The organism is Novosphingobium sp. BW1, from assembly GCF_008107685.1.
Lineage (GTDB): Bacteria > Pseudomonadota > Alphaproteobacteria > Sphingomonadales > Sphingomonadaceae > Novosphingobium.
The window spans coordinates 1-170653 of sequence record NZ_VIRF01000065.1 but is presented as its reverse complement, the minus strand read 5'-3'; the positions used below and the strand labels follow the sequence as shown (position 1 = coordinate 170653).

General features: G+C 65.8%; 149 protein-coding genes, 3 pseudogenes and 1 riboswitch. Of the genes and pseudogenes, 73 read left to right on the top strand and 79 right to left on the bottom strand.

What is annotated here, in order from left to right; all coding sequences use genetic code 11:
• Window positions 1-234 (top strand): hypothetical protein (locus FMM79_RS21605; RefSeq protein WP_205466596.1); only part of this gene is annotated, 234 nt, incomplete at its 5' end.
• Here FMM79_RS21605 and FMM79_RS09930 read toward each other — a convergent pair.
• The 5 genes and pseudogenes from FMM79_RS09930 to folE form a co-directional block, all read right to left on the bottom strand.
• A pseudogene (locus FMM79_RS09930) lies at window positions 174-313 on the bottom strand (IS5/IS1182 family transposase); the annotation flags it as partial. The gene FMM79_RS21605 and the pseudogene FMM79_RS09930 overlap by 61 nt on opposite strands.
• A gap of 252 nt (window positions 314-565) precedes the next feature.
• Complete coding sequence (locus tag FMM79_RS09925; RefSeq protein ID WP_148627340.1) at window positions 566-2089, bottom strand: cryptochrome/photolyase family protein; 1524 nt, start codon at window positions 2087-2089, stop codon at window positions 566-568.
• Between the two features lie 42 nt (window positions 2090-2131).
• Window positions 2132-2272: a DUF2256 domain-containing protein gene (locus tag FMM79_RS09920; RefSeq protein ID WP_371710895.1), complete on the bottom strand. Its 141-nt coding sequence runs from the start codon at window positions 2270-2272 to the stop codon at window positions 2132-2134.
• Between the two features lie 11 nt (window positions 2273-2283).
• A complete protein-coding gene (locus FMM79_RS09915; RefSeq protein WP_148627338.1) occupies window positions 2284-3249 on the bottom strand; it encodes an NAD(P)/FAD-dependent oxidoreductase in 966 nt (321 codons plus the stop codon).
• 2 nt (window positions 3250-3251) lie between these two features.
• Window positions 3252-3890, bottom strand: coding sequence for a GTP cyclohydrolase I FolE (gene folE, locus FMM79_RS09910; protein WP_371710894.1), 639 nt, complete (start codon window positions 3888-3890; stop codon window positions 3252-3254).
• Between the two features lie 123 nt (window positions 3891-4013).
• Between folE and FMM79_RS09905 the strand changes: the two genes are divergently transcribed.
• Complete coding sequence (locus tag FMM79_RS09905; protein ID WP_148627337.1) at window positions 4014-4592, top strand: PAS domain-containing protein; 579 nt, start codon at window positions 4014-4016, stop codon at window positions 4590-4592.
• A 44-nt stretch (window positions 4593-4636) separates the two neighbouring features.
• On the opposite strand, the gene FMM79_RS09900 is transcribed toward FMM79_RS09905, so the two are convergent.
• Window positions 4637-5113: a MarR family winged helix-turn-helix transcriptional regulator gene (locus FMM79_RS09900; protein WP_148627336.1), complete on the bottom strand. Its 477-nt coding sequence runs from the start codon at window positions 5111-5113 to the stop codon at window positions 4637-4639.
• Window positions 5114-5275: 162 nt separating this feature from the next.
• Here FMM79_RS09900 and FMM79_RS09895 point away from each other — a divergent pair, with 162 nt between their 5' ends.
• The 4 genes from FMM79_RS09895 to FMM79_RS09880 all read left to right on the top strand — a co-directional run bounded on the left by FMM79_RS09895 (window position 5276) and on the right by FMM79_RS09880 (window position 9274).
• Window positions 5276-6082 carry a hypothetical protein gene (locus tag FMM79_RS09895; protein WP_148627335.1) on the top strand — a complete coding sequence of 269 codons (807 nt, stop codon included), beginning with the start codon at window positions 5276-5278 and terminating at the stop codon, window positions 6080-6082.
• Window positions 6079-7458, top strand: coding sequence for an NAD-dependent succinate-semialdehyde dehydrogenase (locus FMM79_RS09890; RefSeq protein ID WP_148627334.1), 1380 nt, complete (start codon window positions 6079-6081; stop codon window positions 7456-7458). The genes FMM79_RS09895 and FMM79_RS09890 overlap by 4 nt, the downstream gene beginning before the upstream one ends.
• A gap of 1 nt (window position 7459) precedes the next feature.
• Window positions 7460-8878: a dihydrolipoyl dehydrogenase gene (locus FMM79_RS09885; protein ID WP_148627333.1), complete on the top strand. Its 1419-nt coding sequence runs from the start codon at window positions 7460-7462 to the stop codon at window positions 8876-8878.
• Window positions 8879-9094: 216 nt separating this feature from the next.
• Window positions 9095-9274, top strand: coding sequence for a hypothetical protein (locus FMM79_RS09880; RefSeq protein WP_148627332.1), 180 nt, complete (start codon window positions 9095-9097; stop codon window positions 9272-9274).
• A 94-nt stretch (window positions 9275-9368) separates the two neighbouring features.
• On the opposite strand, the gene FMM79_RS09875 is transcribed toward FMM79_RS09880, so the two are convergent.
• From FMM79_RS09875 to FMM79_RS09865, 3 genes are all read right to left on the bottom strand, one after another.
• On the bottom strand, window positions 9369-10526 hold the full coding sequence (locus FMM79_RS09875; protein WP_148627331.1) for a Ca2+-dependent phosphoinositide-specific phospholipase C: 1158 nt from the start codon (window positions 10524-10526) through the stop codon (window positions 9369-9371).
• Window positions 10527-10630: 104 nt separating this feature from the next.
• Window positions 10631-12940, bottom strand: a complete 2310-nt coding sequence (locus FMM79_RS09870; protein WP_148627330.1) for a TonB-dependent receptor — start codon at window positions 12938-12940, stop codon at window positions 10631-10633.
• A gap of 117 nt (window positions 12941-13057) precedes the next feature.
• Window positions 13058-14221 (bottom strand): TetR family transcriptional regulator, encoded by a 1164-nt coding sequence (locus FMM79_RS09865; RefSeq protein ID WP_148627329.1) that lies wholly within the window; start codon window positions 14219-14221, stop codon window positions 13058-13060.
• A 149-nt stretch (window positions 14222-14370) separates the two neighbouring features.
• Window positions 14371-14500, top strand: a riboswitch (TPP riboswitch).
• Between FMM79_RS09865 and FMM79_RS09860 the strand changes: the two genes are divergently transcribed.
• Complete coding sequence (locus FMM79_RS09860) at window positions 14492-16672, top strand: TonB-dependent receptor (RefSeq protein ID WP_148627328.1); 2181 nt, start codon at window positions 14492-14494, stop codon at window positions 16670-16672. Its footprint overlaps the riboswitch before it by 9 nt.
• 14 nt (window positions 16673-16686) lie before the next feature.
• Window positions 16687-17349 (top strand): TenA family protein, encoded by a 663-nt coding sequence (locus FMM79_RS09855; RefSeq protein ID WP_148627327.1) that lies wholly within the window; start codon window positions 16687-16689, stop codon window positions 17347-17349.
• Here FMM79_RS09855 and FMM79_RS09850 read toward each other — a convergent pair.
• Window positions 17252-17665, bottom strand: a complete 414-nt coding sequence (locus tag FMM79_RS09850) for a zinc-binding dehydrogenase (RefSeq protein WP_371710893.1) — start codon at window positions 17663-17665, stop codon at window positions 17252-17254. The genes FMM79_RS09855 and FMM79_RS09850 overlap by 98 nt on opposite strands.
• A 444-nt stretch (window positions 17666-18109) precedes the next feature.
• Here FMM79_RS09850 and FMM79_RS09845 point away from each other — a divergent pair, with 444 nt between their 5' ends.
• Both FMM79_RS09845 and arsB read left to right on the top strand, forming a co-directional pair.
• Window positions 18110-18442 (top strand): helix-turn-helix transcriptional regulator, encoded by a 333-nt coding sequence (locus FMM79_RS09845; protein ID WP_148627326.1) that lies wholly within the window; start codon window positions 18110-18112, stop codon window positions 18440-18442.
• Window positions 18443-18526: 84 nt separating this feature from the next.
• Entirely contained in the window at window positions 18527-19600 is a 1074-nt protein-coding gene (gene arsB / locus FMM79_RS09840; RefSeq protein ID WP_148627325.1) for an ACR3 family arsenite efflux transporter, read from the top strand.
• Window positions 19601-19661: 61 nt separating this feature from the next.
• Here arsB and FMM79_RS09835 read toward each other — a convergent pair whose 3' ends face one another.
• Complete coding sequence (locus FMM79_RS09835) at window positions 19662-20195, bottom strand: hypothetical protein (RefSeq protein ID WP_148627324.1); 534 nt, start codon at window positions 20193-20195, stop codon at window positions 19662-19664.
• Between the two features lie 77 nt (window positions 20196-20272).
• On the opposite strand from FMM79_RS09835, the gene FMM79_RS21910 reads away from it, so the two are divergent.
• From FMM79_RS21910 to FMM79_RS22075, 3 genes and pseudogenes are all read left to right on the top strand, one after another.
• Window positions 20273-20560, top strand: a complete 288-nt coding sequence (locus FMM79_RS21910; RefSeq protein ID WP_240339094.1) for a hypothetical protein — start codon at window positions 20273-20275, stop codon at window positions 20558-20560.
• Window positions 20479-20646, top strand: a pseudogene (locus tag FMM79_RS21905) (response regulator); the annotation flags it as partial. The gene FMM79_RS21910 and the pseudogene FMM79_RS21905, both read left to right, overlap by 82 nt.
• A 193-nt stretch (window positions 20647-20839) precedes the next feature.
• Window positions 20840-20971 carry a hypothetical protein gene (locus FMM79_RS22075; protein WP_256376792.1) on the top strand — a complete coding sequence of 44 codons (132 nt, stop codon included), beginning with the start codon at window positions 20840-20842 and terminating at the stop codon, window positions 20969-20971.
• Between the two features lie 12 nt (window positions 20972-20983).
• On the opposite strand, the gene FMM79_RS09825 is transcribed toward FMM79_RS22075, so the two are convergent.
• A complete protein-coding gene (locus FMM79_RS09825) occupies window positions 20984-21634 on the bottom strand; it encodes a TetR/AcrR family transcriptional regulator (RefSeq protein WP_148627323.1) in 651 nt (216 codons plus the stop codon).
• A gap of 151 nt (window positions 21635-21785) precedes the next feature.
• Between FMM79_RS09825 and FMM79_RS09820 the strand changes: the two genes are divergently transcribed.
• From FMM79_RS09820 to FMM79_RS09795, 5 genes are all read left to right on the top strand, one after another.
• Window positions 21786-22793, top strand: a complete 1008-nt coding sequence (locus FMM79_RS09820; RefSeq protein WP_205466593.1) for an MBL fold metallo-hydrolase — start codon at window positions 21786-21788, stop codon at window positions 22791-22793.
• 23 nt (window positions 22794-22816) lie between these two features.
• Window positions 22817-24475: an alginate export family protein gene (locus FMM79_RS09810; protein WP_205466590.1), complete on the top strand. Its 1659-nt coding sequence runs from the start codon at window positions 22817-22819 to the stop codon at window positions 24473-24475.
• 70 nt (window positions 24476-24545) lie between these two features.
• Entirely contained in the window at window positions 24546-25757 is a 1212-nt protein-coding gene (locus FMM79_RS09805) for an MFS transporter (RefSeq protein ID WP_148627322.1), read from the top strand.
• Window positions 25758-25773: 16 nt separating this feature from the next.
• Complete coding sequence (locus tag FMM79_RS09800; RefSeq protein ID WP_240339093.1) at window positions 25774-27111, top strand: MFS transporter; 1338 nt, start codon at window positions 25774-25776, stop codon at window positions 27109-27111.
• A gap of 125 nt (window positions 27112-27236) precedes the next feature.
• Window positions 27237-28013, top strand: a complete 777-nt coding sequence (locus FMM79_RS09795) for a 2-keto-4-pentenoate hydratase (protein WP_148627321.1) — start codon at window positions 27237-27239, stop codon at window positions 28011-28013.
• A 38-nt stretch (window positions 28014-28051) separates the two neighbouring features.
• Here the strand turns inward: FMM79_RS09795 and FMM79_RS09790 are convergent, their stop codons facing one another.
• On the bottom strand, window positions 28052-28954 hold the full coding sequence (locus tag FMM79_RS09790; RefSeq protein WP_148627320.1) for a 3'-5' exonuclease: 903 nt from the start codon (window positions 28952-28954) through the stop codon (window positions 28052-28054).
• Between the two features lie 299 nt (window positions 28955-29253).
• Between FMM79_RS09790 and FMM79_RS09785 the strand changes: the two genes are divergently transcribed.
• The 8 genes from FMM79_RS09785 to mqo all read left to right on the top strand — a co-directional run bounded on the left by FMM79_RS09785 (window position 29254) and on the right by mqo (window position 38884).
• Window positions 29254-30297 (top strand): rod shape-determining protein, encoded by a 1044-nt coding sequence (locus tag FMM79_RS09785; protein WP_148627319.1) that lies wholly within the window; start codon window positions 29254-29256, stop codon window positions 30295-30297.
• 173 nt (window positions 30298-30470) lie between these two features.
• Window positions 30471-31103: a hypothetical protein gene (locus FMM79_RS09780; protein ID WP_148627318.1), complete on the top strand. Its 633-nt coding sequence runs from the start codon at window positions 30471-30473 to the stop codon at window positions 31101-31103.
• A 358-nt stretch (window positions 31104-31461) separates the two neighbouring features.
• Window positions 31462-33567: a TonB-dependent receptor domain-containing protein gene (locus FMM79_RS09775; RefSeq protein ID WP_148627317.1), complete on the top strand. Its 2106-nt coding sequence runs from the start codon at window positions 31462-31464 to the stop codon at window positions 33565-33567.
• A 177-nt stretch (window positions 33568-33744) separates the two neighbouring features.
• Window positions 33745-34431, top strand: coding sequence for a PepSY-associated TM helix domain-containing protein (locus FMM79_RS09770; protein ID WP_148627316.1), 687 nt, complete (start codon window positions 33745-33747; stop codon window positions 34429-34431).
• A gap of 24 nt (window positions 34432-34455) precedes the next feature.
• On the top strand, window positions 34456-34953 hold the full coding sequence (locus tag FMM79_RS09765; RefSeq protein ID WP_148627315.1) for a DUF2271 domain-containing protein: 498 nt from the start codon (window positions 34456-34458) through the stop codon (window positions 34951-34953).
• Between the two features lie 63 nt (window positions 34954-35016).
• Window positions 35017-35874: a DUF4198 domain-containing protein gene (locus FMM79_RS09760; protein WP_148627314.1), complete on the top strand. Its 858-nt coding sequence runs from the start codon at window positions 35017-35019 to the stop codon at window positions 35872-35874.
• A gap of 113 nt (window positions 35875-35987) precedes the next feature.
• Entirely contained in the window at window positions 35988-36902 is a 915-nt protein-coding gene (locus FMM79_RS09755; protein ID WP_240339092.1) for an FAD:protein FMN transferase, read from the top strand.
• Window positions 36903-37204: 302 nt separating this feature from the next.
• Complete coding sequence (mqo, locus tag FMM79_RS09750; protein WP_148627313.1) at window positions 37205-38884, top strand: malate dehydrogenase (quinone); 1680 nt, start codon at window positions 37205-37207, stop codon at window positions 38882-38884.
• A 78-nt stretch (window positions 38885-38962) separates the two neighbouring features.
• Here the strand turns inward: mqo and FMM79_RS09745 are convergent, their stop codons facing one another.
• Both FMM79_RS09745 and FMM79_RS09740 read right to left on the bottom strand, forming a co-directional pair.
• Complete coding sequence (locus FMM79_RS09745; RefSeq protein ID WP_148627312.1) at window positions 38963-40525, bottom strand: MDR family MFS transporter; 1563 nt, start codon at window positions 40523-40525, stop codon at window positions 38963-38965.
• Window positions 40522-41940 carry an MFS transporter gene (locus FMM79_RS09740; protein ID WP_148627311.1) on the bottom strand — a complete coding sequence of 473 codons (1419 nt, stop codon included), beginning with the start codon at window positions 41938-41940 and terminating at the stop codon, window positions 40522-40524. Before FMM79_RS09740 ends, FMM79_RS09745 begins: the two co-directional genes overlap by 4 nt.
• A 275-nt stretch (window positions 41941-42215) precedes the next feature.
• On the opposite strand from FMM79_RS09740, the gene FMM79_RS09735 reads away from it, so the two are divergent.
• The 6 genes from FMM79_RS09735 to FMM79_RS09710 all read left to right on the top strand — a co-directional run bounded on the left by FMM79_RS09735 (window position 42216) and on the right by FMM79_RS09710 (window position 50092).
• On the top strand, window positions 42216-43664 hold the full coding sequence (locus FMM79_RS09735) for an FAD-dependent oxidoreductase (RefSeq protein ID WP_162528476.1): 1449 nt from the start codon (window positions 42216-42218) through the stop codon (window positions 43662-43664).
• Between the two features lie 28 nt (window positions 43665-43692).
• On the top strand, window positions 43693-44763 hold the full coding sequence (locus tag FMM79_RS09730; protein WP_148627309.1) for a class I SAM-dependent methyltransferase: 1071 nt from the start codon (window positions 43693-43695) through the stop codon (window positions 44761-44763).
• Between the two features lie 178 nt (window positions 44764-44941).
• Window positions 44942-47401, top strand: coding sequence for a TonB-dependent receptor (locus FMM79_RS09725; RefSeq protein WP_148627308.1), 2460 nt, complete (start codon window positions 44942-44944; stop codon window positions 47399-47401).
• Between the two features lie 25 nt (window positions 47402-47426).
• The gene (locus FMM79_RS09720; protein WP_148627307.1) at window positions 47427-47795 is read left to right on the top strand and encodes a hypothetical protein; all 369 of its coding nucleotides are present in this window, start codon (window positions 47427-47429) and stop codon (window positions 47793-47795) included.
• Between the two features lie 96 nt (window positions 47796-47891).
• Entirely contained in the window at window positions 47892-49289 is a 1398-nt protein-coding gene (locus FMM79_RS09715) for an FAD-dependent oxidoreductase (protein WP_148627306.1), read from the top strand.
• Window positions 49286-50092, top strand: a complete 807-nt coding sequence (locus FMM79_RS09710) for an alpha/beta fold hydrolase (protein WP_240339091.1) — start codon at window positions 49286-49288, stop codon at window positions 50090-50092. Before FMM79_RS09715 ends, FMM79_RS09710 begins: the two co-directional genes overlap by 4 nt.
• A 24-nt stretch (window positions 50093-50116) precedes the next feature.
• Here the strand turns inward: FMM79_RS09710 and FMM79_RS09705 are convergent, their stop codons facing one another.
• Complete coding sequence (locus tag FMM79_RS09705) at window positions 50117-51322, bottom strand: FAD-dependent monooxygenase (RefSeq protein WP_162528475.1); 1206 nt, start codon at window positions 51320-51322, stop codon at window positions 50117-50119.
• Window positions 51323-51460: 138 nt separating this feature from the next.
• Between FMM79_RS09705 and FMM79_RS09700 the strand changes: the two genes are divergently transcribed.
• Window positions 51461-51907: a (2Fe-2S)-binding protein gene (locus FMM79_RS09700; RefSeq protein ID WP_148627304.1), complete on the top strand. Its 447-nt coding sequence runs from the start codon at window positions 51461-51463 to the stop codon at window positions 51905-51907.
• A complete protein-coding gene (locus FMM79_RS09695) occupies window positions 51904-54081 on the top strand; it encodes a xanthine dehydrogenase family protein molybdopterin-binding subunit (protein ID WP_148627303.1) in 2178 nt (725 codons plus the stop codon). The genes FMM79_RS09700 and FMM79_RS09695 overlap by 4 nt, the downstream gene beginning before the upstream one ends.
• 12 nt (window positions 54082-54093) lie before the next feature.
• Here FMM79_RS09695 and FMM79_RS09690 read toward each other — a convergent pair whose 3' ends face one another.
• Entirely contained in the window at window positions 54094-55020 is a 927-nt protein-coding gene (locus tag FMM79_RS09690) for a LysR family transcriptional regulator (RefSeq protein WP_162528474.1), read from the bottom strand.
• 261 nt (window positions 55021-55281) lie between these two features.
• Between FMM79_RS09690 and FMM79_RS09685 the strand changes: the two genes are divergently transcribed.
• Window positions 55282-56706 (top strand): MFS transporter, encoded by a 1425-nt coding sequence (locus FMM79_RS09685; protein WP_148627301.1) that lies wholly within the window; start codon window positions 55282-55284, stop codon window positions 56704-56706.
• A 135-nt stretch (window positions 56707-56841) separates the two neighbouring features.
• Here the strand turns inward: FMM79_RS09685 and FMM79_RS09680 are convergent, their stop codons facing one another.
• Window positions 56842-57072, bottom strand: a complete 231-nt coding sequence (locus FMM79_RS09680) for a hypothetical protein (RefSeq protein ID WP_148627300.1) — start codon at window positions 57070-57072, stop codon at window positions 56842-56844.
• Between the two features lie 395 nt (window positions 57073-57467).
• Here FMM79_RS09680 and FMM79_RS21900 point away from each other — a divergent pair.
• Together FMM79_RS21900 and FMM79_RS09670 are read left to right on the top strand one after the other, a co-directional pair.
• Window positions 57468-57611 (top strand): annotated as a pseudogene (locus tag FMM79_RS21900) (response regulator); the annotation flags it as partial.
• Window positions 57611-57913, top strand: coding sequence for a hypothetical protein (locus FMM79_RS09670; protein ID WP_148627299.1), 303 nt, complete (start codon window positions 57611-57613; stop codon window positions 57911-57913). The pseudogene FMM79_RS21900 and the gene FMM79_RS09670, both read left to right, overlap by 1 nt.
• Before the next feature lie 143 nt (window positions 57914-58056).
• Here the strand turns inward: FMM79_RS09670 and FMM79_RS09665 are convergent, their stop codons facing one another.
• The 4 genes from FMM79_RS09665 to FMM79_RS09655 all read right to left on the bottom strand — a co-directional run bounded on the left by FMM79_RS09665 (window position 58057) and on the right by FMM79_RS09655 (window position 61123).
• Entirely contained in the window at window positions 58057-58737 is a 681-nt protein-coding gene (locus FMM79_RS09665; protein WP_148627298.1) for an SDR family oxidoreductase, read from the bottom strand.
• A 300-nt stretch (window positions 58738-59037) separates the two neighbouring features.
• Window positions 59038-59394 (bottom strand): hypothetical protein, encoded by a 357-nt coding sequence (locus FMM79_RS21895; RefSeq protein WP_240339090.1) that lies wholly within the window; start codon window positions 59392-59394, stop codon window positions 59038-59040.
• Window positions 59395-59446: 52 nt separating this feature from the next.
• On the bottom strand, window positions 59447-59923 hold the full coding sequence (locus FMM79_RS21890) for a hydantoinase B/oxoprolinase family protein (RefSeq protein ID WP_240339089.1): 477 nt from the start codon (window positions 59921-59923) through the stop codon (window positions 59447-59449).
• A 315-nt stretch (window positions 59924-60238) separates the two neighbouring features.
• Window positions 60239-61123, bottom strand: a complete 885-nt coding sequence (locus FMM79_RS09655) for an SMP-30/gluconolactonase/LRE family protein (protein ID WP_240339097.1) — start codon at window positions 61121-61123, stop codon at window positions 60239-60241.
• Window positions 61124-61408: 285 nt separating this feature from the next.
• On the opposite strand from FMM79_RS09655, the gene FMM79_RS21390 reads away from it, so the two are divergent.
• Complete coding sequence (locus FMM79_RS21390) at window positions 61409-61882, top strand: MarR family winged helix-turn-helix transcriptional regulator (RefSeq protein WP_162528473.1); 474 nt, start codon at window positions 61409-61411, stop codon at window positions 61880-61882.
• Between the two features lie 13 nt (window positions 61883-61895).
• Here the strand turns inward: FMM79_RS21390 and FMM79_RS09645 are convergent, their stop codons facing one another.
• The 5 genes from FMM79_RS09645 to FMM79_RS21880 are packed head-to-tail and all read right to left on the bottom strand — an operon-like array spanning window position 61896 to window position 65684.
• The gene (locus FMM79_RS09645; protein WP_148627295.1) at window positions 61896-62666 is read right to left on the bottom strand and encodes an enoyl-CoA hydratase/isomerase family protein; all 771 of its coding nucleotides are present in this window, start codon (window positions 62664-62666) and stop codon (window positions 61896-61898) included.
• Window positions 62667-62668: 2 nt separating this feature from the next.
• Window positions 62669-63940 (bottom strand): acetyl-CoA hydrolase/transferase family protein, encoded by a 1272-nt coding sequence (locus FMM79_RS09640; RefSeq protein WP_148627294.1) that lies wholly within the window; start codon window positions 63938-63940, stop codon window positions 62669-62671.
• On the bottom strand, window positions 63937-64818 hold the full coding sequence (locus tag FMM79_RS09635; protein WP_148627293.1) for a CoA ester lyase: 882 nt from the start codon (window positions 64816-64818) through the stop codon (window positions 63937-63939). Before FMM79_RS09635 ends, FMM79_RS09640 begins: the two co-directional genes overlap by 4 nt.
• Window positions 64819-64848: 30 nt before the next feature.
• Window positions 64849-65391, bottom strand: coding sequence for an acyl-CoA dehydrogenase family protein (locus tag FMM79_RS21885; RefSeq protein ID WP_240339088.1), 543 nt, complete (start codon window positions 65389-65391; stop codon window positions 64849-64851).
• Entirely contained in the window at window positions 65388-65684 is a 297-nt protein-coding gene (locus FMM79_RS21880; protein ID WP_240339087.1) for an acyl-CoA dehydrogenase family protein, read from the bottom strand. The genes FMM79_RS21885 and FMM79_RS21880 overlap by 4 nt, the downstream gene beginning before the upstream one ends.
• A 182-nt stretch (window positions 65685-65866) precedes the next feature.
• On the opposite strand from FMM79_RS21880, the gene FMM79_RS09625 reads away from it, so the two are divergent.
• From FMM79_RS09625 to FMM79_RS09595, 7 genes are all read left to right on the top strand, one after another.
• Complete coding sequence (locus FMM79_RS09625; protein WP_256376791.1) at window positions 65867-67033, top strand: CaiB/BaiF CoA-transferase family protein; 1167 nt, start codon at window positions 65867-65869, stop codon at window positions 67031-67033.
• Window positions 67030-67827, top strand: coding sequence for an enoyl-CoA hydratase/isomerase family protein (locus FMM79_RS09620; RefSeq protein ID WP_148627291.1), 798 nt, complete (start codon window positions 67030-67032; stop codon window positions 67825-67827). The genes FMM79_RS09625 and FMM79_RS09620 overlap by 4 nt, the downstream gene beginning before the upstream one ends.
• 284 nt (window positions 67828-68111) lie before the next feature.
• On the top strand, window positions 68112-69248 hold the full coding sequence (locus tag FMM79_RS09615) for an acyl-CoA dehydrogenase family protein (protein WP_148627290.1): 1137 nt from the start codon (window positions 68112-68114) through the stop codon (window positions 69246-69248).
• A 30-nt stretch (window positions 69249-69278) separates the two neighbouring features.
• On the top strand, window positions 69279-70040 hold the full coding sequence (locus FMM79_RS09610) for an SDR family NAD(P)-dependent oxidoreductase (RefSeq protein ID WP_148627289.1): 762 nt from the start codon (window positions 69279-69281) through the stop codon (window positions 70038-70040).
• Entirely contained in the window at window positions 70037-71197 is a 1161-nt protein-coding gene (locus FMM79_RS09605; RefSeq protein WP_148627288.1) for an acetyl-CoA C-acetyltransferase, read from the top strand. The genes FMM79_RS09610 and FMM79_RS09605 overlap by 4 nt, the downstream gene beginning before the upstream one ends.
• A complete protein-coding gene (locus FMM79_RS09600) occupies window positions 71197-72186 on the top strand; it encodes a nitronate monooxygenase family protein (RefSeq protein WP_148627287.1) in 990 nt (329 codons plus the stop codon). Before FMM79_RS09605 ends, FMM79_RS09600 begins: the two co-directional genes overlap by 1 nt.
• Window positions 72183-73277, top strand: a complete 1095-nt coding sequence (locus FMM79_RS09595) for a CaiB/BaiF CoA-transferase family protein (RefSeq protein ID WP_148627286.1) — start codon at window positions 72183-72185, stop codon at window positions 73275-73277. Before FMM79_RS09600 ends, FMM79_RS09595 begins: the two co-directional genes overlap by 4 nt.
• 162 nt (window positions 73278-73439) lie before the next feature.
• Here the strand turns inward: FMM79_RS09595 and FMM79_RS09590 are convergent, their stop codons facing one another.
• From FMM79_RS09590 to FMM79_RS09575, 4 genes are all read right to left on the bottom strand, one after another.
• Window positions 73440-74942, bottom strand: a complete 1503-nt coding sequence (locus FMM79_RS09590) for a CoA-acylating methylmalonate-semialdehyde dehydrogenase (protein WP_148627285.1) — start codon at window positions 74940-74942, stop codon at window positions 73440-73442.
• Between the two features lie 40 nt (window positions 74943-74982).
• A complete protein-coding gene (locus FMM79_RS09585; protein WP_148627284.1) occupies window positions 74983-75759 on the bottom strand; it encodes an SDR family NAD(P)-dependent oxidoreductase in 777 nt (258 codons plus the stop codon).
• 1 nt (window position 75760) lies between these two features.
• On the bottom strand, window positions 75761-77173 hold the full coding sequence (locus FMM79_RS09580) for an SRPBCC family protein (protein WP_148627283.1): 1413 nt from the start codon (window positions 77171-77173) through the stop codon (window positions 75761-75763).
• Window positions 77174-77267: 94 nt separating this feature from the next.
• Complete coding sequence (locus FMM79_RS09575; RefSeq protein WP_148627282.1) at window positions 77268-78860, bottom strand: AMP-binding protein; 1593 nt, start codon at window positions 78858-78860, stop codon at window positions 77268-77270.
• A 169-nt stretch (window positions 78861-79029) separates the two neighbouring features.
• Between FMM79_RS09575 and FMM79_RS09570 the strand changes: the two genes are divergently transcribed.
• The 4 genes from FMM79_RS09570 (at window position 79030) to FMM79_RS09550 (ending at window position 83370) form a co-directional block, all read left to right on the top strand.
• Complete coding sequence (locus FMM79_RS09570) at window positions 79030-79776, top strand: SDR family NAD(P)-dependent oxidoreductase (protein WP_148627281.1); 747 nt, start codon at window positions 79030-79032, stop codon at window positions 79774-79776.
• Between the two features lie 97 nt (window positions 79777-79873).
• Window positions 79874-80719, top strand: coding sequence for a TauD/TfdA family dioxygenase (locus FMM79_RS09565; protein ID WP_148627280.1), 846 nt, complete (start codon window positions 79874-79876; stop codon window positions 80717-80719).
• A 497-nt stretch (window positions 80720-81216) separates the two neighbouring features.
• Complete coding sequence (locus FMM79_RS09555; RefSeq protein WP_148627279.1) at window positions 81217-82137, top strand: SDR family NAD(P)-dependent oxidoreductase; 921 nt, start codon at window positions 81217-81219, stop codon at window positions 82135-82137.
• Between the two features lie 9 nt (window positions 82138-82146).
• Window positions 82147-83370 (top strand): MFS transporter, encoded by a 1224-nt coding sequence (locus tag FMM79_RS09550; RefSeq protein WP_148627278.1) that lies wholly within the window; start codon window positions 82147-82149, stop codon window positions 83368-83370.
• Window positions 83371-83515: 145 nt separating this feature from the next.
• Here the strand turns inward: FMM79_RS09550 and FMM79_RS09545 are convergent, their stop codons facing one another.
• On the bottom strand, window positions 83516-84427 hold the full coding sequence (locus tag FMM79_RS09545) for an acyl-CoA dehydrogenase family protein (protein WP_148627277.1): 912 nt from the start codon (window positions 84425-84427) through the stop codon (window positions 83516-83518).
• The gene (locus FMM79_RS09540; protein WP_148627276.1) at window positions 84427-85572 is read right to left on the bottom strand and encodes an acyl-CoA dehydrogenase family protein; all 1146 of its coding nucleotides are present in this window, start codon (window positions 85570-85572) and stop codon (window positions 84427-84429) included. The genes FMM79_RS09545 and FMM79_RS09540 overlap by 1 nt, the downstream gene beginning before the upstream one ends.
• A gap of 104 nt (window positions 85573-85676) precedes the next feature.
• On the opposite strand from FMM79_RS09540, the gene FMM79_RS09535 reads away from it, so the two are divergent.
• Window positions 85677-86861 (top strand): acyl-CoA dehydrogenase family protein, encoded by a 1185-nt coding sequence (locus tag FMM79_RS09535; protein ID WP_148627275.1) that lies wholly within the window; start codon window positions 85677-85679, stop codon window positions 86859-86861.
• Complete coding sequence (locus tag FMM79_RS09530) at window positions 86858-87832, top strand: acyl-CoA dehydrogenase family protein (RefSeq protein ID WP_148627274.1); 975 nt, start codon at window positions 86858-86860, stop codon at window positions 87830-87832. The genes FMM79_RS09535 and FMM79_RS09530 overlap by 4 nt, the downstream gene beginning before the upstream one ends.
• Before the next feature lie 144 nt (window positions 87833-87976).
• On the opposite strand, the gene FMM79_RS09525 is transcribed toward FMM79_RS09530, so the two are convergent.
• The 9 genes from FMM79_RS09525 to FMM79_RS09485 all read right to left on the bottom strand — a co-directional run bounded on the left by FMM79_RS09525 (window position 87977) and on the right by FMM79_RS09485 (window position 99051).
• Complete coding sequence (locus FMM79_RS09525; RefSeq protein WP_148627273.1) at window positions 87977-88996, bottom strand: alpha-ketoacid dehydrogenase subunit beta; 1020 nt, start codon at window positions 88994-88996, stop codon at window positions 87977-87979.
• The gene (locus FMM79_RS09520; RefSeq protein ID WP_148627272.1) at window positions 88993-89988 is read right to left on the bottom strand and encodes a thiamine pyrophosphate-dependent dehydrogenase E1 component subunit alpha; all 996 of its coding nucleotides are present in this window, start codon (window positions 89986-89988) and stop codon (window positions 88993-88995) included. The genes FMM79_RS09525 and FMM79_RS09520 overlap by 4 nt, the downstream gene beginning before the upstream one ends.
• A 130-nt stretch (window positions 89989-90118) precedes the next feature.
• Window positions 90119-91246 (bottom strand): Gfo/Idh/MocA family protein, encoded by a 1128-nt coding sequence (locus FMM79_RS09515; RefSeq protein WP_148627271.1) that lies wholly within the window; start codon window positions 91244-91246, stop codon window positions 90119-90121.
• Between the two features lie 10 nt (window positions 91247-91256).
• Complete coding sequence (locus FMM79_RS09510) at window positions 91257-91487, bottom strand: biotin/lipoyl-containing protein (RefSeq protein WP_148627270.1); 231 nt, start codon at window positions 91485-91487, stop codon at window positions 91257-91259.
• Window positions 91488-91626: 139 nt separating this feature from the next.
• Window positions 91627-92283: a carboxymuconolactone decarboxylase family protein gene (locus FMM79_RS09505; protein WP_148627269.1), complete on the bottom strand. Its 657-nt coding sequence runs from the start codon at window positions 92281-92283 to the stop codon at window positions 91627-91629.
• Window positions 92283-93662 (bottom strand): MFS transporter, encoded by a 1380-nt coding sequence (locus FMM79_RS09500; protein WP_148627268.1) that lies wholly within the window; start codon window positions 93660-93662, stop codon window positions 92283-92285. The genes FMM79_RS09505 and FMM79_RS09500 overlap by 1 nt, the downstream gene beginning before the upstream one ends.
• A gap of 5 nt (window positions 93663-93667) precedes the next feature.
• Complete coding sequence (locus tag FMM79_RS09495; protein WP_240339085.1) at window positions 93668-95890, bottom strand: TonB-dependent receptor; 2223 nt, start codon at window positions 95888-95890, stop codon at window positions 93668-93670.
• Window positions 95891-96039: 149 nt separating this feature from the next.
• A complete protein-coding gene (locus tag FMM79_RS09490) occupies window positions 96040-97209 on the bottom strand; it encodes a cytochrome P450 (RefSeq protein ID WP_148627267.1) in 1170 nt (389 codons plus the stop codon).
• Between the two features lie 129 nt (window positions 97210-97338).
• Window positions 97339-99051, bottom strand: coding sequence for an MFS transporter (locus FMM79_RS09485; RefSeq protein WP_148627266.1), 1713 nt, complete (start codon window positions 99049-99051; stop codon window positions 97339-97341).
• A 250-nt stretch (window positions 99052-99301) separates the two neighbouring features.
• Between FMM79_RS09485 and FMM79_RS09480 the strand changes: the two genes are divergently transcribed.
• Both FMM79_RS09480 and FMM79_RS09475 read left to right on the top strand, forming a co-directional pair.
• On the top strand, window positions 99302-100558 hold the full coding sequence (locus FMM79_RS09480; RefSeq protein ID WP_148627265.1) for an acetyl-CoA C-acetyltransferase: 1257 nt from the start codon (window positions 99302-99304) through the stop codon (window positions 100556-100558).
• Window positions 100555-101070, top strand: coding sequence for a MarR family winged helix-turn-helix transcriptional regulator (locus FMM79_RS09475; protein ID WP_240339084.1), 516 nt, complete (start codon window positions 100555-100557; stop codon window positions 101068-101070). Before FMM79_RS09480 ends, FMM79_RS09475 begins: the two co-directional genes overlap by 4 nt.
• Before the next feature lie 210 nt (window positions 101071-101280).
• Here FMM79_RS09475 and FMM79_RS09470 read toward each other — a convergent pair whose 3' ends face one another.
• Both FMM79_RS09470 and FMM79_RS09465 read right to left on the bottom strand, forming a co-directional pair.
• Window positions 101281-101625, bottom strand: a complete 345-nt coding sequence (locus tag FMM79_RS09470) for a hypothetical protein (RefSeq protein ID WP_148627264.1) — start codon at window positions 101623-101625, stop codon at window positions 101281-101283.
• Window positions 101626-101882: 257 nt separating this feature from the next.
• Entirely contained in the window at window positions 101883-102677 is a 795-nt protein-coding gene (locus FMM79_RS09465; protein ID WP_148627343.1) for an SDR family oxidoreductase, read from the bottom strand.
• Window positions 102678-102890: 213 nt separating this feature from the next.
• On the opposite strand from FMM79_RS09465, the gene FMM79_RS09460 reads away from it, so the two are divergent.
• The 5 genes from FMM79_RS09460 (at window position 102891) to FMM79_RS09440 (ending at window position 108515) form a co-directional block, all read left to right on the top strand.
• Window positions 102891-104120, top strand: coding sequence for a CaiB/BaiF CoA-transferase family protein (locus tag FMM79_RS09460; RefSeq protein ID WP_148627263.1), 1230 nt, complete (start codon window positions 102891-102893; stop codon window positions 104118-104120).
• A 66-nt stretch (window positions 104121-104186) separates the two neighbouring features.
• Complete coding sequence (locus tag FMM79_RS09455) at window positions 104187-104474, top strand: hypothetical protein (protein ID WP_148627262.1); 288 nt, start codon at window positions 104187-104189, stop codon at window positions 104472-104474.
• A gap of 18 nt (window positions 104475-104492) precedes the next feature.
• Entirely contained in the window at window positions 104493-105983 is a 1491-nt protein-coding gene (locus tag FMM79_RS09450) for a class I adenylate-forming enzyme family protein (RefSeq protein WP_148627261.1), read from the top strand.
• A 4-nt stretch (window positions 105984-105987) separates the two neighbouring features.
• A complete protein-coding gene (locus FMM79_RS09445) occupies window positions 105988-107070 on the top strand; it encodes a CoA transferase (RefSeq protein WP_162528472.1) in 1083 nt (360 codons plus the stop codon).
• Window positions 107064-108515, top strand: coding sequence for an amidohydrolase family protein (locus tag FMM79_RS09440; RefSeq protein WP_148627259.1), 1452 nt, complete (start codon window positions 107064-107066; stop codon window positions 108513-108515). The genes FMM79_RS09445 and FMM79_RS09440 overlap by 7 nt, the downstream gene beginning before the upstream one ends.
• Here the strand turns inward: FMM79_RS09440 and FMM79_RS09435 are convergent.
• The gene (locus FMM79_RS09435) at window positions 108435-109172 is read right to left on the bottom strand and encodes an enoyl-CoA hydratase/isomerase family protein (protein WP_240339083.1); all 738 of its coding nucleotides are present in this window, start codon (window positions 109170-109172) and stop codon (window positions 108435-108437) included. The genes FMM79_RS09440 and FMM79_RS09435 overlap by 81 nt on opposite strands.
• 369 nt (window positions 109173-109541) lie before the next feature.
• Between FMM79_RS09435 and FMM79_RS09430 the strand changes: the two genes are divergently transcribed.
• Window positions 109542-110339: a helix-turn-helix domain-containing protein gene (locus FMM79_RS09430; protein WP_162528471.1), complete on the top strand. Its 798-nt coding sequence runs from the start codon at window positions 109542-109544 to the stop codon at window positions 110337-110339.
• A gap of 95 nt (window positions 110340-110434) precedes the next feature.
• Here the strand turns inward: FMM79_RS09430 and FMM79_RS09425 are convergent, their stop codons facing one another.
• Genes FMM79_RS09425 through FMM79_RS09405 form a run of 5 tightly spaced genes read right to left on the bottom strand, consistent with a single transcriptional unit; the run spans window position 110435 to window position 115325 of the window.
• Window positions 110435-111757, bottom strand: coding sequence for an amidohydrolase family protein (locus tag FMM79_RS09425; RefSeq protein WP_148627256.1), 1323 nt, complete (start codon window positions 111755-111757; stop codon window positions 110435-110437).
• Between the two features lie 52 nt (window positions 111758-111809).
• Window positions 111810-112502: a DUF2889 domain-containing protein gene (locus tag FMM79_RS09420; RefSeq protein WP_148627255.1), complete on the bottom strand. Its 693-nt coding sequence runs from the start codon at window positions 112500-112502 to the stop codon at window positions 111810-111812.
• Between the two features lie 2 nt (window positions 112503-112504).
• Window positions 112505-113668 carry a thiolase family protein gene (locus FMM79_RS09415; RefSeq protein ID WP_148627254.1) on the bottom strand — a complete coding sequence of 388 codons (1164 nt, stop codon included), beginning with the start codon at window positions 113666-113668 and terminating at the stop codon, window positions 112505-112507.
• Window positions 113668-114078, bottom strand: a complete 411-nt coding sequence (locus FMM79_RS09410) for a Zn-ribbon domain-containing OB-fold protein (protein ID WP_148627253.1) — start codon at window positions 114076-114078, stop codon at window positions 113668-113670. The genes FMM79_RS09415 and FMM79_RS09410 overlap by 1 nt, the downstream gene beginning before the upstream one ends.
• The gene (locus FMM79_RS09405) at window positions 114075-115325 is read right to left on the bottom strand and encodes a cytochrome P450 (RefSeq protein WP_148627252.1); all 1251 of its coding nucleotides are present in this window, start codon (window positions 115323-115325) and stop codon (window positions 114075-114077) included. The genes FMM79_RS09410 and FMM79_RS09405 overlap by 4 nt, the downstream gene beginning before the upstream one ends.
• A gap of 223 nt (window positions 115326-115548) precedes the next feature.
• On the opposite strand from FMM79_RS09405, the gene FMM79_RS09400 reads away from it, so the two are divergent.
• Genes FMM79_RS09400 through FMM79_RS09385 form a run of 4 tightly spaced genes read left to right on the top strand, consistent with a single transcriptional unit; the run spans window position 115549 to window position 119689 of the window.
• Window positions 115549-115794 (top strand): ferredoxin, encoded by a 246-nt coding sequence (locus FMM79_RS09400; protein ID WP_240339082.1) that lies wholly within the window; start codon window positions 115549-115551, stop codon window positions 115792-115794.
• A gap of 30 nt (window positions 115795-115824) precedes the next feature.
• The gene (locus FMM79_RS09395; protein ID WP_148627251.1) at window positions 115825-116646 is read left to right on the top strand and encodes a coniferyl-alcohol dehydrogenase; all 822 of its coding nucleotides are present in this window, start codon (window positions 115825-115827) and stop codon (window positions 116644-116646) included.
• A gap of 3 nt (window positions 116647-116649) precedes the next feature.
• Complete coding sequence (locus tag FMM79_RS09390; RefSeq protein WP_148627250.1) at window positions 116650-118854, top strand: acyl-CoA dehydrogenase family protein; 2205 nt, start codon at window positions 116650-116652, stop codon at window positions 118852-118854.
• Between the two features lie 28 nt (window positions 118855-118882).
• Window positions 118883-119689: an enoyl-CoA hydratase/isomerase family protein gene (locus FMM79_RS09385; RefSeq protein WP_148627249.1), complete on the top strand. Its 807-nt coding sequence runs from the start codon at window positions 118883-118885 to the stop codon at window positions 119687-119689.
• Between the two features lie 61 nt (window positions 119690-119750).
• Here FMM79_RS09385 and FMM79_RS09380 read toward each other — a convergent pair whose 3' ends face one another.
• From FMM79_RS09380 to FMM79_RS09325, 12 genes are all read right to left on the bottom strand, one after another.
• Entirely contained in the window at window positions 119751-120413 is a 663-nt protein-coding gene (locus tag FMM79_RS09380) for a TetR/AcrR family transcriptional regulator (protein WP_148627248.1), read from the bottom strand.
• 66 nt (window positions 120414-120479) lie between these two features.
• Entirely contained in the window at window positions 120480-121958 is a 1479-nt protein-coding gene (locus FMM79_RS09375; RefSeq protein ID WP_148627247.1) for an aldehyde dehydrogenase family protein, read from the bottom strand.
• A gap of 23 nt (window positions 121959-121981) precedes the next feature.
• Complete coding sequence (locus tag FMM79_RS09370) at window positions 121982-122722, bottom strand: SDR family oxidoreductase (protein ID WP_148627246.1); 741 nt, start codon at window positions 122720-122722, stop codon at window positions 121982-121984.
• The gene (locus tag FMM79_RS09365) at window positions 122723-123511 is read right to left on the bottom strand and encodes a hypothetical protein (RefSeq protein WP_148627245.1); all 789 of its coding nucleotides are present in this window, start codon (window positions 123509-123511) and stop codon (window positions 122723-122725) included.
• 117 nt (window positions 123512-123628) lie between these two features.
• A complete protein-coding gene (locus tag FMM79_RS09360; RefSeq protein ID WP_148627244.1) occupies window positions 123629-126151 on the bottom strand; it encodes a TonB-dependent receptor in 2523 nt (840 codons plus the stop codon).
• Window positions 126152-126452: 301 nt separating this feature from the next.
• Window positions 126453-127214, bottom strand: a complete 762-nt coding sequence (locus FMM79_RS09355) for an SDR family NAD(P)-dependent oxidoreductase (protein WP_148627243.1) — start codon at window positions 127212-127214, stop codon at window positions 126453-126455.
• Entirely contained in the window at window positions 127214-129532 is a 2319-nt protein-coding gene (locus FMM79_RS09350) for a sulfatase-like hydrolase/transferase (protein WP_148627242.1), read from the bottom strand. Before FMM79_RS09350 ends, FMM79_RS09355 begins: the two co-directional genes overlap by 1 nt.
• A gap of 62 nt (window positions 129533-129594) precedes the next feature.
• On the bottom strand, window positions 129595-129960 hold the full coding sequence (locus FMM79_RS09345; protein WP_148627241.1) for a nuclear transport factor 2 family protein: 366 nt from the start codon (window positions 129958-129960) through the stop codon (window positions 129595-129597).
• Window positions 129957-131636, bottom strand: coding sequence for a class I adenylate-forming enzyme family protein (locus tag FMM79_RS09340; RefSeq protein ID WP_148627240.1), 1680 nt, complete (start codon window positions 131634-131636; stop codon window positions 129957-129959). Before FMM79_RS09340 ends, FMM79_RS09345 begins: the two co-directional genes overlap by 4 nt.
• A 13-nt stretch (window positions 131637-131649) precedes the next feature.
• Entirely contained in the window at window positions 131650-132633 is a 984-nt protein-coding gene (locus FMM79_RS09335; protein ID WP_148627239.1) for an MDR family oxidoreductase, read from the bottom strand.
• Between the two features lie 116 nt (window positions 132634-132749).
• Window positions 132750-133460 carry a TetR/AcrR family transcriptional regulator gene (locus FMM79_RS09330; RefSeq protein ID WP_240339081.1) on the bottom strand — a complete coding sequence of 237 codons (711 nt, stop codon included), beginning with the start codon at window positions 133458-133460 and terminating at the stop codon, window positions 132750-132752.
• Window positions 133457-134605, bottom strand: coding sequence for a sulfotransferase (locus FMM79_RS09325; RefSeq protein WP_148627238.1), 1149 nt, complete (start codon window positions 134603-134605; stop codon window positions 133457-133459). Before FMM79_RS09325 ends, FMM79_RS09330 begins: the two co-directional genes overlap by 4 nt.
• 175 nt (window positions 134606-134780) lie before the next feature.
• On the opposite strand from FMM79_RS09325, the gene FMM79_RS09320 reads away from it, so the two are divergent.
• Entirely contained in the window at window positions 134781-135572 is a 792-nt protein-coding gene (locus FMM79_RS09320) for an alkyl sulfatase dimerization domain-containing protein (protein WP_148627237.1), read from the top strand.
• A gap of 283 nt (window positions 135573-135855) precedes the next feature.
• On the opposite strand, the gene FMM79_RS09315 is transcribed toward FMM79_RS09320, so the two are convergent.
• Together FMM79_RS09315 and FMM79_RS09310 are read right to left on the bottom strand one after the other, a co-directional pair.
• Window positions 135856-136995 (bottom strand): MaoC family dehydratase N-terminal domain-containing protein, encoded by a 1140-nt coding sequence (locus FMM79_RS09315; protein WP_148627236.1) that lies wholly within the window; start codon window positions 136993-136995, stop codon window positions 135856-135858.
• A gap of 33 nt (window positions 136996-137028) precedes the next feature.
• Window positions 137029-138591, bottom strand: coding sequence for an acyl-CoA synthetase (locus FMM79_RS09310; RefSeq protein WP_148627235.1), 1563 nt, complete (start codon window positions 138589-138591; stop codon window positions 137029-137031).
• Between the two features lie 100 nt (window positions 138592-138691).
• Here FMM79_RS09310 and FMM79_RS09305 point away from each other — a divergent pair, with 100 nt between their 5' ends.
• Window positions 138692-139474 (top strand): IclR family transcriptional regulator, encoded by a 783-nt coding sequence (locus tag FMM79_RS09305; protein WP_148627234.1) that lies wholly within the window; start codon window positions 138692-138694, stop codon window positions 139472-139474.
• A 124-nt stretch (window positions 139475-139598) separates the two neighbouring features.
• Here the strand turns inward: FMM79_RS09305 and FMM79_RS09300 are convergent, their stop codons facing one another.
• The 9 genes from FMM79_RS09300 to FMM79_RS09260 form a co-directional block, all read right to left on the bottom strand.
• On the bottom strand, window positions 139599-141200 hold the full coding sequence (locus tag FMM79_RS09300) for an SMP-30/gluconolactonase/LRE family protein (RefSeq protein ID WP_148627233.1): 1602 nt from the start codon (window positions 141198-141200) through the stop codon (window positions 139599-139601).
• Window positions 141200-142615 carry an aldehyde dehydrogenase family protein gene (locus FMM79_RS09295; RefSeq protein ID WP_148627232.1) on the bottom strand — a complete coding sequence of 472 codons (1416 nt, stop codon included), beginning with the start codon at window positions 142613-142615 and terminating at the stop codon, window positions 141200-141202. The genes FMM79_RS09300 and FMM79_RS09295 overlap by 1 nt, the downstream gene beginning before the upstream one ends.
• Window positions 142616-142647: 32 nt before the next feature.
• Window positions 142648-144378, bottom strand: a complete 1731-nt coding sequence (locus FMM79_RS09290; protein WP_148627231.1) for a thiamine pyrophosphate-binding protein — start codon at window positions 144376-144378, stop codon at window positions 142648-142650.
• Window positions 144379-144526: 148 nt separating this feature from the next.
• Window positions 144527-145951, bottom strand: coding sequence for an SRPBCC family protein (locus FMM79_RS09285; protein ID WP_148627230.1), 1425 nt, complete (start codon window positions 145949-145951; stop codon window positions 144527-144529).
• Window positions 145948-147813 carry an NAD(P)/FAD-dependent oxidoreductase gene (locus tag FMM79_RS09280; RefSeq protein ID WP_148627229.1) on the bottom strand — a complete coding sequence of 622 codons (1866 nt, stop codon included), beginning with the start codon at window positions 147811-147813 and terminating at the stop codon, window positions 145948-145950. The genes FMM79_RS09285 and FMM79_RS09280 overlap by 4 nt, the downstream gene beginning before the upstream one ends.
• Before the next feature lie 141 nt (window positions 147814-147954).
• Window positions 147955-148449, bottom strand: coding sequence for a nuclear transport factor 2 family protein (locus tag FMM79_RS09275; RefSeq protein ID WP_148627228.1), 495 nt, complete (start codon window positions 148447-148449; stop codon window positions 147955-147957).
• A gap of 18 nt (window positions 148450-148467) precedes the next feature.
• Entirely contained in the window at window positions 148468-150204 is a 1737-nt protein-coding gene (locus FMM79_RS09270; protein WP_148627227.1) for an FAD-binding protein, read from the bottom strand.
• A complete protein-coding gene (locus FMM79_RS09265) occupies window positions 150201-151382 on the bottom strand; it encodes a MaoC family dehydratase N-terminal domain-containing protein (protein WP_148627226.1) in 1182 nt (393 codons plus the stop codon). Before FMM79_RS09265 ends, FMM79_RS09270 begins: the two co-directional genes overlap by 4 nt.
• Window positions 151383-151451: 69 nt before the next feature.
• Complete coding sequence (locus FMM79_RS09260) at window positions 151452-152963, bottom strand: class I adenylate-forming enzyme family protein (protein WP_148627225.1); 1512 nt, start codon at window positions 152961-152963, stop codon at window positions 151452-151454.
• 163 nt (window positions 152964-153126) lie between these two features.
• Between FMM79_RS09260 and FMM79_RS09255 the strand changes: the two genes are divergently transcribed.
• Together FMM79_RS09255 and FMM79_RS09250 are read left to right on the top strand one after the other, a co-directional pair.
• Window positions 153127-154176 (top strand): hypothetical protein, encoded by a 1050-nt coding sequence (locus tag FMM79_RS09255; protein WP_148627224.1) that lies wholly within the window; start codon window positions 153127-153129, stop codon window positions 154174-154176.
• The gene (locus tag FMM79_RS09250; RefSeq protein WP_148627223.1) at window positions 154173-154496 is read left to right on the top strand and encodes a non-heme iron oxygenase ferredoxin subunit; all 324 of its coding nucleotides are present in this window, start codon (window positions 154173-154175) and stop codon (window positions 154494-154496) included. The genes FMM79_RS09255 and FMM79_RS09250 overlap by 4 nt, the downstream gene beginning before the upstream one ends.
• Here FMM79_RS09250 and FMM79_RS09245 read toward each other — a convergent pair.
• Window positions 154493-155716 (bottom strand): Xaa-Pro peptidase family protein, encoded by a 1224-nt coding sequence (locus FMM79_RS09245; protein ID WP_148627222.1) that lies wholly within the window; start codon window positions 155714-155716, stop codon window positions 154493-154495. The two genes, FMM79_RS09250 and FMM79_RS09245, sit on opposite strands and share 4 nt — an antisense overlap.
• 326 nt (window positions 155717-156042) lie before the next feature.
• Between FMM79_RS09245 and FMM79_RS09240 the strand changes: the two genes are divergently transcribed.
• From FMM79_RS09240 to FMM79_RS09225, 4 genes are all read left to right on the top strand, one after another.
• Window positions 156043-158496 carry a TonB-dependent receptor gene (locus FMM79_RS09240; protein ID WP_148627221.1) on the top strand — a complete coding sequence of 818 codons (2454 nt, stop codon included), beginning with the start codon at window positions 156043-156045 and terminating at the stop codon, window positions 158494-158496.
• Between the two features lie 162 nt (window positions 158497-158658).
• Complete coding sequence (locus FMM79_RS09235) at window positions 158659-159990, top strand: MFS transporter (protein ID WP_162528470.1); 1332 nt, start codon at window positions 158659-158661, stop codon at window positions 159988-159990.
• A complete protein-coding gene (locus FMM79_RS09230) occupies window positions 159987-160823 on the top strand; it encodes an alpha/beta fold hydrolase (RefSeq protein ID WP_148627219.1) in 837 nt (278 codons plus the stop codon). Before FMM79_RS09235 ends, FMM79_RS09230 begins: the two co-directional genes overlap by 4 nt.
• A gap of 30 nt (window positions 160824-160853) precedes the next feature.
• Window positions 160854-161747, top strand: a complete 894-nt coding sequence (locus FMM79_RS09225; RefSeq protein ID WP_148627218.1) for a LysR family transcriptional regulator — start codon at window positions 160854-160856, stop codon at window positions 161745-161747.
• A 140-nt stretch (window positions 161748-161887) separates the two neighbouring features.
• Here the strand turns inward: FMM79_RS09225 and FMM79_RS09220 are convergent, their stop codons facing one another.
• From FMM79_RS09220 to FMM79_RS09205, 4 genes are read right to left on the bottom strand one after another with little or no spacing between them, the layout of a single operon-like run.
• Window positions 161888-162844 carry an alpha/beta fold hydrolase gene (locus FMM79_RS09220; protein WP_148627217.1) on the bottom strand — a complete coding sequence of 319 codons (957 nt, stop codon included), beginning with the start codon at window positions 162842-162844 and terminating at the stop codon, window positions 161888-161890.
• Between the two features lie 42 nt (window positions 162845-162886).
• Entirely contained in the window at window positions 162887-164257 is a 1371-nt protein-coding gene (locus tag FMM79_RS09215) for an LLM class flavin-dependent oxidoreductase (protein ID WP_148627216.1), read from the bottom strand.
• Between the two features lie 20 nt (window positions 164258-164277).
• Window positions 164278-165627 carry an MFS transporter gene (locus FMM79_RS09210; protein ID WP_162528469.1) on the bottom strand — a complete coding sequence of 450 codons (1350 nt, stop codon included), beginning with the start codon at window positions 165625-165627 and terminating at the stop codon, window positions 164278-164280.
• Window positions 165617-166789, bottom strand: coding sequence for a M24 family metallopeptidase (locus FMM79_RS09205; RefSeq protein WP_148627214.1), 1173 nt, complete (start codon window positions 166787-166789; stop codon window positions 165617-165619). The genes FMM79_RS09210 and FMM79_RS09205 overlap by 11 nt, the downstream gene beginning before the upstream one ends.
• 230 nt (window positions 166790-167019) lie before the next feature.
• Here FMM79_RS09205 and FMM79_RS09200 point away from each other — a divergent pair, with 230 nt between their 5' ends.
• Window positions 167020-168372, top strand: coding sequence for an LLM class flavin-dependent oxidoreductase (locus FMM79_RS09200; RefSeq protein WP_148627213.1), 1353 nt, complete (start codon window positions 167020-167022; stop codon window positions 168370-168372).
• A 444-nt stretch (window positions 168373-168816) separates the two neighbouring features.
• Here FMM79_RS09200 and FMM79_RS09195 read toward each other — a convergent pair whose 3' ends face one another.
• A complete protein-coding gene (locus tag FMM79_RS09195) occupies window positions 168817-169878 on the bottom strand; it encodes a VacJ family lipoprotein (protein WP_148627212.1) in 1062 nt (353 codons plus the stop codon).
• Window positions 169879-170308: 430 nt separating this feature from the next.
• Between FMM79_RS09195 and FMM79_RS09190 the strand changes: the two genes are divergently transcribed.
• Window positions 170309-170653, top strand: a 345-nt coding sequence (locus FMM79_RS09190) for a helix-turn-helix domain-containing protein (protein ID WP_148627151.1), incomplete at its 3' end; no start/stop codon positions are given.

The window sequence follows — 170653 nt, the reverse complement described above, 5'->3', positions numbered from 1 at the left end:
TTGAATGCCGGGCTGTGGTTGCGCCGGGGTCGTCTGCTCATTCTCTGCTCCTGTCTCGCAGCCCATCTGGCTGCTCTCAGGCAGAAAATCCAATTATCTCAGTGTGCAGATTCTCCAGGCCACCTCTGCCAGAAGACGAAGGCGGCTCCAAATGCCTACTTTTTGGAAATCATCCGCCTGCGCTTGCCGGTTGGCGCGGACAGCCATTGCATCCCGGGATCAAACCAGACCTGAAGCGAACCTCTCTGCACAAGCGCTGCATGTAGGATCTCCAGTTCGTCGTGCGGTAGCGGGCACGGGGCGGTTTGCTCATCGCGGACCATTAACCGATTGGATTCACAATCGGAATCCCTCCGTCATTTGCGCAACAAAGCCCCTTTTATGCCTTCTTCGCGGTCTGCCTGGGTGCGTTGCAGGTGGCATCTCGCACGAGGCAGTGATGATCGAGGATCGCTTGGAGGATGCCGCACGGCTCGCGAAGGCGGGCTCAATCCTTTACATCGCCACGGTCGTCGCGATCATCGTCTTCATCGCTTGGCGATAGGGGCATGGCTAGCACAGGTGCTCATGCGCAGCCCGCAAGGAACCCGCGCGCCTGCGCGAGAATGCCCTCCCGACTGTCCTCGTCCTGCCGGTCCCAGTTGCGATAGGTCAGCGCCATGCGGTGATTGTCGCCCAGCTTATCGCGGTGGCGGTCAAGAAAATGCCAGTAAAGGGCGTTGAAGGGGCAGGCCTTGGAACCGACCCGCTCCTTCACGTTGTAGGCACAGGTCCCGCAGTAATCCGACATGCGGTTGATGTAGGCCCCCGAGGCCACATAGGGCTTGGACCCAAGAAGACCGCCATCGCCGAACTGGCTCATGCCCAGCGTGTTGGGCAGTTCGACCCATTCGTAGGCATCGACATAGACCTGCAGGTACCATTCGTGGACCTGTTTGGGATCGCAGCCAGCCAGAAGCGCGAAGTTGCCGATCACCATGAGCCGCTGGATGTGGTGGGCGTGCCCCGTCGCTAGGGTCTGGCCGATCGCCTCGCGCAGGCACTGCATGTCCGTCTCACCCGTCCAGAACCAGGCGGGCAAGTCCCGGCGGTGGTCGAGGAAGTTCCGCTCGACGTACGCAGGCCCCTCGCGCCAGTAGATGCCGCGCACGTATTCGCGCCAGCCCAGGATCTGCCGGATATAGCCTTCGACCGAATTGATCGGCGCCCGACCCGCCCGGTACTCGGCTTCCGCACGGCGGCACAGGTCAAGCGGGTCCAGCAGCCCCGAATTGAGATAGGGCGAGAGGATGGAATGCCACAGGAACGGCTGGCCCCGCAGCATGGCATCCTCGTAACGGCCGAAATCGGGCAAGGCGTTGGCGAAGAAGCTCGCCGCCTGCCGCTCGGCATCGGCGGCCGTCACCGCGTAGTCGAAATCCTCCAGCGATCCGGGATGTTCGGCGAACCTCCCGGCGACGAGGGCCAGCACCTGGCGGGTAATCGCATCGGGCTCGAAGCGCAGGGGCATGGGCATGAAGAGGTCGGCGTCCGCTGGCTGGCGGTTGTCCTTATCAAAATTCCACTGCCCGCCCGCCGGCTTGCCATCGTCAAGCAGGAGTCCTGTCTTGCGGCGCATCTCGCGGTAGAAGAATTCCATCGTCAGGGCGCGGCGCCCCGCCGCCCAGTCCTCGAACTCACGGTGCGAGCACAGGAACCGCGTATCCGTGCGGATCTCGACGGGCAGGCCGAACAGGGTCTGCCAGCTTTCCATCATGGCCGCCACACGCCATTCGCCCGGCTCGGTCACGACAATGCGTTCCGGGTCATGGCGCGCAATGGCGCGGGCGATCTCGCCTGTGAAGCTATCGCTGGCCTCCGGATCGTCGAGGCGTACGTAATCAACCGTATAGCCTGACTCGACCAGCGCCTGCGCATGATGGCGCATCGCCGAAAGGATATAGGCGATCTTCTTCTTGTGGTGGCGCACGTAGGTGGTCTCGTCCGCAACCTCCATCATCAGCACGACGACGTCTCTCGCCTCCATCCCCGCAAGCGAGGACAGGTCGAGAGAAAGCTGATCTCCCAGCACGGGCACAAGTGTCTTCATTCCGCTTTCCTGAAGGCTGCGGCGTTGCTGGTGTGCATGCGGCTAGGGCGCCTTGCGGTTCTGGCGGCAGCGATCCGAGCAGTACTTCACCTCATCCCAAACGCGCGCCCACTTGCGCCGCCAGCCAAAGGGACGTCCACAGGCGAGGCAGATCTTGCTTGGCAGGTCGGCTTTTTTGCGCATCGTCGCCATGGCTAACCCGCCCCGTGCGGGACCGCCGCTCGAGTGATGAGCCCAGGCAGGCTCGCGCGCATCTGATCGGCAAGCCGCAAACCCGAGAGCCAGGCTCCTTCAACCGTGGGCGCGCGGCACCAGTCACCGCAGGCACCAAGGCGCTGGTCCGGGTTCCAGAGGACCCGACCCGACTGCCCATAGGGCTGCGCAAAGCGCCAACGGTGCGCCTTCAGGAAGGTCGGCGTGGGCAGTTCCGTGCCGAGCGCCTGCGCAAACGCGGACAACATCCGCTCCGCCACATTCTCCGCATCGCATTCCAGGTTCGCGCGCGACCATGCGGCGTTGGCATGAAGCACCCAACCCTCCGAAGAGCCGCGTTCGGGCTTGGAGGCGTTGCACGCAAGCACGGAAAAAATGCCCAGGTCCTCCATGAAGGGACGGGGCGCAGGGATATCCCAGGGAAATGCGACCATGACCGACCAGCAGGGCGTGGAGCGTACCGAGGCGGCCTCCAACGCGGCATCGAGATCATGAAGGGACAGGAGCGGCGCGGCCTGCTCGGCCGGGACGGCGACGACAACACTGTCGAACGGCTCTGCGTCCACACTCTCCCCTTCGATCCTCCAGCCGTCATCGTTCTGGACCAGAGCCTGGACCCGCGCCCCGAACCGCACGTCAAAGCGCTTGCTCTGCTCGGCAACGAGGGTGGCCATGGAAGGGACGCCGACCATGGCGCCACGTGGGCCGTCGGGCCAGCGCGCCGCACAGCCTGCTTCCTGCCAACGCCCCACTTCCGCCTGGAAATCAGGGTCATGCGCGGTGAAGAACGGCGCCCCCAGATCCCACGAGGAAATATCCGTCACGACGGAGGTTAGCCGCCCACCAGGACGCCGCCCCTTGTCGAACAGGACGATGTCGGCAAGCCCGGACAACCGCCCGGCGCAGGCGAGCCCGGCGATACCCGCCCCCACGATGGCAATGCGCATGATCAGCCCTTGCCCCCGCCGATCAGGGCCAGGACTTCACGGCGGCGAGCGGCATCCTCGCGGAAGCAGCCAAGCATCTTGCTCGTCACCATGTCGACGCCGTGCGTGCGCACGCCGCGGCCCGTCATGCAACCATGGCTCGCCTTGATCACGACAGCGACGCCCAACGGGTCAAGATTGTCCCGGATGCATTCGGCGATCTGCGCAGTCAGACGCTCCTGGATCTGGAGGCGATGTGCAAACCCGTGCAGGACGCGCGCCAGCTTGGAAATCCCGACCACGCGGTTGCGCGGGAGATAGGCAATCGAGGCCGTCCCCGTGATCGGTGCAAGGTGATGCTCGCAGTGCGAATGGAAGGGAATGTCGCGCAGGAGCACGACTTCATCGTATCCCCCCACCTCGTCGAAGGTACGGCCAAGATGGACGGCCGGATCTTCCTCATAGCCCCTGCCGTATTCCTTCCAGGCCCGACCGACGCGCGCGGGCGTATCGAGAAGCCCCTCGCGATCAGGATCCTCCCCCGCCCAGCGCAGCAGCGTGCGCACCGCGTCCTGGACTTCGTCGGGCACCGTCTCGCGTGTGTCTTCATACTCCTCGTCACAGGCATGATCTGCGAGGAAGGCTGCATCCATGATGTTCATGATATCTCTCGTCCGGTTTGCCGCCGACCCGGCGCAGGTAGCTTTCGTCGGGAAAGGTTCTAGGCGTCGGCTTCAAGCTCTGCGATATGGCCAAACGTGAAGAAAGCAGCCGTACCAAGCCCGATGGATCCCGATTCCCTGATTGCGCGCAGCCGCGTCGCGGCCGTCGTCAGCGACCCGCGGCGGGCCGACAATCCGATCGTCGCCTGCAACGAGGCCTTCTTGGAGCTGACCGGCTACACGCGCGAAGAAGTCATCGGGCGCAACTGTCGTTTCCTGCGCGGGTGCGGCACCGAACCCGAACAGGCCGCGATGCTGCGCGAGGCCGTAGCCGAAACCCGGCCCGCGATGGTCGAGCTCATCAACTACCGCAAGGACGGCAGCGCCTTTCGCAACGCGGTGATGGTGGCGCCCCTGTTTGACGAGGAGGGCGACGTGCAGTTCTTCCTCGGCTCGCAGATGGCCATCGACGACACCGAGGCCAGCCGCCACCAGCAGGCCCGCACCCGGATCGAGGGGCTGTCCCGGCGCCAGCGACAGATCCTGCGCGCACTGGCGCAAGGGCAACTCAACAAGCAGATCGCCTTCGAGCTTGGCGTGACCGAACGCACGGTCAAGATGCACCGCGCCGCGGTACTGCGCGCACTGGATGTCCGCACGGTGGCCGAAGCCATCCGCATCGCTATCGAGGCCGGCTACTGAACCGCCTGCGCACTACCATTCTGAAGCCTGGGACCAACGCCCGTCTAAGCACGATCAGGCCGGGGCCTTCCCCCTTTGAGAGCCTCGACGACACCCGCGAGCGTGCGGCGCAGGCCATCGAGTTCCTCCAGGTCCTGCCCCCTGGTCATGATCTCCGGGACGTGGAGCGCCTCTTCGCGCAGCGCCTTCCCGCTTGCGGTCAGCGAGATACGCACCCGGCGTTCGTCTTCCCGGTCGCGCTGGCGCACAAGGTGCCCCAGAGTTTCCATGCGCTTGAGGAGCGGCGTCAGCGTGCCGGTATCGAGATGCAGCCGCTTGCCAATGGCTCCTACGTTCTGCCCGTCCTCTTCCCACAGCACCAACATGACGAGGTATTGCGAATAGGTAAGGTTCAGCCGCGCGAGCACCGGCGCGTAGAGTCTGCCGATCAGGTTGCTCGCCGCGTAGAACTGGAAGCACAGCTGGCGATCGAGGCGCAGCGGGTCCTCGCACGGGGCAGGGTCATTCAGGGGCGTTCGCATCGCACATGACGATAGCGCATGGACCCGCACTCTCAAAGGCTTGCGGACTTATATTGTGCACAATTTAATTGAGAAAAATGGAACTCGAAGGCCGCCTCTCCCGTTTCCCCACCAAGAGCGAGGATCGGCACCGGGCCGATTCTGCTGACAAGGAGGCAAGCCATGCGTCAACTGTCCGACGGGTTCTGGAACTTCCGCGGGTCTTTCAAGATCGCAGGGGTTCTCGATGTCGGTACGCAGATGTCGCTGGTCCGCAGGGCCAATGGCCGCTTCCTTGTCCTAGACTCCTATGACCTAGCGCCCCAGGACCGTGCCGAGTTGCAGACGCTCACCGACAATGGTGCAGCAATCGACGCCATTCTCAACGTCCATCCCTTCCATACCCTGCACTGCGAGACAGTCCACAAGCTGTTTCCCGAGGCCCGGCTGGTGGGGACGCGGCGGCACCGCGAACAGGCCCCGCACCTGCGCTGGCAGGACGGAGCGATCGAGGATGCCACCACGCAGGCCGAGTTCGCCGATGACCTTGCCTTCTCGGTGCCCGAGGGAGTCGACCTGGTAACGCAGGACCCGTCGGTCCACGCAGGCTCGGTGATGGTGCGCCACGTGCGCAGCGGTATCGTCCATGTCGACGACACGCTCAGCGTCCTCGAGGCGCCGGGCGTACTGGGCAAGGTACTGCCCCAGGGGCGGCTGCGCTTCCACCCGATGCTGGGCAAGGCCCTGCAGCACCGGGCGGGGGCAGCGGATGACTTCGCGCGCTGGGCGCGGCAGATCGCCGGGGAATGGTCAGGCACACCCTATGTGTGCGCAGCCCATTCGGCGGTGCGCGAACTCCCGGAGACAGGCTGGCAGGATGAGGTGCTCCACGCCCTCGAGGCCGCCGAAAAGACCCTCGCCAAGCATCGCGCCCGTCACGGATGCCCCCCGCGAGCGCCCATCCCTCCAGATACGAGAGAAACGCCATGAGCGAACAACGCATCAAGACCATCAATCCCCTCACCGAAGAGGTGCTTGACACCTATGCCTACATGAGCGACGCGCAAGCGACCAAGATCGTCGGAAACTGCCACCAGGCCTTCCTCGACTGGCGCTTGCAGAGCCTTGAGGCGCGCGCGGAGGTAATCCGCGCCATCGGAACGGCCCTGCGCGAGCGCAAGGACGAGCTGGCCTCGCTGATGACGCGCGAGACCGGCAAGCTGATCGGCGACAGCCGCGACGAGGTTGATCTGTGCGCGGCGATCTGCGACTACAGCGCGGACGAAGGCCCAAGGGCCCTCGCCGATGAAGAGCGCGAGGTCGACGGCGCAACGGCCATCGTCACCCATTCTCCCATCGGCGTCGTCTATGGCATCCAGCCCTGGAATTTCCCGGCCTACCAGGCCGTGCGCTATTCAATCGCCAGCCTGATGGCGGGCAATGGCGTTCTCCTCAAGCACGCCGAAAACTGCACCGGCAGCGGCCTTCTTCTGCGCGAGATCTACGAGCAGGCGGGCCTGCCCGAAGGGCTCTTTGGCGTTCTGTGCATCACGCACGAGCAGTCCGATGCTATCATCGAAAACGAGCTGGTGCGCGGCGTAACGATGACCGGCAGCGACAAGGCCGGACGCCACATCGCGGCGAAGGCGGGCGAACAGGTCAAGAAGACCGTGCTCGAACTGGGCTCGAACGATGCCTATCTCGTGCTCGACGATGCCGACCTTGATCTGGCGGTCGATACCTGCGTGCAAGGCCGCCTCTACAACAACGGCCAGACCTGCGTGAACGCCAAGCGCTTCATCGTCACCGAGAAGAACTACGACGCCTTCGTGGAGCGCTACGCCAAGAAGTTCGGCGCCATCGCACTGGGCGACCCGACCGACGAAAAGACGCAGCTTGGCCCCCTTGTCAGCCGCAGCCAGCGCGACCAGCTGCACGAGCAGGTTACCAAGAGCGTGGAGAAGGGCGCGCGCCTTGTCGTCGGCGGCGAAGTGCCTGAGCGCAAGGGTTGGTTCTATCCAGCCACCGTGCTTGCCGATGTCGCTCCGGGGCAGCCCGCCTATGAGGACGAGCTGTTCGGCCCTGCCGCCTCGATCATCAAGGCGAAGGATGATGGTGAGGCGATGCGCATCGCCAATTCCAGCCGTTACGGCCTTGGCGGTGGTATCTTCAGCCGCGATGTCGAACGCGCCCGCGAACTGGCCAAGACCCACTTCGACACCGGAATGGTGTTCATCAACACCTTCGACATCGCCACGCCCAACCTGCCCTTCGGCGGGGTAAAGAGTTCGGGCTATGGCCGCGAGCATGGGCCCGAGGGTCTCAAGGAGTTCGTCAACATCAAGTCGATCAAGATCGCCCGCTGAGATGGGAGAGACGCTCCATTGTGACGTCGCGGTGATCGGGGCCGGCACGGCCGGCCTCGCAGCCGAGCGCGCGGCGCGCGCCAATGGCGCCTCGACCCTGCTGATAGATCCGGCCTTCAACGGGACGACCTGCGCCACTGTCGGTTGCATGCCCTCCAAGCTCCTCATCGCCGCGGCTCACCGGGCCCGCGCGGTGAGGACGGCCGGGCCCTTCGGTATCGAGGTAGGCGATGTCGTGATCGACGGCCCCGCTGTCCTGCAGCGAGTGCGTGACGAGCGCGACCGCTTCGCCCGCTTGACGCGCCAGTCGTTCGAGGACCTGCCCCCCGGTACTGCGATCAAGGCCCGCGCCCGCTTCACCGCGCCGGGGCGTCTGGCGCTCGACGACGGGCGCTCTGTCGCGGCGGAGCGGGTCATCATCGCCACCGGCTCCTCCCCCCTCCTGCCCCCTGCCTTCGCGGCGCTGGGGGACAGTGTACGAACCAGTGACACCATCTTCGAAATGCGCGATCTGCCCCGACGCCTCGCGGTCGTGGGCTCGGGCGCCATTGGTCTGGAACTAGCTCAGGCCTTCGCGCATCTGGGCGTGGAGACAACGCTGTTCGACCGGGCCGAACGCCTGGGCGGTCTGCGCTGCGCACGGGTTCACGAACGCCTGCATGCGATCATGGCGGCCGATCTTGATCTTAAGCTCGGGGTCGAGGTAGTGCCCTACGCCGAAGAGGATGGCGCGCGGATTGAATGGTCCGATGGTGAAGGTAACGCCGGCGAAGCGCATTACGATCTCGTGCTCGCAGCGCTGGGCCGGTCCCCGCAGCTGGGCGACCTCGATCTCAATGCAGCCGGGATAGCCTGCGATGAAAAGGGCGTTCCCTTCCATGACCGGCACACCATGCGCTGCGGCGACAGCGCGGTGTTCCTCGCAGGCGACATCGCGTCCGACCTCCCTCTCCTGCACGAGGCCTCGCACGACGGCGCCATCGCCGGGCGCAATGCTGCGGCCTTCCCCGCTCCCGTGCCAGCCCAGCGCCATGTCCCCTTCAGCATGATTTTCACACAGCCCACGGTCGCGACCATCGGCGCACCAGAGGACAAGAGCGCGGTCACCGGTACCGCCGACTTCAGCGACCAGGGCCGCGCCCGTGTCGAAGGCCGCAACGCCGGGCTGCTCACCCTCTACGCCGAAGCCCCCTATGGGCGGCTGATCGGCGCCGACATGGTCGCACCTGCGGGCGAGCATCTGGCGCACATGCTGGCCTGGGCGATCCAGGAGGGCCGCACGGCGAGCGAGCTTCTCTCCCTCCCCTTCTACCACCCCACCATTGAGGAAGGTCTCAAGAGCGCGCTGCGCACGATCTGCCAGGCCACCCCCATCGACCTTCCCCAGGATCAGGATGCGGGCACCCCGCCCGGCGCCTGATGGAATCGGTCTGAGCCCGGCGCAATGTCTGCTTCATGGACAGAGGCGAGCCGCCATTTACCGTGTTGCGTCGGGCCGGAGGAGGCTGGTGCTCGATTGCGCGCGTCGCCATGTCGCCCTCAATCGAGCAAGGATGCACCTGCCTCATGACACCCCGGCCCGGCGTCGGCGGACACACGCGATCCCCACGCGCGGGCCCGGGCAACCGAGAAGGCCATGACCCGGGACAAGCGCTATCGCGACAGCCCGATGGCGCTGGACCTCCCCGGGCATGCGCAGGTCTCTCAAGGCGCACATCCGGCGGTCGGCGATGGCCCGCCGATCGCCCGCGTTGGCCTACCCGCCCTCTACGAGACCGATGCCGCGCTCACGCTCGGCGCCCGCGCCGCCTTCTAGCCGCGCGCGTGGTCCTGTAACGAAAAGGGAGCGATCCGAACCCGAACCGCCCCCCTTTCAAAGGTCCTGCACGGTAATCAAAAGGTCGCCTCGTTTACTGGCCTCCAGCCGCGGGGCTCAGCCGCGCCGCCGCGCCGTCTCCGGTCGGGAGGCGAACCAGATAGGACGTGCCATAGACATTGCCCGGCCGCTCGAAATCGGTCGAGACGATCTGGGCACCACTGCCCAGCGCGGCATTGGCGCGGGTCATGTCGTTGGTCTTTGCCTCGTAGGTCTCGATGTCGGAACGCGTACGGACGAGGTAGCCCTCGGCCACGGCCTTGCGGATCTCGTCCTCCCGCATGATCGCGTTGTCGTACATCAGGAAGGCGGCGTGATCCTCGCCCGGGTTGGCCCGCAGGAAGGCGACGCGCCCGGCGAGCGAGGGATGACCTTCCAGATAGGCCGCCGCGCCCTGCGGCCCGTTGGCGGTGATCATCAGGAACATTACCTTGCCGCGCGCACGCTCCAGGCTCGGCCAGTTTCCAGCGAGTGCCGCGGCGTTGAGCGTGGCGTGATCCCTGCGCAGATCGTCGGGCGTGATGATCCGGGACCTGTCGAAGACCGAGAGGATCTCGGCATCGAGTGCATCGAACGCGGCCTTGTCGAAGGGCAGCGGCTCGGCGGAATCGGCAAAGAGCTTGCGGCCCTGGCTCTTCGCCTCGACCAGGATGAAAAGCGGAACGTGCCCCTGATGAGCGTCCGACCAGTCGCGGATCTGGGCGAGGCAGGTCGTGAACAGGGTGCAATGGCTGCGAAAGTCGTAGTCGACGATGTGCTGAACCTTGAAACCCGGCGTGGCAAGGGCCGCCTCGTCGATGGCGAATCCCGGCGCAATGCCCTCCCGGCGCAGGGCCCGATACCCGGCGGGATCGGCATAACGCCCACCGTGCGGGTCCGGGTTCACGTCAAGCTCCAGGCTGCGCATGCCCAGGTCCAGCTGCGTGGTGAGGTCGGGGTGCAGGTAATTGAGCGCATCGTCGAAGGATATCCCATTGGGATGCTCCTCGGCCATCAACGCGCGGCGTTCCTCGGGCAGGACATCGAAGGCGGCGAGCATGGCCTCGAAGCGCGGACGCATCAGATCCACCAGACGCGGGTCGACCGGCAGGGCGTAGCTGTTGTGCGTTCCCAAAACCTGAAGATGGTTGATCGGCGTCGCGCCCGGCAGGTCCGGCACCTCGATGCGCTCTTGCATATCGGCTTGGCGCATGTCGGCACGAGGCGCCTGCCCGGCACCTTGCGCGCTCACAGCGAATAGGGGGAGCGCCAGCAAGGCGCCCCCCAGCACGCGGGTCCGAATGATCCGGCCCCGCATCAGAAGTCCGCCGAGATAAAGCCGCCCAGCGTGCGACGGGCCGAAGGCGAAGTGTAGTGCAGCATCCCGACCGCGCCGTAGTTCTGGAAACCCGTTGAGTAGTAGGTGTCGAACAGGTTGCGGGCATAGGCGCCGAACCGGATGTTGCTGTCGGGCAGCGTGAAGGTCACGCGGGCATTAACCAGGCCATAGCCATCGACATGCGAGTAGTCGGGCTGGCCGGTGACGGTCCAGTACTCGCTGCGCCAAGCGTAGTCCGCGTGGGCACGTGCGCCCAGACCCGAAGCAAACGTGTACTCGTAGTCGGCCGAAACCATGCTGGAGAACTTGGGTGAGTTGGTGAGCGCGGTGCCGGTGTAGTCGGTCGTCTCGTTGTAGACGTAGTCGGTAAACTCCCCATCGGTGTAGGTGAAGGAGCCATTGAGGGTCAGCCCCGGCACCGGCACCAGCGCGATCACGCCTTCGACACCCTTGGTGCGCAAGGCACCGGCATTGCCGATGGTGGTCGCCTGCAGTTCGCCGCCTTGCCCATCGGGAATGGTGGTCAGGATGGTCGTCTGGAAGTCCTTGAAGTTCGAAAGGAAGACATCGAGATTGACGCGCAGGCGGCGATCCCACCATTCGGACTTGATGCCCGCTTCCCAGGCCTTCACGGTTTCCTTGCGGTAGGGGCTGTAGTCATTGCCGACAAAGGCGATGCCCGCTGGTTTGTAGCCGGTCGAGTACGTGGCGTAGAGCATGACGTCGTCGCTTACGTGGAAGGTCGGCGCGATGCGGTAGGAGAAGTTCCCTCCCGTGACCTTGCCATCGGAATAGACCGGCGCCGGGCTGGTGCCGACAAAGGACGGATTGTAGCCGGTGATCGGCTCGGGATCGAGCCAAATGAAGTCCAGGCTCTGCGAATTCCAGTCATGGGTGTAGCGCCCGCCCAGCGCCAGGTTGAATCGATTGGTGAAATTGAGCGTGACCTCTCCGAAGGCCGCCGCGGTCTCGTTCGTGGAATCGAACAGCGAGGTGTTGGCGTCGGGCACATCTGCCGCGCCCGCGATCGCGTAGAGCAGCGGCGCAACCGGATCCCCGCTCGCATCGTAGACAGGCGCGCCCAGCGTCGCCCACTGGACCTGGGTCTGCTGCGCGTTCAGCTTGTTGTAGAAGGCGCCCACGACATATTCCACGAACCCGCCGGTCGGCGAGGCCAGCTGGAATTCCTGGCTGAACTTGTTGGTATCCAGTTCGCCCAGGTTGAACGGAACGTACGCGTACTGGTCAAGCGGGAGCAGGTTTACAGGCGTCGAGTTGTCGTAGGCGGTTTCGCGATAGGCCGTGATCGACTTGAGCTGATGGTCGCCAAGGCCCAGGTTCACCTCCAGCGAGCCGCCGTATTCGCGCGTCGTGATCTCGCCAAAGCTGCCATCTGCGGTGTCGGCACTACGCCCATCGGGGAACACGCCCAGTTCGGCGAGCATCTGCGCCACGTTCTCGGGCTGGTTGCCGGCTGGCGTGCGCACGCTGGAATCCCAGTGGCGGGCGAAGTCGGCGCGCGCGATGAATTCCAGGTCCGGCCCGGCATCAAGCAGCAGGCGCGCACGGCCACCGTATTCGTGGGTTGAACCGATCGTGCGATCCAGTGTGACGTTGCGCCCGAACCCGTCCTGGGCCTGGTCGAAGCCGGTGACGCGCAGTGCAACGTCGCGCCCCAGAGGTACGTTGAGTGTCGCGTTGAGAATACGCTCGTCGTGTTCGCCATAGCTGCCGCTGGCCGACAGCGAGGTGACGCCCAGTTCAGGATTGCGGGTCGTCACAGAAATCACGCCCGACGTCGCATTCTTGCCAAACAGGGTCCCCTGCGGCCCCATCAGCACGTCGATGCGCTCCATATCGGTGATGCCGATAAGGCCATTGGCCCGCTGGCCATCCATCACGACGCCATCGACGACGACACTGACCGACTTGGCGTTCGAGAAGTCAAAGGAACGGCTGCCTACGCCGCGGATCTGGAAGGCCGCGCCTTGCGTGGGATCGTACTGCACCCCGGGGACCATGTACTGGATATCGGTGAAATCGGTGTAGCCGGTCTGCGCCAGAGCGTCGGCATCGACCGACTTGATGGCGAGCGGCACATCCTGGCTGTTCTCCACGCGGCGCTGCGCGGTCACGGTGATTTCACTCAGCTGGCCGGGCGCAGCCTCGGCGTCCTCGGCCAGCTCACCGGCGGTGGCCATGGCGGGCAGCGAAGAGACAAGGGCGCTCCCGGTCAGGAGCACCGTGGCAAGGCGGAGAGGCAATCTGGAAGAATAAAAGGCGTGCATATCGGGCGTCCCTGTTGTGCGTCAGGAGCGCCCGATAGGAGTGGCCCATTACCGTTTTAAGACAATCGTTCTATCAAAAATTGGCAATATAACTATTAATTGGCACACATGTTCGGCCTAATCTCGAGCCAGTTCACACAGCCGTACCGGAAATGCGGCGCTGCCCGGCTGCTGGCCCTGTTCCCCCAAAGCAATAGCCTCTCCGATCAGCGCCATGGTGAAAGCCTGGCTGCGTGCCCGATCCCCCTCGCCATCGACCAGGGGGGCGACCTGCGCGTGAACATTTTCCGCGCGCCTTCGCCGCATGTCGATCGCAAAGGGCGTGAGGCGTGAATCGCGCAGGGCGCCGAGCGCCATCTCATGGGTCAGCAGCAGCACCTGGCGTCCTGCACGCGCATCGCCGGGCCGACCCAGCGACGCGCGCATACGCCGATACAGTTCCTCCACACCGCCCAAGACCAGATCGCGATGGGATAGAAAGTGGTGCGTCAGCGTGGAAAGAGGCACCCCTGCCGAGGTGGCGATCTGGCGAAACGAGATCGCCTCCACTCCGTCACGGGCCATCGCATCCGCGATCTGCCTCGCCAGCACGGCCTTGGTGCCCTTGATCTCGCTTGCCCCCTCAAGCGCCGCCTGCGCCGGACCGGCCAGTTGCGCGATGAGGTGCAGGTGCCAGGCGCTCGCCGCGCTGCGACCTTGCGCTCCGGCAGGACGCAGCAAAGCCCGCAAGGTGGACTGGCGAAGGAGCCGGTAGTCGCGGCTCTGCCCCAAAAGGACACTGAAGACGCGTTCATCAATGCTATAGTACGCGATCCGTCGAACCAGCCCTCGGGCCTCGGGAAAGCCCTCGAAAAGCCCCCGCCAGAACCCATGGTCATGCGCCCACAACCGCACGCGCAGCGGCTCGAGTGCAGGGTCGCGATAGGCCTGGATGTAGATCTCGGCCATGACAATCGCCGAAACGTGCCCCGCGTCGACGGCCTCGTCAAGGACCTGCGCGACGATGTCGGTCACGCTGGCCCGATCCAGCTCGGGGCAGGAGACCAGCTGCGTGCGCCATTGGTCACGCCGCAAATCAATGATCTCGCATTCCCGTGCGACGACAGCCTCCAGCAGCGCGGCCTTGTCCCCGATCTGGTAGCGGATCTTGCCGACAGACATCGCCGCCTCTCTGGCGACAAGCCTCAGACTGAAATGGTAGAGCCCTTCGCGGGCCAAAACATTTCGTGCCGCATCAAGGATTTCGTCGCGATCTCGGGTCTTGGTCGAGGAGCTTGTCATCGCGGCTACGGATAGTGCAATCCTGCGATTTTCCAAGCCGGGACTTTGCCGGTCACGGTCCGATAGTGCCGGCCCCTGACGGTCGCGGTCGGCGCAACGCTGTGTGCAACGATTGACGCTGGCGCGCGCTTTTTCTAAGCGCGGATCATTATCAACCCACGGGGTGTCCTGGCGCTGTCAGGGCTGAGAGGCGGATCACGGCGCATTCCCGCGCAAAGTCTGCAAACCCGCGAACCTGATCCGGTTCATGCCGGCGGAGGAATAGGGACCATGCGACACCGCACTGCACGTCACGCCACACGTCCGTCTGCCGTTTTCACGGCTCTGGGCGCAGGCCTTTGCCTTAGCACTCCCGCGCTGGCCGAGGACGCCGTAGGCCAGGATCCCATCGTCGTCACCGCGCGCGGCCACCCCGAGGCGCAGATCGCGGTGCCCGACACCATCACGGTGTACACACAGAACGACATCGCCCGGCGCAAGCTGACCACGATAGACGACTTCATCGCCGCAACACCGGGCGTGTTCCTGATCAACGACCAGGACCCCGGCACCAACATGATCTCGGTACGCGGGGTTTCGACCAACCGCAACCAGTCGCCCTCCATCGCCTACGTCGTGGACGGCCTCGCGCTTGCCGACTCGGAGCTTTTCACCCTGCGCACCTACGATGTCGCGCGCGTTGAGATCCTGAAAGGCCCGCAGGGCGCGCTCTTCGGGCGCTCGGCCTCGGGCGGCGCGGTGGACATCGCCACCAACGATCCCACCGACGAGGCAGGCGGCATGGCTTCGCTCGGCATGGGCAATGGCTTCACCTGGACCACGGACGGCGTCGTCAACGCGCCGGTGTCCGAGCGCGTGCAGCTGCGTCTGGCAGGTTCTTACCGCAATTCCGACGGGTTCATCCGCAACAGCTACCTCGACAGGAAGGTCGACGGCTTCACCAGCCGCAACCTGCGCCTGAAGGCGAAAATCGCGACCTCCGAGACAAGCACCCTCAAGCTGCGCCTCGCCTGGGCACACGAGGATGGCGGCGCGGCCTATATCTCCTCCGAGAACGTCACGGGGCGCAACGGCGGGCGCCTCTCCGGCGCGATCCTGACCGATCCGCAAGGCGATTTCGAAGGCCGCTTCTCACGCAAATGGTGGGGCGCGCAGGCGACCTTCGCGCAGGATCTTGGCAATACGCTCCAGCTCACCTGGTCGGGCAGCTATGACAACTACCACAAAGATTTCACTGAAGAGCTGGATTTCCGCCACGACACGCCTGTCACACTGGACGGCGTTCCGCTTTTCCCGGACGGTATCCAGCCCATCTCTCAGCCGGTCGACATCGAGGCCTGGACCAGCGAGCTGCGCCTGACCTCTCGCGCGGACGGCCCCCTGCGCTGGCACACAGGCGTATTCTTCCAGCGCCTCGAGCGTGACCGGACCGACGATTTGGGCCCGCTGCTGTTCGCCGCCGAGCCGCAGCGCGCCGAAACCCGTAGCAACCAGATCGGCCTCTTCGCGCAGGCCAGCTACGATGTGCTGCCCACGCTGGAAGCGACGCTGGGACTTCGCTACGACCGCGACCGGCGCAAGGAAGACACGGTCGGGACGGACACCGCGACGATCTACGCCCGCCGCGCGCAGACCTTCGACAAGTGGCAACCCAAGCTCTCGCTCGCCTGGCACCCGAGCGAGGACTTCACAGCCTATGTTACCGGCAGCGTCGGCTTCAAAGCCGGCGGCTTCAACCCGCTGCCCGGCGCATCGGATATCTGGACGGCCAATTTCGCAGCCGAAACCGTCAAGTCGCTTGAGGCGGGTGTGAAGGGACGCCTGGCCGACGGGCGCGTGCGTTTTTCCATGGCGGGCTTCGTCACCGACTACAGTAACTTCCAGAACACCGTATTCCTCGGCAATTCGGTGGTACTCTCGGTGCCCAAAGTGAACGTCCATGGACTGGAAGCCTCCGCGCAGGCCGAGCTTGGGCTTGGCTTCCGCCTCGATGGCGGCGCGGCCTGGACCCGCAGCCGCACCGGCACCTACATCACCCCCAACCCCACGCCCGAACCGGGCGAACCGGCCCTTGTGGACCTCACCGGCAAGCGCACCCCCAACGCGCCCGACTGGACGCTGAACGGCGGCATCGGCTGGGAGGGTGAGGCAGGACCGGCCAAGCTCGACGCGCGCCTGAGCGTCGCCTATGTCTCGCGCGTCGATTTCGAGATCGACAACATCCTCCACACCCCCGGCTACGCCTCGGTGGACGGCAGACTCGGTGTCGAACTCGGTGCCTGGAACCTGGAGGTCTGGGCAAAGAACCTGTTTGACAGACGCTGGGCCATCTCCGCCTTCGGCCAGCAGCAACTGCCGCTGCTCCTGGGCCTTGGCCCCAACGGCCCGTTCGACAGCTTTACCATCAACACCGGCCGCCAGTTCGGCGTCGGCGCGACCCACCGTTTCTGAAGGAAGGCCACACCATGAGCTTTTGCGACACGATCTGGCAGGACGTTGCCCCGCTGCGCCGCGCGATCCTGGCCCAGCCTTTCCTCGCCGAGCTCGCCGACGGCTCGCTCGCGCCGGAAAGCTTCCGGCACTACATGCTGCAGGACAGCCTCTACCTCGCCGAATATGCGCGCGCTTTGGCCATTGCGTCGGCCCGCGCGCCAACGGCCACCGCACGGCTGGAATTCTCTGACGGCGCAAAAGTCGCGGTGCAGGTGGAACAGGCCCTGCACCAGGCCTTCTTCGAAAAGTTCGGCGTAACCCCCGAAATGGCCCACAAGGCCGAGCCCAGCCCGGTATGCCTTGGCTACACCAGCTACCTCACCGGCCTCGCCGCGACGCGCAGCTACGAGGAGTTGATCGCAGGCATCCTGCCCTGCTTCTGGGTCTACTGGGAGGTCGGCTGCGACATCAAGCCGCGCGCCGCCTCGCCCAACCCCTACGCGGCCTGGATCGACACTTATGCCGATCCCTCCTTCGGCGAAGCCACCGCGCGGGTGCGCGCGCTGGTGGACGAAGCCGCAGCAAATTCCACCCCGGTCATTCGCGCCGCGATGGAAACGGCCTTCCGCAACGCCACGCGTTACGAATGGATGTTCTGGGATTCGGCCTACCGGCGCGAGGCCTGGCCGATCTGAGCCTCGCGCCCGATCCGCCAGACGTGAGGACGCAAGGGAAAGGGCGAGCCTGCCAACTGAAGCCAATCTTCCCGAAGTGGGCACCACTTTCCTCGTAGCGGAAGGCTTCAGCCAGTTCCTCAAGCGCGAAGCAACGGTTGACTGGGGGCTTGATCTCCATGGCCTCGATCGCGCGCGCAATATCGACTTGCTCGCGCCGTCTGCCGACGATGGCGCCGTGAAGCCGCACCTGCTTGGTCATCAGGAGCCCGGTCGGCCTCGCGCCGGAACAGACGAGAAAGTCATGGTAGTTCAGCGATCCGCCATGCAGGAGCACGCGGATTTTTCCGGGGCCAGGCTGGCCGGGATCGGTAAGGTTCTGTCGGAGCCGAGATCGGCGATCTCGGCGCCCGACGTTCGGTCCAGAACCTCTTTAACGCGCGTTCGTTCATGGACATGCAGCATCCGTTTCGCTCCAACTTCGGCATTCGCGCAGTTCCCGCCCAGCCACGCACCGTCGCGCTGAGCCTCGACTACCAGTTCTGAACTTTCGGGCAGAGGAGCGCGGCCCATCTCTTCCGGGGCGCGATCACCGCGCCTGGAAACACCCTGACTGGGGCGCTTCGTGCACGCCTGCAGGGAGGGCCTTCTTGTATCGATCCTCGGTCAATACGTACCTCCCCAGAATTGGCGGCGCGCAGATGACGGCGCGCATCGCCACGTTTCGATCCTAGCTCCATCCCCGGTTGCACCGGCCCTTCCCATCGAATAAAGTCGATGAATGGATTCCGACGATGCCCTCGCCATTTTTTCGGCGCTCAGCCACCCCACGCGGCTTGAGGCCTTTCGCCTGCTCCTGCGCCACGAGCCCGAGGGCCTGGCTACCGGCGCGCTGGTGGACGCCTCCGGCCTCAGCCAGAGCACCTTTTCCTCGCACCTCGCGGTCATGGTGAAGGCGGGCCTCGTGCGTAGCGCAAAGCAGGGCCGCCAGAACATCCAGCGCGCCGATGTCCGCGCACTGACGGACCTCATGCTCTATCTCGCCAACGACTGCTGCCAGGGCCACCCCGAACTGTGCCAGCCGCTGCTCGCCGAACTGGCGTCCTGTTGCTGATCCCGGCGCCAGGGCACTGCAACCGGCAACTGAGCGCATCGCGGCTCCTCCCCCCTGCTGATCCCAGAAGGTTCCTCTCCGACCATGTCCGCACCCGTTATGCGCGCGCGTCTCGCGTTTCTCGACCGCTACCTGACCTTGTGGATCTTCCTGGCGATGGCGCTGGGCGTCGGCCTGGGCTCGGCCATCCCAAGTCTGCCGAGCGCCATCGAAAGCCTCTCGTGGAGCACCACCAATATCCCCATCGCGATCGGGCTCGTCCTCATGATGTACCCGCCGCTCGCCAAGGTCCGCTATGAGGAATTGCCCCACATCCTCGATGACAAACGCATCCTTGCGATCTCGCTGATCCAAAACTGGATCATCGGGCCCGTGCTGATGTTCGCGCTCGCGGTGCTGTTTCTGCGCGACACGCCCGAGTACATGACCGGGTTGATCCTCATCGGCCTTGCTCGCTGCATCGCCATGGTCCTTGTCTGGAACCAGCTGGCCCGGGGGGACAACCAGTACGTAGCCGCCCTCGTCGCCTTCAATTCGATCTTCCAGATCCTCTTCTTCAGTGTCTACGCCTGGGTCTTCCTGACCGTCCTGCCGCCGCTGTTCGGTCTGGAGGGAAGCGTGGTCGATGTCAGCTTCTGGACCATCGCCGAAGCCGTGAGCATCTATCTGGGCTTACCCTTCGCAGCCGGGTTCCTGACTCGCAAGATGCTTGTGCGGGCCCGCGGCAACGCTTGGTACGAGGGGACTTTCCTGCCCCGCATCGGGCCCATGACGCTGTTCGCGCTGCTCTTCACCATCGTCGCCATGTTCAGCCTCAAGGGCAATGAAATCCTCGCCCTGCCCGGCGATGCGCTGCGCATCGCGGTTCCGCTCACCACCTACTTCGTGATCCAGTTCACCCTCAGCTTCTTCATGGGGCGCCTGGTCGAAAGCGACTATCCGCGCACCACCGCGGTCGCCTTCACCGCGGCGGGCAACAACTTCGAACTGGCCATCGCGGTTGCCATTGCCGCCTTCGGCCTGGCTTCGCCCGTCGCCTTTGCCGCCGTCATCGGACCGCTGGTGGAAGTACCCGTCCTGATCCTGCTGGTGGGTGTTGCCTTCCGGCTGGGACGGCGTTGGTTTCCGGGCAGCGTGCCCACCGAGGACCGGAGCTGACGCGCCCGGCGCTCGTCCGCCTCCCCCATGAACCAGACCGGCCCATGATAGCCGCCGAACTTCAGGCCGTAGCCGGTCGTCCCGGTACCATCGGGCAGCGGCGCGGAGGAGACCCGCAGCCCCCCCGTGGAAGCCGGTGCCCATGAGGGTGTTGCGCGTCAGGTCCGCTGCCGAAAATGCCAGCCCCTCGCCGAAGCCCCAGGCGCAGCGCGCGCGTGCCCGCTGTGGCAAGGTTGCGCCCATCGTGGTCCGATCCGAAGGTCCAGCCCACATCGGCCAGGATTCGCCCGCGCGGCTTGAAGGTGTACAGGCCATCGGCCGATTGTAATACGGGAAGGCCAGCGCTCCATTCGGTGGCCACGTCCGCCTGGCGGCGGACAAGATGGGCCAGGTCCTCGCGGCTCGGGGGCTGGGCTAGCGCCGGGTCCGCCGGGGAGCGGGGCGCGACGTTGCCTGTAAGATCCGCGCTCCGTGCACGCAGGATTTGCATGAGGGCCGCATGGGTGCGCGCAAGCTCTTGCGCAGCCACCTGTTCGCGCGTGTAGGCCATGGCGACCGGCTCGGCAGTGATGCGGTAGGACTGTTTCCTCCACACCGCCTCTGTGGCGAGTGCACCCTTTTTCCGGCCTCACATAGGTCTGCGCATAGCCGTCGTTGATGAGCTTGGCCTGCATGGCCATGGCCGAGAACCAGACCGGCAAAGTCGAAGCCGCCGGTGGCGTCGATTTAAACAAACTTGTTGTCAGCAACCTTTCAGGGGTCTTTCCCGCCTGGCGCATCCTCCTTGTCGAAGACGACGACCAACTCGCCCGTAGCCTCGTGAACCTGCTGCGCAGCTCCGGCCACGCCGTCGATCACGTCGCAACGCAAAGGACGCACTGCTCTTCACGCAGCAGGAACCCTACGCCGCGCTCATCCTCGACGTGGGCCTTCCCGACATCGACCGCTTCGAGGTGCTGAACACACTGCCCCGGCGGGGCGAGCGCATGGCTGTCCTCATGCTCACGGCGCGTGATACGCTCGATGACCGGGTGCGCGGGCTGGACCTGGACGCAGATGACTACCTACGCAAGCCCTTCGCACCGGAGGAACTGGAGGTCCGGGTGCGCGCGCGGCCGCCGCCGGGCGGCGATCCCACCCTTGAACCCACCATCGGCACCTTGCGGATCGACCGCCCAACGGGGGCAGCCAGCGTGGCCGGGCACAGGCCACGACGGCAGCGGTCTGGGCTTTGCCATCATGCGCTCGGCCACGCAGCGCATGGGCGCTGCCATCCACGTCAAAGCGAGGACGCCCGGCCTGCGCGTCACCATCGCCTTTTCCGGATCGCGCGACGCGATGCCGTCCGCGCACAGCGCCCAAGGCACCTGAAGCCCTCTTCGATCACGCGCGCAATTCCAACCCCATGGTCTCGCGCATCGCGATCCCGAGCAGGCGCGGGAACGCTCGATCGGCAAAGGTATAGGGGCCCGGCTGGTTGCTGAGGGTGTTGTTGAGAACGCCATACATGACCTGAAAGGCAAAGCGGATGCGCCCTTCATCAATGCTTTCGGCCACCACGCCAGGTTCGGCCCGGACCCGTTCGACATAGACCGAGGCAAGATTGTGCGCGTTGCGGCGGAACGGCTCCCAGGCCTCGGGGTCGGCAAGGCTCACGCGGAAGGCGGAGCGAAAGAAGGCGTCCTGCTCGGCAAAGCGCCGGACCTGTTCGCGCAGCAGTCGGCGTAGTATTTCCTCGAAAGGGGCCTCGCGCACGATCGTTTCGAGCAAGGGGCGCGATTCGGCCGCGGCCTTGACCATGACCGCCTTGAACAGCGTCAGCTTGTCGGGAAAGCGGGCGTAGAAAGCCCCGGTCGAGCACCCGGCCAGCCCGCAGATCTCGACGATGCCAACCTCGTCGAACGAGCGACGCCGCGCAATGTCCAGCGATATCCGAATCAGGGTATCGCGCAGGAGCCGGCTGCGCGACTGCAACGCGCGCGGGACACCAGCACGTTCCAGGTCTTCGTCAAGATCGTCAGACGGCGCCTTCATCGTCCGATCCATCGCCGATCTCAAGGCCCGTGTCCACGCCTCATGAAATAGAACCAGATTCTTATTCGTATTGACGCACCTTGCCACGACCTGTAAATTGGCCACCAAGCAGCCCGCAAAGGGTCAGAGAAAAGACAGTGGAGAGGTCCTGATGAAGCCCCAATTCCATCCCCCCGTGCTGGGTCGCCGCGCTTTGCTGCGCACCTCGCTGGTCGGTGCCGCCGGCGCCATGCTGGCCCTTCCCGGCGCGCGCCTACTTGCACAGACGGGTCCGGCGGGCACCACCGACAGCGCCAGCGAAAAAGGCGCGCGCCTTGTTCTTCTGGGCACCAAGGGCGGTCCGCGCGTGGGCGGCAAGCGCTCGAACCCGGCCAATGCCATTGTTGTCGACGGCAACGTCTACATTATCGACTGCGGCATGGGCGTGACCGCGCAGGCCTTCAAAGCTGGCCTCGACATGGCGAAGATGCGCGCCATCTTCATCTCGCACATGCATTCCGACCACGAACTGGAATTCGGCAATCTCATCTATAACACCTGGGTTGCAGGCGACCTGCGCACCAGGATCGATGCCTATGGCCCCAAGGGCCTTGCCGACATGGCTCGCAATTACTGGGCCACGCACAGTTCGGACATTCACACCCGCATCGCGGACGAAGGGCGCAAGGACCCTGCCACGCTGCTCGCCGTCCATGAATTCGAGGGCAAGGAAGGCCTGGTGATGGACGATGGCGTGGTCAGGGTGACCGCCCTCACCACCCCGCATCCACCGCTCAGGGACCTCGCCTACCGTTTCGACACCCCTTATGGCAGCATCGTCATCTCGGGCGACACCGCCTACAATCCCGAACTCGCCAAGTTCGCCCGCGACTGCGACATCCTGGCGCACGAGACACTGTATCTGCCCGGCGTCGAGGCCCTCGTCGAACGCGCCCATCAGGGCGATGCGTTCCGCAACCATATCCTCAATTCGCACACCTCCGCCCAGGACGTCGGCAAGATTGCCACGCAGGCGCGCACGAAGAAGTTGGTGCTGACCCACTTCGTGCCCGGCGACATGGACTGGATCACCGACCAGATGTGGCGCGCCGCCGCCGCCGAAAACTTCTCGGGCGAGATCGTCGTAGGCCGCGATCTCCAGAGCATCGCAATCGCCTGAACACCAACTCTGGGAGAAACCTGATGCGCAGCCACCGCAAGGGATGGCGCGTGGGCGGGTTTGCTGGACGCCTGACACTGGGCCTGGTCGCCTCCGGCTTCCTGCCCGGTGTTGCTGTTGCCGCCGGGCGTGATGCGCCCGCCACGGGCACGCAGACCGGCCAGCAAACGCCCTCCACATCGCCCGCCACCACATCTGCCAGCGCCGAGACGCCCACGACCACGCGCGCGGCCACACCAGCGATCGAGGCCCGGGCCAACGCGCCCGCGGCGGCGGAGTCCGGTCCTGCCTGGAAGGACCCGCTGCCCTCGCCCTACCCGGGCGAGGCGGACGGCCTAGGCCCACGGCTGGGGCCGCGCTACCGCCTCCTGCGCAGCGCCGAGGACTGGCGCTTCATGGGCGCTGCCAAGGCTCCCGAGGACTGGGCCGGACCGCTCAAGGCGATCCCGCTCGACGGCGATGGCGACATCACGCTCTCCTTCAGCGGCGACCAGCGCACCAGCGTCAGCCATTCCACCCGCCCGCTCATGCAGGACACGCAGAGCCGTACCGAATGGCTATCGCGCACCGATCTCTCGGCGGACCTGCGCATCGGTCCCTCGGTCCGGGTTTACGGCCAGCTCCTCTCCGCGCACATCTGGGGCAAGAACGAGACCGCGCACGTCCCGGTCTGGGAAAACGACCTCATCGTGCAGCAGCTCTTCGGCGAACTGCGCGTGCCAGTCGCCTCGGGCGTGGCGCGCGTCACCGTGGGCCGCCAGGAATTCTTCGACGGGCCGCGTTTCGTCATCAGTCCGCGCGAGAATCCCAATGTGCGGGTCTCGATGAACGGCGCGCGGCTTTCGATGGACTGGTCGAAGCTGCGCTTCACTGTCTTCGACTTTGTTCCGACCCGGCAGGGCAACGGGGTCCTCGACGATGGCATCGGCAATGGCGAGCACCTCTCGGGCGGCGTTGCCAGCCTGGTGCTGGCCCGCGACACCGACGCGGGCCGCAATTCGGCGGTCTACCTCGATCCGTTCTACTTCCACTACACCCGCGAACAGCGCACCAGCGGGCCCATTTCGGGCTCGGACCGGCGCGAGACCTGGGGCGCGCGGCTCTGGGGGCACTGGGGGCCGGTGGCCTTCGACTGGAGCGTACTCAAGCAGGACGGACGCTTTGCCGAGCGGCCGGTGGATGCGCTTGCGGTCTCCACCAACCAGTCGGTCGCGCTGGGCAGGAGCCGAATGGCCCCGCGCCTGGGCTTTCACGCCGACTATGCCTCGGGCGGGGGCACCTACACGCCCGGCGGCAAGGTCAGCGCGTTCAATGTCCTCTACAACGCCACCATCATCTTCAGCGACAACAACTACGTGGGCGGCAGCAATGTGCTGGGCGCCGCACCAACCCTGCGACTGCCGCTGACACGCAAGCTCACCTTCCAGGGCGAAGCCGGCTTCTACTGGCGCCCGAACGAGAACGACGCGGCCTATCGCGGCAACTCGGTTCCCTATGCGGGCACGCAGAACGTGGAAGGACGCCACATCGCCAACATCGCGCGCGCGCGGCTCGACTGGTCACCCGATCCCCACATCGTCCTCTCGGGGATCGCCAACTACGTCGATGCCGGCAAGGTCCTGACACGCGCGGGCTACGACGACAATCTCTTCCTGATGACCCGGCTGACCTTGCGCTTCTGATGGCGGCCTGCGGCTCCTCTTGTCCTCAGGGCCCGCGTCGGGAAGGGTATGGTCCAAGGAGCGCGGACCCATGCCCATGAACTTTCGCGAACACAGCGCAACGCTGGTCTGTACAGGTGTGCTGTTCGCCGCCGGATACAGCCTCCAGGCCTTCTCGTTCTCGATGCCGGGCCTCGTGCGCGACTGGAACCTTGCCGAGCGCGAGGTCGGCGCCCTCTTGGCCTGTGCCATGCTGGGCCTCATGCTCGGCTATGTCGGGCTGGCTCCGCTGGCTGATCGGATCGGCACGCGCGGCGCCGTCACCGGCGCCATGGCCACTCTTGGCCTGGCCAGCACCGCCAGCCTCGTCGCGCCCGAAGCCCTGACGCTGGGCGCGAGCCGGGTCGCCATCGGCGCGGCCAGCGGGATGGCCATTCCCGCAGCCGTCTCGCTTGTCAGCCAGCAAGGCCCCCCACGCTGGCAGGGGGCGCGGGTGGTCGCGGTCTACACCGCCTATTCGTTGGGATTTCTGGCGGCGGCCGGGGCCTCGGCCGTCCTGATCCCCTATGCCGGCTGGCGCGCGCCCTGGGCGCCGGGCATCCTCCTGGCGCTAGCCACCGCGCTGGGCGCCCGCGCGCTGCCCCGCCCGCACAGCGGCACCCAGCCTTCTTCCCATCCCGCGCGCCCGGACCAGGGCCCGCGCGCCCTGCTCAGCGGTCACCGCCGTCTAGGCACGCTGCTGTTCTGGCTGCTCTTCCCGGCAGGCCTCAGCCTGTTCTATACGCTCCAGTCCTGGCTTCCGCTGCTGGCCACGCGAGGGGGCACCACTTTCACCAGTGCCGTGGCAACGACCGGCGCCTTCACGCTGGGCAACATGCTGGGCGCGCTGCCGATGATCTGGTGGGCCGACCGCATGGGGCCCTTGCGCGCGCTCGCAGCCATGGGCCTGCTCACTCTCGCGGGACTTACCGTACTTCTCCTTTCGCTGCGGGGCGCGCCGCCCGTGCTTCTTGCCGCGGCTCTTCTGGCTGGCATCGGCATCGGCGGCTGCCAGAAAGGCATGACCTCGGCCGCCTCGCTGTTCTACCCGCCCGCGATCCGAACGACGGGCCTGGGCTGGGCGCTGGGCATCGGCCGGATCGGCGCGGTTGCCGGTCCGCTGATCCTGGGCCTTGGCCCGCGCTACGTCTGGCTCGCGCTGCCGCTTCCCCTTCTCATCCTGGTGCTGGCCCCGCTCTGGCTCGATGGCCGCTACGGGCGCATCGACCGTGGCGGGCCGCCCTCCTTCCAGCCCACTTCCTGAAAAGAGACCGGTTGCCATGACGCCCTCCCCTCCGGCCCGCACCGCGCGGGACAGCGATCCCCAGACGCTTCTCGCGCAAAGCCCGATGAAGCCGCTGCAGATCCTCGTCGTTGCCCTTTCCATTGCGCTCAACGCACTCGACGGGTTCGATGTACTCGCGATCAGCTTCGCCTCGCCCGGCATCGCGAGCGAATGGGGCATCGATCGCGGTGCCCTGGGCATTGTACTGTCCATGGAACTGATCGGCATGGCCATCGGCTCGATCCTGCTCGGAAACCTGGCCGACCGGATCGGGCGGCGTCCGACGGTGCTCGGCTGCCTGATCGTCATGGCAGGCGGCATGGCGCTGGCAACGCTGGCAAGCTCGGTCACCATGCTGGGCCTCATCCGCTTCTTCACCGGGCTGGGCATCGGCGGCATGCTCGCCTGCACCAACGCCATCGTCGCCGAGTTCTCGAACGCCCGCCACCGCAATCTCGCCGTTGCCATCATGGCCTCGGGCTATCCGATGGGCGCGATCCTGGGCGGCTCGATGGCCAGTTCGCTGCTGGCCGACGGTTCCTGGCGCGATGTCTTCGTCTTTGGCGCCATCGTCAGCGCCGCCTTCCTGCCGCTTGCCTGGTTTCTGCTGCCTGAATCGATCGGTTTTCACGACCAGCGCCGCCGCCCCGACGCGCTGGAGAAGATCAACGCGGTGCTTGCGCGCCTCGGCCATCCGCCCGCCCACGCCCTTGCCACGCGCGCGCAGAGTGCGCCCAAGGCCTCCTTTGCGGCGCTCTTTGCGCCCGGCCTTCTCCGTAGCACGATCCTGCTCACGCTGGCCTACTTCTGCCACATCATGACCTTCTACTTCATCCTGAAGTGGATCCCCAAGATCGTGGTCGACATGGGCTATCCCGCCTCGCAGGCGGGCGGCGTCCTGGTCTGGGCCAACGTCGGCGGCCTCTTGGGCGCCAGCCTCCTCAGCTTTCTCACCTACCGCATCCCGGTCCGCTGGCTGGTGATCGCCGCGATGGTGGTTTCCACCGTCATGGTCACCGTCTTCGGCCAGGGTCAGGCGACGCTGGGCGGCCTTGCCACCATCGCGGGCGCGGCAGGCTTTTTCACCAACGCCGGCGTGGTCGGGCTCTACGCGATCTTTGCCAGGGCCTTCCCCACCGAGGTCCGTGCCGGCGGCACCGGCTTCGTGATCGGGGTCGGGCGCGGCGGCGCGGCGCTGGGACCGATCCTGGCCGGCTTCCTCTTTACCGCCGGTTTCGGACTGGCCGAAGTCGCCATGCTGATGGCCTCCGGCTCGATGTTCGGCGCGGTCGCGGTGTTCCTGCTCCGGCCCGGCCGCAACCGCGAGGCGTAAAAAGCACGCCCGTCCGCGCAGCAAGCTCGGGACAAGACCGTGGATCTGCTCTAACCGGGCGGAAGCAGTTTTCCGGTATGTTTCCAAGGGGGTGTCCTGTCCCCGTTCCAGATCAAGGATCCGTCATGTCCGTCGCCCCCACCGAAGCCGCCCGCGTCTTCGTCCTCAACCGTTACAACAAGGTCGGCTTCGACGAATTCCCGGGCATCATGCCCTCGACCCTGGATGAGGCTTACGCCATCCAGGACGCCGCCATCGCGGAATGGAACAGCCCCGTGGTGGGCTGGAAGGTCGGCCGGATCATCGGTGAGATGGAAAACCGCCTTGGGGAAAACCGCTTTCTTGGACCGATCTTCGAAGAAGACGTCTGGCCGCTCGAGACAGGCGCGCCCATGCCCTTCCCCAAGATCCGCGGCGGCTTTGCCGCACTCGAGGCGGAGCTGGTCGCGCGCATCGCGGCACCGGGTGATCGCGCGGACTGGACAGCGCAGGACTGCGCAGGCCTGGTGCAGGCCTGGCACGCCGGGATCGAGGCCGCCGGAAGTCCGCTGGCGACCATCAACGACCTCGGTCCGCTGGCCAGCATCGCCGGGTTCGGCAACAACATGGGTCTGATCCTAGGCCCCCAGATCGCCATCACCGACCCCGATGCCGTGGAAGCCACCAGCACCATCGGTGATACGACGTTCGGCCCGCGCGCTGCAGGCCAGTTGCCCGGCGGCGCGCTTGAAGCCATCGCCTTCGCGCTCAACCGCCTGGCCCGCATGGGCGAGACTGTGCCCGAAGGCTGCCTCATCTCGACCGGCGCGGTGACCGGCGTCCACGTCGTAGAGGAGGGGCAGGCGTGCCGTGTCGAATTTGCAGGCCATGCCGTGCTCGAATGCGTCGTCACCGCGCCCTGAACCCCGGGGAGGGGCCTGGCGCCCAAGCGGACGCGCGATCAGCTTGACGGTGTATAGCGCTCGTGCGCGGTGACCGGGTGGAAGGCCGGGCTCCCGCGCCCGGTGGTGTAGACCTCGGCGCGGAGCCAGGCCTCTTCCTCGGCCCGCTCTGCCTCGGGTATTTCGCGTGACCAGAAGCGCAGGACTGCATTCCAGCGGTAGCCGCGCGACTTGAGCCTGTCCTTCGATTCGAACGGCGCGTCCACCGCGTTGACGCGGTAGCTGGGCGCCTGCGAACGCGCGAGGAGGTCGCCCAGCACGGTGCGCCCATCGGCAAGGTCGTGCGCCAGGAGATAGATCAGCGCAAGAATGTCGTTCTCGGCGCGGTGCCCCTCGTAGAACCACCCGCACTGGAACACGAGATGCGCCAGTGCGCGGCCATCGAAGCCAAGGTCCAGCCAGTCCGGCTCGGCCAGCGAACATGCCCAGGCCTTGCCCGCCAGCGCAGGCAGGCGCTTGTCCACGAAGGGTCGGTCAAAGGCGGCGTTGTGCGCAACGATGAGATCGGCCGAATCCAGGATATCGACTGCAGTCGCTTCGTCTATCGCCTGATCCTTGAGAACCTCGTTGGTGAGCCCTGTCAGCTGGGTAATGCGCGCATCGAGCGTGCGGTCCGGATCCTCGCGCCAGACGCGCGGCGTCCCGACCTGCACGATTCGGCTTGCCGCATCGTAGCGAAAGCGCTGCACCGCCAGTTCGATGATGACATCGCTCTCATGGTCGAGGCCGGTCGTCTCGACATCGACGGCCACCCCCACGAAAGTCTCGGCGCCGGGCCGGGCCGCGTGAAAACCCCGCACGGCCTGCAACTTGCGCAAAACGCGGTAATCGGGGCTCGTTTCGAGAAAGCGCGCGGCCCGCGCGAATTCGGTGTCAGGAGAAAAGGCGGGAGAACTCGACATCGCCGGGGCGATAGCGCTCCCTGCGCCCGGGGGGAAGATGGCCTGAAGCGACCTGGTATCTGCGCATGCCGCCCTGTCCGCTCCGCAACTCGATCCAGCGCGCAGGGGCCACGCCTTGACGGGGGGGAGCTACGGCACAAGGCAGTGGTCGCGTCCAGCGGACAGCCGGGCGCAAGCCACGTTGACGTTTAGCCCGCGGGCCACCACGAGCGCCCTTCCCCTCCGGACCGCCGACCGGAACCTGCCTGCGGCCCTGTGACCACAGCTGTGGCTCGCCTTGTGGAAGATTGATCACCCGAATGCGTCTATCAGATCTGTTTGCCTTTCCCTCTCACGACATGGCCATCGACCTGGGAACCGTGAACACGCTTGTCTATGTCCGCGGCAAGGGCATCGTCCTCAACGAACCCTCGGTGGTGGCGCTCGAAACGCGCGGCGGTATCCGCCGCGTGCGCGCGATCGGCGCCGATGCCAAGCTGATGATGGGCAAGACGCCGGAAAACGTCGAGACAATCCGCCCCTTGCGTGATGGGGTGATCGCCGACATCGAAGTGGCCGAGCAGATGATCAAGCACTTCATGAGCAAGGCCCACGGCCGACCGGGGCGCCTGCCGCGCCGCCCGGCCGTCGCGATCTGCGTGCCCGCGGGCTCGACCCCGGTCGAGCGCCGCGCGATCCGCCATGCGGCCCAATCGGCGGGCGCCTCGCGGGTCTGGATAATTGAGGAATCGATGGCCGCCGCAATCGGCGCAGGAATGCCCGTGACCGAGCCCATCGGCGGCATGGTCGTCGACATCGGCGGGGGGACGACCGAAGTCGCGATCCTCTCGCTCAGCGGTCTTGCATATAGCACCTCGGTGCGCGTGGGCGGTGACACGCTCGACGATTCGATCGCGCTGGCCATCCGCCGCAAGCACAACCTGATGGTCGGTGAGGTGACCGCCGAGCGCATCAAGATCCAGATCGGCACCGCCCGCGCGCCCGCCGAGGGACGGGGGCGCACCATGCAGTGTAAGGGCCGCGACCTGGTGCGCGGCGTGCCCGCCGAGATCGAGATCAGCCAGGCCGAAGTCGCCGAGGCGATCTCCGAGCCGGTCAACCAGATCGTCGAGGCCGTGCTTAACGCGCTGGAGAACACCGCGCCCGAACTGGCCGCCGACATCATCGAACAGGGCATCGTGATGACGGGCGGCGGCGCGCTGCTCACCGATCTTGCCGACACCCTTTCGCAGGCAACGGGCCTTCCCGTGGTGGTGGCCGAGAACGCGCTTTTCTGTGTGGCCGAAGGCGCTGGCCGCGCGCTGGAGGACACGGTCTACCAGGGCGTGCTAAACGAAGCCTGAGGGCGCAGTAACGCGTACAAAGTCAGAAGGATACGTCCAAGGCCATCGCCCTCGGGCGCCCGCGACCTGTCTGGCAATTGCAGAGAGGTCGCTTGCGGAATTGCGCCTTCCGGCTACCACGTTCGGCATCGCCGATTTTGGCTCGGCGCAAAGACACCAGGAGGAATTGGCCCGTGACGACGTTCGGCGAGAGCCGCAAGATCATGTCCCCTCGGCAGATGCGCAAGGCCACACTGCGCAGGATGGCGCCAGCCTGCGGCCTGATCTTGGCAGCTCTCCTTTCCGCGGCCCACGCGCCCACCCTTGCCTCGGACACAAGCGACGAGGCGCAGGTTCTGGGTGAACAGACCGATCCCCATGCCGAATTTCTCGCTAGGTACGCCGCATGGGCGAAAGGCATCGAAACCAAGGGGCAGGCGCGCGGGACACCGCTGACAGCCGAGCAGACCGACCTTGCAAGGCAGATCGGCATTGCCCACCCCGAAAAGGTCCGCCTGGTCCATGTCGAGGCCGTGCCGTTCCCGACGCAGGACGAAGCCATGCGCAAGATGGGGGAAAGCCTCGGCTTCATTGGGCCCGGCATTACCAATAACGCGCAGGCCTTCGGGTATACCATCTGGGTGCGCGACGGGTTCACGCTGGATCGGCCCAGCCTGGCGCACGAGCTGGTCCACGTGGCCCAGATTGAACGAAGTGCGAATTTTGATGCCTACGTGCAGCGCTACATGCAGGAGCTGCAGACCTACGGCCACGCCAAGATGCCCCTTGAAGTCGAAGCCTACGAGGCCAATCGCACGTATCGGTAAGACCGGATAGGCTGGCGTGACCAAGGGCGCCGGGCCGCTATCCATTTCCTCTTCGCCCCTTACCTTGGTCGCCCGGGCGCGGCCCCGGTCGGACCTTCCGTAAGGCCCTGTGGCCCGATGCCTGGCGCCCGCTCGCAACAGACCGATCAGGCCCCATACAAAAATGGATTTGCTCTATTCATCCTGGATTGTTGCACATGCAAATGACTCGCGATAGCTGGCGCGAATAATTCGCAATATCACATTTTGGGCGTCGAGGGGCGTCCACCCGCTTTCGCAACGACCATTCGACTAGAGGCTGCCGGTGCGGCCTGCCGGGTGACGCGCGATTGCGGCGCTTTCGTATCCAGGGGGCCACATGCCGAAGACCAACCGCCACATCTTCTCCACCGCCTCGCTGCTCACGCTGGCGCTACTGCCTGCACAGGTCCATGCAGCCGATGCCACTGCGGACGCCGCGAGCGCAGCCAATGCGCAGTCGGTGGGCATGAACCGCAACGAAGCCGTCCCGGCGGACATCGTGGTCTCCGCCACGGGCTATGAACTCAATGTCCAGGATGCGCCCGCAACAATTTCGGTCATCACCGCCGACGAGATCAAGCAGCGTTCCTACACCGACATCACCGACGTGCTGATGAACGTGCCAGGCGTTCACATCCAGGGTGGGGGTGTCGAGCAGTCGGTGATGATCCGCGGCATGAGTTCGGACTACACGCTGTTCCTGATCGACGGGCGGCGCATGCAGGACAACCAGGCCTTCGGCCTCAACGGCCAGCAGGCGGGCACCCCGATCAACTTCCTACCCCCGCTCGATTCGATCGAGCGCATCGAGGTCATCCGCGGTCCTGCCTCCTCGCTCTATGGCTCGGACGCGATCGGCGGCGTCATCAACGTGATCACCAAGAAGGTCATAAACGAGTTCAGCGGCAGCTTCACCACCGAGTACATCAAGGCAGGCCCGGGCAATGACGTCACCAACGACGGCATCAACGCCAGCCTCGCGCTCAACGTGCCGCTGATCCGCGACCGCCTCTCGGTCCAGTTCACCGGCGGCGTGCGGTATCAGGACGAATCCGACTTCGTGGGCGGGGGCGACAGCGCGGCCGCCGATCCCGAATTCAAGCGCCGCAATGTCGGCGCCAAGCTCAGCCTGCGCCTCGACGATGACAACACCTTCACGGCAGGCGGCACCCACACCATCCAGGAGCGCACCTCGACGCCGGGCAAGAGCCTGGCCGAGGACGACGACCTCACCTTCACCAAGACCCTGCGCGACAACTTCTTCGCCACGCACGAGGGCAGCTACGGCGATCTCATCTGGAACTCTTACGTCACCTACGACAAGTCTTCGAACCCCACCCGCGTCAACTCGGAAACGGGCAACGGCGTTGATTTCGACACGCTGGTGGCCAATTCGCAGGTGGCGATCAGCCTGGAGCGCCACAAGGTCGTGGCGGGTGTCAACTACTTCCACGAAAGCCTGGAAGATGGCGCCACCAACGGCCTCAACCTGCCCGGCATGGTCGTGCCCACCGACATCGTCTCGATGACCCGCAACCAGTACGCCGCGTTCCTGGAGGACAACTGGGAGATCGTCGATGACCTCTCGATCCTGCTGAGCGGACGCGTCGACCACAGCGGGGCCTTCGGCACGCGCTTCAGTCCCAAGGCCTATGCGGTGTTCCGGGCCACGGGCAGCCTCACCATCAAGGGCGGCGTCACCACCGGCTACAAGGTGCCCAGCCTGCGCCTCGCGGCCACCGATTTCGGCTCGACTTCGCGCGGGGGCGTCATCATCGGCAACCCTGACCTGATGCCCGAGAAGACGGTGAACTACGAGGCGGGGGTCAGCTACGTGAACCACGAGCTCGGCGTCTCCTCCAGCTTCACGGCCTACCAGAGCAACTTCAAGGACAAGCTGATGCGCACGGGCCGCATCTGCGAGGCTGACCAGATCTGCGAATACAACGGCACGACCTACCCCGCGCACCAGTTTGGCTACACCAGCTACATCAATGTCGACACCGCCGAACTGAAGGGTGTCGAATGGACTCTGGACTGGCGCCTGATCGACGGTCTGCGCTACCGCCACAGCTACACCTACTCCCACACCGAGCAGACCTCGGGCGACAACGAGGGGCGTCCGCTCAATGACATTCCCAAGCACATGTTCAACGCTTCGCTGGACTGGGATCTCAACGACATGATCCGCGCCTGGGGCCAGCTCAACTACCGTGGCCGCACCTCGGGCCGCTCGACCAATTCGAGCGGGTCGCAGACCAACGGCTTCACCTACGCGCCCTACACCTTCTACAACCTGGGCTTCAACATCGAGCCCAAGGACGGCCTGCGCGTGAACCTGGGCGTCTACAACGTCACCAACAAGCAGGTCACGCCCGAGGACGGCTTTGCCTATGTGCTCGACGGCCGCCGCTTCAGCGCTTCGCTGATGGTGGATTTCTAGGGGCGCGCGTCGCCGTACCCCGGGGCACACGCTCCGGGATACGGCGCATGAATACGGGTTATCCATTCTTGAGGGTTGCACCCGACACCCACCGGCTTCGTTCGCTATTGCGAAATATTAGCAATAAATGGTAGTCCTTCCCCGACAGGACCATTACACCGCACCGGAAGGACCCCCATGCACGCAAGGACCAGCGAGGCGAAAGGCACACGCCACACAGCTCCGGCTCCGGCTTCAGCCCCGGCACGTCGCCCCCGCAAGGCCCGTGCCTTCTGGATGAAGCAGCTCCACACCTGGCACTGGATCAGCGCCGCGCTCTCGCTCGTGGGCATGCTGCTGTTTACCGCCACCGGCTTCACCCTCAACCACGCCGCCGACATCCCGGCCGAGCCCGTGCGCGCCGAAATGCAGGGAGCCCTCTCCAGCCAGACGCTGCGCTTGCTCGACACCGAGAACACCGAAACCCGACCGCTGCCTCCGCCTGTTGCCGCCGCCGTGCGCGAAATCACCGGCCTCTCCACCACCGGAATCGAGGCCGACTGGAGCGCGTCGGGCGAAGTCTACCTCGCCATGCCGGGCCCCGGCAGCGACGCCTGGGTCAGCATCGACACCGAAACCGGCGAGGTCCTGGCCGAACGCACCGACAGGGGCTGGATCTCTTATCTCAACGACCTCCACAAGGGCCGCAACACCGGCTCTGCCTGGGGCTGGTTCATCGACCTCTTCGCCTTCGCGTGCCTGGTCTTCACCCTGACCGGCCTCGTCCTCCTGCAACTCCACGCACGCAACCGCCCGCTGACCTGGCCGCTGACCGGCCTGGGTCTCGTGATCCCGCTCGCGGTTGCCCTCCTCTTCATCCACTGATCCGAGCGAAAGGCCTTTTGCACCATGCCACGGCTTGCAACCACCACCGGCGCCACCGCCCTTGTCGCAGGCGCAGCCAGCGCCCTTGCCGTCCCGGCGAACGCCGAGACGATCCGCGTCACCATCCCGCGCATCAAGGTCGCCGAATACCATGCGCCCTATGTCGCGGCCTGGCTCGAACCCGAGGCGGGCGGCGCGGCGCGCACGATTTTCGTGTGGTACGACGTCAAGAAGAAGGGCGCGGAACCGGGCACGAAGTGGCTGACGGACCTGCGCACCTGGTGGCGCAAGGGCGGTCGACGCCTGAAGCTCCCGGCGGACGGTGTCAGCGGCGCGACCCGCACGCCGGGCTCCTACGACATTCCCCTCCCCGCCAATCTCCCCAAGGGTGCCTACGTCCTCAAGGTCGAGGCTGCGCGTGAGACCGGAGGCCGCGAGATCGTGTCGCTGCCGATCACCGTGCCGGGCGCTAAGGGCACGGCCTCGGGCAAGACCGAGCTTGGGGCCATCACCATCCGCTGAAGTCGTCCGCTTCCCATTTCCTGTCACGTAACGGCCCGGGAAAGGGCCCAGAAAGGTTCTGCCATGAACTCCCGCACTCTCTTCTCGCGTCTCGCGCTCGCCTCGGGGCTGTCGCTGGCCTCGCTCGCGGTGACGACCAGCCCCGCATCGGCGCACCGCTTCTGGCTGGTGCCCTCGGCGACGACGCTCTCGGGCACCGACCAGACGATCTCCTTCGACGGGGCGATCTCGAACGACCTGTTCCACCCCGATCACATGGCGATGCCGCTCGAAATCCTCACCATCGTCAAGCCCGACGGCAGCATGGGCGAGATGCTCAAAGCCGCCAAGGCCCGCCACCGCAGCACCTTCGATGTCGCCATCGACCAGGAAGGCACCTGGTGGGTGGGTGTCACACGTCAGGGCTACTTCGGCTCGTTCAAACTGAACGGTGAGGAATGGCGGGTAGGTGGCCGGGGCCGTCCGCGTCCCGGCGACAAGCGCGTGAACGGCATCTCCGAGATCCCCGAAGGCGCCACCGATATCGACCTGACAGAGAACCTCAGCACCAACGGCACCTTCGTGACGGCGGGCATTCCCGACACCGACGCCTTTACGCCGACCGGCAAGGGCCTTGAACTCCAGCCCCTGACCCATCCTGACGATCTCGTCGCCAACGAGCCGGGCCGCTTCCGCTTCCTTATCGACGGCAAGCCCGCCGCAGGCGTCAAGGTCACTGCAGTTCCGGGCTCCAAGCAGTACCGTGCAAACGAGATGGTCACCACGATCGAGACCGGCGCCGACGGCATCGCCACCATCGCCTGGCCGACGCCGGGCATGTACTGGATCGACGCCAGGGCCGAGGACACCAACCCGTCCGAGGCGCGCGCGAGCAAGCGCCGCATGGGTTACACCTTCACCGCCGAAGTGGTCGCACCCTGAGCGCAAAGCCCGATAGCCACGGGCCCGATAGCCACGGGGAGGACGGCGCGCGGATCGCCGTCCCCCTCGACATCTCGCCCGACATCCTCACGGGATGGCGCGAGGGCGCGCCGGTGCATGCCTTCGAGGGCGAGACCATGGGCACGCGCTGGCGCCTGAAGGCCCTGCTGCCCGAAGGCACCGTACCCGCAACGATCGCCGCGCTTCTGAACGCACGGCTCGACACGCTCATCGACCAGCTCAGCCACTGGGAACGCGACAGCGCCATCACCCGCTTCAACCACGCCGAGGCGGGAAGCTGGCACGCCCTCGAACCCGATTTCGCGCAGGTCACCGCCACCGCGCTCGAGCTTGCCGCGCGCAGCGAAGGCACCTTCGACCCCGCCATCGGGGTGCTCGTCAACCTGCACGGGTTCGGCCCCCGCCCCGCCCCGCATCAGCCGCCATCCCAGGACGCCATTGCCGACGCGCTCGCCGTCTCGGGCTGGTCGCGGCTGGACTGGGAGGCGAAAACGTCCCGGCTGCGCCAGCCCGGCGGGCTGCACCTCGACTTTTCGGGCATCGCCAAGGGATATGGCGTCGATGCCCTCGCCCAGACGTTGGAGGAGGCGGGTCTGCGCCACTTCCTTGTCGAGATCGGCGGCGAGTTTGCAGGCCGCGGCCTGCGTCCCGACGGTGATCCTTGGTGGGTCGAACTCGAAACCCCGCGGCCTGCTCTGTCGCAGGGCATTGCGCCCTTGCGGCTGGCGCTGTGCGGGCAGGCCGTCGCCACCTCGGGCGACTACGTGCGCGGGTGCCACACGATCGACCCGCGCGATGGCCAACCCGTCCACCATGTCCTCGCTCTCAGCGTGATCGACAAGGCGACGATGCGCGCGGATGGCTGGGCCACCGCGCTCGGCGTCCTGCCCCTGCCCGAAATCGAGGCGCTCGCCACGCGCGAGGCACTCGCGGTCCGCGCGCTCATTCGGCATCGCGAGGGAATCGTCGAATGGATCAGCCCTGCCTTTGCCCGCATGATGGAATGACACCGAAGCGCGCATGTGCATATTTTGACGCATCTTAGGAAAGAGAAGCACAAAAAATGCACATCCACATGCGAAAATCCAGATAAAATATTTTATTTTCATATATTTGAATGAATATCGAATCGACTTGATCCCATTCGATGCGATGGGGATAGGGCGGCCACCACCTGCGGCGAACGTCCCGAGACGCTCACACCGCGAACCAGGCATTCCCACTCCCAGGGTCAGCACAGAAGGGACACGATGTTCACCACGCCCCCCATCGCCTCCTCCAAACAGGCACAGCCCGCAGCGAGGCGCGCATGAAAAAAGCCCTCAAGATCATCGGCGGCGTTGTAGCCGTCTGCCTTGTGGCCGCAGCCGCGTTCCTGCTGCGCCCGGTCAGCTGGGGCGGACACCCCGAGGCCGAAAACGAAGAGCCGGTCGACGTCGTCCTGATCGGTGGGGGCATCATGAGCGTCACACTCGCCACCTACCTGCAGGAGCTCGAACCGACCTGGGACGTGCATCTCTACGAACGCCTCGACCAGGTCGCCGAGGAAAGCTCGAACGGGTGGAACAACGCAGGCACCGGCCATTCGGGCTATGCCGAGATGAACTACACCCCCGAGATGCCCGACGGCTCGATCAACATCGACAAGGCCCTCAAGACGGTGAGCGACTTCGAAGTCTCGCGCCAGTTCTGGGCGCATGAAGTCGAACTGGGCAACCTTCCCGAGCCCTCCACCTTCATCAATCCCACCCCGCACATGGCCGTCGTCTTTGGCGAGAAACGCATCGAGTTCCTGCGTAAGCGCTGGGAAGCGCTGACCGCAAACCCGATGTTCTATGGCATGGAGTTCAGCACCGACCCTAAGCAGATCGCCGACTGGGCTCCGATCCTGATGGACGGGCGCGCGCCGGCCGAAAAGGTCGGCGCGACGTTCATGCCGCTGGGCACCGACGTTAACTACGGCGCGATTACGCGCGGCCTTGCCGATGGCCTGCGCCGCAACCCGCGCTTCCACATGCACCTCTCCAACGAGGTCCGCGGCCTGCACCAGAACGCAGACAAGACCTGGAACGTGACCGTGCACGACCTCGCCGCGAACGAGGACCACACGATCAAGTCGCGCTTCGTCTTCATCGGGGCGGGCGGCGCGGCGCTCAAGCTGCTGCAGCTTTCAGGAATTCCCGAAGGCAAGATCTACGGCGGCTTCCCGGTTGGCGGCCAGTTCCTGGTGATGGACGATCCCAAGATCGCCGATAACCACAAGGTCAAGGCCTACGGCATGGCCGACGAAGGCTCGCCCCCGATGTCGGTCCCGCACATTGATGCCCGCAAGATTGACGGCAAGAACTACGTCCTGTTCGGCCCCTTCGCGCTGCAGAGCACGAAGTTCCTCAAGAACGGCTCGTGGTGGGACCTGTTCTCCTCGGTTTACGACACCAACGTGGGCACAATGCTCAAGGTGGGCGCGGACAATTTCAGCCTTGTCTCCTACCTCGCCGACCAGGCCGCCCTCACCGATGAGGACCGCCAGAAGCAGCTCGCGCAGTACTTCCCCAAGGCCACGCGCAAGGACTGGAAGCTGATCACCGCAGGCCAGCGCGTCCAGATCATCAAGAACGATCCGGAAAAAGGCGCGATCCTGCAGTTCGGCACCGAGATCGTCTCGGCCAAGGACGCGTCCATCGCCGCGCTGCTAGGTGCCTCGCCCGGCGCCTCGACCTCGCCCTCAATTGCCTACAACGTGCTCAAGAAGGTCTTTCCGGACCAGGTTGCGGGCCGCTGGAAGGGCAAGCTTGACGCGATCTATCCCGCGCAGGACCAGGTCCTGAACGATGATCCCGCGCTGGTGAACCGCATCCGCAAGACCACCAGCGACGCGCTCAAGCTGCCCTACATCATGGTGCCCGAGGACCTGAAGGCCACGAAGGCCCCGGCCAACGACAACGCCCCCGCCTCGGGCAATCTCAACTCCGAAATGCAGGCGTTGTAAGGCACGCACACCAGTCACCCACGGGAAAGCCCGGGGGGAGAGATCCTTCCGGGCTTTTTCGCGCGCGGGGGTGGGGGGTCAGCGTGCGGCGACCGGGGCCTCGGGCGTACGGGCCGGAGCAGGGCCGCCCCCGATCCTCTCGGACAGGCGGATCTGAGGAATGCGCGTGGCGACCAGCGCGGCCAGCACAGTCAGGCCGCCGCCCATGGCAAAGTTTACAAGAAAAGCGTTCTCGTAGACCTGCGCGAGTCGGGAGAGCCCTTCCGGACCCAGCGCGCGCGCCAGCACCGCGCCCTGGCTGACGACTTCCTCCACGCGCTCGCCCGGGAACCAGGCCAGCGCGTTCGCGCGGATCTGCTGCGAGAGGATAAGCCCGGCAATGCCCACCCCGGCAACGGCCGCCAGCTGGTTGCAGAACTGCATCGAGGACGTGCCGAGCCCCAGGTCTTCGCGCGGGACGGTGTTCTGAAGCGCGACCATCAGGTTGGGCATGCACAGCCCGCCGCCAGCCCCCATCATCATGCAGCTCACGATCCAGGCGGGCAGGCCAAGCTCCAGCCGCGTTACGGCGGCAAGGCAGAAGAACCCGCATGCCAGCAGCGCCATCCCCCCCACGATCGGCGTCTTGTAACGCCCGGTGCGCGCGATGATCTGTCCGCCGATCAGCGAGACCGCAGTCCCGGCAATCACATGGGGCAGCAGCATCAGACCGGACTGCGCGGTGGAGAGCCCCCCCACCATTTGGAAGAACAGCGGTAGGTAGACCGAGGAGCCGAAGAAGGCGAGGCCGATCATCGCGCTGGACAGAACTGTGCGGGCAAAGACGGGGTTCGCCAGCATACCCACGGCCAGAATGGGCTCCGCCGAGCGCCGCTCCTGCCAGATCAGCAGCGTAAAGGCGCCGACGCAGGCCAGCGCTAGCGCCGCCATCTCCCAGACAGAGACCGCCCGTGTCCCCTCCAGCGCGCCGAGCAGCAGCAGAAAGCTGACTGTCCCCACGACAAGAAGTGCAATGCCGGGGAAGTCGATCACGTGCTCGCGACGATGGGCAAGACGGCGCGGCAGGACGAACCACAGCACTGCCAGCGCCAGCGTGCCAATCGGCAGGTTGATGTAGAACACCCAGCGCCAACCCCAGTATTGCGTCACCGCGCCCCCCACCACCGGCCCAGCGATCCCGGCGAGCAGGTTGGTGAGGTTGAAGAGGCCCTGGTAGCGCGGCCGCTCGCGCGGGCTGACGATGTCGCCCATGGTCGTCATCGCAAGGACCTGCACACCCCCCGCACCCAGCCCCTGCACCGCGCGAAAGAGGATGAGCTGCAGCATCGAGCTGGCAAGGCCGCACAAGAGCGAGCCCAGGAGGAAGAACGTGATCGAAACCGTGAAAAGCGCGCGCCGCCCGTAGATGTCGCTGAACTTGCCGTAGAGCGGCATCGTCGCCGTCGAGGCGAGCATGAAGGCGGTCATCACCCAGGACAGGCGCTCTAGCCCGCCGAACTCGCTGACGATGAGCGGCAGCGCGGGATTGATGATGAAATTGTCGAGCGAAGCAAGCGCGGTAGTCATCAGGAGCCCCACCAGCGTCGCCCAGAAGCGCAGGCGCCCCTGCGCTGGTGCCTCAACGCTGTCTGCCGCGCTCATCCGCTCACCCCGACAGAGGCCGCGCCATCCTCAAGCCCGGTTTCCGCCCCACCACGCCGGCGGCAAACGCCGAGGTATGCGAGCGCCACCACCGAGAAAATCATGTGCAAGACGCCGATCATGACGAAAGGCGCGGTCAGCCCGATGATGTCGAAGAGATAGCCCGCGACGAACGAAACCACGACCACGCTCACCGTCCCGAAGAAGGCAAGAAGGCCATAGGCCGTACCGCGCAAATCGGCGGGCGCCTCTTCGCCAAAGAGGGCCTGCTGAGCGATGGTCTGGGTGCTCTCGGCATGGCCGATGAACAGGGCAAGGATAAAGATCTCCCAGCCCGTCACGCTGTCGACCAGCGGTGCGCAGAGGAACGCCGCGCCAACCAGAACGAGGCTCAGGATATAGATGAAGAGGCGGTCCACTTTGTCGAGGATCGGGCCCAGAATCGGAGGCACGACGAAGGAGGAAACGCGCATCAGCGCCACGACCGTGCCCGCAATCGCCAGCGCCTCGGTGGTCGAGACACCCTCCTGCGCGCCGCGCAGCGTGATCCACAGCGCGAAGAAGGAGCCGACCACCGCCTCGTCGGTACGTACCACGAAGGAGGTCAGGAGCAGCACGCCGAACCGGCGGTTGGTGCGGGTATAGCCCACGATCCGGCCGAAATTGCGCGTAAGGTCGCGAAAGCCGCTTGTTGCGCGTGCCATTAGCGGCGCGCGCACGGAGCCCGGCGGTGGGCCTGCGGGCCGGTCAGGCAGCAGGAACAGCGCGGTGATGATGGCTGCGCCAAACCCCACCGCGCCGCACAGCCACAGCGCGAAGGTGCCCGCCTGCGCCACGTCATACCCAGCGGCGTTGAGCCAGCCGGGCAGCGCCCCCCCAATTACGCCCACCATCAGGATATTGATGAGCCCGTAGAAGATCATCACCAGCGCCATGAATTTCCCGCGCGAACCGTTGTCGACGTAGTCATAGAACTTTGGCGGTCCGCTTGCGGTGTGGGTGCTCGAGGCAATGCCGAAGAAGAAGCGGATGATGAAAAGCGTGACGACACCGCCCGCCAGCGGATAGGCAACGGCGGCGAGGCTGTAGCCGGTCAGCGCGAAGACCAGCAGGGCCTTGCGCCCGATCTTGTCGGCGAGCGCGCCGGCAAAGCTGACGCAGACCAGCACGACCGCCTGCTGCACGGTCATAAGCTGCCCCGCCAGTCGCCCCTGCCGCTCGGGTGCGACACCGATCATTTCAGAGAAGACGTAGGGCTGCATCAGGTTGATGAAGGCCGAGACCATCACCGCGATCCCGGTAATGAACAGGAACACGAAGACCTCGCGCACCGGAACCCCCTGCGCCAGGACAATCGGGCCGATCCGTGCCGGGGCGGCCTGCTCGCAGGGAATGGACGAATCGCGCCTGTTCATGGACGGTGCCTTTCGCGCTGAAGGTAGGAAGAAATGGCCACGCCATTTGGCGCCCGCAGCCTCCAATCAGGGCTCAAGCATATGACGAGGCGGGACCGTTTCCACTAAATTGGGCATGCCCCCAGGGCCTTTTTGATATGTCTATTTCGACTATTGTTCGAACCTTGCCTTGCGACTTACGCTCCATGCCATGGGGATTTGACCCGGACTGGCCCGTTCATTTCCGGCCAGCTCCGATCGGCGCGGCACAACGTGCGGCCTTCAAGGGGGCGACCATGGCAGAGCATTGGGATATCGCGATCATCGGCGGCGGCACAGCGGGGCTTCCCGCGGCCATCGCAGCGGCGCGCGGAGGGGCCCGGGTGGTCCTGATCGAGGCAGCCGAGGAGCTGGGCGGCACGCTGCACCTCACCGGCGGCAGCATTGCCGGCGGCGGCACGAAGGCACAGCAGGCCAAGGGCATCACCGACAGCGCCGAGCAGCACTACCGCGATTGCCTCTCCATCGGCGGCGGCAGCGCCCAGGACGACGTCCTGCAGCTCTGGACCCGCAACGCAGGCGCGACCATCGACTGGCTCTATGCCGAGGGTGTCCCCTTTGGCGAGCAGATGCCCACCTTCAGCGCCGCGCACGAAGCTTATGACGCGCCGCGCACCTTCACCCCGCCGCGCGGGGGCAAGGATCTTGTCGACACGCTCGTTCCCAAAGTTCTCGAACTGGTCGCACAGGGGCGCATAGACCTGAGGCTGGCAACGCGCATGACCGCGCTCGAAACCAATGCCGCAGGCGCCGTCGTCGGCGTAGAGGTGCGCGGGGCCGATGGATCGCAGACCACGCTTGAGGCCGATAACGTCGTCCTTGCCTGCGGGGGCTACGGCGCCAATGCCGCGCTGTGGGAGCGGCTCCATCCCGGCACCCCTTACCGCACCTACGCCTGGGCCACGTGCCGGGGCGATGGGCATATCGCGGCCGAAGCGGCGGGCGCGGTGCTAGCCCATGCGCAGAACTTCCTGCCGACTTATGGCGCCTCGGAGGATATCGATGCGCCCGGCACCTTCTGGATCCACTCGATGGTCGCACCCTCGATGCGCGCGCCCTGGGAGATCAACGTCAACATGAAGGCCGTGCGCTTCATGCGCGAGGACCTGCCCAGTCCCGATGGGCGCGAGCGCGCGCTGCGCGCCCAGCCAGGCCAGACCTTCTGGACGATCTATGACGCAGCGATCCGGGCCGAGGCCCCGCCGCTGTTCCGCTGGGAGCCGGAAAAGGTCGCGCGCGCCTTCGCGCAGAGCCACGATTTCGTCGAGGCGGCCAGCATTTCCGAACTGGCCGGAAAATGCGGGCTCGACGCGGCCACGCTGAAAGCCACCATCGCCGCCTACAATGAAGGGCAGCAAAGCGGGCAGGACGCCTTCGGGCGTGAGCACATGCCTTGCCCCGTGGCCCAGGCGCCATTCTACGCGGTCCGCCATGTCTCGACCTCAGTGGTGACCTGGGGCGGGATCACGGTCGATGGCGAGCTTCGCGTGATCGACGCACAAGGCGCGCCGATCCCGGGCCTCTACGCCGCAGGCGAAGTGCTGGGCATGGGCGTCTTCGGCGCGGTGTTCCTCGGCGGATCGACGATGTCCTCCGCGCTCACCTTCGGCAAGCTGCTGGGCGAACGCCTGTCCGCCGCAGCCGCCACATCGTACACCCACATCGCCGCACAGAGCCCGGCATGACCGGACGCGCCTTTCAAGGAGACCTTCCATGCTGACCGACCGCGGATTTTCCAAGCGCAACCGCCGCGTGCGCAGCCTCGATGTCGAAAGCTACTCGGACTTCGTCTTGGGCTTTCGCAACTGGACCTACAACGATCTCGACAAGCCCGCGCGCGAACGCGCCGACGAGATCATGACGGACCTGCGGCTCAACGCCGAGGACGCGCCGCTCGATGCGTTCCGTGACCAGTTCCATGACGATCCGGTCATCGCCACGCGCATCCGCGCCTGGCTCTCCAGCCAGCAGCTGATGTGGCAGAACGTGCTCGACCACTACGAGCAGCACAAGGACTTCTACCACGCCGACATGCAGGACGTGGACGACAAGGGCCCGGGCACGCTGGAACTCAACACCGGCATGGACATGCCCGACTATGTCAAGCACGAGATCCACATCCAGCCCGGCGGTTACACCGGCAACGACTTTGCCGGGCCGCTCTACCACTATGGCACTAACACCTTCTACAAGGGCCAGAACAACGAAGACGAGTTCCAGTTCGGCATTGCCGAGACGCTGGCAAAGCCCCGCGACGGCAAGATCGAACGCATCGTCGATATCGGCTGCGGCATCGGGCGCCTTAGTGTCGCGCTTGCCGAGACGTTCCCCGACGCCGAGGTCTGGGGCCTCGACGTCGGCGGCCCGCTGGTGCGCTATGCCCATCGCCGCGCGGTGGAACTGGGAACCCCGGTCCATTTCGCCCAGCGCCTTGCCGAAGACACCAAGTTCGAAGACAACAGCATCGACATCGTCGCGGCCTACATCCTCTTCCACGAAGTATCCGAGCAGGGCGCGAAAGACATCGTCAAGGAGGTCTTCCGCATTCTGCGTCCGGGCGGTGTCTTCGACGTGACCGACTTCCACACCGGCCGTGCCCGCTCGAACGATCCCTACCGCCGCTTCATGGGCTGGATCGACCACGTCTACAACGCGGAGCGCTGGTCGCACCAATTCGGCCAGAAGGACTTCCTCGACACCCTGCGCGAAGCCGGCTTCGAGGTCGAGAAGGGCGAGAACCGGCACTGGGGGATCGCCTGCTACATCGCGCGCAAGCCCGAATAGACCGCCGCATCGCGGCCCCCCGGGGCTGTCCAGACCCCGGCGAGGTTACCGCATTTCCGCAAAGTTCGGGGCCGCCATCTCACGGCACCGGGAGGACCTGTGCGTCCGCACGCCATTTCGACACGACCGAGGCACGACCACGAACAGAGACACGACCAAGAGGGGGGTAAGCGTAACCATGAAGTCCATCACGACCCGTATCGTGAAACGCCGCACCGACCGCCGCCGCCGCGCCTTGCTCGCCGCCGCCGCCGTTCCCGCACTCGCCACCGCGTTGGCTGCAGGCGCCGCGCTGCTGCCCGGCGCAGCGCTCGCGCAGTCGGGCCCCAGTGCCGAACCCGCCCAACCCCCGCACGGCGAGGCCATCCTGGTCACCGCGCGCCGCACCGAGGAGCGCCTTGAATCGGTCCCCCTCGCGATCACGGCCTTCTCCTCGGAATCGCTGGAAGCGCAGGACATCCAGTCGCTCAACGACATCTCCGACAATTCGCCCGGCTTCCAGTTCCAGAACCAGGCGGGCGGCGGCTCGGGGCGTAACGACCGCTCGATCAACAACCTGACCTTCCGCGGCCTGTTCCTCGCCAACGTCACGCCGATCTCGCAGGGTGGTCTTGTCTTCATCGACGGCGCGCCAGTCATCAACTCCTCCGTTCCGGCGATCGACGACGTTGCCCGGGTCGAGGTTCTAAAGGGCCCGCAGGCGGCCTACTTCGGCCGCTCGACCTTTTCGGGCGCGGTCAACTTCGTGACCAAGGCCCCCTCCTATGAATTTGGCGGCCGGATCAAGGCGATGTACGGCAACTACGGCTCGAACCAGGTTTCGGGCAGCGTGGAGTTCCCGCTCATTGACCAGGTCCTGGCCCTGCGCGTGGGCGGCAGCCACGTCTTCGAGGGCGGTCAGTATAAAAACTCGGGCGATCCCAACGAGACCTTCGGCGACCGCAAAAACGATGTGGTCAGCGCCCAGATGCTGTTCGAGCCGGCCTCGAACCTCAAGATCACCGGCTTCTTCTCCTATGGCGAGATGCACGACGGCTCGCCCGCGCAGGCCGCACTCAAGAACACCGAATTCAACTGCGACCTCGGGGGGACTTCGGGCAGCTATTGGTGCGGCGCCCTGCCCAACCGCATGCCCGAGGAGCTGATCGGGGGCAATTACGACCTCGACGAGACCGCTTATGGCATCCTCATCGACAACGTCGATGGCTACCCCACGATCTTCGATCCCTCGTTCAACCCACGCTCCGGGCTCAAGCGCCAGACCGTGCAGGCGGACCTGCGCATGGACTGGGAAATGGGCAACGGCATGCTGCTGAGCTCGATCACGGCCTACCACACCGACCGCACCCAGACCGCGCTCGACCTCACCTTCCGTGACACCAGTGCCTATCCCAACCCCAATTTCGGCATCATCCCGGGCGCGCCCTCGTTCAACCACTGGCTGCTCAACTACCAGACCGACATCAGCGACTTCAGCCAGGAAATCCGCCTAACCTCGGCGCAGACGAGCCCACTGCGCTGGACGGTCGGGGCGAGCTACTTCACCGCTGACTATGACAACGGCGCGATCTACGGCCTCAACGTCTTTGGCAGCGGCAATTCGAGCACATTGCGCAACCAGAAGCCCAAGACCCCCGCAATCTTCGGCGCGCTCTACTTCGACATCACGCAAGACCTCACCATCGGCGCGGAAGGGCGCTATCAGTGGGACAAGATCGAAAGCTCGATCCTCGCCAGCAGCACGGGCGTCTACTACCCCGAACCGCTGGTCTCCAAGGCCACCTTCAAGAGCTTCTCGCCGCGCGTGACGCTGGATTACGCCTTTGCGCCCGACAGCACCGCCTACATCCTGTTCTCGCGCGGGTACCGCCCCGGCGGTTTCAACGACGGCTACAGCGCGCTTACGCCCACCGAGCAGGCCCAGATCGAAACCTCGGCGGGCGCGACCTACGATGAAGAGCGGCTCGACAACTACGAGGCGGGCATCAAGACCGCGTTCTGGGACGGACGCGCCTCGCTGCGCGCGGCGGTCTATATCGACAAGTACCGCGGCGGCCAGGTGGCGAACAGCTACACCTATTATCCCGACGGCTCGCCCACCATCAATCTTCTCAACGTGACCGAGAATATTGGCGCTGTGGACCTGTGGGGCATCGAACTGGAAGGCGATGTCTCGCCGATGGAAGGCCTCAGCCTGTCGGGTTCGTTCGGCCTTGCCGATTCCGAGATCAAGAGCTTCGTGTGCGCCGAATGCCTCAACATCGCCGGGACCGACAATGCCACCGGCAACCGCCTCTCAGGCGTGCCGCGCCTGACCTGGACCGCCTCGGCCAGCTATGAGCATCCGGTCGCGCAGGACTGGTGGGGCTATGCCCGGCTCGACTACCGCCACCGCGGCCGCCAGTACGTCGACTATTACAACGCGGCCTGGAGCCGCAACGACGACAAGGTCGACCTGCGCATCGGCGCGCGCCAGGACAACGGCCTCTCCTTCGAGGCCTTCGCCACCAATCTTTTCAACGAACAGACCCTCACCGGCTTTCGCGGCACCGACCTTGTCACGCTGGCCACCAACGACATCCGCATCGCGCTTCCCGAAAAGCGCCGGCTGGGCATCCGCTTCAGCTACGAATTCTGATCCCCTTCCAAAAGAGAGAACTGCCATGAGTGTAACCGAGGCATCCCGCGACACCGACGCCGAGACCGGCTTCGTTTCCGCCGAGGACGACTTCATCTTCGCGGATTCGGACAACATTTCGCTGTTCCCCGAGCAGGTCGTGGACAACCTGATGCACGTCGTCGTCGCGCTGGGCGCGGAGATGTGGACGATGCGCCGTCGCCTGATGGTGACCGAGAAGGTGCTTGAGAAGGTCGGCGTCTCAAGCGCCGACATCGAGCAGTACCAACCGAGCGAAGAAGACCTTGCCGCCTGGGCCGAGGAGCGTGACATCTTCATCAAGCGCACCTTCGGCGCGCTGGAACGGCGCGGCGGCGCCAACGTGAAGCAGATGGACTTCTCCAGAAACATGTGAGCGCACGGGCCCGGTCCTCCCGACGGGGACCGCCGGGCCTGTCCCTCATTCGCTCAGCAACAGTCCGCACGGCGAATACCCGGGAGAGCCCCCAAGATGCACAGCGAATTCGACGTCCTTGTGGTGGGAGCCGGAACCGCCGGTGTGCCGGCCGCCCTTGGCGCGGCCGCACGGGGCCTGCGCGTCGTCCTCATCGAAGCGGCCGAGGAAATCGGCGGCACGCTCCACCTCTCCAGCGCCTCGATCAGCGCGGCGGGCACCTCGCTCCAGAACGCCGCCGGGGTGGAGGACAGCCCCGAGGCCCACTTCGCCGATTGCCTGCGCATCAACCACGGCACCGGCGACCCCGAACTTCTGCGCCTGTGGGTCGACGAAGCGGGCGACATGCTCGAGTGGCTGCTCTCGATCGGCTGGACCTGCGATCCGGGAGAAGCCGTGCTCGCCCCCGAACACGACCTCTACGACCGCCCGCGCACCTATCGCAGCACCAAGCAGGGTTTCTCGCTGATCGAGGCCTACCAGACGCAGATCGACAAGGCCGTGGCGGACGGCAACCTCACTCTTCTGACCGGCACGCGCTTTTGCGAGCTTCTGCTCGACCACGGGCAGGTCTGCGGTATCGTGGCCAAGACCGGCGAGGACGTGCGCAAGATCGCCGCAAAGGCCGTTATCCTCACCACCGGCGGCTTCAGCGGCAGCGCGCGGCACTGGCAGGAACTCCACGGGCTCGTGCCCTTGCGCTACCACGTCGAAACCGTACGCGGCGATGCCATCGACCCGGTGCGCACGGCCGGGGGGAGGCTGTGGTTCACCGACTACTGCCTGCCCGCCTTCGGCGGCACGCGGCGCCTCGACAGCCCGGCCTCGGCCTGGATCCATAGCGACATCCTGCCCTCGCGCCGCCCCCCCTGGGAAATCTACGTGAACGCGCATGGGCAGCGCTTCATGGCCGAGGACGAGCCCAGCATCGATGCGCGCGAACGCGCGGTCATGGCCCAGCCGGGCTGGGCTTTCTGGATGATCTGGGACGAGCGCATCCGCGAGGACGCCCCGCCCGTCTTCCGTTGGAGCGATGAACAGCTCGACGAACTCCTGCGCGGCGACAACGAGGACTTCGTCGTGGCCGAGACCATCGGCGAGCTCGCACGGCTCTGCGGCCTCCCGGAAAAGGCGCTGACGCAAACCGTCACGCTCTACAATGCAGGCCAGGCCGTCGGCAGCGACATGTGGCGCCGCCAGCACCTGCCCGCCCCCATCGCGCGCGGCCCCTTCTACGCGGTGCGCCACTACGGCTGTTCGATCAGCTGCTATCCCGGCATTCAGGTGAATAGGGACCTGCAGGTCGTCACGACCAGCGGCGATCCCATCGAGGGGCTCTACGCTGCGGGCGAGGTGATCGGCATCGGGTTCCTGGGCCATGGTTTTCTCAGCGGCTCGATCGTCTCCTCCGCGATCACCTTCGGGCGCAAGCTCGGTCGTGAGGTCCTGGCTTGAAACGCTGGGCGCCGCGCGGCTATGCAGCCGGGCCCTACGGCCAGATACACTACCGCCACGCAGGTCAGGGCATGCCCATCGTGCTCCTCCACCAGGCGCCGATGACCTCGGCGCAGTACGATAGGGTGCTGGAGCCACTGGCGCGCCGCGGCTTCCATGCGATCGCCATCGACATGCCAGGCTTTGGCATGTCCGATCCGGTCGCAGGCACCCCGCGTGTGGAAGACTGGGCGGCCTGCGTGCTCCCTGTCCTCGATGCACTGGATCACGGGGCCGCGACGATCCTGGGACATCACACCGGCGCGCTTGTCGCTACCGAGGTCGCGCTCCAGTTCCCGGACCGAGTGCGTGCGCTTGTCCTCAACGGCCCGATGCCGCTCACCGAAGAGGAGCGCGCCGAGTTCCTCGCCAACGGCTATCCGCGCGAGCGCACGATCACCGCCCAGGTCGACGGCGGCCAGTTCGCCGCCGTGCACGCCGCGCGTACGCGTCTGGCTGCAGGCACGATGGAACCCGAGCGGGTGAGCGAATACGTGGTCATGGCCTTTGAAGGACAGGGCGCTTACTGGCATGGACACCACGCCGCCTTCCAGTACCGCCAGGAAGAAACGCTGGCGTCCATCGCCTGCCCTGCGCTGATCCTCACCAACACCGGCGACATCATCCACGACCATGCCCTGAAGGCCCATAAGCTGCGTCCCGATTTCGCCTGGGTGGCGCTCGACGGCGGCGGTGTCGACATCGTTGACCAGCAGCCCGAAGCCTGGGCGCAGGCCGTCGCCGACTTCATGCAGAGTCTCTAGGTTGCGCCTCCAGCGGCGCGAGCCTCAAGCAAAGGTCGCGATCTCGGTCGTGGCCGGATCGTAGGTCATCAGCGTTTCGTGCCGGGGATCGGGCTTTCCACGCCGCGAGGTATCGCCCGACTGGTTGATCTCGCCCTGCTTGCGCGAGGCCAGGAGCACCCAGTTCGCACGTTCACGCCGCGTCGCCTCATAGCGCTGGAGCGCAGCGACCGGGTCCGCCGTTTCGCTCAGGCTGCGCGCGAAGACCACCGCATCCTCGATCCCCATCGCCGCGCCCAACCCCAGGAAGGGCAGCATCGGATGCGCGGCATCGCCCATCAGCGTTACCCGGCCCACCGTCCATTGCGGCAGCGGATCACGGTCGAACAGCGCCCACTTGCGCGTGCCCTCGCGCGGGGCGCTGGCGATGAGGCCGCGCACGTCCGCATTCCAGCCCTCGAACTTTTCCAGCAGTTCCTCGACATCAGCCGGGGTCGACCAGCCCTCGCCGGTCCAGCTGTCGGTCTTCACGAAGGCCACGCCGTTGACCACCGCTCCATGGCGGATGCGGTAGACCAGCACCTGCCGGTTGGGCCCGAGGTAATTGACGGAAGGGCCCAGATGCATGTGGTGGCTGACGTCCTCGAACGGGATCAGGAAGCGGTAGGCCACCTGCCCGGTGAAGCGCGGGTTCTCCTCGCCGAAAAGCTCGGCGCGCACGCGCGAATTGATGCCGTCCGCGCCCGCCAGGATCGGGGCGCGCGCACACGAACCGTCGGCAAAGTGGGCGGTAACTCCGACCTGGTCCTGCTCCAGTCGGGTCATCTGCGCGCCAAGCGTGATCGCCTCGGGATCGGCGACGGCCACCGCATCGGCCAGGATCGCGTGCATGTCCGCGCGGTGGAGCTGGTAGAAATAGGGAATGTCGCCGCGCTCGCGCGCAATCGCCATCTGGTCAGGACCGCCCAGCCGCTCGCCAGTGCGCCAGTCTGCTCCGCCTGCGCGCACCGGAATGTCGGCCGCAGCCTCAATGGCCTCGCGCAGGCCCAGCGAGAACAGGCCCCGGCTGGCGGGCTGGCTGAGCGTGATCCCCGCCCCGACATCGCCAAACGCGTCGGCCTGCTCGAAAAGGCGCACCTTGCGGCCTTGCCGGATCAGGCCCAGCGCCGCCGTCAGCCCCGCAATGCCGCCCCCGATGATAAGGATGTCGGCATCCTGCGCGCCCGCTCTTCCGGCCCCGTTCGCTGCCATCTTGTCCCCCTGAAAGACCTCGCTACACCGCCAAGGTGTAAGCCTGCCCCAGGCAAGGCAAATCATTCCAGTTATGCTTTTCCTGGCGCCATTCCCGATTTGACCGGCCAGCCCTCCCCCACGCATGCTGCTCTCAGCATGGCCATCACACTTACCATCAACGGAACTCTCACAAGGCTCGAGGCCGAAGGCGACATGCCTCTGCTCTGGGCGATGCGCGATCTGGCCGGGCTTACCGGCACCAAGTTCGGCTGCGGCGCGGGCCACTGCGGTGCCTGCACGGTCCATATGGACGGCGAGGCCGCGCGCGCGTGCAGAGTGTCGCTGGAAGAAGCCGCGGGCCGCTCCATCGTCACAATCGAGGGCGTCACCGGCGCCACCGCGCAAAAGGTACAGGACGCCTGGCTGCGCCACCAGGTTGCCCAGTGCGGGTACTGCCAACCCGGCCAGATCATGACCGCCATCGCGCTGCTGGAGGCAGGCTATGGCGATGCCGAGACCGTCGAGGCGGTGATGAGCGGCAACCTGTGCCGCTGCGCTACATATTTGCGCATCCGCGCCGCCGTGCTGGACGCAGCGACATGACGTCCCTCACCACTTCCCGGCGCACCTTCGTGGTTATGGCGAGCAGCGGCCTGCTTCTGGGGCTTATCCCGAAAGCCGCGCGAACGCGCGAGATCCACCGCCAGGATCATCCCTTCGGCGACAGCCTGTTCCGTGCCGACCAGGTGCCGGGCGACGAGCTGGTCCGCCGTTTCCTCGAAATCGCGCCCGATGGAACGGTCACGGTCTTCTCCAAACATCTCGACATGGGCCAGGGCACCTGGAGCGGGCTTGCCTCGCTGGTGGCCGAAGAGCTCGACGCCAACTGGACGAAGGTCCGCGTTACAGGCGCACCGGTCAGCAACACGGCCTACGCCAACCACATGTTCCAGCGCCAGGCGACCGGCGGCTCGACCTCGCTTGCCAACAGCTGGGACGAATTGCGGCGCGCAGGTGCGGTCGCCCGCGCCATGGTGCTCGCCGCTGCGGCGCGCAGCTGGGGCGTGCACGCAAATGCCATAACCCTGAAAGACGGCGTGCTGAGCCACGGCGCGCGCACCGCCACGCTGGGTGATTTCGCGCAGGCCGCCGCACACGAGGAGGTGCCCCATGAAGTTGCCCTGAAACCTCGCGCAGCCTGGCGCCTGCTGGGGCGCGACACCCCGCGCACCGATATGCCCGGCAAGGTAACAGGCGCCACGAAGTACGGCATCGACGGGGCCTGGCAGGACATGCGCCACGCGGTCATCGCGCGTAGCTCCCGCTTCGGAGCGCGCCTGCTGCACGCTGATACCGCTGCCGCGGGCGCCATGCCCGGAGTCGAGGCCGTGGTAGAGATCCCCTCCGGCATCGCGGTCATCGCGCGCACGACTTGGCATGCCCTGCGCGCGCGCGACGCGCTCACCCTCACCTGGTCCGACGGGGAGGGCGAGACGCGCAGCGACGCCCAGATCGCGCGCGACCACCGCGCCGCCATGGACCAGCAGCCGCCCAGCTGGGACGACATGCGCGGCGATCCCGCGACGATGCTGGCGCGCGCGGCCACGCGCGTGGAGGCCGAGTTCACCTTCCCCTACCTCGCCCACGCCGCGATGGAACCGCTTGCGCTGCTCGGCCAGTTTGACGGAACACGCTGCAAACTGCGCGGCGGCTTCCAGACCCAGGCCGACAACCGCGCGCAGGTCGCCGCGATCCTGGGTCTCGAAGCCGAAGCCGTCGAATTGGAAACCGTTCCCGCCGGCGGGAGCTTCGGGCGCCGCGCCGGGTTCACGGGCGACTGGGTGGTCGAGTTCGCGCAGCTCCTGAAGGCCGCGCGCGCACCCTACCCGATCAAGCTCACCTGGACGCGCGAGGACGACATGCGCGGCGGGCATTACCGCCCGCTGATGGTCTACGCGATGCAAGGAGGACTTGATGCACAAGGACGCCTGCTCGCGCTCGACATGCGTCTGGCGGGCCAATCGGTCACCGGCAACAGCCCATATCCCAAGGCGCCCTACCGCGACATCACCGCACTGGAAGGCAATTTTCACGACCTCTACGACCACCCCCACTCGCGCCTGCGCTTCTTCCATGCAGACGCGAAGGTTCCTGTCGTCACCTATCGCTCGATTTCGAACAATCATACGGGCGTTGCCAAGGAGATCTTCGTTGACCGGCTGGCGCGCGCCGCCGGGGCCGACCCCGTGGCATTCCGCCTGGCCCTGCTGGGCGCCGAGCCGCGCCAGGCACAGGTGCTGCGCGTGGCCGCCAAGGCCGCGAATTGGGACACCCCGCCGCCGCGTGGCATCACCCGCGGCGTGGCCGTCCACCGCTCGGAAGGCAGCTGCGTTGCGCAGGTCGCGGAGCTCAGCGGCAGCCCGGAGGATTTTCGCATCGAGCGCATCGTCAGCGCGGTGGACTGCGGTCTTGCCGTCAATCCTGACACCGTGCGCGCGCAAGTCGAAGGTGGCACCGGCTTTGGCCTTTCGAGCGCGCTCTACGGCGAGATCAACCTTGATAACGGCGCGGCGCGGCAAAGCAATTTTGACGGCTACCGCCTCCTGCGCATGAACGAGATGCCCCGCCGCATCGAGGTCCACATGGTCGAGAGCGGAACACGACCTTCCGGCATCGGCGAGCCCGGCTCGGTTCCCGGAGCGCCTGCCGTCATCAATGCTCTGGAGCGGATGGGCATGGCGCCGGTCTCACGCCTTCCGGTCTTTGCCTCCACCTGACCGCACGCCGCGTCAGACGCTGCGGCTCTCCACGATCTGCCAGGTGTTGCGGCCGGTGAGGCCCAGCAGCTTCTCCTTCACCAGGCTCGCCAACTTGTGGCTGGGCACCGCGTCGGAACGCTGCGGGCCGGTCGCCACGTAAAGCGTGCGGCGCACAAGACCGCTGTCGATGCGGACGACATCGAAGCGCTCCATTCCCTCGTCGCGCAAAAGCGCCGCAGGCGGCAGGATGGCATGGCCCAGCCCCTCCTCGACCAGTTCAAGGATCGATCCCAGCGCGTCGATCTCGACCGCGATCTGGAGTTCGGCTTCGCGCGCCCGAGCGGCCTTCTCCAGATCGCGGCGCAACTGCTGGTGCGGGCCGGTCATGATGAGAGGAAGCTGGGTCACATCCTCGAAGGAGACAGGACCCGCCGGCCCGCGGCCCCGCTTGCTGACCAGCACCAGCTGCTCTTCCACCACCGGATCGCACAGCATGTTCTGGCTGCGGATCGGCGAATAGAGGATCGCAACATCCAGCCTTCCCTGCTGGACCCGCTCGGCAATGTCGCTGGACAATCCCTCGACCAGGTGCAGCTTCACGTTGGGCAGTTCGGAACTGAAGTGCTGGGCAAGAGGGACGCTGAGTGCCCGCCCCACGCTAGTGGGCATGCCGATCGCGGCCGTCCCGGCCAGGAGGTTGCGCAGCTGGCTAAGCTCGCTGTACGTTGCATCGATCGCCTCGCGCACGTTGCGCGCATTCTTGAGCAGGCAGCGCCCCGCCTCGGTCAGGGTGGCGCCGCGCCCGTTGCGGTAGAACAGCGGCAGGCCCAGCTCCTCTTCGAGGTTGCGCACCTGCCGGCTGAGCAGAGGCTGTGACAGGCGCAGGCTGACGGCGGCTTGCGAAAAGCTGCCCGTTTCCGCGACGGAAATGAAGTAATCGAACTTGCGCGTGTCCATGCTTCCCCCTTTATGCCTTGCCGGCATATCTGCTAGTAACTGTCGTCGATCTCGTGCCTTGCGAAGTTAAAATTCCCAATCATTTTATTGTTTTTAATAGTTAATTTGCGGAATTGCAGCGCACCTGGAAGAGCCTGCAGCGAAACTAGGCCCAGTGGCATTCCCCGGCCTCCTGTGTCTTCCTTTTCCCCCAGAGCGCGCACGGCGGCAGTGCCCCTGCAAGGGCCTTATGCGCGCGCCCACACATCGAGGGGGAACGCGATGAAACAGGCAGGAGGCCAGCTGGCCGGAACGCAGCGCTCGGTCGTTTTGGGCTTTGCCATCGGCGGGGCGGCAATGATGGCGGCCAACCAGGTCATCGCAGTGCTGGTGCTGCGCTTCCTGACCGACAACCTCGCGATTTCGGCGGGGATCGCGGCCACGCTCTTCGCGCTGGTGAAGATCTACGATGGCTTCGTCGATCCTCTTGCCGGTTACGCCAGCGACCGCGCGCGCACCCGCTGGGGACGGCGCGTGCCCTTCCTGTTGGCCGCAGGGCTTCTGATGCCGCTTTCCATTGTCGGCATCTTCGCCGCCCCCTCCTGGGAGAGCCAGCCGCTGCTGCTGGTCTGGATCGGCGTCATGCTGGCGCTCCACGGCACAGCCTTCTCGCTCTACACTGTGCCCAGCACGGCGATGATCGTGGAGGTGAGCGATGACTACCACGCCCGCTCCAGCATCCTTGCCTGGAAGACCTACGGCAGCTTCGTCGGCCAGATCCTGGGCTCCTCTGTGCCCTCCTGGCTGCTTGAGAGCTGGGGTGCGGACCGGGCGGGGCACGCCGCCATGGGCTGGGTTCTGGCCGGCCTCATCGGCGCACTCGCGCTCGGCTCGATTCCCTTGCTGCTGCGCGCACGGGCCACCAACGCCGAGGCCAACCATCCGGGCCGCTTCACAGACCAGCTGCGCATTGCCTGGGGCAACCAGCCCTTTCGCATCATGGTCTTTGTGCACATCGTATTCATGGTGGGCGTGGCGACGGCGAGCGTATCCAACGCCTACTTCACCCGCTACGTCCTCGCGCGGAGCGACGCCTGGCTGGGGCTGTTCTATGTCTTTCTGACTGCGGGCAACATCCTTGCCCTGCCCGCCTGGCTGCGCATTTCGCGCCGTTTCGACAAGAAGAACGCCTATATCGCCGCGCTCGCCATCTACGGCTTGGCGGTGCTGAGCTGGGCTCTGGCCGGCCCGCAGGAAACCATTATCGTACTGGGCATTCGTACCACCGTGATCGGCGCAGCGATGAGCGGGGTTGTGCTTCTGGCCGCCTCGATGCTGACCGACGCCGTGCGCTACGACTTCATCTGTTCGGGCCAGCGGCGCGAGGGCGCCTTCTCGGGCTTCATGAGCTTCGTCGACAAGATCTCGAACGCGGGCGGCCTGATGATCATGGGCGCAACCCTCACGGCCATGGGCTACGCCGCCTCGAGCACGGGTGCCGCGCAGGCCCAGAGCACGAGCGCGGTCTTTGCGATCCGCATCTGCTTTGCGATTATTCCCGCCCTGGCGCCGCTGCTCAGCATATTTCTGCTGCGCGGCTACAATCTGACCGAGCCCGACCTTGTCGAAACCGTGGCCGAAACGCCGCTTGCCGCGCAGGACGTCGGCCTCGACAGTGAGGGGACGGCCGCCGCGGCAGCCGGTTGAAGCGGAAAGTCGGACATGAGCAGGTGGGCGTCGAAACACGGGTGGGGCTCCCTGACCTGAACGCGATTAGGTCAAGAGGGCCCCTCGCCTGTCAATGTTCTGAAAGACCCGTGTTCAACAGGCGATAGCCGTGTTTCAGAATGTAACGCCAAAGCGCGCGGCTAGCGCCTCACCCGTGTCGGTGCCGGCATAGCCGGGCAGCGCGTCGGTCACGGCCCAGTAGATGGCGTTGAGCTGAATGCGCGTGAAGCTGTTGAGATACCGGTTGGCGTCCAGCGTCTCGGACCAGCCGTCGGCCGGGGCGGGGAGATTACAGAACGAGACCTGCTCGTAGCGGGTGGTGAGCTCGATGACGCCCGCCCCCATTCGGTGGTGACACCGGCGTCCTTTGCCGCCTGCGCCCGCACGATGTCCCGCTCGACCATGGTCGGCGTGATAAGCTGTGGTGCAAAGGGAAGCGTAACGACGCGCGCGTTCGCGCCCAGGCCACTGTCCTTCTCCTGCGCCGACACGACAATGACCGAATCCGGGGCCTCGTCGGAGGTACTGGCAGCCCGACGACCTTCCAGCTGTTCGACCCGTGCACGCAGATCGGCAATCTCGCCGGCCTGACGGCGCACCAGGTCGGCGAGCGTCTCCTGGGTGCAGCCAGGGTGACGGTCTGGGCGAGAGCCGGGCGCGCCGCCACAATCGCAACGAGCGCACAACCGCATTTCAGCATTCGCATAGGAGAAGATTTCCTTGAAACGGGGCGCTACCGCGGCGCGCGCGTACCCGTGCCGATGCTGACTGCGCGCGATGGGCTGGACGACAGGGTGCGCGGACTGGACCTGGCCGCCGACGACTACCTGCGCAAACCCTTCGCGCCCGAGGAATTGAAAGCGCGGGATCGGCTAAATGCTCGATGCCCGCTGAGCCGCTGAGCAAAACCGGCGCCGCCGCCGAGCCGCGCACGCCTGCCCTGCGCAGCCGCCTGCTGCTGGCGCTGAACGCCACGATGGCGGGCGTCGCCATCGCCCTCGCCCTGATCGGCGCGGTCATCGTCACGCGCGTGGTGCGCACCGGCAACGACCGCGTCCTTGGCGGCGCGCTGGCCACGACTGCCGAAAGCGTACAGGTCGAACATGGCAAGCTGCTCCTGTTTTCTCTCCACCCGGCTTGTGCGTCACCCTCATCTTTCCTGAAGAGGACTAAAGGATTTCAGTAAGATATATCCGAGGGCCATCGCCCTCGGGCTCCCCAAACTGGACGCCTCACCTTTCGCGCGCCAGCTGGGCTTGAAATGGTGAGGTTGCCCGTCTTGGGGTCAAGAGGCGATGGCCCCTTGAATATCGGTCCTGCTTACCTTCTTCACTCGCCTTTGCCCTGCCCCATCGAGAGCGCGATTCCCTCTCCGGTAACGCAAGATGCCGCAGGCGAAAGCAGCCAGGCAATGACCTGCGCCGCGGCGGCAGGAGCAATCCAGTCCCCGGGATCGGCACCGGGCATGTCCGCGCGGTTGGTGGGGGTATCGAGGACCGTGGGAAGGACCGCGTTCACACGGATGCCCCGGGGCCGCAGCTGCGCGGCGAGCGCCTGCGTCAGCGCCATGACCCCGGCCTTCGATGCCGCATAGGCGCCCATGCCCTCGCCCGCATCGCGGGCCGCCGCCGCGCCAATGTTGACGATGGCCCCGCCCGGCGCGAGCATCTCCAGTACCGCCTCGCTGGTCGTCGTGGCGGTGTGCAGGTTGGTCCGGTACATCCGCTCGAACGTCGCCGGAGAGCCCGGCCCCAACGGCTCCCACACGAAGCCCCCTGCGACATTGACAAGACCATCGAGCCCGCCCAGTTGCGTGACCATTCGCGCCACGGCTGGCCCGACCACTGCTGCCTCGGCAAGATCGATACCGCCCTCGGCGGGACCTTCGTAGCCGTCAGGGCAAGGCGCCATGTCGATCACGCCGACACGGTGGCCTTCACTGCGAAGCTGGGCACATACGGCGCGGCCCAGCACGCCGAAGCCGCCGGTGACGATATATCTGCCTACCATCTGCTTTTCTCCCAGTCTGCCTGGCGCCGAATGGCGCTCCACGTCTGCCCTCGTGGTAGCCATGGCGGAGGACCGGACACAAGCGTCAGGCGTATCGCAGCGCCGATATCGCCCTTGGATCGGGGCGTGCAACGCACCTGTGTATTGCGCAGTTCGTAGCTCCTGGGAGGGCGTTCCAGAGCATCTCGGGCGGCTCCACCATCGCGGCACCGGGTACGCGCAGCAGGCGATCGATGAAGATGCGCGTCTCATGATGCGCCACCAGCCAGCTGGGACAGTGGTGGGCGCCATCGCCAAAGCTCATGAAAGTGCCCTGCTGCCCCTGCGCGCAGTCGGGATCAAGCGCGTGGCCGGCTGCCGCCTGCACGGGCGTGCGCCGGCCACCTCGGGCAGTTCATGCTCGCGGATATGGCCGTATTCCTGGGTGTGACGGGCGTTGAACAGCGCCAGCGCCTTCTGCCCAAGGTCCCGGTCCAGCCACACAAGACCGCTGAGCGCGCCATGTGCGACATCGAAAGTGAGCGCGAAGTTCTGGCCCGGATAACGCATGTTGAGCTGCCAGGAGGCGGTGCTCTCGTCCTCCGCGAAACCGGCGGCCTGAAGGCTTTTCCGCGCACATGCCGCCAAGACCTCGCAAAGCGCGCGCAGCCGTTCCATCGCAAGATCCTCGACCGGCGCGATGAGCGAACGCTCCTCGTTGACAGTGGGATCAGCACCCGCGCAAGGCCCAGTTCCGCTGCCTGGATTGCAGCGAAGGCCGGACCGTTGCCACCATAGGCCAGCATGGTGAGCCCGGCCGGATTGACGCCCTTGCTCGCCGCCGTGCTGGTAGGCCATGACCGCGCCCGCCGGGAGCATCGGCCAGCAAGGTGCATGGTTCGTTGGGCGAACCGACCTCGAAGCGATTGACATAGGGCGATCGCGGATCGCCGCCGCCCATGCCGCTGACCGGATGGTCGTGGCTCTGCATGCAGGCCGCCGCCATCATCGGTTGCAGGACCTGCTTGACGTTGCAGCTGCCTGGCATCCCCCGCCACTGAAATGCCCCGCCCGTGTCGGTGGTCAGCTCACGCGCGATGTTGAGCACGGGGGAAGGGCTTTCCGCATCCTCGGCCTGGCCTAGCAAGAGGTTGCCCAGGCTGGAAGGGCAGCCTCCAGCTGCCGAGCCCAGCGACCGCTGAGACATCCATCGAACGGCAATCGGCACCCTGGTCCATGTACATCTGCCCCGCCGCATCACATCCGATCACGGCATTGGGCATGCCGATCTTGTAGACCTGCACTGCGCGCAGGCGGACACGATCCCCGAGAGCGCCACGCAGACCACCTCGGCGATTTCGAAAGCAAGCTGGACCATCACCTAGCCGCGCGAACTGGCCAAGGGCTCCTCTCCGGCTCGGGTTCGCGCCCTGACGTTCGTTCGCAGGCTAGGGTGCACAGGCGCTGGGCTTCTCGACAGGATACGCAAGGTACTGTGCCGATAGCGCAGAGGCGCCCAGGATCAGTGGTGGTCGTCGTCAGTAATCAGGCCGATATCCGCATGGCCGGTACGCACCGCGCAGGAAGCCGGCCCCGGTATGGCAAGATCTTGCGCGTAGAGCGCGGCACCCTGTGCGGTGCGGGCACAGATGTAGAGGATCTCCGCCCCGCCTCCTCCAAACCCGAGCCCCGTGATCTCCTCTCCGGGCACGTCCACCTGCGCGCTCAGCGTTCCATCCGCGGCGTAACGATGCAGGAGCCCGCAGTCTGCAAAGCTCACCCACACGCCGCCTTCGCTGTCGCGCGCAAGCGCTGCGGGACGTAGGGCATCCCCCGCCAGATCGAGGAATGTCGCCTCCTCCCAGAGGCTCCCGGCCCGACTGACGCGGTAACGACGCACGCGGTAGGCCCCGCCATCGGCCAGCAGCAGCTCGCGCGCCTCGGGATCGAGCACCATTCCCCCTGCCTGCGGCATGTCGAAGACCATGCGCACCAGCCGTTCGTCATGGTAACGCACCAGCCCGGCCTGTCCGGCCACGCCCTTGCCCTGCCCATGCCCTGCCGCCTCCCCCGCAGCCTCCATAGTGAACCATACGCGCCCGCGCGCATCGACATGGACAAGGCCTGTCTGCTGCGCGCCGGGTTCGAGAAGGAACTCTCGTGCGGCGCTTCCCTCACGGTCCAGAACCAGCAGTTCCCGCGCGGTCCCGACAAGGAGGCTTCCCTCCTGCGTTGGCACTGCAAAGCCAGGCTGCCCTGGCACTGCAATCTCGCCGCTCTCACCGCTCTCCGGCGCGAAGTAGCGTAATGTCCCTTGCGCCCGGTCGACCAGCACGAGCATGTTCGCCCCATCCAGCCAGACCGGCGCCTGAAGATGAGCTCCGGGCACCTCCCAACAGCAGCGCATGGTGTTCACGAAGCCCTCCCTTGCTTGCGGCAACGGCCCATCCCTCTGCCTGCCCCTAGCCCGGGTCAAGCGCAGGTCCCGGGCATCGCCTTCGCGGTGAAATCGGGCCTGAAGAGATCATGTAAACAGGTAAAAACAGCTTCAAGGGGCCATCGCCCCTTGGCCCCCGGAATCGGTGCCCCCGAGGGCAATGGCCCTAGGAAATCGTCCTTCCCACAGGCTCGACATTGCGGATTGCGCGCGTTTGCGGGACAAGCGCAAGCATCGATGCGCAAGGAGAGGGAATTGGACGGTACACCGCTCAAGGATTTCGAGGACCCGCGCCGCACGGCATCGGTGCGGATCACCGTGCTTGCCCGCCTGCTGCGCGCCCGCTTCGACGAGATGGTTGCTGACCTGGGCGTCACCCGTTCGCAATGGGGTGCGCTCGTCGCGGTCGCGCAGGACGAGGGCATTGCCCAAAGGGGGATTGCGCAGAAACTGGAGATTTCCGATGCCTCGGCAGGGCGGATCGTCGACCGGCTGGTGGCCGAAAATCTGGTCGAACGCCGCCGCCAAGAGCAGGACCGCCGGGTCCAGGCGATCCACATGACCAAGGCGGGTCACGACATCACCCGTGAGCTGGACCGGATCGCCGCGCGCGCCGAGGAGGCCGCCTGGCGCGACTTCGACCTGGACGAAATGACCACGATGATCGCATTGCTCGACCGCCTCCATGCCAATCTCGCGCCACCTGTGGAGGGAGAAACGAAGGGCTGACGCCCTCCTACTTTCAGTCGAAGGACGTCCAGACGGGCGCGCGCTTCTCGGCAAAAGCACGTGGGCCCTCCTGCGCATCCTCGCAGCGGTAGGTCCATTCTGAGGCGTGGCGCGCGGCTTCCAGCGCGGCGCTGCGGCCCATCTGCGTGGCCAGCATCACCGTTTCGCGTCCCGCGCGGACCGATTGCGGCGCGCCCTGCAGCACCTCGCGCGCGAGTTCGAGCGCGACATCCAGCGTTTCCCCGGGCTCGGCGAGGCGGTTGACGAGGCCGATCTCGTAGGCCCGCTGCGCGTCGATCGGCTTTCCGGTCAGGATGATCTCCATCATGATGCGCTGGGGGATCATGTGAATAAGAGGCGCGGCCCAGGGCGAACTGCGCCCGACCTTGACCTCGGTGATCGCAAATCGCGCGGCCCGGCTCGCCACGCACAGATCGCAGCCCTGCGCAATCATCCAGCCGCCCGCGAAGGCCACGCCGTTGACCGCCGCGATGGTCGGCTTGCTCAGCTGCACCGTATCGTAGGGCACCGGGAACATGTCGCGCGGAGGCACCTGGAGCCCGGTCTCGACCATTTCCTTGAGATCTCCGCCGGCGCAAAAAGCCTTTTCGCCCGCGCCGGTGAGGATCGCGATGCGGTAGTCCGGGGTCGCTTCGAAGGCATCCCAGGCCGCGTAGAGCCCGGCCCGCACCTCGGCCGAAAGCGCGTTGCGCTGCTCGGGGCGATTGATCGTGATGAGGGCAATCCCCGGCTCGGGGCTGGTCAGGGTGACCGCATCGGACATCGTCAGAAACCTCTCTGGCACGTGGCGTAGGCCTCACGTTCGAGGTCCTCGCGAAAATCGGGGTGGGCAATGGCGCAGAGCCGCCGTGCCCGTTCGGCAAGCGGCTGGCCTTTCAGCTCTGCGGCACCGAACTCGGTTACGATCACGTCGACTTCACTGCGCGCGGTGGTCACCGGGCCCGAGAGGTTCGCCGTAATCCGGCTGATCGTGCCGCCCCGCGCGGTGGCCGGCAAGACCATCAGCGAATGGCCCCTCGGCGAACGCGCGCCCGCGCGCACGAAATCGACCTGCCCCCCGGTTCCGCCGAGATAGCTCGGCCCGCTCTGCTCGGCGTTGACCTGTCCGGTCAGGTCCACTTCCAGGGCAGAATTGATCGAGACCAGCCCCTCGATCTGCGCGAGCACGGCATCGGCGTGGGTATAGGTGCCCGCGCACATGCGCAGGGCCGGGTTACGATGCGCCCAGCGGTAGAGCCGCTCGGTCCCGATCAGCGCGCCGTTGACCGAGATGCCCCGGTCGATCGCCTTGCGCGCGTTGGTGACAACCCCCGCTTCGATCAGGTCGACGAGACCATCACCCAGCATGCCCGAATGGACGCCCAGATCTCGCCGGTCGGTCAGCTGGCGCAGGATCGCATCAGGGATCGCGCCCACGCCGGTCTGGATAACCGCGCCGTCGCGGATGTACTTCGCGGCATGCCCCGCGATGGCGCGGTCGGTCTCGGTGATCGCGGCAGGCGCGACCTCAACCGGCGTGCGCGCAACTGGCACAGCAACGTCAATCTCGGCCGCAGGGATCGCCTCGCCCGCCGTGAAGGGAACCTGCGCGTTGACTTCGGCAAGGACCACCCGCGCCCTGTCAGCCGCCGCGCGCACATGGTCGGCAATGAGCCCGCAGCTGTGAAGGCCATGTTCGTCCGGCGTGCTCAGTTGCAGCATGGCCACGTCGCAGCCGATCACGCCCGAGGCAATCAGCGCGCCGACCTGACCGACATGGACCGGGATGACCGAGAGGCGGTTAGCCTTGCTCATCGCACGAAGAGCCCCGATGGCGCCCATGCTGGAAAGCGCGATGCCCTGGCTGCGTTCAGGCCGGAACAGACCGGAAAAGCTGGTCGCGATAAAGACCTTCAGATCGCCTATGGCGCTGGCCTGCTCCAGCAGCGCCTCGACCAGCGTGGTCGGCTCGCCGCAGGCCTGGCCGATAACGATGCTGTCGCCGCGCCGCAGGTAGCGCGCGAGGTCAAGGTCGTCGGGCGAAACGGTGACGCTCATGCGCGGCCTGCCAGGCGCAGCACGGTTTCCGCGCGGGCCAGGTAGGGCCGGTCGAGCATGCCGCCCTTATAGCCGATGGCCCCAACCCCCGGGTTCGCTGCAAAGATCGCCACGATTTCCTGCGCCTCGGCAATCTCCTGCTCGCTCGGTGTGAAGGCCGCGTTGATGATATCGACCTGCGCCGGGTGGATGGCGAGCATCCCGCGATAGCCCTCGGCACGGACCTTTTCGGCGCGCGCGCGCAGGCCGTCGAGGTCGCGGAAATCGCCGTGGATGGTCTCGATGGGGAGGACTCCCGCGCTGGCTGCCCCGATCAGGCACAGGCTGCGCGCGAGCTTGTACGTGAAAGCATAATCACCATCCGCGTCGCGGTTGGTGCTGGCGCCGAGCGCATCGGCGAGATCTTCGGCACCCCAAGTCATGCCGACAAGGCGCGGCGCGCCGGCATAGTCGCCGGTCGTGAACATCGCCTCGGCGGCCTCGGTGACGAGCGCAATGACCTTCGTGGTGCCCTGTTCGATCCCGTTCGCGGCCTCGAGCGCGGTCAGGTAATGGTCGAGCTGTTCGACATCGCCGCGCCCGCGCGCCTTGGGCAGCATGATCCCGCCGGGGCGCCCCGGCATGACGGCGGCCAGATCCTCGACCGCGAAGGGTCCGTCAACCGGGTTGATGCGCACCCAGAGGCGTGCGTGGTCATCCCCGCGGCCTTGCAGGAACTCGCGCACCAGAGTGCGGGCCGCGGGCTTCTGCTCCACCGTCACGGCATCTTCCAGATCGAGCAGCGCGATGTCGGCTGCGCTGTCCGCACACTTCTCCATCTTGCGCGCCGCATCGCCCGGCGCGAACAGCCAGGAACGCATGGGCATGGTCTTAGGCATGGTCTCTCTCCGCCTCTTTTTCGATACAGCTTAATAGGAACACGGTTGTTCCAGAACCTTTTCGGCGAGAAAGCTGAGGATCATGTGCGGGCTGACCGGCGCGGTGCGCGGGATCAGCACTTCGCGCAGGTAACGCTCGACATGGTATTCCTGCGCGTGCCCCATGCCGCCCATCGTCAGCATAGCGGTGTGGCAAGCCTCGAAGGCGAATTCCCCGGCAAGATACTTGGCCGTGTTGGCCTCTACCCCGCACTCCGCGCCGGCATCGAACAGGCTCGCCGCCTTCATCGTCATCAGGTTCGCCGCCTCGAGCTGGGCCCAGCACTTGGCCAGCGGATGCTGGATCGCCTGGTTCTGGCCAATCGGACGGTCGAATACGACGCGCTCGCGCGCATAGTCGCTGGCGCGGCGGATCGCGGCGCGGCCCAGCCCGACGGTCTCGGCCGCGAGCAGCGCGCGTTCAGGATTGAGCCCGGCGTTGGGCTCGGTCACACCGAAGCAGGCCTTGTCCTCGCCCGAGATGATGCGCGGGATATGGCGCGCGCACTGCTCCTTCGTGCCAAACAGGATCATCGGCTGAAGCCCAAAGATGTTGATGTGGATCGAGGAGGCGCAGTCATGCCAGCCCCTGATTCCGCGATGGCCTGCATCATGATTGAGGCCTCGGTGATGCCAAGGCCTGCCCCGCCGTACTCCACGGGCATGGCGATACCCAGCCATCCCTCGTCCGCCATGGTGCGGTAGAAGTGCTCGGGGAAGGTGCTCTCGCGGTCGCGCTCCAGCCAGTAGTCGTCATCATAGGCGGCGCAGCCTTTCAGGATCGTGTCCCGGATTTCCTGTTGGTCCGCCGAGAACGTGAAATCCATTGCCCGTGCCTTGCCCCGTTCCATCGCGCGCCTTCGCCCCGAAATGCACAATGGGGCTAGCAAACAAGCCGAAAGTCGCAAATCGAGGCCCACGCATATTCGCTCGGGCGATCCAAATCGGTGCGAGAGGACAGCGCCCCGCGAGGCGGTTAGCTTCCCCTGCAGAACGGGAGGAAGCACACGTGTCCGAACACGGCAGGCAAGGCCCCCTGGCCGGCATCAAGGTCATCGACCTAACCGCCATGGTCATGGGCCCCTACGCGACGCAGATCATGGCCGACATGGGCGCCGAGGTGATCAAGATCGAGCCGCCTGCGGGCGATGGCACGCGCTTCATCTCGGTCGGCCCGGAACCGGGCATGGGCGGCGTCTTCGCCCACGTGAACCGGGGCAAGATTGGGCGCGTGATGGACCTTACCCAAGAAGCTGCCCGCGCCCAGCTGCTCGAAATGATCGCCGGGGCCGACGTCTTCATCCACTCGATGCGGGGGCGGGCCATTGCCCGCCTCGGGCTCGACTACGCGGCGGTTTCCAAGGTCAATCCGGGCATCGTCTATACGAACTGCTACGGCTACGGACGCAAGGGCCGCTACCGCGACCAGGCCGCTTACGACGACACCATCCAGGCCGAGTGCGGTCTCACCTCGGTACAGGAACTGCTGAACGGCGAACCGGGCTTCGTCGGCTCGATCATGGCTGACAAGATCGCCGGGATGACCGCGCTCTACGCTACCGTCATGGCGCTTTTCCATCGCGAACGCACTGGCGAGGGCCAGGAGGTCGAGGTCCCCATGTTCGAGACGATGAGCGCCTTCATGCTGGTCGAACACGCCAACGGCGCACTGTTCGATCCGCCGCTCGGCCCCGCGCACTACCCGCGCGCCGTCTCGCGCAACCGCCGCCCATACCGCACGCGCGACGGCCATGTCGCCGCGCTCATCTACAACGACAAGCACTGGCGTTTGTTCACGCAGGCCGTGCAGCCCGACTGGGTGACCGGGGACATGGCGACGCTGGCCCAGCGCGCGTCCCAGATCGACAAGATCTACGGACTGCTGGCCAGGACCTTCCTCACCCGCACCACGCAGGAGTGGCTCGACCTGCTGCTGGAGCTGGGCATTCCCGCCGCGCCGCTGCGCACGACCGATGACCTCCTCCACGACCCCCACCTTGTCGAGAGCGGCTTCTTCCAGACTGTGCCCTCGCGCTGGGGCGACATTCGCTTTCCGGGGATACCGGTCGATTTCTCACGTACCCCGGGACGCATTACCGGGCCGCCTCCGGCGCTGGGCGAAGCGGACGAGGAGCCAGGCAACGAGATGACCAGCGAGGCGCAAGTCCGGTCATGACCCTGCTTCCCAACTTCGAAACGCTGATCCTGGAGCGGCGCGACCGCCTGCTCGTGCTCACACTCAATCGACCCGAGGCGCTCAATGCAGTGAACCTGGCGCTCCACGATGAGCTGCCCGAGGCCCTTGCCTTCATCGCGTCCGATCCGGGCAGCGACGTCGTGCTTCTGACAGGGGCTGGCCGCGCCTTTTCGGCGGGCGGCGACATCGACCACATGGAGCGCAACGCGCGCGAACCCCACCTTTTCGACCATGAAGCCCGGCAGGCTAAACGTATCGTCGAGGCCCTGCTCACCCTCGAAAAGCCGCTGGTGGTGCGCATGAACGGCCACGCGGTGGGCCTTGGCGCGACGATTGCGCTCATGGGCGACATCATCGTCGCGGCCGAGGGCGCGAAGATCGGCGACCCCCACGTCGGCATAGGCCTTGTCGCGGGCGATGGCGGCGCGCTGATCTGGGCCGCCCGCATCGGCCTCACCCGCGCCAAGGAATTTCTGCTGACAGGCGAACTGGTCCCCGCAGCCGAAGCGCAGCGCATCGGCCTCATCAATCGGTGCGTGCCCGCAGGCGAACTCGATGCCGTGGTCGAAGACTACTGCCGCAAGCTCAGCGGCGGCGCCCCACAGGCGCTGCGTTGGACCAAGGTGCTGACCAACCTAGAACTGCGCCGCGCAGGCACCGCCCTGCTCGATGCCGGTATCGCCTACGAAGCGCTCAGCGTGCGCACCGCCGACCACCGCGAGGGGCTCGCCGCGCTGAAGGAACGTCGCTCGCCCCGCTTCAAAGGAGTATGAAGGGCACGTAGGAAAAGAGATGATTCCGAGGGCCATTGCCCTCGGGCTCCCGGAACCGTCTAGTTCAAGATCAACAAGCGCTCTTGCGCGCGATACGCGAGGTCGACCGTATTGGGGTCAATGGGTAATAACCCCTTGAATCCATATCTCCTTCTTCGTGTTTGCCACTCCCGCAAAGCCCCGCCACCGCGATATCGCTTCCCCCGGCTCCCGGCTTCCTTGCCGCGCGCTTTCGCGCTGATACGCTCCGAGCCGAAAACCACAGATCACAATCGGGATGGGGCATGATCTTCACCGAAACCCAAGAGGCCATCCGCGAGGCCGTGCGTGCCTTCGCGCAGGAACAGATTCGGCATCGCAGCGCCGCGTTCGAGGCCGAGAGCGGCTATCCGCCCGCGCTGTTCGAGGAGCTGGCAGGCCTTGGCCTGATGGGCATGACAGCACCCGAAAACTTCGGCGGCGCAGAGGCCGATTTCGTCTCCTACGCGCTGGCCCTGATCGAGATCGCTGCGGCCGACGGGGCGCTCTCGACCATCGTCTCGATCCAGAACAGCCTCATCGTCTCCAGCCTCATCAAGGACGGAAGCCCCGCGCAGCAGGCGCGCTTCCTGCCCGATCTTATCGCCGGCCGCATGATCGGCGCCTTTGCCCTGACTGAAACCGACGCGGGCTCGGACGCCTCGGCGATCCGCACCCGCGCCCGCCAAGTTGAGGGCGGGTACGTTCTCGATGGCGCCAAGCAGTTCATCACCTCAGGGAAGATCGCCGGTCTGACAATCGTCTACGCGGTCACCGATCCCGATGCCGGAAAACGCGGCATCACGGGCTTCCTCGTGCCCACCGACAGCGTAGGCTACAGCGTCGACAAGGTCGAGCACAAGCTGGGCCAGGGCGCGTCGGACACCTGCGCGATCCGCTTCGACAACCTTTTCGTGCCCGAGGACCTGCGCCTTGGCGCGGAGGGTGCGGGCTATGGCCTGGCCCTCTCGAACCTGGAAGTCGGGCGCATCGGCATCGCCGCGCAGTGCATCGGCATGGCGCAGACCGCGCTCGAGATCGCGGTCGATTACGCGCGCGAACGCACCAGTTTTGGCAAGCCCATCCTCGAGCACCAGGCCGTAGGCTTCCGTCTTGCCGATCTCGCCGCAAAACTGGAGGCCGCGCGTCACTTGGTGCTCCACGCGGCCAGCCTCAAGGACGCAGGGCGCCCCTGTCTCAAGGAGGCCTCGATGGCCAAGCTCGTCGCCTCCGAAACCGCCGAACAGGTGGTCTCGGGCGCGATCCAGACGCTGGGCGGCTACGGCTACCTGGAGGAATTCGGTGTCGCCAAGATCTACCGCGATGTGCGGGTCTGCCAGATCTACGAAGGCACGTCCGACATCCAGCGCATGGTCATCGCGCGCGCGCTTCAGGCCGCGTAACGCACGCAGAATCAGGGAAGGATACAAGGAATGAAGGTAGAAGGGCTGGCGGCCGTCGTGACAGGCGGCGCATCGGGTCTGGGCGGTGCCACGGCGGCACGCCTTGCCGGGTTGGGCGCGAAAGTGACCCTGTTCGATCTCAACGAGGAGATGGGCACGGCCCATGCCGAACGGATCGGCGCGCGCTTTGCCAAGGTTGACGTGACCCACGAGACCGGCGTCGCACAGGCCCTCGAAGAGGCTGAAGCCGTCAACGGCAAAGCCCGCATCCTCGTCAATTGCGCCGGGATAGGCCCGCCCCGCAAGGTGCTCGACCGCGATGGGAGCCCCATCCCGCTCGGCGATTTCGCAAAGATCGTGAACATCAATCTGATCGGCAGCTTCAACGTGCTGTCGAAGTTCGCCAGCCGCCTGCACGATGCCGAAGAGATCGAGGGCGAGCGCGGCGTTGCCATCAGTACGGCAAGCGTCGCCGCCTTCGAGGGACAGATCGGGCAGGCGGCCTACTCCGCCTCGAAGGGCGGGGTCGTGGGCATGACGTTGCCCATCGCGCGCGAACTGGCGCGCTACGGCATTCGCGTCATGACCATCGCACCGGGTCTCTTCCTCACCCCGCTGATGGAGAGCTTTCCCAAGGAAGTGCAGGATTCGCTGGGCGCGCAGGTGCCCTTCCCCAGTCGCCTGGGCTATCCCGACGAATACGCCCAGCTCGTCGAATCCATCGTCACCAACCCAATGCTGAACGGCGAGACGATCCGCCTCGACGGCGCAATTCGGATGTCGCCCAAGTGAGCGCGGCCTACATCGTCGAGGCGGTGCGCACCGCCGGAGGCCGCCGCAAGGGCGCACTCGCCGACGTCCACCCCGCCGATCTTGGTGCGACCGTGCTCGACGCGCTCGTCGCGCGCGCAGGGATCGATCCCGCGACAATCGAGGACGTCCTGATGGGCTGCGTCACGCAAGGGGGCGAACAGGCCTTTGCCTTCGGCCGCAACTGCGTGCTGGCCTCGGGTCTTCCCGACAGCGTGCCTGCGGTCACCATCGACCGGCAGTGCGGCTCCTCGCAGCAGGCGCTCCAATTCGCCGCGCAGGCCATCATGTCGGGCACGCAGAATCTCGTCATCGCCGCCGGGACCGAGAGCATGACGCGCGTGCCCATGTTCTCGAACATGTCGGTCTACGAGAAGGTGGGCATCGGCACAGGCCCCTTTGCGCCCTCGATTCAGGAGCGCTACGGCGTTGCCGCCTTCAGCCAGTTCACCGGCGCGCAGATGGTCGCCAACCGCCACGAACTCACCCGCGAGGCCATGGACCGCTTCGCGCTCGACAGCCATCGCAAGGCCGCCGCCGCCATCGAAAGCGGCGCGTTCGATGCCGAAGTCGTCCCTGTCGCGACCGCCAGCGGCGCCTTCGCCCGGGACGAAGGTGTGCGCTTCGGCGCCACGCTGGAAGGCATCGGCGCGCTCGATCCGCTTGCCGAAGGGGGCACGATCACCGCGGGCAATGCCAGCCAGATGACCGACGGCGCCTCGGGCGTGCTGGTCGCCAGCGAGGCCGCGCTCAAGACCCATGGCCTGACCCCGCTCGCGCGCATTCACGCCTTTGGCGTCAGCGCGGGTGATCCCGTGGTCATGCTCGAGGAACCGCTGCCGGGCACGCGCAAGCTCTTGGCCAAGAGCGGTCTCTCGCTCGCGGATATGGACCTTTACGAAGTCAACGAGGCCTTCGCCTCGATCCCGATGGCCTGGGCAAAGGCGCTGGAGGCGGACCCGGCCAAACTCAACGTCAACGGCGGCGCCATCGCTCTCGGCCATCCGCTGGGCGCGAGCGGCACCAAGCTGATGACAACCCTCATACACGCTTTGAAGGCACGCGGCGGCCGCTATGGCCTGCAGACCATGTGCGAGGGCGGCGGCATGGCCAACGTGATGATCGTGGAGGCGATGTAATGGCTCTCAAGACACGGATTACGCAGCTTCTGGAGATTGAACACCCCATCGTCCAGGGCGGCATGATGTGGGTGGGCCGTGCCGAACTGGCGAGCGCGGTCTCGAACGCGGGCGGCCTTGGTATCCTGACCGCACTCACCCAGCCAACGCCCGATGACCTGCGGCGCGAGATCGACCGTTGCCGGTCGATGACCGACAAGCCCTTCGGCGTGAACCTCACCATCCTGCCCTCGGTCAACCCGCCCCCTTACGCCGAATACAGGAAAGCGATCATCGAGAGCGGAGTGCGCATCGTCGAGACGGCGGGCAGCGGCCCGCGCGAGCATGTGGAAGATTTCAAGAGCCACGGCATTACCGTGCTGCACAAATGTACCGCAGTGCGCCACGCGCTCTCGGCCGAACGTATGGGCGTCGACGTCATCTCCATCGACGGCTTCGAATGCGCCGGCCACCCTGGCGAAGACGATATTCCCGGCCTTGTCCTTATCCCGGCCGCGGCCGACCAGGTGAAGATCCCGATGTTGGCTAGCGGCGGCATCGGCGATGGACGCGGGCTTGCCGCCGCCCTCGCGCTTGGCGCCGAGGGCGTCAACATGGGCACGCGCTTTTGCGCCACCAAGGAAGCGCCGATCCATGACAACATCAAGCGCTTCCTTGTTGCGAACGACGAGCGTGCGACCAACCTCATCTTCCGCCAGTTCCGCAACACCGGACGCGTCGCGAAGAACAGCATCTCTGACGAGGTGGTGACAATCGCGCAGGCCCCGGGAGCGCAATTTCAGGACGTCCAGCCGCTCGTCTCGGGCGCGCGGGGGCGCACCGCACTCGAAACCGGCGATACCGAGGCCGGACTGGTCTGGGCCGGACAGGTGCAGGGCCTGATCCGCGACGTTCCCAGCTGCGCGGAGCTTCTGGCGCGGATGGTGTCCGATGCCGAAAGCATCATCGCCACGCGCCTAGGGGCGATGCTGGCCGAGCCGGTGGCGTGAACGCGTCTCCGACGCGGGGGGCGCAAGGCCCGCTCCAGGGCCTGCGCGTCGTCGAGTTCCTGGGCATCGGGCCCGGGCCGCAGGCGGCGATGATGCTCGCCGATCTGGGGGCCGAGGTCCTCCGAATCACCCGCAAAGGGGGCAACGGCTGGCCCAACCCGGTCAATGACCGGGGCCGCGCCGAGATCCAGATCGACATTCGCAGCAAGCCCGGTCGCCTGCAGTGCCTCGAGGCGCTCGATAGCGCCGATGTCCTCATCGAAGGCTTCCGCCCCGGCGTCATGGAACGCCTGGGCCTTGGGCCCGAAGACATCGCGCCGCGCAATCCCGGCCTCGTCTACGCACGGATGACGGGCTGGGGCCAGGACGGTCCGCTCGCCCGCACCGCCGGGCACGACATCAACTACATCGCGCTCTCGGGCGCCCTTGCGGCCATGGGGCGCCCCGGAGAGCCCGCCGCGATTCCGCTCAATCTCGTCGGCGATTTCGGAGGCGGTTCGATGCTGCTGCTCACAGGGATCCTGGCCGCACTCTTCGAACGCACGACGTCCGGGAGGGGCCAGGTCGTCGATGCCGCGATCCTCGACGGGGTGACGACGATGATGTCTTTCTTCGACGGGTTGACCGCGACAGGCCAGCTCTCGCTCGACCGCGCGGACAACCTCCTGGGCGGCGCCGCCCCCTACTACCGCACCTACCTGTGCCGCGACGGGCGCGAGATGAGCGTGGGCGCGCTGGAGCCGCCCTTCTTCGCCGAACTGATTTCCCGGCTCGACTTGCCTGAGTTCGCCGACGGACAGGCGCCGCAACGCTGGGCCGCGCTCGAAGCCGCCCTCACCGCGCGCTTTGCCGAGCACGGCCAAGCCCACTGGATACATGTCTTCGAGGGGAGCGACGCCTGCGTGACCCCGGTCCTGACCCTAGCGGAAGCGAAAGTCCACCCACACCTTTGCGCCCGGGAAACCTATGTCGAAGGCGACAGCCTCATGCAGGCCGCTCCCTCACCGCGCTTCTCGCGTACGCCCGGCGCTGCGCGGAGCAAGGCCAGTGAAGATGGCGCGGCGATGCTCGCACGCTGGCGGGAATTGTAAAGAGACGAGACGAAAAGTAATAATATTCTCAAATATTTATTACCCATTGAACCCATAGCGTTCTTGCTTGCCGCTCTTGACTACGGGTGCGTGAGCATCTTGAGGTAACCTACTTGGGGAGCCCGAGGGCGATGGCCCTCGGGCCTCTTTAGCTTCGTCCAATCACAGCGTCGGGATCAGGAAGGCGTTGGAGCCATCGCCTCCCCCGTCGGGCCAGCGTTGGGTGACGGTCTTCACCTTGGTCCAGAAGCGCATGCCTTCCATGCCGTACTGGTTGGTGTCGCCAAAGGCGCTGCGTTTCCAGCCGCCGAAGCTGTGGTAGCTGACCGGCACCGGGATCGGCACGTTCACGCCGACCATGCCCACGTTGACGCGGGCAGCGAACTCGCGCGCGGCGTGGCCATTGCGCGTGAAGATGGCAACGCCGTTGCCGTACTGGTGCTTGCTGGGCAGGGCGACGGCTTCCTCGAAATCGGCCGCGCGCACGATCTGGAGGACCGGGCCGAAGATTTCCTCGTGGTAGCTTTTCATGCCGGTCGTCACCCGGTCGAGCAGCGTCGGCCCCAGAAAGAAACCCTTTTCGTGCCCTTGGAGGGTAAAGTCGCGCCCGTCGATGACCAGTTCGGAGCCTTCGTCCACGGCCGTCCCGATCCACTGGACGATGCGCGCCTTGTGCTCGGGCGTGACGACCGGGCCGTAGTGCGCATCGGGATCGTGCGAGACGCCCACCCGCAGCGCGTTGATCGCGGGGATCAGCTTTTCGCGCAGGCGCTCGGCCGTATCCTCGCCCACCGGCACCACCACGGGAAGCGCCATACAACGCTCACCTGCGGAGCCGAAGGCCGCACCGCACAAGTCGTTTACCACCTGGTCGAGATCGGCGTCGGGCATGACAATGCCATGGTTCTTGGCCCCGCCCATCGCCTGAACGCGCTTGCCCGCCGCGACACCGCGCGAATAGACGTACTGGGCAATGTCGGACGAGCCCACGAAGCTGACCGCCGCGATGCCGGGGTGGTCGAGAATAGCATCGACCATCTCCTTGTCGCCGTGGACGACCTGGAGCAGACCCTCGGGCGCGCCAGCCTCCACGAAGAGTTCGGCAAGGCGCACCGGCACGCTGGGATCACGCTCGCTGGGCTTAAGGATGAAGGCGTTGCCGCAGGCAATCGCCATGCCGAACATCCACATCGGAATCATCGCGGGAAAGTTGAACGGGGTGATGCCTGCGCCCACGCCAAGCGGTTGGCGCATCGAGTAGACATCGATCCCGCTGCCCGCGCCCACGGTATATTCGCCCTTCTGGGCGTGGGGAATGCCGCAAGCGAACTCGATCACCTCGAGCCCGCGCTGGATGTCGCCCTTGGCATCGTCGACGACCTTGCCATGCTCGCTTGCCAGGAGTTCGGCGAGCGACTGCATGTTCTCTTCCAGAAGCTGCTTGAAGCGGAACATGACACGGGCACGGCGCTGCGGGTTGGTGGCCGCCCATTCGACCTGAACCCGGCTTGCGGTTTCCACCGCCCGGTCGAGCAGGGCCGCATCGCCCAGCGGCACTTCCGCCTGCACTTCTCCGGTCGAAGGATTCCAGACCTGGTGGACACGGGCACTCCCGGAGCCCGCGCCCGAACTTTCGCCGCAAATGAAGTGATCGATGGTGCGCATATCCGTTCCCGCCTGTCTTTGGTGTCTGGTTATTTGTGCTCTAGCTCTCGACCCAGTCGCTGGTCAGCGCGCGGGGCGAGAGGTACTTGGTCCGCGTCCACCCGCCATCGACCACGATCGACTGGCCGTTGATCATCTCCCCCCCCGGCGAACACAGGAACGCGATGACGTTCGCCAGGTCCTCGGCTTCAGCAAGGCGGGGATAGGGCGTGGTCTCCACGTTCACCCGCTTGAACGTCTCATCCTCGAAACGGTGCCGGACCATGTCGGTCATGGTAACTCCGGGCGCGACGCAATTGCTGCGAATGCCGCGCGGCCCGTATTCGACCGCCATATGTTCGGTCAGCGAGCGAAGCCCGCCCTTGGCCGCCGAATAGGGTCCGCCGCGCTTCCCCCCAATCATCGCGAAGGTACTGGTGACATTCACCACGCAGCCGCCCTCGCCCATGTGACAGATGGCCTCACGGCAAAGGCGAAAGGGCGCGCGCAGCATGACGTCGAGGAACAGGTCCAGCGTTGCGTCATCCGTCTCGTGCAGCGGGGTCGGACTGCCGAGCCCCGCGTTGTTGACCAGCGTGTCGATGCGCCCGAACCGTTCGAGCGCGAAGTCGACGATGGCGCGCGGCGCAGCGCTGTCGGTGATGTCGAGCGCCAGTGTGACCAGGCGCTCCTCGGTGCCCAGGGCTTCCGCCAGACCGGCCAGCTTGTCCGCGCTGCGTCCCACGCCGACGATGGCATCTCCCGCCGCGTGAAGGGCTTTTGCCGTGGCGAGACCGATCCCGCTGCCCGCGCCCGTGATGATGCTGGTACGCGCCATCTCAGAAACCCAGGTCTTCGATCTGGCCGTCAAAATTGTGCTGCAATTTGCGCGTCGCTGCGCTCAGCCTCTCGCCACCGATGCCCTTCAAGTGCCCGTCGATCACGCGATTGTAGTTGCTGATGAGGCCCTCCACACCGCGCCCCAGCCGCATGTATTCAAAGCCTTGCGCGTGCAGACCCTGCTGCTGGATCGGGATATTGCCATAGTCCTGCCGCGGGATCGGCGGGAACTCCTCGCTGTCGTAGGGCAGCATGGTCGGCTCGCTCACGCTCTGGTGGTTATCATCCGGTGCAAAATGGGTAAGCGACCACAGCTCGAACAGGCACTCTTCGGGGCCTAGCGGACGGATGCGGTAAGCCGACGCGCTGCTCATCGTGGGCAGCAGAAAATAGTGCGGAAAGAGGAACTCCACCGCCTGCACCGGGTGGGTCTGGGCCAACGTGTTGAGGTCGGGAATGGACTCGCCGCGCGCGCGCAACTGCTCGACCACCTGGTGCTGGACGATGCCGTACCACATCGGGATCGCCTCGGCCGGATCCTCGGGCAGTTCGACATCAAGGAGGTGGCTGGCAATCTCCACTTCCTTGGCGTGGACCATGCCCGCCATGCCCTCGTTCAGGAGCTTCATGTGCTCGAACTGAGCTTGCACGTTCTCGCGCACAGTCAGGCCGGGGTTGATCGGCAGGCCGATGCCCCCTGTGTCCATGCCGTACATCGTGTTGTAGAGCTGGGGCAGCTTGTGCTGGAGCTGCGGGTGCGTTTTCATCACATGGTAGCCTTCCATGAAGGCCTCCATCGCGATTTTCCAGTTCGCCGGCAGCCTGGTTGCATACCACCACTCGGCCTTGAGGTCGTCGAACCCGCGCATTTCCAGCGCTTCGAGCACGGGGCCCAGACTCTCGCGCAGCGACGGGGCCGCCTCGTCGAAGTTGACAAACGCACAGCCGATTGCGGTTTCCACGCGGCAGGGACGCAGCGCCAATTCAGCGGCGTCAAGCTGCTCGTCGGAAAAGAAGTGCTTGCCATAGACGAAGGTGTTGTCGCCCTCCATGTTCCAGCGCCAGCCGTGGAAGGGGCAGATGAAGCCCGCGCTCTTGCAGTTGCCCTGCCCGCCCGGCTCAGCGATGGGAACGCCGCGGTGGCGGCAGGCGTTGTGGTAGGCCTTGACGCCCTCGCCCCCCTCCCCGGTGCGAACGACGATCACCGATTTGCCAAGATTGCTGTACTCGATCCAGTCCCCCACGTTCGGGATCAGTTCGAGGCGCGTCGCCATCTGCCAGACATGCGGCCAGAGCCGCTCGGTTTCCGCGCGGTAGAAGGTCTCGTCAAAGTAGCGCGCCGCCGGGATGCGTTCCGGATTCGTGACGAGATGCGGCACATCGAAACGGGCGGCGGGGTCGGCCTCGGCCATGGCGAAGGATCCTCTCTCGAACATGTTTGCAGCAATGCTTAACGCCCGCCCCTCCGATCACGAAGGCGCCGGCCCAGCCACCGCTCGGGCGATGTCACACGGCCAGTTCGGCGCGCAGGACGTGCTTCAGGACCTTGCCCGCCTCGTTGCGTGGCAGGGCCTCGCGCAGCACCACCTGCTCGGGATACTTGAAGCGGGTGACGCCGGCGGCCGACAGGTAATCAGCCAGCATCGGCACGTCGGGAATGGCGCCGTCGCTGGGCACGATGACCGCGCAGGCGCGCTCGCCGGTGCGTGGGTCAGGCAGACCGACGATGGCGATGTCGGCAATCGCCGGGTGGCCGGACAGGAGGTCCTCGATCTCCTTGGGCGCGATATTTTCCCCGTTGCGGATAATGAGGTCCTTGATCCGGCCCGTGACAGTAAGGAAGCCGTGCGCATCGAGCGCGCCCTGATCGCCGCTGCGGTAGAAACCTGCAGCATCAAACGCGTCCTCCTCGTCATCCTGGCGAATGTAGCCCGCCAGCATCTGGGGCCCACGCGCGCGGATCTCGCCGTCGGGAGCTAGGATGACCTGCGCTATTCCCGCCTTGCCGTCAGTCTGCGCAGCCTCGGGCATGCCCTTTTCATCCAGGGCTCCGACCGTCGTGACCGGCACTTCGGTACTCCCATAGACCCGGCTGACGCGGGCTTTGGCGAACCACGCATTTGCCTCCGCGATCAGCGCGGGCGGCACCGAGGCTCCTCCGCAGATGAAGACCTTGAGCGCGTCGAGGTGGTCATCGGCCGCCTTCGCCGCGCGCAGGATTTGTTCCAGGAACGGGGTCGCGCCCGCCATGTGGGTGATCCTTTCCTCCTGCATCAGGCGCAGCGCCTCCTCGGGGTTCCACTGGTCGAGCAGCACAGCGACGCTGCCCAGCAGCACCGGCCCCTCGAAGGCGTAGATAGAGCCACCGATATGGCTGATCGGTGAGGCAACAAGAAAACGATCGCCCGGTGCAACGTGCCAGTACGTGCCGATCTGATGCAGCAGTGCGCCGAGCGAATTGTGGGTGTGGAGTACGCCCTTGGGCCGCCCGGTCGTGCCCGAGGTGTACATCACCATGCGCACCGCGTCAGGATCGGAATGACGGATGGTAAGGGGCGCGCTCGCCTCTAGGATCTGCGCGTAGTCCTGCGTGCCCATGACCGCCCCCGCGCCGCGCACGACGACGATCTCGGGGCCGTGCTCCATCTCTTCCGCAATATCGCTCAGCATTGCGGCGTACTCGAAACGGCGGAAGGTCTCGGGCACGAAGACCACCTGGCTGTTGCAGTCGCGCAGGATAAAGGCGGTGTCGCGCGTGCGCAGTGAGGGCAGGATCGGGTTCGCGACAAGCCCGGCGTAGGTCGCGGCGAGGTAGATCGTCGCGGCCTCGTGCCAGTTGGGCAGCATGAAGGAGACGACACCGCCCGGCGCGACACGCTCGCCCAGCCAGGTGCCCAGACGCAGCGCGCGTTCGTGCAGTTCGCCAGCACTCAGCCGCACCTCGCCCTCCACCAGCATCAGCCGGACAGGCTCGGCGGCGGCGAGGCGCGGCACCAGATCGGCGAGCGTCTCGTCTCGCCACCATCCCTCGCCGCGCGCAGCGCGGGCGCGCTCCTCGTCCCAGCGCAGGCTCCAGCCTTCGATCTCGCGGCGCGTCATCTCACCCAACCTCCTTGTTGCGCGCAGTCAAGGCAGGCGCGGGCGCGAAGGCAACCGGCAAGGCCCACTCCACCTCCACTCATCGCGCGGGTGATACCGCAAGCTGGTGCGCAGGCCTCGCGCGCGCTTCGCGCTATGTCCCGGCCAAAAGCAGATTTGGAGGAAGAGAATGCAGCTTGAAGGCAAGGTCGCCGTCGTCACCGGCGCGGGCTCGGGAATTGGCCGCGCGATCGCCCAGCGCTTTGCCCGCGAGGGCGCGCGGGTCGGCGCCTGGGACCTCAACGGCGAGGGCGTGGCCCAGACGGTTAAGGCAATTACGCAGGCTGGCGGCACCGCCATCGCCTACACCGCCAACTGCGCCGATGCCGCCGAAATCGCAGCCGCCGCCAAGGCCACGCGCGAGGCCTTCGGAGAGATCCAGATCCTGGTGAACAACGCCGGGATCGCCCCCTTTGTGCCCTACGCCGAGATCACCGACGCGCAGTGGGACCAGATCATGGACATCAACCTCAAGGGCCCGCACCTGTGCATCCGCGAGATGCTGCCCGCGATGCTGGAAGCTGGCTGGGGACGCGTGGTCAACATCACCTCCTCCTCGGTACAGAGCGGCTCCTTCGCGCAGGTCCACTACGTCACCTCCAAGGGCGGCGTGCTGGGCATGACCAAAGCCCTTGCGCTGGAATTCGCGGCCAGTGGAGTAACCTTCAACATGGTGCCCCCCGGCTTTGTCGATACGCCAGCCCTGCGCGCGGCCCCGGTCGACATCGACACTTTCTCGAAGACCCTGCCAATGAAGCGCGTGGGCCAACCCGATGAAATCGCGTCGGCCTGCGTGTTTCTTGCCAGCGAGGGGGCCAGCTACGTGACCGGCCAGACGATCAGCGTGAACGGAGGGCGCTACATGGGATCGGCCTGACACGCATCCCAGGCCCGCCACCCGATATCGCCGGGGCGTGCTTCAATCACGCGCCCGGGCAAACTATATTCAGCCCCAGAACAAGGGAGGATTTGCCATGGCCGTCGAGACCCAGACGACGCTCACGCACGAGACCATCAAGGACAAGATCGGCAGCCGCGTCTTGAATTCCAAGGAGGAACTGCTTTCCGGGACCCTTGGCGATCCGCTGCGCGACCTGCTCGAAGAGCGCGGCGTACTCGTCTTCCCGAAGATCGGTTTCACCAACGAGGAGCAGATCGCCTTCACCAAGACGCTGGGCACTTACGCGCCCGAACGCAAGGGCGATGAGGAAGAGGTCACCAAAATCAGCATCGACCCCGCCATCGCTGGGCCGACCGCGGAATACCTCAAGGGCTCGCTCTACTGGCACATCGACGGAACCATGCAGGAAGTGCCGATTCTCGCCTCGATCCTCGCGTGCAAGAAGCCCTCGCCCAAGGGCACGGGCAACACCGGCTTTTCCAACACCTACGCGGCCTACGACGCGCTGCCCCAGGAGGAGAAGGACCGCATCGAAGATCTCAAGGTGCGCCACGGCGCCTGGGCGACGCTGTTCTTCTACGACCCCGAACCCCCCGTCGCGATGCTCAAGGGCATGCAGGCGATCGGCGACAACACCTTGCCACTGGTCTGGACGCACAAGTCGGGCCGCAAGTCGCTGGTGATCGGCAACACCGCGCACACCGTGGTCGACATGGACGTGATGGAGGGCCGCCTGCTCCTTAACGAAATGCGCGAATGGGCTACTCGCGAGGAATTCACCTACAGCCACGAATGGTCCGAGGGCGACCTCGTCATCTGGGACAACACCGGTACCATGCACCGCGCCGAGTGGTACGATGTGACCAGCGGCCGCCTGATGGTGCGCACCAAGCTGGAGGGCGAGGAACCCTTCGCCTGAAGCGCGATAAACAGGAAGACAGTTCCGAGGGCCATCGCCCTCGGGCTGCCCATAATGTCTGGCTTACGTTGCGCGCGCCGCCTTGGCCGAGAGAGGGGAGGCCGCCCGGTTCGGGGGGGATGGCGCGCTTTCAGCTTTGTCAGGCCCGGTCCGCACGATGAACACCGAATCCGGGCCCATGTCATAGGTAATGAAGTCGCCGGTCCCAGCCAGGTCCTCAACGCGTCCCGCCTAGAGCCAGACCTTGCGCCACAAGCGATCCTGCTCGGCGCGGGCATACTCGGACGACACATAGGCCTCGGCAGGGACAAGGACCGACTTTGCAAGGTCGGCTGCGGGCGCAATCTGGGGTTCGTGTGCCGAGGCCGAATTCGTGCGCTCCTGCCCTCCCGCCGGACAAGGATGCCTCCCTTTCATCGCCCCGGCGAAAGCTCGGAAGCCGCGTTGCGCCCCACCGCGGCCAGAGCCTAGCCAAGGCGGGTCAGAAGGAGAGAACAATGGACAAATTGCGCTTCGATGGCCGCGTGGCCGTGATCAGCGGCGCCGGGCGGGGTCTGGGACGGGCCTACGCGCTCCTGCTCGCCAGCCGGGGCGCGAAAGTGGTCGTCAACGACAACGGCAGCGCGATCCTGGGCGAAGGAGCGGACGAAGGTCCGGCCCAGCAGGTCGTGCGCGAGATCAAAGCGGCGGGCGGCGAAGCGCTCGCCTCAACCCACAGCGTCGCCACCTACGACGGCGCGCGGGCCATCGTCCAGAGCGCGCTCGATGTCTTTGGACGCGTCGATATCCTCATCCACAACGCCGGCAACGTGCGCTACGGCGCGCTCGACGAGATCGCGGTGGAGGACTTCCATTCGGTGCTTGACGTGCACCTGATGGGTGCGTTCTATCTTGTGCGCGCGGCCTTCCCGCAGATGAAGGCGCAGAACTACGGCCGCGTGGTCCTCACCTCCTCGATTGGTGGGTTCTACGGCAACCAGCGCTGCGTGAATTATGCCGTCTCCAAGTCGGGCATGATCGGCCTTTCCAACGTGATCGCGCTCGAGGGCGAGGAGCACGGCATCCGCAGCAATCTCATCCTGCCCGGCGCCATGACGCGCATGGCCGACGGGCTCGACACCTCGCAGTATCCCCCGCTTGGCCCCGAACTGGTCGCCCCCATGGTGGGCTGGCTCACACACGAGGACTGCGCGCTGTCGGGTGAAGCGCTGGTGGCGATCGGAGGGCGCATGGCCAAGATCGACATGCTCGAGACCCACGGCGTCTTCCAGCCCCATTGGACCATCGAGCAAGTCGCAGCGCGCATGGGCGAGATCGCCGATCCGGCCACGCATGCAGATCTTGGCCTCCATGGCTACCTCGCGCACCTGGGCAAGAGTTTCGAAATGGCCAAAATCGGCCGCCTTCCCGCCGAATAGGGATCGAGCATGGCACCTGACAGCGCCCGCGCGGAATGGAAGGCACACTGGGGCGTGCCGCTGGCAGGCGCCCTTGGCTATGCGACCAGCGTCATCCATATCTATGGCCTTGGCGTCTATATCGAGCCGATCAGCGAGAGCTTTGGCTGGTCGCGAGCAACCACCACCTTCGGCATGACCATCGCCACGCTGATCCAGGCCGTGTTCGGAGTCCCCATCGGGATGCTCGTCGACAAGGTCGGCCCGCGCATACTAAGCGTCATCGGCATTCCGCTCACGTGCGCGGCCTTTGCCCTGCTTGGGACCGCAAGCGGCAGTGCATGGCAATGGTACGCGCTGTGGACCCTCATGGCGCTGGCCACGCTGCCGGTGCAGGCAACCGTCTGGACGGCCGCGGTAGCCAGCCGCTTTGCTCGCTCGCGCGGCCTCGCCTTCGCGATCACCTTGTGCGGCGCCTCGGTTGCGGCCGCGCTGTTCCCTTGGCTCGGCGCACGCCTCATCGCCGCGTATGGCTGGCAGAGCGCGATGGCCTGGCAGGGCCTCGCCTGGATGGCGCTCGCCTGGCCGGTGATCCTCGTCCTGTTCCGCACAGGACGCACGCCGCCCCGTGCCAAGGACGATGCGCCCGCCCCCCCTACGCCCGTCCCTGAAGGCGTGAGCTTCCTTGAAGGCCTGCGCTCACCTGTCTACCTGCGCCTTCTCGTGGCGAGCCTGCTGTTCACCTTCACCGTGCTGGCGCTGGTCGTCCATTTCGTCCCCATCCTCACCGACGCCGGGCTTGCCCCCGCCCGAGCCGCCGCGCTGGCCTCGCTGATCGGCCTCTTTTCCATCGCCGGACGGCTCGGCACCGGCCTCCTCCTCGACCGCTTCCCCGCGGCTCACGTAGGCGCGGCAATCTTCCTCCTGCCCGTGGCAAGCGGGCTCATCCTGCTAGGTGCAGGCGCGCAAGGCGCGATCCCCGTCGCCGTGCTGATCGGGCTGACGCTGGGCGCGGAAGTCGACGTGATCGTCTACCTCGCCACGCGCCACTTCGGTCTCAAGGCCTTCGGCGCGCTCTATGGAGGTCTGCTCGTCGCTCTCTCGGTCGGCACCGCGCTGGGTCCGCTCGCGGCCTCGGCGGTCTACGACCGGACCGGGGGATATGACATGTTCCTGCTCACGACCCTCGCCCTCATGGTCGCAGCCAGCCTCGCGCTATTCAGCCTGCCCCGGCCCGCGTTCGGGCATGAGTAAGAAGTCCATTTGCAAGGGGCCATCGCCCCTTGACCCCAGAATGGGCGACCTCGTCTCTCTCGGCTAGGGCAGCCTGCGCAAGCTGAGGTAGACGGGTTTGGGGAGCCCGAGGGCGACGGCCCTCGGAAAATCCTTTCCTTCTCCCTCACCCCCACATCGCATCCGCAGCCGCTGCCGCGCTCGCTCCGCGCCCGCCCAATTCGCCTATCAGGGCCTTCAGACGGTAGGTCCAGAAGTGCAGCGGATGCTCGAGCGTCATGCCCATGGCACCAAGGAACTGGTGGAAGTCGTACACCGTCGCGGTCGCCGATTCCTGCGCGTGCCAGGCCGCAAGCGCGGCGTCGGCGGGATCGAGCGTCGCCGCTGCCTTCATTGCCATCCAATAGACGCCATTGGTGCGCACCTGCGCTTCGGCGAGGCGATGGCGCAAGGCCTGGAAGGTTGCCAGCTTGCGCCCGAACTGCGTGCGCTCGGACAGATGCGCGCATACGCTGGCAAGCGCAGCGGCCATCAGTCCAGCTACCTCGGCCGCCAGCGCCGCGCGCGCCCGCGTCCGCGCCTCGCCGGGCGTGATCGCAAGTACCGCGCGCCCTTCGGAAACGTCCAGCAGGCTCGCCATGGGGTAAGCGAACAGGCTTTCGCTCTCACGACGAAGCTGGTGTTCGCCTGCGGTAAAGTACGAGACACCCTGCGCCTCCACCACGATCACGCAGGCCCCCGGTTCCAGAAAACGGACGAGCCGGGGCGTGCGTGTGCCTTCGACAAGGCAGACCGGCCCGGACACGTCTCCCAGCAGCGGGGCGAAGAAAGCGCGCGTCGCCGCTTCCACCGCGAAAGGCAGGCGGGCGAGACGCTCGACAACAACACCCGCCGTCGCCGTGCCAAGGTCCGGGTCGCAGGCCACATCCAGAAAGCCGCTTTCGGCCAGCGCCCGCGCAAAGTCCGGGCTGGCCGCCACCAGGGGCGCCTCATGCACCGGGGCCTCCTCGAATGGACGGGCCAGAGCATCGAGTGCGTCGCGAATGGCGCGCTGGTCCTCGTTGAGAGCAACCTGCATTAGCGCGCCTCCCGTGGCAGGCCCAGCACATCGCTGGCGATGATGTTCAGCTGGATCTCGGCGGCGCCCGCCGCGATCCCCGCGACGATGCCGCGCTGGTGGTGCATCTTGAGATAAGGGTGCGCGTCGGCCAGCGCCTCGGGCAGATGCTCCACGATGAATTCGCACACGCGCCGCTCGCACATCACCGTGGCGTAACGCGCCGAGGAACTTTCCTGGCCGATCGTCTCACCTTCGGCGCGACGGGTGACGATGGCGTAGCTGGCCAGCCGGGCCGCCTCGCACAGCGCAGCCGCGCCAGCCGCCTCGATACGCACCGCCTCGCGCACGAAATCGCCCCGCTCCTGCAGGATCGACACGGCACGGTCGAGCGCACTGCGCGCGAGGGCATAGCGTGGAATGCCCAGCCGCTCGTTGCGCAGCGAATAGGCGATGATCTCCCAGGCCTGCCCTTCCTCGCCCAACCGCGCGCTGGCAGGCACGCGCATATCGTCGAAGAAGACCTCGTGGATGTCCCCCTCACCGATGATCGAAGGGATTTGGCGCACGGTAATGCCCGGCGTATCCATCGGCACGAGCAGGATGGTGATCCCCCGCTTTCGGTCCTCGCTCGTCCGGCACAGCAGGAAGCAGGTGTCGGCTAGCCCGGCGTAGCTGGTCCAGATCTTTTGCCCGTTGACCACGTAGTCGCCGCCATCGGCCTCCGCTCGGGTGCGCAGCGAGGCGAGGTCCGAGCCCGAACCGGGTTCGGAAAAACCCTGGCACCACAGCGCCTTTCCTGCCGCAATCGGCGGAAGATAGCGCGCCTGCTGCTCGGGCGTCCCATAGCGGATCAGCGTGGGGCCAATCCAGTTGACGTTCATGTACTGCCCGCCGCGCGGCTCGCCCGCGATCCACATTTCCTCGGCCAGGATCGTCTGGTGCCAGGGGTCCTGCCCCTGCCCACCAATCTCGACCGGCCAGTGCGGGATGAGCAGGTCTTCCTTGGCAAGCGTGCCGCAGAAGGTCTGCGCAAAGCGCGTCAGGTCCGGGGAGGCCGGGCCATGCTGCGAGAAGCGCTCCCAGTCGCCCGGCAGGGTCGTGTCGAGAAAATGGCGCAGGCGCTCGCGGAAGGCCTGCTCGTCGGGCGTCCAGTCAAAGTCCATGCGCAGGGGACTAACCCGCCCCTTTCCCGCGCGATAGCATCGTGCGCTCGATATCGCGGCGGCGAGCTTGAAGGTCGCGCGCACAATGGGGCCTAGCTTGCTCCATGACGCAACAAGACGACGCCTTGAGACGCGAAATCCGCGACTGGATCGCGCGCGAAGCGCCCCTGGACTGGCGCACGGCCTCCACGCACGAAGCCTTCGTCGCTTCGCAGCGCTCCTGGTTCGCCAAGCTGGTGGGCGCAGGTTACGCCGTGCCGCACTGGCCGAGGGAATGGCCCGGTGGAGGGCGGTCGCTGGCCGAACAGAAGATCATCTACGAAGAGCTTGCGCGCGCCGACACGCCGCGCCTCCTCCTCTCGTTCGTGTCGACTTATCACGCCTTTGCAACGCTGGCCGAATGCGCGAGCGCACAACAGCGCAGCCACTACCTCCCGCGCATTCTTGAGGGCGAGACATGGTGCCAGGGCTTTTCCGAGCCAGGTGCGGGCTCCGATCTGGCCGCGATCCGCAGCCGGGCCGAACGGCGTGGCGATGTCTATGTCGTCTCGGGCCAGAAGGTCTGGTCGACCATGGCGCAGTACGCCGACATGTGCCTGCTCCTGGTGCGCACCTCGGGCGATGGACCCAAGCAGGCAGGGCTCACCTACCTCTTGATGGACATGCGCCTGCCGGGCGTCAGCGTGCGCCCGATCCACCAGATCCAGGGCGACGAGGAATTCGCCGAGATATTCCTCGACGAGGTCGAGATCCCGGTCTCCCAGCGCGTAGGCGAGGAAGGTGCAGGCTGGGCCGTCGCCCAAGCCACGCTCGCTTCCGAACGCGGGCTGACGCTGATGGAACTTTCCTACCGCATGCGCGGCGCGATGGTGCGGCTGACCGAGGCGGTCCACGCCGCCGGGCGCACCTGCGATGCCGGTATATTGCGCAAGCTTGGCGCGCTCGCGACACGGGTTGATGCGGTCTGCGCGCTCGCCGACCGCTTCCTGCAAAAGCGCATGGACGAGGACGAACGCGCGGGCGACGCCTCGATCGTCAAGCTCGCCTATTCGCGCTGCCTGCGCGCCTGGAGCGACCTTGGGGTGGAACTGGCGGACCTTTCCGGACAGATGCACGGGCCGATCACCTTTGGCGATCTCAACAGCGGCAACTGGATGGCCGATTTCATGAACAGCTATGCCTGGACCATCGCGGGAGGAAGCGACGAAGTGCAACGCAACATCATTGCCGAACGCATGCTGGGCATGCCTCGCGAGCCAAAGAACTGGATCACGGAGCCGGGACAATGAACGAGATGCGCCGCGAACTCGAGGACAGCGCCCGCAAGGTCTTTCCCGACTGGCAGGCCGCGCAGAACGCCGAAGTCTGCTGGACGCAAATGGCTGAGCTCGGCTGGTTCATGGCGGGCGTGCCCGAAGCGCTGGGCGGCCTTGGCCTCGAACGCCGCGACCTGGCCGTGATCTTCACCGAAATGGGCCGCGCGCGCATGCCCGGTCCGGCTCTGGCCCAGTTCCTCGCGCTTGAGGCCCTGGTCCAGGCCCCGGATTTCCCCGAACGCGAAGAGCTCCTGGAAAATGCCATGGCCGGCAAGGCTATCACAACGGCGCTCACCGTCGCCGGAAATGGTCTTGCCGCTGTTCCCGATGCCGATACGGCCAGTCGGATCCTCGTGCGCAGCGCCGACGAGGTGGCCCTGGTCGACCTTGCAGGCGCAAAGATTACGCTCTTTCCCACCTGGGATGGCTCGCGCCGACTGTTCACCGTCGAACCGGCACCCAATTCCCCGCGCATCCCGCTGGCAGCGGGTATCGAAGCCGCGGCCCTGACCGAACGGCTCGACGGACTTCTGTGCCTTGGCCTTGCGGGCGATGGGCTGGGCGGAGCCGAAACTGTCCTGGCCATGGCGATCGAGTACCTGGGCACCCGCCGCCAGTTCGACCGGCCTCTTGCGATGTTCCAGGCTCTCAAGCATCGCGCCGCCGACCTCAAGGTCGCGCTCGAGACCGCAACCGCACTCTACGAGGCCAGTAGCGAGGCCGCCCCCCTCGCGCTCGGCGCAATGAAGGCCCACTGCTGCGAGGTCTACAAGCAGGTTGCCGAAGAGGCGGTGCAGTTCCACGGCGGGATCGGGCTCACTGTCGAATACCCGGTTCACCTGTTCCTGAAACGCGCGTTCCTGAACCGCGCGCTGGGTGGCAGTGCGGCGTTCTGGAACGAGAGCGCAGGTGATGCGGTCCTGGAACTGGCGTCTGCCGGATAGTCAGAAAGAGATTTCCGAGGGCCATCGTCCTCGGACTCCCAAAACCGGCAACCTCACCTTACCCGCGCTGCCTTGGCCGAGACAGGTGAGATCGCCCATTTCGGTTTCAAGGGGCGATGGCCCCTTGGTTCACATAATACTTTCTCACCCCATCAGCGCCTGCGCGACGGCCACCATCTGGTCGGGCTGGACGATGTAGGCATCTTCCAGGACCTTCGCGAAGGGCACCGGGCACTTGGGCGCACCAAGGCGGCGAACCGGGGCCTTGAGAACGCCGAACAGCTCTTCCGAGACAGTCGCGGCGATCTCCGCACCGGGGCCGAAATCGCGAACCGCTTCGTGCGCGACGAGGAGCCGCCCGGTCTTGCGCACTGAGGCGAGCACGGTTTCGCGGTCCCAGGGCGAGATGGTGCGCAAGTCGATGAGTTCGACCGACAGGCCCGCCTCGGCCAGTGCGGGGAGCGCCATCTGTGCGCGCACGGTCTGGCTTGACCAAGTGACGATGGTAAGGTCCGAACCTTCCTGAACGATGCGCGCCTTGCCAAGTGGAATCGGCCCCTGGTCATCGGGAACTTCGGCGGGCACGAACAGCGAGCCCGCGCTCTCGATGAAGATGCACGGGTCCGGGTCGTCAATGCACGAGAGCAGCAGGCCCTTGTAGTCGACCGGGTTGGACGGCGCGACGACCTTGATCCCGGCCGCGTGCGCGTACCAGCCTTCGAGGTGATCGGCGTGCTGGCCCGCGGTCTGCCAACCGGCGCCTGTCAGGGTGCGAATGGTGATCGGCACCGAGGTCTGTCCGCCCGACATGAAGCGCAGCTTGGCCGCGTGGTTGAAAATCATGTCCATCGCGACCGTGGTGAAGTTCATCAGCATGATCTCGGCCACCGGCTTGTACCCGGCAAGCGCAGCGCCAATGGCCGCCCCGATGATGGCCTGCTCCGAGATCGGGGTGGAGCGCACGCGCTCGCCCCCGAATTTCGTTGAAAGGCCTGCCGTCGCGCCGGTCACGCCGCCGCCTTCGGGGTCGGCGATGTCCTCGCCAAGTACAAGGACCTTGTCGTCGGCGGCCATGGCCTGGTGCAGCGCCGCGTTAACGGCCTGGAGGCTGTTCATCTTGCTCGTCCCGGCGGGCTTGGCCGCGCTGGTTGTCGTCGTGCTCATGCCATCATCTCCTGGGCAAAGACATCGCGGCGAATCTCGTCCACCGGGGGCAGTTCGCTGGCGAGGCCGAAGTCGCGGGCCTCGGCCACCTCGGCCTCGATCTTCTCCTGCATCGCGGCAAGTGTCGGCTCGTCCACGTGCCCTTCGTCGAGCAGGCGCTGACGGAACAGGGGCAACGGGTCCCTCTCCCTCGCGGCGGCCAGTTCGCCCTCGGCCATGTACTTGTTGTCATCGCCGAGCACGTGGCCAAGGAAGCGGAAGGTCGTGCATTCGAGCAGGGTTGGCCCCTCCCCGTCGCGCGCGCGCGCAATTGCGGTCGAGACCTGCGCGTACATCTCCCAGGGATCGTTGCCGTCAACGGTGAAGCCCGGCATGCCGTAGCCGATCGCACGCTTGGATATCCGGTCGACCGAAGTGCCATTCTCAAAACGAGTGTGTTCGGCAAAGCCATTGTTGGGACACACAAAAATGACCGGAAGCTTCCACAAGGAAGCCAGGTTGAGCGACTCGTGGAAGGCGCCGATATTGGAAGCGCCATCGCCGAAATAGGCAATGACTACGCGCCGCGAACCGTCGAGCTTCGCCGCCCATGCAAGGCCATTGGCTATCGGCATCGAGGAGCCCACGACTCCCGTCGTCACCATCACCCCCGTAGGCGGATGCGTGAGATGCATCGGGCCACCCTTGCCCTTGCAGGTGCCGTCGACGCGGCCCGCGATCTCGGCCCAGAGGGGTTTGAGCGGCATGTCCTTGGCGACCATGTCTTGGATGCCGCGGTAGATTGTGCAGATCTGGTCCTCGTCGGTGAGGAAGTGGGAGATCGTCGCCGGAATCACCTCCTGCCCGCGCGCAGAGTAGTAGGGCATCTGCAGGCGCCCCTTGCGGATGGTGGATAGGATCGCGTCGTCGTTGCGCTCGATCCGCAGCATCCGGCGGAAGATGTCGGTCAGCGCGGCGGAATCCGGCTGGGGGGCGTTACTGGGTTGGGTCATGAGAAAACCTCGCTCGCTTCAGGCGTCGAGGGGAACTGTCAGGGGCCGCGCCAGCAAGGTCAACGAGAGCCGCTGCGCCACGGCGATATCTCGGGAACACCTCCTCCAAGCACCTGCAAAACAGTCGTATTCAGGCAACCTCAGACAGCGCGACCCAGCGCCTTTCCACCTGAGCGCGGGACATCGCTTCCTGGCAGCTCTCGACCTCCAGCGCACGGGCGAAGTCAGGCGTGGCAGTACCCTCGCCTCCAATTGCCGCGACCATACGCTGCATGGCCAGTGCCATCGGGAAGCAGGGGGGGATCGGGAAGCTCGCGTCGATGGTGACGGCAGGGTCCACCCGGTACGCCTCGGGGATGTCGAGCGCCTGCAGGTCACTCGGCGCGTGCGGGTCGGGCTTGTCGTGGGCCCGGAGGCCCCATAGCGTGCAGTCCTGCGCGCTCGGAAAGGTGGGCGCGCGGGTGACCAGCCTCCCATGTGTTCCGTAGATGTCGAGCAGCCAGCCATCATGCATCGTCATCGCCCAGCCCGCCTGGAGTTGCACGATCGGCCCTTTTGCAAAGCGCAGCAGCGCGTTGCCGGTGTCCGTCGTCTCGGGCGTGACCCGCTCGCCATCCTCGTAAACCCATTCGGAGAGGACCTGGCGATCATCGGCCACGACCTCCTCGACCGGCCCCAGCATGGCAAGAAGCGGATAGAGCGCGTGGCTGCCATTGTTGCGCAGGCCCGAAACGCCCGCGTCGCTTCGCGCGAACCAGTTATAGGGGAACTGCTTCGAGGCACGGTTGAACAGCGAAATGTTAAGATGGCAGGTCCCGCCTATGGGCGTACCGATATAGCCTTCGTGCACCAGTTCGATCTGGCGTCGCACGGCCGGCACGTATTCGATGAAGGCATCGACGACGCCGAGCACGCCCGAGGCCTGCCAAGCCGCGTCGATGGCCTTGGCCCCCTCCCATCCCGGCGCATGGGGCGAGGCGTTGTAGACGTGCTTGCCATGGGCAAGCGCGGTCTCAAGCCAGGGTTGACGGAAATTGGGCCGGGTGCCCAGGTCCACGATGTCGATATCGGGATCGCGGCACATTTCGTGGGCGTCCCAGAAGGCGCGCTCCACCCCCAGCTTCTGCGCAGCAGCGCGTGCCGTCTCCTCGCGCGAGGTGCAGATCGCGGTTACCTCGACGCCGGGCACCGCGCGCCAGGCGGGAAGATGGGCCATGCCGCCCCAGGCGGCGCCGACAATACCGACCTTGAGCGTCATCGCCTGCGCCTTACTCGATGGTGCCGACGATGGTGCCGACCTGCACCGTCTCGCCCTCGGGCACGGTGATGCGCAGGATACCGGACGCCGGGGCCTCCACTTCGTTGGTGGACTTGTCGGCTTCGAGCAGGAACAGGCACTCGCCCTCGGTGACTTCCTCGCCCTCGCCAAAGGTCCATTCCGCGATCTGCCCCTCGGTCATCGAGAAGCCGATCTTGGGAAAGATGATCTCGGTCGCCATGCTGCTATGCCTCCACCCTCATGTTCGTGAACTGATGTCGGGATCTGTTCTGACCTCGCGTCCGGCCCGCTGCAATTGCGCGATGAGGCCCGCGCCATTCTATCGGCCCGGCGATGGCGCGCGGGCCAGGAGTAAAGGCTCAGGCCTGGTTGCGCGTTGTCCAATCGTCAACTTCACCTGGTTTGAAGGTACGGGTCGGCCCTTCGCCCGAAGCGGTCTTGAGATCAAAGCCGATGGGGTCGACATCTCCCTCTATCGGCACGCCGAAAGAAGACAGCGCCCAGCTCGTCATCACGTAGTGGCCAATGGACATGACCAGATCCATCACCTGGCGCCGGTCGTAATGCCGCGCCAGACCCTCCCAGGTCGCGTCCGAAACGCTATGCCGGTCCATCAGGTCATCGACCGCATCCAGTACGAGCCGATCCGCCTCACCCCAGCCCCCCGCGCCTTCGGGATAGTCGCGGATCGCGGCGATGTCCTCAAGGGTCAGTCCGGCATTGAGGCCGTAGCCGACATGATTGTGCCATTCATAGGCGCTCTTCACCCGCCAGGCGACGCGCAGGATCAGAAGTTCGAGCGCGCGGGTAGGTAGCGTGTTGGTCATCAAGAGGTGCCTGGCCCAATGGTTGTAGGGCATGGCCATGTCCGGGTGGTTGGCAAGCACCATCATGATGTTGGTGCGCGATCCTTCCTCGCGCGCGTTAGGCTCGCCCCAGAAGGCGAAGACCTCCCGCGCAGGGTCGGTCCACTCCTCACGCGGGAGATTGGGCAGGCGGCGGGGCGGTGTCGTCATCACGGGATCTCCCTTTCGGGCCGCCCGGCATCCCGGGCAAGCTGACGTTCGCTCTCGGCAAGGTCCGCGCGGTAATGGCGTGCGGCCATGGCGAAGCTGAAAGTGGCGGGAAGCGCCAGGACCGTGCTGGAAAGGAGCGCGATGCGCAGCGCATCCTCACCAAAGGTCGGCGCAAGTGCATCGCTGAGGACGCCCAGCAGCGCCGGTCCGAAGCCATAGCCCACGAGGTAGACCGCCATCAGCGTCATCGCCGCCGTCGTCGCGCGGGCCCAGACGGGCGGCAGCGTGGTGCAGACCATGATGAGCGGGGCAGCGAAGATCCCGCCGGTAAAGGACAGGAAGCCCGCAAGGCCATAGAAAACCGCCATCGAAGGCGCGTTGAAAAGCACGACGATGGTGAGCGCGGCCCCCAGACTGGCGGCGATACCGATCCCCATCTGGCGGCGCGGATCGCGGCGCCCCACCCAATCGGCGAGTGGCCCGCCGACAAGGTGGCCGACGAAACTGCCCGTCCCCACCGCAGCACCGAGCCAGCCGCCGAACTCGACCGGCGCGAGACCCTGCGTACGCGTAAGATAGGCCGGAATCCAACGCAGCAGCCCGTTGACCATGAGCGCGAGGCAGGCCAGCGCCACGATCATCCAGAGGATCGTGCGCAAGGCCGCGATAGCCTTGAACGTCCGTCCCAGACCAGGCTGAGGGGGATCCGCGCGCAGTCCGTCGGCCAGGCCCTTAGGCACGTTGCGCACGGTAAGGTAGAACAGCGCGGCCAGCACCAGACCGGGAAGCCCGGCAACCAGAAACGCCGCACGCCAGCCATAGGCGGCCACAACGTAGCCGCCCACAGCATAGGCGAGGCCCATCCCGATCGCAGGACCTGTCATGTAGATCGAGGTCACCGTACCGCGCTGGTGACGCGGGAAGAGATCGGACAGGAGCGCAGGGCCAGGTGAACTAAGGCCTCCCTCGCCCAAACCCACGCCCATGCGCGCGACGAACAGATGGGTGAAATTGCGGGCAAGGCTGGAGGCGGTCGTGGCCAGGCTCCAGATGACGATGCCGGCGGCAATCACGATCTTGCGGGGATAGCGATCCGCCAGCCGCGCGAGCGGAATCACCGCGAGCGCATAGACCCCGGCATAGGCGATGCCGTTAAGCGCTCCAAGCTGACCATCGGAAAGGCCGAAGTCGGCGCGGATCGGCTCGACCAGGATGTCGAGGATCTGCCGGTCCACCGCGCTCAGCGCCGAGATCAGCGTCAGGAGAGCGAGGACATAAGCGCGGTAGGCCATGCCCGGAAGTTCGGGCGGCGCAGCAGTTGGAGCGGCCCCCTCTCCGGTCGCACCCTCACCCTCGGCAATGGAGGTGTCGGTCAGCACGCGCCTCAGTACCTGTAGCCGATCTCGACGCCCCAGGTGCGAGGCTGACTCCAGGTCGCACCAAAACCGAAGTTGTTGTACTGGACCTGATTGACGTAGCGGCTGTCGGTCACATTGTCGCCGAAGACGGCAAGGAAGAAGCGGCTCTCGGAATCGTCCCATTGCGCGCGCAGCGCGAGCGTCTCGTAGTCACCGCCCTGGAACTGGGTGCCGGACGGGCCGAAGAAGAACGAGGACGTGTAGTAGAAATTGCCCGACAGCGCGAGTTCGCCGCCGGCCAGCCCCACTTCCCAGCGCGCGCCGAAATTGCCGGTGAACTCGGGCGTACGCTGCATGTCGACGTTCTTCAGATCGACCGGCACGTTGAGATAGGAAACACCGCCGGCCGCGCACGAAGCGGCTACATCCGGCCCGAAATCGGCGCAGGGCATGTAGACCGGGGCGCCCGGAAAGTCGGTGTAGCGACCATGGACATAGGCGCCGCCCGCGGTGATCGAGAACCCCGCGCCCAGCCGCAAGGCAAGCGAGGCCTCCGCGCCGTAGACCTCGGCCTTGGCGGCGTTGATGATCTCGGCCCGGCCATCGGTGAAGAGCGAAACCTGCAGGTTGCGGTAGTCGTAGTAGAAAGCCGCGGCCTCGAAGCTGAGCAGTTCGCTCTCGGTCTTGAAGCCGATCTCGAAGGCATCGATGTTCTCGGGCGAGACATCGTTGCACACGAAGTCCGGCGGATTCTGGCAAGAGCCGCCAACATCGAGGATCGCCGCCTTGTAGCCGCGCGCGTACGAGGCATAGATGCTGGTCGTATCGTTCGGCTTGTAGCGCACGACGAGGCGCGGGGTGAAACGGTCGCTTTTCACGTCCGTAACGTCAAAGGCCTCCTCCCCGACGTTGTAGAACGCGTTTGTGATGGTGTCGTGGGCATAGCGCAGGCCGCCTGTCACGAAGAGGCTGGGCGTGACTTCGTATGTGAGGTCGACGAAGGCGGCATAGCTGCGCGTGGGCGCATCCGAGCCACCCAGACGCACCCGACCAAAGCCCAGCGGCACGGCGTTGTCCGCGTAGGTCTTGTAGCGATCCGAATTGAACAGGTAGAACAGCCCCGCGGTATATTGCAGCGCCGGGCCAGGCTTGGAGGTCAGCAGGAATTCCTGCGTGAAGGTACGGTTGTAGACCGGCAGGCCGTACTGGAAGATTGTCAACGCGGTCTTGTCGAGATCGAGCGAAGCATCGACGTCCTGGTCGCGGTACTGGGTGAAGGACGCAAGCTCGGCAAAGCCCAGGTCCGCCTCGAGCGTCAGCTGCACGATGTCATTGTTGGTCCTGATGAAACTGCGATCCGACCCAGGCGCATAGTAGTCAGGATCGGCGGTGTACGTGGAGGGCGGCGCGAAGCTGGGCGCACCGACACCCAGCACGTCGTCGACAAAGATGTTGTAGAGCAGCGGGCGCGGGTCGTCGGTCTCGACATGCTGGTAGCGCAGCTTGGCGGTGACATCGCCCAGATCCAGCTTCAGTCCGGTGCGCACCTGCCAGTTGCGGTAGCGCCGGTCACGTGCGCCGCTTGCGATGTTACGCTGGAAAGCCTTGCCGGTGGCGTAGTTGACTTCGAGGTCGAGCGCGAGGCTGTCGGTAAGCCCTGTAGTGACATAGCCTTGCGCGCGGATCGCCTCGAAGCTGGCGAGCGAGGCGCGGAACTCCATCGCCCGATCGACACTGGGATCGGCGGTCTCGACCAGAATCGCCCCGCCCGTGGTGTTGCGCCCGAAGAGTGTCCCCTGCGGGCCTTTCAGCACCTGCACGCTGCGCACCTTGAGAAGGTCGAAATCGGCCTCGGCCGGATTGGGCGAATAGAAGCCGTCGACGTAGATCCCGACATTCGAGCCGCCGCCCGATGTGGTGATGCTGGTCCCGACACCGCGGATGGTAGGCTGGACGAACTGGCTCTGGCGATCAAAGCGCAGCGCAGGGACCATGCTCTGGATGCCCGAGAGTTCGCGCACGTTGGCGGTTTCCAGCATCCCGGCATCGAGCGCGGTGATCGAGATCGGCACGTCAACCTGCGCCTCGGCGCGGCGCTGCGCGGTCACGACGATGACCCGCTCGACCGCAATGCTCTCGTCCTGAGGAATGGTGGTCCCGGACGCCCTGTCCTGCGCCGCGGCGGGCGCGGCGGCCAGCACAAGCGGCAGACATGACGCCGTTACAAGAAAAGCCCTTCGGGTCCTCACACCCTTCTCCCCTTTCGGGCACGGCTCGTAACCGGCGCGCTGCAGGCGCCTTCACGTCCATGCACTCTCTCAGGCCGCGAGGTTAAATCGGCTTCCGTGGCCTGTCACAAGGAAAGGGCAAAGTTCGCTCCGGCGATCCCGCCGCCCTGTCAAGTCACGGCGCAGGTCAACTGGGCGTCGCGCAGTTCGTAACTCATCAGCTGCGAATTCCAGATGATGTCGGGCGCGCGGGCCAGCGCAATGCCCGGCACTCGCAGCAGCTGATCGATGAAAGTCCGGGTTTCGTGGAGCGCCACCTGCCAGCCGGGACAGTGGTGCGGCCCATCGCCGAAGCTCAGGAATTCGGCCTTCTGGCCTTCGCGCCGGGCGCGCCCGGCATCGATCGCATGGGGGCAGGCACCCACCGACTGCGCATCGCCATGGACCGCGCGAAGGTCGATCGCCAGCCGCTCGCCGCCCCGAACCTCGCCCAGCACCTGGTCGCACACGCCTTCGCCCGCGCGGCGGTAGAGCACCGAGGCAATCGGTTCGAGCCGCAGGATTTCCAAGAGGATCGCCATCTGCGCGTCCTCGTCGCCTTCCAGAAACTGCGCGCGCAGTTCGGGATTTTCGAACAGGTGCCAGGCCACCATCACGATGAACTCGCGCGTGGTGACCATGCCCGCGGTCGCATAAGTCATGCACTCGATCAGGATCGCCTTGTCGGAATAACCCTTGGCGAGACACTCCGAGATGATGTCGTCGCCTGGCTCGGCGCGCCGCCGCGCCACGGCCGGGCGCACATCGGCGTGGTAGAACCAAACGCCATAGACGCTGCGGATGATCCGGTCGCGCAGCTTGCCCAACCCCGTCGCCGGAGTGAACGCGGTGCGCAGCAGGCGCTGGAGGCGCGGCGCCATCTGACCGGGCGAGGTCTCGGTCAGGCCGACGATGTTGGCGGCCACCGCCACCGTCAGTTCAAAGGCGATGCGGTCGAGCCGGGCCGTACCTGTCGCGCGCAGATCATCGAGGACGTGCGCGGTCGTATTTTCCATGATTGTGCGGTAGCGGGTCTGGATCGCCTTGGGCGTAAAGAAGCGGGAAATAGCCGCACGGCGCTGCGCGTGCGCGGGCCCGTCGAGATAGAAGACAGGGACGTGTTCGGGATTGCCCCCGGCCACATCCTCCGATCCCGGACCGTCCTGAAGCAGGCTGGCGCTGCGCAGCGCCGCGCGCGATTCGCGCAAGCTCGCCAGCCGTCGCGCCTTGGCGTCGAGACGAAACCCCTCCTGCGCCGCAGCGGCCGACTTGCGATGGTCCGCAAGAGCCTGTGCCTCCATCGTCCCCTCTCCTCGCCCTCTATTATCCTCTATTATCCTCTATTATCCTCTATTATCCTCTATTATGGTACACAAAGCATCATATCCAGACAAAGGCCCGTCAAGATCGGGGAAGCTACGAGGCGCGCCTCAGTAACTGAAGGGGCGGGGCTGATCGGGGCCGGGATCGGGGACCTCGGCGCGCCAACGCACCGATCCGAAGGGCCGCATCAACCGCCGACGCAGCCGCGACCCATCGCGCAGCGTATTGAAAGTTTCCACCTTTTCCTGGAGATCGAGGTCGGCCTGGGTGAAGCGGTTGCGCATGTGCAGGTAGTCGCCCCAGGTCGGGCATTCGTAGCGCTCGATCCACAGCTGCGTGTCCGCGATATCGCGCGCCAGCGACCAGGCGAACCCGCCATTGCGCCGCCGCGCCTTGCCCACGTCCTGCATCAGCCGGAAGAATTCGCGCGCGTTGCCAGGCTCCACACGGTAGTCGAGCTCGATCTCGATCGGCCCGGAACGCGCGGACAGATCCAGCGCCACTTCAGGGCCCTGGCCCAGCGACACCGGCGCGCGGCGATCCTCGCCTTCGCGCGCCATGGGCAGGAGGAAACCCAACCCCACCGTAGCCGCAAGCACCAGGCCCGAAACCAGCACGGTCGTCTGCAGGCCCAGCCCGTTGCTGATCGCGCCCCACCCGATCGAGCCCAGCGCGATCCCCCCTGTCACCGCCGAGGAATAAAGCGACAGCGCACGCGCGGTCACCCAGCGCGGGGCCGAAAGCTGGACAGCCACGTTGAGCATCGCAAGCACCATCATCGTCCCCATGCCCTGGAGCAGGAAGCACGGTGCCGCGACCCAGATCGAGCGGCTATAGGCAATGCCGACGAGCGCGGCCGCAGTCACCAGCGTTCCGATTCGGATGGCCAGCTCGGGCCCCAGCCGCGCGCGCAGGGTCGAGGTCGAGAGCGAGCCCAGGATCGCACCGACACCGCCTGCGCCCAGGAGGACGCCATAGGACGCCGCGTCGCCCGCGAGCTGGTCGCGCGCGATCAGCGGCGCGAGCGCAGAGGCTGTCGCCACGCAGAAGCCGAAAAGGAAGACGCGCACGATGGCGTTGCGCACCCCGCCCGCGTGCAATGCGAACCGCATGCCCGAAACAAGCGCCCGGCCTAGGCTTTCGGGCGGCAGCCGCGAGGCCGGCTGCTCGCGCTTCCAGAAATAGAAGGCGAGGAGAAAGGGGATGTACCCCAACGCATTGGCCCCGAAGGCCACGTGAGCGCCCGCAGCCAGCACCAGAAAACCCCCGATGGCGGGGCCAACCGAGCGTGCCAGGTTGAAGCTGACCGAACCCAGCGCGACCGCAGGAGGGAGCAGGCGGGGCGGGACCAGCTCGCTGATCGAGGCCTGCCAGGCCGGACCGAACAGCGCAACGCCCGAGCCGATTGCGAAGATCAGGCCCAACATGAGCCAAGGCGTGACCAGTCCCAGGAGCCCGCACAGCGCCATGACGCTGCCGCCAAGGCACGCAAAGGCAAGGCCGCACATGGCAACGATGCGCCGGTCGAACATGTCCGCGAGCGCGCCTGCGGGCAGCGCCACCAGCATGAGCGGCAGCATGAGCGCGGTTTGCACCCCGGCCACCATGGCGGGCGAATCGGTGAGCCGGGTCATTTCCCAGGCCGCCGCCACGCCCAGGATCTGGTGCCCGAGATTGGAGCACACACTGCTCGACCAGATGCGCCGGAAGGGTGCCACGGCCAGCGGCGCGAATGTCCCGGGCGGCGCTTGGGATGCGCTCACGGTACCTGACACGGTCCCGGGCGCTGTCCCCTGCACGTCCTTCGCGTCCTCAGCCATCACCCCTGCCCCGTTCCTAGCTCGCCCATCCCTGGTGCGCATTTTCGTTTCGTCCCACGATGATCCGGCGCTGTGCCTTACAGGTCCAGCCATATTCGACGCGCCATCGCCCGGGCGGAGATGTACCCCGCCCACGCGCCCAAGCCTTGGCCTATCCCGCCTGCGGTGCCAGACCAAGATACACGCGCACCCAGTCCGTCCAGCGGAACAGCGCACGACAGGGACCGCCAGTTGCCAGGGGAGAGCTTGCATGGCCGAGGCCTACATCATCGACGCGGTGCGCACGCCCCGCGCCATCGGAAAGACCGGCAAAGGCGCCTATTCGGGCCTGCATCCCCAGCACATCGCCCGCACGGTTCTCGCCGCGATCCGTGATCGCAACGGCCTTGACACCGCCACCATCGACGACGTGATCTGGGGCACCAGCGCGCAGATGGGCCTGCAGGGTGGCGACCTTGGCCGCATGGCCGCACTCGATGCGGGCTACGACGTAACGGTCAGCGGCGTCACGCTCGACCGCTTCTGCGCCTCGGGCCTGACTGCGGCCAGCATGGCGGCCGGCCAAATCATGGCGGGCCTGGAAGACTGCGTCGTTGCCGGGGGCAGCGAGATGATGAGCCATGTCGTCGACCACGGCACGATGCTGCGCGAGAAGAAGGTGCACATTGCCGGGGGACTTGGCACCAACAACCCCTCGCTCGACGCGCGCCACCCCCAGACCAACCAGGGCCTCGCGGCCGACGCCATTGCCGCGATGGAAGGGATCTCGCGAGCAGAGCTCGACGCCTTCGGCGCTGAAAGCCAGCGCCGCGCGGCACGGGCCATCGCCGAAGGGCGCTTCGAGGGCTCGCTCGCCTTCGTGACCGACGCGGACGGACACGTCCTGCTCGACCATGAGGAATATCCCCGTCCCCAGACCACCGCCGAAGGCCTCGCCGAACTGAAACCCGCCTTTGCCATGTTCTACGATCTGCCCGCCACGCGCGAGGGGACAAGTTTTGCCGGCCAGATCCGCAGGCGTTATCCCGATCTCGAATTCTCGCCCGTCCACCATGTCGGCACGTCCTCGGGCGTGGTCGACGGGGCCGCCGCCTTGCTCCTCGCCTCGCCCGGATACGCCAGGGCCCACAGCCTCACTCCCCGGGCACGCGTAGTCACGGCCATCAACATCGGCGATGATCCCACCTTGATGCTGAACGGGCCAGTGCCCGCCGCGCGCAAGGCTCTCGCCCGCGTCGGGCTCACCCCGGACGACATCGACGTCTGGGAAGTGAACGAGGCCTTCGCGGTCGTCGTCGAGAAGTTCATCCGCGATCTTGGCCTTGACCGCAAGAAGGTGAACCCCAATGGCGGCGCCATCGCGCTGGGCCACCCCATCGGGGCGACGGGCGCGGTCCTTATCGGCACCGCACTCGACGAACTGGAACGCACCGGCGGGCGCTATGCCCTCGTCACGATGTGCGCGGCAGGCGGCATGGCCCCTGCGATCATCATCGAAAGGGTGTGAGCGGCCCGCTGCCCCACGCGGCCTCGGCCACCTGCCCGAGCCTCCCCGATACGTCCGGGACGAACGGCCGCAAGGCTGCGCCCGACACGCTCAAGCGCGACGTGGCACTCAAGATGGCGATCGTCTCGCGGCTCATGCGCAAGCACTTCGACGAGGCGATTGCCGAACTGGGCGTCACCCGCTCGCAATGGACGGTCATTGCCGTCGTTTCCTCGCGCCCCGGCGCCACGCAAAGGGTCATCGCCGAGACACTGGAAATCTCGGAAGTCTCCGCCGGGCGCCTGGTCGACCGGCTGATCGCCGAGGGGATGGTCGAACGCAAACGCAAGCACGACGACCGCCGCGCCCATGCCATCTACCTGACGCCCAAGGGCCAGGAACTGACCGGCACGCTGAGCGATGTCGCAACTCTCAGCGAAGAGGCAACCTTCGCTGGCCTTTCCGATGAGCAACTGCTGCAGATCAATGCCACGCTCGAGGCGATCTCGGCGAACCTCGGGAACGTCCAGTAGGGAATCTTTTCTGGAATCAGAAAGAAGAGCTGTTCCGGTGGCCATCGCCCTCGGGCTCACCGAACAGTCTTCACACTCTGCCTCAGCCTGGCCTTGCGCGATCGCCGGTCCTGGGCTCGACACGAAAAAGGGGCTGCCGAAGGATCGGCAGCCCATATCCGCCTGTGCGGATCCTCCGGGGCGTCAGCAAGGCCCCACGGGAGAAGACGCTTAACGGCTGGACACGACCTGCGAGCGGCTGAGCGTGGTGGCGAGCTTGCCGTCCTTTTCGATCAGCGTCTCGGCAGGAACGATGTGGCTCTGACCATTGATGACGACCTGCGCATCGCCGTTGTCGCGCACGCGGAAGACCTGGCCGATACGCTTGCCGTTGCTGTAAATCATCGAGCCCTTGCGCGCCTCGACCGCCGGAGCCTGGGCCTGCGTGCCCTGGGCGACCTGCACGATCGCGGCAGCGCTGGTCGTGGCCTCTTCCTGAGACGTGGTGGCCTGCGCGCTGAGCGGCAGGAACGCAGCGGCGGCGCAGAGCGATGCGAGCATCTTGGTGTTCATCATGGGCCTCACTTTGGTTTGGACCTGCTGGTCCGCGTTGGGTTCTGATTTTGGGATCTGTCTGGGACCTGACCCCGAAAAGCTAAGCAAGGTTAGTATTAAGTGAGGCGAAATGTCAACCTAGCTTAGTATTTCTTTGTGCAACTGCGAATGCAATTTTCGCAAACACGGTTTGCAACCTCAGAGTCGATGCCGAGCAAAACGGACGTAGTCTCCTGAAATCAAATCAAAAATCGAGCATCCAAGCTTTGCCAAAAAGGTCAGCGCGGCGGCATCCGGATCGCACCGTCGATGCGAAATCCTTGCGCATTGAGGTAGCTGTTGCCGGCAATTTCAACGACGAGACTTGCAAATTCCTCGGGGCGGCCCAGCCGCTTGGGGAAGGGAACAGACGCGTTGAGCGCGTCCCACATCTTGGCGTTGAAGTCCTTGAAGCGCAGCATCGGAGGCGTCGCGAAAATACCGGGCATGATCGAATTGACCCGGATACCCAGGTCCATGAGATCGCGCGCCATGGGCAGGACAAGCCCGTTCACCCCCGCCTTTAGAGAGCCATAGGCAACCTGGCCAACCTGCCCGTCCTGCGCAGCCGCGCTGGAGGTCAGGATGATTGCGCCGCGCTCGCCGTCCTCCCCGAGCGGGTCGATTGCCGCCATGCCAAGCGCCGCAATCGAGGCGACGCGGTAGCTCGCAACCAGGATACCCTCGGCCGAAAAGGCATAATCCTCGGTGCTAAGGCGCTTCCACGCGCCGGTTTCCTTGTCCCGGCTCACGGTCTTGCCGCCCTTGGCAACCATCGCGCAGTGAACCAGCACGCGCTCCTGCCCGTGCGCGGCGCGCGCGGCGGCAAAGCCCGCCTCCACGCTGTCCTCGTCGAGAATGTCGACCTTGTGGAAAGTCCCGCCGATGGACTCAGCCACTTCGGCGCCGGCCTCTTCATTGAGGTCGAAAATCGCCACCTTCACGCCCTTGGCCGCGAGCGCCTCCGCGCTAGCCCGGCCAAGCCCCGAAGCGCCGCCTGTCACGATCGCACTCGTCGCGCTGCCCAGTTCCATGTGCTGCTCTCCCACGTCCGGATGTTGCCTTTGCCCTCCTGCTTGCGGGGCCGCCCTCGCGAAATCCACCGGGGCGGCGGGATATCGCCACGGCGCATGCACCGCACGGCGCTATCGTTGGAGCGATGATCGCGCCCGGCACGCCCCGGAAGGGTGACGCTGCGGCGCCCTGGCCTTATCCCTGAGGTCAAGACAGAACGGGGAGACGTGCAGATGGCAAGGGTCATGGAAGGTGTGAGAGTGCTCGAGGTGGCACAGTTCACGTTTGTTCCTGCGGCCGGCGCGGTCCTTGCCGACTGGGGGGCCGACGTCATCAAGATCGAGCATCCCGTGCGCGGCGATACGCAGCGCGGCTTCCTCAACATGGGCGGCGTGACTCTCGATCCGCAGCGCCACACCCTGTTCGAGCATCCCAACCGCGGCAAACGCTCGGTCGGCCTCGACTTCACCACACCCGAGGGCCAGGAAGTGCTCTACGAGCTGGCGAAGCACTGCGATGTTTTCCTGACAAACTACCTTCCCAAGCACCGCCGCAAGTACAATTTCGATGTCGAGCACATCCGCCGGGCCAACCCCAACATCATCTACGCGCGCGGCAGCGCCTGGGGTGACAAGGGGCCCGAACGCGAACTGGGTGGCTTTGATGGCACCGCCTTCTGGAGCCGCAGCGGCATTGCCGACTGCATGACCCCCACCGAGATGGAGGGGCCGCTCAGCCAGGGCATCCAGGCATTCGGCGATTCGATCGGGGGCATGTTCATCGCCGGCGGAATCTCGGCCGCGCTGTTCCACCGCGAACGCACGGGCGAAGCCAAGGAGCTCGACGTCTCGCTGCTTTCAACCGCAACCTGGGCGGCAGGTGCCAACATGGCCCAGGCTCTCGAGACCGGGATCATCACCCGCAACCCGATGCCCAGCTCGGGTGGCAACGCGCGCAATCCCTTCATGGGGAATTTCCGCACGAGCGACGGGCGCACGATCAACTTGTGCATGGTGAGCCCGACCGGGTTGATCGAGGACACCTTCGCCCACGTCGGCCGCCCCGAGGCCGCACAGGACCCGCGTTTTGCCGATCCCCTGAGCCTCATTACGAACGCCGCGGCAGCGAGCGCAATCCTCGTCGAAGCTTTCGCCACGCAGCCCTTCGCCTACTGGCGCGAACACCTGCGCACGATGAAGGGTCAGTGGGCACCGATCCTCGACCTCCTCGAACTCGCCGAGGAAGAACAGGTCCAGGCCAACGACCACATCCTCGAAGTCGAGGCCGCCGACGGCAGCGACAAGCCACTCAAGCTTTCGCGCAGCCCGGTCGAATGGGACCACGAGGCGATCACCACCACGCGCTCCCCTCAACCCAGCGAGCACACCGAACTGGTGCTGATGGAGCTGGGCCTGGAATGGGACCGCATCGAACAGTTGAAGGCGACAGGCGCCATCGCCTGATCCCCGCCCCCCCCGACGCCGGGCCGCCAGCGGCCTTGCGCGCAGCAAGCACGACAGGAATGAGCCATGAAACCCGGAACCCGCCTCAAGAGCGCAACCTGCGACACCGAAGTGATGGTCATCCGTGCCGGACAAGGCACCATCGAGTGCGGCGGCGCCCCCATGACCGAGGACAAACAAAGCACGAGCGAGCCTGCGACCGATCACGCCAATGGCACGCTCATCGGCAAGCGCTACGTCGATGCCGAGGCCACCTTCGAACTGCTTTGCGTGAAACCCGGCAAGGGTTCGCTCGCAGTCGACGGCACCCCGCTCGTCACCAAGGATGCGAAGCCCCTTCCGGCCTCCGACTGAACGAAAGGCCCCCGCGCGATGAACATCGCCCTCTTCCTTGAGATGGCCGCGCAGGCCGCCCCCGAGCGCACCGCGCTGGTGTGCGATGGCGCACGCTTCACCTACGCCGAGCTCTTCGCTGCGGCGCAAGGCGCGGCGAGCACGATCCGCCAGTCAGGCGCGGAATATGTCGCCCTGCTCGACGAATCGAGCGAGGCCGCCGTACTCGCGCTGTTCGGTGCGGCCCTGGCGGGAGTGCCCTACGTGCCGCTCAACTACCGCCTCGCCGATCCCGACCTTGCCGCATTGCTCACCCGGATCACGCCCTGTCTGCTGGTGGGCGATGCCGCGCGGGCCGGGACGCTTTGCGAAGACGCTGCCAATACCCTGCTGGAACGCGGGGATTTCGTGACCGAGGCGCGCGCGGCGGCGCCATTGGAAGAGGCTGATCCCGGGCTCGGCGTTGCCGTCCAGCTTTTCACCAGCGGCACGACCGGAGCGCCCAAGGCTGCGATCCTGCGGCACACCAACCTGTCGAGCTACGTGATCGGCACCGTCGAATTCGGCTCCGCCGAGGAGGACATGGCCCGCCTCGTCACCGTCCCGCCCTACCACATCGCCGGGATTGCCGCCCTGCTGACCTCGATCTACGCGCAGTGCCGGATCGTGCTCCTGCCGGCCTTCACCCCCGAGGGCTGGCTCAAGCTCGTCGCGAGGGAGAAGGTTACCCACGCCTTCGTCGTGCCGACCATGCTGGCCCGCGTCGTCGAAACGATCCGCGCGGGCACGCCGGGCGATGTGTCCTCGCTGCGCGCCCTTTCCTATGGCGGGGGCAAGATGCCGCGCGAACTCATCGAGGACGCTCTCGATCTCTTTCCCGAAACCGCCTTCACCAACGCCTACGGCCTCACCGAGACCAGTTCCACGGTAGCGCTGCTCGGACCGGAAGACCACCGCGCGGCGAAAGCCTCCGAAGATCCCAGGGTGCGCGCCCGGCTCGCCTCGGTCGGTCGCCCGCTTCCCACTCTCGAACTGGAGATTCGCGACGAGGACGGTACGGTTCTGGGCCCTAATCAGGCGGGCGAGATCTTCGTGCGCGGTGAACAGGTTTCGGGCGAGTACAAGGAGCGCTCCGCGCTCACCGCCGATGGCTGGTTCCCGACACGCGATGCGGGCTACCTCGACGAGGACGGCTATCTCTTCCTCTCAGGCCGTGCGGACGATGTGATCGTGCGCGGAGGCGAGAACATCTCTCCCGGCGAGATCGAGGATGTACTGCTCACTCACCCCGCGATTGCCGATGCCTGCGCAACCGGCGTCCCCAGCCTGGAATGGGGCGAAGCGGTCGGGATCGCCATCGTCACCGCGCCCGATTGCGACTGCCCGCCCCACGACGAGCTGTGCCAGCTGGTACGCGCTCGATTGCGCTCCAGCCGCGTGCCGGAACGCACGCTGGTGGTCGATGCCCTCCCCTACAACGAGATGGGCAAGCTCCTGCGCCGCGAGGTGAAGGGCTGGTTTGGCGCGTGAATCCGTGATCGCACACGCCATCCCGCTGACGCGCTGGGCGCAGGGCCAACTCGATGCCCTCGCCGCGCTCACCCCAGGCGCGGCACTTCCAGAAGCTAGCGCACTGCTTACCGAACGCGCCATGCTCCATGGCCTCACGGTGCCGGGAGATGTCTCCTGCCGGGGGGGCTGCCGTTTTCATCGCACTCGCGATGGTTGGATCGCACTCAATCTTGCGCGGCCCGGCGACCGCGAGTTGCTGCCTGCGCTTTTCCAGACGGACAGCCCCCTCGACCTTGCCACCAGCTTCGCCAAACTGGACGAGGCCGAGGCGGTCGCACGCGGACGCCTCCTGGGCATGGCTATCGCGGGCCTGTCCGAGCGCCCCGCCTCCCCTGCGCTTGCGACCAGCGCGCAAGGCCCGGCCCGGCCCGCACCTCATCGCCTGCTCCGCGTGCTCGACCTCTCTGCCCTCTGGGCCGGCCCCCTTGCCTCGCGTCTCCTGCACCTGTGCGGCGGCGAGGTCACGCGCGTCGAGAGCCGGGGCCGCGAGGACCGCCTGCGCGAATCCGATCCCCGCCACTTCAACCGCCTCGCCGAGGGCAAGCGCACCGTCGCGCTCGACCTGCGCACCGCTGCGGGCCGCGAGCGGCTCACCCAGCTGATCGCACAGGCCGACATCGTGATTGAGGCCGCTCGCCCGCGCGCACTGCGCCAGCTCGGCGTCGACGCCGACGCGTGCGTGCGTGCGCAGCCCGGGCTCGTCTGGCTGACCATTACCGGGCACGGCGTTGCGGGCGAGGCGGCCAATTGGGTAGGCTTTGGTGACGACACCAGCGTCGCCGGGGGCCTCTCGGCCCGGCTGCATGCGCAAACCGGCCAGATCGGCTTCGTCGGCGATGCCATTGCCGATCCGCTCACCGGCATCTTCGCCGCCCGCGCGGCGCTCGAACACTATCGCACCGGACACGGCGCCCGCTTGATCGTTGCCATGAGTGGCCTTGTCGGCGAGGCCGTGGCCCGCGACCCGCACCTTTCTCAAGATCTTACGGTTTGGAATGCGCGGCGCGGCCAACCGATTCTTGCGCCGGAGGCCATCCCATGCTGATCCGGGATGCGCGAATCGCCTCGGGCCCGATCGATGGCCCGCGCGCCGATGTACGTATCGCGAAAGGCCGGATCACGGCCATCGGCGCCCTTTCTCCCCGGACGGGCGAGACCATCCTCGAGGCGAAGGGCGGCGCGCTCCTGCCCGGCCTGCATGACCATCACATCCATCTTGCCGCAAGTGCCGCCGCCGTTCACTCGGTCGCTTGCGGCCCTCCCGAAGTGGATGACACCACAACCCTGCGACACGCCCTTTGCGCCGCGCCGGGCTCCGACTGGCTACGCGGCACCGGATACCACGAGGCGATTGCGGGAATGCTCTCGCGCCGCCAGCTGGACGCATGGCTACCAACCCGTCCGGTACGTATCCAGCACCGGACGGGGCGCATGTGGTTCCTCAACAGCGCCGCCCTTGCCCAACTCCTGGAGCGCGCCGACCCGCCCCCGGGTCTGGAGCGCATCGAAGGCGACTGGACGGGGCGCCTCTTCGACGAAGACTCCTGGCTTCGCTCCACCCTTGCCGCCAGCCCTCCCGACCTAACCGCGCTGGGCGCGCGTCTGACGGCGGGGGGCATCACCGGCGTAACCGACATGTCGCCCGCCAACGCGCGCGACACCGTGGCCTGGCTGCACGCCGCACGCACGGCCGGGTTCAGCCCTGCGATCATGGTCGCGGGAACGCCGGAACTGAGCGATGTCCCCCTCCTTCCCGGACTGACCCTGGGCCCGGTCAAGCTCCACCTCCACGAAAGCGCCCTGCCCGATCTGGATGCGGTGACGGATACGGCAAGGGCCGCCCACGCGCGCGGCCGGGCGGTCGCGATCCACTGCACCACCGAAGTCGAACTGGTTTTCGCACTCGCCCTCCTGCGCAGCGCCGGCCCGCGCCCCGGTGACCGCATTGAGCACGCCGGGATCGCGCCCGATCCGCTCATCGCGCAGATGGCCGAGCTGGGCCTGCAGGTGGTGAGTCAGCCCGCTTTCATTGCCGAGCGGGGTGACCGCTACCGCGCCGACGTTCCCGCGTCCGACTGGTCACATCTCTACCGATTGCGCGCCTTCCGCGAGGCAGGCGTCACGCTGGCGACGGGAAGCGATGCCCCCTACGGCACGCTCGATCCCTGGGCCGCCATGCGCGCGGCCTGCACCCGGCAAACCCGGGCCGGCAAGATCCTCGGCCCGGACGAATGCCTCTCTCCCGAAGAGGCGCTTGACCTGTTCCTGGCCGATTCCGCCAATCTTGCGCGCAGGCGTCGCATCACCGTAGGCGCGCCGGCCGACCTGTGCCTGCTTGATCGCCCCTGGCCAGCAGCCCGCAAGGTTCTGGATGCCGCCATGGTGCGGGCCACCCTGATCGGAGGTCGGCTAGTCCACGAGCGCGTCGACACACGAGTCGGCAAGGCCCCAGGCCAGCGCTGTCTCCACGCTGATGCGGCGGCCGGATAGGACCATGAGCGCGGTGCGCTGACGGCCAATGCGGCGCGACAGCGACACGCACCCGCCCGCGCCCGGCACCAGCCCCATCGCCAGTTCCGGCAAGTGAAAGATCGCGTCCCTGCGCGCCTCGATGCGCCCGAAGGCAGCAAGTTCCAGCGAAGCGCCAACGCACAGCCCCTGCACCGTGCTGACCAGCCGCTCGCCGCAGCGTACCGCCGCAAGGGCGGGCAATGTCTGCATCCGGATGGCGTGAGCCCGGGCCGGATCGCGCGTGGTCCCGAACTCGGCCAGCTCCGCCCCTACCCCGAATGTGCGTCCCGCGCCGCGCAGTTCCACGCGGCCAATGGTGGGATCGAAAACCGCCAGGTCCAGCGCCTCGCGAAGGGCATCGCGCAGCGGGGCATCGATGGCGTTGTGCGTGCCGGGCCGGTCCATTTCCAGGTGCAACACATCTTGCACGCGCGTTACGTGGAGCCGTCCTGCCGGAAGATCTCTTGGCGCGGCGCGTCGTGCGGCCAACCACTGGGCATGCTCATCGCCGCCCTGCAAGGTCGCGTAGGCCAAAGATTCCGCGACCAGCGCACGAGCCGGGTCCATGCCCTCGATCAGGCGCAGAAGCTGGACAAGGACACTCGCCGCCAGCGGCCGCGCACAAATCGCGGCCATGAGCCCCTCCAGGCGTATCGGCGGTTCAACGAGGCAATCGAGCTGCGCGGCGAGTGGATGGCGCGAATCACCCAGCCCAATCACCGGACACGGCGGCAATGACAGTCGTTTACACGCCGGATCGAGAGGGTCGATCCGATCAAGATCGAGCACAACGAGGGGACGTTGAACCTCCCCAGCCTCTTCGCCAAGCACGGCGACGTCAAAATTGCAGTCCCTGTGAGCCACGCTGAACCCTAGCTCTTCCGCCATTTTCAATCCACTCTCACAATCACGCCCTGCCAGAAAAACGATATGGTGTCATTTTTGTTGACTTCCCCTGCCAGCAAGTCAACACTGCTGTTCAATAAGAGACTTGAGGAGAGAGATATGCTGGCACAATCATCGAATAAGGCGAAAATCGCGCGTCGTGTTGTCGAGGTCCTGCAGTTCTTCGACGAGGCCCATCCGCACGCGACCGTGATGGATATCGTGCGGCGCTATGACCGGCCGCAGTCGAGTACCTCGGAACTGCTTTCGAGCCTCGTCGAACTGGGCATTCTCTACAAGGACGGGCAGAACCGCTCGTACCGCCCGACGCCGCGCGCCGCGATGCTGGGCGGTTCGACGCAGGCCCCGATCATCCGCGATGGCCGTCTCACCTTGCTGCTCGACCGCCTGCAGGCGCAGTCGGGCCTGACCGTAGCGCTGTTCGGCCTCGTCGGTGTGGAGGCACAGGTTTTCAACTGCCGCTCGGCCGGCAACCGCCGCGTCGGCATGTTCTGCGAAAGCTTCAACGGCGGCCAGACCGAGCGCCTGACCGACAGCGCCGTGGGCCGCCTGCTTCTCTCTACCCTGTCGCGTCCGCGCCGCGAGGGCATCGTGCGCCGCCTCAACGCCGAAGCGCAAGGTCAGCATATCCCCTATGCCGAGATGCTCACCCTGCTCGACCAGTACGAGCGCAAGGGTATGGTCGTTGGCGAAGCGGGCTTTGGCATCGAGGCCGAGATCTGCGCCGCTCTGCTTCCAGCCTACGCGGTGGACCAGCCGATGGCCATCGGTTTCGTCTACCGCCCCTCGGCCAATATCGACGTGGATGCGCTGGGCGGCATGCTCAAGGACGCGATCAACCAGGCGGTGGAGCGCGAGGACAACCATTCGGTCACTCCGCTGGTCGCGGCGGCCTGATCCCTCCATTTCAACAGTCCCAACGAGAAGGGGCCGGGTCGCAAGACCCGGCCCCTTCTTCATGGCCTGTGCAGCCGGAGAGAGAGGAGGCGCCCTTAGACGCTCTCCTTCTTGCGGCGGTCATGCTGCGAGAACATGCGCATGAGATCGCCCGAGGTAATCGGACGGGTGGTGCCCTCTTCCACCGGACGATCGCCGCCCGAGCTCTTGGGCGCGGTATCGACGCCAGCGTCCTCGGCCCGCTGGCGCAGCGCACCTACGGTGAGGTCCTCCTTGCGGCCCAGGTCGAAGAGCGGGAAGTTGAACCAGCGCATCGCGTTCTGGTGCGTGATCTTGTTGATCTGCGCATCGGTCAGGTGACGCAATGACTTGTAGAGATGCTCTGGCACCTCGGGCCAGAGCGTGTCGGAATGTGGGTAATCGGTCTCGTAGGCGATGTTGTCCTCGCCAATGTATTCGATGTTCTGCAGGCCAAACTGGTCGTCGATGAAGCAGTTGAGGAAATGGCGCTTGAACATCTCGCTGGGCTTCAGGTCCTGGAACACCGAATTGGTCCAGGCCTTGTGCCGCCAGTTGGAGAAGTCGGACCGCTCCAGGAAGTAGGGCACCCAGCCGATGCCTCCCTCGGACAGCGCGATGCGCAGGCTCGGGTACTTGTGGAGAGCCTCGAGCTGGAGCCAGTCCGCCGCGCCATAGGCAATCGACATGGGCATGGTCGTGATCCAAGCCTCGATCGGGGTTTCCTCCGAAGCGTGGGGCGCCGGGTTGCCCGCACCGATATGGCAGCAGATGGTGAGGTCGGTGTCGACGATCGCCTTCCAGAACGGCTCCCAGTATTCATTGTGGATGCTGGGCAAGCCCTGGACGGTGGGCGCATCGCTGACCGAAACCGCCTTGAAGCCCTTTTTCGCGAGGCGATGGATCTCCTCGACGCAGGCGTCCATGTTCCAGGTAGGCAGGATGCCGCAGGGAATGAAGCGGGCCGGGTAGGCGTCGCACCACTCGTCCTTGTGCCAGTCATTGTAGGCGCGCAGATGCACCAGCGCGCGGTCCTTGTCCTTGGCGCGGTGGAGGCGCCCGCCCGCAAAGTCGAACACGCTGCCGAAATTGACCGAGGCCGCGATGCCGTTGACGTCCATGTCACCAACGCGCGCGTGCACATCGTAGACCCCTTCGCGCAGCTGCTCCAGCGCGGTCGGCTCCATCCCGTATTCGTTCATCGGACGCCCGACCACGGCGTTGAGCCCTACCGAGGGAAGGTACATCCCCTGGTACTCCCACGCCGCCTTGCCGTTCACATCGGTCACGAAGCGCGGCGCGTCCTCCAAATCCTTTGCCGACAGGTGATTCTTGAACATGTCGGGTGGTTCGCTGATGTGATCGTCGACGCTGATCAGCACCATGTCGTTCATTTCCATGACCATCTCTCCAGCACGTATTTATGGTTTCGTCGCAGTCTAGCGCGCGCTCTCAGGGAAGCCCATCGAGCGGCCCATGGATCGCGGTGGTGAAATCGTGGATCCCGCTGACGCGCACCGCCTGTTCGCGCTGTCCGGGTTGAAAGGTGTGGCAATTGGGCGGGATGCGCGTGGCATCCGACTGCTTTTCCATCGGGATCTGCCGTCCATGCGAGATCACCGCGACGCCGCGCAGGAGCCGTGCCATTTCCGCGTCCGCAGGAGAAAGTGAAGCGATCCAAGGGCCCATCTCCTTGTAGCCCAGCCCGGCTATGGCGGCAGGTGCCAGGAAGCGCTTGTCCTTTTCGGTCCAGGTCATCCGCTTTTCGCCGTTTCGGGCAATGTTCATAGAACGCATGCCCTCAACCGGGTCCTCGACGCGCAGGTCATATCGGGTGGGCGGCCCGTCGCGGGCATGGGCCGCCGCCAACACAGCGATATCGAAAAGGTGGGTGCAGTTCTGCTTCTTCGCGCCGACACCCGCCGCAGCGTCAAGCGCGGCGCCGGTGAAGGTTTCGGCCAGCGCTAGGGTCGCTCCCGGACAGGTCGACCAGGGCGCACGGATCATCTCGCCCTCGACGCAGGTGATGACATCCCCATCGTGGTCGAGAGTAACCTTCATATGGTGCAGGTCGTCCTCGACCAGCGCAGTGACCTGCCCCCGCTCGGGCCGGATCACGATGGCGCGGTGGAAGGCCGGACGCACCTTCAACTCTCGCGCGTCAGGAGGAGAGCAGCGGCCATCGGCCCGCCCCCGCTCGTCGCCACGGCCACGCGTGGGCTGCCCGGTACCTGGCGCGCGCCGCCTTCACCGCGCAGCTGTACCACGCTCTCATGCGCGAACCCGAAGCCGTGGAGGCGCCCCGCCCCCAGCTGGCCGCCGCCCGTGTTGAGCGGCAGTTCGCCATCAAGCGCAATGCGCGTGCCGCCTTCGATGAAGCGGTGTCCCTCCCCGATCCCGCACACGCCCAGACCTTCGAGCCAGGTGATCGGATGGAACGCGAAACCATCGTAGAACTGCGCGACGTCGATATCGTCGGGGCCATAGTCGCAGCGCTCCCACAGGGCCTTGCCCGTGGGATAGGAACCCGGCCACTCGGCCTGGTCCCAGCTGTAGCGCTCGACCGAACCGGCCGTCGCCGCAATCCGGATCGGAGGGGCCGTGACTTCGTCCAGCGCTTCGCCCGCCGAGACGATGACCACCGTCGAGGCGTCGGTGAAACGGTCGCAGTCATAGAGGCAGAACGGCGAGGAGATCATGCGTGCGAAGAAATACTTCTCCGCGCTCAGCGGCTCCTTGACCAGCGCACGCGGGTTGCGCGCGGCGTTGCGGTGGGCGTTGAGAGCGATCTCACTCAGCTGCTCGCGCGTCATGCCATAGCGGGCCATGTGGCGCGTCGCGTACTGCGCCACCCAGGTCGCCGCCGAGATCGCAAAGAACGGAGCCGTCCACTGCGAAGCGCCGGTCAGCTCGGTCCGGCGCGGCGGGGGATAGTCTGTCGGATTGGCCATTGCGGCGGCCTCGTAGACGGTGCGGAAGCACAGCACATGCCGTGCGCGTCCCGCCTTGACCGCCATGGCGGCCGCCGAGATCGCGCCCAGTTGCGCGGTCATCTCGGCCCCGCCCAGGTGCCAGCGGGTGGAAAGGCCCAGCGCCTCGATCACGTCGTCCGAGGAGACCGGTGAGAAACCGAGGAAGCTTGGCATCTTGCCCGGATATGTAGCGACCCCGTCGATCTGTTCCGGCTTCAGACCGGCATCCGCCAGCGCCTCGCGCACCGCATCGAGCGTCAGCAGCAGCGGGTGGCGATCGAGCCGGACGCCGACCTCGGACATGCCGATCCCGGTAATATAGGCTTCGCCGCGCGCCATCAGGTGTCCTTCTCGAACAGCGGGAAGAAGATGCCGTCCTCTTCCTCGAACGCGACATGTACCGCATCGCCCACGGCGACGTCCTCGACTGGGCAGCCCACGATATTGGTGGTGAGATAGATCGCGGGCGCCTCTTCCAGCGCCACACGGGCAATCACGAAGGGCACTGCCAAGCCCGGCATCCAGGGCTGGTGGTTGACCGTGAAGCTGTCGATAGTGCCGCGCCCCGAGACGGGTTGCGGTGCCACGTTTTCACTCCAGCAGGCCCGGCACACCGGCTGCGGGGGATGGAGCCACTGACCGCAATCGCCGCAGCGGCAGATCATCAACTTGCCTTCGCCCCCGCCGGTCCAGAACGCGCGATTGTCGCGGTCAAGACGCGGGCGGGGCCGGGGAACGCCCAGGCTCATGCGTCCCAGACGAGGTGGAGCTGGTCGGGGCCGATTACGTTGCCGCCGTGGAAGGTCACGGGCTTTGCCGGATCGATCCGGAATTCGGGCAGCGCCTTCAGCATTTCCTCGTAGAGGACCTGAAGTTCGATGCGCGCGAGGTGCGAGCCCAGGCACCGGTGCGGCCCGGTGCCAAAGGCGATGTGCGCCTTGTTCTCGCGCGCCAGATCGTACGCCTCGGGCGAGGGGAACTCCTTGGGATCGAGATCGGCCGAGGGCAGGAACATCAGCACCATCTCCCCCTTCTTCATCGCGATACCCTCGAACTCAGCGTCCTGGTGGACGAAGCGCGGGGGCACCGTGAAGGTGTAGCGCCGCAGAATCTCGTCGGCGGCCTCGGGCACCAGCGCCACGTCGGCGCGCAGACGGGCCTGGAGATCAGGGTTCATGGCGAGGTGGCGCACGCCCAGCCCCATCCCGTTCATCACCGTATCGAGCCCGGCGACGAAGAGCATGACGGCGTAGTTCTCGATGTCGTGGAGCGTGGCCGGACGCCCGTCGAACTCGGACTGCCAGAGCATTGAGAGCACGTCGCCCTGCGGCGCATCGCGGCGCGCCAGAATCGTCTCGCGCATGACATCGGCCACTTCGCGCAGGCGCTGCTGCACCGCAGCCGGGTTCATGTCGGTGGCGTGCAGGTGCTGCGAGACCAAGTCGCGGTATTCGCGCTGCTTGTCCTGGGGCAGGCCGAAAATATCGAGGAAGATCGTGGTCGGCAGCGGCTCCCCGACCTCGGCCATGAACTCGCAGTGGCCCTTGTCCCTGATCTTTGCGACCAGCTGTGCGGCCAGCGCACGGATGCGGTCCTTCAGGGCCAGCATGTTCTTGGGACTGAAGGTCTTGTTGAGCGGCTTGCGGTACGTCTCATGGACGGGAGGATCGACCGTGATCGGCAGCGGGATCAACGACTTCTTCTCGTCGGGAAGCGTCGCGTTGTGGGCCGCGATCATCTCGTAGGGAACAGGCCCGTTGCTGAAGATCTCGGGGCTGCGCTGCGCGCTGTAGACCGCCGCATGGCTGGCCACGATCCAGTGCCCGCCCTGCCGCGGGGTCCAGAAGACCGGCGGTGCCTCACGCGCGATTTCGGCAATGCGCGCATGACCTTCGCTGAGGAGACCCGGGTCGTAGTGGAAGTCGAAATCGTAGACCAGTGCGTCGGGGACATGGTCGGGTTTGGCGACAGCTGGGCTGACCGGATGCGATGCCATCGAAACTCTCCGCAAAGTGCAGTGTGAACTTGTTTGCCCGTTATGTTGCATGGCCTGTGGCGAATTTCAGCACGCGCCAGCTCGATACCGCCCGCGCGATTGCCCTTGCGGGAATCGCCACTTGCCCGCCTAGCCCCGCGCCTATCGTGCGAGCGATGAGGCGCCTGGTACCGTTGATCGCCCAAGGGTCTTAGGGTCAAGCTGAAGGCTGGAAGAGGAGACCATGGCTGCCATGAAAGTGCGGATCAGGAAGGGCGAATGTGTCGGGAATGCCCGCTGTCAGGCGGTCGCTCCGGCGCTCTACCCGCTCGATGAGGAAGGCTACATCGACACCAAGGGCTTTGCCGTCTCTGCAGAAGACGAAAAGGCCGCGCTCAACGGTGCACGGGCCTGCCCTGAACGCATCATCTTCGTTCTCGAGGGCGACGACGGCACCGAGCGCCAGGTCTGGCCCCCGGTCAAATCCTGATTCCCCAGCGCAAAAGAGGATAAAGAGAAAATGAGCGATTTCCTGGGCTATGCGGGCAAGCGCGTGGTGGTCTCGGGCTGCTTCTCCGGCATGGGGCATGCGACGGCCAAGCTGCTGCTCGAACTCGGCGCCGAGGTTCACGGGCTGGACTTCAAGGCCTGCGACCTGCCACTCGCGAGCTTCCACACCGTGGACCTGCGCGATCCCGCCTCGATCGAGGCCGCCGCCAGCAGCATAGAGGGGCCGATCAACGCGCTGTTCAACTGCGCAGGCCTCCCCACCTCGTTCCCGCCGATGGACATCATGAAGGTGAACTTCATCGGCCTTCGCTACCTCACCGAACAGCTCCTGTCCAAAATGCAGGCGGGCAGCGCCATTGCCAACATTGCCTCGACCGGGGGCCTGGGCTGGAGCCGGCGCATTCCCGAGAACATGGGCTTCGTGACGACAAAGGGCTGGGACGACGCGCTCACATGGTGCGAGGCCAACGCCGCAACGGTTGCGGAAGGCTATGCCTTTTCCAAGGAGAACGTCATCGTGTGGACACAGTTCATGGGCGCCCAACTCATCAAGCAGGGCATCCGTATCAACTGCACCCTGCCCAGTCCGACGCAGACCCCGATGATGAAAACCTTTCACGAAGCCTCGGGCAAGGACGTGGTGGATGCCGCCGCCGAACCGATGGGGCGCTATTCCACCCCCGAGGAGCAGGCGGGCGGGCTGGTCCTCCTGAACTCCGCACTGGCCTCGATCGTCAACGGCGTGGTGCTTCCCGTCGACGGCGGATTCATGGGGGCGCTCGCCACCGGCCAGATCGACATGTCCAAGCTCATGGGCAAGCGGCAGGGATAGGCCATGAACTTCGAGATCACCGCCGAACAGGAGATGATGCGCGAGAGTTTCGCGCGCCTGTTCGATGACCACCTGACACCCGAACGTCTACGCGCCAGCGAACAGGTCGGTTTCGATGCCACGCTGTGGGCCGAAATGGCCCAGCTTGGCGCCTTCCTGCTACGCGTTCCCGAAGCGCGCGACGGGCTGGGCCTGGGCACGTTCGATGCCGCAGTGCTGATGGAGGAAGTGGGCCGTACTCTTCCCTCCGGCCCCATCGCCGAGACCCTGCTCGCCGCACGCCTCATCGCAATGCTGGGAGATAGCGCCTTCGATGACACTCTTGCCGCCGTGGTGGCAGGCGAACGTGTCGCCTCGCTCGCATTACGCGATGTGAGCACGGCGCCGCGGCAGTTCATCCCTTGCGGTGAGCACGCCGAAATGGTGATCGCCCGCAGCAACGATACCATCGTGCTATACGAGGTCCCCGCGACGGCCCGCAAGGGCGAGGCGAACCTTGCCAGCGATGGCCTGTGCGAGGTCGATTTCGCGCAAGCCAGTCCACGCGTTCTTGGCGAAGGTGAGGAGGCTCTTGCCCTCTTTGCGGCAACGCTTGAGGAGTGGAAGCTGCTCACCGCCGCCACGCTCGCCGGGCTCGGCCGCAAGGCGGTGCAGATGGCGGCCGACTACGCCTGCGAGCGCAAGCAGTTCGGCCAACCCATCGGCCAGTTCCAGGCCATCAGCCACCCGCTTGCCGACAACCTGTGTGAGGTCGATGGCACACGCCTGCTCACCTGGCGCGCGATCCGCGCGCTGGCCGATGGCGCACCAAACGCGGCCGCGCTGGTCTCGCTGGCGCTGTGGTGGGGCGCGGATGCAGCCGCCAGCGCGGTCAGCCAGGCAATCCAGACCTTCGGTGGATACGGCCTGACCACCGAATACGACATTTACCTCTACGCCCTGCGCGCCAAGTCCTGGCCGCTGGTGCTGGGCGATCCCGCGCAGCTTCTGATCGAGGCGGGCGAACGTCTCTATGGCGAGGTGCCCCCGCCGCTACCTGACGTCGGCGACCTGCCCATCGAGTTCGACATCGGCGAGGAGGCACGCGCCATGATCGCCGAGATCGATGCCTTTATGGACGCCAGCGTCACGCCCGAGATGCGAGCCAAGTTCCACTACAGCTGGGAAGGCTGGGTCCCCGAACTCCACAAGAAGATGGCCGAGGCCGGCCTGCTCTTCCTCTCCAGCCCGGAGCTGGGCGGGCGCGGTGTTGGGCCCTATGCGCGCGCAGCCTCGCGCCGAGCACTGGAAAAGCACGGCTATTCCAACCCGGCAGCGGGCGTCGCCGAAATGGTCGGCCTGATGATTTCCCGCGCTGGTTCGAAAGAGCTGAAGGACGAAGTGCTCACCCGCATCGTCGCGGGCGAGGCCATCGCCAGCCTGGGCTACTCCGAACCCGGTTCCGGCTCGGACGTCTTCGCCGCCCAGACCCGCGCCACGCGCGATGGCGAGGGCTGGCGGATCGAGGGCACCAAGATGTTCACCAGTGGCGCCAACCTCGCCGACTACGTGCTCATGCTCACGCGCACCAACACCGAAGTCGCCAAGCACAAGGGCCTGACGATGTTCATCGTGCCCCTGAAGGCGCCGGGCATCACGATCCAGCCCGTGCACACCTTTCAGGACGAGCGCACCAACATCACCTTCTATGACAACGTCTACGTCCCCGACAGCTGGCGCCTAGGCGAAGTCGACGGGGGCGTGCGCACGATGAGCCTGGCCCTCGAGCTGGAGCACGGCGGCGGCTTTGCCAACGCGATGTACGCCAACCTTGAAGCCGCCGAGGAGCTGTGCCGTGCCATTCCCAACGGCAACGGGCGCTTGATCGAGAAACCGCAGGTCCGCGCCCGCCTCGCCCGCGCGCTGGCCGCCGTGCTCGTCTCGGAACTGTTCGAGCACCGCGCAGGCTGGGCATCGGTCGAGAAGAAGCCGAACCTTGCCTATGGCCCGATGGCGAAGATGTTCTCCTCCGAGCGCTTCATGGATGATGCGCGCGACCTCCTTGACCTGACCGCCCCGCTCTCGCTCACCAAGCGCGAGGGTGCCGCGCAGCTCATCAACCAAAGCTACCGCCATGCCCACGGCACGCGCATCTACGGCGGCACCAGCCAGGTCCACCGCTCGATGATCGCCGAGCGTGCACTGGGCATGCCCCGGACCCGCGCGTGATGCCCGGCCCGAAACGAAAGAGCGCCCCATGAGCGAGGATGCCCCCCACCTCCTGAGCGAGGTCATCGACGGCGTTCTCGTCGTGACCCTGAACCGGCCCGAAAAGCTCAACGCCCTGTCGGCCCAGACCTTGGCGCTGTTCGACGAGGCCGTGGCCCGCCTGCGCGACGATCCGAACCTGCGGGTCCTGCTAATCCGCGCGCGCGGGCGCTATTTCTGCTCGGGCGCGGACCTGCGCAGTGGGGCACCCTCGGCCCAGCCCCGTAGTGCCGGCGCCATTCGTGAAAACCACCGCACCGGCCTGTTCGGCATGCAGCGCATCTACGACGAGATGGAGCACATCGAGAAGCCGATCGTCTGCGCCATCCACGCACCTTGCGTCGGTGGTGGCCTGGAGATGGCGCTTTCCTGTGACTTTCGGCTGGCCGCCCAGAGCGCCGAGTTCGCCTTCCCCGAAGGCATCTTCGGCGTCCTGCCTGCCTCCAACGGGGTCAGCCGCCTGACCCGGATCTGCGGCCCCCACTGGGCGCGCTGGCTGGTCATGGCCAATCGCAAGGCCGATGCCGACAAGGCCCACGTCATGGGTCTCGTCCACGACGTGCTGCCCGACGAGGGGTTCGAGGACGCGGCCCTCGACTTCTGCCGTCACCTGACCAAGAACAGCGCCGAGCAGATGGGTGCCGCCAAGATCGCGATCGAGATGGCTGCCGAAGTGGGACGCGACACCGCCCGCCAAGTGGAGCGCTTGACCAACAGCGCGCTCATGCTGAACCCGGACTACCTCGCCCGGATCGAGGCCTATCTCGCCAAGCTGGGTGGCAAGAAGGCGGACTGAAGAAGAAGGCCAGATCCACGGGCCATCGCCCTCGGAATCGTCTTCCTAATATCTCGCCACCTCACGCAGCCGCGCGCTGATCCTTGATGGCCAGCGCCAGAAGGCGCGACTGCTGGCGCAGCGTGGCGCCTTCAAAGCGAGGCTTGATATCGGCCGGATAGCAGGCTTTCAGCTCAGTATCGGTGGCAATAGTCACCACACGCTCGAGCCCGGTGTAGAGCACGCTGGCAAGGTCATAGGGATCCCCGGTTACCTCGTCCGGATCGCCGCCCATCTGCCAGCCGAGCAGGCGAACGACCGTGCGCGCCATGGCAATGCGCTGGAGCAGAACGGAGCGCTCGTGCTGGTCAGCCAGCCGGTTGCGCAGGTGCAGGAGCCGACTGTGCCGCTCCCAGTAAGCGTAGAAAGCCTGGACCAGTTCGGCTGCGCGGGCATCGATCTCCCCGTCCGCCCAGCGCGTGCGCAGAAAGGTAAGGTAAGCCTCCTCGGCCTCGCGCGCGACGGGATCGAGCACGGCCAGGAACAGGTCGGGCAGATCGGCGAAGTAAGTGTAGATCGAGGACATGCGCAGGCCGGTGTGCCGAGCCACCGCGCTCAGGGAAAACTCACAGGCCGGATCGTCGATCAGCTCCCGCGAGGCCGCCAGGATGCGCTCGCGGGTGATTTTGCCCTTCTTGCCCAGCTTCTGCCCCTGCTGGTTGGTATCTTTCAGGCCTTCGCTCACGTTACCTTCAATCCATCACTGCGTCCTGACCTGTGTCAGAAGGCCCCATACCACAAGGCGCCTACTTCAGGACGCCAGGCGCGTCGCGATGACCTTGCTGTCGAGGAACTCCTCGATGCCCGCAAGGCCCCACTCACGCCCCATTCCGCTACCCTTGAACCCGCCGAAAGGCAGGTCCCCGGCAATGCACATCCCACCGTTAACGCTGATCGATCCCGTCCGTATCCGGCGGGCCACGCGTTCGGCCCGGAGTTGATCTGCGGAAACCACCCCGCCCGAAAGACCGTACTGGCTTTCGTTCGCAATGCGGATGGCGTCTTCGTCATCCTCGTAGGGGATCACCACCAGGACCGGGCCGAAGATTTCCTCCTGCGCGATGCGCATGGAATTGTCCACATCGACAAAGCACGTAGGTTCAATGAAATAGCCCCCACCCTTGTCCGGACGGGCCTTGCCTCCAGCCAGCAACGTCGCACCTTCCTGCTGGCCCAGTTCGATGTAGCCCAGCACCCGTTCCATCTGCCGGGCGCTGACGACGGGGCCCATGATGTGGGTTGGCTCGTCCATGCCGCCCCAGTTGTCGCCGAAGCCCTGATAGGCCATCGCAAGGCCCGCCTTGGCTTCTTCGTAGCGACTGCGCGGAACGAGCAGGCGCGACTGGACCGCGCAGCCCTGCCCGGCGTGGAAGACCAGCATCGACTGCGCGCATTCGCGCGCGAAGTCGGGCGCATCGTCAAGCACGATCTTGGCGCTCTTGCCGCCCAGTTCGAGGAAGACGCGCTTCAAGGTCGCCGCGCCCGCCGCCATGATTCGCTTGCCCACTCCGGTGGAACCCGTGAAGCTCACAAGGTCGACGCGCGGGTCCTGGACGAGTTGCTCGCCCGCCGCGGCCGGGTCCTTGCCGAAGACGACGTTGAGGACGCCGGCAGGAAAGCCCGCTTTTGCGGCGAGCTCGCCCCAGATCGCGCCCATGCCCGGCGTATCGGGGGCTGGCTTCAGGATGACGGTGCAGCCCGCCAGCAGCGCGGCGACGACCTTGCCCACGTTGACGTAGTGCGGCACGTTCCAGGGCGTGATAGCCGCCACCACGCCAACCGGCTCGTACACAACCTTGCGGTGCGAGGGGAAGCCGCGGAAATCACGATTGCCCAGGTCCTCTTCCCAGGTCACCTGGTCGAAGACAGCTAGGTAATCGTCCCAACCCTGATTGGCGGTATCGACATGTGCCATGCCCACCGCACCAAGAGCCGCACCCGCCTCGAACCGGGCCAGCGCGGCAAGCCGGTCCCTGTTCTCCTCGAACAGCACGCGCAGCTTCTTTAGCAGCGCGACACGATTGCCCCGGTTGGTAGGATCCCCCCAGTCGGTCTCGTCGAAGGCGCGGCGGGCCGCGGCGATCGCGGCGTCGACGTCCGCACAGGTGGCATCGGCGGCCACGCCAGCCACCTCGCTCGTCCAGGGGTTGATGACCTCGAAAGTCTCGCCGCCTTGCGCATCGCGCAGTTCGCCGTCGATATAGAGGCGGGCCGGGGGAAGAAGCGTCATAGGGTGTCCTGTCTTCAGCAAGGTCAGACCGGGCGGCGCGCGCCCAGGGTCACGAGATCGAGATTGAGGTCCTCGGGCGAATCCACGATCGTGCGGAATGTCGGCAGAAGCGAAGCGAAGTCGGTGATCGGCTGCTCCTGCATGGGCATGCCCGCGTCGGCACAGGCTTTGGCAAACCGCATCGTGGTCTCCATCGACCACCCGCTGCCGGTCTTGCCCTCACCGAACATCTTGCCCGCGCGCACCGTCGTCACGCGGATGCCCTTGCCCGCCAGCTCCTCGCGCCAGCCTTTGCCGAAGCGCTCGACCGCACCCTTGGTCGCCGCGTAGAACCACAGCATCGGGATCGCGAGGTCGACGCTCTCGCTGGTGACGTTGATGATGTGCCCGCCCGAAGGCATCGACTTGACCGCCTCGCGCGCGGTAAAGACGGGGCCTGCGACATTGGTGGTGATCTGCGCGAGGATATCGGCGTCCTCGGCGTCCTCCAGCGTGAAAGGCACATAGACGGCCGCGTTGTTGATGAGAACATCGATGCCCGCATGCACCTTGGCGATTGTGGCAAAGGCTTCGCGCACCGAATCCGGATCGCCAATATCGCAGTGCGCCGCCATGCAGTTGGGGCCGAATTCGGCGGCAGCGGTCTCCAGCTTGGCCAGCGTGCGGCCTAGCATCACCACCTTGTCGCCGTCTTCGCAGAAGCGGCGCGAGAGCGCCTTGCCCAGCCCCTCGCCCGCGCCCGTGATCACGATCGTCTTTGCCACTCAGGCCTCCTGTCTTGGCTGGCGTTCCCAGTTTTCCGGATAGGCCGAAAAATCGCCTGCGTAGGCGATGCCCCCGTCCCAGATCTCACCGCTGATCTTCGTGAAGAAGTGGACCGTGCGCGCGAACGAGCCTGCCGTAGAGCGCGGCTCCATCGCCACACCGCTGGGCGAGATGCCGCGCGCGCGCGCCGAGAAATCCTTGACGCTGAAAAGCAGGTTGTCGGTCTGGTGCGCGCAGACCACCAGCTCTCCTCCCGGGCAGTAGCGTCGTGGGTTGCACTGGGTGCCCGCGAGCCGCCCGCGCTTCATGCCCACAAAGCCGGGCACGCGGCTGACTTCGGGGATGTGCACCTCGTCGTACCAGCGATGGTAGTCCTCCTCGCGCCCCTGCACGAGGTTGGCCGGGATGATGAACAACCCCGAGAGCGGTTTGCCCTGCTGCCAGTTGGGGCCGACGTGCCAGTCGGAATACATATTGTAGGTGTAGAGCCGCTCGCTCTCGTTCCCATCGTCAATGAGCCCGGCGCAGCGCGGCCCTTCAAGCAGGCGACCGAGCTTGGGAATGTCCCGGTCGGGCACCTGATAATCGAACTCGTAGAAGCTGAGGAACCGCCAGGGCTGGTCGATGTCGGGCATGATCTGAACGTCGGCGATCTCGAAGCGATCGGCCGAAAGGAAGCCTTCCAACCCGGCAAGTCGGGAGCGGTGCTCCTCGTCGAACCACGCGGCGTAGTCCGCCTCGCGCCCCGCCGCGATGTTGTGCAGGTGCAAGGTCACGTAACGGGCCATGAAGCCTCCTCTTCCGTGCTCTAATCTAGCGGCCGGGCCAGCTCGAGCAACGGGCACGCCCAACCATCGCTGCCACGCTGGGCCACGCCGGATCCCGGCATGGCCCACCCCCGCCTGTCAGCGCGCGCCGAAGGTAAAGCGGATGTTGATCCCGAACTCACGCGGCGGGGTCATCCGGATGTTGGTGTAGGTGCTGGTGAACGAGGCGTTCTGCGGCGATCCGAAGATCGGTCCGGTCGGCCCGAAGCCCTGCAGCGGCAAGGTCTGATACTGGCTGCTGAGCGGCAGCGAGCGCTCGGTCACGCGTTCCATCTCAAACAGGTTCTTGGCGAACAGCGTGACTTCCCAGGCCCCTTGCGGATCGCGGATGCCGGTGAATACATTGAACAGGCCATACTGCTTGACGCTGTCCCAGGCGTTGGTGGGATCGCCCCCACTCTTGCCGTAGAAGCTGTAGAGCCCGCGCACGAAGGCATCGACCCGGTTCGAGATCGGGCGCGAGTATTCCGCCATAGCCGTGGCCGAGAACCGGGGCTGGTTCGAGGCCGCCTGGTTGACCGTGCAGGCGGAAACGTTGTCGGCGCCGACCACGCCCATCAGCTCGCCAAGGCTCGGCGCGCTCGCGGGCGAATCCGGCACCCCATCCGGGTTCAGGAAGTCGTTGCAGGGAATGACCCCGTCCTTGATCTTGCCGTCCGCGTAGGAGGCCACCAGGCTGATGTTGAGATCGGGCGTGGCCTCCAGGCTCAGTTCGCCTTCCATGCCCCAGACTTCGACCGGAACGCCCGAAACAAAGTTGAAGCGGTTGACGCGCGGATTGATTGTCTGGCTCTGCTGGTCGAACGAATAATCGACAAAGTAGACGCCGCCGATCCCGCTGGCGCCAGGTACGCGGTAGGGGTAATTATTGAATTCCTGGAAATAACCCGCGACGTTAAGGCGCATGCGACCGCCCATCAGCGTGGTCTTGAGGCCCAGCTCGTAAGAAGTGGAAGTCTCATCGTCGGTCTGCTGGAACGAGCGTTCGAGCGGCGACTGGTTGACGCTGAAATCGCCCACCGCGAACAGGCCCGGCCGGAACGAACTGCCTACGCTGGCGTAGAGCATGACATCAGGCGTAAAGTTGTGCTGGGCACTGACCTGATAGATCAGCTTGTCGGTGTCGATATCGGACTCGTTGAGACCGATGCCCAGAGGCGTTGAGGCCAGCAGGCTGCGGTCAGCAGGATCGAGCTGGTTCACCGCGTTCAGCGTAATTTCGTTGGTGGACTTGAACTTGATGTAGCGCGCGCCGCCCGAGATCTGGGTTGCATCCCCGATATGCACGGTCACGTTGCCGAAGAACGATTTTTCGTCGGTCTTCGACGCCGAAAAAATGTCCTGCTGCGTCAGAGCCGCGATCCCGCCACCAAACGCTGCGGGCAACGTGATCGGGCCGTCGCGAAAGACCCTGTTGTTCGAATCGGTGGTGCGGAAGAAAGCGCCGACCACGTAGTCGAACATGCCCGCGACCATTTCCTCGTTCTGGAGGCGGATTTCATGGCTGGTGGCAACCGCCCCGCCGGCCGTATTCTGGTAATACTCAAAGCCCCGGAAGAAACCGCCGTGGTCGAGCGATTCGGTGCTGGCGATGTCCTGATCCAGACGCGAGCCGACGTAGATCAGGCTCTGCCCGGCAAAGCTGGCCTGGCCTTGCCAGTTGAAGATCTCATACGTCTCTGTGCTGCTACGCGCGTCCTCGGCAATTGCGTTGCGATCTCCGGCTGTGACCAGAACCGGGCTGTCGCCCAGCAGGTCGCTCACCTGGCTGAAGGATTCGGCCTGATCGTAGTTGCGGCGCTTGCGGTCCAATCGTTGGTAGCCACCTTCCAGGCGCAGCCAGTCAGTGGGCTGGACAACCGCTGTGATGCGTCCGCCCTTGCTCCGCGCGAAGGGATCACGGCCCTCAAAAGTCGGGTAGATGGTGGTAACCCGGTCGATCTCGTCCTCGGCGAAAATCCCGGCGACTCGAACGGCAGCAACGCCCTCGATGACCGGGATGCCGAGCGCGCCGTTCACGTTGATGGTGCCGATGTCGTTGGCCGTGCTCGCGACGTAACCGCCGATCTCGTAGAGGTCGGGCTTGTGGGTCGTCACGATCATCGAGCCCGACGGCGAAGCGCGGCCTCGCAGTGCGCCCTGGGGGCCACGCAGCACTTCGACCTGCGCAATATCGAAGGTTTGCTGCAGCACAACCTGCGGCAGGATCGGCGCGTCGTTCTGATAGAACTCAATGGTGTTGTTGAAGCCGCTGGCGGCGACCTCCATGTTGACACCGCGGATTTGCGCATTGGCGCCGAAGGAGTTGGAGCTGGTGCCCAGTTGCAGGCCCGGCACAAGTTGCTGCACATCCGTGAAGTCGCGTATGTTGAGTTCGGCGAATTCCTCGGCGGTCACGGTGTTCACCACCAGAGGCACGTCCTGAACATCCTCGGAGCGGCGGCGCGCGGTTACGACGATGGCATCGAGGACGGGCTCGGCGCGCATGCGCGCATCGCTGTCCTGCGCGTCCCCGGATCCCGTTTCCTGCGCCTGCACCACAGATGGCTGCGCCAGGGCGCAGATCGCAGAAGCGGCAAGAAACTTCGCCAGATTACCCATCACCATCTCCCGTTTTCGTCAGACCGGACACTTCGCGCCGCATCTGTTCCTGTTATCGTTCTATCTCGGGCCGATCTTCCTCCGTCGGCAGGTGCTCCCCGCGCATCTGGTCAGAAGTATCGGAGTATCGTCGCCGCCCGTACTGGTACGAGAGGCTCTGTATCGTTGGAATGGCGAGGCGGGCTTTATCGCAGGGGCGTTATGCCTGGGAAAACCGCCGATTTCCGCCTCAGTCAAATGATCCGTAGCGTAGAATCAATTTCGCAAATCAAGGGCTTGCGCAAAGCTCCGGCGGCTCCGCTCAGCCGCGATAACCGCGCAGGCGATTTCCCGCGTCGATCGGGAGCACGAGGTTGTTGAGGAAGCTGCCCTCGCACGAGGCGAGATAGAGGCAGGCGTTGGCGATATCGGAAGGGCTGCCGGGCCGGGCCGGGGCAAGCTGCATCCCGGTCAGACGCGCCATAGTCTCTTCGCCAAGCGCGCCGCTGCTGGCCTCGGTCTCCATCATGCCCGGCGCAATCGCCACGCAGCGCACCCCCTCGCCCGCAAGCTGACTCGCCAGTCCGAACGTCACCGCGTTGAGCGCCGCCTTGGTCACCCCGTAAGCGGTTCCCGGCACGTTGCTCGCCATCGAGGACTGGTTGATAACAAGCCCGCCCGCGCGCGCCAGCGGGACGCGCAAGTGTTCGGCCAGAAGCAGCGGCGCCAGCGTGTTCACGGCCAGATAGTGCTGCCATTTGGCAAGCCCCAGCCCGAAGAAGCCACTGGCAATCTCGCCATAGGCAAGCCCGGCGTTGTTGACGAGGACATCGAGGCTGGCGTGCGCCGCGCAGACCTCACCGGCCAGGGCCAGAATCGAGTCTTCATCGGACAGATCGGCAACCTGCGCGGAGCAGGATGCTCCTGTCCCGCGCAGTTCCTCGACGCTTTGGGCCAGGCGCTGCGCGTCGCGATCAACCAGTACGGCATGGGCGCCCTCGCCTGCAAACGCACGCGCAATGGCAAGGCCCAGGCCGCCTGCAGCGCCTGTCACGAGGACGGTCTTTCCCTCCATCCGGGCCATCAGTGTTCCCCTCTCGCGGCCGGAGGATCGAGCGTAATCACCACGTGGGGGATCTCGCCCGCGAACGTGCCCTCGCAGCCCAAACAGGCGGTGACATCGACGCCGATGTCACGGCCCAGATCCAACGTCTCACCCAGTCCGGCGGGCATCAGGAAGGTCGAACGCACCGAACCGCTGGCCAGCGTGTCCGCGCCCGACCGCAAGGACGGCGTCGCACCCTGACGCGGGCCTGGCGTCTTGAAGCGCAGGACCAGTGGCTTGCCCGGATCCCCGCGTCCCTTGGCGCAGATCATCACTGGATCGACCGGGTGGCTCGAAGCGGCAAAGGTGATGACCGGGCGGTCCTTGTCGCGATAGAGGCTCCATCCTGCAAAGCGACTGCCATAGGCCACGACGACGCCAGAGGCATTGGCCGATGCCGGGGCGATTTCGGCGCTCAGGTTGAACGAGCGGCGAGCGCACACCGGCCCGCTCAGAGCCGGAACACTGACGCCCATGGCCCAGTAATCGAACTGGCTGCGCCCCTGCGGACGATGATCCGCCACGCGCAGGGAGCCGAAGCAGCGGTCGAGTGGATAGACATGGTTCGCCTCGGCCTCGCGCTCCCACATGGTGACCATCTCAGCCACTTTCGCCGGGCTCGCGGCGGCGACATCGCAGCTCTGCGAATAGTCCTTGCGCAAGTTGTAAAGCTGCCAGTCGCGCGGGGCATCGGCGGGCGGCGCCAGCATCCATGGCGTGCGGCCGTCGTCCTGGGCAAGGAACCAGCTGTCGTGCCACAGCCCGGTCTTGCCCCCCATCTCGAAATACTGGGTGCTGGTATGGTCCGGCGTGCAGGCATCGAGCGTGGAGAACAGGCTTTTCCCGTCCATTGGGCGCTGCGCCACACCGTTCACACTCAGGGGCACGGGCACGGGCACGGGCACGGGCACGGGCAGCTGTGCGGCCTCGATGATCGTGGGCGCGATATCAATAAGATGCCCGAAGCGCGCGCAGACCGAACCGGGCGCTGCAGCGCGCTCGTTCCAGCGCAGGATGATGCCGTTGCAAATGCCTCCCAGCATCGAGGCGTACTGCTTGGTCCAGCGCAGCGGCGTGTTCATCGCCCAGGCCCAGCCTGCGGGGCAGGCCTGGCAGGTCATCGGCCCACCCATGCGATTCAGGTTCGCCGTCAGCCAGGCTTCGTCCTCGGTCAGCCCGTCGATCTTGCCCAATTCGTTGAGCGTGCCCCCGTTGCCGCTTTCCGCGCTGGCGCCATTGTCGCCAATAACGAAAATGGTAAGCAAATTGCGCTTTTCGCCGGTGCGCTCCAGTTCGCCAAGCACACTGCCCAGCTGCGCATCCTGATAGGCCAGCATCGCGGCGGCCACTTCCATGCTGCGCGCGGCGAAGCGCTGGCGCGCCCGCGACAGGCCGTCCCACGCCACGACCTCCGCCGGACGCGCGGTCAGCTGCGTATTCGCGGGAATGATCCCTTGCGCCTTCATGCCCGCAAAGCGCGCGATCCAATCCGCCGGGGCCTGGTGCGGGACATGGGTCGAGCCTGGCGCATAATAGAGGAAGAAGGGTTTATCGGGCGCCACCGCCTGCTGGTTGTGAACCCAGTCGATGGCCTCGCTCCCCAGTCGTTCTTCCATCATCGGCGCGTCTTCGGCCACGTCCGGCAGGCGCGTGGCGCCCCGGTTCGCGGGCTCGTACTGGTTGCTGTCGCCCCCGATGATGCCCCAGAAATATTCGAAGCCCTGCCTGGTTGGCCACTGGTCGAAAGGCCCGGCTACGCTTGCATCGGCGTGGCGCACATTGTGGGACTTGCCGAACATCGCGGTGTTGTAGCCGTTCAGCTTCAGAATCTTGGTGAGCGGCGCGGTTTCGGGCGGGATCTGCGCAGTATAGCCGGGATAGCCTGCAGGAAGGTCCGCAAGATGGCCAAACCCCACGTTGTGGTGGGCACGTCCGGTCGGGAGGGCCGCGCGGCTGGGCGGGCAGATGCCCGTGGTGTGGAACGGATTGAAGCGCACACCGGCCTGCGCGATGCGATCAAGGTTGGGCGTGGGGACCGGCCCGCCCAAGGTGCTTGCCATCGCAAGCCCGACATCGTCGCTCATGAACAGGAAAACATTGAGCGCGTTTGCAGGGGCCGTCACACGGAAGGGCGTTGCCGGCTGCGATTCTCCCACCGCCGACGCAATGGCCCCATTAAAGGCAGACGCTGCGATCGGCAGCACGCCGCGCGATGGTCCGCCACCCGTCTGCGCGTGGGCATGCGCGCACAACGCCAGCGCCGCGGCGCCAACAAGCGCGATCCTCTTCCCGTACATCGATCCCTCTTCGCTTCGTTCGCCTCTTATTTGCAGCGGTCGAACGCCACCCAGCGTCTTCTTCAGACGCCTTCGGCGTGCCGGAATTCACCGCGGTAACGGCCAAAGACGAAGTCGACCTGGCCGCTGCCTCGCCGTTTCATGCGCACGTTCACCGTGCAATCCGCGCTGGCCGTGTTACCCTCTACCGTGATGCACGGCAAATGCAGATTGTGGACCATCCATTCGCTGCCCCCACCGATCCTGTCGGTGAGCAGCGTGCAGATAGCGAGCGCCTCGTCCATTTCGCCAAAACCGTAGTCGGCGGTAACATCCGGGGTGAACAGCGTCATCAGCCGCACAATGGCGGCCTCACGGTCCTGCGTGAAGGAATCGGCGGCCTGGCAATAGCGGTCCTTGAGTTTCTGGATCTCCCCGAAGTCGGTCATGCCAGCTCTCCCTCCAGCCGCCGCGCGGCCATTTCGCGCAGGTCCGCCGTCTTGATCTTGGCCGATCCGGTGGTCTTGAGATCCTCTTCGGCAAAGAACAGCACGCGGCGCGGCACCTTGTAGCTGGCAAGCGTGCGCTTAGCGAAGGCGCGCACGTGTTCCTCGTCCAGTGCCGCGCCGTCCTGCAGGACGACGGCGGTGACAACGATCTCGCCCAGGAGATCATGCGGTACCCCCACTGTCTGGTTGAGCCGGACGCCCGGACACTGGCGGATCACCGCATCGATCTCCAGAGGCGAGACATTGGCCCCGCCGGTCTTGATGATGTCGTTGAGCCGCCCCTCCCAGAACAGGCGCCCGGCCGCATCGACGCGCCCGCCATCGCCAGTACAGAAGAAGCCCTCAGCATCGAGCGTCTCGTCGAGCGGGATACCCAGGTATCCCATCATCAGCGTCGGGCCCTTGACCGCGATCTCGCCGCGTTCGCCCACAGGCACTGTCTCTCCGCTCAGCGGGTCGACGATCTTGAAAGTCATGCCTGGCTGCGGCACCCCGCTTGAACCCGCTTTTTCGGCCTCGGGCGTACCGGACGGATAGATCGCGCTGATCGTGAAAGTCTCGGTATTTCCATAGGCCGCCATCGGCTCGTCCCAGTTGGTCGTGATCGTGGGATGCTGGCCAAAGGCGTGGCGAGCCGAAACGTATTTCATCGCGGACAGGTCGACGTCGGCGAAATTGGGCGCGGCTGCAAGCTGCGCCCACTGGTGAGGCCATGCAATCGCCATGCTCGCGCCTTCGCGCGCCATCAGATCGAGCGCCTCTTCGGCCTGGAAGGTCGCTTGCAGGACCAGCGCGCCACCCGCCGACAACGTCCCGCCTATAGCCATCCCGAAATTGCCCGAGAAGAAGAAGCCGTTAGCCGACCAGGTGCGCGCGTCGGCCTTCGTCTGGTAGAAGCGTCGCCAGCGCCACAGCTGCAGAGTGACCGCGCGGTGCGAGGATAGGATACCCTTGGGCATCGCGGTCGAGCCCGAGGAAAAGAAGAGGACGCCCGGATCGGCCGGTGTGACCGTGGCCGCGCTCGCCTCGACCAGCGCGGGAGCGATGGCCTCTCCACGCGCGAGAAACATATCCCAGTCCTCGATTCCGTCGGGCGCGGCTCCCACGGCTGCTACATGGCGCAGGAAGGGTAGGCCCGGGGCATGGATCGCCCCGCCGCGCGCGCCGGCCACGGCCGGTTCGATTCCCGCCAGCATCGCGGCAAAGTCCTTCTTCAGGACCTGCCGTTCCATCAGCAGCACCGAAACACCCGAAACCTTGAGAAGATGCGCCAGTTCGGCCTGCGTCGAGAAGGTGTTGAGCGTAGTCGCCACACCGCCGGCCAGCGCGGTGCCCCAGACGGCCGCCAGGAACTCGGGCCGGTTGGTCATCAGGACGCCCACCCGCGTGCCCTTGCCCGTCCCACAGGCGAGCAGAGCGCGCGCCACCTTGTGTGCCTGTTCCAAAAGGTCGGCGTAGGTCCAGGCGACGCGCACGCCGCCTTCATGAAAGACCAGCGCCTCGTTCGTCCCGCCCGCTTCGCAGACCTCGTGAAGCCAGCCCGGCAGGGTCAGGGCGCCCAGTCCCTCCTCATCGGCCAGAGGGGGACCTTGGATGACAGAGAGCGGCGTTGCCATGGCCTGCCCCCGCTCAGGCGTTGACGTCGACGATGTAGCGGCCCTTCACCTCGCCCGACATGAACCGCGCCGCCGCATCGATGGCCTCGCCAAGACCGATCTCCTGGCCGATGGCCTCAAGTTTGGCCGGATCGAGATCCCGCGCGAGGCGCTCCCAGGCTTTAAGGCGATTGGCCTTTGGCGCCATCACGCTGTCCACGCCCAGCAAGCGCACACCGCGCAGGATGAAGGGCATGACGGTTGCGGGCAGATCGAAGCCTTGCGCCAAGCCGCAGGCCGCGACCGCGCCGCCGTACTTGGTCTGCGCACAGGCGTTGGCAAGCGTGAAGCTGCCTGCCGTATCAACGACGCCCGCCCACAGTTCCTTCTGGAGCGGCTTGCCCTTCTCGCTCATCGTTGCGCGATCAACGACCTCGTCGGCGCCCAGGCCCTTGAGATAGTCGGCCTCGGCCATCTTGCCGGTCAGCGCGTGGACGGTGAAGCCCGCGGCCTTGAGCAGCGCGATCGCCACCGAACCCACCCCGCCGGTCGCGCCGGTGACCAGCACCGGGCCCTGTTCAGGGGTGACGCCCGCCTCGACCAGCGCTTCAACGCACAACGCCGAGGTGTAGCCCGCCGTGCCTATGGCCATGGCCTGCTTCTCGCTGAAGGCCTGGGGCAGCGGCACCAGCCAGTCGCCCTTGAGGCGGGCGACCTGTGAAAGCCCCCCCCAATGCGTTTCCCCCACGCCCCAGCCGTTAAGGACGACCTTGTCGCCTGCTGCATAGTCGGGGTGCGAACTTTCGCGCACGGTTCCTGCAAGGTCGATGCCCGGCACGATCGGCCAGATGCGCACCACGGGACTCGAGCCGGTGATCGCAAGGCCGTCCTTGAAGTTGAGAGTCGAATAGGCGACGTCGATCGTGACATCGCCTTCGGGCAGCGCGCTTTCCTCCAACTGGGTCAGCGAGACTTGCTGTCCCTCGTCGGTCTTCTCGATCTGGATGGCCTTGAACATGGACGCTCTTCCTCAATCCGCTGTGCGTGAACCGGCCCGCCCGGGCCGCTATGTGTGAGAAGCACTCTTGCAAAGGCGCGCGGCAATTTCAGCAGCGAAACCGGCGCGCAGGCGATTCATCGCCCGCCCGCTATATCGACCTCGTCGTCGGGGCTGATCGGGGTCCGCAGGCGCGCGACCACCTCGGGAAACATCTCGGGTTTCATCGAGCCGAACATCGAAAGGCGCAGGATTTCCCGGCTCATGCGCAAGGCAAGCTTGGCCCGGTCGCCCTCGTCAGCGGCGTGCGCGCGCACCCAGACCGGCCACAGGAAAATGCCCGAAAGGACCAGCACAGACATCGCCTCGGCATCGACATGCTCTTGCGCCAGTTCGGTCTGCGTGAAACGTTCGAGCGAGCCCTGAAATTCGCGCCAGAAGGGGTCAGCGGTCGGGTTGGGCGAAGCCAGGATCTGCAAGAGCCAGCTGCGGCAGACATCCGCGTTCTCGGTCGCAAAGCGCACAAGGCGGTACATCGTCTCGGGAATGTCGACATCTTCGACCTGCCGCTCGACCACCTCCTCGGGCGCCCCGAATACCGCGCGCATCAGACGGTCCGACACCCATTCCATGGCCGCCGCCACCAGTTCGTCGCGCGACTGGAAGTGCTGGTAGGCCGTCCCGCGGTTGACCTTGGCAAGATGCGCCACAGCCGAGACGCTGACCGCATCGCTGCCCTGCTGGGCGATCAGCCGGGTCGCGGCCTCGAGGATCGTGCGTCGGGTCTCGGCAGGGTTGCGCACGCGCTTGGTACGCGCAGGGGCCAGCGGGGGGACGGGCTCGCTCATCCCTCACGCGCTACGTCATAGCGCGCCAGATAGCGATCAAATTCTGGCCGCAACTGCGCCTCGTCGAGGCCAAACTGCGCCAGCTTGTATTCGTGCTGGCCGAACTTGTCCTGCGGGTTTGCGGCCAGCCAGCGGGTCATGCCTTCTTCCGCCTCGGGGGTCCATTCATCGCCGAGCGCGGCATAGAGCGCCTTCATCTGCCCCAGCGGATCATCCCTGAGCACAGCGTAGTGGACATCGACGATACTCTCCTCACCGCAGGCTTCGCGATAGTCCATGATCCGGTTGGCATGTTCCAACGCCTGGAAGGTGCAATTCTGCGCGACCCATTCGCTGTCGACCCGCCCGGCATAGCCCTTGTGCGCCAGACTGATGATCGAGCAGAAACTGCCCATCGCGGTCAGCGGATCGCGGTGCGTCCAGACCAGCCGTGCATCGGGATAGACCGTCTTCAACGTGTCGAGCCAGAGCGCGTGGCTGGGCATCTTGAGGTTCCAGATCCCGCCCTGGTGGTGCTGAAGCACCTGCAGGAACTGCTTGTGGTAGGTATAGGCACTGGTCATGTCGCACTGGAAGTACCAGTCGCGGTAGTTGGGCAGCTTGCCGCGCGATTCTAGGCTCAAAGCCTTGAAATCGTGCGCCATGAAGAAGATGCACTCGTTGGGATAGGTCGCCGAGTTGCGGTAGTACTTGCCCATCTCGGGCATCGCTTCGAGCCGCATCGTCTCCTCCTCCAGCTTCTTCACCGCGCGCATGTCGCTGGTGAGAGCCCCTTCGGCCACCGGCGGAAACGGGTCCTCGATCTCCCATGTCAGCGCCGAGCGACGCGCCGGATCGGCATTGAGGAGATTGGAGAGGAGCGTGGTGCCCGTGCGCGGGATGCCGAAGACGAAGACCGGCTTTGCGATAGCCCGCTCGCGGATCTCGGGATGCGCCTTGTGGTAGTCGATCGTCTTGAGGCGCAGCGCCAGATTCTGGACAAGATCGCCCCGGAAACGCTCGACCAAGGGCGCAGGCCGGTCTTCTGCGTTGATGTCCGCGACCAGGATCTCCAGTCCTTCGCGAAAGCTGTCGCGGCCGAAATCCTCGCGCCCGGTGCGAAAGCAGGCCGTCTCGATCAGCTGGTCGACGTTGAACCCCGACATGGAATCCCTCTCCCTCCTGTTTGCCGCAGGATTGACCCTGCAGGCAGGGCGTGGACAATCGCGGCAGGGGCCATATCGCTTGCACGATTGTCACCATGCGGCGCTGGAACGCCCCCTCGCCGCGTCATGATCTGCGCCCAACGCGCCGGACCACGGCGGCAACACGAGGGAGAGCGTGGACGGACATGCCTTCACGCGTGGCCACCGCCGCTTCGAACTGCTCCACACGCCCGAGGGCGAGACTACCGATGCGCTGAGTGTCTGGCTGCCCGAAGAGCGCATCACCTTCACCGGCAACCTGTTCGGGCCGGTCTGGCTTTCGATGCCCAACTTCAACACCCTGCGCGGCGACCGGCCGCGCTCGGTGCGCACCTTCCTGGCCTTGCTGGAACGTGTGCGGGCACTGGCTGCAGAAATCCTCGTGACCGGGCACGGCGATCCCATTGTCGGTGCCCAGTGCATCCGCGCCGACCTCGACCGCGTCAAGGCCGCTGTCTCGCATGTCCTCCACGCCACGCTGGAGGGCATGAATGCGGGAAAATCGCTGCCCGAACTGATGCGCACCGTCGAGATACCGGAATACATCGCCATCGCGCAGATGCACGGCAAGACCAGCTGGACAGTCAAAGCCATTTGGCACGAGTACACCGGGTGGTTCCGCTATGAGAGCACGACCGAGCTTTACGGCGTGCCCCAAGACACCGTCCATGCCGACCTCGTCGAACTGGCCGGGGCCAATGCCCTCGCTTCGCGCGCCCGGGACCATGCTGCAAAGAGCGAACCGCTCGAGGCGATCCACCTGTGCGACATCGTCCTGCACGTTCACCCGGATAATACCGAAGCGCTGGGTGCCAAGCGCGAAGCGCTGCACCTTCTGCTCTCCGCATCCAGTGGCTCTAACCTGTCCGAAACGATGTGGTTGAAGTCGGAAATGGCCGCATGCGAGGAAAAGCTGGCCGGAAAATAGCAGAACAAGAATGATTTGCGCGGGGCCCCCGCCTTCGGGCTCCCAAAGTTGTCTACCTTGGGGTTATCCCGCCTTGCTGGCCGAGTAACGCGAGGTCATCAGGTATGTGTGAAATCTCACCTGCCATGGCGCGCGCCAAGCAAGCTCGACGGTATGGGGATCCCGAGGGCAGCTGCCCTCGGATATATATCTATCAAACTGTTTTTATTTGTACTTTTCAGCACCCCAAACACAAAGGGCCCCGCGATCCCCTTGGCATCGCGAAGGCCTCTGAACAGTGCCCTCAGCCCTTGCTCGGCAGCTGCGCGATGGCGGTTCCGATCGCGCTCATCTCGCCGCGGTGGGTTTCGGCACGCTGCTGCACCTCGACGAACTTCTTGCCGCCCTCCTCGAACTTGCGGACCACTTCGCCGGTGATGAAGATCACGTCGCCGTCGGGATTGTGACGCCGGATCTGGCAGGTGTGCCGCGTCAGGAAGCCGTCGTCGCCGACCCAGTTGGTCATGTGGTGGGTCAACCAGCTGCAGCGCTCCGGCCCGTAGTCATAGGCACCGGGCGTTCCGACTTCGCGTGCGAAGTCATCATCCCAGTGAACACGCTCGGGCACGTCCTTGATCCCGAACTTGTTGGGAATGCCCAGCCCTGGATGCGCGTCGATGAGCTGGAAGTGCAGCTTGTTGGTGCGGATATAGAGCCCGCCCCAGCCTTGCGCATAGCCGATGAATCCGGTCACCGTCATCGGGCCCTTCATCATCTTGGGCAGCTTGTCGCCCACGGACACGTCTTCCCAATAGCGCGGTGCCGAACCGCGCACTTCCTCGTTACGATAGAGGTCGAACCATTCCTCCAGCTGGGCCGGATCAATGGTCTCCACCTTGCCCTTCACGCTGTCGTACTTACTGCCCCGCTCGCGCGCTTCGTCGCGGTCGGTGCGGAATACATAACTATCGCACTCGGCCACGTGGTCGCCGTGCTGGTTGTAGAAATCGACGTGGTAGATCTGCTGATAGGCGCGCCCGGCAAAGCGGGTCTGGTGCTCGATCAAGTCCTTGAGCTGCGCCTCGGTGCGGATCGTGTCACCGCGCAGGACCGGCTTGTGCCAGGTCCAGTCCGCCCCCGCCCACATCGCGTGGACACCGGGCAGGCCACCGCAATAGCCCGAGACTATGCGGCTGGTGGTGAAGAGGAAGCTCGGCAGCGCAACAATGCTGCCGTAGCTGGTCGTCTCCGCGTAGGCCGGATCGCACCACAGCGGGTTATCATCGCCGATGCCGTGGGCGTAGTGACGAATGGCGTCGCGCGTCGCCTCATAATTCCACGGCTCAACCGTGTTCTCGATGGGTACGCCGATGCGCGCGCGCAGATCCTCGAGCCCTTCCTCGGTGATCTTGGGAAACTTCTTTTCCTGAGCTTGGGTTGCCATGGGTCCTCTCCTTCGAATAGCTGTTGTCTTGTGTCAGGCGGGGGTAATCGCCGCCGCTTCGCGGTCGCGCAGGATCTTGCGGTTGACCTTGCCCGCCGGGGTCTTGGGCAGTTCGTCGACGAACTCGACGATGCGCGGGAATTCATGCTGGGCGAGCCGCGTACGGGTGAAATCCTGAAGTTCCTTCACGAAGCTCTCGCCCGGTGTGCGGGGCGAGATCACGAAGGCTTTCACTACCTGGCCGCGCTTCTCGTCGGGCGCGCCGATAACCGCGCATTCGCGCACATCCTCGTGCTTGAGCAGGGTGTTCTCGATCTCCACCGCGCTCATCGTCCAGCCCGCCGAGATGATGACGTCGTCGGCGCGGCCGCAGTGGTAGAAATACCCGTCCGCATCGATCTTCGCCCGGTCCTTGGTCGAGAGCCAGCCCGACTTGCGGCTCAGCATGAGTTCCCCCACCTCGCCCGGCTCCACGGGGGTTCCATCGGGACGCTGCACCTGCAGTTCAAGACCCGGCACGGGTTTGCCCAGCGAACCCGGCTTGACCGTGAAGTCCTTGGCCCCCGGATAGTTCACCAGGACCACCCCGATCTCGGTCGTGCCGTACATCGAGCAGGCATCGACGCCGAACGTCGCGTCGATCCAGGCAAGCGTCGCCGGATCGATCGGCTCGCCGGTATAGGACAATTTGCGGATCACGAACGCGAAATCGCCTGACCGGCCGGTATTCTTCATCATGCGGTAGTGGGTCGCGGCGGCCGACATGTTGGTGATCCCGAACTCCTGCAGCGCCTCCATAAGGCGCACTGCATCGAACTTGCCGCGCCCCATCGTCCCCGTGGTGATGCCCAGGCCCAGCGGGGCCAGCGTACCGTGCCACAAGCCGTGCCCCCAAGCGGGCGAGGAGGGGCAGAAGAACTCATCGCCGGGGCGGATGCCGGTGCCATAGAGCGCCGCGAACATCAGCGTGACAAGCGAGCGATGCGTATGGCGAACCGCCTCGGGCAGCTCGCGTGTGGTCCCGCTGGTGTACTGGAAGCAGGCGAGGTCCTCGCCCGACGTCTGTGGCGTGTAGACATCGGGATACCCCGCAAGTGTTTCCAGCAGCGCCTCGTCCGCCACGACCACGCGTGGCCCCGCGATGGTGCGGGCCATCGGCGCCTTCTCGGCGTTGGTGAGAAGAATCGCCGGAGTACAGTCTTCCACCCGCAGGCGCAGCGCGTCGGGCCCGAACAGCGTGAACAGCGGCACCGAGATCGCGCCATGCAGCATCGCGCCGAACAGGCAGACGTAGAAGGGCAGCGAAGGTTCGAGCATGAAGGCGATCCGGTCCCCCTTCGTCACCCCGTTGGCATCAAGCCAATGCGCAAAGCGCGCCGCACCGCTAGCCACCACATCGAAGCTCAGGATCTCGTTCGTGCCATCGGCGTGGGCGACGCGCACCGCCGCCCGGCCTGAGCCGTCGGCATGGCGCAAGATCGCCTCGTTCGCGATATTGAAATGTTCGCGCGTTCCCTCAAACAGGTCCCACAGCCGCGCAGATGTGGCGTGCTGCTGCGCATCGGCAAAGCTGGTGAAGTCGCTCAACAAGGCCATGGCCATTCCTCTTCCGGGCGAGTCTCGCCCTGTGGTCTGCCCCCTTGTACACAGAAATATGCTTGCTGTTTCAAATACTGAATAGTATTCACTATATCGAATGAAAGATCGCTCTCTCGATACCGCCGTGAAGGACAGCAAGGCACCCGCCATCGCCAGGGCGGCCGCCATTCTGCGCCTGCTCGGACGCAGCGAAGTGCCGAAGGGCCTGCAACCGATCGCGCGCGAACTCGGCCTCGTCCCCAGCACCTGCCTTTACGTCCTGCGCGCCCTGCTGGAGGAGGAACTCGTCAGCCTCGATACGGCAACGAAGCGCTATTCGCTGGGGCCCGGCGTCCTTTCGCTCGCGCGCCACTGGTTGCACCGCGATCCCTTCGCCAGCCTCGCCCAGCCGGTCCTCAACGACCTTGCCACACGCTTCGCGGTGACCTGTATCGGCGTCGAAATTTCCGGGCTGGATCGGATCACCGCCGTGGCCGTGGCCGAGGGCGCCGGCAATTTCCGCCTCTCGACCGAAGTCGGCAGCCGCTTTCCCGCACTGCTGAGCGCCACGGGCCGCTGCATCGCGGCCTTCGGTGGACACGATATGGAACGCCTGCGCCCCCGCTTCGAGAAGCTGCGCTGGGACAACCCGCCCGACTTCGCACTGTGGAGCGAGCAGGTCCTCGAGACTCGCGCGCAAGGCTACGCAGCCGATGTGGGACACTACATCGCCGGGGTCACGGTAATGGCCGCGCCCGTCTACCGTACCTCCGAAACTCCCTCGCACGCTCTTGTCGCACTGGCGCTGTCGCGCACGCTCGACGAGAAAGCTCGGCTTCGGCTCGGCAAGGCTCTTGTCGGGGGCGCACAGACAGTGACAAGGCAGTTGGGGGACATGTGAAGAAAATACCCGAGGGCCATTGCCCTCTGGCTCCCCAAACTGGCGACCTCAGGTCCCGCCCGCCACGCTGGCTAAGAAAGGTGAGGTCGTCCAGTATGGGATCAAGGGACGATGGCCCCTTGAATCACCTTCTTCCTTCAAAAGTCAGGCGCAGCACGCTGCCCTCCGCGTCGCCTGATACGTAAACCGTGTTCGCATCGCGCGCGGCCAGTCCGCAGAAGGGTACCATCGGGCCGGACATGTCGCCCACTCCGCCCAGGAGCTTGGGGACCACGCCGGGAGGCGCCTTGACCGGCAGACCGGTTGCAAGCGTTTCGCGCCGGCCCGTGGCAAGATCGCACGCGATCACTTCCTGGCGTTCCACATCGACCACGAACAGCGTCTCATCAACGACCGCAATGCCTTGCGGCTCGCCCAGTCCATCGAGTACGGTTTTCTGACGGCCGCCCACACAGCGCACCACCCGGCCACCGGCACTTTCGCTGACCAAAACATCTCCCCCTGCGGTCAGGGCAACGCCCATGGGCCGCGCCAGGTCGCGCGCCAGTTCCTCGAGGCCTCCCGGCCCCGCAAGCAGCACGCGCCCCGCCCCGCCATCGGCGAACACGACTGTTTCGGTATCGCGCATGGCAAGGCCGTAAAGGATCTCATGCCCCGTGCTGAGCGGGGTACTCGTGCCTTCGCCCGTGTTCCAGCGCATGACCGCGCCCATCGAGTTGGTCGTCACCCAGACACCCTCTCCGGCCGCGACCACGCCGCGCACGAAGCCGGGAAAGCCAGGCGAAAACAGGCAGCCGGCAAGTTGCGGCTCTCCGCCCGGTGCAAGGGTGTAGGTAAACCCGCCGTCGGCGACAAACAGGCTGCCATCCTCGGCAAGGGCCAGGCCCATCGGCCATTGCAGACCGCGCTCCACCAACGGGCGGACAGAGCCATCGGCGCGGATTTCGGTCACCTCGCCGGGGATCGAGGAGACGAACAGCCGCTCGCCCACGAACGTACAGTTGTCGAGGCCCGGCGCAAGCTGGGCCAGCACCTCGCGCGCGCCCGTTTGCGGGTCGATTCGAAGCACCTGCCCGCTCGCCACCTGGGTCGAGATGATCCGGCCCTTGGCATCGAACTTGACCGAGTCCGGCACGCCAAGGTCCCCCACGACGACTTCGGGTGCGCCGCCGGCCGGATCGACCCGCCAGATCTCGTTGGTCGCCATGATCGGCATGTAAAGAAGGCCATCGGGCCCGATGGAGAAGGCATTGGGCATGGGCACATCGGCCAGGATCTGGCGATGTGATCCGCCCACCGCATCGAGCTCGAATACACGCCCGCCCATGCGGCATTCACCTGCGAAGAGGCGGTCGTGATGAACCGTGATCGGGTTCGCCACCGGCATATCGCCATGGATCACGCGGTAGCTCCCGTCCGGCGCCAGCATCGAGACGCGCCCCAGCGTGATCTCGGTGGCATAAAGATTGCCTGCGCTGTCAAAGGCAATGTCGTCGGGCGCGGTAATCGGCCCGTCAATGGCGCTCACGGGGCTGGCCTCTCCGGTATCGGGATCGAGCGCGGTCACCGCGCTGCCTGCAACCTGAGCGACGTAGATACGCCCGTCCGCCCCGGTGCGCAGACCATTGGCACCGAACAGGCGGCTGGACCGCGTGATCCGCTCCAGCGTCCAGTCCTGCGCAGAGCGTGCACCGTCCGGCCCAGAGTAGCGACTGCCCGGGGCCATCAGCCGTGCCCCATGATCGACTTGGTCTCCAGGTACTCGGCAAAGCCGTGCGCGCCCCATTCGCGGCCATTTCCGCTGCGCTTGTAGCCTCCGAAGGGTGCGGCGAAGTCGAACCCGCCGTTGAGATAGATCGCTCCGGCCCGGATGCGCCGCGCAATGCCCCGGCAGGCCGCGATGTCTTCGCCATCGACATAGGCGGCCAAGCCGAAGTCCGTGTCATTGGCGATGGCGATGGCGTCCTCGATCCCCTCATAGGGGATCATCACTAGGACCGGCCCGAAAATCTCCTCACGCGCAACTAGCGTGGAATTGTCGCTGACGAACACGGTCGGCTTTACGTAGAAGCCCACCTCCAACCCCTCAGGGCGGCCCGGCCCTCCGGCGATCAGCTCGGCACCTTCCGCGATGCCTTGCGCGATGTAGTTCTGAACGGTGTCAAACTGCTCCTTCGAGACGACCGGCCCCATCGCGACATTGCCCACAGGATCACCCACTGCGAGGGACCCGGCGGTCCTGGCGGCAAGCGCTTTCGCCTCCTCGAACCGAGCGGCGGGAACAAGGAGACGCGAGCCCGCGCTGCAGGTCTGCCCGGAGTTCATCATCATCGAGGCAACCGCGCTCGCCACGCGCTCCATCGTCGAGGCATCGTCAAGCACGATGTACGGGCTCTTGCCGCCCAGTTCGAGGCACACGCGCTTCACCGTATCGGCCGCGTCCTTCTGAATCTGGACGCCCACGCTCTCGGACCCTGTAAAGCTGATCATGTCGACGTCGGGATGGGTCGAAAGCGCGGTGCCGATAACCGAGCCCTTTCCCTGCACCATGTTGAAGACACCTGCCGGAACGCCCGCTGCATCGAGGATCTCGGCCAGAATCTGCGCGGAATAAGCGGCGAGCTGCGGCGGTTTCAGAACCACGGTGCAGCCCGTGGCAAGGGCAGGAAACACCTTCACCGTGACCTGGTTGATCGGCCAGTTCCACGGCGTGATAAGGCCGCACACACCGATGGGCTCCTTCACCACCAGCGTATCGCCCAGCTTCTCCTCGAATTCGTAGGATTCCAGCGCAGCGATCGCAGCGTCGAGATGGCCAAGGCCCAGGAACGTATGGAAGCCGCCCGCCAGGCTTGCCGGCGCGCCCATCTCCTCAGTAATCGCGGCAGCAAGATCGCCCTGCCGCGCCTCGAACTCGGCCTTGATCCGGCGCAGCAGTGCGAGGCGCTCCGCGCGCGTCGAATGCGACCAGGCGAGAAAGGCGCGCCGTGCGGCCGCGACGGCCTTGTCGACATCGCCCGCGCGGCCCAACGCAATCCGGCCCGAGATCTCTTCACTCGCCGGATTGACGAGATCCTGCGTCTCGGTGCCTTCGGGTTCGACCCAGGCACCATCGATATAGAACATGCGGTAGTCGCGCATCTGCCTCTCCCCGGCTTCGCGTTTCGCGATCCTTACTGCGACCCTTCGGCGTACCAGGTCCGGAACTTCTCGTACTTGGGCATCTCCTCGGAGTTCGCCTTGGGATCGATGCGGACGTGGATCACCGCGCACTTGCCGCTGGCATAGGCCCGCTCAATGGCAGGCTGAAGGTCAGCGATGTCCTCCACGAATTCGCCATGGCAGCCGAACCCTTGCGCCATCTTGTCGAGCCGGACCTCGTTGCTCCAGTGCGTGCCGATCTCGCTCGTGCCCTGTCCGAAGGTGCGCTTGTAGACGCCGACCTCGAGACCCCACTGGAAATCGACCCCGACCACGCAGACCAGCGGAAGCTTGCAGCGCACCGCGGTTTCCAGTTCGGCGACGTGGAACAGGAACGAGCTGTCCGAAGTAAGCAGCATGCCCGGCCGGCTTTCGCCGGTCGCCGCGCGGTCGGCCAGCATCGCGCCGGTCGCGTAGGGAAGCCCGGTGCCGATGTGGCCGTAGTTCTGGTTCCAGATCACGTCGTGCGGTTTGCACTGCGAATAGGTCCATTGATAGACCACCGTGGCCCCGCCATCGCGGATGAGGATGCCGTCCTTGGGGAAGGCCTTCGTGGCTTCGACCACCATCCGCGAGGTGTGAATACCGACCTCGCCGCCGCCCGACTTGCTCTCGGTTTCCTTGGCCAGCGCGTCGAGTTCGGCCTTGCCGTCCTTCATGAACGCCGCAAGCCCCGGTGCCGGATCACGCGGAGCGGCCTGAAGTTCGCGCACGAGCTGGGGCACGACACCGCGCAGGTCGCCCACAAGCGGCACGTCGATCGGGCGATTGACGCCGATCGCCGTCGGGTCCTGCTCGACGTAGATCCACTTACGCGTGGCGTTGTTTTTCGCCCACCAGCGCGTGGTGCCATAGTGCAGCGGTTCACCGATCTCGGTGCCCAGCGCCACGACGAGATCCGATTCCTCGACCGCTTCGAGCGAGGCATCGGAGAAAACGTACTGGAAAGTGCGGTCCTCCAGCCCCTCAATGTAGGACGTACCACCCGAGGTCTGGACGACCGGGCAGTTCATCAGCAGAGCAAGGTCCTTCACCGCCGCGCCCATGCGGGTGGTGTGGACGGCGTGCCCCAGCAGCAGGATCGGGTTCTTCGCCTCGCCGATAAGGCGCGCGGCCTCGCGCACCCTGTCGATGTCCGCGCCCTGATTGACGAGACGGTAGCTGGCAGGCGGAGCGACCTCGGGCAGGTCGAGCTCTTCCAGGATAACGTGGGCCGGGTACTCGATGTAGGAAGGGCCCGGACGGCCCGAAAGCGCCTGGCGGATCGCTTCGCGCACGATTTCGTCGGTCTGGTCGGCGTATTCGATCGAGCCCGAATACTTCACCGAATCTTCGATCATCGGCTCCTGCCGGACGAACTGGATACGCCCGCGCCGCACCCGCCGCTCGGTCACGCGGGCACGCTGACCTCCCAGGAAGATGACAGGCGAGTTCTCCACCCGTGCGCACTGGACCGCGGGCATCATGTTCGCCATGCCCGGCCCCAGCGTGCCGATGCACAGCCCTGGCTTGCCTGTCATTCGGCTCGCGGCCTCGGCCATGAACCCGGCGGCGGCCTCATGATGCGGGGCCACGACCGTCCAGCCGCGCTTTTCCGCTTCGAGGAAGAGATGCACGAAATTGGGGTCGGGGATGCCAAAGAGCGTGTTGACGCCCTCGGCCTCGAACAGGTCCAGAATGCGCTTGTAGACCGGCGTTCCCATTGTCGTTTCCCTCTTTCCCGAATGTCTTTACCCCTGCCCGAGTGGGCGAGAGCCCTTGCCTCGACAAGCAGCGGCGGGGCAAAACCGCAGCGACGATGAAGCCTTCCGCGCGGGCGAATTGCGTCCCGCCATGGCGATTACCCGTGTCTTAGTCCTCGAGGAGTCGCGGCGCCCCGCGCCCGATGAAGCGGGCAAGATTACGGTGCAGGTTGATGACCTTCTGCTCCTGGTGCGGGTTGGGCAGAGGCCCTCGAAAGCCGCTGGACTTCATGCCCTTGTGGACGAACTCCATGTTAGCGAAATCCTGCGCCAGAACCGCGCCCCAGTTCTCCCCGGTGGGCTCGGCATAGACCCACTCCGTTTCGGGCTCCTCGCCCTCGGGGAAGCGTTCGAGCGCATAGCTCTCGAAGATGCACTTGTCGGGATCATCACCGTAGGGGCGAACCCGGTAGCACAGCGCGAAGGTCACCCCGTGAAGGATGTTCTGATTGGGAAAGAGCCCCCAGGCGAGTCCGGCCTCGGCCATGATTTCGCTCGGAATCTGGGGCCAGGTGACACCGCGCGCGGCATCGTCGGCCCTGGCCGATTTCATCCAGTGCGCAATCACCTCCTGAGGCGTCGCGGTCTCAGGCAGTTCGTCCTTCAAACGGCTTGCCGCCTTGACCAGCGTCTCGGTGGAGGCCGAGTAGTTCACCGTTTCGTAGTTCTCGCGGATGAGTTCGTATGTCGAGACACGCGGGTCCATCCCCGCCTTGCCCGAACGCGTCGTCCCTGAGCTTTCGCTCATCCGGTAATCGGCCTCGCGCGTGTCGTAGCCCGAGACCGAGTGCAGCCCGAACTGCTTTGAGTAGGCGTAATAATCGCCATAGCGCAGCAGCTGGGTATGCGTCCCGGCCACGTGGTAGGGTTCGAGGAAGGCCTCGATCGCGACCTTCCAGTTGCAGTCGTAGATCGCCCACTGCCGCCACTTGTAGCGCATCTTCGCAAGTTCGAAGTGGTCAAGGATCTCGCCCGCGCGGCCCATCCACTCCTTCAGGGGGACGCAGTCCGGGTCCATGTTGATGTAGATGTAGCCGCCCCAGGTGTCGACGCGGACCTCGGAGAGACAGGTCATCTCGGGCGTCAGTTCGTGATGCCAGTCCTGGGGATCGAGGATGAAAGTGTTCGCGCCATCGGTATCGAAGCTCCAGCCGTGGAAGCCGCAGGTGAAGCTGCGCCGGTCCGATCCGCGCACGTCGTGGACTCGGTCCGGCAGCATGTCGGGCACCGAGACGAGCTGGCGCCCCCGGTGGGGGCAGACGTTGTGGAAGGCTTTGAGCGACCCGTCGCCCTTGCGCAGGACGATCACGGATTCGTCGGCAACGTTATAGGTGAGCCAGTCACCGGGATTGGGCAGATCGCTCTCGCACTCGACCATCTGCCAGACTTTTGGCCAGAGGTGCTTCTTCTCGTCCTCAAGATAGCTGCGCGAGAAAAACGCCTCGGTCGGGTAGGTCACCCGGCGCTCCGCGTCCATGTCCTCGGGCGTGATGTTGCCGGTCGCAAACCGCTCGGCTGCGCTGTCCTGACTCATGCCTCTTCCCTTCCGCCTTCCAATTGCGCCTCGTGCGAAATGCGCAGGTCCAGCCCCTCCATGTCGCCCGCCTCGCGCCAATCGCCAAGGAAGCGCAGGAAATCGTCCCAGCCCGCGCCCCATGGGCGGAACAGGCCCCACTTGTGCTCCTTGGCGCCTTCGTTGTTGAAGTAACTGGGCGGGCAGGAATTGAGGAAGTCGGACTGGTCGATGGTCGTCGCTTCGAAGTGCGCGACGTAGTCCTCCATGGCCTGCTTCGTGGGCTCGACCCGTTCGGCGCCGCGCCGCAGGGCCTTGCCGATGATCCAGGCGATGTGTTCGCCCTGGCGACCGAACTGCTCAGTAACGGACGCATTGAGCCCGCCCTGGATGTAACCGATGTAGAACTGGTTGGGGAAGCCGTGGGTCATCGTGCCGTGGAGGGTTAGCGGGCCCTCGCGCCAATGATCGTAAAGCGAGCGCCCTTCGGTGCCCTCGATCTTCGCGATGCCCCAACGCCGCTCCAGGTCGCTGGTCACCTCGAAGCCGCTGGCAAAGATGACGCAGTCGCACGGGTATTCGGTTCCGTTGGCGACGAAGCCGTTCTCGGTCAGCTTTTGGATGCCGCGTGTTTCCGAGACATCGACCAGCTCCACGTTGGAACGGTTGAAGGCCGGGTAGTAGGTGTCGCTCGACAGTGGCCGCTTGCACATGAAGTAGTAGTAGGGCTTGAGCGCCTCGCCGATGGTGCCGTCCTCGACCAGGGCATCGACACGGCGGCGGAAGCGTTCCATGACGCGGTGATCCATTTCGGCGCGGCGGGCCAAGTACTCCTCGCTGCCGATCTCGGGCCAGCCCTCCTCGGCGAGTTCAGCGGCGATATTGCGGCTGATCTCGGTCCAGAAGTCGCTGACAAGGTCCTCGTCGCCGGGGCCGAAGCTTTCCATCGCGCCGCGCTGGAAATTGGCCTGGCGCGCCGCCTGCCAGCCCGGAGGCTGGTTCTCGAACCAGGTGCGATCTGTGGGGGGATTGGGACGCGCATCCACCGTCGCAGGTGTGCGCTGGATAACGTAGAGCTTCTTTGCGTACTGTGCGAGGATCGGCACCGCCTGGATCGCGGTGGCCCCGGTGCCGACAATGGCGACGGTCTTGTCGGCCAGGCGGTCCAGTTCGGGCCGGCCGGGCTCGCCTCCGGTATAGCGATAGTCCCAGCGCGCGGTGTGGAAGAGCTTGCCCTTGAAGGCGTCGATCCCCTCGAGTGCGGGAAGTTTTGGCATGTTGAGAACGCCGTTCGCCATGATCACGAAGCGCGCCTCGATCTGATCGCCCCGGTTGGTGCCCACCTGCCAGCGCGCAGCACCCTCGTCCCAGATCAGCGAGGTCACCTGGGTCTGGAACACGGCCTTGTCGGCAAAGCCGAATTGCTCGGCGATCTGGCGGATATAGCCCTGGATCTCCCAGCCGTCGGCGAATTTCTTGGATGGAACGAAGCCGGTTTCCTCCAGCAGAGGAAGGTAGCAATAGGCATCGTTGTCGCACTGGATGCCGGGGTAGCGGTTCCAGTACCAGACGCCGCCGAAGTCTCCGGCAGTGTCGAGCATCAGAAAGTCGGACACGCCCTGCCGGGCCAACTGCACGCCAGCCAATGTACCTCCAAAACCGCAGCCCAGTACGACGACATCGGTGCGCCCCGTGATCGGCGGGCGCGGGACGATCTCGACGTCGGGATCCTTCGCCACGTCGGGAAGCGCACCTTTGGGCGGTACATAATCTTTCTGCCCACCCTTGCGCAGCCGCCTCTCGCGCTCTTTCGCGTAGCGCGCGTTCATCGCGGCGACATCGATGTCCGCAATCGGCGGTACGTTGCTCTTGGTCAGTGCCATACGGATTTCCCTTGGCGCCCCCCCGGCAGCATGCCGTGAGTGCTTCGCCTCCTGTTGCCTTCTACCGCTCCTCCAGGCCCAAGTGCGCGATGCCTTGCCCACGAAGGGCTTTATCGCATGGGCGATAGGCGGCCTGACCGCTCAGGCCTTGCGCACATAGGTTTCCTCATCCGGTCCCGGCGCACCTGGAAAGGCACCGTAGTCGGGCGTGGGAACAAGCGGGGCGGACAGATCGATGGGACCGCGGTACTTGAAGCTCCAGAACCGCTCGGCAAAGCGCCAGGCGCCCGCTTCCTCGACGTAGCGATCGTGATATTGCCCGAAGGTGATGAACTGCGTGCCGTCGGGCATCCAGGCGAATTCCGTCACCCCCAGACGCCCGCGTACACACGCGCCCTCCTCGATCAGAATCGGCTGTCCGATCACGAGGTGGATGCGCGTGCAGCGCCCCAGCAGCTGCCCACAGCCGGTCTGGATAGCCTCACGCCCCTGCATGTCGAGCCCTGCGATCTTCCAGGTACCCGCGCTGCTCCAGCAGGCCGCAAAGCTCTCTGCATCCTGGCGCCAGACCGCATCGGCAAAGCGGGCGTGCAGCTGGCGAATGCCGAAATCGGCGGCGATCATGTCGAGAGCCATGGTGTTCTTCCTTCCCACTCAGGCCGCAGATTCGACCACGGCGCCCTGCGGCGGGGGAGCGGCGGTCGTGGTGTTCAGCCTCGCGGCATGGCGCGCGGCGATGAAGCCGAAGGTGAGCGAGGGCCCGATGCTCGCGCCCGCCCCTGCATAGACGTTGCCCATGACGGACGCCGTGGAGGTCCCCGTCGCATAGAGCCCCTCGATCACCGAACCATCGGCCCGCAGCACGCGTGCGTATTCGTCGGTGACCGCCCCCCCGTAGGTGCTGACATCGCCCGGCACGACCGGCACCGCGTAGAACGGCGCCTGGGCGATCGTCCCGCGCGAGGGTTCCTCGGAATAGGGATCGCCCACGAAGTGGCAGCCATCGTAGGCGCGCTCGCCGCGCGCAAAGTCCTCGTCCCGGCCCTGCCGTACAAAGCCGTTCCAGCGGTCGACCGTGGCCGAAAGCGCCCCGGCATAGACGCCGATGCTGGTGGCGAGTTCGGCAATGGTGTCGGCCTTGTGGAGGTAGCCCGTCTCCAGCCAGCCGGGCGGGATCTTGCGGTCGATGAAGGTGTCGGCGACCTTGTACTTGGCGGTGAACTGCGCATCGAAGATGGCCCAGCTGGGCACCGCAGGGACTTCGCGGTTCCGGCGCAGCATGGTCTCGCAGTAGAGCTCGTAGGAGCCCCCCTCGTTCATGTAACGCTGGCCGGTCTGGTCGACAAGGATGGCGTGGGGCTTGCCGGTCAGGCTCTGCGCACCGGGCAGGACATAGGCGTTCTCGGTGCCTGGCGGGATCGTCGCCTGGAAGCCGACCATCTGGTCCATCTGCGCCAGCTGGGCGCCGATGTCCTCCATCGCGCGGTGCAGGTCCCCTGTATCGCCCTCGGGCACGAGGCTCCATTCCGCGCGCGTTCCGGGCATGTAGCGCTCGCGCATCTCCTGGTTCTTGCCGAAGCCCCCTGCGTTCACCAGCACCCCCAGGCGCGCGCCGATGCGGCGCGGTGAGGGGGCACCGGCGATCTCGACACCTGACACGCGTCCTTCGTCGCAGATCAGCGCCGTCACCGCGCTGTCGAAACGGATCTCCACCCCGGCTTCCACCCCGGCCTTGAACAGACGCCCCTGCAAAGCGGCGCCCGCAGTGGTGTAGGCGCGCCCGAGCAGCTTGTCCCGCACGGTGCGCAGCGCAATGCGCGCCAGCATCTTCTTGGCATCGGGGTTGGTGCGCGCGTGGCCGACCTTGGCCGCATCGGCCAGGAGTACGTTGAACTCGGCAAAGCCCTTGCGCAGACGCCTGCGCATCGGCCCCAGCTGCTTGGTATCGAAAGGTTCGGCAACCACGGTCCGGCTCGTCTTGCAACCCCCGGGAAGCTCGTCGTAGTAGTCGGGCCAGAACTGCGCCCCGCGCCGCAGGCGCACGCCCTCGCTCAGCAGGAAGTCGATGGCCCTGGGGCCATTTTCCAGATAAGCCCGGCGCTTCCCCCGCGAGGTTCCGGGTGCCACCCCGCCATCGAGGTTCTGCAGCGCATCAAGATAGGTTTCGGCCTGCTCGATCGTGTCCGTCTCGCCGTCGGCCAGCATGAAGGGGTTGGCCGGGATCCACATGACCCCGCCCGACTTGGCAGTGGTGCCCCCGGCATAAGCGGTCTTTTCCAGGACCAGTGCCGAGTGCCCTGCGGCGCGCATCACCAGACCCGAAACGAAAGCCCCCGCCCCACTGCCCACGACGACCCAGTCGTAGGTCTCGTCGAAATCGGGCGCGCTCATTGCGCAGGGCCGTCCGGCCTTGCCGGCAGCGCGATCTCGGCGGTGCCGGTCGCCATGACCGTGCCGAGCTGGTTTTCCATGCGGTGCTTCACATGGACAAGGTGCGTGCCGTCCTCCGTGACCGACTTCTCGGTCACTTCGGCGGTCTGGATCGTGATATCGCCGGTCAGCGCCGGGCCGCGGTAGTTGGCGATGGAGTGGACGACGCGACCATGCTCGCCCGTCCAGCCCGCAAGGTAGTCGGTGATCCACGAGCCCATCGAGGCGCCGTACCCATAGCCGCGCGGCATGCCGATGCGGCGCGCCCACTCGGGATTGAGGTGCCCGCGCGAGGGACCGATATAGGCACCATCGGTCAGCTCGGGATTGACGAGGACCATGTCGGGATCGTTCTCGTAGCCCGCCATCTCGCGGGTGAAGCCCATCGCTTCGAGGTCCTGCTTGCGAAACTTGAAGGCGCCCCATATCGACATGTAGAAGGCACGCCATTCGGTGGCGAAGCTCGCCAGCGAATGCGGGCCGAAGACGCGCTCGGGCAGCACATCGCCCACTTTCACCTCGTCCCAGTACCTCGGTTTGTGACCCAGATCGTGGAGGCCCTGGATCCAGCTGAACTTGCGATCTTCCAGTGCCTCCAGCTCGGCCGGGGTCCATTGCGGATCCTGCGCATTGCCCGTATCCGTGCTCGCCCCGCCCGCCGCCGCGCTGTAGCGGATCGCGGTCGAGCGCTGCTTGGCGATCTCCTCGCCGTGCTGGTTGGTGTAGATGTTGTCCCCGCGCTGGAAGCAGGTCGGCCCGGCAAAGCCGGTGTCCTTGACGGTATAGTCATAAGGCACGCGTAGCACCGAGATGCGATCTCCCGGGCGGATCTGCACGTCATTGAAGAACCATTCATCGCCCCCGAACAGGAGGTGCGATTCCGGGATACGTCCAACACAGGCGGGCGCTGCACCGTGACCATCGTCGCAGGCGATGGCAAAGCTCTGCGGCGCGATCAGCCCACCCCAGCGCCCCTCACCCGCAAAGTCGGGATCGTAGTGCAGGCGGTTGGGGTAGTGCATCGCATGTACCCAGCGGCGGATGTCGTTTGCCGCGATCGGTTCGCGCAGCTGCGAACTCTCGATCGGTTGCCCGAGGTACTGGTCGATATCGCTGGTGTCGAACGTCTGCGTAGCCAAGCGCCTGCTCCCATCTCTTTGGCTGGGATGGTCGCGATCGGGCGCGCAAGGGCAAGTGCGCCTTCTCCCTTATCGGTCCGGCGATACCGCAGCCCCGGCCAGCAGCGCGCGCACCGCGCCCCGGTCGGTCTTGAACGAGACCGTACGCGGAAGTGCTCCTGCGAAACGCCAGTGCACGGGCACGTGCGTTGCCGGAAGATGCGCACGCACATGAGCATTCAGCACCCGCGCCTCGGGAGGACGATCTGGATCGCGTGGTACGACAAGGGCACCTGGGACTTCGTGGAGGCGCGGCTCGGGCACGCCGACCACGGCGACCTCGGCAACCTCGGGATGGGCAAGAAGCACCTGCTCGACCCGCTCGGGCACGATCTTGAAGCCGCCACGCTGGATCGCCCCGTCGGCCCGCCCGAAAAGGGTGAGAAAGCCGTCCGCGTCAAGCGAACCCAGATCCGAAGTCACGATCCACTCCGGTCCCATCCGCGGCGAAATCACCTCGACCCGGCCCACTTCGCCCGCGGCGGCGAGAGCGCCATCCTCCTCGCGCCGGATGCGGATTTCGGCCCGACCGAAAGGGCGCCCGACGCTTGCCGCCTTGTCCGCGCCGTAAGTGCGCAGGAGGTCGAGCGAGAGCGCCGTCACCGGGCCGCCGAACTCGGTCGCGCCATAAGTCTGCAGCACCGGGATGCCGTAGGTCGACTCGAAGCGTGCGCGCACGGCGGGATCGACTGGCGCGGCGCCGGTCGAGAAGCTGCGTAGCGAGGCGAGGTCCTCGCGCGGGATCTGCGCCTCCAGGATCATCGCCAGCGCCGCCGGGGGACCACCACCTGCCGGGGGCCGGAACTCGGCCACGTAGTCGCGCCAGGCAGCGACCGAAAAGCGTTCGAGCAAGATCACACGCTCGCCGCACAGGAACGACATGGCGAGCGAGTAGAGCCCCGAAATGTTGCTGAGCGGAAAGCACAGGAGCGGGGGCGCAGTCGGTCCGGTTCGTGTGCCGGCCAGCGCCTCGGCCTGGCGGACATAGCCTAGCACGACATCGTAGCCGATGGCGAAGGGCTTGGGCGGGCCGGTCGTGCCGCTGGTCAGAATCTCGAGTGCGGGCGCGCTCGCCACGCACGACAAAGCGGACCGCGCCTGGCCCCTTGTCCCCACCATCGCCGCCCCGCCGGGATCGAGCGCAATGCCCGCGATCCCCGCCGTGCTGAGCGCGCGCAGTACGGCAGGTGCAAAGTCATGCCGCTCCATCACCAGCGCAGCCACATCGCACTCGGCCATCCGCGCCGCCAATGCCTCGGGCGACTGGAAAGGATAGAGCATGCGGACGCGCCGTTGCTGCGCCAGAAGTGGCAGGAACGCGGCCAGCGATGCGGGCGAATTGCGCGGCGCGAAGGCGACCGGAGCCCCGGGTGGCACACCAGCCGCATCCAGCGCGGCCTCCACCCCCGAGGCGACGGCACGTATCTGCGCCTTGCTAGTCCACTGCCCTTCGAAGCGCACGGCCGGGCCGTCCTGTGCAAGCGTATGGCGGCACAGCGCGGCGAGGTCTTCGGTGTACGTAGCGGTGCGGGCCATGGTCATGCCACAAGGATGGGCCTGGCACGCCGCTCTTGAAAAGGCGTCCGCTCCTCCCTGGCCCAAGCATCGCCACGGCGTTTCGTCTCCCGCCGCGCCGCCGTCAGGATCGCGCCCACACGACACGCGGAAGCCCACAGCACCCGCGGCGAACCGGGAGACGATCACGATGGCCCCCCTCAAGGTGGTGCAATGGACCACGGGCAAGGTCGGCACCTGCGCCCTGCGCGCGGTTTTCGACGATCCACGCCTCGAACTCGTCGGGCTCTACGCCCATTCGCCCGGCAAGGTCGGCGAGGATGCGGGCGCGCTGTGCCAGCTCCCGCCTTGCGGGATCGCCGCGACAGACGATGTCGCCGCGCTCATCGCGCGTGCGCCCGATGCGGTCGTCTACACGCCCTTCCTCGCCGATCTCGATCACCTGGAGCGCCTGTTGCGCGCCGGGATCAATGTCGTGAGCACCAACCTGCTCCTCAACTGCGGCGGGCTGGCCGGCGCGGTGGAGGAGCGACTGGAGGCCGCCTGCCGCGAAGGGGGAAGCTCTCTGCTCATCAGCGGGGTCAACCCGGGCTGGATCAATCAGGTCGCCGCCGGGCTCACCGCCGTGTGCCGCCGCGTCGACAGCGTCACCATCTCGGAATCGAGCGATGTCTCGAACTACGCCTCGAAGGAGACCTGGAATGCGCTGGGCATCGGCCGCGCCGAGGCCGATGCCTCGGTTCTGCAAGCCGCGCAGGGGGCCATGGTGTCCTTTCGCGATGCGGCCACGCGGTTGGCAGGCGCACTCGGCCTCGCGCTCCATGCGCTGGAGTTCGAGATCGCGCACGCCCGCGCCGCAAGGAACGTGGACCTGGGCTTCATGCAGATCCCCAAGGGCACCTTCGGCGCGCTACGTTCCGCCTGGAGCGGGCGGATCGGCGGCGCGGAGACGGTGCGCATCGAAATTGCCTGGTATCTGACGCAGGCGCTGGAGGAAGGGTGGACTTTCGATGCCGACCACTACCACGTCGCGGTGCGCGGTGAGCCCGATCTCGAGATGCGCGTGCGCTTCGTGGCCCCGGACTGGCAGGGGAGCGACTGGAGCTTCCTGACCGCGCTGCCCGCCGTCAATGCGCTGCCCCATCTCGTCGCCGCGCGCCCGGGTATCCTCGGACTCGAGGACGTGGGCCTCGTGACCGCGCCGGTCGGGGCGTGGCGCCGGGGAACTGCGCTCAAATGACCTCGTCCAAGCGCTTCTGGCCCGCCGGAAAGGTCGGGGATGTCCCCGAAGGCGGCACGCGGCTGGTGCGGATCGGCGAACCGGCGCGCCCCGTCCTGCTGTGCCGTTCGGGCGGACAGATCCACGCGATCTCGCCTTGGTGCAGCCACGCCGAACAGGAGCTTGCCTGCGGCCTCGTGCGCGAGGGCTGGATCGCCTGCCCCGCGCACGGCGCGCGGTTTGACCTTGCCAGCGGCGAACCGCTCAATCCTCCGGCCAGTGTCCCGCTTGCCACCTACCCGGTGGAGGTTGAGGGCGGCACGGTCTTCGTCGAGCTCTAGATTCGGATAAAAGGCTCGTCGCGGCGGTTGAGCGGCTCGCAGCCATTCTGCGTGACCAGCCAGAGGTCCTCGAGGTGGACATTGCCGGTCGCATCGAGGTGTAGCACCGGGCAATCGACGCTGAGCACCATGTTCGCCTCGATCAGGTGGTCGTCCTTGCGAAAGTGCAGGCTGTCGTCGGCATAGGCCTCGTCCGTGTGGAACAGGCCCACACTGTGCGCGGCGCAGGGAATCGCGATCTCGTAGCCCGCGCGCGCGACCGCTTCCTGGCCAATCCGGCGTATATCGGAATAGCGAAGGCCCGGCTTCAGGGCGTCGGCGATGGCCTCGTTGGCGCACTGCGCGGCCTCGACCATGTGCATCACCACAGGATCAGGCTCACCCACGAAGACGGTGCGGCCATAGTCGCCATGATAGCCCGCATAATGGCTGACCGCATCGATCTGGAAACTGCGCCCCTCGCGCAGCACCCCGTCGCGCTTGCGCATGGTCATGCTGTCAGTCGAGATGAACAGCGGGATCCCGCCACGCTTTCCGGTCTCGGCGAAGAAGGCGAGGCGCATGTCTTCATACGTGCTGCCCGCCCCCATCTGCTGGATCGCCGCGCGTGCCGCATCGGCGTTATTCTGCGCGGCATGACGCATGAGCTCGATCTCGCGCGGGGATTTGATCATGCGGATGCGGCGCAGGAACGGTGCCGCCGAACGATACGACAGGCGCTCGCCCAGGATCGCATCGATCATCGGGGAATCGGTGGCGATGGTTCCGTGCGTTCCGGCCAGTACGTCGCGCAGCGCGCTCGCCGCGTCGGGATAGGGCCGGTGGCGCTGCAAGGTCGCGCGCGTCGTCTCCTGGCTCAGTGCATCGAGCGTGTCGGGACTGCCACCCGGAGGCGCGGAGAGAAAGATCGGCGGCGCGGCATCGCCCTCCAGCCCATCGGGCGCCGTGAACAGGCGGATGTCGAGCGCGCCCCCGTCCACCGGCGCCTCCACATCGTGCAGATAGTGGATGAACTGGCTGGTGATGAGGGTGACGCAGGCGTGCGTGTCGGCCGGCACGATGGCAAAGGCAGCGCCCGCCTGTCCCATCGCCACGGTCTGCGGCCAGAAGCCCGTGGCCTGGTAGATGTTGGTCGGATCGCTCAGCACCAGCGCGGCGACATCGGCGGCCTCCAGGCAGCCTTGCGCGACGTCGCGGTTGAGGAGGGGCTGTAATGTCATGGCGGCCTGCTTTTCCCGAAATGTCTGTTCTGACGTTCAGATGTCTGTATCTGACGTTCAGCAAGCACAGGAGCATGCCACAGGCCAATCGCGCCAATCAGGAATCCTTGATGGCGATAAGGGGTTCTGATTTCTGCCCTTCCCGGCGCGGTGATACCAGTCGCCGCAACGGGTGGACACCAGGTGACGGCAACCCGCCACGAGGGAAGACAACAAAAACACAGAAACGGGCCGTCATCGCCGAATAACAGGGATCGTGCCGGAGCGGCCGCCCGCCCGAGGGGCAGGCGTACACGTACCGACACGGCGAAAATGGGGAATCAAGCATGACCAGCATTCTGGGGGCCCGCCGGGCACTCCTTCTGTCTTCTGTGCCTTTCGTCTATCTCGCGCTCGCCTCGGGCACAGCCCAGGCCCAGAGCGCAGCCAGCGCTCCAAGCGATGAGATCCTGGTGACCGCCCGCAAGCGCGGCGAAGACATCCTCAAGACCCCGATCTCGGTCACCGCGCTCACCTCTGAAGCGATCGAAGCGCGCGGCATTCAGTCAATCAACGACCTCTCCGACTACACCCCCAGCCTCAAGATCGTGACCAGCTCGTCGGGCCGTAACGACCGCTCGTTCCAGCAGATCATCGTGCGCGGCTTCACGCCGTCCAGTTCGCTCATCCAGACCACCTCGATGTTCATCGACGGCGTGCCGATCTCCAGCTCCACGGGCCTGCAGACCATCGCCAGCCCCGAGCGCATCGAAGTCCTTAAGGGTCCGCAGAGCGCCTACTTCGGCCGCCAGACCTTTGCCGGCGCCGTCAACGTCGTCACCAAGACCGCGCCCGATTACCTCGAAGCCAGCGTCACCGGCATGATCGGCACACGCGACAACCACGAGCTCAAGGCCTCCATCGGCGGTCCGCTGATCGAGGGCCTCGTCGGCTTCCGCGCAAGCGTCCAGGAAACCGCGCGCGGCGGCTCGTGGGAGAACCAGGGCGTTCCGGGCCAGATGCTGGGCGACCAGCGCACCCGTGCAGGCACGCTCGCCGTTGAATTCACGCCCGCCCCCAACTTCACCGCCAAGGTCTTCGGCCTCATCTCCGAGAACGACGATGGCCCCAACGCGACCGGCTTCCTCTCGGCCTACGAACTGCGCGATCCCAGCGGCGCGGTGATCGTGCCCGACAGCTCGAACTGCGCCATTGGCACGAACCGCTACTTCTGCGGCACCCTGCCCGGCCTTCCGGCAGGTACGCCCTCGACCAACACCGTCGACACGCCCTACATTCAGGACTTCCTTGCCAATCCGCAAGGGCGCGTGATCGATCCCAAGAACGGCCCGGACGGCTACGGCCTCCTGGCGCGCTTCTACCACCTGCATATGGCGCTCGACTGGGACGTGGGCAGCGGCATCACGCTCTCCTCGCTGACGGGCTACAACAACGAGCGCCGCAGCCAGCTTTCCGACCTCGACCTTTACTACAACACCACGATCCCCAATTCGTCGAACGATCCGGGCGCGCGTGATTTCTACGACTACCCCTACCTCGTTGAAGCCGTGCTGAAGGACTTCTCGCAGGAACTGCGCGCCAGCTACGATGACGGTGGCCCGTTCACCGCGACTGTCGGCGGCAGCTACCTCAACGCGACCTACCACGGCGCGGGCGGCGGCAGCCCAGGCGGGCTTGGCACCACGCGCTTCTCGATCGTGAGCGGCAAGACCCGCAACCGCACCTTCGGCGCCTTCTTCGGCTTGGGCTACGAGATCACGCCCGAGCTTTCGATCAACTTCGACGGGCGCTACCAGATCGACACGATGTACGCCTACGCCCAGCCGACCGGCATCACTATCGCGTCCGACGCCTTTGCCCCCGAAGGCTTCTACGAGGGCGGTTCGCTGCTCGCCAAGGAGACCTACCGCAACTTCACGCCGCGCGTGATCGTCAACTACGACGTCACGCCCGAGATGATGGTCTATGCCTCCTACTCGCGCGGCGTGAACCCGGCGGCCTTCAACACCGTCTTCCTGTCCAACCTCAGCGCGCAGGCGCAGCAGCTTGCCGCCGATGCGGGCCTGCGCGTGGCGGTCGAGCCCGAGACCCTCGACAACTTCGAGATCGGTGCAAAGGGCCGCCTTTTCGGCAACCGCCTGCGCTATTCGCTCGCGGCGTGGTACGGTATCTGGGACAATCAGCTCAACGCCAACGTCATCAATCTGATCGACCCGGCCAACAATCAGGTCTACAACCTGCAGGCCCAGCTCAACACCGGCAAGGTCAAGATGTACGGGCTTGAGGCCGAACTCTCGTTCGCCCTTGATGAGCACCTGACGCTGGGCGCGAACGGCTCGTACAACGACAGCGACATCCAGGAGCTGACCGCGCCGACGGTAACCGGCCTCACCGGCATCACCGACTTCAGCGGCAAGCACAACCCGCTCGCCTCACGCTACTCGGCCTCGGCCTCGGTCGATTACCGCCGCCCCGTGGGCGAGGACGTGGAAGCCTTCGCGCGCGCCGACTTCACCTACAAGTCGGGCATCTACACCAACGCCTCGAACCTGACCAAGACGCCCGACATGACCCAGGTCAACGTGCGTCTGGGCTTTGGCAACGACAGCTTCCGTCTCGAAGGCTTCGTGACCAACCTGTTCAACAACAAGGCCTATCCCAACGCGATCGACTTCGCGCTGCTGGACAGCACGTTCCAGTACCTGTCGACCAACGCCGGTGTCGCGGTGGCCCTTCGCGAACTGCGCACCTTCGGCCTGCGCAGCACGGTCAACTTCTGACCCCTCACGTGGCGGGCGTCTCCAATGGGCCGCCCGCCACGGCTTTTTTGCCATTTTCAAGCGGTTTGCCCCCGGCCGCGTGACCGTTCCCCGGATAACCGGCCCGCGCCCGAAGGCCCCGCGACCCGCCCGCCTATACTCGCGCCCCAAGGGGAAATCGCCATGCACATGCCCGACCGGGAGGGAACTGCGCCCACCGGCCCGCTTCTGGCCTGGATCACCGTTGCCACGCTGTTCCTGGCCCAGGTCATTTCGACCATCGACCGCGGCATGCTCGCGCTCGTCGTCGACCCCGTCCGCGCCGATCTCGGCATTTCCGAGATGCAGATCGCGCTTCTCCAGGGCTTTGCCTTCTCGATCTTCTACGTGACCGTGGGCCTGCCGCTCGGCGCCGTCGCCGACAGGGTCAACCGCCGCAAGCTGCTTATCGCCGGCATCGTCGTATGGAGCCTGGCCACCATCGCGGGCGGCCTTGCCGAAGGCTTCGGCGCGATGTTCGCCTCGCGCCTGTTCATCGGCGTGGGCGAAGCGGTCCTCGGCCCTTGTGCGGTCACCATGATCGGCGATATCTTCCCCCCTGAGCGGCGCGGACGCCCCATGGCGCTCTACGTCTTTGGCAGCATGATCGCCTATGGCCTGGGCTCGCTGATCAGCGGGCTCATCCTCGAGGCTGCGCCGCGCGGGGCCTTTGCGGGCCTGCCCCTCATCGGAGAGCTTGCCCCCTGGCGCCTCACCTTCATACTGGTCGGGGCGAGCGGCGCGGTCATCCTGCTGCTTCTGCTCGCGTTGCGCGAGCCGCCCCGGCGCTCCGACACACCTGTGGGCCAGGGAAAAGTGGGCACGCTTTCCTTTGCCGAGGGGCTTCGCGCGATGGCGGGCCGCGCGCGTATCTTCGTGTGCTACTATGGTGCTGTCGCCCTCTTCGCGGTCGGCGGATCGGTGTCGACGATGTGGGGCGCGGTGTTCCTCACACGCCAGTACGGCCTAGACATCGCCACGGCCGGGCAAAGCCTTGGCACCGGGCAGATCGTCTGGGCGGTCTGTGGCGCTGCGCTTGCGGGCATCGTAGTCGACAAGGTAGGCGCGCGTGGCGGGGCCGCGCTGCGTATGCGCCTCGCTGCAACGCTGACCCTGCTCGCCATCCCTTCCGCGCTTCCCGTTCTTGCCGGAAACGTCACGCTGGCGACGCTGCTGCTGGGCGCGATCATGGGCGTCATGGCGATCTACGGCACGGCCATGCTCGCCATCCTCTCCGAAATCGCCCCACCCTCGCTGCGCGGCTTCGCGGTCGCGCTCTATGCCTTCGTGATGACGCTGATCGGCGCCTCACTCGGCCCCATTGCCGTGGCCGGACTGACCGAGAATGTCTTTGCCGACCCTTCCCAGGTGGGCTGGTCAATGGCCATCGTAGGTACCGTGGCTCTCGGCCTCTCGGCACTCCTTGCCTTCACGGCTGCTTCCGCCATTGCCCGCGAACAGGAGACCCTCGCATGAGCACGATCACGCGTGCCTACGCGCCTGGCCCTTTCGGCCAGCTGCACTACCGCATCGCCCCTTATGGCGGTCCGGACACAGAGGAAAGCGGCCCGCCGCTCCTGTGCCTGCACCAGACCCCCTCGCACTCGGCCGACTGGCTTCCGATCATGGCGCCGCTGGCAAAGGGCCGCACCGTCATCGCGCTCGACACGCCCGGCTACGGCATGAGCGACGGACCCGATGCCCCCTCCACGATCGAGGACTACGCGGCCACCGCCGATGCCTTCATGGCCCGGCTGGCCCAGGACGGCGTGCTGCCCGCCGATACGCAGAGCTACGATGTCATGGGCTTTCACACCGGATCGCTCGTCGCCACCGAACTCGCACAAAGCCGCCCCGAGCGCGTGCGCCGGGTGGTCGTCTTCGGCCTGGCCGCCTACCCCGAGGATATCCGCCAGACCAAGCTCGCGAACCTGCGCGGGGCCTTTCCCGAGCCCGGCGCAGACCTTGCCCATGTCGAGAAGCTCTGGTCCATCATCGGCACCCTCTCGGACCCACGCATCACCTGGGAGGACCGCCACGTCAGCATGGCCGAATGCCTGCGACTGGGATCGCGCATGCCCTGGGGCTACATCGCGGTCTACCGCTACGACTTCCTGGGCGCGATGGCCAAGGTCAGCCAGCCGGTCTTGGTGATGAACCCCGAGGACGACCTGTGGGAAATCACCCGGCGCACGTCGCCTCTCTTTGCGAACGGCCAGCGCGTTGATATACCCGGCGTCGCCCATGGAGTGCTCAAGCTGGAAACGACACGCGTTGTGGAAACGATCACCGGCTTCCTCGATCCCTGATGCTCACCTGACCGAAAGGGCCCCGAACGCGTGAACCTGATCCAGCTCAAGCGCATGATCGCGATCTACGAAAGCGGCAGCCTGCGCAAGGCATCCAAGGAGATCGGGATCACGCAGCCCGCCCTCACTCTTTCGATCAAGCAGCTTGAGGAGGAATTCAACACCACCCTCTTCGAGCGCGGCCCCTCGGGCGTGCGCCCCACCGACATGTGCGAGAAGCTGGTGCGCCGCGCGCGCCTGATGCTGGCCGAGGAGCGCCGCATCGTCGCCGAGTTGACCGAGGCCCACCGTCATCCCCGCATCGCCATGGGCCTGCATCCGATCCTCGTCTCGGAATGGCTGACCCAGACGCTGCGCGCCTTCATCGAACAGAGCGTGCCGGTCGACCTGCGCGTGCGCGATGGCTACACCACGCAGCTCCTCGAACGCCTCTCGGCAGGCGATCTGGATTTCGCCTTCTGCGGCCTCCCCCCCGATTTTGAGGACAAGGCCTTCGACTTCGAACCGCTGTTCCGCCGAGACTACGCCATCGTCGCACGCGCCGACCATCCCGTCTTCGATGAGGCAAGCGGTGCCGATCCGCGCAGCTTCGTGTGGTCGCAACTGAGCGCATACGACACGCTCGACCCCTTCGAGACGAGCGAATTTGCCGACGCCATGGTCCGCTTCGGCTACCATCCGGATTGCCGCACGGTGCGCGTCTCCTCCGCAGCCCTGCACCGCTCACTGATCCTCGATGGCGGGATGCTGGGGATGATCGGCTGCGACGCGGTGGAAAGCGAACTGGAAGACGGCGCGCTGCGCAGGGTGGGCGGATCGGCTATTCCCGCCCCCGCCTTCGGCTTCGTAACCCTGAAGGACCGCTACGAAACCCGTATGGTGCGCCAGCTCAAGGCCGTGATCCGCCGGTCCTGCGAGGGTTAGGAAAAAAGAGATATCCGAGGGCTAACGCTCTCGGGCTCCCCAAACCGGCGACCTCACCATTCTCGGCCACGGTAGCGCGAGAGCCCTGAGGTCGCCAATTCCGGGGTCAAGGGGCGATGTGGCCCCTTGAAAAATCCTTCCTAGCGGAACGTGGACAGGAAGCCCTCCAGCACCCGCGCGGTTCCTTCCGGGTTGTCCTGCATGACGAACGCGCCGGCCTTCTCGACCACCTCGGTCCGCCCATCCTGCAGCGCGGCCTCGGCCGTGGCGCGGAACTTGATGTAGGCCTTGTCGAATTCGCCGTAGACCATGAGCGTGGGCACCGGGATACGCGGTATGGTGCCCTCGATGTCGGTGATCGCAACGCCGCGTTCGCTCGGCTGGATCCAGTGCCCGGCGGCCTTGCGGCTGAGGATGCCTTCGCGGTTGATCGACCCTGTGTTCACAATTCCGAAGATCTGCGTCAGCAGTTCGGGCGGCGTGGGCACCGGGTCGCCGTTGGCATCGAAGAGGTCCTTCTGACCTTCATCGACAATGGCGTGGATCTGCTCGAGCGAGCGCTTGGAGCCCAGCGCGCAGGAAACCAGCGCGAGCGAGCGCACCCGCTCGGGCCAGAACGCGGCGAGCGGCACGGCCAGGCACCCACCCAGCGACGTGCCGATGAGGTCGACCGTGTCGAAACCCATCTCGTCGAACGCCCCCACGAGAAGCGCGGCGGTCTCACCCAACGTCTGGATATAGGGCGGCGCGCCGTCCCAGCGCGAGCCGCCATGGCCGGGAAGGTCGAAGGCGATGACCTGGCGGCCTTTGGCGAGCAGCGGGGCGACATGGCGCCAGTCCGACAGCCAGCCGCCCAGCTTGTGCAGCAGGACCACCGGCGGAACACCCGGCACGGCCTCGCCCAACACCGCGTAATGCAGGACGCCGCCAGCGCGGCGCAAGGTGCCCGTGCGCGTCCACTCCCCCGGGAACGGCAGGTCTGGTGTTGCCCGCGCGGCGGCCGCGCCCGTCGCGGCGGACACGGCGCGGGTTCCGGCAAGCGCAGATACGGCGGCCAGAAGGCCTGCGCCCCGGCCCAAGTTTCGACGGCTGATCATGGCTGCTTCACTCCCCTTTGAAATGCATCCTTCGAAGGGCCATCAGGCCCACATGCGTGGCTCTCGGCCCAGCGCAGGATCGGCCACGAAGGCGTTTTCCGGCACCGGCAGCCCCAGGTTCTCCCGCAAGGTCCCGCCTTCGTACTCGGTGCGGAACAGCCCCCGGCGCTGCAGGATCGGAATGACCTCGTCAACGAAGTCTTCCAGCCCGCCCGGCAGGTAGTTGGGCGAAAGCGAAAAGCCGTCCGCGCCCCTCTTGTGGAACCAGTCCTCGCACAGGTCCGCCACCTGCTCCGGTGTGCCCGCAAACGAGAAGCTCGCGCGCGAGACCACCACGCGGCGTGCCAGCACGCCGATCGGCAGGTCCTCCTCGCGAGCCATACGCATGATCGATTCCTGCACCCACTTGCCCCCGTTTGTCTCCGGGATCTCGGGCAGGCAATCATCAGGCGAGAGATGCGAAAGGTCGACGCCCAGCTGGAGCGAGAGCGTGCGCAGCGCCAGCGCCTCGGGCACGAGGTCGAGCAGCTCGGCCTCTGCGCGGCGCGCCTCTTCTTCGGTGGAGCGTACGAGGAACTGGACAGACGGGATCACCTTTACGTGATCGGGGTTGCGCCCGAAGAGGGCGGCCCGCCGTTTCATGTCGGTGTAGAATTCACGCGCCACCTCGAGCGAACGGGCGGCGGTGAAGATGAGATCGGCGGTGCGCGCAGCGAGCGCACGGCCCGCCTCCGATCCGCCTGCCTGGACGATGATCGGGTGCCCCTGCGGCGGACGCGCGACGTTGAGAGGCCCGGCCACCTTGAAGAACTCGCCCTCGTGCGCGAGTTCGTGGACCTTGTCGGGATCGAAGTAGCGCGCATTTGCCCGGTCGCGCAGCAGCGCGCCGTCTTCCCAGCTGTCCCACAGGTTCTTCACGACATCGACGAATTCCTCCGCGCGCGCATAGCGCCCGGCATGATCCATGTTCGCATCGCGCCCAAAATTGCGCGCCTCGCCATCGCTGGCCGAGGTCACCACGTTCCAGCCCGCGCGCCCCTTCGACAGGTGATCGAGCGAGGCGTAGCGGCGTGCGATGTTGTAGGGCTCGTTGTAGGTGGTTGAGGCCGTCGCAATGAGGCCGATGTTCTGCGTCACCACCGCCAGCGCGCCCAAGAGCGTGGTCGGCTCCAGCTTGCCCGCATAGTCCGTCGCGGCAAAGGCCTCCTTACCCGAGATCGAGGGAAAACCGACACTGTCGCCCGAAAAATAGCAGTGCATCTTGCCGCGCTCGGCGGTCTGGGCGAGGTGCGCGTAATGTGCAAAGTCGTGCTGGTCGACCGCAGGCGCGCCCGGCCAGCGCCAGCCGCCTGGATGCGCGCCGCTGTTGTGGATGAAGGTCGCCAGGATCATCTGGCGCTGTGTTTCGGACATGAGCAGGTTCTCCGGATCGGTCAGGCGTGGCTGGCGCGGATGACGCGCGCCAGTTCGCTGTCGGGTTCAGCCCGGGCGTAGGCGCGCCAGGCAAGCAGGAAGCACAGGCTCGCCAGCGCAAGCGCGGGCAGAACGACGATGGCAAAGGAGGCCGCAATGCGCGCCTCATCGCCCAGCACGCTCTGCGAGACGAAGGCGATCAGAAACGGCCCGCCTGCGCCTGCCGGAAGCGCGGCAACGACACTGAGCAGTGCATAGGAAAAACCGCGCATGTCGTTGGGCGCGATCTCCTGCACGGTGGCGTTCATTGCGACATTGAGCATGGGCGTCGCAAGGCTGATGGCGGCGAGACACACGATGGCCGGGACAAGCCCCGACGCCAGTCCGGCAACGCCCGCAGGCAGCGCAAGGACAGGAAGCGCGGCCATGACCAGGATGCGCCCGCCTTTGCCAGCGCCGAGACGCGAATCCGCAATGAGCCCACCCAGGAAATAGCCGCCCAGTCCGGCGATGAGCATGCCCAGGCCCAGCAAGTTCGCGATCTCAGGGAGGGTGAGCGCAAACGTGCGCATGAGCAGCGGCGCGGTCCACGCGCTCACGCCCACGAAGGCGACATAGTAAAGGCAGAACCCCGAAAAGAGGGGTACGACGACAGCGCGCTGGCGCCACAGATAGGCCAGTTTCTCAGCGGCGCGCGAAGGCTTGGCCGAAACGACGGCGTGGCCCCGGCGTGCCGGCTCATGCACCGCGAAGAAGAGCAGGCCCACCACCGGGCCGACCAACCCGCACAGGAGAAAAGCCGTGCGCCAGGGGACCAGTTCCCCAAACCCAGGCACGGACACGTGCAGATCCGCCGCGACAATGTAGCCAGGAATAACCGAGGACAACGCCGTGCCGATGGTCGCGCCGATGAGGTAGGCGCTGATCGCACGACCGCGTCGGGCCGGGGGAAACATATCGGCAATGAGAGAAAGCGCGGCGGGCGCGACCGCCGCTTCGCCCAGGCCGACGAGGGCGCGCAGGACGAAGAAGGCCTCGAAGTTGGGAGCAAGCCCGCCCAGCGCTGTAGAGACACTCCAGACGATTATCGCCCAGCCCAGCACGTTCTTGCGCACCCTGGCGTCGATCAGCGAGCCCAGCCACAGGCCGCAGATCCCGCTCAGCAGCGAATAGGCCAGCCCCATGAGGAGACCCATCTGGATATCGTCGATACCCAGGTCCGCCTTGATCGGCTCGGCCAGCACGCCGACGATCGCCTTGTCGATACTGTAGAAGTTGGCAGCCAGGAACAGGAGCAGCATCGGAAAAAGGCTGCGCCGCAGCGGCGGATAGGCGCTTTCCGGCACCGTTGGGAAGGCCTCAGTCGACACGCACGGTCCGCCCGTCGATGCAGGCCAGCAGGCGCCCGTCGGCATCGTTCAGGATCTCGACCCGCTCGCCGTCGAGGTAGATGATGTCCTCGAAATGGAACTTGCCGATCCCCGGCCCGATCCAGGGCAGGTCACAGCTCAGCACCATGTTGTCGACCAGTTCGAAGGCGTGCATGCCCCCTCCCGGATGCGGGTGGTCGGTGTGTTCCAGGCCCACTGAATGGAGCCCCGCTGCCTTGAAGTCGGAATTGCCATGGTCCTTGATGCATTCGACGACCGCCTTCTCGACGTCGGTCGAAAGCGCGCCGGGGCGAAAATGGGGCAGCGACGCACGCCAGCCCAGCCGGGTCGCATTGTAGCGCTTGAGCTGTTCGGGATTGGGTTCACCGATCACCGCTGTGCGCCCGATGTCGCTGGTGTAGTGGTCGAACTCGGCGGTGGCATCGAAGGTCACCATGTCGCCCGGCAACAGCGGCGCGTTCTTGGGCAAGCGCCCGAAGGCGGGGCGGTAGGGGGTGATGAGAAGAAACACCGGGCGCCCTCCGGCCAGCGCGGCAGCCGACCAGAAGACGCGTTCCGCTTCCGCGCACGAGGCCCCTGCGGCCACCGCCTCCGCGGCGACTTCCAGCGCCAGCTCGGTCTTGCGAGCCGCCGCGCGCATGCGGGCCATCTCGGCCGGGGTCTTGACCATGCGCATGTCCCGCAGGAGATCGCGCGCCGGGCAAACCTCGATCGTACCGCCCAGCAGCGCCTGGACGTCGAGGCCAAGGCCCCGGTCCTCGAAGGCAACGCGCGCCCGGTCGAGACCCATCTCGCGCAAGTACTGCGCGACCGCCTCCTGGTGGTTCTGGGGCAGTCCTTCGGCGCTCAGCACCCCTTGCACGCCGCCCGCGCCAATACCGGGCTTGCGCGCATAGCCGCGCACTGCCATCCAGGTGCCCTGCCCCTGCTGGGGCTGCCCCATGTCGACCTCCACCGTCAGTACCGCGGCGTCGCGCGCATGGTCGCGCGGCAGGATCGCCAGCGCCAGATCGCCAAAGCCCCAGCTGGCATCGGTCGCCCAGCTTGAAAGATAGAAGGTGTTGATGGGCGTGGACGCCACAACCACGTCGATGCCGTCAGAGTCCATCAGCGTGTCGGCGCGGGGGCGGTTTATCAACATCGGCAGGTCGGGCTCCACAAGGCACGAAAATCGAGAGCCAAGGGGTACCAAGCCCCTGCCATTGATCGAAATCAAATACGCTTATCGCCTCCATGGATTCCTGATTGGCATCGCTTGCGTGTCCGTGCTTGTTGGAATGCCGACGCAGGCCCTGCCGCAGGTTCGACCGGCCCTTTCGCGCAGCGCCCTTTCACTTTCGGTCACTTTCGCGATTTTTGGGATACTCGACGATGAAACTGCTCGCCTTCCTGATGCAGACCGGCGGACATATCGCTGGCTGGCGCCATCCCCGTGCGGCCGAGCGGGCACTGTGCGACATCGACTATTTCCGTGAACTGGGACAGACCGCCGAGCGCGGCCTGTTCGATGGCGTATTCCTTGCCGATTACGTGGGCTATCACCCGGTCAAGAGCGCGGAGATCTTCGCGGGCACGGAAAGCCCCAAGCTCGATCCGCTTGCCGTCCTCTCGACCATCGCGGCGGCGACGGACACGATCGGCCTCATCGGCACGGCCTCGACCACCTATAGCCAGCCCTATGACCTGGCGCGCCGTTTCGCCTCGCTCGACCACTTGTCCAAAGGGCGCGCAGGCTGGAACATTGTCACCTCCACCATGGAAAACGAGGCGCACAACTACGGCCGCGAAGCACATATGGGCCATTCCGAACGCTATGCGCGGGCCGAGGAATTCGTCGCGGTTGCCCGCCGGTTATGGGACAGCTGGGAGGAGGGCGCCTACCTTGCCGACAAGGACAGCGGGCGTTGCACCGACCCGGCCCGCATTTCGGCGGTGAACCACGCAGGCGAACACTTCCGCGTGGCTGGCCCGCTGACCGTGCCGCGCAGCCCCCAGGGCCATCCCGTGCTGGTCCAGGCCGGCGCCTCGGCGACCGGACAGCGCTTCGCCGCCGGGCATGCCGAGGTGATCTTCACCTCGCACCCCACCATCGCCACTGCCAAGGCCTTCCGCTGCGCTATGCACGCGCAGCTCGCCGAATTCGGACGCAGCGCCGAAAGCCTCAAGGTCATGCCCGCGATCACCCCGATCCTGGGCGCCAGCCGCGCCGAAGCGCTGGACCTCCAGCGCGAGCTCGACACGCTCATCCCGACGCAGGTGGCGCTCTCCAAGCTGGAGGCCCTGCTCGGCAACATCGATCTGTCCGGCCACGATCCCGATGGCCCGCTTCCCCCACTCCCCGAGGCCGCGCTTGCCGGGCAGAACTCCACCCGCGACCGGGTCCTCGAGCTCGCCGCGCGCGAGCCGCTCTCCTTGCGTGAACTGGCTCGCCGCGTGGCCGGGGGACGCACCAGCCACAGCGTCGTGGGCACCGCCTGTGACATTGCCGAGACCCTGATTGCCTGGGAGCGCGAGGGCGCGGCCGACGGCTTCGTCATATCCCCCCCGGTCCTTCCCACAGGGCTCAGCGACTTCGTCGACGAGGTCGTGCCCATCCTCCAGGAGCGCGGACACTTCCGCCAGGCCTACGAGGGATCGAGCTTGCGCGAGAACCTGGGGCTGGCCGTACCGGAGAACAGCTTCACGCGCGATCCGCACAGCCGCATGGCGCCGGAGATCTTCTAGAGGGCAAAGCTCCGCACCTCCTGCGCGCAGTTTGCGCTACACAAAATGCAGATTACTCTCCGGCCCGAGTGGGAACTTTTTCGCCACCAGCGCGGCCCCTGATCCTGAGAAGGCGCCGCGAACCGCATTCAGGCACGGCCGTGTCGCCAATGCCGCCCATAAGCCCGAAATTGCGAAGCGAACTCCACGACAGACCCACGACGTTATTTTGTCCAATTCAGGACATCGATGCGCGCGCCGATCACACAAGTGGCCCGAAACGGTCATCCCCCCTGCCTGCCACACCGCTCCGACGCTACCTCCTTAAATAGCGCGGAAAAGTTGATAATGCAGAGAATGACCTGTTTGCGCGCCACGCTCTAGCTGGGCGACATGGGCCGTCGCCGAGGACGCCCAGGGGATGAAGTGAGGATACAAGGGGCCATCGCCCTTAGGTATAGCCTTTTACCTTGCACCGGCCCCTTCAGGCAGCGGCTGCACGACCGGCTCCGAGACATAGCGGATCGTCGGCTCCTCGGGCGCTGCAATGGCCGCGGGCGCGGCAGGCTCGGGCACCTCGGGGGTCTGGATCAGTTCGGGGGTGTCCTGGGGCTCGCTCCCGGCAGTCGGCATCATGCGGCCGTAGACCGGCACGACATCGGGCGTGATCCGCCCGTGCAACGCCTCGATCTCGGCCTCGCGCTGGCGCAGGTAAAGCTCGCGGTAGGTCGCATAGGGGTTGTCGGTGTCGCGGATGCGGTTGATCTCGTCGTCAAAGGCGGCGCGTTCGCCCAGCTGCGCCAGCGTGATCATCGGGATCGCCACTTCGGGCTTGGTGAAGGGCTTGCCCAGCATCGCGGGCGAGGCCAGCCGGTCGATTGAATCGCCGATGAGGTCGCGCACTGTCGTCGGGCCGATGATCGGCAGGTACATGTAGGGCCCCGGCCCCACGCCATAGTAGCCCAGCACGTTGGCAACCCCATTGGGCCGGTAAGGCAGGTTGAAGGGCTTGCCCTTGGCCACGTCGATGATCCCTGCGAGGCCCAGCGTCGAATTGATGAGGAAGCGCCCGGCCGTCTCCAGCGCCTTGCCCGGCTTGAGCTGGAGCATGTAGGCCGCGAAGACCACCGGCTCCTGGAGGTTGGAGAAGACATTGCGCAGGCCTTCGCGCACCGGATGCGGGATGCCCTTGTTGTAGGCCTTGGCGACCGGCTCGACGACCGCCTTGTCGACCGACTGCACGACCTCGAACGAGGTTTCGTTGATCGCCTCGAGCGGATCGCCCGGAGGCGCTCCGGGCCGGCGGGTCACGATGATTTCCGACCCCTGCAGGCTCTGATCGGCCGTTTCGACATCATCTGCGGGAGTTTCGACTCCCACCGTCTCGGGCGTGGTGAGAGGTGTCTGGCCGGCTTGCGGCGAAGCCTCCTGCGCGGCCGGGACAGCGGTGTCCTCGGGACCCTGCGCGACCGCCTGGGGGATGGCGGAGCCGATCATCAACGCGGCGGCAGCGGCCGTCAGGCTCATGGGTATTGTCCTTGTCTGGCGGCACATGCCCGCATTCGCAAAGCGATGGGCCGGATAATCAGGCTACGGCTTCAGGTAGGGAGAAGCGTAGCACACATGGGGGAAGTGCCTACCCGGCTATGCGTGAAGACACCTTTCGTCAATTGCCCGGGTCAAGTGAGACGACGTTCCCGGCACGGTCTGTCGATTTCACGCAACACAGGCCAATGGCCCAGTAAGGTGCGCGCGGCAACCTTGTAACTTGCGCCTCCCGTCTTGCCGCTCGCCCCGCGCAATCTTTTCAAGTGCACACACAGTTAAGGGGCAGCACCGATTGCAGATTGATGCCATAAGTCCAGTTCCCGATACGAAATACACCTAGTGGATTGATCGGAACAGATGATTCCGTTTTCGGGATTCCCTTGAACGGGGGGACATGCGAAGATGGCGCATGCGAACGGGCATCCAGATTGAGGTTACAGGACCGGACACCAAGCGGCTCGAAGCGATTGTCGCAGCGCGTAGTTCTCCTCAAAAGCATGTTTGGCGGGCGCGGATCATTCTGCTGACGGCTCAAGGGCTAGGAACGCAGGCGATCATGGAGGCGACTGGCAAATCCAAGCCGTGCGTGTGGCGCTGGCAGGAACGGTACATGGCCGAAGGCGTGGATGGGCTGCTGCGCGACAAGACCCGACCTCCGGGGATCGCGCCTCTCGATGCGGCTTTGGTCGACAAGGTCGTTGCGCTGACGCTGGAACCACCCAGCCATGAGGCCACCCATTGGACGGTGCGGGCG

Bases quoted from the DNA above. Each gene is read 5' to 3' on its own strand.
- FMM79_RS09875 (WP_148627331.1), bottom strand. From the start codon at position 10,526: ATGCGCCAAGCCGATATGCAAGAGCGCATCGAGGTGCCGGACCTGCCG.
- FMM79_RS09280 (WP_148627229.1), bottom strand. From the start codon at position 147,813: ATGGCACTGACCAAGAGCAACGTACCGCCGATTGCGGACATCGATGTC.
- arsB (WP_148627325.1), top strand. From the start codon at position 18,527: ATGTCCGCACCCGTTATGCGCGCGCGTCTCGCGTTTCTCGACCGCTAC.
- FMM79_RS09645 (WP_148627295.1), bottom strand. From the start codon at position 62,666: ATGTCCGATGCGGTCACCCTGACCAGCCCCGAGCCGGGGATTGCCCTC.
- FMM79_RS09770 (WP_148627316.1), top strand. From the start codon at position 33,745: ATGCACGCAAGGACCAGCGAGGCGAAAGGCACACGCCACACAGCTCCG.
- FMM79_RS09520 (WP_148627272.1), bottom strand. From the start codon at position 89,988: ATGACCCAACCCAGTAACGCCCCCCAGCCGGATTCCGCCGCGCTGACC.
- FMM79_RS09800 (WP_240339093.1), top strand. From the start codon at position 25,774: ATGACGCCCTCCCCTCCGGCCCGCACCGCGCGGGACAGCGATCCCCAG.
- FMM79_RS09885 (WP_148627333.1), top strand. From the start codon at position 7,460: ATGGGAGAGACGCTCCATTGTGACGTCGCGGTGATCGGGGCCGGCACG.
- FMM79_RS09250 (WP_148627223.1), top strand. From the start codon at position 154,173: ATGACCTCGTCCAAGCGCTTCTGGCCCGCCGGAAAGGTCGGGGATGTC.
- FMM79_RS09775 (WP_148627317.1), top strand. From the start codon at position 31,462: ATGCCGAAGACCAACCGCCACATCTTCTCCACCGCCTCGCTGCTCACG.
- FMM79_RS09600 (WP_148627287.1), top strand. From the start codon at position 71,197: ATGGCTCTCAAGACACGGATTACGCAGCTTCTGGAGATTGAACACCCC.
- FMM79_RS09300 (WP_148627233.1), bottom strand. From the start codon at position 141,200: ATGGCCCCGGGCAGTCGCTACTCTGGGCCGGACGGTGCACGCTCTGCG.
- FMM79_RS09450 (WP_148627261.1), top strand. From the start codon at position 104,493: ATGAACATCGCCCTCTTCCTTGAGATGGCCGCGCAGGCCGCCCCCGAG.
- FMM79_RS09305 (WP_148627234.1), top strand. From the start codon at position 138,692: ATGAAAGATCGCTCTCTCGATACCGCCGTGAAGGACAGCAAGGCACCC.
- FMM79_RS09925 (WP_148627340.1), bottom strand. From the start codon at position 2,089: ATGAAGACACTTGTGCCCGTGCTGGGAGATCAGCTTTCTCTCGACCTG.
- FMM79_RS09575 (WP_148627282.1), bottom strand. From the start codon at position 78,860: ATGACGCGCCGCGAGATCGAAGGCTGGAGCCTGCGCTGGGACGAGGAG.
- FMM79_RS09485 (WP_148627266.1), bottom strand. From the start codon at position 99,051: ATGGCTGAGGACGCGAAGGACGTGCAGGGGACAGCGCCCGGGACCGTG.
- FMM79_RS09400 (WP_240339082.1), top strand. From the start codon at position 115,549: ATGGCTGCCATGAAAGTGCGGATCAGGAAGGGCGAATGTGTCGGGAAT.
- FMM79_RS09245 (WP_148627222.1), bottom strand. From the start codon at position 155,716: ATGACATTACAGCCCCTCCTCAACCGCGACGTCGCGCAAGGCTGCCTG.
- FMM79_RS09550 (WP_148627278.1), top strand. From the start codon at position 82,147: ATGGCACCTGACAGCGCCCGCGCGGAATGGAAGGCACACTGGGGCGTG.
- FMM79_RS09900 (WP_148627336.1), bottom strand. From the start codon at position 5,113: ATGCGAACGCCCCTGAATGACCCTGCCCCGTGCGAGGACCCGCTGCGC.
- FMM79_RS22075 (WP_256376792.1), top strand. From the start codon at position 20,840: ATGCGCTCGGCCACGCAGCGCATGGGCGCTGCCATCCACGTCAAAGCG.
- FMM79_RS09870 (WP_148627330.1), bottom strand. From the start codon at position 12,940: ATGCACGCCTTTTATTCTTCCAGATTGCCTCTCCGCCTTGCCACGGTG.
- FMM79_RS09515 (WP_148627271.1), bottom strand. From the start codon at position 91,246: ATGACGCTCAAGGTCGGTATTGTCGGCGCCGCCTGGGGCGGCATGGCC.
- FMM79_RS09705 (WP_162528475.1), bottom strand. From the start codon at position 51,322: ATGGCAGCGAACGGGGCCGGAAGAGCGGGCGCGCAGGATGCCGACATC.
- FMM79_RS09790 (WP_148627320.1), bottom strand. From the start codon at position 28,954: ATGTCGAGTTCTCCCGCCTTTTCTCCTGACACCGAATTCGCGCGGGCC.
- FMM79_RS09345 (WP_148627241.1), bottom strand. From the start codon at position 129,960: ATGACCGACTTCGGGGAGATCCAGAAACTCAAGGACCGCTATTGCCAG.
- FMM79_RS09655 (WP_240339097.1), bottom strand. From the start codon at position 61,123: ATGCGCTGCTGTTGGGAGGTGCCCGGAGCTCATCTTCAGGCGCCGGTC.
- FMM79_RS09230 (WP_148627219.1), top strand. From the start codon at position 159,987: ATGAGCACGATCACGCGTGCCTACGCGCCTGGCCCTTTCGGCCAGCTG.
- FMM79_RS09310 (WP_148627235.1), bottom strand. From the start codon at position 138,591: ATGGCCTTGTTGAGCGACTTCACCAGCTTTGCCGATGCGCAGCAGCAC.
- FMM79_RS09355 (WP_148627243.1), bottom strand. From the start codon at position 127,214: ATGGCCCGGATGGAGGGAAAGACCGTCCTCGTGACAGGCGCTGCAGGC.
- FMM79_RS09545 (WP_148627277.1), bottom strand. From the start codon at position 84,427: ATGCAGGTTGCTCTCAACGAGGACCAGCGCGCCATTCGCGACGCACTC.
- mqo (WP_148627313.1), top strand. From the start codon at position 37,205: ATGAAAAAAGCCCTCAAGATCATCGGCGGCGTTGTAGCCGTCTGCCTT.
- FMM79_RS09240 (WP_148627221.1), top strand. From the start codon at position 156,043: ATGACCAGCATTCTGGGGGCCCGCCGGGCACTCCTTCTGTCTTCTGTG.
- FMM79_RS09585 (WP_148627284.1), bottom strand. From the start codon at position 75,759: ATGGCGCGTACCAGCATCATCACGGGCGCGGGCAGCGGGATCGGTCTC.
- FMM79_RS09555 (WP_148627279.1), top strand. From the start codon at position 81,217: ATGGACAAATTGCGCTTCGATGGCCGCGTGGCCGTGATCAGCGGCGCC.
- FMM79_RS09760 (WP_148627314.1), top strand. From the start codon at position 35,017: ATGAACTCCCGCACTCTCTTCTCGCGTCTCGCGCTCGCCTCGGGGCTG.
- FMM79_RS09290 (WP_148627231.1), bottom strand. From the start codon at position 144,378: ATGGGAACGCCGGTCTACAAGCGCATTCTGGACCTGTTCGAGGCCGAG.
- FMM79_RS09700 (WP_148627304.1), top strand. From the start codon at position 51,461: ATGGCCATCACACTTACCATCAACGGAACTCTCACAAGGCTCGAGGCC.
- FMM79_RS09530 (WP_148627274.1), top strand. From the start codon at position 86,858: ATGAACGAGATGCGCCGCGAACTCGAGGACAGCGCCCGCAAGGTCTTT.
- FMM79_RS09405 (WP_148627252.1), bottom strand. From the start codon at position 115,325: ATGGCATCGCATCCGGTCAGCCCAGCTGTCGCCAAACCCGACCATGTC.
- FMM79_RS09315 (WP_148627236.1), bottom strand. From the start codon at position 136,995: ATGGCAACCCAAGCTCAGGAAAAGAAGTTTCCCAAGATCACCGAGGAA.
- FMM79_RS09580 (WP_148627283.1), bottom strand. From the start codon at position 77,173: ATGGCCGAGGCCGACCCCGCCGCCCGTTTCGATGTGCCGCATCTCGTC.
- FMM79_RS09470 (WP_148627264.1), bottom strand. From the start codon at position 101,625: ATGATGAACACCAAGATGCTCGCATCGCTCTGCGCCGCCGCTGCGTTC.
- FMM79_RS09385 (WP_148627249.1), top strand. From the start codon at position 118,883: ATGAGCGAGGATGCCCCCCACCTCCTGAGCGAGGTCATCGACGGCGTT.
- FMM79_RS09915 (WP_148627338.1), bottom strand. From the start codon at position 3,249: ATGCGCATTGCCATCGTGGGGGCGGGTATCGCCGGGCTCGCCTGCGCC.
- FMM79_RS21880 (WP_240339087.1), bottom strand. From the start codon at position 65,684: ATGGATTTCACGTTCTCGGCGGACCAACAGGAAATCCGGGACACGATC.
- FMM79_RS21890 (WP_240339089.1), bottom strand. From the start codon at position 59,923: ATGTCTCAGCGGTCGCTGGGCTCGGCAGCTGGAGGCTGCCCTTCCAGC.
- FMM79_RS09295 (WP_148627232.1), bottom strand. From the start codon at position 142,615: ATGCGCGACTACCGCATGTTCTATATCGATGGTGCCTGGGTCGAACCC.
- FMM79_RS09260 (WP_148627225.1), bottom strand. From the start codon at position 152,963: ATGACCATGGCCCGCACCGCTACGTACACCGAAGACCTCGCCGCGCTG.
- FMM79_RS09335 (WP_148627239.1), bottom strand. From the start codon at position 132,633: ATGTTCAAGGCCATCCAGATCGAGAAGACCGACGAGGGACAGCAAGTC.
- FMM79_RS09745 (WP_148627312.1), bottom strand. From the start codon at position 40,525: ATGAGCGCGGCAGACAGCGTTGAGGCACCAGCGCAGGGGCGCCTGCGC.
- FMM79_RS09740 (WP_148627311.1), bottom strand. From the start codon at position 41,940: ATGAACAGGCGCGATTCGTCCATTCCCTGCGAGCAGGCCGCCCCGGCA.
- FMM79_RS09820 (WP_205466593.1), top strand. From the start codon at position 21,786: ATGAAGCCCCAATTCCATCCCCCCGTGCTGGGTCGCCGCGCTTTGCTG.
- FMM79_RS09365 (WP_148627245.1), bottom strand. From the start codon at position 123,511: ATGGCCCGTTACGTGACCTTGCACCTGCACAACATCGCGGCGGGGCGC.
- FMM79_RS09695 (WP_148627303.1), top strand. From the start codon at position 51,904: ATGACGTCCCTCACCACTTCCCGGCGCACCTTCGTGGTTATGGCGAGC.
- FMM79_RS21895 (WP_240339090.1), bottom strand. From the start codon at position 59,394: ATGGAACGGCTGCGCGCGCTTTGCGAGGTCTTGGCGGCATGTGCGCGG.
- FMM79_RS09535 (WP_148627275.1), top strand. From the start codon at position 85,677: ATGACGCAACAAGACGACGCCTTGAGACGCGAAATCCGCGACTGGATC.
- FMM79_RS09460 (WP_148627263.1), top strand. From the start codon at position 102,891: ATGGCAAGGGTCATGGAAGGTGTGAGAGTGCTCGAGGTGGCACAGTTC.
- FMM79_RS09615 (WP_148627290.1), top strand. From the start codon at position 68,112: ATGATCTTCACCGAAACCCAAGAGGCCATCCGCGAGGCCGTGCGTGCC.
- FMM79_RS09765 (WP_148627315.1), top strand. From the start codon at position 34,456: ATGCCACGGCTTGCAACCACCACCGGCGCCACCGCCCTTGTCGCAGGC.
- FMM79_RS09415 (WP_148627254.1), bottom strand. From the start codon at position 113,668: ATGGCGCGCGGCGAAGCCTATATTACCGGGATCGGCATGTCCGAGGTC.
- FMM79_RS09205 (WP_148627214.1), bottom strand. From the start codon at position 166,789: ATGTTGATAAACCGCCCCCGCGCCGACACGCTGATGGACTCTGACGGC.
- FMM79_RS09720 (WP_148627307.1), top strand. From the start codon at position 47,427: ATGAGTGTAACCGAGGCATCCCGCGACACCGACGCCGAGACCGGCTTC.
- FMM79_RS09635 (WP_148627293.1), bottom strand. From the start codon at position 64,818: ATGCCTAAGACCATGCCCATGCGTTCCTGGCTGTTCGCGCCGGGCGAT.
- FMM79_RS09340 (WP_148627240.1), bottom strand. From the start codon at position 131,636: ATGGCAACGCCGCTCTCTGTCATCCAAGGTCCCCCTCTGGCCGATGAG.
- FMM79_RS09390 (WP_148627250.1), top strand. From the start codon at position 116,650: ATGAACTTCGAGATCACCGCCGAACAGGAGATGATGCGCGAGAGTTTC.
- FMM79_RS09570 (WP_148627281.1), top strand. From the start codon at position 79,030: ATGCAGCTTGAAGGCAAGGTCGCCGTCGTCACCGGCGCGGGCTCGGGA.
- FMM79_RS09330 (WP_240339081.1), bottom strand. From the start codon at position 133,460: ATGAGCGAGCCCGTCCCCCCGCTGGCCCCTGCGCGTACCAAGCGCGTG.
- FMM79_RS09805 (WP_148627322.1), top strand. From the start codon at position 24,546: ATGCCCATGAACTTTCGCGAACACAGCGCAACGCTGGTCTGTACAGGT.
- FMM79_RS09690 (WP_162528474.1), bottom strand. From the start codon at position 55,020: ATGGACACGCGCAAGTTCGATTACTTCATTTCCGTCGCGGAAACGGGC.
- FMM79_RS09490 (WP_148627267.1), bottom strand. From the start codon at position 97,209: ATGGAGGCACAGGCTCTTGCGGACCATCGCAAGTCGGCCGCTGCGGCG.
- FMM79_RS09665 (WP_148627298.1), bottom strand. From the start codon at position 58,737: ATGGTAGGCAGATATATCGTCACCGGCGGCTTCGGCGTGCTGGGCCGC.
- FMM79_RS09540 (WP_148627276.1), bottom strand. From the start codon at position 85,572: ATGGACTTTGACTGGACGCCCGACGAGCAGGCCTTCCGCGAGCGCCTG.
- FMM79_RS09440 (WP_148627259.1), top strand. From the start codon at position 107,064: ATGCTGATCCGGGATGCGCGAATCGCCTCGGGCCCGATCGATGGCCCG.
- FMM79_RS09810 (WP_205466590.1), top strand. From the start codon at position 22,817: ATGCGCAGCCACCGCAAGGGATGGCGCGTGGGCGGGTTTGCTGGACGC.
- FMM79_RS09825 (WP_148627323.1), bottom strand. From the start codon at position 21,634: ATGAAGGCGCCGTCTGACGATCTTGACGAAGACCTGGAACGTGCTGGT.
- FMM79_RS09895 (WP_148627335.1), top strand. From the start codon at position 5,276: ATGCGTCAACTGTCCGACGGGTTCTGGAACTTCCGCGGGTCTTTCAAG.
- FMM79_RS09480 (WP_148627265.1), top strand. From the start codon at position 99,302: ATGGCCGAGGCCTACATCATCGACGCGGTGCGCACGCCCCGCGCCATC.
- FMM79_RS09255 (WP_148627224.1), top strand. From the start codon at position 153,127: ATGGCCCCCCTCAAGGTGGTGCAATGGACCACGGGCAAGGTCGGCACC.
- FMM79_RS09215 (WP_148627216.1), bottom strand. From the start codon at position 164,257: ATGTCCGAAACACAGCGCCAGATGATCCTGGCGACCTTCATCCACAAC.
- FMM79_RS09505 (WP_148627269.1), bottom strand. From the start codon at position 92,283: ATGACGACACCGCCCCGCCGCCTGCCCAATCTCCCGCGTGAGGAGTGG.
- FMM79_RS09640 (WP_148627294.1), bottom strand. From the start codon at position 63,940: ATGAGCGTCACCGTTTCGCCCGACGACCTTGACCTCGCGCGCTACCTG.
- FMM79_RS09525 (WP_148627273.1), bottom strand. From the start codon at position 88,996: ATGAGCACGACGACAACCAGCGCGGCCAAGCCCGCCGGGACGAGCAAG.
- FMM79_RS09785 (WP_148627319.1), top strand. From the start codon at position 29,254: ATGCGTCTATCAGATCTGTTTGCCTTTCCCTCTCACGACATGGCCATC.
- FMM79_RS09620 (WP_148627291.1), top strand. From the start codon at position 67,030: ATGACCCTGCTTCCCAACTTCGAAACGCTGATCCTGGAGCGGCGCGAC.
- FMM79_RS09195 (WP_148627212.1), bottom strand. From the start codon at position 169,878: ATGAGCCTGACGGCCGCTGCCGCCGCGTTGATGATCGGCTCCGCCATC.
- FMM79_RS09270 (WP_148627227.1), bottom strand. From the start codon at position 150,204: ATGAGCGCGCCCGATTTCGACGAGACCTACGACTGGGTCGTCGTGGGC.
- FMM79_RS09465 (WP_148627343.1), bottom strand. From the start codon at position 102,677: ATGGAACTGGGCAGCGCGACGAGTGCGATCGTGACAGGCGGCGCTTCG.
- FMM79_RS09920 (WP_371710895.1), bottom strand. From the start codon at position 2,272: ATGCGCAAAAAAGCCGACCTGCCAAGCAAGATCTGCCTCGCCTGTGGA.
- FMM79_RS09410 (WP_148627253.1), bottom strand. From the start codon at position 114,078: ATGAGCCTGGGCGTTCCCCGGCCCCGCCCGCGTCTTGACCGCGACAAT.
- FMM79_RS09430 (WP_162528471.1), top strand. From the start codon at position 109,542: ATGCTGGCACAATCATCGAATAAGGCGAAAATCGCGCGTCGTGTTGTC.
- FMM79_RS09855 (WP_148627327.1), top strand. From the start codon at position 16,687: ATGAGCTTTTGCGACACGATCTGGCAGGACGTTGCCCCGCTGCGCCGC.
- FMM79_RS09730 (WP_148627309.1), top strand. From the start codon at position 43,693: ATGCTGACCGACCGCGGATTTTCCAAGCGCAACCGCCGCGTGCGCAGC.
- FMM79_RS09725 (WP_148627308.1), top strand. From the start codon at position 44,942: ATGAAGTCCATCACGACCCGTATCGTGAAACGCCGCACCGACCGCCGC.
- FMM79_RS09685 (WP_148627301.1), top strand. From the start codon at position 55,282: ATGAAACAGGCAGGAGGCCAGCTGGCCGGAACGCAGCGCTCGGTCGTT.
- FMM79_RS09200 (WP_148627213.1), top strand. From the start codon at position 167,020: ATGAAACTGCTCGCCTTCCTGATGCAGACCGGCGGACATATCGCTGGC.
- FMM79_RS09425 (WP_148627256.1), bottom strand. From the start codon at position 111,757: ATGGAAATGAACGACATGGTGCTGATCAGCGTCGACGATCACATCAGC.
- FMM79_RS09360 (WP_148627244.1), bottom strand. From the start codon at position 126,151: ATGGGTAATCTGGCGAAGTTTCTTGCCGCTTCTGCGATCTGCGCCCTG.
- FMM79_RS09680 (WP_148627300.1), bottom strand. From the start codon at position 57,072: ATGGGGGCGGGCGTCATCGAGCTCACCACCCGCTACGAGCAGGTCTCG.
- FMM79_RS09510 (WP_148627270.1), bottom strand. From the start codon at position 91,487: ATGGCGACCGAGATCATCTTTCCCAAGATCGGCTTCTCGATGACCGAG.
- FMM79_RS09670 (WP_148627299.1), top strand. From the start codon at position 57,611: ATGCCCGCTGAGCCGCTGAGCAAAACCGGCGCCGCCGCCGAGCCGCGC.
- FMM79_RS09610 (WP_148627289.1), top strand. From the start codon at position 69,279: ATGAAGGTAGAAGGGCTGGCGGCCGTCGTGACAGGCGGCGCATCGGGT.
- FMM79_RS09845 (WP_148627326.1), top strand. From the start codon at position 18,110: ATGGATTCCGACGATGCCCTCGCCATTTTTTCGGCGCTCAGCCACCCC.
- FMM79_RS09865 (WP_148627329.1), bottom strand. From the start codon at position 14,221: ATGACAAGCTCCTCGACCAAGACCCGAGATCGCGACGAAATCCTTGAT.
- FMM79_RS09590 (WP_148627285.1), bottom strand. From the start codon at position 74,942: ATGCGCACCATCGATCACTTCATTTGCGGCGAAAGTTCGGGCGCGGGC.
- FMM79_RS09715 (WP_148627306.1), top strand. From the start codon at position 47,892: ATGCACAGCGAATTCGACGTCCTTGTGGTGGGAGCCGGAACCGCCGGT.
- FMM79_RS09735 (WP_162528476.1), top strand. From the start codon at position 42,216: ATGGCAGAGCATTGGGATATCGCGATCATCGGCGGCGGCACAGCGGGG.
- FMM79_RS09860 (WP_148627328.1), top strand. From the start codon at position 14,492: ATGCGACACCGCACTGCACGTCACGCCACACGTCCGTCTGCCGTTTTC.
- FMM79_RS09350 (WP_148627242.1), bottom strand. From the start codon at position 129,532: ATGTACGGGAAGAGGATCGCGCTTGTTGGCGCCGCGGCGCTGGCGTTG.
- FMM79_RS09395 (WP_148627251.1), top strand. From the start codon at position 115,825: ATGAGCGATTTCCTGGGCTATGCGGGCAAGCGCGTGGTGGTCTCGGGC.
- FMM79_RS09235 (WP_162528470.1), top strand. From the start codon at position 158,659: ATGCACATGCCCGACCGGGAGGGAACTGCGCCCACCGGCCCGCTTCTG.
- FMM79_RS09890 (WP_148627334.1), top strand. From the start codon at position 6,079: ATGAGCGAACAACGCATCAAGACCATCAATCCCCTCACCGAAGAGGTG.
- FMM79_RS09565 (WP_148627280.1), top strand. From the start codon at position 79,874: ATGGCCGTCGAGACCCAGACGACGCTCACGCACGAGACCATCAAGGAC.
- FMM79_RS09325 (WP_148627238.1), bottom strand. From the start codon at position 134,605: ATGTCGGGGTTCAACGTCGACCAGCTGATCGAGACGGCCTGCTTTCGC.
- FMM79_RS09275 (WP_148627228.1), bottom strand. From the start codon at position 148,449: ATGGCTCTCGACATGATCGCCGCCGATTTCGGCATTCGCCAGCTGCAC.
- FMM79_RS21910 (WP_240339094.1), top strand. From the start codon at position 20,273: ATGGCCATGGCCGAGAACCAGACCGGCAAAGTCGAAGCCGCCGGTGGC.
- FMM79_RS09285 (WP_148627230.1), bottom strand. From the start codon at position 145,951: ATGAGTCAGGACAGCGCAGCCGAGCGGTTTGCGACCGGCAACATCACG.
- FMM79_RS09905 (WP_148627337.1), top strand. From the start codon at position 4,014: ATGGATCCCGATTCCCTGATTGCGCGCAGCCGCGTCGCGGCCGTCGTC.
- FMM79_RS09455 (WP_148627262.1), top strand. From the start codon at position 104,187: ATGAAACCCGGAACCCGCCTCAAGAGCGCAACCTGCGACACCGAAGTG.
- FMM79_RS09795 (WP_148627321.1), top strand. From the start codon at position 27,237: ATGTCCGTCGCCCCCACCGAAGCCGCCCGCGTCTTCGTCCTCAACCGT.
- FMM79_RS09220 (WP_148627217.1), bottom strand. From the start codon at position 162,844: ATGATCAGCCGTCGAAACTTGGGCCGGGGCGCAGGCCTTCTGGCCGCC.
- FMM79_RS21885 (WP_240339088.1), bottom strand. From the start codon at position 65,391: ATGATCCTGTTTGGCACGAAGGAGCAGTGCGCGCGCCATATCCCGCGC.
- FMM79_RS09375 (WP_148627247.1), bottom strand. From the start codon at position 121,958: ATGACGCTTCTTCCCCCGGCCCGCCTCTATATCGACGGCGAACTGCGC.
- FMM79_RS09880 (WP_148627332.1), top strand. From the start codon at position 9,095: ATGACCCGGGACAAGCGCTATCGCGACAGCCCGATGGCGCTGGACCTC.
- folE (WP_371710894.1), bottom strand. From the start codon at position 3,890: ATGAACATCATGGATGCAGCCTTCCTCGCAGATCATGCCTGTGACGAG.
- FMM79_RS09435 (WP_240339083.1), bottom strand. From the start codon at position 109,172: ATGGCCGCGATTTGTGCGCGGCCGCTGGCGGCGAGTGTCCTTGTCCAG.